This window comes from Streptomyces natalensis ATCC 27448, assembly GCF_000935125.1.
Classification (GTDB): Bacteria; Actinomycetota; Actinomycetes; order Streptomycetales; family Streptomycetaceae; genus Streptomyces; species Streptomyces natalensis.
In genome coordinates this window covers 286,177-516,862 of record NZ_JRKI01000034.1, presented here as the reverse complement: position 1 = coordinate 516,862, position 230,686 = coordinate 286,177, and the positions used below count along the sequence as shown (strand labels likewise).

At 68.5% G+C, this 230,686-nt stretch carries 197 protein-coding genes, 1 tRNA gene and 12 pseudogenes (2 of these 210 running past the window's edge); 103 read left to right on the top strand and 107 right to left on the bottom strand.

Annotation, left to right across the window (positions count from 1 at the left end):
- On the top strand, positions 1 to 1,192 hold the 3' portion of the coding sequence (locus tag SNA_RS26955) for an arylsulfotransferase family protein (RefSeq protein WP_030063051.1). It extends 26 nt beyond the left edge of the window; only the last 1,192 of its 1,218 coding nucleotides appear in the window; its start codon lies off the left edge, out of view; the stop codon is at positions 1,190 to 1,192.
- 179 nt (positions 1,193 to 1,371) lie between these two features.
- A complete protein-coding gene (locus tag SNA_RS44825) occupies positions 1,372 to 1,503 on the top strand; it encodes a hypothetical protein (RefSeq protein ID WP_275042034.1) in 132 nt (43 codons plus the stop codon).
- A 517-nt stretch (positions 1,504 to 2,020) separates the two neighbouring features.
- Here SNA_RS44825 and SNA_RS26950 read toward each other — a convergent pair.
- From SNA_RS26950 to SNA_RS26940, 3 genes and pseudogenes are all read right to left on the bottom strand, one after another.
- The gene (locus SNA_RS26950) at positions 2,021 to 3,385 is read right to left on the bottom strand and encodes an ISNCY-like element ISSna1 family transposase (protein ID WP_030063052.1); all 1,365 of its coding nucleotides are present in this window, start codon (positions 3,383 to 3,385) and stop codon (positions 2,021 to 2,023) included.
- 103 nt (positions 3,386 to 3,488) lie between these two features.
- A pseudogene (locus SNA_RS26945) lies at positions 3,489 to 3,845 on the bottom strand (aldo/keto reductase); the annotation flags it as partial.
- Positions 3,846 to 4,664: 819 nt separating this feature from the next.
- A complete protein-coding gene (locus SNA_RS26940) occupies positions 4,665 to 5,231 on the bottom strand; it encodes a hypothetical protein (RefSeq protein ID WP_030063054.1) in 567 nt (188 codons plus the stop codon).
- Positions 5,232 to 5,647: 416 nt separating this feature from the next.
- On the opposite strand from SNA_RS26940, the gene SNA_RS26935 reads away from it, so the two are divergent.
- The 4 genes from SNA_RS26935 (at position 5,648) to SNA_RS26920 (ending at position 10,215) form a co-directional block, all read left to right on the top strand.
- Positions 5,648 to 6,286, top strand: a complete 639-nt coding sequence (locus SNA_RS26935) for a hypothetical protein (protein ID WP_030063055.1) — start codon at positions 5,648 to 5,650, stop codon at positions 6,284 to 6,286.
- A gap of 474 nt (positions 6,287 to 6,760) precedes the next feature.
- Positions 6,761 to 8,851, top strand: coding sequence for a hypothetical protein (locus tag SNA_RS26930; RefSeq protein ID WP_044367083.1), 2,091 nt, complete (start codon positions 6,761 to 6,763; stop codon positions 8,849 to 8,851).
- 59 nt (positions 8,852 to 8,910) lie between these two features.
- Positions 8,911 to 9,924 carry an SMP-30/gluconolactonase/LRE family protein gene (locus SNA_RS26925; protein WP_157880114.1) on the top strand — a complete coding sequence of 338 codons (1,014 nt, stop codon included), beginning with the start codon at positions 8,911 to 8,913 and terminating at the stop codon, positions 9,922 to 9,924.
- 3 nt (positions 9,925 to 9,927) lie between these two features.
- Entirely contained in the window at positions 9,928 to 10,215 is a 288-nt protein-coding gene (locus SNA_RS26920) for a hypothetical protein (RefSeq protein ID WP_030063058.1), read from the top strand.
- A 249-nt stretch (positions 10,216 to 10,464) separates the two neighbouring features.
- On the opposite strand, the gene SNA_RS38655 is transcribed toward SNA_RS26920, so the two are convergent.
- Genes SNA_RS38655 through SNA_RS26900 form a run of 4 tightly spaced genes read right to left on the bottom strand, consistent with a single transcriptional unit; the run spans position 10,465 to position 14,713 of the window.
- Positions 10,465 to 11,250: a hypothetical protein gene (locus tag SNA_RS38655; protein ID WP_157880113.1), complete on the bottom strand. Its 786-nt coding sequence runs from the start codon at positions 11,248 to 11,250 to the stop codon at positions 10,465 to 10,467.
- A 55-nt stretch (positions 11,251 to 11,305) separates the two neighbouring features.
- On the bottom strand, positions 11,306 to 11,590 hold the full coding sequence (locus SNA_RS26910) for a hypothetical protein (protein ID WP_030063059.1): 285 nt from the start codon (positions 11,588 to 11,590) through the stop codon (positions 11,306 to 11,308).
- Positions 11,591 to 11,611: 21 nt separating this feature from the next.
- Positions 11,612 to 12,691, bottom strand: coding sequence for a hypothetical protein (locus tag SNA_RS26905; protein ID WP_157880112.1), 1,080 nt, complete (start codon positions 12,689 to 12,691; stop codon positions 11,612 to 11,614).
- 3 nt (positions 12,692 to 12,694) lie between these two features.
- Positions 12,695 to 14,713, bottom strand: a complete 2,019-nt coding sequence (locus tag SNA_RS26900) for a hypothetical protein (RefSeq protein ID WP_030063061.1) — start codon at positions 14,711 to 14,713, stop codon at positions 12,695 to 12,697.
- 511 nt (positions 14,714 to 15,224) lie between these two features.
- Between SNA_RS26900 and SNA_RS26895 the strand changes: the two genes are divergently transcribed.
- The 3 genes from SNA_RS26895 (at position 15,225) to SNA_RS26885 (ending at position 22,221) form a co-directional block, all read left to right on the top strand.
- Positions 15,225 to 16,082, top strand: a complete 858-nt coding sequence (locus SNA_RS26895; protein ID WP_030063062.1) for a carbon-nitrogen hydrolase family protein — start codon at positions 15,225 to 15,227, stop codon at positions 16,080 to 16,082.
- A 224-nt stretch (positions 16,083 to 16,306) separates the two neighbouring features.
- Entirely contained in the window at positions 16,307 to 17,443 is a 1,137-nt protein-coding gene (locus tag SNA_RS26890) for an IS630 family transposase (RefSeq protein ID WP_241779855.1), read from the top strand.
- Between the two features lie 347 nt (positions 17,444 to 17,790).
- The gene (locus SNA_RS26885) at positions 17,791 to 22,221 is read left to right on the top strand and encodes an FtsK/SpoIIIE domain-containing protein (RefSeq protein WP_030063064.1); all 4,431 of its coding nucleotides are present in this window, start codon (positions 17,791 to 17,793) and stop codon (positions 22,219 to 22,221) included.
- Positions 22,222 to 22,330: 109 nt separating this feature from the next.
- Here the strand turns inward: SNA_RS26885 and SNA_RS26880 are convergent, their stop codons facing one another.
- Positions 22,331 to 22,609 carry a WXG100 family type VII secretion target gene (locus SNA_RS26880; protein WP_030063065.1) on the bottom strand — a complete coding sequence of 93 codons (279 nt, stop codon included), beginning with the start codon at positions 22,607 to 22,609 and terminating at the stop codon, positions 22,331 to 22,333.
- 488 nt (positions 22,610 to 23,097) lie between these two features.
- Here SNA_RS26880 and SNA_RS38915 point away from each other — a divergent pair, with 488 nt between their 5' ends.
- From SNA_RS38915 to SNA_RS26860, 4 genes are read left to right on the top strand one after another with little or no spacing between them, the layout of a single operon-like run.
- The gene (locus SNA_RS38915) at positions 23,098 to 23,406 is read left to right on the top strand and encodes a hypothetical protein (protein ID WP_030063066.1); all 309 of its coding nucleotides are present in this window, start codon (positions 23,098 to 23,100) and stop codon (positions 23,404 to 23,406) included.
- Positions 23,406 to 24,602 carry a hypothetical protein gene (locus SNA_RS26870; protein ID WP_157880111.1) on the top strand — a complete coding sequence of 399 codons (1,197 nt, stop codon included), beginning with the start codon at positions 23,406 to 23,408 and terminating at the stop codon, positions 24,600 to 24,602. Before SNA_RS38915 ends, SNA_RS26870 begins: the two co-directional genes overlap by 1 nt.
- 8 nt (positions 24,603 to 24,610) lie before the next feature.
- Positions 24,611 to 25,117 carry a hypothetical protein gene (locus SNA_RS26865; protein WP_030063068.1) on the top strand — a complete coding sequence of 169 codons (507 nt, stop codon included), beginning with the start codon at positions 24,611 to 24,613 and terminating at the stop codon, positions 25,115 to 25,117.
- A 4-nt stretch (positions 25,118 to 25,121) separates the two neighbouring features.
- A complete protein-coding gene (locus SNA_RS26860) occupies positions 25,122 to 25,868 on the top strand; it encodes a hypothetical protein (RefSeq protein ID WP_157880110.1) in 747 nt (248 codons plus the stop codon).
- 196 nt (positions 25,869 to 26,064) lie between these two features.
- On the opposite strand, the gene SNA_RS42810 is transcribed toward SNA_RS26860, so the two are convergent.
- A complete protein-coding gene (locus tag SNA_RS42810; RefSeq protein WP_157880109.1) occupies positions 26,065 to 26,856 on the bottom strand; it encodes a hypothetical protein in 792 nt (263 codons plus the stop codon).
- 537 nt (positions 26,857 to 27,393) lie between these two features.
- Between SNA_RS42810 and SNA_RS45060 the strand changes: the two genes are divergently transcribed.
- A complete protein-coding gene (locus tag SNA_RS45060) occupies positions 27,394 to 27,840 on the top strand; it encodes a prepilin peptidase (RefSeq protein ID WP_338059819.1) in 447 nt (148 codons plus the stop codon).
- A 151-nt stretch (positions 27,841 to 27,991) separates the two neighbouring features.
- Here SNA_RS45060 and SNA_RS26845 read toward each other — a convergent pair whose 3' ends face one another.
- From SNA_RS26845 to SNA_RS26790, 12 genes are all read right to left on the bottom strand, one after another.
- Positions 27,992 to 30,955 carry a BTAD domain-containing putative transcriptional regulator gene (locus tag SNA_RS26845; RefSeq protein WP_030063072.1) on the bottom strand — a complete coding sequence of 988 codons (2,964 nt, stop codon included), beginning with the start codon at positions 30,953 to 30,955 and terminating at the stop codon, positions 27,992 to 27,994.
- Between the two features lie 47 nt (positions 30,956 to 31,002).
- Positions 31,003 to 31,473: a TadE/TadG family type IV pilus assembly protein gene (locus SNA_RS26840; RefSeq protein WP_030063073.1), complete on the bottom strand. Its 471-nt coding sequence runs from the start codon at positions 31,471 to 31,473 to the stop codon at positions 31,003 to 31,005.
- Positions 31,470 to 31,892, bottom strand: coding sequence for a TadE/TadG family type IV pilus assembly protein (locus tag SNA_RS26835; protein WP_044367081.1), 423 nt, complete (start codon positions 31,890 to 31,892; stop codon positions 31,470 to 31,472). Before SNA_RS26835 ends, SNA_RS26840 begins: the two co-directional genes overlap by 4 nt.
- A gap of 6 nt (positions 31,893 to 31,898) precedes the next feature.
- Positions 31,899 to 32,354, bottom strand: coding sequence for a TadE family protein (locus SNA_RS44325; RefSeq protein ID WP_044367080.1), 456 nt, complete (start codon positions 32,352 to 32,354; stop codon positions 31,899 to 31,901).
- An 11-nt stretch (positions 32,355 to 32,365) separates the two neighbouring features.
- Positions 32,366 to 32,611, bottom strand: a complete 246-nt coding sequence (locus SNA_RS44320; protein WP_030063076.1) for a hypothetical protein — start codon at positions 32,609 to 32,611, stop codon at positions 32,366 to 32,368.
- Positions 32,612 to 32,647: 36 nt separating this feature from the next.
- On the bottom strand, positions 32,648 to 33,565 hold the full coding sequence (locus SNA_RS26820; protein ID WP_030063077.1) for a type II secretion system F family protein: 918 nt from the start codon (positions 33,563 to 33,565) through the stop codon (positions 32,648 to 32,650).
- On the bottom strand, positions 33,562 to 34,551 hold the full coding sequence (locus tag SNA_RS26815; protein ID WP_030063078.1) for a type II secretion system F family protein: 990 nt from the start codon (positions 34,549 to 34,551) through the stop codon (positions 33,562 to 33,564). Before SNA_RS26815 ends, SNA_RS26820 begins: the two co-directional genes overlap by 4 nt.
- A 7-nt stretch (positions 34,552 to 34,558) precedes the next feature.
- Positions 34,559 to 35,866: a TadA family conjugal transfer-associated ATPase gene (locus SNA_RS26810; protein ID WP_030063079.1), complete on the bottom strand. Its 1,308-nt coding sequence runs from the start codon at positions 35,864 to 35,866 to the stop codon at positions 34,559 to 34,561.
- Positions 35,863 to 36,693 (bottom strand): hypothetical protein, encoded by an 831-nt coding sequence (locus tag SNA_RS26805; RefSeq protein ID WP_037788401.1) that lies wholly within the window; start codon positions 36,691 to 36,693, stop codon positions 35,863 to 35,865. The genes SNA_RS26810 and SNA_RS26805 overlap by 4 nt, the downstream gene beginning before the upstream one ends.
- Positions 36,694 to 36,707: 14 nt before the next feature.
- Entirely contained in the window at positions 36,708 to 37,454 is a 747-nt protein-coding gene (locus SNA_RS26800) for a hypothetical protein (RefSeq protein WP_030063081.1), read from the bottom strand.
- Positions 37,455 to 37,990: 536 nt separating this feature from the next.
- Entirely contained in the window at positions 37,991 to 39,058 is a 1,068-nt protein-coding gene (locus tag SNA_RS38910) for a hypothetical protein (RefSeq protein ID WP_241779854.1), read from the bottom strand.
- Positions 39,046 to 39,687 carry a hypothetical protein gene (locus tag SNA_RS26790; RefSeq protein ID WP_030063083.1) on the bottom strand — a complete coding sequence of 214 codons (642 nt, stop codon included), beginning with the start codon at positions 39,685 to 39,687 and terminating at the stop codon, positions 39,046 to 39,048. Before SNA_RS26790 ends, SNA_RS38910 begins: the two co-directional genes overlap by 13 nt.
- A 512-nt stretch (positions 39,688 to 40,199) precedes the next feature.
- On the opposite strand from SNA_RS26790, the gene SNA_RS42805 reads away from it, so the two are divergent.
- Together SNA_RS42805 and SNA_RS26785 are read left to right on the top strand one after the other, a co-directional pair.
- Complete coding sequence (locus SNA_RS42805; RefSeq protein ID WP_157880108.1) at positions 40,200 to 40,586, top strand: hypothetical protein; 387 nt, start codon at positions 40,200 to 40,202, stop codon at positions 40,584 to 40,586.
- A gap of 388 nt (positions 40,587 to 40,974) precedes the next feature.
- A complete protein-coding gene (locus SNA_RS26785) occupies positions 40,975 to 41,169 on the top strand; it encodes a hypothetical protein (RefSeq protein ID WP_030063085.1) in 195 nt (64 codons plus the stop codon).
- 132 nt (positions 41,170 to 41,301) lie between these two features.
- On the opposite strand, the gene SNA_RS26780 is transcribed toward SNA_RS26785, so the two are convergent.
- From SNA_RS26780 to SNA_RS26760, 5 genes are all read right to left on the bottom strand, one after another.
- Complete coding sequence (locus tag SNA_RS26780; RefSeq protein WP_030063086.1) at positions 41,302 to 41,625, bottom strand: hypothetical protein; 324 nt, start codon at positions 41,623 to 41,625, stop codon at positions 41,302 to 41,304.
- Between the two features lie 69 nt (positions 41,626 to 41,694).
- Complete coding sequence (locus tag SNA_RS26775) at positions 41,695 to 41,898, bottom strand: hypothetical protein (RefSeq protein WP_157880107.1); 204 nt, start codon at positions 41,896 to 41,898, stop codon at positions 41,695 to 41,697.
- An 8-nt stretch (positions 41,899 to 41,906) separates the two neighbouring features.
- On the bottom strand, positions 41,907 to 42,956 hold the full coding sequence (locus tag SNA_RS26770) for a major capsid protein (RefSeq protein WP_030063088.1): 1,050 nt from the start codon (positions 42,954 to 42,956) through the stop codon (positions 41,907 to 41,909).
- Positions 42,953 to 43,381 carry a head decoration protein gene (locus SNA_RS26765; protein ID WP_044367079.1) on the bottom strand — a complete coding sequence of 143 codons (429 nt, stop codon included), beginning with the start codon at positions 43,379 to 43,381 and terminating at the stop codon, positions 42,953 to 42,955. Before SNA_RS26765 ends, SNA_RS26770 begins: the two co-directional genes overlap by 4 nt.
- 108 nt (positions 43,382 to 43,489) lie before the next feature.
- Positions 43,490 to 44,149 (bottom strand): hypothetical protein, encoded by a 660-nt coding sequence (locus SNA_RS26760; RefSeq protein ID WP_030063090.1) that lies wholly within the window; start codon positions 44,147 to 44,149, stop codon positions 43,490 to 43,492.
- 196 nt (positions 44,150 to 44,345) lie between these two features.
- On the opposite strand from SNA_RS26760, the gene SNA_RS26755 reads away from it, so the two are divergent.
- The 3 genes from SNA_RS26755 to SNA_RS26745 all read left to right on the top strand — a co-directional run bounded on the left by SNA_RS26755 (position 44,346) and on the right by SNA_RS26745 (position 46,004).
- Positions 44,346 to 44,672 carry a hypothetical protein gene (locus SNA_RS26755; RefSeq protein ID WP_241779853.1) on the top strand — a complete coding sequence of 109 codons (327 nt, stop codon included), beginning with the start codon at positions 44,346 to 44,348 and terminating at the stop codon, positions 44,670 to 44,672.
- A 313-nt stretch (positions 44,673 to 44,985) separates the two neighbouring features.
- Positions 44,986 to 45,507: a hypothetical protein gene (locus SNA_RS26750; RefSeq protein WP_030073865.1), complete on the top strand. Its 522-nt coding sequence runs from the start codon at positions 44,986 to 44,988 to the stop codon at positions 45,505 to 45,507.
- 200 nt (positions 45,508 to 45,707) lie between these two features.
- On the top strand, positions 45,708 to 46,004 hold the full coding sequence (locus SNA_RS26745; RefSeq protein ID WP_030073866.1) for a hypothetical protein: 297 nt from the start codon (positions 45,708 to 45,710) through the stop codon (positions 46,002 to 46,004).
- Between the two features lie 105 nt (positions 46,005 to 46,109).
- Here the strand turns inward: SNA_RS26745 and SNA_RS41650 are convergent, their stop codons facing one another.
- The gene (locus tag SNA_RS41650) at positions 46,110 to 47,801 is read right to left on the bottom strand and encodes a hypothetical protein (RefSeq protein WP_157880106.1); all 1,692 of its coding nucleotides are present in this window, start codon (positions 47,799 to 47,801) and stop codon (positions 46,110 to 46,112) included.
- A 496-nt stretch (positions 47,802 to 48,297) separates the two neighbouring features.
- Between SNA_RS41650 and SNA_RS42800 the strand changes: the two genes are divergently transcribed.
- The 5 genes from SNA_RS42800 (at position 48,298) to SNA_RS26720 (ending at position 54,420) form a co-directional block, all read left to right on the top strand.
- Positions 48,298 to 48,951, top strand: coding sequence for a hypothetical protein (locus SNA_RS42800; RefSeq protein WP_078970218.1), 654 nt, complete (start codon positions 48,298 to 48,300; stop codon positions 48,949 to 48,951).
- Between the two features lie 223 nt (positions 48,952 to 49,174).
- The gene (locus SNA_RS26735; RefSeq protein WP_044367278.1) at positions 49,175 to 50,302 is read left to right on the top strand and encodes a helix-turn-helix domain-containing protein; all 1,128 of its coding nucleotides are present in this window, start codon (positions 49,175 to 49,177) and stop codon (positions 50,300 to 50,302) included.
- Positions 50,303 to 50,443: 141 nt separating this feature from the next.
- Positions 50,444 to 51,829, top strand: coding sequence for an ATP-binding protein (locus SNA_RS26730; protein ID WP_044367076.1), 1,386 nt, complete (start codon positions 50,444 to 50,446; stop codon positions 51,827 to 51,829).
- Positions 51,829 to 52,953, top strand: a complete 1,125-nt coding sequence (locus tag SNA_RS26725; RefSeq protein ID WP_044367075.1) for a tetratricopeptide repeat protein — start codon at positions 51,829 to 51,831, stop codon at positions 52,951 to 52,953. Before SNA_RS26730 ends, SNA_RS26725 begins: the two co-directional genes overlap by 1 nt.
- A gap of 225 nt (positions 52,954 to 53,178) precedes the next feature.
- A complete protein-coding gene (locus SNA_RS26720) occupies positions 53,179 to 54,420 on the top strand; it encodes a helix-turn-helix domain-containing protein (protein ID WP_044367074.1) in 1,242 nt (413 codons plus the stop codon).
- 355 nt (positions 54,421 to 54,775) lie between these two features.
- Here the strand turns inward: SNA_RS26720 and SNA_RS26715 are convergent, their stop codons facing one another.
- On the bottom strand, positions 54,776 to 55,408 hold the full coding sequence (locus SNA_RS26715) for a hypothetical protein (protein ID WP_051877347.1): 633 nt from the start codon (positions 55,406 to 55,408) through the stop codon (positions 54,776 to 54,778).
- Between the two features lie 445 nt (positions 55,409 to 55,853).
- On the opposite strand from SNA_RS26715, the gene SNA_RS26710 reads away from it, so the two are divergent.
- On the top strand, positions 55,854 to 56,720 hold the full coding sequence (locus tag SNA_RS26710) for a hypothetical protein (RefSeq protein WP_157880105.1): 867 nt from the start codon (positions 55,854 to 55,856) through the stop codon (positions 56,718 to 56,720).
- A gap of 291 nt (positions 56,721 to 57,011) precedes the next feature.
- Positions 57,012 to 57,389 (top strand): transposase, encoded by a 378-nt coding sequence (locus SNA_RS26705; protein ID WP_030066982.1) that lies wholly within the window; start codon positions 57,012 to 57,014, stop codon positions 57,387 to 57,389.
- 413 nt (positions 57,390 to 57,802) lie between these two features.
- Here the strand turns inward: SNA_RS26705 and SNA_RS26700 are convergent, their stop codons facing one another.
- Positions 57,803 to 58,774 (bottom strand): SDR family NAD(P)-dependent oxidoreductase, encoded by a 972-nt coding sequence (locus SNA_RS26700; protein ID WP_030066983.1) that lies wholly within the window; start codon positions 58,772 to 58,774, stop codon positions 57,803 to 57,805.
- A gap of 55 nt (positions 58,775 to 58,829) precedes the next feature.
- Here SNA_RS26700 and SNA_RS26695 point away from each other — a divergent pair, with 55 nt between their 5' ends.
- Complete coding sequence (locus SNA_RS26695; RefSeq protein WP_044367072.1) at positions 58,830 to 59,252, top strand: MerR family transcriptional regulator; 423 nt, start codon at positions 58,830 to 58,832, stop codon at positions 59,250 to 59,252.
- An 876-nt stretch (positions 59,253 to 60,128) separates the two neighbouring features.
- Here SNA_RS26695 and SNA_RS43415 read toward each other — a convergent pair.
- From SNA_RS43415 to SNA_RS26680, 3 genes are all read right to left on the bottom strand, one after another.
- Positions 60,129 to 60,518 (bottom strand): hypothetical protein, encoded by a 390-nt coding sequence (locus SNA_RS43415; RefSeq protein ID WP_030066985.1) that lies wholly within the window; start codon positions 60,516 to 60,518, stop codon positions 60,129 to 60,131.
- A 267-nt stretch (positions 60,519 to 60,785) separates the two neighbouring features.
- Positions 60,786 to 61,148: a hypothetical protein gene (locus SNA_RS26685; protein ID WP_030066986.1), complete on the bottom strand. Its 363-nt coding sequence runs from the start codon at positions 61,146 to 61,148 to the stop codon at positions 60,786 to 60,788.
- Positions 61,149 to 61,467: 319 nt separating this feature from the next.
- The gene (locus SNA_RS26680) at positions 61,468 to 61,851 is read right to left on the bottom strand and encodes a rodlin (RefSeq protein WP_030066987.1); all 384 of its coding nucleotides are present in this window, start codon (positions 61,849 to 61,851) and stop codon (positions 61,468 to 61,470) included.
- A 340-nt stretch (positions 61,852 to 62,191) separates the two neighbouring features.
- Between SNA_RS26680 and SNA_RS26675 the strand changes: the two genes are divergently transcribed.
- From SNA_RS26675 to SNA_RS26640, 8 genes are all read left to right on the top strand, one after another.
- Positions 62,192 to 62,617 carry an ATP-binding protein gene (locus SNA_RS26675; protein WP_030066988.1) on the top strand — a complete coding sequence of 142 codons (426 nt, stop codon included), beginning with the start codon at positions 62,192 to 62,194 and terminating at the stop codon, positions 62,615 to 62,617.
- A gap of 93 nt (positions 62,618 to 62,710) precedes the next feature.
- Positions 62,711 to 63,775 carry a hypothetical protein gene (locus SNA_RS26670; RefSeq protein ID WP_030066989.1) on the top strand — a complete coding sequence of 355 codons (1,065 nt, stop codon included), beginning with the start codon at positions 62,711 to 62,713 and terminating at the stop codon, positions 63,773 to 63,775.
- Positions 63,775 to 64,965 carry an enolase C-terminal domain-like protein gene (locus SNA_RS26665; protein WP_044367071.1) on the top strand — a complete coding sequence of 397 codons (1,191 nt, stop codon included), beginning with the start codon at positions 63,775 to 63,777 and terminating at the stop codon, positions 64,963 to 64,965. The genes SNA_RS26670 and SNA_RS26665 overlap by 1 nt, the downstream gene beginning before the upstream one ends.
- Entirely contained in the window at positions 64,962 to 65,687 is a 726-nt protein-coding gene (locus tag SNA_RS26660) for an HAD family hydrolase (protein ID WP_044367070.1), read from the top strand. The genes SNA_RS26665 and SNA_RS26660 overlap by 4 nt, the downstream gene beginning before the upstream one ends.
- Positions 65,687 to 66,841: a nucleotidyl cyclase domain-containing protein gene (locus SNA_RS26655; protein WP_030066991.1), complete on the top strand. Its 1,155-nt coding sequence runs from the start codon at positions 65,687 to 65,689 to the stop codon at positions 66,839 to 66,841. Before SNA_RS26660 ends, SNA_RS26655 begins: the two co-directional genes overlap by 1 nt.
- Positions 66,842 to 66,953: 112 nt before the next feature.
- On the top strand, positions 66,954 to 69,008 hold the full coding sequence (locus tag SNA_RS26650) for a phosphoketolase family protein (protein WP_241779852.1): 2,055 nt from the start codon (positions 66,954 to 66,956) through the stop codon (positions 69,006 to 69,008).
- Positions 69,005 to 69,859, top strand: coding sequence for a phytanoyl-CoA dioxygenase family protein (locus SNA_RS26645; protein ID WP_030066993.1), 855 nt, complete (start codon positions 69,005 to 69,007; stop codon positions 69,857 to 69,859). The genes SNA_RS26650 and SNA_RS26645 overlap by 4 nt, the downstream gene beginning before the upstream one ends.
- Positions 69,860 to 69,903: 44 nt before the next feature.
- Positions 69,904 to 70,707 (top strand): class I SAM-dependent methyltransferase, encoded by an 804-nt coding sequence (locus SNA_RS26640; RefSeq protein WP_030066994.1) that lies wholly within the window; start codon positions 69,904 to 69,906, stop codon positions 70,705 to 70,707.
- A 1,097-nt stretch (positions 70,708 to 71,804) separates the two neighbouring features.
- Here SNA_RS26640 and SNA_RS26630 read toward each other — a convergent pair.
- Both SNA_RS26630 and SNA_RS26625 read right to left on the bottom strand, forming a co-directional pair.
- The gene (locus tag SNA_RS26630) at positions 71,805 to 73,217 is read right to left on the bottom strand and encodes a phage terminase large subunit family protein (protein WP_241779851.1); all 1,413 of its coding nucleotides are present in this window, start codon (positions 73,215 to 73,217) and stop codon (positions 71,805 to 71,807) included.
- Positions 73,218 to 73,329: 112 nt separating this feature from the next.
- Positions 73,330 to 73,881, bottom strand: a complete 552-nt coding sequence (locus SNA_RS26625; protein WP_030066997.1) for a hypothetical protein — start codon at positions 73,879 to 73,881, stop codon at positions 73,330 to 73,332.
- A gap of 493 nt (positions 73,882 to 74,374) precedes the next feature.
- Here SNA_RS26625 and SNA_RS26620 point away from each other — a divergent pair, with 493 nt between their 5' ends.
- A complete protein-coding gene (locus tag SNA_RS26620) occupies positions 74,375 to 74,716 on the top strand; it encodes an LppU/SCO3897 family protein (RefSeq protein ID WP_030066998.1) in 342 nt (113 codons plus the stop codon).
- A 160-nt stretch (positions 74,717 to 74,876) separates the two neighbouring features.
- Here the strand turns inward: SNA_RS26620 and SNA_RS26615 are convergent, their stop codons facing one another.
- The 3 genes from SNA_RS26615 to SNA_RS26605 all read right to left on the bottom strand — a co-directional run bounded on the left by SNA_RS26615 (position 74,877) and on the right by SNA_RS26605 (position 76,624).
- Complete coding sequence (locus SNA_RS26615; protein WP_157880104.1) at positions 74,877 to 75,425, bottom strand: hypothetical protein; 549 nt, start codon at positions 75,423 to 75,425, stop codon at positions 74,877 to 74,879.
- A gap of 579 nt (positions 75,426 to 76,004) precedes the next feature.
- Positions 76,005 to 76,259, bottom strand: a complete 255-nt coding sequence (locus SNA_RS26610) for a hypothetical protein (RefSeq protein WP_030067000.1) — start codon at positions 76,257 to 76,259, stop codon at positions 76,005 to 76,007.
- A gap of 65 nt (positions 76,260 to 76,324) precedes the next feature.
- On the bottom strand, positions 76,325 to 76,624 hold the full coding sequence (locus tag SNA_RS26605; protein ID WP_030067001.1) for a hypothetical protein: 300 nt from the start codon (positions 76,622 to 76,624) through the stop codon (positions 76,325 to 76,327).
- 88 nt (positions 76,625 to 76,712) lie between these two features.
- On the opposite strand from SNA_RS26605, the gene SNA_RS42795 reads away from it, so the two are divergent.
- Positions 76,713 to 77,222 carry a hypothetical protein gene (locus tag SNA_RS42795; protein WP_157880103.1) on the top strand — a complete coding sequence of 170 codons (510 nt, stop codon included), beginning with the start codon at positions 76,713 to 76,715 and terminating at the stop codon, positions 77,220 to 77,222.
- Between the two features lie 315 nt (positions 77,223 to 77,537).
- Here the strand turns inward: SNA_RS42795 and SNA_RS26595 are convergent, their stop codons facing one another.
- Positions 77,538 to 78,209: a hypothetical protein gene (locus SNA_RS26595; protein WP_030067003.1), complete on the bottom strand. Its 672-nt coding sequence runs from the start codon at positions 78,207 to 78,209 to the stop codon at positions 77,538 to 77,540.
- A gap of 557 nt (positions 78,210 to 78,766) precedes the next feature.
- On the opposite strand from SNA_RS26595, the gene SNA_RS26590 reads away from it, so the two are divergent.
- Complete coding sequence (locus SNA_RS26590) at positions 78,767 to 79,357, top strand: hypothetical protein (protein WP_030067004.1); 591 nt, start codon at positions 78,767 to 78,769, stop codon at positions 79,355 to 79,357.
- Positions 79,358 to 79,665: 308 nt separating this feature from the next.
- Here the strand turns inward: SNA_RS26590 and SNA_RS44315 are convergent.
- A pseudogene (locus tag SNA_RS44315) lies at positions 79,666 to 79,797 on the bottom strand (IS3 family transposase); the annotation flags it as partial.
- Between the two features lie 3 nt (positions 79,798 to 79,800).
- Positions 79,801 to 80,448 carry a TetR/AcrR family transcriptional regulator gene (locus SNA_RS26585; RefSeq protein ID WP_044367067.1) on the bottom strand — a complete coding sequence of 216 codons (648 nt, stop codon included), beginning with the start codon at positions 80,446 to 80,448 and terminating at the stop codon, positions 79,801 to 79,803.
- Positions 80,449 to 80,527: 79 nt separating this feature from the next.
- Between SNA_RS26585 and SNA_RS26580 the strand changes: the two genes are divergently transcribed.
- Positions 80,528 to 81,184, top strand: a complete 657-nt coding sequence (locus SNA_RS26580; RefSeq protein ID WP_044367065.1) for a VC0807 family protein — start codon at positions 80,528 to 80,530, stop codon at positions 81,182 to 81,184.
- Positions 81,185 to 81,361: 177 nt separating this feature from the next.
- Here the strand turns inward: SNA_RS26580 and SNA_RS42790 are convergent, their stop codons facing one another.
- Entirely contained in the window at positions 81,362 to 81,604 is a 243-nt protein-coding gene (locus SNA_RS42790) for a hypothetical protein (protein ID WP_157880102.1), read from the bottom strand.
- A gap of 523 nt (positions 81,605 to 82,127) precedes the next feature.
- Here SNA_RS42790 and SNA_RS26570 point away from each other — a divergent pair.
- Together SNA_RS26570 and SNA_RS26565 are read left to right on the top strand one after the other, a co-directional pair.
- Positions 82,128 to 83,468 (top strand): ATP-binding protein, encoded by a 1,341-nt coding sequence (locus tag SNA_RS26570; RefSeq protein ID WP_044367062.1) that lies wholly within the window; start codon positions 82,128 to 82,130, stop codon positions 83,466 to 83,468.
- A complete protein-coding gene (locus tag SNA_RS26565; protein ID WP_044367056.1) occupies positions 83,465 to 84,589 on the top strand; it encodes a tetratricopeptide repeat protein in 1,125 nt (374 codons plus the stop codon). Before SNA_RS26570 ends, SNA_RS26565 begins: the two co-directional genes overlap by 4 nt.
- A 352-nt stretch (positions 84,590 to 84,941) precedes the next feature.
- Here the strand turns inward: SNA_RS26565 and SNA_RS26560 are convergent, their stop codons facing one another.
- From SNA_RS26560 to SNA_RS26535, 5 genes are all read right to left on the bottom strand, one after another.
- Positions 84,942 to 85,547 carry a DJ-1/PfpI family protein gene (locus tag SNA_RS26560; RefSeq protein WP_030072525.1) on the bottom strand — a complete coding sequence of 202 codons (606 nt, stop codon included), beginning with the start codon at positions 85,545 to 85,547 and terminating at the stop codon, positions 84,942 to 84,944.
- Entirely contained in the window at positions 85,544 to 86,515 is a 972-nt protein-coding gene (locus SNA_RS26555) for a GlxA family transcriptional regulator (RefSeq protein ID WP_044367055.1), read from the bottom strand. The genes SNA_RS26560 and SNA_RS26555 overlap by 4 nt, the downstream gene beginning before the upstream one ends.
- 534 nt (positions 86,516 to 87,049) lie before the next feature.
- Positions 87,050 to 87,889: an aldo/keto reductase gene (locus SNA_RS26545; RefSeq protein ID WP_030072519.1), complete on the bottom strand. Its 840-nt coding sequence runs from the start codon at positions 87,887 to 87,889 to the stop codon at positions 87,050 to 87,052.
- A 148-nt stretch (positions 87,890 to 88,037) separates the two neighbouring features.
- Positions 88,038 to 89,864, bottom strand: coding sequence for an AMP-dependent synthetase/ligase (locus SNA_RS26540; protein WP_044367054.1), 1,827 nt, complete (start codon positions 89,862 to 89,864; stop codon positions 88,038 to 88,040).
- A gap of 235 nt (positions 89,865 to 90,099) precedes the next feature.
- A complete protein-coding gene (locus SNA_RS26535) occupies positions 90,100 to 90,963 on the bottom strand; it encodes a LysR family transcriptional regulator (RefSeq protein WP_044367051.1) in 864 nt (287 codons plus the stop codon).
- Positions 90,964 to 91,173: 210 nt separating this feature from the next.
- On the opposite strand from SNA_RS26535, the gene SNA_RS26530 reads away from it, so the two are divergent.
- Positions 91,174 to 92,256: a bile acid:sodium symporter family protein gene (locus SNA_RS26530; protein ID WP_078970216.1), complete on the top strand. Its 1,083-nt coding sequence runs from the start codon at positions 91,174 to 91,176 to the stop codon at positions 92,254 to 92,256.
- 4 nt (positions 92,257 to 92,260) lie between these two features.
- On the opposite strand, the gene SNA_RS26525 is transcribed toward SNA_RS26530, so the two are convergent.
- Both SNA_RS26525 and SNA_RS26520 read right to left on the bottom strand, forming a co-directional pair.
- Positions 92,261 to 94,243 (bottom strand): exo-alpha-sialidase, encoded by a 1,983-nt coding sequence (locus tag SNA_RS26525; protein ID WP_044367050.1) that lies wholly within the window; start codon positions 94,241 to 94,243, stop codon positions 92,261 to 92,263.
- 436 nt (positions 94,244 to 94,679) lie between these two features.
- On the bottom strand, positions 94,680 to 95,621 hold the full coding sequence (locus SNA_RS26520; RefSeq protein WP_044367048.1) for a quinone oxidoreductase family protein: 942 nt from the start codon (positions 95,619 to 95,621) through the stop codon (positions 94,680 to 94,682).
- Between the two features lie 234 nt (positions 95,622 to 95,855).
- Here SNA_RS26520 and SNA_RS26515 point away from each other — a divergent pair, with 234 nt between their 5' ends.
- Positions 95,856 to 96,308, top strand: a complete 453-nt coding sequence (locus tag SNA_RS26515) for a MarR family winged helix-turn-helix transcriptional regulator (protein WP_030072509.1) — start codon at positions 95,856 to 95,858, stop codon at positions 96,306 to 96,308.
- A 16-nt stretch (positions 96,309 to 96,324) separates the two neighbouring features.
- On the opposite strand, the gene fdhD is transcribed toward SNA_RS26515, so the two are convergent.
- Positions 96,325 to 97,179 (bottom strand): formate dehydrogenase accessory sulfurtransferase FdhD, encoded by an 855-nt coding sequence (gene fdhD, locus SNA_RS26510; protein WP_044367272.1) that lies wholly within the window; start codon positions 97,177 to 97,179, stop codon positions 96,325 to 96,327.
- Between the two features lie 363 nt (positions 97,180 to 97,542).
- Between fdhD and SNA_RS26505 the strand changes: the two genes are divergently transcribed.
- The 5 genes and pseudogenes from SNA_RS26505 to SNA_RS26485 all read left to right on the top strand — a co-directional run bounded on the left by SNA_RS26505 (position 97,543) and on the right by SNA_RS26485 (position 102,375).
- Positions 97,543 to 97,929 carry a chorismate mutase gene (locus SNA_RS26505; RefSeq protein WP_030072507.1) on the top strand — a complete coding sequence of 129 codons (387 nt, stop codon included), beginning with the start codon at positions 97,543 to 97,545 and terminating at the stop codon, positions 97,927 to 97,929.
- 696 nt (positions 97,930 to 98,625) lie between these two features.
- A complete protein-coding gene (locus SNA_RS26500; protein ID WP_030062787.1) occupies positions 98,626 to 98,967 on the top strand; it encodes a DUF4333 domain-containing protein in 342 nt (113 codons plus the stop codon).
- A 380-nt stretch (positions 98,968 to 99,347) separates the two neighbouring features.
- Positions 99,348 to 99,698, top strand: a pseudogene (locus tag SNA_RS26495) (hypothetical protein).
- 442 nt (positions 99,699 to 100,140) lie between these two features.
- On the top strand, positions 100,141 to 101,718 hold the full coding sequence (locus SNA_RS26490) for an aldehyde dehydrogenase family protein (RefSeq protein ID WP_030062788.1): 1,578 nt from the start codon (positions 100,141 to 100,143) through the stop codon (positions 101,716 to 101,718).
- A 572-nt stretch (positions 101,719 to 102,290) separates the two neighbouring features.
- A tRNA-Leu gene (locus tag SNA_RS26485) sits at positions 102,291 to 102,375 on the top strand.
- Here SNA_RS26485 and SNA_RS40480 read toward each other — a convergent pair.
- Positions 102,357 to 102,782, bottom strand: a complete 426-nt coding sequence (locus tag SNA_RS40480; protein ID WP_078970215.1) for a hypothetical protein — start codon at positions 102,780 to 102,782, stop codon at positions 102,357 to 102,359. The two genes, SNA_RS26485 and SNA_RS40480, sit on opposite strands and share 19 nt — an antisense overlap.
- Before the next feature lie 306 nt (positions 102,783 to 103,088).
- Here SNA_RS40480 and SNA_RS26480 point away from each other — a divergent pair, with 306 nt between their 5' ends.
- The 4 genes and pseudogenes from SNA_RS26480 to SNA_RS26465 all read left to right on the top strand — a co-directional run bounded on the left by SNA_RS26480 (position 103,089) and on the right by SNA_RS26465 (position 108,321).
- Complete coding sequence (locus SNA_RS26480; protein WP_044367045.1) at positions 103,089 to 105,500, top strand: Orn/Lys/Arg family decarboxylase; 2,412 nt, start codon at positions 103,089 to 103,091, stop codon at positions 105,498 to 105,500.
- Positions 105,501 to 105,763: 263 nt separating this feature from the next.
- Positions 105,764 to 105,928 (top strand): annotated as a pseudogene (locus SNA_RS45055) (IS630 family transposase); the annotation flags it as partial.
- 371 nt (positions 105,929 to 106,299) lie between these two features.
- A complete protein-coding gene (locus SNA_RS26470) occupies positions 106,300 to 106,503 on the top strand; it encodes a cold-shock protein (RefSeq protein ID WP_030069301.1) in 204 nt (67 codons plus the stop codon).
- Positions 106,504 to 106,590: 87 nt separating this feature from the next.
- Positions 106,591 to 108,321, top strand: a complete 1,731-nt coding sequence (locus SNA_RS26465) for a DEAD/DEAH box helicase (protein ID WP_044367042.1) — start codon at positions 106,591 to 106,593, stop codon at positions 108,319 to 108,321.
- A 24-nt stretch (positions 108,322 to 108,345) separates the two neighbouring features.
- Here the strand turns inward: SNA_RS26465 and SNA_RS26460 are convergent.
- The 3 genes and pseudogenes from SNA_RS26460 to SNA_RS26450 form a co-directional block, all read right to left on the bottom strand.
- Positions 108,346 to 108,754, bottom strand: a pseudogene (locus tag SNA_RS26460) (transposase); the annotation flags it as partial.
- 10 nt (positions 108,755 to 108,764) lie between these two features.
- A pseudogene (locus tag SNA_RS40475) lies at positions 108,765 to 109,580 on the bottom strand (IS701 family transposase); the annotation flags it as partial.
- A 222-nt stretch (positions 109,581 to 109,802) separates the two neighbouring features.
- Positions 109,803 to 112,016, bottom strand: a complete 2,214-nt coding sequence (locus SNA_RS26450) for a PIG-L family deacetylase (RefSeq protein ID WP_030069297.1) — start codon at positions 112,014 to 112,016, stop codon at positions 109,803 to 109,805.
- Positions 112,017 to 112,816: 800 nt separating this feature from the next.
- On the opposite strand from SNA_RS26450, the gene SNA_RS26445 reads away from it, so the two are divergent.
- From SNA_RS26445 to SNA_RS26435, 3 genes and pseudogenes are all read left to right on the top strand, one after another.
- Entirely contained in the window at positions 112,817 to 114,133 is a 1,317-nt protein-coding gene (locus SNA_RS26445) for a glycosyltransferase family 4 protein (protein ID WP_044367027.1), read from the top strand.
- A 43-nt stretch (positions 114,134 to 114,176) separates the two neighbouring features.
- Positions 114,177 to 114,576, top strand: a pseudogene (locus tag SNA_RS40470) (fatty acid desaturase); the annotation flags it as partial.
- A 368-nt stretch (positions 114,577 to 114,944) separates the two neighbouring features.
- Positions 114,945 to 117,125 carry an MMPL family transporter gene (locus tag SNA_RS26435; RefSeq protein ID WP_051877454.1) on the top strand — a complete coding sequence of 727 codons (2,181 nt, stop codon included), beginning with the start codon at positions 114,945 to 114,947 and terminating at the stop codon, positions 117,123 to 117,125.
- Here the strand turns inward: SNA_RS26435 and SNA_RS26430 are convergent.
- The gene (locus tag SNA_RS26430) at positions 117,086 to 117,952 is read right to left on the bottom strand and encodes a TauD/TfdA family dioxygenase (RefSeq protein WP_078970213.1); all 867 of its coding nucleotides are present in this window, start codon (positions 117,950 to 117,952) and stop codon (positions 117,086 to 117,088) included. The genes SNA_RS26435 and SNA_RS26430 overlap by 40 nt on opposite strands.
- Positions 117,953 to 118,180: 228 nt before the next feature.
- A complete protein-coding gene (locus tag SNA_RS38640) occupies positions 118,181 to 119,209 on the bottom strand; it encodes an LPXTG cell wall anchor domain-containing protein (RefSeq protein ID WP_157880100.1) in 1,029 nt (342 codons plus the stop codon).
- Here SNA_RS38640 and SNA_RS42785 point away from each other — a divergent pair.
- Complete coding sequence (locus SNA_RS42785) at positions 119,201 to 119,512, top strand: hypothetical protein (RefSeq protein WP_157880099.1); 312 nt, start codon at positions 119,201 to 119,203, stop codon at positions 119,510 to 119,512. The two genes, SNA_RS38640 and SNA_RS42785, sit on opposite strands and share 9 nt — an antisense overlap.
- A 121-nt stretch (positions 119,513 to 119,633) precedes the next feature.
- On the opposite strand, the gene SNA_RS26420 is transcribed toward SNA_RS42785, so the two are convergent.
- On the bottom strand, positions 119,634 to 120,896 hold the full coding sequence (locus SNA_RS26420) for a pyroglutamyl-peptidase I (protein ID WP_198535137.1): 1,263 nt from the start codon (positions 120,894 to 120,896) through the stop codon (positions 119,634 to 119,636).
- Positions 120,897 to 121,153: 257 nt separating this feature from the next.
- On the opposite strand from SNA_RS26420, the gene SNA_RS26415 reads away from it, so the two are divergent.
- From SNA_RS26415 to SNA_RS26400, 4 genes are all read left to right on the top strand, one after another.
- Positions 121,154 to 121,786, top strand: a complete 633-nt coding sequence (locus SNA_RS26415) for a transposase family protein (protein ID WP_051877057.1) — start codon at positions 121,154 to 121,156, stop codon at positions 121,784 to 121,786.
- 263 nt (positions 121,787 to 122,049) lie between these two features.
- The gene (locus tag SNA_RS26410; RefSeq protein WP_030063278.1) at positions 122,050 to 122,364 is read left to right on the top strand and encodes a type VII secretion target; all 315 of its coding nucleotides are present in this window, start codon (positions 122,050 to 122,052) and stop codon (positions 122,362 to 122,364) included.
- 1 nt (position 122,365) lies between these two features.
- Positions 122,366 to 123,472, top strand: a complete 1,107-nt coding sequence (locus tag SNA_RS26405; RefSeq protein ID WP_030063277.1) for a WXG100 family type VII secretion target — start codon at positions 122,366 to 122,368, stop codon at positions 123,470 to 123,472.
- Between the two features lie 6 nt (positions 123,473 to 123,478).
- Positions 123,479 to 124,126, top strand: a complete 648-nt coding sequence (locus SNA_RS26400; protein WP_044367020.1) for a hypothetical protein — start codon at positions 123,479 to 123,481, stop codon at positions 124,124 to 124,126.
- Positions 124,127 to 124,942: 816 nt separating this feature from the next.
- Here SNA_RS26400 and SNA_RS26395 read toward each other — a convergent pair.
- The 8 genes from SNA_RS26395 to SNA_RS26360 form a co-directional block, all read right to left on the bottom strand.
- The gene (locus SNA_RS26395) at positions 124,943 to 125,830 is read right to left on the bottom strand and encodes a DUF6801 domain-containing protein (RefSeq protein ID WP_157880098.1); all 888 of its coding nucleotides are present in this window, start codon (positions 125,828 to 125,830) and stop codon (positions 124,943 to 124,945) included.
- Positions 125,831 to 125,926: 96 nt separating this feature from the next.
- Entirely contained in the window at positions 125,927 to 128,842 is a 2,916-nt protein-coding gene (locus tag SNA_RS26390; protein WP_157880097.1) for an NACHT domain-containing protein, read from the bottom strand.
- A gap of 14 nt (positions 128,843 to 128,856) precedes the next feature.
- Positions 128,857 to 129,156, bottom strand: coding sequence for a trypco2 family protein (locus tag SNA_RS26385; RefSeq protein ID WP_030063273.1), 300 nt, complete (start codon positions 129,154 to 129,156; stop codon positions 128,857 to 128,859).
- Between the two features lie 620 nt (positions 129,157 to 129,776).
- Complete coding sequence (locus SNA_RS26380) at positions 129,777 to 130,460, bottom strand: HAD family hydrolase (RefSeq protein WP_037788501.1); 684 nt, start codon at positions 130,458 to 130,460, stop codon at positions 129,777 to 129,779.
- Positions 130,461 to 130,501: 41 nt separating this feature from the next.
- Positions 130,502 to 131,614, bottom strand: a complete 1,113-nt coding sequence (locus SNA_RS26375) for an ABC transporter ATP-binding protein (protein ID WP_078970212.1) — start codon at positions 131,612 to 131,614, stop codon at positions 130,502 to 130,504.
- A gap of 8 nt (positions 131,615 to 131,622) precedes the next feature.
- Entirely contained in the window at positions 131,623 to 132,522 is a 900-nt protein-coding gene (locus SNA_RS26370; RefSeq protein ID WP_420823513.1) for an ABC transporter permease, read from the bottom strand.
- A complete protein-coding gene (locus tag SNA_RS26365; RefSeq protein ID WP_104532073.1) occupies positions 132,510 to 133,400 on the bottom strand; it encodes an ABC transporter permease in 891 nt (296 codons plus the stop codon). Before SNA_RS26365 ends, SNA_RS26370 begins: the two co-directional genes overlap by 13 nt.
- Positions 133,401 to 133,408: 8 nt before the next feature.
- Entirely contained in the window at positions 133,409 to 134,569 is a 1,161-nt protein-coding gene (locus SNA_RS26360; RefSeq protein ID WP_030063268.1) for an ABC transporter substrate-binding protein, read from the bottom strand.
- 322 nt (positions 134,570 to 134,891) lie between these two features.
- On the opposite strand from SNA_RS26360, the gene SNA_RS26355 reads away from it, so the two are divergent.
- Positions 134,892 to 135,644 (top strand): GntR family transcriptional regulator, encoded by a 753-nt coding sequence (locus SNA_RS26355; RefSeq protein ID WP_030063267.1) that lies wholly within the window; start codon positions 134,892 to 134,894, stop codon positions 135,642 to 135,644.
- Between the two features lie 147 nt (positions 135,645 to 135,791).
- On the top strand, positions 135,792 to 136,679 hold the full coding sequence (locus tag SNA_RS26350) for an alkaline phosphatase family protein (protein ID WP_037788500.1): 888 nt from the start codon (positions 135,792 to 135,794) through the stop codon (positions 136,677 to 136,679).
- A 701-nt stretch (positions 136,680 to 137,380) separates the two neighbouring features.
- On the opposite strand, the gene SNA_RS26345 is transcribed toward SNA_RS26350, so the two are convergent.
- Positions 137,381 to 138,556: a glycerophosphodiester phosphodiesterase gene (locus SNA_RS26345; RefSeq protein WP_030063265.1), complete on the bottom strand. Its 1,176-nt coding sequence runs from the start codon at positions 138,554 to 138,556 to the stop codon at positions 137,381 to 137,383.
- Positions 138,557 to 139,173: 617 nt separating this feature from the next.
- Complete coding sequence (locus tag SNA_RS26340; RefSeq protein WP_044367014.1) at positions 139,174 to 139,779, bottom strand: TetR/AcrR family transcriptional regulator; 606 nt, start codon at positions 139,777 to 139,779, stop codon at positions 139,174 to 139,176.
- Positions 139,780 to 139,898: 119 nt separating this feature from the next.
- On the opposite strand from SNA_RS26340, the gene SNA_RS26335 reads away from it, so the two are divergent.
- The 3 genes from SNA_RS26335 (at position 139,899) to SNA_RS26325 (ending at position 142,108) form a co-directional block, all read left to right on the top strand.
- Positions 139,899 to 140,744 carry an SDR family oxidoreductase gene (locus SNA_RS26335; RefSeq protein WP_030063264.1) on the top strand — a complete coding sequence of 282 codons (846 nt, stop codon included), beginning with the start codon at positions 139,899 to 139,901 and terminating at the stop codon, positions 140,742 to 140,744.
- 20 nt (positions 140,745 to 140,764) lie between these two features.
- The gene (locus SNA_RS45050) at positions 140,765 to 141,043 is read left to right on the top strand and encodes a hypothetical protein (RefSeq protein ID WP_030063263.1); all 279 of its coding nucleotides are present in this window, start codon (positions 140,765 to 140,767) and stop codon (positions 141,041 to 141,043) included.
- A gap of 108 nt (positions 141,044 to 141,151) precedes the next feature.
- Positions 141,152 to 142,108: an SDR family NAD(P)-dependent oxidoreductase gene (locus SNA_RS26325; protein WP_030063262.1), complete on the top strand. Its 957-nt coding sequence runs from the start codon at positions 141,152 to 141,154 to the stop codon at positions 142,106 to 142,108.
- A 284-nt stretch (positions 142,109 to 142,392) separates the two neighbouring features.
- Here the strand turns inward: SNA_RS26325 and SNA_RS26320 are convergent, their stop codons facing one another.
- Complete coding sequence (locus SNA_RS26320; RefSeq protein ID WP_030063261.1) at positions 142,393 to 143,565, bottom strand: epoxide hydrolase family protein; 1,173 nt, start codon at positions 143,563 to 143,565, stop codon at positions 142,393 to 142,395.
- Between the two features lie 103 nt (positions 143,566 to 143,668).
- Between SNA_RS26320 and SNA_RS40455 the strand changes: the two genes are divergently transcribed.
- Positions 143,669 to 144,244 (top strand): CGNR zinc finger domain-containing protein, encoded by a 576-nt coding sequence (locus tag SNA_RS40455; RefSeq protein ID WP_078970209.1) that lies wholly within the window; start codon positions 143,669 to 143,671, stop codon positions 144,242 to 144,244.
- Between the two features lie 295 nt (positions 144,245 to 144,539).
- Here the strand turns inward: SNA_RS40455 and SNA_RS26315 are convergent, their stop codons facing one another.
- The gene (locus SNA_RS26315; RefSeq protein ID WP_030063260.1) at positions 144,540 to 145,538 is read right to left on the bottom strand and encodes an aldo/keto reductase; all 999 of its coding nucleotides are present in this window, start codon (positions 145,536 to 145,538) and stop codon (positions 144,540 to 144,542) included.
- A 150-nt stretch (positions 145,539 to 145,688) separates the two neighbouring features.
- Here SNA_RS26315 and SNA_RS26310 point away from each other — a divergent pair, with 150 nt between their 5' ends.
- Complete coding sequence (locus SNA_RS26310; RefSeq protein WP_030063259.1) at positions 145,689 to 146,564, top strand: glycosyltransferase family 2 protein; 876 nt, start codon at positions 145,689 to 145,691, stop codon at positions 146,562 to 146,564.
- Between the two features lie 10 nt (positions 146,565 to 146,574).
- Here SNA_RS26310 and SNA_RS38635 read toward each other — a convergent pair whose 3' ends face one another.
- Positions 146,575 to 148,302 (bottom strand): NAD-dependent epimerase/dehydratase family protein, encoded by a 1,728-nt coding sequence (locus tag SNA_RS38635; RefSeq protein WP_051877054.1) that lies wholly within the window; start codon positions 148,300 to 148,302, stop codon positions 146,575 to 146,577.
- Between the two features lie 206 nt (positions 148,303 to 148,508).
- Between SNA_RS38635 and SNA_RS26300 the strand changes: the two genes are divergently transcribed.
- From SNA_RS26300 to SNA_RS26290, 3 genes are read left to right on the top strand one after another with little or no spacing between them, the layout of a single operon-like run.
- Positions 148,509 to 149,633 (top strand): NAD-dependent epimerase/dehydratase family protein, encoded by a 1,125-nt coding sequence (locus SNA_RS26300; RefSeq protein ID WP_078970208.1) that lies wholly within the window; start codon positions 148,509 to 148,511, stop codon positions 149,631 to 149,633.
- Positions 149,630 to 150,187, top strand: coding sequence for an NUDIX domain-containing protein (locus tag SNA_RS26295; RefSeq protein WP_241779849.1), 558 nt, complete (start codon positions 149,630 to 149,632; stop codon positions 150,185 to 150,187). The genes SNA_RS26300 and SNA_RS26295 overlap by 4 nt, the downstream gene beginning before the upstream one ends.
- 5 nt (positions 150,188 to 150,192) lie before the next feature.
- On the top strand, positions 150,193 to 151,206 hold the full coding sequence (locus SNA_RS26290; protein ID WP_044367262.1) for a GHMP family kinase ATP-binding protein: 1,014 nt from the start codon (positions 150,193 to 150,195) through the stop codon (positions 151,204 to 151,206).
- On the opposite strand, the gene SNA_RS26285 is transcribed toward SNA_RS26290, so the two are convergent.
- Complete coding sequence (locus SNA_RS26285) at positions 151,188 to 152,285, bottom strand: radical SAM protein (RefSeq protein ID WP_030063254.1); 1,098 nt, start codon at positions 152,283 to 152,285, stop codon at positions 151,188 to 151,190. The genes SNA_RS26290 and SNA_RS26285 overlap by 19 nt on opposite strands.
- A 382-nt stretch (positions 152,286 to 152,667) precedes the next feature.
- Positions 152,668 to 153,871, bottom strand: a pseudogene (locus SNA_RS26280) (RNA-guided endonuclease InsQ/TnpB family protein); the annotation flags it as partial.
- A 203-nt stretch (positions 153,872 to 154,074) separates the two neighbouring features.
- Here SNA_RS26280 and SNA_RS26275 point away from each other — a divergent pair.
- From SNA_RS26275 to SNA_RS26260, 4 genes are all read left to right on the top strand, one after another.
- Complete coding sequence (locus tag SNA_RS26275) at positions 154,075 to 155,241, top strand: serine/threonine protein kinase (protein ID WP_030063252.1); 1,167 nt, start codon at positions 154,075 to 154,077, stop codon at positions 155,239 to 155,241.
- 16 nt (positions 155,242 to 155,257) lie between these two features.
- Complete coding sequence (locus SNA_RS26270) at positions 155,258 to 156,004, top strand: HAD family hydrolase (protein WP_241779848.1); 747 nt, start codon at positions 155,258 to 155,260, stop codon at positions 156,002 to 156,004.
- Positions 156,005 to 156,086: 82 nt separating this feature from the next.
- On the top strand, positions 156,087 to 156,932 hold the full coding sequence (locus SNA_RS26265) for a class I SAM-dependent methyltransferase (protein WP_030063250.1): 846 nt from the start codon (positions 156,087 to 156,089) through the stop codon (positions 156,930 to 156,932).
- Between the two features lie 35 nt (positions 156,933 to 156,967).
- The gene (locus SNA_RS26260; protein WP_030063249.1) at positions 156,968 to 157,744 is read left to right on the top strand and encodes a hypothetical protein; all 777 of its coding nucleotides are present in this window, start codon (positions 156,968 to 156,970) and stop codon (positions 157,742 to 157,744) included.
- Here the strand turns inward: SNA_RS26260 and SNA_RS26255 are convergent.
- Together SNA_RS26255 and SNA_RS26250 are read right to left on the bottom strand one after the other, a co-directional pair.
- Complete coding sequence (locus SNA_RS26255; protein WP_037788494.1) at positions 157,695 to 159,176, bottom strand: N,N-dimethylformamidase beta subunit family domain-containing protein; 1,482 nt, start codon at positions 159,174 to 159,176, stop codon at positions 157,695 to 157,697. The two genes, SNA_RS26260 and SNA_RS26255, sit on opposite strands and share 50 nt — an antisense overlap.
- Positions 159,169 to 160,056: a glycosyltransferase family 2 protein gene (locus tag SNA_RS26250; RefSeq protein ID WP_198535136.1), complete on the bottom strand. Its 888-nt coding sequence runs from the start codon at positions 160,054 to 160,056 to the stop codon at positions 159,169 to 159,171. The genes SNA_RS26255 and SNA_RS26250 overlap by 8 nt, the downstream gene beginning before the upstream one ends.
- A gap of 205 nt (positions 160,057 to 160,261) precedes the next feature.
- On the opposite strand from SNA_RS26250, the gene SNA_RS44820 reads away from it, so the two are divergent.
- Together SNA_RS44820 and SNA_RS26240 are read left to right on the top strand one after the other, a co-directional pair.
- Complete coding sequence (locus tag SNA_RS44820; RefSeq protein ID WP_052808992.1) at positions 160,262 to 161,410, top strand: hypothetical protein; 1,149 nt, start codon at positions 160,262 to 160,264, stop codon at positions 161,408 to 161,410.
- A gap of 1 nt (position 161,411) precedes the next feature.
- A complete protein-coding gene (locus SNA_RS26240; RefSeq protein ID WP_044367006.1) occupies positions 161,412 to 162,362 on the top strand; it encodes a glycosyltransferase family A protein in 951 nt (316 codons plus the stop codon).
- Here SNA_RS26240 and SNA_RS26235 read toward each other — a convergent pair.
- Together SNA_RS26235 and SNA_RS26230 are read right to left on the bottom strand one after the other, a co-directional pair.
- On the bottom strand, positions 162,334 to 163,239 hold the full coding sequence (locus tag SNA_RS26235; protein ID WP_030066022.1) for a phosphotransferase family protein: 906 nt from the start codon (positions 163,237 to 163,239) through the stop codon (positions 162,334 to 162,336). The two genes, SNA_RS26240 and SNA_RS26235, sit on opposite strands and share 29 nt — an antisense overlap.
- Positions 163,240 to 163,260: 21 nt before the next feature.
- Positions 163,261 to 164,883: a carbamoyltransferase C-terminal domain-containing protein gene (locus tag SNA_RS26230; protein WP_044367004.1), complete on the bottom strand. Its 1,623-nt coding sequence runs from the start codon at positions 164,881 to 164,883 to the stop codon at positions 163,261 to 163,263.
- An 18-nt stretch (positions 164,884 to 164,901) separates the two neighbouring features.
- Between SNA_RS26230 and SNA_RS43410 the strand changes: the two genes are divergently transcribed.
- Positions 164,902 to 165,084, top strand: a complete 183-nt coding sequence (locus SNA_RS43410; RefSeq protein WP_030066024.1) for a hypothetical protein — start codon at positions 164,902 to 164,904, stop codon at positions 165,082 to 165,084.
- Between the two features lie 264 nt (positions 165,085 to 165,348).
- Here SNA_RS43410 and SNA_RS26220 read toward each other — a convergent pair whose 3' ends face one another.
- The 3 genes from SNA_RS26220 to SNA_RS26210 form a co-directional block, all read right to left on the bottom strand.
- Positions 165,349 to 166,371: a polysaccharide deacetylase family protein gene (locus SNA_RS26220; protein WP_030066025.1), complete on the bottom strand. Its 1,023-nt coding sequence runs from the start codon at positions 166,369 to 166,371 to the stop codon at positions 165,349 to 165,351.
- Positions 166,372 to 167,159: 788 nt separating this feature from the next.
- The gene (locus tag SNA_RS26215) at positions 167,160 to 168,506 is read right to left on the bottom strand and encodes an ammonium transporter (RefSeq protein WP_051877297.1); all 1,347 of its coding nucleotides are present in this window, start codon (positions 168,504 to 168,506) and stop codon (positions 167,160 to 167,162) included.
- 39 nt (positions 168,507 to 168,545) lie between these two features.
- Positions 168,546 to 169,916, bottom strand: coding sequence for an ammonium transporter (locus SNA_RS26210; RefSeq protein ID WP_030066027.1), 1,371 nt, complete (start codon positions 169,914 to 169,916; stop codon positions 168,546 to 168,548).
- Positions 169,917 to 171,048: 1,132 nt separating this feature from the next.
- Between SNA_RS26210 and SNA_RS26205 the strand changes: the two genes are divergently transcribed.
- The 3 genes and pseudogenes from SNA_RS26205 to SNA_RS26200 all read left to right on the top strand — a co-directional run bounded on the left by SNA_RS26205 (position 171,049) and on the right by SNA_RS26200 (position 172,715).
- Positions 171,049 to 171,609 carry a class I SAM-dependent methyltransferase gene (locus SNA_RS26205; RefSeq protein WP_078970205.1) on the top strand — a complete coding sequence of 187 codons (561 nt, stop codon included), beginning with the start codon at positions 171,049 to 171,051 and terminating at the stop codon, positions 171,607 to 171,609.
- A 109-nt stretch (positions 171,610 to 171,718) separates the two neighbouring features.
- Positions 171,719 to 171,997 (top strand): annotated as a pseudogene (locus SNA_RS44300) (hypothetical protein); the annotation flags it as partial.
- 61 nt (positions 171,998 to 172,058) lie between these two features.
- On the top strand, positions 172,059 to 172,715 hold the full coding sequence (locus SNA_RS26200) for a zinc-binding dehydrogenase (RefSeq protein ID WP_241779847.1): 657 nt from the start codon (positions 172,059 to 172,061) through the stop codon (positions 172,713 to 172,715).
- Positions 172,716 to 172,756: 41 nt separating this feature from the next.
- Here SNA_RS26200 and SNA_RS26195 read toward each other — a convergent pair whose 3' ends face one another.
- The 4 genes from SNA_RS26195 to SNA_RS26180 form a co-directional block, all read right to left on the bottom strand.
- Complete coding sequence (locus tag SNA_RS26195; protein ID WP_030066029.1) at positions 172,757 to 173,467, bottom strand: DUF4328 domain-containing protein; 711 nt, start codon at positions 173,465 to 173,467, stop codon at positions 172,757 to 172,759.
- Positions 173,468 to 173,554: 87 nt separating this feature from the next.
- Positions 173,555 to 175,402 carry a trypsin-like serine peptidase gene (locus tag SNA_RS38625; protein ID WP_157880096.1) on the bottom strand — a complete coding sequence of 616 codons (1,848 nt, stop codon included), beginning with the start codon at positions 175,400 to 175,402 and terminating at the stop codon, positions 173,555 to 173,557.
- Positions 175,403 to 175,593: 191 nt separating this feature from the next.
- A complete protein-coding gene (locus tag SNA_RS26185; RefSeq protein ID WP_241779846.1) occupies positions 175,594 to 177,186 on the bottom strand; it encodes a S1 family peptidase in 1,593 nt (530 codons plus the stop codon).
- A 146-nt stretch (positions 177,187 to 177,332) separates the two neighbouring features.
- Positions 177,333 to 177,866 carry a hypothetical protein gene (locus tag SNA_RS26180; protein ID WP_241779845.1) on the bottom strand — a complete coding sequence of 178 codons (534 nt, stop codon included), beginning with the start codon at positions 177,864 to 177,866 and terminating at the stop codon, positions 177,333 to 177,335.
- Between the two features lie 378 nt (positions 177,867 to 178,244).
- Between SNA_RS26180 and SNA_RS45450 the strand changes: the two are divergent.
- The 3 genes and pseudogenes from SNA_RS45450 to SNA_RS26165 all read left to right on the top strand — a co-directional run.
- A pseudogene (locus tag SNA_RS45450) lies at positions 178,245 to 178,613 on the top strand (ALF repeat-containing protein); the annotation flags it as partial.
- Between the two features lie 21 nt (positions 178,614 to 178,634).
- On the top strand, positions 178,635 to 181,670 hold the full coding sequence (locus SNA_RS26175; RefSeq protein ID WP_241779844.1) for an ALF repeat-containing protein: 3,036 nt from the start codon (positions 178,635 to 178,637) through the stop codon (positions 181,668 to 181,670).
- A gap of 684 nt (positions 181,671 to 182,354) precedes the next feature.
- Complete coding sequence (locus SNA_RS26165) at positions 182,355 to 182,624, top strand: hypothetical protein (RefSeq protein WP_030066036.1); 270 nt, start codon at positions 182,355 to 182,357, stop codon at positions 182,622 to 182,624.
- On the opposite strand, the gene SNA_RS42775 is transcribed toward SNA_RS26165, so the two are convergent.
- Positions 182,583 to 183,020 carry a hypothetical protein gene (locus tag SNA_RS42775; protein ID WP_157880095.1) on the bottom strand — a complete coding sequence of 146 codons (438 nt, stop codon included), beginning with the start codon at positions 183,018 to 183,020 and terminating at the stop codon, positions 182,583 to 182,585. The genes SNA_RS26165 and SNA_RS42775 overlap by 42 nt on opposite strands.
- 330 nt (positions 183,021 to 183,350) lie before the next feature.
- On the opposite strand from SNA_RS42775, the gene SNA_RS38620 reads away from it, so the two are divergent.
- The gene (locus SNA_RS38620) at positions 183,351 to 184,004 is read left to right on the top strand and encodes a hypothetical protein (RefSeq protein ID WP_157880094.1); all 654 of its coding nucleotides are present in this window, start codon (positions 183,351 to 183,353) and stop codon (positions 184,002 to 184,004) included.
- Positions 184,005 to 184,197: 193 nt separating this feature from the next.
- On the opposite strand, the gene SNA_RS26155 is transcribed toward SNA_RS38620, so the two are convergent.
- A complete protein-coding gene (locus tag SNA_RS26155; RefSeq protein ID WP_030066038.1) occupies positions 184,198 to 184,851 on the bottom strand; it encodes a TetR/AcrR family transcriptional regulator in 654 nt (217 codons plus the stop codon).
- Between the two features lie 165 nt (positions 184,852 to 185,016).
- Between SNA_RS26155 and SNA_RS26150 the strand changes: the two genes are divergently transcribed.
- The 3 genes from SNA_RS26150 to SNA_RS26140 all read left to right on the top strand — a co-directional run bounded on the left by SNA_RS26150 (position 185,017) and on the right by SNA_RS26140 (position 187,291).
- On the top strand, positions 185,017 to 185,979 hold the full coding sequence (locus SNA_RS26150) for an alpha/beta hydrolase (protein ID WP_044367000.1): 963 nt from the start codon (positions 185,017 to 185,019) through the stop codon (positions 185,977 to 185,979).
- 22 nt (positions 185,980 to 186,001) lie between these two features.
- Positions 186,002 to 186,238 carry a hypothetical protein gene (locus SNA_RS26145; RefSeq protein WP_030066039.1) on the top strand — a complete coding sequence of 79 codons (237 nt, stop codon included), beginning with the start codon at positions 186,002 to 186,004 and terminating at the stop codon, positions 186,236 to 186,238.
- Between the two features lie 222 nt (positions 186,239 to 186,460).
- Positions 186,461 to 187,291 (top strand): NAD(P)-binding domain-containing protein, encoded by an 831-nt coding sequence (locus SNA_RS26140; protein WP_044366997.1) that lies wholly within the window; start codon positions 186,461 to 186,463, stop codon positions 187,289 to 187,291.
- Between the two features lie 116 nt (positions 187,292 to 187,407).
- On the opposite strand, the gene SNA_RS26135 is transcribed toward SNA_RS26140, so the two are convergent.
- Both SNA_RS26135 and SNA_RS26130 read right to left on the bottom strand, forming a co-directional pair.
- Positions 187,408 to 188,889, bottom strand: coding sequence for an MDR family MFS transporter (locus tag SNA_RS26135; RefSeq protein WP_030066042.1), 1,482 nt, complete (start codon positions 188,887 to 188,889; stop codon positions 187,408 to 187,410).
- A 268-nt stretch (positions 188,890 to 189,157) separates the two neighbouring features.
- Positions 189,158 to 190,423 (bottom strand): glycosyltransferase family 4 protein, encoded by a 1,266-nt coding sequence (locus tag SNA_RS26130; RefSeq protein WP_078970203.1) that lies wholly within the window; start codon positions 190,421 to 190,423, stop codon positions 189,158 to 189,160.
- Between the two features lie 664 nt (positions 190,424 to 191,087).
- Here SNA_RS26130 and SNA_RS26125 point away from each other — a divergent pair.
- Positions 191,088 to 191,615 carry a CHAP domain-containing protein gene (locus SNA_RS26125; RefSeq protein WP_030066044.1) on the top strand — a complete coding sequence of 176 codons (528 nt, stop codon included), beginning with the start codon at positions 191,088 to 191,090 and terminating at the stop codon, positions 191,613 to 191,615.
- Between the two features lie 73 nt (positions 191,616 to 191,688).
- On the opposite strand, the gene SNA_RS26120 is transcribed toward SNA_RS26125, so the two are convergent.
- Both SNA_RS26120 and SNA_RS26115 read right to left on the bottom strand, forming a co-directional pair.
- Positions 191,689 to 192,273: a hypothetical protein gene (locus SNA_RS26120; RefSeq protein WP_241779843.1), complete on the bottom strand. Its 585-nt coding sequence runs from the start codon at positions 192,271 to 192,273 to the stop codon at positions 191,689 to 191,691.
- A gap of 92 nt (positions 192,274 to 192,365) precedes the next feature.
- Entirely contained in the window at positions 192,366 to 192,761 is a 396-nt protein-coding gene (locus tag SNA_RS26115; protein ID WP_030066046.1) for a hypothetical protein, read from the bottom strand.
- A 498-nt stretch (positions 192,762 to 193,259) separates the two neighbouring features.
- Here SNA_RS26115 and SNA_RS26110 point away from each other — a divergent pair, with 498 nt between their 5' ends.
- From SNA_RS26110 to SNA_RS26100, 3 genes are read left to right on the top strand one after another with little or no spacing between them, the layout of a single operon-like run.
- Positions 193,260 to 194,132, top strand: a complete 873-nt coding sequence (locus tag SNA_RS26110; RefSeq protein WP_044366994.1) for a protein kinase family protein — start codon at positions 193,260 to 193,262, stop codon at positions 194,130 to 194,132.
- Positions 194,133 to 194,183: 51 nt separating this feature from the next.
- Positions 194,184 to 196,364 carry a protein kinase domain-containing protein gene (locus tag SNA_RS26105; protein ID WP_052808990.1) on the top strand — a complete coding sequence of 727 codons (2,181 nt, stop codon included), beginning with the start codon at positions 194,184 to 194,186 and terminating at the stop codon, positions 196,362 to 196,364.
- A 60-nt stretch (positions 196,365 to 196,424) separates the two neighbouring features.
- Positions 196,425 to 198,515 (top strand): protein kinase domain-containing protein, encoded by a 2,091-nt coding sequence (locus SNA_RS26100; RefSeq protein ID WP_044366992.1) that lies wholly within the window; start codon positions 196,425 to 196,427, stop codon positions 198,513 to 198,515.
- 17 nt (positions 198,516 to 198,532) lie between these two features.
- Here the strand turns inward: SNA_RS26100 and SNA_RS44295 are convergent, their stop codons facing one another.
- Positions 198,533 to 199,369: a YfbM family protein gene (locus tag SNA_RS44295; RefSeq protein ID WP_241779842.1), complete on the bottom strand. Its 837-nt coding sequence runs from the start codon at positions 199,367 to 199,369 to the stop codon at positions 198,533 to 198,535.
- An 83-nt stretch (positions 199,370 to 199,452) separates the two neighbouring features.
- Between SNA_RS44295 and SNA_RS26090 the strand changes: the two genes are divergently transcribed.
- Both SNA_RS26090 and SNA_RS26085 read left to right on the top strand, forming a co-directional pair.
- On the top strand, positions 199,453 to 199,905 hold the full coding sequence (locus SNA_RS26090; protein ID WP_030066053.1) for a DUF6153 family protein: 453 nt from the start codon (positions 199,453 to 199,455) through the stop codon (positions 199,903 to 199,905).
- 90 nt (positions 199,906 to 199,995) lie between these two features.
- Positions 199,996 to 201,666, top strand: coding sequence for a multicopper oxidase family protein (locus tag SNA_RS26085; protein WP_030066054.1), 1,671 nt, complete (start codon positions 199,996 to 199,998; stop codon positions 201,664 to 201,666).
- Positions 201,667 to 201,748: 82 nt separating this feature from the next.
- On the opposite strand, the gene SNA_RS26080 is transcribed toward SNA_RS26085, so the two are convergent.
- The 7 genes from SNA_RS26080 to SNA_RS26050 form a co-directional block, all read right to left on the bottom strand.
- Positions 201,749 to 202,477: a hypothetical protein gene (locus SNA_RS26080; protein WP_157880093.1), complete on the bottom strand. Its 729-nt coding sequence runs from the start codon at positions 202,475 to 202,477 to the stop codon at positions 201,749 to 201,751.
- A 351-nt stretch (positions 202,478 to 202,828) separates the two neighbouring features.
- Positions 202,829 to 203,146, bottom strand: a complete 318-nt coding sequence (locus tag SNA_RS26075; protein WP_044366989.1) for a hypothetical protein — start codon at positions 203,144 to 203,146, stop codon at positions 202,829 to 202,831.
- On the bottom strand, positions 203,143 to 204,087 hold the full coding sequence (locus SNA_RS26070) for a LysR family transcriptional regulator (protein ID WP_030066057.1): 945 nt from the start codon (positions 204,085 to 204,087) through the stop codon (positions 203,143 to 203,145). Before SNA_RS26070 ends, SNA_RS26075 begins: the two co-directional genes overlap by 4 nt.
- A 179-nt stretch (positions 204,088 to 204,266) precedes the next feature.
- Positions 204,267 to 205,280, bottom strand: a complete 1,014-nt coding sequence (locus tag SNA_RS26065; RefSeq protein WP_030066058.1) for a methyltransferase domain-containing protein — start codon at positions 205,278 to 205,280, stop codon at positions 204,267 to 204,269.
- 77 nt (positions 205,281 to 205,357) lie between these two features.
- Complete coding sequence (locus SNA_RS26060) at positions 205,358 to 206,581, bottom strand: MFS transporter (protein WP_030066059.1); 1,224 nt, start codon at positions 206,579 to 206,581, stop codon at positions 205,358 to 205,360.
- A gap of 7 nt (positions 206,582 to 206,588) precedes the next feature.
- Positions 206,589 to 208,265, bottom strand: a complete 1,677-nt coding sequence (locus tag SNA_RS26055; protein WP_044366987.1) for a thiamine pyrophosphate-binding protein — start codon at positions 208,263 to 208,265, stop codon at positions 206,589 to 206,591.
- Between the two features lie 24 nt (positions 208,266 to 208,289).
- On the bottom strand, positions 208,290 to 209,108 hold the full coding sequence (locus tag SNA_RS26050; protein WP_030066061.1) for a phytanoyl-CoA dioxygenase family protein: 819 nt from the start codon (positions 209,106 to 209,108) through the stop codon (positions 208,290 to 208,292).
- 233 nt (positions 209,109 to 209,341) lie between these two features.
- On the opposite strand from SNA_RS26050, the pseudogene SNA_RS26045 reads away from it, so the two are divergent.
- Positions 209,342 to 209,803, top strand: a pseudogene (locus SNA_RS26045) (MFS transporter); the annotation flags it as partial.
- A 99-nt stretch (positions 209,804 to 209,902) separates the two neighbouring features.
- Positions 209,903 to 210,031: pseudogene (locus SNA_RS41610) on the top strand (imine reductase family protein); the annotation flags it as partial.
- Between the two features lie 61 nt (positions 210,032 to 210,092).
- Here SNA_RS41610 and SNA_RS26040 read toward each other — a convergent pair.
- Both SNA_RS26040 and SNA_RS26035 read right to left on the bottom strand, forming a co-directional pair.
- The gene (locus SNA_RS26040) at positions 210,093 to 210,500 is read right to left on the bottom strand and encodes a hypothetical protein (protein ID WP_030066063.1); all 408 of its coding nucleotides are present in this window, start codon (positions 210,498 to 210,500) and stop codon (positions 210,093 to 210,095) included.
- A 103-nt stretch (positions 210,501 to 210,603) separates the two neighbouring features.
- Positions 210,604 to 211,356 carry a TioE family transcriptional regulator gene (locus SNA_RS26035; protein ID WP_044366986.1) on the bottom strand — a complete coding sequence of 251 codons (753 nt, stop codon included), beginning with the start codon at positions 211,354 to 211,356 and terminating at the stop codon, positions 210,604 to 210,606.
- 58 nt (positions 211,357 to 211,414) lie between these two features.
- On the opposite strand from SNA_RS26035, the gene SNA_RS26030 reads away from it, so the two are divergent.
- Complete coding sequence (locus SNA_RS26030; protein WP_044366985.1) at positions 211,415 to 212,683, top strand: erythromycin esterase family protein; 1,269 nt, start codon at positions 211,415 to 211,417, stop codon at positions 212,681 to 212,683.
- A gap of 99 nt (positions 212,684 to 212,782) precedes the next feature.
- Here SNA_RS26030 and SNA_RS26025 read toward each other — a convergent pair whose 3' ends face one another.
- The 3 genes from SNA_RS26025 to SNA_RS26015 all read right to left on the bottom strand — a co-directional run bounded on the left by SNA_RS26025 (position 212,783) and on the right by SNA_RS26015 (position 215,441).
- Positions 212,783 to 213,559, bottom strand: coding sequence for a PE-PPE domain-containing protein (locus tag SNA_RS26025; protein ID WP_030066066.1), 777 nt, complete (start codon positions 213,557 to 213,559; stop codon positions 212,783 to 212,785).
- A 119-nt stretch (positions 213,560 to 213,678) separates the two neighbouring features.
- Positions 213,679 to 214,332: a DUF6585 family protein gene (locus SNA_RS26020; protein WP_030066067.1), complete on the bottom strand. Its 654-nt coding sequence runs from the start codon at positions 214,330 to 214,332 to the stop codon at positions 213,679 to 213,681.
- A 38-nt stretch (positions 214,333 to 214,370) separates the two neighbouring features.
- A complete protein-coding gene (locus tag SNA_RS26015; RefSeq protein ID WP_030066068.1) occupies positions 214,371 to 215,441 on the bottom strand; it encodes an AfsR/SARP family transcriptional regulator in 1,071 nt (356 codons plus the stop codon).
- Positions 215,442 to 215,604: 163 nt separating this feature from the next.
- On the opposite strand from SNA_RS26015, the gene SNA_RS26010 reads away from it, so the two are divergent.
- Complete coding sequence (locus SNA_RS26010; RefSeq protein ID WP_063894107.1) at positions 215,605 to 218,007, top strand: helix-turn-helix domain-containing protein; 2,403 nt, start codon at positions 215,605 to 215,607, stop codon at positions 218,005 to 218,007.
- Positions 218,008 to 218,038: 31 nt separating this feature from the next.
- Here the strand turns inward: SNA_RS26010 and SNA_RS26005 are convergent, their stop codons facing one another.
- Positions 218,039 to 219,469, bottom strand: coding sequence for an alkaline phosphatase family protein (locus SNA_RS26005; protein WP_030066071.1), 1,431 nt, complete (start codon positions 219,467 to 219,469; stop codon positions 218,039 to 218,041).
- Positions 219,470 to 220,017: 548 nt separating this feature from the next.
- Between SNA_RS26005 and SNA_RS26000 the strand changes: the two genes are divergently transcribed.
- On the top strand, positions 220,018 to 220,755 hold the full coding sequence (locus tag SNA_RS26000; protein WP_030066072.1) for an AfsR/SARP family transcriptional regulator: 738 nt from the start codon (positions 220,018 to 220,020) through the stop codon (positions 220,753 to 220,755).
- Between the two features lie 64 nt (positions 220,756 to 220,819).
- Here SNA_RS26000 and SNA_RS25995 read toward each other — a convergent pair whose 3' ends face one another.
- On the bottom strand, positions 220,820 to 221,563 hold the full coding sequence (locus SNA_RS25995; RefSeq protein WP_030066073.1) for a class I SAM-dependent methyltransferase: 744 nt from the start codon (positions 221,561 to 221,563) through the stop codon (positions 220,820 to 220,822).
- 199 nt (positions 221,564 to 221,762) lie between these two features.
- The gene (gene dapA / locus SNA_RS25990; protein WP_044366982.1) at positions 221,763 to 222,671 is read right to left on the bottom strand and encodes a 4-hydroxy-tetrahydrodipicolinate synthase; all 909 of its coding nucleotides are present in this window, start codon (positions 222,669 to 222,671) and stop codon (positions 221,763 to 221,765) included.
- 72 nt (positions 222,672 to 222,743) lie between these two features.
- Between dapA and SNA_RS25985 the strand changes: the two genes are divergently transcribed.
- Together SNA_RS25985 and SNA_RS25980 are read left to right on the top strand one after the other, a co-directional pair.
- Positions 222,744 to 223,673: a LysR family transcriptional regulator gene (locus tag SNA_RS25985; protein WP_030066075.1), complete on the top strand. Its 930-nt coding sequence runs from the start codon at positions 222,744 to 222,746 to the stop codon at positions 223,671 to 223,673.
- A complete protein-coding gene (locus SNA_RS25980) occupies positions 223,670 to 224,620 on the top strand; it encodes an alpha/beta hydrolase (RefSeq protein WP_030066076.1) in 951 nt (316 codons plus the stop codon). The genes SNA_RS25985 and SNA_RS25980 overlap by 4 nt, the downstream gene beginning before the upstream one ends.
- A 72-nt stretch (positions 224,621 to 224,692) precedes the next feature.
- Here the strand turns inward: SNA_RS25980 and SNA_RS25975 are convergent, their stop codons facing one another.
- Both SNA_RS25975 and SNA_RS25970 read right to left on the bottom strand, forming a co-directional pair.
- A complete protein-coding gene (locus SNA_RS25975) occupies positions 224,693 to 225,061 on the bottom strand; it encodes a TetR-like C-terminal domain-containing protein (RefSeq protein WP_241779841.1) in 369 nt (122 codons plus the stop codon).
- Positions 225,062 to 225,404: 343 nt separating this feature from the next.
- Entirely contained in the window at positions 225,405 to 226,100 is a 696-nt protein-coding gene (locus SNA_RS25970; protein WP_044366980.1) for a TetR/AcrR family transcriptional regulator, read from the bottom strand.
- 126 nt (positions 226,101 to 226,226) lie between these two features.
- Between SNA_RS25970 and SNA_RS25965 the strand changes: the two genes are divergently transcribed.
- Positions 226,227 to 227,630, top strand: a complete 1,404-nt coding sequence (locus tag SNA_RS25965) for a serine hydrolase domain-containing protein (RefSeq protein ID WP_030066079.1) — start codon at positions 226,227 to 226,229, stop codon at positions 227,628 to 227,630.
- A gap of 144 nt (positions 227,631 to 227,774) precedes the next feature.
- On the opposite strand, the gene SNA_RS25960 is transcribed toward SNA_RS25965, so the two are convergent.
- On the bottom strand, positions 227,775 to 229,079 hold the full coding sequence (locus SNA_RS25960; protein WP_078970199.1) for an MFS transporter: 1,305 nt from the start codon (positions 229,077 to 229,079) through the stop codon (positions 227,775 to 227,777).
- 100 nt (positions 229,080 to 229,179) lie between these two features.
- On the opposite strand from SNA_RS25960, the gene SNA_RS25955 reads away from it, so the two are divergent.
- Positions 229,180 to 230,115 carry a LysR family transcriptional regulator gene (locus tag SNA_RS25955; RefSeq protein WP_044366978.1) on the top strand — a complete coding sequence of 312 codons (936 nt, stop codon included), beginning with the start codon at positions 229,180 to 229,182 and terminating at the stop codon, positions 230,113 to 230,115.
- Positions 230,116 to 230,218: 103 nt separating this feature from the next.
- Positions 230,219 to 230,686: the 5' portion of a M55 family metallopeptidase gene (locus SNA_RS25950; protein ID WP_030066081.1), read on the top strand. It continues 357 nt past the right edge of the window; the window shows 468 of its 825 coding nt (coding positions 1-468); the start codon lies at positions 230,219 to 230,221; its stop codon lies beyond the right edge, outside the window.

The following is a 230,686-nucleotide window of genomic DNA, read 5'->3' as shown; positions in this document are numbered from 1 at the left end:
GATCCTGATCGCTGCGGCCACCGCTGTCGTCACGGGCCTGCTGCCCCTGGCCGGCACCGCATCCGCAACCCCGGACAGCAAGCCGCTGCCACCGGTGACTGTCCTTGCCGACAAGAGCACAGCGAGCCGCGGGGACATCTTCGTCTCGCCGAACTCCGCGAACAGCGCCTACTCCAGCGGCGTGGAGATCCTGAGCGGCGACGGCAGGCGTGTCGTGTGGTCTCACAAGACGCCGGCCGGGCAGCAGGCGGCGGACTTCCGTGCCCAGACCTACCGGGGCAGGCCGGTTCTGACCTGGTGGCAGGGCACCGGGCTCGGCTCGCTCGCGAGCGGGGTGAACTACATCTATGACAACCGGTATCAGAAGGTCTCCGAGGTCCGTGCCGGGAACGGGTACACCGCCGACGGGCACGAGTTCCTGATCACCGGTCGTGGCACGGCACTCATCCTGGCGTACAAGCAGGAGACCGCCGATCTGACGGGCGTCGGTGGCTCCGCGCACCAGGCGGTCATCGACGGCGTGGTGCAGGAGATAGACATCCGCACGGGCCGGGTCCTGTTCCAGTGGAAGGCGGCCGATCACGTGCCGTACGCGCAGAGCGAGCAGCCGCTGCCGTCGTCGCCGAACAAGCCGTGGGACTGGTTCCACATCAACGCGGTGAAACCCGACACCGATGGTGACCTGCTCATCGATGCCCGGAACACGTGGACCACGTACAAGGTCGACCGGCACAACGGCACCGTGCTGTGGCAGCTCGGCGGCAAGGCCAGTACGTTCAAGGAGCAGGCCGCGCCCGGCCAGTACCTGAACACGGCCGGGACGATCTTCTCGTGGCAGCACGATCCCGAACCGCTCGGCGGCGGCCTGTACAGCTGGTTCGACAACGAGTCCGCGGGGGCCGCGAACACCGGGTCCGGGGCGGTGGAGGAGCTTCCGTTCAGCCGTGTCGTCACCGTCCGCGTGGACGAGAAGGCGCGTACGGCGACGCTGGTGAAGTCTGTGAACCAGCCGGACTACCTCAGCGCGTCCTCACAGGGCAACGCGCAGCCGCTCCGCCGGGGAGGGTCGTTCGTCGGATGGGGGTCGCTTCCGTACGTCTCCGAGTTCAACGCCTCGGGGAAGGCCGTGTTCAAGGCTCAGTTCCCCACGGGCGTGAACAGCTATCGCGCGTACCGCTTCCCCTGGAAGTAGGCCGGTTTTGAGAGGGCGCAGCAGTCTGCTGAAGGTCGTCCGTGACCATCTGCCGTTCGCGCACGGCGGCGTGGTCGAGGTCGCCAGGCACGCCCCGACCGGTGAGGCCCGGAGATCGTCATCCCGCTGCCCCGCCCGCTCGGGCCGTACAGCCGGCCCGCGAGTCCCATCTCGTCGACATGCTCGCCCGGCAGGGCACGACGGTGAATGCCACGATGCACATCAACCAGCACTCCGCCGCATCCAACCCCAGGGCCCTCACCGACCGGTTCGCCGATGGCATCGTGCGCCGGTTGGGCACCGTGAACTGATCCGTGGGGCGTGATGGCGCCGGGCCCCGTTTCCCGATCTGACAGGGGACGGGACCCGGCGGCGAAGCCGGCCCCGGTGCGACGGCCCGTCCGGGGGAGCGGTTCGAGGTCACGGCCGAGGTGCGGGGTACTGCTGGCGTACCGGAAGAGAAATGCGTCCGGTGTAGTTCCCTCTGCAGGGAAGGGCTGAGCTGGCAGAACGCTGATCGGGGGTGTGGGCGGGTAGGCGTCCTTCTGCCGTGGCGGTAGATCGAAGCGGCGTGACGCCTCCGGCAGTCCGCAAGGCCCAGTGACGGCGTCCCAGAAGTCATCGAGCGTCCCGATCGATCGACCCCGCAGGTCAACCACCAGCTTTGATGCTGTCTTCTTGGCCATCGCTGCAGAGTAACCAGCCCGTGCCCTGCCGGGCAGCAGCCAAAGAGACAGGCTCTAGCTACTTGCCCCTGAAAAAGGGTTCAGCCTGGTGACGGGGTCGTCGTGCGGGCTGCGGTATGTCGGCTTGCCGGTGGTGCGTTCTTCACCGGCAGGTGACGGTCATCCGGTGGAGGTTGTAGGCGAAAACGCCGAGTCCGGCCCAGGTCTGGGCGCCGTTCAGGCGGCGGAGGCGGGTGCGGCGGAAACCGAAGCTGCGCTTGAGGTGGCTGATGCGGGCCTCGACGCCGACTCTCCAGTTGCGCATGCGCCGGAACGGGCGGCTGCGTTCGTACTCGCGTCGGGCTTTTCCGGGCTTCCCGGCGCGTTGAAGACCGATCCGGGCCACGCCGAGGTCGGTCAGGGCCCAGTCGTTGGCGGCAGTGCCGAAGCCGCGGTCGGCGACGACCGTGCCGGGCGGGCGGCCGGTCAGTGTGGTGGCGCGTTCCACCGACGGCACCAGCTGCGGTGCATCGGGCGGGTTCCCGCGCTGGACGCGGTGGTCGACGACGAAGCCGCGTTCGTCCTCGGCCACCAGGGCGGTGTAGCCGAACTGGGTCGGGTGCTGGGGCTTGCCCTTGCGGATCGGCCGGGCATCGGGATCGGCCAGGGAGACCAGCCGGCCGGGGATCGTGCGGTTGCCCGCCAGCCGCTGAGCGGTCTGCTCCAGCAGGCGCTGCGTGCCCGCCACCGTCTGGGCCAGCTCACCGACCAGGTGCGTCAGGCGTCCCGAGGGCCGTTTGCCCAGCGTGCGACGGGCGTTGCGCTCTACCGCGGCCACGTCCCGCAAGGTCGCCCGGGCCACGGCGGCGACCTCGCCGGTAAGCCGGTCGATCTCGCCCAGGGCCTGGCCGGTGCGCCTGCGCAGGGTGCGGGAGATGTCCTTCAAGCGGCGCCCGGCGGATCGGCTGCGGTCCCGGAAACAGGTGCGCTTGGCTGCGCCCGCGGCCTTGATCCGACGCACCAGCCGGCCCAGCTTGCGCACTCCGTGTGCCAGCAGGTCGGCGTCGGTGGGGTGGTCGATGTCGGCTTCGATGACGGTGGTGTCGATGCGCAGCTTGCGGCACCTCAGCAGCTTGTCCTCGGCCAACTTGCCCAGCAGCGCGGCGTTGAGCTGTTCCACCGCCTGGGCGCCGCTGCGGCGCATCAGTTTGATCAACGTGGTCGGGTGCGGCACTGGGGAGGTCAGTGGGATGCGACAGAACCGCCGCCAGCTGAGGGAATCCGCGACCTCACGGCACAGCGTTTCGTACCCGAGCTGGTAGCGGTGCTTGAGATACAGCATTCGCAGCAGCGTCTCGACCGGGACCGACGGTCGTCCCAGCCGCTGGGCGAATACAGCCCGCCAGGGAGCAATGAACCGCTCGTCGTCCAGGAACGCATCGATCCTGGCCAGCTCGGCGGGCAGCTGTCGTGCCTGCTCCGGCAGCACTTCCCACCACGTGTCCTGCACCCCCGCGACCCGCAACACCGCAACCACCCCCGGCCGCCGACGACCCAACTCAACTGTCGCGGCCGCCGACAACCCACACCAGCTCTCCCCAAAGGTCACCCCGGCAGTCACCCAGACTTCTTCAGGGGCAAGTAGCTAGGCGGTTGCCGGAGTCGAGACCGGCGATGGCGCCGAGATCGGCGTCATCCAGCTCGAAAACGAAGACATCGATGTTCTCCCGGATCCGGGACGGCGTCACGGACTTGGGGATGACGACATTGCCCAGCTGGAGGTGCCAGCGCAGCACCACCTGGGCGGCGGTCCTACCGTGCTTTGCGGCGATCGCGCCGAGGGCCGCGTCCTCCAGCAGGCCGCGGCCCTGGCCCAGCAGCGACCAGGCCTCGGTCACGATGCCGTGCCGCGCATGCACGGCGCGTGACTCGGCCTGCTGGAACTGCGGGTGCAGCTCGATCTGGTTGACCGCCGGGACGACGGAGGTCAGCTTGTGGTCGTCCTGGGCGAGGATCTGTCGCCGCAGGTCCGGGCCGTTAGCGTCCATCTGTCGTATGAGGGTCAGCGCCGCGACGAGCTCGATGGGGACTTCGATGTGGGTGCCCCCGTGCTGTTTGTTCCATGCGTTGGCGATGGCCTCGCCGATCTGGAAGGCGCGTTCAGAGGGGTTTTCAGGAATCCGTCCGGCTGGGGGCGCGGCTGGGACCGGACCTTTGTGGCGGGAGTGGCGGACGCCGGGGTGGGCGGGGCTTCGATCGGAGCCTCCGACTGGAGGGTGGCAAAGAGGTCGAGCTGCTGGGTCACGGGCAGTTCCTTGACGGCAGTTGACTCTCACTCCAGCGGACCCCGTAGCCCGGAGCAGCGCAAGCGTGAGGCGCTCGAACGGCTCGCGCGGGACAACGATGTATGGGGCGCCACGGCCGACGCCACCGGCGGGCCGTGCCTCGTTCCGCTGGCCTTCTGGTGGGATGGCGAGGCGGCCTGGCTGTCCACTCGCGACACCAACCCGACCGGGCGTAACCTGTATGCCTCGATCCGGGTACGGCTCAGCTTCGGCCATGGCCGGGACGTGGTCCTGGTCCACGGCACCGCGCATGCTGACCCGCGAGGAGCTTCCGGTCGAGGTGGGCGATGCCTTCGCCGCCAAGGATGGCTGGGACCCTCGCAGAGGCCGTCTTTCGTATGATGACCCCTTCCTTCATAGTTAAATTCTACTATGAGTGGGGCTGGGGTCAATCGCGCCCAAAGTGGCCAGCGGGGCCTCGATGCTTACGTGACCCCGCTGTCTCTCCAGCAGAGTTTCCAGCTATTCGGCCTTCTGCGCGGCGACGCCACGCTTCGCGATGGACGAACCGCGGCCCTCGTAACGACCCTCGCTCAGTGCCTCAACGACGGCCTCCTGGAGCCGCCACGTGCCCTTCCGGGACTTGTTCATCGTCGTCTCGGCGGCATTCAGCACTGTGTACAGGAGCCACACCTTCGACCCGGACAGCACGTAGTCCGGCTCAGGAATCATGCCGTTGCCCCGCAGCGCAGCCTGCCCGACCGCGACCTGTGTGACACCGAACAGCTCCCCGTACTCCTGCGCACCCACCAGCGCCGGCAACTCGCCCTTCTTCTTTGGGCGGACCGTCGCCTGCTGTTCCTCCACCAGCGCGGCGAGAGCTGTCTCGTCGAGCTGTCGGCCGCCGCTCCCGGGCGGCAGGGCCAGGTCGATGATGAACCCACCCGGCCAGAACGGTTTGCCCGAGACGATCGCGGCGTCCTCATAGGAGAGGATGCCGTCCGGCACCCAGCGGTCGCTGACCGCCGTCGGTGCGATGTTGTACAGCTTCGCGATCTCCTTGCGGCCCAACAGCAGCGGTTTCGCCACGGCAGCCTCCTCTCCATACGTTGACTGGGGATAGCAGAATACCGGTAAGGGAGCGCGCCGACGGTCGAGGGGCGGTCAGTGGTTTGCCTCAATGGTTCCCATTGCCGAGTGGTCGCACGGTGGGGTGCGCATCTACTGCATGCCCCAGGACGGAGTACCAGCAGGTCTCGGGATTCTCCATCGCTTCGGGGCCGACCTCGCGCAGCCGATCCACTGGCGAACGGAGAAGAGATTCATCGGCAACCATGGCCCGAGGGCTGGCTGTTGGCGTGGAACCACTCGTACAACGACCATACGACCACAAGCACGGGGAGCCCCATGGGGGAGTTCGTCAACGGTGAAACAAGGAACTGCCTCGGTACCGTCAGTACTTGGTAAGGCCCTCGGTAAATCCCTCGTCTCACCAGGAGCTCAAAGTGAATCGCCGTCCTTTGTCCATCGCAGCTGCACTCACCGGGATCGCGGCTCTGCTGCTCACCGCCTGCGGATCGGGAAGCGACGAGTCGACCCCGGACAAGATCAAGGGTGCAGGTGGGGACAGCAACAGCCCCTCGGCATCTGCATCAGTGCCGAAGAATAACGTCGACCGGCCGAAGATCACGCTGCCGAAGTCCTTCCAGGCGGACTTCGTGGGGTGGTCTAACAACGACCCGAAGTTGCAGGCAATCCTGGACGACGGCAGGGAGCGCCTGCGCGGCGACTACGCCGCGATCATCGAACGCGTTCCGCAGGCGCACTACATGGCGTTCTACAACACCGCCACTGCCCTCACCACTGGGGAGCAGTGGGTCAAGGGGTTCATCAGCAAGAACGAAACGATCACAGGCAAAGTCAGCGTGTCCAACCCGCAGGCACGCGTGAGTCCGGACGGATCCGGCACGCTCTTCTACTGCGTGGACGAGGGCAAGTCATCGACGAAAAACCTCAAGACCGCAAAGGTCATCCACACCCCTGCTGACTCGGCGCATGTGCTGTACCAGACCAAGCTGATCAAGACGAAGCAAGGGGTCTGGCAAACCAAGTCGATCACGACGACGCCTGGCGGGTGCAAGTAATGAAGACGAGACCTCGCCCCGCTTGCCCTGGTCAGTGCAGCACTGTCGGCCACCCTGCTCACGCCGACCTCGGCGTACGCCATCGGTGATGACAAAGGCACCTACCGGCAGACTGCCACGCTCTCCGGGGTTCGGAGTGTCAGTGGGCAGCTGGCGGCGCGCATACCGCGATGGTGCCCGGGAAGCTCTGGCAGTCAAACGTGTGCAGGGACCCGGTCCGAACAGGGTGATCAGCAACGAGGAACAGTCCATGCTGTTTCAGGTGATGGCCACCTCCCCGAACAGCTGCCGGCCAGTGGGCGATTGTGCACGCGGTCCTGGTCGGCGAACCTGGTCCCTGTACGCGACCGCAGCGTGGCTGCCTCCTCGTGGCACTAGCGGTTCAGGCAAATCGGCAACCGGAGCACGACGGTTGGCTGTTAGCGTGGAACGGCACGCAGAACGACCGTACGACCACCAGCACGGGGAGCGTCCATGGGGGATTTCGTCGGGGTCGATCCTGAGCGGGTTCGGAAGCTTGCCAACCGATTGAAGGATCTGGAAGCGACGCTGGCCAGGCACGGTCCGTCCATCCGGAAGAAGTTCCGTGAGTGGGACAGCAACCTCGACGTATCGCTCATCAGCAAGCAGACCCACGCCGTCGGCGACGACGCCCGCGACATGGCCAAGCGCGCCGACCTTGCGCGCAACCTGGAGGAACACAGCGGCCACATCGCGCTGTGCACCACGGACGGTAACCTCGTTAACATCCCGTGGGACATGAAGGATGTCAAAGCGCAGAGCGCCAACGAGGCCAAGCAGGAAGCCCAGACGCTCAAGACGGCGCTCGATGAACTGCCTCACATCGATGTGACGCCGCTGAACTCTGGCCTCGACGGCGACAGGGACTCTGAACTCGAACGCATCAACAAACTCGTCGACGGTAAGAAAAAGTCCCTGACGGACATCAAGGCGATTGCCCAGTCCCTCGCCGATCACAAGGATGACCCCGCCTATCTCGCAGCCTTCGCCGACGCGGGCGGCGTCCGGGAGGCCGCCCGCATCGGTCGCGTTCTTCACCAACGGGACGGCACACACGGCGGGCAGGTCTTGAGCGATGACTCCAAGAAGCTGATCGGCGAGTACGCCCATGGCATTGCCCCTATCTTCGACCTTCCGAAGACAAGCAAGAACTCGCAGAATCCCGCCGCTCTGAAGTCGCTCACCCACCCACCTGGCGGCGACATGTGGTCAGTTGGCGCGCTCTTCAAGTACGGGCCATCCGGCGACATATGGAACCCAAAGACCCTGTCTGACGTGGGCGGCGCGATGCTCGACTGGCGACGGAGGCAGAAGGTCATGCGCTATGACTACGCCAAGCCCACACCCCCTTACTCCGACGGTGGCTTCGATGGCGTAGACGGCGGCTGGTACGAATCCCTCGGCCTCGACCTAAGTGGGAGCGACGAAGACGACGCCAAGTCGGTCGAAGCCATCCGCGCCAACGACCCGGCGACCGCCGTCATTTCCCGCGTCGGGCAGAATGCTGAGGCTTCCCGAGACCTGCTCGGCAGCAACACTGCCGCCAGCAAGCGTTACGCGAGTGATCTCCTCGACTACAAGTGGCAGACCCCGGGACCGAAGACACTGGACGACTCCGACGCTCCCCGTCGTGTACTCACCCTCGCCGCTACAGACCGCAGCCCCGAGCACCGGGACCAGTCCGGCCAGGCCGCCGACAATATCTTCACCGCTGCCGTGGCCATGAAGGATAAGTTCGACCGCCGCGGTGACTTCGAGGCCGAGGAGTATGAGAGGTATCCGACGGGAACCGCCATCGCTCTGGCCACGATCACTGGCACCTATGCCCCGGATATCGGCGGTACGAGTAAATCAGCGAAGACTGGCGCACACGGCTATGCCAACCATGCCCTGGCGACAAACGAGACTGACATCACCAAGGTAATGGAGCTGTTCGCTGATAAAAACCCCAAGGCGGCCGGAGCTTTTGACGGCACCCTCCACTCACAAATTTCCCACACCATCGCCGGGAAGCACGATGTCATGACGGATGTCGGGTTTCTGGGTAACACGGCTGGGCTGTTCGCCCGGGCCAGGGCCAACGTGCGCTACTCCAGTGCGCAGCGGAAGGACGAGGAGCACACTAAGCAGCTTTTCGTTGTGAATACGGTGGCGGGCCTGGTTGGTGGTGTTCCCGGTCCGCAAGCAGAGGAAATGGAGAAGGTCGCCAGGGGCATGGTGTGGGCACAGATGATGCTGAGTGGCGGCCGGGCAGCCCTGACCGACCAATTTTCGGTCGACAATGCCGCCAAGCAGGAGAAGCGCACGCAGAACGATATGAAGGATGAGTACAGATCCTACGCGCCCTCAATCGTGGAAGGGCTGATCAATGCGGGCGACCTACCGACGCCGGAAGGCCAACCCTGGTACAACGCAGCGACTGGTCAGGTCAGCCCTGCGGCATACGACACCGACGACTTCCTCACTTGGTGGATGGAGCACGAGAAACATGGACACGGCCTCCAGGATCATTTCCAGGCCAGCTTCGACCACTCCACAAGGTGAGTTCAATGGTGAGTGACAGGCCCCGACGAGTCTTCCTGTCACGGGCAGCCGTCTGTCTCGTGGCTGCCTTCGTATCGCCGCTCACGGGATGCTCGGGCGGTACCCCCACCAAGAAGTCAGTTGGCATCCCTTCGCCGAAGCCCGACAGGGTCGCCACGTTCGACCTCTCGACGCTGAGCTCGACACACGATGTGAACGACGCCACTTCCGACTACATGCACGGCCACGTCATCTCGGACCGTTCCGGGAACGTCTACATGTTGGACGCCTCCGACACGGGCTTGGGGATCCTCAAGATGGCTCCGAGCGGCACCGTGAGCGGGTTTTCGCGCATCCGGGATGCGCGCTGGGCGACGGGAATGGCCGCCACGCCGGACGGCGGGATCCTGATTGGTGGTTCCGATGGTGACACCGATCAGCTGTACCGCGTCGATCGTGATGGCAAGGCCACCTCGGTGGACACACCGGAGTTCCATCACCCGAACCCGATCGGGGCACGACCGGACGGGTCGATGGTGGTATTGGACGGCAAGACACTGTGGTCACTCAAGGGCACCCGCAAGACACGGCTCCACACCCTTCCTCAAGAACCGCCGAATGGCTCCATCACGGTTGACGCCACTGGAACCGTCTATGCGGAGAAGGGCGCCTCGCTGAAGGACCTACTGGTCCTCGCCCCTGGGCACAGCCCGCGCACCGTGAGTCCCCGTGGAAGCATTCCCGGAACCAACAGCCCGGTCTCCTCGCTGTCGGCAATCACCATGTCCCCGGCGAGCGGCGGTGGCCTGTACGCCAAGGCGGTCAGGGACACGAACAAGGGTCCCAGCGGGCATGCCTATGTCGTCCACGTCCGCGCTTCCGGCGCCACCACTGTGCTGGCCAGGGGCACCATGAATAAGGAAAACCTCTCCTGCAAGAGTGGCCGGCAATACCCATCGCTCAACGTTCCCTGCGCCATGCCGTGGTTCGTCGTGCAGAGCGGCCAGCGAGTACTGGTCATGGGCAGTGTCACGGGCGCCGGTACCCACCACATCCCGGCATTCGCGCTCCGCACCGACACCAAGAAGGAGTAGCTCGTGGGCATAGCACCCCAGGACCGGATCGAAAGCCTATGCCGGAACGACATGGACGCTATCGAAAGGGATGTTGCAGCCATCAAGGCGGCCATGAAGAAGGTCGACGAGATGATGCCGCGAACCTGGACCGGCAAAGACGCTGATCACTGGCGCACAGCGTACGAGGCCCGCATGAAGCAGCTGAAGCACCTCTTCGAAACGTTCCCGACTGAGGAAAAGCAGCTGGTGGAGCAGGCTCGGCGGAAACAGGAAAAGCTGGATCAAAAGATGCATGGCGGGCACGTCTAACAGCGGGTGCCGCGCAAAGGTGCGGCTCGGCAGATGCCAGGGCGCGTAAATATGTCTCTTCGTTGCGGTTCAACACCGCGGCCTCAACAGCAACCTGACGCGATCAGATTCCAGTGGACTCTGTGGAGAATCGCACTGGAGCAAAGAGGCGCCCCGCAGATTCAGTAAGTGCGCCCAGGACGGCATTCGCCCGCCGCTCTGCGGCAGATACCTGCTGGACGCCGGATGTGCCGCAGCCCGTAGGACGTCTCAGCACCCGCCAGACGTGACCTTGGTCCGTATTGCATAGTCGTAAATGCCCTTGCTCGCAGGGCTGCTCGGAGGCAGCCCGTTCGGGACGGGGCGCGCCGAGGTGATGACCAGGCAGGCGCGGAACTTGGTGGGTTGCGCATCCCGCGTCCGGTCGTCGTACTGGGTGCCGGTGATGACGTAGGCGTCCACGGCACCCGGCGGAGGGGTGGCCCAGTCGTCCTTCAGCCCAAGGCCGTTGCCCTTGATGAAGCCTTCGACCTCGTTGTCCACCAAGGTCTTGAAGCCGCCTCCACCCTGTATGTCGGCGAGATCGCCGCTTGCGGGTGCGTTCCCTCCGTCCTCCATGTCAGCCGCGATCTTCTCTGTCTCCTGCGTGATCTTGTCCTGCGTCCAGTGCTTGTCACTCTCGGCGCTCCAGAGCATGCCGGCGGCGATGACGGTGAACGCGACGAACACGACGCGGGAGAGGATGACGAGGCCGAAGTTCCGCTCGGCCGCGGCTGCTTCGACGTCATGCGGCGGGCCCTGGGCCTCCGGCGGTGCCGCTTCGGCGGGGGCGGATTCGGGCGGCGCCACCTCGGCGGGTAGGGCGTCGGCTGGGACCGCGTCCACGGGTTCGGTGGAGACAGGTTCAGCTGCGACCGTCTCCGCGACGGCAGCCGTCGGGTCTTCGGGGCGCTGCTTCGGCATCTTCCGGTACACGCGGACCACGTCGAACGCGGCGGCGCTGACGGCGACGCTCACCATGAGAACGGCATACGTGTGGCCGTTCAAATTGCTCACCCCTCCCTCTCGGATTGAGATCTTCGGAACTGGGATTCTGGTCGGCCCGCCGACCTTAAAGTGCCTGCCTCTTCCTGTTCATTTCCGCCTGCTTCTTCCGCGCTTTCTCGATCAGCCGAGCTTCCTCGGGAGGAAGGGCCATCAAGAGGAGCGCAGTCAACTGTCCCATACGCCCGTTGTATTCGGTACGCCAGTTGTCGGCGTCTCTTCCGACCCACGTGTACGGCAGTGCTTTGTCGACTGCCTCCATCGCGTCCATGATTGAACTTACAGACTTATTGACGCTGGCCATGTCTTTTCGGCAAATGGCCTCGAGTTGACCCTCGGAGGGGATGGCCATGGGAGCTCCTTGACGTCTGGCTTACTTAACAGGAATCTTCAGAACGTACGACGCATCTCCGGCCAGGATGAGGCTGCCGGAGGAATAGACCAGGGCCGTCGGCATGAAGCACGGCAGGTCCAACGCATCGACGGGATTCCCCTCTTTGCACTCCTTCCCCGAACCAATTCGCTCGGGGGCCTTGGCCACGGCTTGGGCTCTGCCGGACTCAAGATGGATAACGTACGAACCGGACTTGCCGTACGCGTGGACGTAGATTCCATCGCCGCCATCACCCGTCATCCACGACACGTTCAGTGAGGCCAAGCTCTCGCCGACCTCCGCGACCCGTTTGGGTAGCGCGACCTTGCCCACCGTCCCGCCTTGGCGGACCGTCACGATGTTCCCGAGTGTCGCTTCCTTCTTTGAAGAGCGGGGTGCTACATAGACCGTTCCGGCACGGTCAACGGTGCCCGTCGTACCGACACTTGGTTCGCTGCCGCCCGCCGAGTCCGCGGTCACCTGGTAGACCCGTGTCAGACGCCCGTCCTTGAGCTGCCACACCACGTCGTTGTCCGTGATCAGGATCGATCCGTCCGGGCGCGTCCCGAAGGGCTTGGCGAGCGCCGTGCCGAAGTGAACTTCTTTTGCGGGAACGGATTTCGGGACGGCCTGCCCGCTCTTGCGAGGTGCTCCGGAAGCGCCAGCCAGGACCGTCTGAGCGCCGTCTGCTGTGATCCTCAGTATGTGCTCGCGCTTGCCGACCACGAATGCGTTCCTGGACAGCACGACGAGCCCGCCTGTTCCATGGACCTCGTCCTCCAGAATGTGCCTGGCCTTGCGGTCCTTGGTGATCTCTGCCAGGGCAGCCCCAGATCCGTACACTGCTCCGTCAGGCCCGGCGGCGAGACCGTCGGGGCTGCCTCCGAACGCCAGCCAAGCAACCCCTTTGGCCCCGGCCTCGGCCTTGAGGAGTACCGCGGCCTGCCCCTTGTCCGGCTCCTGCCATCCGCCTTCGGCGCTGCAGCCCGACGCCCCGAGCAGGACGGCCGAAGCTATCCCAGCCACGAGCCACTTTCTTTCACGTCGCATCACGGTCGAACCCATCGAATCGTTCCGCACCTGTCAGTTGTCGGCCCCGCGCTTGAAGGCGTCCCGCATGTCGTCGTCGAAGTTGTCCAGCCTTCCTTGGCAGTGCTCCTTGGCCTTGATCCACCAGGCATTGAAGTCGTTGCGGTCCTTGTCGTTGTCGATCACGATGTTCCCGTCCGCCCACTCCGGGTGGTTGTCCGGCGGCTTGATTTCCCGGGACCGGACCAAGCCCCGCATCAACGGGACCTGCATGGACGTGGAGTCGCTGAACTTGATGGCCTTGTAGTCGCTCTCGACCTGGCTCGATTCCCCCGAGGGGAACTCGGAGCCGCCGTAGGGGATGCCGGCCCAGATCGCCGCCTGGCCCCATTTGGAGCCCAGGGCGAACTTCGCAGGATTCTCGGGAAGGGGAACGGCGGCCGCGCCGCTGGTGATGATGTTGAACCACAACAGTTGCTTGGCGTGTTCGGCATCACGTAGAGCGGCCTCGTCCATGTGGGCTCCGTGCCCTGCTGCCGAGACCTCGCCGCGGAGTTCGGCCAGGTTCTTGAGGTATGTTCCCGCGCCGCCGTCGATCCCGTGCTGGGATGTGAGACCGATCTGCGCGTTGATTGCCTGGATCACATTGCCGGCCTCGTCGTGGTTCTTCATGATCTCGCTGAGGAACGCCTTGGCGGTTTCCTTGTCAACGATGACCGTTCCGTCGGCCGGCGAGGCGTGCTTCTGTGAGACACCCGTCGACGTGGCGAAGTCCGGTACGTAGGCTTGGAAGACGTTCGACAGCGCCTTCGACATCGCCATGTTGACGGGGTACTGCTCCTTCTCGTGGTCGCTCTTCGTCCCGTCCTGCGCGTACTTCGCGGCACCCGCATTGATGACGTTCGCCGCGGCCGTGGCCGACTCCGCGGCGTGGTGGATGCGGTCCCCTGTGGCCGCGCGGATCACCGCCGCCGGAAACTTCGCGTCGTCCAGTTTCGTCCCGGGAGTCGCCCAGCCGTCGTTCACCAGCTCCTTCGCGTGGTTCGCACCGCTCTTGCCGCCGAGGAGGTCACGCGCGGCGTCGGCGTTCTCACTGACGCGCTGCATCAGCGCGATCGAAGGGTCGTTGGTGTCAATGGCGTTGACGCGGCTGAGGGCGTCCTGAGAGTTCTCGTCCATATCGCTGTGGGTGAGCCCGAGCGCCCCGTACCAGGCGTCCTCCGGATCCTCATACGCTTCCGGTGAATAGCCCATGCCGACAACCCCACCCTTGGAATAACCGGGCCTCATGTCATGGGACTTGCGCCAGTCCAGCATGGCCCCGGCAACGTGCGACAATACGTGCGGCTCCCAAGCATCGCCCCTTGGGCCGTACTTGAAGAGCATCCCGACCGACCACATGTCACCGCCCGCCGGCTGCGTGAGCGCCTTCTCATAGTCCGCGTTCGGCGGGATCTTCGGGTTCTTGCCCCGCTCGTACTTGAAGATCCGGTTGATCCCGTCCGCGAACTTCCCGATGATCTCCGCCGAATCATCGCTCAGCACCACATTCTTGTGGGTGCCGTCCTGCTGGTGCAGCGCCTGACTGACCCGCGCGACATCGGCCATGCCCCCGGCGTCGGCGAAGGCTTTCAAATAGGCAGGGTCGTCCTTGTGGTCCTGCACGGACTGGCCGATCGCCTCGATGGCCTCCCGTGACCCCAGCGCCTCCGGATCGTCCAGCGCGTTCTTCAAGTCGGCTGCCTCGTCCTTGGCCTCCTGGGCACGCTGCTGATCGGTGACATCCTTCATGTTCCACGGGATGCTGACGATTTCGCCGGCGGGCGTACACAGCCCCGACCCGCCATGCGTAAGCAGGTCCCGTGCCAGATCCGCCCGCTTTGACATGTTACGTGCGTAATCGGACACGGCCCCGGTCTGCTTGGCGATCACCGACAGGTCCAGCGCGGTATCCCACTCTTGGAGTTTCTTCTTGATGTTCGGGCCATGCACGGACAGCGCGTGCTCAAGGTCCTTGAGCCGGTTGGCGAGTTTACGTACCCGGTCCGGATTGACCCCGACAAACTCACCCAAAGGTGACACCCCCCGTTAGCTGCACTCTTGCCCCCACGTACCTCGCGTGCGCCACATATGTCACGTCGAACTTCTATTCGCTCACACTGCGCGCTAGCCATGTGCCTCCGCCGTGGTGCTTTTACCTATCGTTGACCACCCCACGTGACCCCTTGCGGCGAGGTGGCGGGGACCATCTAAGCCGACTCCTTCGCATGCGCGGCAGAAGCCCAATCCTGCCTCGCCCGAAACGCCTTGGACAGGGCAGCCGGATCGTCCTTGTGATCCCTCAAGGAGTGGGCAATGGCCTCGTCGTCCTCGGGGGCCCGACCTCCTTAGTGGTCGGCTCCGGAAGTCCTTCGGGGGTTGCTCTGGGGGTGCGCGTTGTGCGTGACGTGCAGACCATCCCTGGGCACCCGTGAAGCTGTGTCCACTTGGTGATGGACCGTCCTTCGCGGGCGGGAGCGTGAGTTGGGCATGCGGATGCCCCGGACGCTCCCCTCTGCGCCTGCTCGGGGTAGTTTGGCCCACCATGGATGATCTTCATGCCCTGCCCTCTGGCCCGATCACCGTGGCGGCCGGTCAGGCGACCTGCATCGCACTGGATATCCCCGCGAACGTCGCCATCGCCGCCGACTTGGTCCGCCGCTCCGCCGACCAGGGAGTTGACCTGCTGGTCCTTCCGGAGCTCTTCCTCACCGGCTACGAGCTGCCTGGCATCACGGCCGACCCCGAGGCCTACGGCCTGAACGCCACGGACTCCCGATTGGACCCGCTGGCCGCCGTCTGCGCCGAGACCCGCACCGCTGTGGTGGCCGGAGCCCCCACCCGCGATCCCGAGTCCGGGCGGCTGCACATCTCCGCCCTGGTCTTGGGCCTCGACGGCCGATTCGCCGCCCGCTACGACAAGCAGCACACCACGCCAAGCGAGCGCGCCGCCGGCTTCAGCCCCGGCACCAGCGGGTGCACCCTCACCCTCGACGGCTGGCGTCTTGGACTCGGCATCTGCTGGGACTCCGGCTATCCCGAGCATGCCCGCGCTGCCGCGCTCGACGGCTGCCATGCGTACCTGGTTGGCGCGATGTTCGGCCGGGGCCCCGGTGCCCACCAGCGCGCCACGGTCTTCCCGGCACGGGCCCTGGACAACACCAGCTATGTCCTTCTCGCCAACCACAGCGGGTCCAGCGGCCCGTACCAGGGCTGTGGCCAAAGTGCGGTCTGGAACCCGGACGGCACCTTGCTCGTCGACGCGGGCACCGCCGACCCCGGACTGGCCACCGCCCGTCTCGATCCGCAGGTCCTGGCGAGGTGCCGGGCCGAGGAGCCGGTACTGGTCGACCCCTCACTCAGCGCCCCGGCGTACCCCCGAAGCGGCATCACCCTCGTCTGAGACGGCCGAAGCGGGAACCCTGCACGACCGCACGGTCCAGACTCCGGCCGCCACGCCAGTCCGCGTCCCCGCGTCGTTGCGCATCGCTCTGACACAACGTCCACGTCAACGTCAGCGCACCGCAAATGTGCGATCCCGACCGGTTGCTGACGGTCCGTCGCGGCCCCGTGGTCCACTCATCGAGATCGGCCGCCGCCCTGATGCCTGCGATACCCGCGTGCCCGGTGACCTTGACCGCCGCTGAGCGGCACCGGCTCAAGAAATCGGCATACGGCCACAAGACACCTCACCAGGCCAGGATCAGGGCCCAGATCGTGCTGTTCGCGGCCCGGCCGCTACCGAACGCGCGGATCGCTGAGCGGACGGGGGTGCACGTGGACACCGTGCGCACCTGGCGGGGCCGCTTCGCCGAGCTGGGTCTGCCCGGGCTGGCCGATCGCAAACGTCCGGGCCGGCCTGCCTCCTTCACCGCGTTGCAAGCCGCCCAGGTGAAGGCGCTGGCCTGCCAGCTCCCGGCCGAGACCGGGGCGCCGCTCTCGCGCTGGACCTGCCCGGAGCTGGCCCGTGAGGTGGTCGCGCGCGGCATCGTCGGCGCCATCTCGGCCTCCACCGTGCGCCGCTGGCTCGCCCGGGACGCGCTCAAGCCCTGGCAGCACCGCTCCTGGATCTTCATCACCGATCCCGACTTCCGCACCAAGGCCGAGCGCGTGCTGGACCTGTACGCCCGCACCTGGCAGGGCCGGACACTGGACGCGGGCGAGTACGTCATCAGCGCGGACGAGAAGACCTCCATTCAGGCACGCTGCCACCCCACCCTCGCACCGGGGCAGACCCGGGCGATGCGGGTGAACCACACCTACGGCCGCGGCGGCGCGCTGGCCTACCTGGCCGCCTACGACGTCCACCACGCGAAGGTGTTCGGCAGCTGCGAACCGCGCACCGGCATCGACCCGTTCATGGCTCTGGTCGCCCAGGTCATGAGTCAGGAACCGTACGCCAGCGCCAAGCGCGTGTTCTGGATCGTGGACAACGGCTCCTCCCACCGCGGCAAGAAAGCCGCTGATCGGCTGGCCGCCGCATTCCCCAACGCGGTGCTGGTCCACACGCCGGTGCACGCCTCCTGGTTGAACCAGGTGGAGATCTTCTTCTCCGTCGTCCAGCGCAAGGTCGTCTCGCCCAACGACTTCACCGACCTTGCCCAGGTCGGGGACCGGCTCCGAGCCTTCGAAGCCCGCTACAACGCCACGGCACAGCCGTTCCAGTGGAAGTTCACCACATCCGACCTGGACGATCTGCTGGCCAGGCTCGACCGGCACACCGCCGATCACCCAGAGGAATCCTCCGTCGCCCTGGCAGCTTGATCAACCCCCGAAGGACTTCCGGAGCCCACCACTTAGCGCCAACGAGCGCCTTCTTTGACGATCTTCGCCGCCTGCCGCGCTTCTTGGAGACGCTGCTGCGCGGTGATGTCCTTCAGCCCCGGGCGACGTCGACGACGTCTCCGTGTAGCCGTACAGAGGCTCATCTCGTCGTGCTCCAGGAGGTTACGGGCCAAGTCGGCCTGCGTGCACGTGTCACGGTTTGACGAACATAGCCACGGAAAGCCCGAGGAACAGCACGCCGCTCGAGAAGGCGATCATCGGGGTAGCCTCGGCGGGCACGTATGCGAGGACGGGTCCGTACGGGCCTACGGGGAGGAATGCGACCCATGCGCGTAACGGTGACCGTGATCCGGCAGGGCGGCGAGCCGCAGGACGTGGTGCTCACGGTGGACGACAAGGCGACCGCAGCCGACGTCGCCACCGCCCTGGACGACCTGTCGACTCAACCGGCCGTCCAGTCGCCCATCAAGTCGTCCGTCGTGAACCTCTTCCCGCAACAGCAAGCCGCTACAACTGCGCCTTCCCTGTGGGCCGACGGCCACCTCTGTCCGCCGGAGGAAGTGATAAGCAACCTGCTCCGCGACGGCATGAGGATATCCACCGACGACGCAATCGGCCCCTATCTCCGCGCAGTCGAACCCTCCGGCCGCTATGAACTCCAGGTCACTGGTGGCCCCGGCGCCGGCCGCGTCGCCCGTCTCACGATCGGCGCCACGTCGATCGGTTCGGCCCAGGCCAACACCATGTCGGTACCGGACCCCGATCTGCCTGCCACAGCACTCACCATCACCGTCGACATGCAGGGAAAGACGAGGCTGGTGCCACAACCCGGCGCCACCGTTCTCCTCGACAACAAGCCGGTGGACGCGGAGCAGGACTGGCCACTTGGGGCTTTGGCCAAGGCCGGTTCCTCGCTCTTCGTCCTCGACACCCCCGACGAACCGGATGCCCACCTGTCGGTCATGGGAGAGGGCGGACTCGCCTACAACCGGCCGCCCAGGCTCTCGTCCCTGCCGCCACGGCCCCGCCTCGTCGTGCCACAGCCGCCCTCGAAGGCCGAGCGCGCACGCTTCCAGCTGATCGCGTCAATCCTCCCGGCGATCTTCGGTGTGGCCATGTACTTCATGACCAAACAGGTCTACACACTCCTGTTCTGTGCGATGACGCCCATCATGATGTTCGCTGAGTGGATCAGTGAGGCTCGCCGAGGAAAGAAGAAGAACCGCACCTCGCTCAAGGAGTACAAGGCGGCGAAGGCCGAACACGAGAAAGAGCTCGGCAGGCTGAGCGCACTCGACCAACAGGCACGGCGCAGCGCGTTCCCCGACGCCGCCGAAATTCTGCTGATGGCCACGGGGCCCCGCCGTCGCCTGTGGGAACGACGCATCACGGACCCCGATGCTCTACTGCTCCGGGTTGGGGTCGCTGACGTAGCGGCGGATATCGAGCTGGTTGCCGCTGCCGGAGCACAACCCGATGCAGAGCCGCCCAAGCCTCCGATCGTGCACGACGTGCCGGTGCCTCTGCCGTTCACGTCACTCGGTGTGGTGGGGCTCGCGGGGCCACGGACCAGAACGCTCGCCACTGCCCGTTGGTTCACCACCCAGGCGGCCGTCCTCCACAGCCCGCGTGACCTCTCCGTGGTGATTCTGTCTTCGGCTCCCGACACCGACGAGGGGTGGAGGTGGGCCCACTGGCTGCCCCATGCCGTGCCGCAGCAAGGCCAGGACTGTGTTGCCCTGGTTGGCGCGGACTCCGAGACCATTGGCCGCAGGGTCAACGAGTTGCTGAACGAACTCAATCGGCGTAAGGCCACCACCTCTCAGGTGGGTGCCGCGACAGCACTGCGTCCGGACCCGTACACCCTGATCGTCCTGGACGGCGCACGCCTGCTCCGCCGCATGCCCGGCGTCCCTCAGCTTCTCCAAGAGGGACCGCTGTACGGCATGTACGCGCTGTGTCTGGACGAGGACGAACGCCTGCTTCCCGAGGAGTGCCGGGCCGTCATCTGCTGGGCCCCCGGCTCGACCAGCCGCGTCCACCTGCGCGGCGCGGGGCTCGAGAGTCTGGGCGAGATTCTCGCCGACCAGGTCTCCAACAGCTGGTGCGAGCTCGTCGCCCGGTCGCTCGCGCCTGTACGGGACGTGAGCCGCGACGACGCCGACAGCGCCCTGCCCACCTCGGCCCGGCTGCTCACCCTGCTTGGGATGCCGGACCCGACAGGGGAGTCCGTCGAGCTCGTCTGGCGTCGCGGCGGCTCCACCACGCGCGTGCCGATCGGTATCGGGGCAGACGGTCCGTTCACCCTGGACATCCGCACCGATGGACCCCACGCGCTCGTCGCCGGCACCACTGGCGCAGGTAAGTCCGAGCTGCTCCAGACCATCATCACGTCGCTCGCCGTTCACAACCGCCCCGACGCACTCAACTTCGTACTCATCGACTACAAGGGCGGCAGCGCGTTCCAGGACTGCGCCCGGCTCCCGCACACCGTCGGCATGGTGAGCGACCTGGACGCCCATCTGACGGAGCGGGCACTCGCCTCACTCGCGGCGGAGCTGCACCGGCGCGAGAGCATCCTGTTCGACGCGGCGACGAAGGACATCGAGGACTACAACGACGCCCGCCGGCTGCGGCCCGAGCTGGAGCCGATGCCGAGACTTGTACTGATCATCGATGAGTTCGCCTCACTAGTGGCCGAACTACCCGACTTCATCGCTGGTTTGGTCGACATCGCCCGACGGGGCCGCTCGCTCGGCGTGCATCTGATTCTCGCCACCCAGCGCCCCGCCGGCGTCGTCAGTGCCGACATCCGGGCCAACACGAACCTTCGCATCGCCCTCCGCGTCACCGGCGCCGATGAGTCAAGCGACATCATCGATGCACCCGATGCCGGAAGCATCGCCAAGTCCATGCCCGGACGGGCCTACGTACGATCCGGAGCCCAGGCCCTGGTCGCCGTACAGTCGGCGCGCATCGGTGGCCGTCGCCCGGGGCAGTCATCCGCGCCCCAGGTCAGTGCGCAGCCCCTGCCCTGGGGCGCGATCGGGCGGCCCCTGCCGCGCTCGGCGGAGGACGACGGAGACGCCGGCACGCTCCAGACCGACCTGGCCGTACTGGTTGACGCGATCGGCGCCGGGGCACAGCGGATGGGCTTCACTGAGCCCCGCAGCCCATGGTTGCCCCCGCTGGCCGAGCACATGACGATCTCCGATGCGCAGCAGCCCGTGGATGAAGCGCACACCGACGTGCCGCCCGCCGTGTACGGCATCACCGACGTCCCTGCTCGGCAAGCCAGAGCACCGCTGGCGCTGGACCTGGTCGACGGTGAGCATGTGCTGATCGTTGGTGGTCCGCGCTCCGGACGCTCCACAGCTCTGCGCACCATCGCCGGTTCACTGGCCAAGACCGCGTCTCCCTCCGACGTGCACCTCTACGCCGTCGACTGCGGTTCAAATGCCCTGCTTCCTCTGACCGCTCTGCCGCACTGCGGTGGAGTTGTCACCCGTGACGAGACCGATCGCCTTGTCCGGCTCCTGGGCCGTATCCAAACGGAGGTCTCACGCAGGCAGCAGCTGCTCGCCCAACAAGGGGCCTCCAGTGCCGCGGAGCAGCGAGCAGCAGCGGCCGAAGGCGAGCGACTTCCCTGGGTGGTGCTGCTCCTGGATGCGTGGGAAGGGTACGTCTCGGCGTACGAGTCGTACGACTACGGCAAGTTGGTCGACGCCATGCAGAGACTCTTCCGTGAAGGTCCGGCCGTCGGGCTGCGCGTCGTGATGACCGCGGACCGCAGTGGCTTGTCCGGAACGGTGGCTTCGGCCTTCGCCGACCGGTTGACGCTGCGACTCGCAGACCCCAACGACTACGTGTCAGCGGGGTTGGCGCCGCGGGACATTCCCAAGGAAATGCCGTCGGGAAGGGCGCTGAGGGTGACGGAGGAAGGGGTGCAGGAGAGCCAGATCGCGCTGCTCACAGCCGACCCGTCCGGCCGGGCGCAAGTCCAGGCATTGCAGCAGATCGCTCGTGAGGCGGCGGTCACGTACGTCAGGCCGCCAGAGCACCTGCGCCCCATGCGGGTCGACGCCTTGCCGATACGCATCGGGGCACGCGAAGCCCTGGCCCTGGACGATTTCACGCCCCCTTCGGACCTGTGGGCCCTCATCGGTGCCGGCGGGGACGAACTCGCCCCGCTGGGAGTGGACCTGGCAGAGGCCGGGCCAGGATTCGTCATTGCAGGACCGCCGAAGTCGGGTCGTTCCTCCACCCTCATCACGATGGCGCGCTCGCTCACGCGACGGGGCCTGCCTGTTGTGCTGGTCACGCCGAGGCGTTCACCGCTAAGGGAGTTGGAAGGCGAGAAGGGAGTCCTCGGGGTCCTGGGATCGGGGGCTTCCGAGGGGGACCTCAACGATCTCCTGGCCACCGTCGACGGCCGATATGCCGTTGTCGTGGATGATGCCGAGTTGCTCTACGACGACCCCTTGGGGACGGCGCTGGAGGAAGTCCTTCGCACCGGTGTGGACGGTGATCACGCACTCATCGCGGCTGGGGCGGCCGACACGATGTCGTCCCAGTACCGCGGCTTCCTGGTTGATGCGCGCCGTAGCCGACATGGATTGCTGCTCGCGCCGAATCCGGACGCCGGTGAGCTCTTCGGTATCCGTCTCCCTCGAGATACGGGGGCCGGCCCGACGGGCCGTGGCCTGCTCATCACCGGCGGTGCGTTCACGCCGGTTCAAGCGGCCATCGAGGCCTGAGCCGGGTTCGGCTGGGGACGGGAACCACTGGACCAACGAAGCGGCCCGGTACGCCACCGACGAGGTGGTGCACCGGGCCGCTGCACGTCAACTCAGCAACTCTGCCGGATCAGTGGCCCTGCGTGGCCTTCTGGATGTTGGCATGGTGCGTCTTCGTCGCGTTGTGGGCGTCTTCCAGCACCTGCACGATCTTGGTGAGGTGCGGCTGCAGGGCCTTCCACTCGTCGCGGAACGTGTTGGCGAGGCGACCTGTCCAGTACGCCTCGCTGCTGTTGGCCTCGTTGCTCAAGTTGGTGAACAGCGAATGCAGGTGGCCCGAGTCAGTCTTGAACTTCTGGGACAACTTGAGCAGAGCTTCGAGATCGGCACCGCTGAGGTTACCGGCCATGGATTGCCTCCCCGTGTGTAACTGGCTTACGCGGACAGCCCGTCCGCCTCAAGAACGCTAGCGTACGACTGCCCTCAAAGTGAACGCGCATCGCCCATCAGCCCACCGACGTTACGAGAGTGCCCAGTTGCAGTCCTTTAGGCCGCAACCAAGTCCGGGCTGAACGGTGTCCTTGCTGGGGTGTGCGGACCGTCAGCGTGTTGGAGCAGGAGTTGGCGAAGGAACCGGTGGCGTATGGGCGCCCGGCCAGCGGTGGAAAGGGTCAGCTGTGGAGGCCCCTGATAGCTCGGCGTTTCCACCTGAGCTGCACGATTCAAGGGGCAAGTTGCGAGGGAGCAAGGGCTGAACGTGTCAAGTGCTGGCCCATCGGCCTGTGAGGCTTGTCAATGACGGTCCGTCGGGTCGGGCGAAGGAGGCCCGGAGCTATGGACAAGTGGCCTTTGAAAAGGCCTAGTAGAACGGCCAAGGGGACAGGGGGGAGCAGACTGTTGATCAACCATGATGCGCCCGGCGAGTTGAAGAAGCGCGCAGAGACATTGCGCTCGTGCGCCCGACGTGCTCGCACCGCGGCTCGCGCTATGGGCACCTTTCTTGACCGAGAGGTGAAGCAGGCTACCGGGTATGGCGATGGACTCATCTGGAGCGGCCCCTACGCCACCAACACCATCGCCACCCTCAAACAGCGCAAGGCCGACTTGCAGCGGATGGCCGCAGACCTGACCGCCGACGCCGGACGCTGGGAGAAAGAGGCCGAGCGTTTGGAAGAACGCGCCAGGGGCAAGCGAGGAGGGCACTGATGGCATTCGTTGGGCTCGATCTGGCCAAGGTCCGTAAGCTGGCCAGGGACTTGGACTCGGCCGGCAGCGGTGCTGCCGCTCTGCACCGAGAGGTCTCCGGAATTCTCATGGAGGCCCAAGAAGCACTGGATCCGGGGCAGAAGGCCACTCACAGCCCTGACCTTGCGGTTGTACAGCAGTTTGGGCAAGGAGCCTTCCGTGGCGCCAACTCCTATGGGATGTTCGGTCCCGGTGTCCTGCTACCAGGGTCTCTGCAGAGCGAACTGCCATCAATCGCCAAGGAAATGCGGCACCGCTGCACAATGGTTGACGAGGCGGTTGAGAAGCATGGCTTCGGTCAGGGAATCACGCCGATGGATGCGTTCAACGGGATCACCCCACAGCCACCGGCCAAACCCGAGAAGAAGGGGTGGTTCCAGCAATACATAACAGACCCCATCAAAAACGGTATCGAGGACGTTGGCGACTTCATGTCCTCCGTCTTCAACTGGCGCAGCATCCTTGATGCTGGATCGATGGCGCTGGGCACTTTCCTCATGGCCGCGGGCGGAGGCATGGAGGTAGGCGGTTTCGCGCTTGACGGCACAGGTGCCGGTGCCGCGGTCGGGATTCCCGTGAACGTCGCGGGGGCCGCCGTCTTCACCAGCGGAGCCACCCTCGCGGCCGGCGGATTCGGCGACTTCATGACCCAGATGTCCGAAGGCGGCGTCGACAACGCCTGGGACAGGAGCGGCAGTCGGGGATCCTCTGGAGGCGGCCCGGAGCCGCGGCCGGTCTCCTCGGAAGAGCAGGAAGCCTTCACGAAGAACCAGGAGGAGCTGGCCAAGCTCAGCAAGAACAAGCAGATCACCGAGGTAAAAAAGGGCATCGAGAGGGACGGGAAGAAGTACAAGCCGGAGCAGGACCTGCTGTCGGGCAAGAAGCACGGGATCGACTGGACGGAGGGGCCGGCGCGTCTGGAAAAGGAAGGAAAGCCGCAAGGACAGTTCGGAAGTCCGGCCGATGTTCATTTCGCGACAGAGAAGGGTGCTGAACTCGGCCCCAGGAACCAAGGCATATTCAAACTGCCCGAGGGCAACACGTGCATCCAATATGAACTGGATGACACAGGTGCCGTTCAGATAGTCAAGCCTGATTCAATTTTCGTGAAGGTCTATCCGAACGGTAAGATCCACGCATACCCATTCAAGAGATAGGGATATTGATGAGCTTCTGGATCCAGACTGGCAAGCCGACACTCCTGGAAGTGGAAGAAATTCCTGACGATTTCGCGGAGGCAATCGGAATTATCTACCCGCCTGACACGGAGTACCTGATCCTTTCGTGGAATCGGATTCCGGTGGTTGTCAATTACAGCGAAGATCTCCGTGTCTTCATCTGGGACATCGTTGAGCTGCTGGAGGGTCTTCAGGACCCCGAATTCACCGAGTCTCATGTGACCACAGGAGCCTCCTCCTTCTTCGCCGAATGGTGGATCCGACGGGATGGCGCCCAACTCATCATCGACTCCCGCTGGTCCAGCGTCGTCGGAAGCTATGAGTTCCTTCTCAACGAACGAAGCGAACTCACCGTCGACGCCGCTGTCTTCACAGCTGAGTGGCTGAAACTGCTTCGTCGACTCGTCGACGACATGACGGAGAAGGCCGTGCGCATGGAGGACGATGACCTGTTCCTGCGCGCCAAGGCCTTGCTCGCAGCCTCCGGCGGGTGAGTTGGTGACTCAGCCCGACATTTTCGCGCCCGGTGCCGAGTGGCTCCCCGAGTTGCGGCAGCTGCTCCAGGCATACCGTTCAGTGCCGGTGCCGGCCGAGGAGTGTTTTGTCGACTCTGAGGAGGCACCGTCCCGCGGTATGCGGAGCTATTTGAGGGTGGCCGTGCACTACCCCGGACGGCCGTTCCGCGCCGCTCGGGAAATTGCCGAAGTCGTGCACCTCGGCATCAACCACTGGGATGTCAGTGCGTGCCTTGCCACGATGCCGCCTATCATCCCACCCCGTGGCAAGGTCCGGGTGGACTGTCTCCTGGCGGTGATCCCGTACCTGGCGGCGTACGAGAACGACGGCTACCGGGTCGAACCAGCGCCTCCCGACAGCCCGTGGGAGTGGCGGGAGCAGTGCCCCAACCTGTCGGTGCTGGTCACCAGACTTACCGGACGGGACGATGCCCCTACGGGCGACACAGTGGGCTTCGGGGAACACCTGGAAGCGATAGAGGACTTCCGGATCGCCGCGGCGTGGCGCGAACTCGCTGAACTGAGAGGAATTTGGCCCCCAGGAGAGGACTGGGCAACGGCGGCTGCGGGGCTCGGAGCGGTCACTGGCCCGCCCGCGGGCCTGTCCCATGCGGAATGGTTCGACGACTTGGATATGCAGATGGCGGCCCATCTGAAGTCCGTCGGATATCGGCGGCCTGCTGGGCTCAGCCCTGCCTACCCTGCCCACGACGTGCGCGCCTTGTGGTGATGATGGCGCGGCCGACGGTGCTGTAGATCGAGGGTGATTGGGCAGTGTGAGCCCAACTGCTCGACAAGGAAGGGTGGTTTGTCATGGCAACCGAAGCTGAACGGCTTCACACTCTTGCGGCGGACGCGCGGCACTTTCTCGATGCAACAGGAAGAAGAATGATAAATAGTTCTATCTAGTCGGCATGGACCTCAGCTCACCGCTTCCAGTCGGGGTTGGGCAGGCAGTCGGTCATTACCAGGATGTTGAGGATCGGCACGTCCTTGCCCGACCTGAGGGTGAAGCGTTTTGCGGCGATGCTGGCTATTCCCGCGACGCCTGTCTTGGACAGGGTGGTCGACATGTCATCAGCGGCGCACGTTTTCCGCTCAACCTTCCAGCCCTTGCTCTTGAGGTGCCCGACGGCCTGATCGACCAGCTCGCCGGGGGAGCGGTGGTCCGAAGTGTCCCCGACAACCTCGTAGTGGACCCTGGAACGGATCTTGCTTGCGTCCTTGCTGTCGATGAAGTCGGGACCACCGCAGTTGATGTCCGAGTCCCCTGCCTCGTTGACCTCGACGCCTGGCATGACAGCCTTCAGCGCGCTGAGGGTGTCAGGACGTGCTGTCGCGAGCGCCTGCGCTGGGGTCGGGCGCCTACGCCTGATGCGGCGCCGTGCAATGAGAAGCGGCCCGAACGCTGCGAGTGCCAAGGCTAAAAGGGTTCCAGCCAGGATGAACGGTGTTCGCGGCCAGGCGGGTTCCCGGTATTCCGGCTCGTGCGGCGTCGCCGCACAATCGGGTGTGATGTCACACACCAGGTAGTTACCGACGTCCAGGAGAAGTCCGTACGTCACACCCAAGGCGGCGCTCAGCAGCCCCAAGCACCACAACGCAGCCGGCACCGTATACCAGGCGGCGTGTGGTCGTATGGCGGCTGTCCGTTTCAGTTCAGGCGGCAACGGTGGACAGTCGGTGGGTGAAGGCGGGTCGAAGGGCCTGATGTTCATGGGCGACTGCTTCCTCTAGCCGGTTGATGCGTCTCTTGAGAAGACCGAGCTCCATCCTCTGTTCGCTGTCAGCAAGGCGTCTTGAGTGTTGATACTCAGTCCTGCGGTGAGGACACCGGGCGTGGGCGCCACGATCCGTGCGCGTCACTGAAGCCAAGAGAGCCTCCGTGGTGAGGCTGCGCGGCTTGCATCGGCTACCGTGCCGACGTGGAATTGGCGCTGATTGTCCTCAGTGTTGCCTTCGGCGGGGCAGCAGGATTGCTCGTACCGCGGCCGGCCTACCGACTCGCCGTCGAGGCATCACAGCGTTGGCGGAGTCATTGCCCGCGAGGTCATGCGATAACTGGCTGGGGAAATGGCTGGGTTGGGTTGGGCCGGTGCACGGCGACTGGGTCGCCGGTTGATGACGGCGGCAAGCAACCGAAGGGGAGCCCATGTCGATATGGCCGAAGGTTGGTTGTCGCACCTGCGATATCCGCGCTGGCGTGTGCTCTGCTGACTGCTGTTGTGGGTATGAGGCCGGAGTCGGTGGTCTGCATGATGGTCACACCGTTTGGCGTCCTTCTCGGGCTGATTGACGCAGCCGTACATCGCCTTCCGGACGTATTGACGTTGCCGGTCGCGGGCGGGACGGTGGCGCTCCTCGGCATCGTCGCGCTATTGCCGGGTCACCATGGGAGCTGGGCCACGGCCGCAGGAGGAAGCATCGTGCTGGCGGCCTTGTACTTCGTCATGTTTCTCATCAACCCGTCGGGCATGGGGCTCGGGGATGTCAAGCTGGCGCTCTCTGTCGGCGCTCTCTTGGGCTGGTATGGCTGGCCCACCCTGTTTCTGGGAACCCTGGTGGCGTTCTGTCTTGCTGCGCTGTACGGGGTGGGACTGATGATTCTGCGTCGTGCCACGAGGCGGTCGGCAATTGCTTTCGGCCCCTTTATGTTGCTCGGGGCCTTGGCAGGGGTGGCTTTCGGGGCTTGGACTACCTGAGCCCTGTGCAGAGAGTGCGCAGGACCCCAGCAGCAGAAAGTGGCCGGAATGGTCGGGGCAGCCACGAAAGCGGACAAACGTCAGAGAGAGTACTCGTAGTCCGCGCTGGTCCCCCGTGCCAGCGCGGACTCTTTCATATGTGCCGCCGAGGTCAGTTCGCAGTCCGTGCATTCCACGCGGGCATGAGTTCGTCGAGAAGAGCCTGCGTCTGTGGCGGGAGGCCCCGCGCGGGGTTGTGGTGGGCGAGCAGGCGCCGGGTGACGGCCTCCAGACGTGCTGTGTCGCTGGTTGCGTGTACGGCTCTGAGGAGTTCGTGCCACAGGCGTTCGTCGTTGGGGGCCGTGGCCAGGGCCGCTTCGAGGGCGGTTGATGCCGCCTGTGGGTTGTTGCTCTCTTGGTGGTGGGTGGCGAGGGCGAGAGCGGTGTCGGCGATGAGCAGGCGCAGTTGGCCGTCGACGATCTCGTTGGCGAGCCAGGCGTAGCGGCCTTCGGGCCGGTCGGCGAGGAGGGGGCCGCGGGCCAGGGCGAGGGCGTCGGTGAGGAATCGTTCGCGGACGGCAGGCACACTCGCGCCGGGGCCGGTGTTGGCCTGTTCGTGGAGGGCCTGGAGGACGTCCCAGTCGGATACGACGGAGGAGGTCAGCTTCAGTCGGCCGGTGGAGTCGGTGGTCAGGCGGATGGCACCATCGGGGTCGCTGCCCAGCCATGTGCGGAGCCGGGCGATGAATGCGTCGACCACGTCCTGGGTTACTCCGCGAGGCCACAGCGCCGAAGCCAGGACACGGGGGTGGACGCCCTCGCGGTGAAGCAGGAGGAGCGCCAGACCTTCGTGAAGGAGCGCGCTGCGTTCGGCTTGGGGCGTGTCGAGTCCGCGGATGTCGTACGGGCCGATGATGCGGGCGTAGACGGCCGGCGGGTTGGGACCGGTGATGTCGATGGCGGGGGCGGGCGCGGACGGGTCGGGGCCGTCGTCGGACGGCGTGGCCTGGGTGAAGAGCTGGACGATGGCGTCGTGCTGATCGGCGGGGAGCAGCTGCGCCTCCAGGTCAAGGCCGAGGAGCGGGGCTACGAGTCGGCCTTCGGGGGTGATCTCCAGTTGCCAGTTGGCGCCCGGTAGATCTGTCTGGGCCGTTGCGAGGAGATAGCCGATGCCGAGCCGACCGGAATCGGCGGCGAGTGTAGCGAGCTGCTGGGCTTGATCGGGGGTGGGCTCGCAGCCGAGGAGAACGAGGTGCGGCGCCGATTGCGCGTGCTGTGTGCGGCCTGTGCGTCCGATGAGCACCGTGTCGTGGCCGGCGGCTGCCAGGGCGCGGCGACGGTGTTCGGTCTCCGCGTTCATGGTTTCGACCAGAGCTTCTACGTCGGGGAGGTGGCGGAGCCGGGTGGGCGCGAGCGCGGGGAGCTTGTCACCGAAGCCGACGAGCGTGACGGTCATGCGGTCGGACCAGCCGTTGGTGGCGAGCTCTGCGGCGATGGAGGCGAGGACGGCGGTACGGGCTGTGGGGGTGCCCGTGAGCGCGACGATTCCCGGGACCGACTCGAGGTTGAGGAGCAGGCGTGCGCCGTTCAGAGTGCCGAGGCTGACCAGACCGGGGTACGGGGCTGCGGTGCCGTCCTCCTGCCGGAGCTGGGGCACGGCGGCGCGTTCCAGGCGCCAGTACATGTCGTTTTGGCCCAGTGTCCAGGGGGCCGGGGGCTGGCCCGCAGCGTGGGTGAGCTGCAGATGGAGCTCGGTGTCGGTGAGCCAGGCGGCGTAGATGGTGGGCAGCGTGCGCCCGGCCTCGGTCAGGGACATGGTCAGGCCGCGCAGGGCGAGGTCGAGATGGCGTACGGCCTCGGGGTCGGCGCCGACCAGGAGGGCGTCTTGGGCGTTGGCTGCCGGCCCGGTCGGGACCGGGATGCGGTGCCGGCCCGGGTGGACGGCACGCGCCGCCGCGTCCCACAGCGCGGTACGGCGCCGTCGGCCGAGCGCGGCCAGGAGCCCGGCGGCGAGCAGCGGTGCGGCGAGCAGCGCCTCGGGCAGTCCGATGGCCGGTGTGTCCTGGACGGTGGCGGAGGGCGCCGGGGCGGTCGGGCGGTGCGCGGGGGAGGCGTGTGACGGCGCAGGCGGAGTGACGTGCTCGGCGGGCTGCTGATTTCCCTGGTCTGCCTGTTTCCCTTGTTGTGCCTGTTGCCCACCGTGCTGATCGTTCTCGCCGTGATGAGGGGCCTTGGTAGTGCTGGTCTTCTCGTACGCGGTGATCTGCTCGCGTACCTCGGGGTCGACCTTGGGAGCCTCGTCGGGCATCTCGACGAGGTCACCGCCGTGTGCGTCGCCGGGCATCTCGACGATCCAGCCGGGGCGGATCAGGCTGGCCAGGGAGAGACGGGATCCATCCGGCTGGAGGCGGTCCTTGTTGAGCTCGTAGATCTCCTTGTAACGGCGGCCGTCGTCAAGGTGGCGCTGGGCGATTTCCCACAGGGAGTCGTGGTGGCGGCCTTCGGGGGGCTGGATCCGGTAGAACTTCGTCGACTTGGCGCCCTTGTGAGGCGTCGCAGTGCCCTTGACGCCGGAGCCCTCCGCGGTGTGCCGTCCTTCGCGGGCCGCCGTTCGGTGCGAGGCCTGCTCGCTTCGGTGCTGCTGTCCTGGCGTCTGCTGCGCCGTCGCGGTCGTCGCGTTGCGGGGCGGGGCGTCGAACCTCGGGCTCGGCCCGGAGAGGCTGGGAGCGAGACTGGCCGCGGACGCGCTGAGCAGCAGCAGAGCGGCGATGAGCTGGCGGGCCATGAGCTGGCTGGGGCCCGCGCCAGGGATCTGGGTGGGCAGCCCGACACCGGACAGCGCGGCTTTGACCTCGACGAAGACGCAGGCGGTGAACTGCGCCCAGGCGAGCCAGACGACGACGGTGAGGACGTCGATGAACGTCGTCAGGGTGATCGGCTGCTGGAGGGTGGACAGGGACGGGAGGGAATCGGGGAGCGGCCAGCCGACGAAGTAGACGAGCGCGGCGGGTACGGCGATCAGGAGAGCCAGCAGTGCAAGTGCGGCGAGTGCGGCCTTGAGGATGTCGCCGGCGGTGCGGGTGTGGCGGGGCAGCGGCCTGGGCTGTGGGGTGGTGTAGGGGGTGTGTCCGGCCATGCTTGCTGCTCCCGTGGATCGTGATCGGTGTGGACGGCGGGTGGGGCTCAGCCGGTGCGTGACTCGGCGGTGGAGGTTCCGTGCACGGTGATCGCTCCGTCGTAGAAGAGTCCCGTCAATACGGGCCGGTAGGTGAGCTGGATGTCGACCTCGACCCGTTGCGCGTTGGCGTTCAGGCAGCGGGAGGCGGCGACGTCGGGTCCGGTCAGGCCGACCTCGCGGGCGTAGGCGGCCACCCGACGACCGCAGTTCTGATAGTTGATGCGGGCTTCGCCGGTGCTGCGCAGAGCTTCCTGGTCGATGTCCTGCGCGGCGTATCGGGCAGCCTGCTCGGCGATATCGGCGGCGCGTTCGCGCTGGGAGATGGACAGCCCGCCGTCGATGACGAAGGCGGCCAGGGCCATGAACAGCACGGCGAAGATGATCGCCGCGGCGCTGCCGGAGCCGCGGTCGTCCCATGGTCGGGCACGGCCGAAGGTAAGGGCGCGCAGGACGGTGTGGCGGTTGGAGGCTCTCATCCGGCTCTCCGGAACGGATCGAGGGGCGAGCTGGAGCGGCCGGTGAGGTGGGTGGGGATGTTCAGGCCGAGCATGCCCAGCGCCCGGATCTCGCAGCTGACTTCCACCGTGAAGAGCCCGCCGGCCTTGAAGCCCGCGCTGGTCTTGCGGACGGTGACCGATCCCGAGCAGACGTCTGTCAGGTCGGCTGCGGCCGCCTTCCTCGCTTCGCTCATGGCGACCGGCGCGTCTCGCTGGATCGATCCGGCGCGTGCGGCATCGCGTGCCGCACCGTCCACGGCGCCGCGGCCGTCGACGAGCTGCCCGAAGGCGACCAGCACCAGGATGAACAGGATGATGATCGGTGCGAGGATCACCACCTCGATGGACGATATGCCCTGATCCGCGTCGGCACCGAGGCGTCGTATGTGCGTACCCACGACCGGTCAGCCCCTTTCCGGCACGAAACGCTCGACCGGCCCCTGCGACCGCGCATGGACGGTGAAATTGAGACCGGGGAAGATGTTCGGCACGCGGGCTGTGATCTCCACTCCGACCGTGTTCGCTTCCGGCCGGACCGGATTGACGTGTGGCTCGATGAGCAGCTGTGGCCCGAGCTGCTTGATGTAGCTGTTGGCCTTGGTCGTTGCCTTGCCCCGCCAGCCGCCGGGATTGTCGTCCGCCTCGGCACGGGCGTCGCGCGCTCCGGCCTGGGCTGCCGCTTGTGCCACATGATCGGCGAAGAAGTACAGGGCGAACTGCACCGTCGCGAAAATCATGAAGAAAAGGACAGGGGTCAGTACCACGAACTCGATCGCGGACATACCCGCATCGCGCTGCGTGGTGGCTGCCTGCGTTCTGCGGCGTACGAAGCGTCGAAACCCCTGCCGGAATCGGTTCATTGCGGGGTGATTCAGCAGGTCTTGCTGGCCGAGGCGCCCTTGATGCAGTTGCCGACCTTCGTCGCACCGCTCTTGAGCGCGTTGTTGATGATGAAGGCGACCACGCCGACGATCGCGACGACGACCGCAGAGATGATCACCCATTCGACAGCGGATACCCCGCGGTCCTTGTCGTCGGAGCGGGCGCGCTCCAGCCGGCCCTGCAAAAAGGTGACCAGGAAGTCGACGGCCGGATGACTGAAGCCGAGCTTGCTCATATCAGGAGTCCCCCTTGAAATTGGTGATTGCCATCGTTACATCTGGAATACGCGGATCGCCGCTGGAAAAACGAGGAAGACCAAGAACGCGGCGCAGAGGAGGAGTTGGGCCACGAGCATGGACTGCGACTTCTCGCCCGCTCCTCCCTCGATCTCCGCGAGCTCGCGCTGCCGCATGGTCTCCGCCCTCGACGCCAGAGACTCGCGGACCTTTGCCCCGTCGTCCGCCACAAGACCCAACGACGCGGCTAGGTCGCGCAGTTCCTCCACGCCGAGTTCCTCGCCGAGCTGCCCCAGTGCTTCCCACTGGCTCGTACCGGTGATCCGCGCATCGGCGAGGCAGTTGCGGACCCTTCTCAGCGCCCATCCGTCGCCCACCTCGGCCGCCGCCATCAGCGCCTCGGGCAGACCGCGCCCGCCGGCGAGGTTCATGGCCACCAGGTCGAGGTAGGCGCCGATCACACGACGCAGGTCCCGCCGCCGATCAGCCGCGTCCCGCCGGATCTCCAGATCAGGCAGTACGAAGAAGATGGCGGCGGACAGCAGGGCCAGCCAGATGGGGATGGCCGCGCTGCTGCCCATTCCTGCCGCCCACAGGGCGGCGAAGACGAGCGGTCCGAAGAACAGTCCGCACGAGGCCAGCAGCACCTTCGTGGCCAGGAACGATTCCCAGCCGCGGTCGAGAACCGCCAGGTCCGCGCGCAGCGACCGCAGCTCCCACCCCTGCTGCAAGTAGAAGGCGGCCACCCGAGCCCCCACCCGAGCACGCAGCGGTGCCAGCCGACCGGTCACCGGAGCGGACGCACGGATCGGAGCGTGCACGGCACCACGAGAGCGCAGCGCATCGACTCTGGCCACCGTCGCCACGGCTCCGCGCCGGGAGGGCAGCAGAGCACGCACGAGCAGATAGACGCCCAGCCCGAAAACCGCGCCGATCAGCACCATCAGCGTCATCGCTGAACCGCCCCCTTCCCAGGCCGAATGCTGTCCGACCGAGAGCCGTCAGGCCCGAGTGGGGCCCGCGGCGACTGCGGGCGGGTAAGGTGGGCGGGCGGCTCCTCCCGGACCAGGAAACGGTCCGGCGTCTCGACGCGCGACAGCTTTCGCAGCCACACAAAACCCAGCGCGAACAGTCCGCACACCACCGCCAGGACGAGCTGCCCGAGCGGTGTGCCGTACGGCTCGACGAAACTCCGGTTGAAGACCGACAAACCAAGAACGAACGCCACCGAGACGCCCACCACGATCTGCACACTGCGTCGTGTGCTGGCACGCTGCGCCATCACCCGTTGCCGCATGCCGACTTCCTCCCGCGCGGATTTCGCCAGCGCACCAAGGACCTGGCGCAGCCCGGGGCCCCGCAGGCGGGCATTGAGAATGAGGGCCGCGATGATGATGTCCGCGGACGCGTCATCGATCTCGTCGGCGAGCTGCTGCAACGCGGCAGGCAGCGGAGTACGGGCGCGCAGACGGTCCACCAGGGCATCCAGATGCGGGCGCAGAGCGGGGGCAGCGGCGCGCGCCGAAGCCGGAATCGCCTGCTCCAGGCCCACCGCGCCGGCAATCGTGTCCCGCATGGACTCGGTCCAGGCCGCCAGCGCCTCCACCCTCTTCATCGCAGCTCGCTCTTCGGCCGCGCCGCCGAAGAAGCGGTGCCATGCCAGGACGAGCACGCCGGCGGCGAGGGCGAGGACAATCCACCGGGTCAGCAGCAGCGTCAGCAATCCGACACCGACAGCCAGGGAACCACGGCGGCTGGCGAACCGGGCCAGGTCCTGGGCCCGCTTGCTCGCCTTGGCCCGTTCATGCGCGGCCTTGGCGGGCAACCCGCGCAAGGCGACGATAAATAGCGCCAGGCCCCCGCCGACACCAATTCCGCAAGTGAGCGCGATCAGCACCGGCAGCGAGAAGAGGCTGCCCATCGAACCGAAACCTGTCATACGTCGCTCACCCCCACGATCCACTGGAGCGGTAGCCGTAAGCGGCCAGTTCTTCGACGCACGAAAGGGGCGCGTGCGGCACGATCCGCCCATCACCGGCCTCGGCGAACACCTCGCTTGAGAGCACCCGCCCGTCCATGCCATTGACCTCACGGATGGAGGTGACCGTACGGCTGAGGCGCCCGCCGGCGGCATAGCCATTGCGCCGCTCGATGAAGACGACAAAGTTGATCGATCCGGCGATCAGCATGTGCGTGGCCTCGATCGGCAGTCGTTCCTGCGCCTGGAGCGCGTACGTCGCGATACGGCTGAAGACCTCGGCGCTGCCATTGGCATGGATCGTCGACAGGGACCCGTCATTGCCCTGCGACATGGCATTGAGCATCGTGACGATCTCATCGCCGAGTACCTCACCGACAATGACTCGGGACGGGTTCATTCGCAGCGAGCGCCGCACCAGCTCAGCCATCGTGATAGAGCCCTGGCCTTCGGAGTTGGCCAGCCGCTCCTCGAACGCCACGACATTCGGGTGAAGGTCAGGAAACTGGTCCAACCCCAGTTCCAGCGCACGCTCGACTGTGATCAGCCGCTCTGCGGGCGGGATCTCATTGGCCAACGCCCGCAGCAGCGTCGTCTTTCCCGCGTTCGTTGCCCCCGCGATCATGACGTTCTTCCGCGCCCGCACCGCAGCCGACAGGAACGAACCGACCTCCTGCGTTAGCGTCCCGTTCCCGACCAGGTCCGAGACGAACACCTTGCCCATACGGGCCCGCCGGATCGACAGCGCGGGCCGACGGGTCACGTCCATCACAGCGGACAGCCGCGAACCGTCCGGCAGCCGCAGATCAAGCTGCGGATTGGCCGTATCAAACGGTCGCGACGACAGACCCGAGTACGCACCCAACACCTGGATCAGCTCGACGAGTTCCTCGTCGGACTCGGCAACCGGATCGGCGACTACTTCACGCCCATCGGCGTACCCGACAAAGACCCGGTCACAGCCATTGATATCGATGTTCTCTACATCCGGGTCATCCAGCAGCGGCTGAAGACGCCCCACACCGAACAGCGCCGCGTGCACACCAGCCGCGTACGCCTCCTCGGTCACGGCATCCGGCGGCGTACGCCCCAGATTGATCTCGGCCCGAGCGTGCTCCTCAAGAATCTGGGCGATGACGGAGCGCGCGTACTGCCGCTCGTCCTCGCCCGTCATCGGCGCAAGCCCAGACGCCTGGTCTATTCGCCGCTGCTCGGCGATCCGGTCGCCGGCCTCCTGCCGAAACCGCTTGATCAGCTGATGGTCGATGACGGTCATCGGCCCGCCCCCGGAACCGGCCCCCGCAGCCATGCGGCGCCGTACTGCCTATACAGATCCTGAACGACCTTGCGCGCCGACCGAATCAACAGCGTCTTGTCCAACCGGCCCCCCTTACGCCCCGCCAACTGCGCAGCACCCGCCGGATCCCGGGCAATCGTGCCGACGACCTGAGCACCCACCTGCGCCTGAAACAGCATGCTGTTCACCTGACCAGCGATCCGCGCCGCCCACGACGGCTCGGCGACCAACAGCACCCCGATCAACGGCATGCCCAGATGCGCCCCGCCGTGATGCCCACCGTGCAGCTTCGCCGACAGCGCCGCCGCACGATCCCGCACCCGGGCGATCTGCTCCGGCTCCGTACTCGAGACCAACAACACCACCGAAGCGTCCGCCAGCAACTCTGGCGTGGGGGAGTCCGCGCCGATACGGCCGCAGTCGGCAATCACGTCCGCCGCGCCCCTCGGGGATTCCCCAAGGCCCGCGAATGCACGCCCCAAGGTGCCCCAGAGCCCTGACAGGCCGGCGGCTTGCTCCGACACCGCGAGGCCGACGAGCACGTCCAGCCCGCCGGACATCGGCTGGACGTGATCCCACACCTGCTCCGCCACCAGCCCACGCCGCGCCGTTGCCGCCAGCGACAACAACCCAAGATTGGGATCCAACGGACCACCATGCGCAGCAACACTTCGGTAAACCAGATCTCCACCGGCCGGATCGGCCTCCGCCAGGAGTACCCGCCGCGGCCACACCGCGGCCAAGGCGACCGCGGCGGTCGTGACCCCAGGGGACCCCTTGTCCGCCGCGAGGGCAATCAATGCCATATCTCTGGCCCCGGTCAGCTGCTGTGCGTGGGAACGAGAACCAGCGAAACGTCGCCAGCCGCGGCAGCCTGAGTCAGCTTCGGTGCGGCCGCCTGGTCGACGACCAGGGAGACCGGCAGATCGCCGCCACCGGTCGAATCACCACCTGCGCCCTTGACCGTCTGGACCTTGGCTCGCTCGACGAGCAGTGGATCGCTTCCCGTCGCGCCGCCAGTGCCCCCCGTGCCGCCGGTGCCAGCTCTGCCTGTCCCGGCAGAAGACTTCGAATCATCGGTCCCGACTTGGTACGCCGCAACCATGTCACCGGCCTTGAGCCCGGTCGGATACTGCCCGCTCTTCAGCGACAGCCCCACAACGACCTGATTGGCCTTCGGCCCCTGTTGCTCTGTCAGCATTGGCCCCACCAACACCGAGCCCTCGACAAGGTCAGTTGAAGCACGGTACTTGCTCAAAAGGCCACGCTGGGACCACTCGACGTACTGAACATCGGAATCCTTCGCCACCATGACCGAAGAGATTGCTGACTCCGGAATCTTCTCACCGGCCGAGACCCGCTGTGTCACCTTGATTGCCTCAACCCGCTCCCCAGCACGCAGTACGAGGACGGTGGAACCAAGTGCGCCGGCCAAAATCAGCAACACGGCCAGGGCAGCGAGCGCGGGCTTCCGCTCCCGTGGCGTAACTGGCAGCCGCTCACCGACGGGTGGACTGGCCGGGCTGCCGCCGCGGGCACCCGCCTGCGCATGTTGCTGACTCTTCACGAACTCCCCCCGGATGTCTCCAAGTGCCGCTGTGCATCCGATGAGGTTGGGTCTCGAGCCCACTGCGACAAACGGCTAACTGTTAAGCCCTGGCACCGTATCAGCCGCCCACTACCGCCTCAAGGGAGGTCAACTCACCCGTAAAGTTCTGCCGGAAGGCGACTTGTCATGTGTGCCCATCCCTCCCAACAGGTACATCCTGGGACACCCGCTATCGCTCCCGGGCCACAGCGAATTGCCACCTACGGCAAAACCGACCAGCTTGCCTAGTAATCCGATGTTGAAAACCGGCCATCCAGGTTCTGGCGTGGGGAGCGTCCGGGGTGGTACCCGCAGGCCAAGAATGTTCCGTCACCAGGCATGGTGGCGACACAGTGCTCCAGCTGTAGATCGTGGGGCGAAACTGAGGTCACCATCCATCCATCGACGATACTCAGAGACGCGAGGCCCGCCGGTACTGCCAACTTTGAGCCCCACGGAAGCGGCACATGTAATCGGCTGCTCACGCAGCAAACAGCCGATTACAAGTTGGCAGGTCACCGATTGATAGCCTGGACCTCTTGAACGGTTATGTCTTTGGAGGTACCGAAGGTGCCGTCGGGGAGGTCTCCGCCGGTGCCGCCTGATCCCTTCCAGGAAATCTTCCAGGTGACAGTAGCCTTGAGTTTGTACGGCGGGGCGTTGGTTGTCGCCCGGAGGTATGTGATCCCACAAGGCGGGTCCTGCTCCCCCTGGCCCTTCTTATAGGGCGTGCCGATGCTGCCGTCGTCGTTGATTGGGCAGTCACCGGAGGCAGGGTACACCTCAGCGTTTGAGGTCCCTGGATCGATGTGGAGACTCACCGGCTTCGCGGTAGTGGTCGCCGTGAGGTGAAGGCTGTCCAGCGTCGCTGTTACCGAGACGGGCTTGAATTTCGCCTTGTCTAGCCACACCCAGCTGGCAAGATTGACGGTCTGTGTGCCCTTGGGGTTCATCTCGACCTCAGCGTCGGGCACCTTGATGGCGTTATAGGCGTATTCCGCGAGGACCTTGGGGTCGACGCCCTGAGTCGTGTTTTGCTCCTTGCCTTTGTCGACCCAGAACAACCTCTTTTCGCACTGCCCGCCATCGATGTAATTGTAGTCATCATCCCTGTTGGGATTCACTATCCCTCGCCAGAACGCGCCCTTACCTTGTTTGTCGAGGTTGAAGTTCTTGTACCCTGGCGTCCCCTCGTAGGGGACATTCTCTTTGTAGCTGCGCCTAATGCGTTTCTCTCTGAGCCGCCAGGAGGGTGAAACGAGGATCGTGGATCCGTCCCTCTTCATCCTTTTATAGCCGGCCTCGAGCTGTTTGGGCGTTACTACGGGCTCGTACCAGCAGACAGGTGGTTTCCAGCTGGTGTTCACGGGCGCAAGGTTCCCGCTTCCTGAGGGCGAATCCAACTTGATCTGTGTCTCACTGGCGCCGGCAAAGAGAGAACCTCCCCTCGCTCCGCCCGATGTGCTGCCCTCACCGCCGCCAGGAGAGATTCGGGCCTCTGCCACGCCTGGCAATGCGATGACAAATGCTGTTGAACTCAGTGATATCAGAGCGAGTTTGTGGATTGACTTCACGGTCGGCACTTCCCCTCCTGAGTGACGACACCGGAGGTCTGCCAGACCCCTTGGTCGTTCCTCTCGAGCTTGGTGATGTAGCGCATGTAGCTCTCGTCCGTGACAGGCGAGGTATGTACCTTGCCGGTCTTGATGTCTTTCCATGCGCCCTTGCTCTCGTCGTCGCAGTACGTGAGCATCGCCGTCTTGTCACCTTTGAGGGAGACCTCGGGCTTGGAGTAGCGGACCGAACCTGTGGGAGCGGCGTTCTTCTTCTTGAAGCTGCCGATCCACTCCTGGCCCGTATCGCGGGCGCTGTCGATCGAGTAGAAGAGGAACGCCTGCGACTCAGGGTTGTGAGCGGCGGCTGCTTCGAGGATGGCGCGCATGCGCTCCTTGCCATCCTGCAGGACCGCGTCCTTCTTGGGATCACCTGAGGTCCAGCTCTCGAATTGCGCCTGGAGATCTTTCGGGATCGTGATTGCGGGGCGCTGAGAGGACGGCGGCGTTGCGCTTGGCTTGGACTTGGGCTTCTGACCCTGCCCGGCTCCGGCGATCTTGTCGTCATCCTGCGACTTGTCGGTGCCGCCGCAGGCGGTCAACAACAGGGCCGCGCCGGAGGCAAGTGCAGCGGCGGTGAGCAGGGGGCGACGAGCCACAGTCAACAACTCCCGGTGAAGCGTAGGTTATACAAACGGTTCAGACGCTACCGCTATGAGGGCTGGTTCCGCTGAGGCTTCTTTCGGAGGGCCGGCGGCGAACTTGGCGACACCGCACTTGAGATGGTTGCGGAGCTTCTTCTGGTTCCTTCGACGATCACGATGCAGTGCACGTCCTGCCGTGTCAGATACTCGGTGTGCTCGCGCTGGGCGTGCACGGTGTCGTGGCGATGGCCACTCGGGAGCGGTTGATCTTGCTGGTCTTCTCCCCCGACATCTATATGGGCCAGAACCAGGCTGCCGGTGTCATCGAGCGCGGCCAGCTGAGGGATCTTCCGATCGCTGACCCGCCCAGTGCTGCGCAGACTCCCTTGCCGTCCCGACCACCACCGGCCGGGCAGCCGTCCCGGCTTTGGGTTGGTCTGGGAGTGCGGACTCGGACGCGGTGGCCGTATCGACGGGTCAAGCCATAGGTTCAGCAGTCATGGGGGAATGCGAACATTCGGGGGGACATGGGCCGTAGCGACCTGCGCACCAACGGCCGCACTGCTCATGGCTGCCTGGGCAACCGTGAACGACAAGTGGCCCTGGAGTGGCGCCCTGCCGGACCGGGCGTGCTGGGGCTCCATCGACTGGTCGTTGCTGACGAGGCTGCACCGCCCGGCGACGGCTCTTGGGAAGTCACGGAGTCGAAGGACCCGTGGGGCGATCCGGAGTGCACGGTGCAGCGGGGCGACTTGCGGCTCAGCCCCACCGTGATGAAGACACCGCTCAAGGCGCATCTGTGGTGGGGGCTGGGCACGTTCTCGCTCACCCATGACCTGCCCGGGATGATCAAGGCGAACCGCGACCGCCTGGACGGCTGGCTCCATCTGCCGCAGTGCCGGCACAACTGGTGAACGTCAATGCTCCTGGCGCGGAGGCAAGCCGGCACGCTGCTGCGGACCTTGCGGCCAGGACTCTGCTGGCCGTTGGCAACTCCCAGATCGCCAAGTGCGGCGGCAAACCCTTTCCCGTGCCCAAGAGCTTCGATTGGCCGGCGCTGAAACCTGTACGCCTTCCCCAGGGAACGTCCCCCTGCGGCGTGGCCGACGCCAGGACCGTACGGAAGTGGGGCCCGTGGAGAGGTGTCCCAGCTCGGCGGCTTCAGTAACGCCCCGGTCAGCAGGTGCTCGGCTTTCGAGGACAGCGAGGACGAGCTTGACTTGGGGCTTTTTCGGCGCTCGTCCTGCGCGACATACGGACCCTGGACGCGCTCAGCCGACAGGAGTCCGGGCCTATGTACGAGTGTCGTCCAGCAGGCCCCTGAAGCCGTCGGGCGAGGACCTCCGCTACGACCGCGACGCCGTCACGGCACTGGTGTGCGCCGAAGGCCACGCCACCAGATATGTGCACGTATTCGCCTCGGGGACGGACACCCAGTACGCGGCGATTAAGCGCGCCATTCTGAACGAGATCGCGGACACCATGGGCTGTCACTGACACGGCGGAAGTCCACATGGCGCGGCGACGACCGTAACGCCACAAGCGATTGCAGCTAGGCAGTAGGATCTGTCGGCCGTGGTGGCCGTGGATTGCTGGATTGGCAGCCAGTCTTCGATGGCCTGAAGGGCGCTACCGGCGGCGACGCGCTCGCAGTTGCACCGTGGTCAGCAGGTCGTGGCTTTCTGACGGTGGGTCGTCCGGCGCTGCCGCTTCACTCCCCAGCTGGGCGATCCGACGCTCCAGGGCTGCGACGTTGGCGGAGTTGTCGATGGTGGCGACGCCGTTGACGGTCACCTTCAGCGGTTCGGCGACGAGCGCATTGACCCGCTCGTGCAGGACTTCGAGGGCGACGGCTTTCGCGGAGTGCAGACGGTCATACCGGGCAGCGAGGTCTCCGTCGTCGATGTCGGGGCCGAGCTGGGATTGAAGCCAGCGCAGTACGTCGATGTTCACGCAGTTCCTGGTGCATGAGGTGGCGGGGAGGAGCGGGGACTCGGCTCCTCCCCGCCACGCGGGTCGGCCCTAGGCGGGCTTCGCCTTCCGGGCGGACTTACTGGGGGCTGACTCCTGGGCGGGCGGCTGTCCGCCCTCCCAGCAGCGCGGGTTGGTGATCTGCTCGGCGATCGCCGGTTCCGTGACCTGCTCGCCGGCGAGCAGCACCACGGGGATGCGTTCGACCGGGTCGAGGACGTGGACGGCGGCTGCCAGGACGCCAGGGGAATTCACGGCGGAGCTCACAGGACGGTCGCGGTGATGTGGCAGTCCGGCGAGTACAGGACCGGCATCGCCATCGCGGCGCCCTTGGTCCAGATCTGCACCGGATCATCTTCGACGTCGCGGGTGATGACGATGCCGGGCGCGTCCTCCCGCTCGATCTGGGGATTCGTGCCACGCGACAGAGCCAGGGACTCGGTGGTGGTGCCGTACTGGGTCTGGCCCCACTTGGCGCGGTCCGGCGGCAGCATGATCCACCTGTCCTCCGGCAGAACCCGCTTGGACACGTCGTCCTGCCAGACCTGTGCCTTGTAGAAGGTGACCGGGGGCAGGCCGTAGTTGCCGCGTACCGAGTTGACCTGCTGCGGGTTCAGCGTCGCTGTCGGAGTCTGGCCGCCGGCGGGGGTGCCGTAGTAGGCCGCCCTGTAGGCGCTGTTGGATGCGAGGTGCGACCAGGCCCTGCGGGAGGTGAGCACCATCTCCGGGGCCGGTGCGCCGATAGAGTCGAGGTAGTCGATCCACCGCAGCTCGTCTGCGATCGGATCCGCGTCAGGATCAGACCAGGGCTTCGGCGCGGTCGGCATGTTCGCAGCCGGTACCCCGTAGTCGACCTCAACGGTCAGGCCGTTCTCCCCGGCGAGGGTGAACTTGCCGTCCAAGAGAACGTCACCTGCGGCGAGTTCGAGGCGGGAGCGGATCGCCTCGACGTGTCGCTCCACGTCGTCGTACAGCAGCTCGACCAGCCGGTCCTCGTCCGCCCCACGCGAGGCGTCCAGCAGGAGCTGCTCCATCTCTCCGACGAGCAGCTTCTGGCCGAGCGCGGGGAGCGTACCTTCGGTCTGGGTGGACTCGGCCTGCCGCTTCGCGAACGGCACGCTCGTGTCGTACGCCCGGTATGAGGCGGCGTTGATTCGGCGCTTGTTCTGCCGGATGCGCCACTTCACGTCCTGCACCCTGGTCTCGGCGAACACCGTCTTGGTGAGCAGGAAGTCATCCGGGCTCGGGACGGCTCGGGCGTAGACCGTGAGGTCGGCGACGGAGACGTTCTTCAAGAGATCGGTGACGCTCATGCGCTCACCGCCCCGAGGAAGCGGATCTGCGCCCCGGCCGGGTTCGGGGCGATCTTGGCCGGGTCAAGGCCACCGGGGATCTTCGCCGTGTTCACTGTGCCGTGCCAGAACAGGGCCGCGGGGACCTTGGTAACGCCGGGTGTGAACGGCGCCTCGGCGTACACGAGGCCGGCGAACACCTCACGGCCGTCCTTCGCCGCCGGGTCGTACGCACCATAGAGACCGGAGGCGGTGATGTGGCCGACCGGGACACCGGAGCGGACGTAGCCGTGCGGCTGGGCGGCGGTCGGTTCGACGTAGTGGGTGTTCTTGGTGAGCTTGGTCAGGTCGAGGGTGATGGTTTCCGTGGAGTCGGTGCCGTGCCGGGAGGCGAGCCAGTCCCGGTTGGCGGTCACCGTGACGGTGGTGGTGTACGGCTGGATCAACGCCGCTGCTCCTGGTGGTGCTGGTGCGGTCGCACACTCACCGGGTGGTGGCGCGGTCCACGAGAGGTCAGGGGCGTGGTCCCCGAGCGGCCCGTCACGGGCGTGGAGTTAGACCGGCGGGATCAGGCCGCGTCGGCGTGCCATCTCAATGCCCGCAGCCCCCGGCTTGCGGTCGACCGGGTTCGGACGTGGCGGTGGAACGGAAGCAGGCGCACCACCGGGAGCGGACGGGGCCTGCCGTGCTGCCCCGGTGAACAGTTCGGGGCGGCGTGACTTCAGCTCCTCTACAGCCTCGGTGAGAGCGCCGTCGTCTGCGTCATCGGGCATGCGCAACAGTGCCACCGCATCGTCGAGGTCACGGCCCGTCGCGCCAACGCCGGCCAGCAGAGCCCGCCGCGCCGCATCGCGCTCCCGGGCGAGCGCCTGAGCCTCCCGAGCAACGGCGGCCCTCTCCCGCGCGGCGAGTTCCTGCTCACGGCGCTGCGCCTCCGACAGCTGATCATCCTCGGCCTGGCGCTGCACGCCGATGTAATCCGTTAGCTCTGCGCTGCTCGTGAAGCCCAGCTTGCCGACCAGGCTCCGGACTGCGGCCCGGCCCCCTTGGTCCTTCTCCCGGGCCAGCATCGTGCTCAGCTGCTTCTGGCTGACAGTGACCATGGCTTCATCGTTCGACGGATCGTCCGCCGAGGCGCCGAGGACGGGGTAGATCGGGCGGCCGTCCTGCCGGTAGCCGAGCACAGTACGCGGAGCGGGCAGGTTGCGGGTCATCAAGCGGTGCTACTCCCACGACGGCCCCGCGCCGTGATCGAGTCTACGGAAGCCAACGCTGCGCTCGTCGCTGGCTCAAGACGCACTCGGCTGCCAACGTGGGCCAACCTACTCCAGCTGCAGATCGTGATCTTGCTGGCTGTGGCCGCGCACCCCGTCATCGCGCTCAGCCAGCCGCCCCGGCTACCCTCCGCCCATGGAGCACGACCACCCCCTCATTCGCGACGTCTTCCCAGCTCTCATCACCGAGCTGACCGCCCTCCTGGAGGATGAAGGAGAACGCGAGCTGGCTATCTGCGCGTGGGATCTGCGTCTGGTTGACGAGTGCGGCTGCGGCGATGACTTTTGCCAGAGCATCCGGACGGCAGATCATCCGCAGGGGCAGCCGTACGGCCCGGGCCATCGGTGTGTGCCTCTCTCGCCCTCGAAAGGCATGCTGATCCTGGACATCGTGGACGGCCGGATCATGTACATCGAGATACTCGACCGGCCACCCATGCACCGCCAGAGTGCACAGCCATGACGTTCGCCCGAACGGAACACGAAGGGTGGGCTCGGACTCGCCAACTCGGGTGCTCGGGCGTTCTGATGGGGCCTGGTTCGGGTACGGGTACGGCCACCGTTGATCATCGTGAGTTGTGTGGACAAACGACGAGACGGTGGCCGCAGGTCACAGGATAAATCCCGCCCGTTGGCGGGAGGCGTTTGAGGTGGCCACGGGCCGTATTGCGGGGCGGGTCGCCTGGGTCGAACCACGGCGGCGGGCTGGCCAGAACATTAGGGCATGTCCGGAGGGGTCCGCCGAGCGTGACCTGGGCGCATCTAGGCTGGCAGGCGTGCAGGAGAAGCTCACCCACGAAGGCAGTACCTTCATCAACTTTCGGCACCACAAATTCCAGGATTCGAGGTCACCCGCCTTCAGGTGGGTCGATATCAAGCGTCTGCGGCTCCCCGCGGAGTTTGTCGGCGATATGGAGCTGCTTGCCGCACTCATCGGGCATGAACAGTTCCGGGACGACTACGCCGGCGGCGGAGTACTGCCGGAGGGGCTCCGGCACGGCCCGTACTGGCTGAGGGCGGTAACCCCCGACGTGTACGAAGCCGTCGGCCGGGAGAAGAGTGACCACATCTTGTGGGAGTGGGCGAACCAGTTTGAGGACGTGCCCGCCAACCTTGCGACGGAGTTGCAGCGGGAGGTGTTCGACCGCCTGGCTTCAGCCGAGCACATCTACTACCTGAGCGAACTCGGTGATGAGGCGATCCACGACTGGGGTCGTGTGCACTGCGACTTCCACGAGTTCGTGCTCATCGACCGCTCGGCTGGGCAGATCACACTCCTCGTCGCGGCCGACGACTGAATCAACCGCCAGGGCATCTGCGGAGGATGTCGGAGAGAGCAACAACGGAGCCAAAGCCGAATCGCGGCCAGAGTGACCGTGCCATGAAAGACGTAGGCTCTCTATAGGCGAGGGCATCCGTCCTGACGCTGCCCGGCCCCTCCTGACGAAGTTGGCGGGGTGGCTGGCTGATTCGCATCCGATCCACGATCGTGTGTGGCATGAATTCCGACGAAGCCGAGATGCGTGAAGCGGTCCGCGAGCTGGCCGAGGCGTTAGAGACGATGCTCAACCTGATCAAAGCCGATGCGCTTCCTGCAACCCCCGAAGCTCACCGTCTCATGCGGAAGGCGATGGCCTTCTTCGACGGGGCTGCCGACCGGATCGCCGACCCGGACAGGCGCGGGGAGATCCTCCCCCTGGCTACCGCACTCAACAGGCTGACTATCTCGGCGCGGGAGCAGATCCTCGATGATGCCGTCACGGCCTCGCCCGTGCCCGACTACCCGAATGTGTGAACACTCCGCGCAGGTACGTGACCGAAAGGTCAGCGGAACCCGCTGCGAGATAGCTGAAGAGCGGCTGGGCCGCTGCGTGGAGACGCAGCGCGAACATTCAAACGCTCAAGAAGCCGAAGTGCTGACCACCTCCGGCTTCCGCTCCGCGGGGACTTGCTGCCGGTCGGTGATCCGGGCGACTTCCTCACGCGCGTCCTCGATCGGATATCCGGCGTCCTGAAGCATCCGGATGCCGGTCTCCAGGGACAGCACGCCCGCGCCGACACCCTTGACCACCTCGTCCAGGATCGCCGTGCGGTCGGTGGGGGTGTGCGGGCCGAACACGAGCCGGGCCGAGACGCAGGGCCCGGCCGGCCATCCTTCGGCCTGGCCTGCTTGGTGGATGCGCTGCACCATCTTCAGCAGCAGGCTGTACTTGTGCGCCCGCGCCAGGCGCATCGAGTCGATCAAGGAGTCCAGTGGCCCGAGGCTCAGCGCGAGTGCGTACCCGCTGGGCACGTCGGCGGGGTCGACGGTCCCCAGGCTCACCGCGGGCAGACGTGCATTCACAGAGGCCCGGTCCCGAATCTCCTCAACGCGGGCGCGCAGCTCAGCCAACTGGTTGCTGGTGTCCAGGACGTCCATACGTCCGCCATCGGCCAGCTGGAAGACAGTGCCCGGCTCGACCGCCAACGGCTTGGGACGGCCGGTTGTCCGGTCCACTTCGGCCCGAGCCCCCGCGAGGCCGATGATGGGGGCGCCCGTGGTGGCCGAGGCGCGCGCCGAGTCGGTATCGGTCTCGGCCAGCTCGTCCAGAGCCTGCATGACCTTGGCCAGGGATGACTGGCCGAAGTGCTCACCCTCCGCGACGGTGTTGCTGATGTGGACGAGCGGGATGAAGTCGAGGCGCAAGTCCAAGCGGTGCAACACTGTGCCGTCCCCGCGAGTACGAAAGCGTGCCTGGTCCAGCGGCAGATCATTGAGGCTGTGTTCATGCCGGAGGTCGTCAAGAGACCACTCGGCGTCCGTGAGGTAGCACGTGGTGGCCGAGGGCCAGCCCGGCGCCCACGGGTAGGCACGCTCGATGCGGCGCCGGTCGGCGCGGTAGATATCGCCGGGTTCCAGGAGCAGGCCCGCGCTGTCCTCGGCCGTAGCCGTACGATCCGACTTCGCCTTGGCTGGCGCGGTGTTACCGCTCGCAGCCTCGATCGGCCCCAGCTCGTACGTGATGCGCCGGACCCGCGCCTTCACACCGCGTCTGGTGTCCTCCGGTATTTCCCACGCCAGGTGCACCCGGCGCGGATAGTCACCAGGGTCTGCGTCGTCATCAAGCACGGGGAAATAGAAGCCCGGGTCCAGGGTCCGCAGACGGACGCGTCCCCTCGACGGATCCCACGCCAGCAGGTACACGCCATCCCCGAGCAGCACTGCCTTCCGCTCCGCGGCCTGCATCCGCAGCGGCAGCAACTCCACCTCGGCCCAGTCCCGCAGCCGCTGCTGCGCCTCGGCCGCCGCCACGGCCTCGGGCGCCGCATCCTCGTCACCAGCGTGCTCGGCACCCGGCGCGATGATCTGCTGCGACTTGCCCAGGAGATGTGCCAGCGTCGTATCGACGAAGGCCGACGGATCGCCGAACTCGCGCCGCTCGGCAGCGGCCTCGTTGCCGGTGAAAGTGGCCAGCTCACCGGCCTGGTTGCAGTCGTATGCCGAGAGGAGTTTGTAGGCGGCGAGGCGGCGTACGGAGTCATCCGGGAGCCAGGTGGCGCGTGGTTCGGGTGCGAGAGCCCGGTGCGGATTGCCATCGAGCGTGGCAGCCATTGCCGGTTTGTAGTTCAGCCACGACCAGGCATCGGTGAGGAAGGCGCGCAGGCCCACGGGGGACAGGTCCCATCGTCAGCCCCGCGCCATCTTCAGCGTAGGCCAGCCGGCGACGGGCCAAATCTCTCCATGCGCCATGGTCCCTGCGGAGTCAGGATGAATCCCGGGCCGACGCGGCGCTTCGAGAAGGGGACGTGGCAACCGCCTGGTCGCGCAGCCTTTTGTGCGACATCCCGTGAGTTCCCCTGAGCCCCACTGTGCCCTTGCCCCCGTGGAGGTCTTCGGCCTGGATGAGAAGACCGCGGTCCGCTACGCGGACTCCGCACGAGCTCTGCTGGAGCAGGCCGCCGAGGCCGGTCCAGCGACTCCACCACAAGGCTGAGGGGCCCCTGAAATCGGGGCATCTCACCTGCGGGTTCCCGTCGAATCACACATGACTGCCAAGGGCTTGAGACAATGCGCCGTAGGGGGAAGATAAGCTCCGAGAGAGGCTGATATGCCTGAGGACCCGAGCGCATCAATGCCACAGCCTGACAGCGACGCAAGGCAGGAACTGGAACCGCAGCCCGAGGAGACGGGCTCAGCGATACATCCATGGGCACCGTTACGGGACCGGACGCACTGGGCGACGCTGGTGGTTCTGCCGCTGCTAGGGGCCATTGCGTTCTGGGCAGTTCAAGGTCTGTGGGGATGGATCTGGGACAAGATCTCCGGGCCGCCCGGGCTGACAGCGTACACATCGGGCCTCACTCCCTGTGCACCAGTCACGCTTCCCCTCGTACTGCAAGCGAAGACCGACGAGGCCATCGTGGTCACCAGCGTCAAGGTCCACGTCTTGTCCGGCCACTCGAAGGCGGGGTTTGCGTACGGAAAAGATCCTTCTGTGGATAAGTGTGCAGGTACCGCACATGACCCCATGTTTGACGTAAACCTTACGCAAACGCCTGTCTCTGTTGTGCCAGCGGTCAGAAATGCCGAACCCGACCGCACAGACTTCCCCTTCACTGTTTCCTCTGACCATCCGCAACAACTGAGACTCAGGATCAATCCCGGAAAGCGCGATGTCCGATTCTCTCTAAAGGTCGAGTGGGTCGCCGACGGCGAGTACGGCAGTGCAACTCTCCCCGACGACGGCAGAACAGCGAGTTGACCGCGAACCCGCGGGTCCATCCCCCAGAACCAGGGCATCGAACCCGTGGGTTCGCGCTGAAGTACCTTCAGTTTCCGCGAACTCGCAGGGTTCCGCCGGTATGACTAATGTGTCGCGCGAAGGGCATACGCGCTCACACGGGGCTTCCCGCTGAGGGAGATGAGCGGGGCCTTGCTCTGGAACAGCACGGAGTCCGGGCGAGTGGTATGCGAGCAAGCTGATGATGGGCGAGCATGATGACGCCGAGGCCGTCGGCCCCATCGGAGCGCGTGTGGTCGCCTGGCGGCGGCGCCGAGGAATGACCAGAGACGCGCTCGCTAGCCACACCCGGCTCAGTGCTTCGGCCCTGGTGGATCTGGAGACTGGCCGGGACTGGATCGACCGCCGTGGTCGGCTGACTACGTTGGCCGCTGCGCTGCGGTTGGACACCGGCGAGCTGACCGGTCAGCCCTACCCACCGACGGGAAACGAGCATGCGGCGGTGCGCGCGGTTGCCTTCCACCTGCGGCGTCAGCTGGCCCAAACCCCCGGGAGCACGGGCACGGCCGTCTCGATCGACGACCTGGACGCCCGCACTACGGCTGCACGGGCCGCCGCAGCCTCTGGAGATGAGCATTCCCTCGCGCTCGCGCTCCCGGAATTGGTCCAGGCGGCGGACCAGGCGGTCACCACCGTACCGGCGACAGGGCAGGAGGTGGCCGTCCGGCTGCGGGTGGACGCGCACGTCCTGGCCGCCGGGTTGCTGCGGCGGACCGGCTACAAGGACCTGGCCTGGATGCTGTTGCACCGGGCCCTGCCTGGAACCAGTGAGCCGCTGCCGATCCTCGTCGAGGAGGTGCGGCTGTTGATCGACCTGGGGCTGCCGGAGTACGCGCTGGCCCGAGCGGCCCGCGCCCAGGACGCTGGAGCCCACCCGGACCTGCCGGCTCTGGCTGCTGTCGCCCACGCGATGGCCGGACGACGCCGCCAGGCTGAGGACTCGCTGGCGGCTGCCGCCCAGCAAGCCGCCGATGGGCAGGCCGAGGCGCAGTTGTCGGTGGCTCGGGCCGCTGTCGCCGTTGAAGACGGTGCTTTCGGGGAGGCAGCGGACCATGCTCGCGCTGCGGACCAGGCCGCTCTGCCGACCGCCGTCCGTGCCCGTCTGCTGACTTTCGCCGCCACGGCAGAGGCCCGCCACGGCCGCACCACCCAGGCTGTCGCCCACCTGGTTGCGGCCGAGGCGGCGGCCCCACTGCGGCTGCGGCTGGACCCTTTCGCCCGGGAGGTGATCGCCGGGCTCGCCGCCCGGACCAGCGATACCCCCCAGGCCGAGGCAATGTGGAACCTGGCTGGGCGAGTTGGGTTGCGGTGAAGGAAGCCAGGCGGAGATATCGGCGGGCGTCATTACCCTTGTCCTCGCCGAAGGCGGGCCACGTGATTTCCAGGTTGTGCGCACGGCAGTACATCGAGGGGGCTGGCAAGTCACTCGCGTCGTCTCCGTAAAGTGTGGGCCATGTCGGCAGAATCCCCCCTTATACAGAGCATGCGTACGGCCGTTGCGGCGGCGCCCGATGACGTGCCCCTACGGCTGCACCTGGCCGAGTTGCTGCTGGCTGCAGGGCATGGTGATGCCGCAGTGGGGGAGGTCTCCGTGGCGTTGCAGCACGCGCCCGGTGATGTCCACGCACGCGAGTTGATGGTCCGGGCTCTGACTGGTACTCCGGCAACCACGCCGGGCGGATCCGAGCTGCCCGCGTCACCGCGGGCTTCGGTGCCCGGGCAACCTCTCGCCTCCGCCGTGCCGCCATCGGCCGAGGTCCCGGAGCAGCCTCCGGCCTCCGTGTCCGAACCGCCGCAAGACCCCGCGGCCGGGAGCCCTCCGGCTCCGGCCCCCGCCTCGGGTTCGGGCTTCGACTGGAAGGCCGCCGAGGATGAGGTCGGCGATGTCGTGCCGCCCCGGTTCGTTGAGGCGCCGCTCGCAGTCGACGGCAGCGGCGCCCCTGGGGATGCCGCCGCCTGGGATGTGGAGCGGCCTGGGGCCGTCCGCCTCGCCGATGTGGGCGGTATGCAGGAGGTCAAGGAGCGGCTGGAGGCCGCCTTTCTGGCGCCGTTGCGCAATCCGGAACTGCGTCGCCTGTACGGCAAGAGTCTGCGCGGGGGGCTTTTGCTGTACGGGCCGCCCGGCTGCGGCAAGACCTTCATCGCGCGGGCCGTCGCCGGTGAGCTCGGGGCGAACTTCCTTTCCGTGTCGGTCAACGACGTACTCGACATGTGGATCGGCAACTCCGAGCGCAACATGCACGAGCTCTTCCAAACTGCCCGCCGCCAGGCCCCGTGCGTGATCTTCCTGGACGAGCTGGACGCGCTCGGCGGAAAGCGCAGCCGCAGCCAGAGCGCGGGTATGCGCAACACCGTCAACCAGTTGCTGACCGAGCTGGACGGCGTCGAGGCGGAGGCCAACGAGGGCGTGTTCGTGCTCGCCGCCACCAATGTGCCCTGGGACGTGGACATCGCCCTGCGACGTCCCGGTCGGCTGGACCGGACCTTGCTGGTGCTGCCGCCCGATGGGCCGGCCCGGGAGGCGATTCTGCGCTATCACCTGCGTGAGCGGCCCATCGAGAACGTGGACCTCGGCAAGCTCGTCAGGGCCACCGACGGCCTGTCCGGCGCCGATCTGGCCCATGTATGCGAGGCCGCGGCCGAGCACGCGCTGCTGGACTCGGCCCGGACGGGGACGGTACGCATGATCGGGATGAAGGACCTGCTGGCCGCGGCGAGGCAGATCGCGCCCTCGACGGAGCCGTGGTTCGCAGCCGCCCGGAATGTGGCGATGTACGCGAACGACGGCGGGATGTACGACGACCTGGTGGCGTACCTGAAGAAGAAGCGGAAGCTGTGATGGAACTGCACCCGGTCGTCGAACAGGCCCAGGCCCTCGTCGAATTCAAACGCTATGACCAGGCACGGGACCTGCTGTCGCAGCACCTGGCCGAGGACCCCGGCGACCTGCGCGCATGGGTCAAGATCGGCTATTGCCACGTGAACACGAAGCAGCGGGATCAGGCACTGGAGGCGGCCGACGAGGCGCTCACACTCGACCCTCAGGACTTCGGCGCACTCATGTTGCGTGCCCATGCGATGACCATGGATCCAGGCGGCTCATGGCTCGAGGTCGAGCCAGTACTGCGCGAAGTGATCCGTGTCGAACCCCATCACTGGTACGGCTATGCGATGCTCGCCGACGCCGTATGGCGCCGGTCGGTCCTCCGTTACGCCCAGGCAGCAGGCATCACCGACCTCCGGAAGCATGACCTCAGCCACGTCTTGCGGGAGGCGTCCGATCTGGTCAATGAGGCGCTGCGGCTGGGACCCGAGCAGGTCTACGCCCTCGAAATCGCCGTGCGTATCGCCCAAGGCTCGAACGACGCCGCGGCGTGCGACCAGCTCGACCGCGCCATCCTCCGGCTCGACCCCACCCACGCAGAGGCCCTGGAGCGGCAGACCCGCAAGGCCGCCAACGCCCCGGGCGTCAAGGCCGCCCAGGCAGCTGACCTCTACGCCACCGGGCTTGCCGCCGCACCGGACTCCACTGATCTACAGCGTGGCCTCGACCAGGCCACGTACCGCATGCTGCGCGGCGTGCGATGGCTCGCCCTGCTCTGTGTCGGCTTCGCCGGAACGGTGATTGACCTGTTCGCCGTCGAGGGCAAGGTACAGCGCGAGTTGCCGCTGCCACTCGGCCAGCGCCTGTGGTACCTCATGGTGGCGACCACCATCTGGCTCATCGGCGCCCTGCTGCGCTACCGACGACGGCGCGCCGGCGTCCGGCTCAACGTGCAGTCACTGATCCACCGCCGCCGGTGGGCCCGCATCGTACTGGGCCAGGCGGCCTGGGCCATGGTGTGCGCCGTGCTGATCGCCGAAGTTCCCTGGACCGACCGCCTATTGCCGCAGGTGCTGTTCTGGGCAGGACTCGCGCCGACGTTTGCCACGGTCTGGTTCGACCGGACGAAGACCCGGTGAAGAACGGCTCGAGCCGCAGGGCACGGGCCGCCCTGCCCCACACCCGCATAGCGGCGTGCCTCGCGAATCGCTCGATTGTGCCATTCGCACAGTCAATGGCGGAACACCCACCCCGTCCCCGAACCCAGACCCCGGAAGTGAACGAAGCCATGTGTGGCGGGGAGCTCCCTGCGGTGGCATCTCGCCCTACGCTACAGATGAAGCACGGAAGTTGAGGGTGTCGCTATGGACGAAGAGCAGGCCCGACGGATCGGGGAGCGTCTGCGCTCGGCCCGCCGTCAGCGCGGGATGAGTTTACGGAACCTTGCGGGCCTGGCTGGGGTGTCGGTCGGCTATTTGTCGATGGTGGAAAACGGGCGGCGGCTTCTGGACCGCGCCAGCCACATCAGCGCCTTCGCCGAGGCCCTGCACATCGCCCCGTCGGAGCTGACCGGCCAGCCCTTCGCTCCCGCCGACCTGCACACGAGCGCGGCCCACGAGGCGATCCCTGCACTGCGGTTGGCGCTGATGGGCCTGACCATGACCACGCCGCCGGACCGCCGTCCCCCGCAGGCTCCGCCGGTGGTTCTGGCCGAGCGGGTGGAGACGGCCAACCGGCTCTATCACGCGGCCGAATACGGCACTCTCGCCGCCGGGCTGCCCGCGCTGCTGGCCGACCTGCACGCCGCAGCAGAGGCTGCCGACGGCCCTGCCCGGCGTGAGCTGCTGAAGCTTCTGGCGGACGCCTACCACCCGGCCTGCACTCTGCTACTGAAGAACCTCGGCTACACCGACCTGGCGTTCATCGCCGTCACCCGCGCCGCGGAGGCCATCGCGGAGCTGGACGACCCGGTCTACTGGGCCCTCTCCGGCTTCTTCCACACCCACGTGCTGATGTCGGCCGGCAGCCCCACGCAGGCCCTTGCCCAGGCCACCGCCGCCGCGGACACCCTGGAAGTGAACCTGACGAGCCCGGATGCCCATGCCCTGCTCGGCGAACTCCACCTGATCTCCGCCACCTCGCTGACGCAGGACCGGGAACGGCCAGGAAACACCCGCGCCGATGAGGTCCGCGGCCACCTGGTCGAGGCCGCCAGCCTCGCCAGCCGTACGGGAGAGACCCGGGCCTGGCATCTGAACTTCGGCCCCACCAATGTCGGCATTCACCAGGTGAGTCTCAACACCGACCTCGGCCTGCACGGCGAGGCCGTCACAGCCGGGGTCGGGGTCCATCCCGAGGCCCTGGCGGAGGCCCCGGGACGGCAGGCCGCCTTCCACGCCGATCTGGGCCGCTCACTGGCCCAACTGCGAGGGCGGGAGGCCGAGGCGGTCGCCGCCCTGCTGAGCGCCGAGCAGATCGCCCCCCAGCGCATCCACGCCAACGCGCCGGTGAGGAACACGGTCGAGTTCCTCACCGACCGGCAGCTGCCGGCCCACGCTGCCCGGGACCTGCGGGGACTGGCCCATCGCATGGGCCTGCCGCTCTGAAGACCGAGCCTCCCAGCCCTGGCGGGTCGCCGCTGATGCATGAGCCGTACATGCCTGAGCACGGTGTTTCGTACACGTGCGTCGGCGGATTTCCGCGCTTTGGCCAGGCCGGTTTCGTTTGGATCACGGTCGGACCAGCGGAAAGTGCCTGTGACATGGAGTCTGGCCGGGTGGATGTGGCGGTCTTGGCGTAGCGGGTGACGGGAGCGTCGTGCGACGCGCTTGCGGCTGTGGTCTTGGTGTGAGGCAAACGAGTCGGCGTGCATCTCACCTGCGCCATCATGGCAACCGAGCCATCAGCCAACTTGTACGGGGCGTACGGCATCCAGGGCAGTCGCCGCCTGCCGCCCACGCCCTACGGCTGGCACTGAGCAGCTCCCACCTTCCCGCTGAAGCTGATCGTCTGCCACACGCCGTCCGAGTTCTTCGCCAGGCGCGCACCGTAGAGGACGTAGGCGTCCTTACCTGACGCGGTCGTAACCTTCCCGGTCTTCAGATTCGTGTCACGCACCTTGCTTTCATCCGCGCAGTAAGTGATCGACGCTGAGTTGCCGTTATCAGCAGTCTTCCAATCGAAATAGCGCACGAGCCCCTTCGCGGTATCTCCGGATTGGATGTAATCGTTAATCAAATTTGTAGCGTCGGTGAGCCCTTGCCCCTTGGCGTAGAAGGAAACTGCTTGAGAATTTTTGACGCGCCGCAGGATGGCATCCTCCCTGGCGCGAATATATTGCTCGTGGTCGGAGAGAATCGCGCGCTCGGTGGCGTTACTGGCTGAGCGGCCTTCAAAGGAAAGCTGGTCATCCGCCGGCAGCGGTGGGATCTTCGGGCGGGCGATCGTCGGGCTCGGCGAGGGCGTGGTCGCCTGCGTGCTGGCGGCCTGGTCGGAGCCCTGGGGCTTGGTGTCGTCGTGGCCACCACATCCGGCGAGAAGCAGCGCAGTGGCGGCAGTGAGGGCGGAGGCGGTGAGCAGAGTGCGGCGTGGCACGGATTGGCTCCTTGTCATGTGCGAGTCATATATCCCGTCAGACTCTACCGGTCTGGACCGGGCACCACGCCGGAGTCATAGGCTGCCCCGTAAGAACTTTCAGACCCTTGGTGTACTTCCGTATCGATGTGCCTCCCATCGTGTGCGTATAAATTGCTGGCAGGCTGTGCGGAATCGCCAACCAGCTGTGATGGCCAATTTGAACTGCCCGCAGTCTGCTTGCTGTCCCGCAGCGACAGCAGGGGCATCGGGCGGCAACGGCCGTCTGGACTCAGGTGGAGCTTGCAGGTGAACCCGCTGCGCGAGCGAACCAGGACCTCACTCCCCGCACCACCTCCGCCACCACCCGACCTATCGGACACCCCTAGCCCGGCCTAGACGTCGTCTCCCGCGTTGGTTGACATGGCAAAATCAAGCCTTTGATCCTTCGCGAGGAGATACGAGAGTGAGCTACAACCAGCCGCCGCCACCGTCCGGTTTCCCCGTCCCCGGCCCGCCAACACCCGGCGGCTCGCAGCAGCCCGGGTGGGGCGCTGCGCCGCCACCACCGCCGGGCAGCGGACCGGGCGGGCCCAACGGCTGGGGCGGTCCACCGGTCGCCGCACCCCCACAGCGGAAGAGCAAGGGCGCGCTGATAGCCGTGCTCTCCGTGGTGGCCGCGCTCGTGCTCGCGCTCGTGGTGGGTGGCGTCATGTGGTTTCAAAACCGGGACAGCGGGATGGTGCCGTACACCATCAGCCTTCCGCACAAGATCCTCGACGGCGGCTACTACAAGAAAAAGGATCTCAGCACCATCTGCTCCCACTGCCTGACGTCCGACGACGAGATCGAGAAGCTGGGCATCAAGAAAGGGTTCCCGTGGTCGGCCTACTACGTGCAGAATCCGGCGGAGTCCGCGGCCGGCGATCCCAAGAAGCGGCCGACGATCAGCGTCATCGGCATCCAGGGGAAGGTCGCCAAGCCGGTCGACTCGGTGGACGCGGTCCTGGCGCGCATGCACAAGGACGACGCGAAGAATGCGAAGGCGCTCGGGGTCAAGATCGAGGTCATCGAAGGGACCAAGGTCAAGGCGTACACCGGCGATACGTTCGACGGAACCACGATGAAGTGCGAGTCGGTCATGATGAAGCCGAAGCAAGGCCTCGACAATGACGTGACGGTATCCCGCTGCGTGTGGGGCGACACCAGCGCGGTGGGGATCGTGCAGCAGCAGGGGGTGGGTGTTGAGGCCGACGTGATGCACACGAATGATCTGACCGACGCCACCACCAAGATTCGGAACGAGGTACGGCAGCCGCATCCCAAGGCATGAAGCTCACGGATGTAAGCCCGTTGACCTGGGCTTTCCTCTCGCGCCAGGGGGTGCGCGACGACGGGCGCTATGCCGTGGAGGTGATGGTGCTCGGTCCCTTCTCGCAGAGGGCAGAGCACATGCGCGGCCTCGGCCATCTCCGGTGCCCGGGACGGGGTTTCGATCCCCCTGCCACGACGAGCGCGGGGCGCGATCGGGGAGGAAACAGCAGTGAAGGCCCGGACTCAGTTTGCACTGATTCCGGGCCTTCACGATGGGCATTCATCCAGGTCAGCGGGCAGTTTCTGGTGAGTGCCCCCGGCCTACCGGCTTGAGGGTGTCCCTGGCGCGGAGGAGGACGAATTCCGGCTGGTCACCTACCTGCTCGACCCGACGGCGTATCCGGCTGCCGAGCTGGCTGCGTTGTATCATCGGCGGTGGGAGATCGAGTCGGCGCTCGGAGAGATCAAGACCCACCAGCGCGGGGCGAAGGTGGTGTTGTCCAGCAAGACCCCGGACGGTATCCGCCAGCAGATCTGGGCACACCTGCTGGTCCACGATGCCTTGCGCGTACTGATGTGGCGGACCGCGGCCGCCCACGGGACCGCTCCCGGCCGGCTCTCGTTCACCGACACCCTGCGGGCCGCCCGCCGCAGCGTCACCGCCTCACCAGGAATCCTTTCCTCCTGAGCAGTTGGTCACCGCAGTGATCCACCTCCGCGACGACCAGCTGGCCCACCTCTTCCCACCACGCCGACTTCGCAGTCAGCCCCGCGTGGTGAAACGCAAGATGTCCAACTACCGGCTGAAGAGAGCCGAGCACCGGCACTGGCCCCAGCCGACCAGAACACCCGTCAAAGCCATCGTCGTCCACGCACCCGCCGCCCCAGATCCATAACGCAACGGCATTGGGCCTAGACGTCGTTTTCCGCCGGCCCTCGACCGTAAGAGGTGCCTTTACGGTGCGGCATACCTAGACCCCTCGCCCCCGGCGGCGGATCGCCGGGCGGGTTTGCCCGGGATAGCCGTGATGAGGCCGAGGCCAGCGCGGGCCGCGCTGTCTGCCGCAACGGCAGGCAGTGCGGCATCCGCGGAGCGCGGGTTCATCGGGTGATTGGCGTGGCGCTGGTCGCGGCAAGAGACAGGTCCCAGAGGCGGGCTGCCTCGTCGGGGTCGACGGCGTAGGCGCGGACGCCGCCGTCGTCCATGGGGGTGCCGGGGGCGGAGACGCGGGTGACGTCGCAGTCTTCCAGGTAGAGGCCGCCGCGGCCGTCGAGGAGTGGGGACGTGGCGGCCCACAGGCCGGTGGCTGCCCCCTGGGATGGGGTCTTGAAACCGTCGCCGATGACGTTGCCGTGTTCATCCACCCAGTCGCGGTCGATCTGCTCCTGGAGCGTCATCTCCCGCTGGAGCCCGGTGATGATCTTGCCGGGGTGGAGGGCGAACGCTCGTACGCCGTCGCCTTGCCCGAGGGCGTCGAGATGTACCGCGAACAGGGCGTTGGCCGTTTTGGCCTGGCCGTAGGCCAGCCACTTGTCGTAGCCGGTGTGGAAGTGCGGATCGTGCCAGCGGATGCCGTTCAGGGTGTGTCCGGCGGAGCTGTTGACGATGACGCGCGCGCCGTCTGCGGCGGCCAGGAGCGGGTAGAGCTCGCAGGCGAGGGTGAAGTGTCCGAAGTGGTTGGCGGTGAGCTGGCCTTCCCAGCCGGGCCCGACGCGCCGCTCCGGGGTGGCCATGACTCCGGCGACGGCCATCAGGAGGTCGAGCCGGTCGAGACGGTCGCTGATGTCCGTGGCGGCTGTGCGCACGCTGTGGAGGTCGGCCAGGTCCATGGGGATGACCTCACAGTTCTTCACCTCCTTGAGAGCGGCACGAGCGACGTCGGGGCGGCGGGCGGGAACGATGACCCGGGCCCCGGCGGCCGTCAGAGCCCGGGTGGTCTCCAGACCGAGCCCGGAGTAACCCCCGGTCACCACAGCGGTCATGCCGGAAAGGTCATAGCCAGCCACGGTGTCCTCGGAGGTGGTGGCAGCGGAGAAGGGAGAACCGAGCGGCTGCTGATCAGTCATGGTCATGCCGCTGACGCTACGATCTAGAGCGAGGTCTAGATCAAATCCAGGAGTGAGTGGCATGACGACCACCGAGGCTGCCGTGCCGTCGCTGAGCATCGGCGAGGTGGCCGAGCGGACCGGACTGAGCGTGCATGCCCTGCGCTTCTACGAGCGCGAGGGCCTGCTCGTCGGACCGGTCCAGCGCACGTCGGGCGGCCGACGGCGCTACACCTCCTTCGATGTCGAATGGCTGCTGATCTGCGTCAAGCTCCGCGAATCCGGCATGCCGCTCGCCGACCTCAAGCACTTCGCCGAACTGGTACGCCACGGACCGGGTAACGAGGCAGAACGCCTGCGGCTGCTCGATGCCCATCGACAGCGCGTCGACGCACAGATCCAGGCGCTGGAGGAGTGCCGGTCCGTCATCGCCTGGAAGGTCGGCGTCTACGCCGAACACCTCGCCCGCGGGGAAGCCGGCGGACTCTGGGACCCGACACCCTGAGGCAAGCGTGGACAGCTGCATCGTGTGCGCTGCGCTGGCACGGGTTGACAACCCTTCACGCCACGGCTCCAAGAGTCCGCCCTGCCGAAAGCGTCAACAACGTCCTGTCCCGCAACAGCTAGGGCGACGTGCAGCGGCTCCACCAAGGTGACTCCAACTGGCCTGGGTTCGCGATGCTTCGTGGAGATCAGGAGTCGTGAGAGTCCTCATCTCGACGGACATCAGCTGCGCGCAGGGGTCGCTAGGTGCAAGATCCGTAGGTCGTGCCTCTACCGGCCCGTTTCCAGCGTCAGTACGGCCTTGCCCCGTACCTCCCGTCGGGCCAGTGCGTCGAGCGCGTCCGGCGTCTTCTCCCAGCGAGCACGAGACCGATCCGAGGAGTCAGTGTCCTCTCACGAGTGACCTTGACCGTTCGCCAGACGAGTTTGACCGGCGAGTCCGATCTGCAGATCCGTCCCGCTAGCCTTGCGGCTTCATCTACCGTCCCCTCATGAAGTCCGCAGTCTCCGAGACCACCGCAACATGTAACTGCCACGCGAAGGAGAGCATCTGCCAGGACTGCAAGGGCGAAGGGTGGTTGACGCCATTGCCCGCAGACGGGCGCCGACGGGATGGCACCGGCAGCTGCCCGTCGTGCACTGGGCGTGGCGGTCACCACCTACCGCACGCATCGACGTGCCCCGTGAGGGAGAAGCATCCCGAGCTTCAGTACTACGCACCGCAGCTCATCAGCGATGACGGCAAGTGCACCGTCTTCAGTACCGGAGACGTTATGACTTCACCGGACAAAAGGCGACGTCTTGCTCAACTCCTCTTTGGACCACTTCCCCGCTGACCCGTAAGTGAAGACCCTTGGCAATCGGCCAAGATCACGTGTCACCGGACAGTCAGCCGCCCGTCGGCGACGAGGTCGGTGAGGATGGCGAGGTCCTCGCATTTGGTGCCCTCCGGGACAGGGCTGATGATGCCGACGACGTGGGCGTTCCAGCCCTGGGCGTAGAAGTCGGCCAGGCGCAGTTCGGCGGGCCGCCGATGTTGCCGTACCAGGTGAGGTGGCCGCCGGGCGCGATGCGGCGGACGGCCTGCGCGGTGAGGGGACCTCCGATGCCGTCCAGGATCAGCAGGCCACCCGGGCCCTATGGCCGGTCCGCTGCCGTCGGCGGCCGTCTGTACGACGAGGCCGGCTACGTCCTGTCCGGGCCGCCAGCCGTCGGGTCGGCGGGCGATGAGGTTGAGCTCGTCGTGGTTGACGGCGTACGCCCGCACCTCGACGACGGCCTCGATGGGTGCCGGGGGGGCCGCTCCGGGAGATCGTCGGCCAGCCGCAGGCCGGCCCGTCCGGCCGGGTCGGTGATGAATCCACGCATGCCGTTTCCGTATCCGTTCCTCGGGCTCAACTCGTTGTGTGAATCTAGCTAGTTGCGTCGTGTGAACCATGCCATTGCGGCTGGTTTCCTCGAAGCATCCGCGAACGGGGGCAAGTTGGAGTTTTCTCGGTGGGGCTGCTGAACACCGCCCTAGGCGCCTCGGGGCTCAACGCATCGCCGGGGAGACCCAGAAGAAGTACTCAATCGCCGTCCCGCACAGCAGGCCAGAGCAGTGCAGTGCAAAGAGCGAGTGCCGGTTCGACCGGCGAACCACCGGCGACAGCAGCATCAGGGCTGGTAGCCCCAGGCCAAGCGCCGGGCCCGAGAGCAGCAGCAACAAGGGGACCGCCATGCCCACGGATCCGCCAGAGGCGAGCCCCATGATGCCGGCCACCAAGCCACCGCCCACGATCAAGGCCAGCATCGGCATGGCGGCCAGCAGCTGTAACACCCCCAACAGGATCCACGGCCAGGTCACTTCGTTGGTCGGACGAGCCTGGTGCGGCACGCCAATGGCGGTCTTCGTCATACCGCTGGCCTCTCCTCAGATGTCTCTCGTTGCACTGGCTGTGCTTGCGGACCCATTCTCCGGAGCATGCGAGGCTGCGGCCTGAGTACCTCTACTCAAAATGACCGAATGCACTTGGCTGGCCACCACCCAGTGGCCCAGAACTATGGAAGTGCGGCGCGGCATCGCCTCCCGCTACGAGAAGACCGTGACCATCTATCTCTCCGGGCTCAATCCCTGGCATCTTTCTCTGGTCGGCTCGTTGATCCAAACGACGTTCCTTGGCTGGTGGGTGATCGACCCTTTGCATCGCCGCGGAGGGCCGATCACTTACGAAACGCTACTCGTTGGAGCGTCCGTTGGCGCTGAGGACCGGGATGTCGTCGAGGATGTGCGAGATCGGCTCGTCGCCCTTGGCCTGGGTGGAGTTGTCGGTGCACTGCTGGTTCTGTGGTGCGGACAGGATGGGGATGTCCTGGATCGCGACGATGTTGACCAGGCCGATGAGTTGCTGGATGTTCGCTTTGATGGGAATGCCAAGGCAGAGCTTGTTCAGGCTGTCCGTGACAAGGGAGCCCTGCGGGCTCATGTCGCCGTGGGGGCCAGAGTTGCCGTACGCGTCCTTCGCCGGGGGGCGGGGGGTGTCGCTGAGTGCCATTGCTGGCGTGGCGGTTACTCCGCTGACGGTGAGGATGAGTGCTGCTGTCGTGAGCCCCTGCTTGATCACTTGGTTCCTTTCGGTCAGGGGAACAGTCCGGGGCGCAGTGCCTTCAACCAGCCTGTCTCCACACGAGTGCGGCTGACGATGCAGGGGTCAGCCGCCGACGGTCCTAGGTGAGGCTCGGCAACTCGACGGCAGGGAAACCATATTTATGACGGATTCCTCCTCACGGATGAACGAAGGATGGTTTCCGCATGCGACACGCGGTGATTCGAAAGAAACGAGCTAGCCCTGAAGTGACTCGGGTGCCATGAGTTCACCGCCGTGAACACCATTGGCTTTCAAGGCGCTTACCTTCGCTATCGTCCAGGCGGCTGCCGCCCGGAGAGAGGGTGAGCTGAGCATGTCCAGCACTGCGATGCACCACAGCTTCCAGGTGATCTCCACGGCCGAACACGTACCACTGGCGCGCAGAGAGACCGCCAAAGTCCTTGCCGATTGGGGCCTGTCCGAGCAGCTCATGGACACTGCGTGCCTGATCGTCAGCGAGCTGGTGACGAATGTGGTGCGGCACGCGGCTCTGCTCTCGCCCACCGCCAGCGTCACTCTCGCCGTCGAGGAGCAGGGCACGCTCGTGCTGGCCGTCGCTGATGCTCACCCGCTCAAGCCGCGGCCCCTGCCGGCCGCCCACGCTCTCGGGGGCCGCGGCCTGTTTCTGGTCGATGCCTTGGTGGGCGAAGTCGGCGGCAGGGTCGAGGTCGTCCGGGACGCCGTCACGGGCGGCAAGCGGATCGTCATCAGTCTTCCCTCGGCCCTTGTCCCTGCCTGAGTCGCCGAACGTCACCCGTACTTCCCATGGGACCGCGGCCGAAGCGTTGCGGACGGCTCACACCTACCGCCACGAGAAAGGGCACCACTCACCATGCTCGAATCGGTCCGCCACCTTCAACAGGTGGCCCGCAAGTGGAACATCAACCCCGAGGACGTGCTGCTGATCGCGTTGAACGCGTCCGGCGCCCGTTCCCCGCTGACCAAGCCCCGCATGCGCTTCAAACTGCACCTGGACTCCCGCCCGGACGCCCCGCTGTTCCTGATCCTCTCGCTCGGCCGCCAGGACTCGCCCTTCGAGCTGGATGAGCACGAATTACGGCTGAACGGAGAGAAGGTCGGCGAGATCGACGGCATCGAGGACGACGACGCGGTGCTGGGCTACTGGCGAGGCGGCACGAGGATGCTCACCCTCAACTCCAACGCCCTTAGTCAGTGCACCGGTTGCGTGTTCTGTCCCAACACCTTGGAAGACGCCTCCGACCCGAAGATCAAGCCCCTGGACCTGTCGGGCTACCTCGGGGCGTTGGCGGCGAACTCCGGCATGGACGACCTGTCGGCGGTGGAGACGGTGACGGTCTGCACCGGCTGCTTCCTTCACGAGCACCTCGCACTGGGCCACCTCGCCGAGGTCCGCGCGGCCATGGGCGAGAACGGCTGCACTGGCACCTTGCACTTCCTGTCCTCGGTGCTGACCGGCGAGGACGGAATGGACGCCGCCACCGGACTGGGCCCGTTCCACCTGACGCTGACTGTCGAGTGCTTCACCGAACGGCGACAGATCCTCAAGGAGTCCAAGGCCAAGCTCACGCCTGGGGAGATGACCGCCGCCCTGGGACGGGCCCAGCAGCGAGGCATCACCACCGACTTCACCTACATCGTCGGCCTGGACCCGATCGAAGAGGCCGTCGAGCACCTCAAGACGTTCGTGCCCGTCACCACCACCTTTCCCCGGTTCCAGACCTACCAGGCCCACAACGCGTTCATGGACGTCTACCGCACTCCCGGGTCCGAGAGCATCGAGTGGCACCTGGCGATGTGCCGCAGCCTGGAAGAGCTCTTCGCACCTACCGGGCTGCGTCCGCAGTGGTGGCAGAACTACCGGTCGCCATGGTGCTTCACCTTCGCCGGAGAGGAACTGACGGGGGCGAAGATCTGATGCCGACCCGCACTGTTCCTGCCCCCGCTCGGACGGCTGCATCGCTCACCGTGATCCGCGGGGTCCGCGCCTGGCAACTGTCTCCGCAGCCCGCCGGGCTCCCGTACGGCCTGCCTGAGTCGCTCGCCGCCGCAGCGAGTGAGCTGCCGGCGGGCCCGGCCTGGGCCGAGCACCGCACCCGGTTCGCCATCGAGCTGGTCGGCGACGGCATCTCCGGCTGGCAGGCTCCTGTCGGCGAAACGGTCGCGCAAATCATCGTCGATGACCTGGCCGCCGGGCTGATCGGGCACGATGCCGCAGCACCGCGCCGCCTCGCCTATCGCAAGAAGACCGGCCGGCACCGCAGCGGCGCACATGCCCGGCAGGCCGCTTCCGCGGTCGAACTGGCCTGCTGGGACCTGGCCTCCCGTGCCACCAGGGTGAGCGTGACCGCTCTGCTGGGCGGCACGGTCCGACACACCGTTCCCGCCTACGCCTCCGCCCTCGGGCTCGACCCAGCCCATCCGGCGGCCCCGGAAGCCGCGGCCTGGATCACAAAGTCGGGGTTCTGGGGGCAGAAGTGGCCGCTGACGAAACAGCTGATTCACGCCGGGCCAGGGGCGGTCGCAAAGGCCCTGACCCCGATACGGCAGGCCGCGGGCGAGTGCCGGTTCATGGTGGACGGCCTGGGCCGCTGCCGCCTGGACGAGGCGATGCGGCTGCTGCCCGTTCTCGCGGATCTTCAGGTCGCCTTCGCCGAGGAACTGTTGCCGCCCGGCTCCTGGAGCTGGCATCGTCTGCGGGCCGCCGGGGCGGGGGTTCCGCTGGCGGCGGGCGAGCACGCCGTCGACGAGGCCGAGCAGGTCCGGCTGCTGGCTGGCGGGGGAGTGGACGTCTGGCAGGTCGATCCGGGCTGGTCGGGCGGGCTGGCCCGGTCGCTGCACACCACCGAGCTCGCCGCGGACCTGGGCATGGCGACCTTCCCGCACGGCGACCGGCTGCCCGCCGCTCTGGCCCTGGCTGGGGCCTGTTGCCGGGACAAGATTCCGGCCGTCGAGTGGCACCTGACCTTGGAGCCGCTGCGGCAGCAGATCTTTTCCGGCTCTGTCCGGGTTGAGGGTGGGCGGCTGGCTGTCCGATCTGTGCCGGGGCTCACCGAGGTCCCCCGGCTTCCCGAGAAGACGCCGGTGCTGGAGGTGACGGCCCCATGATCGACCAGCCCCGCCTGCGCAGCACCTTCTGGTCGCAGGTCCGTGGGATCTGCTTCGACCTGGGCGGCACCTTGGTGCGTACGGAAGCCGAGCCGACCACCGGGCAGGTGGCCCACGTGCTGGGCATCTCGCTGGAGGAGGCCCGCGCGGTGATGGAACAAGAGGCGAAGCGCCGCCGGATCACGCCTGAGGGACTTGCCGGCGACCTGGCCGCCGTCTTCGGCCGCCCCGGACTCGTCGACCCGCTAGTACGCGTGCTGGAGCACGCCAAGCAGCGTGCCGCCGATCCGCGGTTGTTCCCCGATGCAGCACCGACTCTGACCGTGTTGCGGCAGCGAGGATTCGCGCTGTTCGCCCTGACCAATAGCCTCGGTTCCTCCGTCCCGGCCGAGCCGCCGGCGGCCTTCCGGAACCTGCTGGATCGGGTGGTCTATTCGGCCGAGACCGGAGCGATCAAGCCCGAGCGCGAAGCCTTCGCCGCCGTCGAACACGTCAGCGGCCTTTCCCCGGGGCAGCTGCTGCACGTCGGGGACTCACTGCGGGCGGACGTCACCGGGGCCGCCGCGGCGGGCTGGCACACCGCCTGGCTGGACCGACGCATGGCCGGCGGCCCGCTGCTGAGCTCGGGCCGCACCGTTCGTCTCCACACGCTCACCACCCTGTCCCTGCTGCTGCCCGCCGGGCCCACACCGGCGCCGTCGATGAACTCGGAGGCCCACTGATGGACCCGACCGGCAATGACTGCCGCACGTCGCCCGCCGACGACCCGCTGGTCAGCTCGGTGCCGTTATTCGACCCGGAACAGCTGCCGTTGCGCAACTGGTGCAGTGGCAGCCGCGAGGACGCCGTCACCGGCCTGGTCGCCTTCCCCGACTTCCACAGCCACATTCCCCGCGCGCTCGCCGCTGCACTGACCGGCGGGGGACTGGTGGGGCTGGCGATCGGAGACGTCGACGGGCTCAAGGACCACGTCGAGAAGGCGAACGCGACCGAGCCGGGGTGCTACGGGCACCTGGCCGGGAACAAGGTGATGGCCCGACTCGGCGCCGTCACCCGCACCTGGTTCCACCAGCAGCCCTGGCAGGCAGGGTGCGCGGCCACCTTCGGCGGCGACGAGGTCATCATCGCGGCCGCCCTGGACGACGCATCCGCCTTCCACCGGGCCGTCGCCGAACTGCGGGACCAGCTCGCCCATGAGCTGCCGGTCCGCGTCTCTCTCGCGCTGACCTTCGCCTCCGCCGAACACCTACCCGTCGGGCGAGGGCCGGGCGGCTGGAAGCACGTCTTCACCGACCGTCTGCTGGCGGCGGTGGACCGCTGTCTGTTCACGCACAAGGCCGCCCGCCGCACGGGCCGCGGCGAAGGCGGCATCATCGCCGTCACCCAGCCCACGCCTCCTGGTCACACGGCCCCGGCCGGGGACCAACGCGTCCTGCTGCCGCTGCCAACCGGCACCGAGACGCTGCACGTTCTCGCCCGCCCGGTCGGCGCCGGGGCACGCGGCATGCTGCTGCTGCCCTGCACCGGACCGGCCGGCCTGCGCGGCAAGCGGCTGCGGGTGACCTTCCCGGACGGCACCGCCCACACCGCCGTCGTCGTCTCGCTACGCGGCCAGGCAGCCATCCCCCACGAGACCGCCGAGATCGAAGGGTCGGGCATCCCGCTCACCCTTCAACCCGTCCGCGACCGGTCCGCCCGCGGCATCCCCCACGACCTGGCCGCCGCCCTGGTACGCGCCGGATTGGACTGGACCGTACTGCCCGCCCATGAGCAGGCCCAGATGCTCCACCTAATCAGCGAATCCGCTACGGGCGACATCCGCACCGCCCGCATCACCGCCGTCGTTGACGCGGTAGCCACCCGCACCCGGAGCTGACCCAATGGCTCGCACCGTTGTTACCTCGCGCATCGACTCCCCGGCCCCGCCCGGGCCACCACCATCTGGCTTCCCCAATTGGGGACACGCGGCAGACCAGGCAGCCGAGGCAGTGCCCGACCGGGCCGTTGACGCCTGCTGGCGTGCCCTGAACCACCTGTCCGCCGCCCAGCTTTACCTGACCGACAACCCCCGTCTCGCCCGCCCACTCCGGACGACCGACGTCAAGGAGGCCCCACGCGGACACTGGGGAGTGTGCCCGCCGGTCAACTACCTGCTCGCCCACCTCGGCCCGCTGACCGCCTGGCGGCCCACCGGGTCCGAGCTGCTGGTACTGCACGGCGCCGGGCACGCGGGCCCGTCCGCCCTCGCCCACGCCTACCTCAACGGCACCCTGCACCTGACCGGACAGGCACCGGGCTGGTCGATGCCCGAACTACGGGCCCTCATCAGCGGTTTCCCCCATCCGGAGCGGTTCGGCGGGGAGATCACCCCGCTCATCCCCGGCGTACGTCACACCGGTGGACAGCTCGGCCCCGCCCTCGCCGTCGCGCAGGGCATGGTGCTGGACGCCTCGTACCGCCTGGTCGTCCCGCTGATCGGGGACGGCGAGCTGGAGACCGGGGCGACCGCGGCAGCCTGGCTCGCCCGCCGGGCGCTGGCAGGCAGCGGGGACCACGGGGCAGTCCTGCCGGTGGTGCTGGCCAACGGGCTGAAGATGGGCGGCCCCTCGCTGCTGGCCGGCATGACCGCATGCGAGGTTCGCTCCTACTTCACCGGACTCGGCTACGAGCCGCTGATGCACGACGGCGCCGACCTGCCTGGCTTCCGCCGACTGCTGTCCGACGCCTTCACCCGGCTACGCCCGCTCGGCGAGCCTGGTCGGCACCCGGTGATCGTGCTGACCATGCCCAAAGGCCACACCGGACCGAAGAAGGTGGCCGGTCGCCGGATCGCCGGAACCCCGGCCGTCCACAAGACTCCGCTGAAAGATCCCCGCCGCAACGATGCGGAGTTCGCGGCGCTGGCGGCCTGGCTCGCCTCCTACCGGCCCGCCGAGCTGTTCACCACCCAGGGGCGGCCCACCGACCTGGTCCGCCAGGCCCTCCCCGGCCCGTCCCCTCAGCCAGAGACAGCCGGGACGCCGGTACCGCCGGCCGCCCACGGCCCGCAGACCTGGCCACTGACGTCCACGGTCATCCGCGAACGCGCGGCGAACGGTGCCTTCCGCCTGTTCAGCCCGGACGAGATCGCCTCCAACCGGCTGGAGCTGTCGACGGACGGCTCGCCGCCGCCCTGGGCCGTCGAGATCCTCAACGAGGAGATCTGCCACGGCTGGCTGCAGGGCTACACCGAGACCGGCCGTGACGCGCTACTGGCCACCTACGAAGCCTTCGCCCCGGTCAACACCAGCCTGCTCGTCCAGCACCTCAAGCACCGGTCCCTGAGCTATGCATCGGGACAGGGCGGGCTGCCGTCCGTCAACTACTTGATCACCTCGCTGGGCTGGCGCAACACGTACACCCACCAGAACCCCGGCCTGGTCTCGTCGATGCTGGAGACCGAGGACGGCTTCGTGCACGTCTACACCCCGGCGGACGCGATGCGGGCCGCCGCCACCCTCGCGGCGATGCTGGCCGGACGCGACCGCGTCAACTTCCTGATCACCGACAAGCGTCCCGGTCCGTCATTCCCGCCGGACCCGTTCCGCGACGAACTCACCCACGGTGCCGCCGTCTGGCCCCACCTGGGCCACCACGGCCGCCCGGACCTCATCCTCGCCTCGGCCGGAGACGTTCCGGCTCGCGAGCTGTCAGCCGCTTGCACCCTGTTACGGAAGTCCCACCCCGAGACCAAGATCCGCTATCTGCACGTCAACGACCTCGCCGTCCTCGGTCCTCCGTCGCGCTGGCCCTACGCTCTTTCCGAGAGGGCATTCGCCCACCTCTTCCGCACCGATACCCCCGTCCTGATGGCCGTTCCCACCCACCCCGGCACCGTCCGCGCACTGCTGGCCGCCCGCGGCGAGACCGGACGGTTCCATGTCGTCGGCTACCGGGATCCCGGCCGTCCCACCACCCCAGAGAGCCTGCTGGAACGCTGCGGCCTCTCAGCCGACGTCCTCTCCGCCCAGGCCGTCCTCATGCTCAAGGAGCGCACGCGATGACCCTCGAAACGGCCTCCCCGCCCAACCGGGACGTCCTGGACGCCTTCGAGCGCGACGGCTTCGCCGTCCTCCGCGACGTGTTCGCGCCGGAGTGGCGCGAACAGGCCGCCGCCGCGGCGATGCGACTGCTGGAGAGCGACCGCACGCTCGGACGGGACCGCAGCGTCGACGGCAAGGACGGCTTCCGCGGCGTCGTCGCCATGGACGACACCTTCCTGCCGCTGGTCACCAACCCGAAGGTGCTGCCCACCCTCGTCGCTCTGCTGAGCCCGAACCTGCACCTGATGTCCAGCAACCTCATCTCCATGCCGTCCATCCCACCCGGCGGCACGCGCACCATCCGCGTTCCCGAGCGGCACGGCTGGCACCGCGACATGGGCGCCGCCGCCCGCGACCTCGGCACCGTTCCCCGCCTGGCGATCAAGGCGGCCTACTTTCTCAGCGACCCCACCCCCGACGCCGGGGTCACCATGGTCGCCCCAGGCAGCCACACCGACACCGGACCGGTCACAGTCCCGCCCGGGGCCATCGACCCGCCCGGCGCGATCACCCCCGACCTCGGACCCTGCGACGCGCTGCTCTTCGAGAACCGCACCTGGCACGCGGGCGGACTGAACACCTCCGGCCGCCTCCGGCTCGCGGTGATGATGCAATACGGCTACCGCTGGCTCGCCCCCGTCGATGACCCCGCCCCCGAAGTCCTGGCGCGCGAGGACCTGACCGACGTCGAGCGCCAGTTGCTCGGCCGGCCCGACCGCAACCCGGACGGCTCCGTCGCGCACGAAGGCGCCGGAGCCGAGCCACTGCGCACCTGGTGGCAGCACCTCACCTCAACCCCGGGTCGTTCTTGATTACGACACCACATTCGGCCAACTCCACTCGAAAGACCAAAGAGATGACCTCCTACACGCCTGACGAGCTGTTCGCCTCCACCGCCCCCTATTACGCCCGCTTCCGTCCCGGCTACGACCCGGCGTTCTACGACATGCTGGCCGCGCGCTTCGCCCTGGACGGCAGCCAGCGTGTCCTGGACCTGGGTACCGGCACCGGCGTGCTCGCCCTCCCCCTCGCCAAACTCGTCGGCCATGTCACCGCCGTCGACCCCGAGCCCGGCATGCTCGAAGAAGGCCGCAAGCTCGCCGCCGAACAGAACATCACCAACATCGACTGGCGACGCGGCGACTCCACCACCATGCCCACCATGGGCCTGAAGCCGGTGCTGCTGACGGTTATGGGCGCCGCCTTCCACTGGATGGACCGCGACCAGACCTTGCAAGACCTCGACCGACTCATCGAGCCCCACGGGGCCGTGGTCCTCGCCTCCGGCGGAGCCAAACACGAAGACCTTGCCCCCGCCCCCTGGCTCGAAGTCATCGCCGAGGTCCGAACCCACTACCTCGGACCCGAGCGGCGAGCCGGCTCGGGCACCTACTCCCACCCCAAGGAACGCCACCAGGACGTGCTGGCGCGCTCGCCGTTCTCGAACGTCGACACCACCAACTGGGATCGCACCGTAACCCGCACCCTGGACGAGGTCATCGGCCTCCAGTTCTCCTACAGCTACTCCAGCCCCACCCAACTCGGCAGCAACAAGGACGCCTTCGAACACGACCTGCTCGAGGCCCTCACCGAGTTCAACCCCGACGGCCGCTTCGACGAAGTGGTACGCACCGAAGCCATCGTCGCCACCCGGCCTTGACCGATTGGCGCTCGTGTCCGTCCTAGGCAGTGCCGATGGGCGTTGAGTCTTCGGGCAGTTGTGGACCCCAAACGGCTGCCTGCGCATCTGGCAGCCGGGTGGTACCTGACGCAACTGATTGGCGACGGGCGGGCGTGGGCGAATACTCGTCAGCCGCACTGCCAGGTGAACGTCTCGCGGTCGAAGCGGCGTTCGGTCAGGCATTCGGGACGTGAGAGCCCGTAGAGGGCACCACAGTTACCACGGTGATGCTGCACGGCTGGGAACGAGTTGGGACACCAGGTCCACGCGGCGTCTTGCGTACTACACCCCCGAGTGGAACCACTGCTAAGTCACTGTGCACTACGTGCTAACGACTTGCGTGGAATCCACAAGTACCGTTGCATCGCAACTAGTTGGTGCCTCTTCGGAGAGACAGGGGGATTGTGTTATGCGCAGACCATTCAAGCGCGCGATGCTGGCGGCCGGTGTCACTGCTGCCGCCGGTGTTCTTCCGCTGGTGACGGCCGGACCTGCGCACGCGGATCAGTTTCAGTGCATGGAGTATCTGCGGGCCCACGGGTATGTGGTCGGCCTTCACGTAGAGGACGACTGCAACGGGGCCGCGATGGCGAAGGATGCCTCGCCGGTTGCCCGATTCGCTGCCTATTCGGCCTGCCACTACCAGCTCGTCCGACTGCGCGTGAAATCTCGGGACGCTAGCAAGGCGTGCCAATTGGCCCAGGTTTAGCCCGTTGCGGACCAAGGGGTGCCCCGCATCACGGGGCACCCCGTTCCGTTTCTCGGCACCAACAGGGGACGTGTAGAGCTAGGCCGTAGGCCATGAACCACAGGGGAAAGCCGCCATCAAAGCCCACCCTGATACCAGAATCAGAGCCAAAGTCGCAGGTCAGGTTGGCTCTTGATCAATTTCTGTGGAGCCGACCCGAGCCCCGGTGTCCGAGGTCGGCGGACGCGGGGAACCGGCAGGTAAGCGGCTTGGTCGGAGGCCGGAACCAGCCCAGCCGGGACCTCTGTCCAACCAAGACCGGGAAGCGTCGCAACTGCCCCAGTTGCGTATGCACCCCGCAGTCGCCGAAACTAATCGGGCACGAGGCTCAGCGGCGCCGCGCCAGCCGGTCATCCCGGTACGTTGCTGACATAGCACCGGCCTGCTGCGGGTCTGCCAGTTGCGTCAGCGCATGCACGGCTGCGTCCATCCGGTCCGGGCTGTCCATACCTGCAACCCAGGTGACCATCTGCTGCTCCAGCGTGGGCCATTCGCCGACGTGGTGGACGCGTCCCTGTTCGTAGAGCTGCGCTATCGGCTCGGCCCGCAACCTCTTGCCGTGCTTGGCGGTTACCGGGAGAACGGCAGGCATCAGCAGGTTCTCCGTGCGCTGTTCGCGCTGGAGTTCCTGCCACTCCTGCTGGAAAATCTGGCGGCTCATGTCACCGCCGTAATTGCTCTCCACCACGATGGCGTCCGCACGCAGTTCGATCGCCAGCAGGCACGTCTCCCGCCCCCAGGCGTCGGCGCCGCGGTTGCCGGAACGGTCGTCGAGTACGTACATGTGCCCCTCGCGATCGGCGGCCGCGGCCACGATTCCGGTCTCGTCGCCGACGGCGGACTCCCCGCCGGCAGGGTCGACTGCGACGACGATGCGCGCCAGGTCGATGCCGCGGAACCGGGCTGCGTTGATGCGGTTGTTGGTGATCCATGGCCACTGCCACACGCCGCCGTCCTGCGGCCGCGGCTGCTGCATGTACAGGCTCCACCAGACCCGTTCGCCCACGGACTTGCGGATTTCGGCGAGCGCGTCGACGTCGTACCGCTCCGGCCACAGGGCAGCGCCAACCGGGCGGCTGAGGGCATCGTCCTCGGACAGCGCCAGGGCCGGGAGGTCGATGACCGTCCATCGGTCGCCCTCGTCGGCGAGGACCCGGCCGGCGAGGTCGTCCTCGTCCCAGCGGGTCTGGATCAGGATCACCGACCCGCCGGGCTCGATACGCGTCAGCAGGACGGCCTGCCACCACTCCCACAATCTCTTACGCATCGTGGGCGAGGCCGCCTCCTGCGCGTCCTTGATCGGGTCGTCCACCACCGCCAGGTGGGCGCCCTTGCCGGTGAGGCCGCCGCCGACACCGGCCATGACGGCGCCGCCCTCGGTGCCGGCCAGGTCGAAGCGGTTCGCCGCACTGGAGCCGGGGCGCAGGCTCATGCCGATCAGCGGGCCGTAGGTGACGATCGCGTCTCTGATCCATCGGCCGTGATCATCAGCGAGGTCTGAGGAGTAGGACGCGATCGTCACCCGGTGCTCGGGTCGGCGCCGCAGGTACCACAGGGGCGCCCACCGGGCCGCCCGGCGACTTTTACCGTGCCGTGGCGGCATCGTCAGCAACAGCCTCGTCGGCTGCCCGGCCGCGACCTGTTCGAAGGCTGCGTCGATCTTCGTCAAGTGCGGGGCTTGCATCTCCCGGCCGTCCGTCAGAACCGCCGCCATCGCGCCGGGCGAACGGTCCATCGCCATCTCGCGCTCAAGGCACGCGAGTTGCGCACGAAGCTGGGGCGTTGACGCTGCGGCGATCTCACGGCGGCGCTGTACGGGAAGCGACCGATAGACCTCGAGGCCCGCAGCCTCGTCAGCCCTGGGCATCCTCGCCTGCACCACCGCCGGCAAGAGTGATCAGCCGCTCCAACTCATCCAGACCCGCGGTCTCCACCTGAACGGCGGCTCCGTCGGGGCCGGACAGCTCGGTGCGCACGGGGCGATCCAGACCGTGCAGGCGACTGCTGCGCTCAATGATCCGCACCGCACGGTCGACGGCCTGGTAGTCGCCCGAGCGGATCGCTGCCCGGTAGACGGTGAAGAACAGCCGTTCCAGCCGCTCGGCCATGAGCTGGCGCAGTTGGTCGGTGTTCTCGTCGAGGACCGTGGCGCGTTCCCGCAGAGCCTTGGACACGTCCTTGCAGGCCAGTTCGATCAGTCGCTTGTCGCTGGGCGGCTCCAGTTCTTGGCGGTACTTCTCGATGCCGTAGCCCTGTGGGTAGGCGACTCCGTCACTGTTGATTGACGGATCGGCGGCAAGCTTGTGACCAATGGTCAGCCAGTCCACGCCCGCCAGACGCAGATCGATTGCATCGGCGCGGCGCTGAGTGATGGCGGCCCGCGCGGCGCGGTCGGGGCGGCCCATGAACACAACTCCCGGCCCCGCGCCTCCTAACCATGATGGCTGACCCAAGGGGCCGGGTATTGGCGACAGCGGTTGGCGAACGGGCTTGTGTGGGAATGGCTCGTCGACCGTAATGGAGATACCAGCGTTCACCCAGTACCGAAGTTCGTGCGTACCACGACAGGGCTGAGGTTTTGTGCGTTCCGCCGTCACCCTGCCCAGGGATGCAGGTTCCAGAGCCCGTACGCTGCAGTGTCGAACGTCGAACTGACGTTGTCGTACTGCATGGCTGAACCTCAGGGGGATTACTGTGTCCGCACACCCACCGCCTCACGGTGGTCCAGCCCCTTATGGCTACCCCACCTCCACGCCGTACGGTCCGCCTGTAGGGCCGACCCCGTACGGCCAACCTGGCCATGTGCCGCATGGTCAACCTGTAGGACCGGGCCCGCAAGGCCAGCAGCCGCCGTACGCCCAGCCCGTTCCGCAGCAGTGGGTATCGCCAGGCACGCCCATGTTCGTGCCGACCGGAAAGACCCGGCGTGTGTGGGTCAGACCCCTCATCGCCTTCACCGCGTTGGCCGTCTTTGGGACGGTCCTTTGGCTGTTCAGCGACGGCAAGGCCCCGCCGAGAGATGCGACTTACGCAGTCGCCGGGGAATGCGTGGAGAACGCCGGTACCTTCCATAAGCCGGTCCTCTTCATCGTCGACTGCAACGATTCCAAGGCCGATTACAAGGTCGAGTCGACGCCCGGCTACAAAGGCCAGTGTCCTCCCGATCAGGACCGTTACCAGCAAACCCGCAAAAGCGGAATCGTGGATACCACCCTCTGCTTGTCCAGGGTCAAGCACTGAGGTCTTCGGCCGCAGTGGCGTACTGCTCTGTCGGCTGGAGAGCACCGGGGGCTGCGGCTGAGATCTGGCCGGACGATGCGTCCAGACTCGCGCTGTATGGTCCCCCGGTCCCACTCGATGCCCGTTGGACCGTAGAGCTTCGAGGGGCCGACTGGACACGTCAGTGGCCCCGCGGTCTGGACACGGCATCAAGCGAACGCCAGTTGTCCGTCCTCACCAGAGTCACCGGCATCCAGGGGCGGCGTACTGGGGACATCCGGTTCATGCGGAGCCACCAGCCGAACTGCCAGTTCCGGCAAGTGCGGTGAAATCGAGATCGGCGTAACGGCGTTTCGGCCGGTATGGAGTGCTCGTCCCAGCCGAAGATGGGCCAAGTGTGAGTCAACTTCACCTTGAGGCCGGGCACCATGGCGTTTCCCTCCCAGGATTCGCCGGGCGCGTACTCGAACGCAAGATGAGCGTTCCGGTGCCACTCCCAGGGGAAAGGCAGGGCGCACAGAAACCAGGCTGCCGGCGGGTCCGTCGCGGGCAGCCGGAGCGACATGTGCTGTGTCCGCCGGTCGATGCGGGCTTTGTTGCACCTGGCGAATTTCTTGAGGAAGTGCTGCGTGAGGTCGAGCTCGCGGATGCCGGCCAACGACATGATGCGATAGCTGGATCGTGCCTCTATTTCAACGCGGACTCTTTGCGGATCCACCCCCGAATTCATTTCCTTGCGCCTTCAATTTGGAATTCCTATCCTTATTAATTCTATCAAGGTTGAGGAAATTTTCTCGTGCTTGTTGCGTCGGAAGTTGTTGGGGTAAGGCATGTTGAATTCATTCCCGAAAGCCTCCTCGTAGTCAGCCGTCCCTGGGCTTGTCGCACGCGGACCTCGCCGTCTGCGACGGCTTGCTCGGCTGCCCGCAGGTCGGCACCCACGGCGGACACCCGTCCGAGGGCCGCCGCCCCGGCCACACGCTCGGCCTGCAACTTCTCCACCTGGGTAAGGGCCTGGCGGAATCGTTCCTTGGCTTCCCGCCACACCCCGCTGTGCGGCTGCCGCCCCCATTCACGCAGCAGGTGCGCGATGCCCTGCTCGCTGTCGATCCAGGCATCCCGGTTACGTGGAGGCCGACCGTTCAGTGGGGGCGGTGCCTCTTCGTCAGTGATCTAGTATTTGCCGTGCCAGAACCGGTTGATGAACTCCGTCCGGTTCTTCTTGTTGCCCAACCGGGCCGCAACCGCGCCCCAGGCCGGAGCGCCCTTAAGGAGCCGGGTGGCTTGCTCGGCGAAGTAGTCAGCGTCGTCACACGACAGGTCGCTGAGGGGCCGCGCGAGCGGGGACCTCGGTGGAGATGTTTTCCACCGCTCCGTTGTTGGCCGAGGCGACCACCATTTCGAAACCGGTGAACTCTGGCTTCAATGCGGTGACCGTGCGCGTGTAATCACAGCTCTGCCACCGGTACGGTTCCCCGTCGGCGAACGCCATGGAGGGCATCCGCAGCTTGGCCAGGCGCCGGGCGCGCTCGACAATCACAGCGGCGAAGCAGTCGCGCAGCATCGTCGTCTTGCCAGTGCCGGGGGGCCATTCACCGCGAATAGTCCGCTGGAGTCGGCCAGTTCGGCTCAGATGGTGTTCACCGCGAACTGCTGGCTGAGCGCCAAGGGATGCTTCGGGTTCGCCGGCCAACGTCCCACCGGGGTGTGTTCGGACGCCACCGTGTCGAGGGCCACCTGCGGCTGCTCCCGCAGATCGGCCCGCCACGCGGTATTCACCTGTGCCCCGGGCGTCAGATAGGCGGCCAGCCCCGCCCCGGGCTCCCGTGTCTGCAAAGCGCGCGAGACCACGTCCAGGTCGGCGACGAAGAAGCTGTTGAGGAAGTCCTGCTGATCAGCGCCATCGGCCCACTTCTGGCGAACTGCCACACTCCGCACACGGACCTCGCCCGGCCGCAGAGCGTCCGATACGCATCGCCGAAAGCTGTGCAACGGATGCTGGATTAGGCGGGTCGTCGTGGAAGACGCCCTGCTGGAATGGCTCACAGGCGAAGCAGAAGGTATTGACGCGGACCCGACCAGCCCTCAGCGCCCCGGACATCGCAGCGGACCACGAGAAGGCTGCGCGCAAGCAAGAGCGGCTCCAAGCCGAACAGAACAGATTGTCGACGCGCTCACCCGGCTAGCCACGGACAACGCCCTCTACCCAGAGAAGTTCCCAGACGGCGTATACGAAGTTGCACGCGACAGGCTTGTGGCCAAGCAGACCGACGTCACCGTCCGCCTCGCGAAACTGCAAGAGGTTGAGCAACAGCCCATGCGAGAAGAATTCTACCCCGTCGTTGCGGGGCTCCTCGAAGAATGGGACACCCTACTCGCCACGGAGAAGAACAATCTTCTCCGCAAACTCCTACGACGAGTCGCCCTCACCGGAACGGGACGCGGCTCCGAATCCATAGACTTCCACCCCGTCTGGGAGCCCAACCCCTGGGCGACCAACCTCAAGGAAGAGGAACACCACCCTTGAGACGGCTGACCGTCCTGATGCCGCAACCTGGTCAGCAAGTCACTGCCCTCACGACAACGTTGGCAATACACGCACACTCTGGTCACGGAGACCTCCGCTGACCAGGGTGGCGTTGATTCGGGGCGGGCGGGCCGGCACCCCAGGGCCTCGGCGGCGCCGGCGGTCCGGTCATGTGCCTGCCGTGGAGTTATTCCGGAGTCCCTACTCTGAACTTCCCGGCTGGATGAGGACGAGCGCCTGCTCGCGTGAGCAGACCTGCCGTCGAAGGGACCGTGGCGCCCGACCGGCCGTGATCCGTCCGCCGGGGGGCTCGCGCTACCTGACCTTCGCGGTGACGGTCCGTACGAACTCCGGGGTCACCTTGTCGCGCCAGATGAAGGGTGCCGCGTCATACTGGCCCTCGAAGGTCGCGGTGGTGTGCCCGCCGACCGTGAACATCAACGGGCCCTTGCGGCACGTCCAACTGTCGTCAATGAGCCCGTTGATGACACAGGCATCGGCGCCGCTCTGTTTGAAGCTGTGCCCCAGCGCGACCTCCCTGTCGTAAGCGGCTATCAGCTTGGGATCGGCTACGGCATCGACACGGACCCACAAGCGGGTGGCGCGGTACGTCTCGCCCGGCAGTCGCATTTCGTAGTCGCACTGGCCGGAATCGGAGCTGTTGCTCTCCTTCCACGAGGAATCCGCGGCGAAGTCCTTGATCGAGGGCACGTAGACCCCGTTTTGCTCCTGCCGGAGGTCCTCGGCGTCCGGAAGGATCGCCTTGACGTCCTCTTCGTCCACCAGCATGCAGGCGTTCGGCCATTTGTCCGCGGCCAGGATCTTGCCGTCCTTCAGCGGGGGCAAGCCGGCGTCCCCGTTGCGGGGTGCGGCTTTGCCGATGGAGGTCTCACCGATGAAATCGACGATCAGGAGCGTGGCTTGAACGGTGGTGGCGATCAGTAGGGCAGCGGCCAGGGTGAGCCAAGCGTTACGGTTATTCTTCACAGTGGCCGATCCTGCCCAACAAGCCGGGCCCAAACTTCACTTGGGGAGATCGCGTCGACCACCTCACGGTGGTCCGGGCACCGGCCGCCCCGCTTCGGCGTCCGGTCCGGAAGCAATTGCTCGATCCGCACACACTGCGCGTCAGTCGACGGCGTACCCGAACCAGCGACAGGCTGATCCAAAAGAAACGGCGTAGTGGCTGGTATGACCGCCAGCGATCGATCCAGATAGAGCTACGGATCAGAAGCGCCTGACATCTCTCGCTGACATGAAAAGCGGTGGAAGTCGACGGTCGCAGAGAGCCGTCAATGGCGCAGGGGTTGGACCATGCGGCTGGCGCTTCGGAAGCCGGGCCGAACTCCTGAAACGGGTGTCGCAGGTTCGAGTCCTGGGGACTCAACGATGACCAACACTGACATTCGCCAACAACCCAGTGGCTGGACAGGATCGTTAGGAGTGCTTGCCAGCGGCGAGACTGGCGGAGGGATCCTCAACGCTGAAGCCGGGCATAAGCTCAGGGGCTTGAACAGTGTTGGAACGGGCCGGAGGAGGGCAGGGTGGAAGCACTCACACAGTTGGTGACGATCGCTGCCGTGCTGCTTGGAGCACTGACGACGTACGCCACGAATCAGTTGGCGGAGCGGAGCAAGCGGCGAGAGGCCCGGCGCGTTCGGTGGGACGAGAAGAAGTTCGACGCGTACGCCGATTACATCAGTAAGGTCCGTGCCACCATCAGCGCCAATGTGGTGCTCTATGAGGTCCGCGAGGGCATACGGACAATGCCTCGAAGCGAGCAGGACTTGCGGCTGGACCTCACTGAGGCGGGGCGCGTTCAAGCGATTGCCTTTGAGCGAGTGATGCTCCTGGCGGGGGATGCCGTGATCGAGGCGGCCCACACGGTACAAGAAGCGATGGCCGCGTGCGGATGGCAAGCCCAAGGAACGGTCGAGGGAACGTTGGACAAGTGGAGAGAGCTCCACAGCGCAACGTTCCGTGCGATCAATCACTTCCACGAGCAGGCGCGGGTCGACCTCGGCGTGAGCGGAAGGTTTGAGGGCGAGCAGCATTCAGCCCGCGGCTTGCTGATACCTGCGAGCCGGAACGCGGAGGCAAGCACGAGTAACCCGCAGTCCGTAGACCACGGTTAGGGCCCTTCTGATGGATCTCCGCGGCGTCGCGACGCCCGGCACGCCCTCTCGCCGCACCGCACGAAAGCCCAAGTAGCGCCGCTACGAGGACTTCCGCGCGGCACGCCGAGAGCACGCACCGGACGCCGCTCCTTCTCCCACGGAGACCCATCAGAAGGGCCCTAGCGATGTCGCTGACGGGCCGGATACGGCCAGCCCTCCTCGGCCGGGAGGTAGGTGATGTCGCCGCACCAGCGCCTGTGGACGTCAGCTGGGTCGGGCTTTCTCCGCCTCGACGAACGGGTTCACGTTCACCGGGTCTTCGTTGCGAAGAAAGCCGTCGCACGCTTGAGGATCTCCACGTCCTCCCGCAGTCTGCGGTTCTCCCGACGCAGCCGGGGAAGTTCCTCGCGCTCACTGCTGGTCAGGCCGTCCCGCTCGCCCGCGTCGACCTCGGCCCGAGATCAGTCCTCGCCTCGGCCCGGGAACCGGTGCAGGCCGTGTGCCGCCATGGTGAATGCCGCCTCGGCCGCAGCGCGTGCCTCGGGGTGCACTGCATCCGCGTTTTCGCCGTCCAGCAGTCGTCGCACGTTCTCGGCGATCAATTCCTCGCGGACGCCGACGAGCTGGGCCGCCGCGACCCGTGCCAGCACGTCGGGTTCGGTGTCGGGCCCGGCCAGTTCGGCGGCCAGTAGTTCGCGGTCGCGGGCGACGAGCCGCAGCGCGCGGTGCGCCAGGGAGGGGGTGTCGCGCAGCAGGCGGCGGACGGCCAGCACGTTGGGGGCATCCGACAGGCCGGTGGCCGCGTCCCGTTCGGCCAGGCCGGTGAGGAAGGCGCGGCGCAGCGCCTCGACCGGCGGTTGGCCGGCGGGGCGCTCGCGGACGATGCGGGCGGCGTCGCCGACGTGCGCCTCGACGGGGTGCAGCGCGAGGTCCTCTTTGGTCGGGAAGTAGTTGAAGACGGTCATCCGCGAGACGTCGACCGCCGCCGCGATCTGGGCGACCGTCACGTTCTCGAAGCCGTGCTCCAGGAAGAGGCCGATGGCCGCCGCCCAGAGTGCCTGGGCGGTCTGCTGTTTTTTGCGCTGTCGAAGGCCCGTCTGCTGCGTCATGACCACAGTGTACCAAGTCAAATTTTCATCGCAGCCAAAATATTGACTCCGTACATAATTCATGGCTACGGTCTGCACCATGACAGCGATCACCGCCCCCCAGCCCTCCGCCGGCCGCGCCCGCCTCGCCGCGCTCACCCCGCTCCTTGTCGACGCCGCGCTGCCGCTGGCCGGCTACTACCTGCTCAGCAAGGGACTTGGGGTCGGTACCGTGGCGGCGCTGGCGATCAGCTCGGTGCCGCCCGCGCTCAGCGCGGCCTGGACGGCACTGCGCCGTCACCGGGTCAACGGCCTTGCGGCGCTGACCCTGGCGACCACCGCGGCCGGCATCGCGCTGAGCGCGGTCACCGGCGACCCGCGGCTGATGCTCGCCAAGGACGGCGTGGTCAGCAGCGTCATCGGCATCGCGATCCTGCTGTCGGCCGCAGTGGGCCGACCGCTGATGTCGGCCGCCCTCAAACCGATGATCACCAAGGCGGACCCGGCCCGGATGAGCGCGTGGGACCGCCTGTCCCGGACCTCGGCCGAGTTCCGGGACGTGGAGCGCGGGGTCTCCGTGGTGTGGGGGGTAGCACTGCTGGCCGAGTGCGCGGCCCGGGTGATCGGCGCCTACGCGCTCCCGGTCGCGACGATGCTGTCCGTGCACAGCCTGTTCGTCATCGCCGGCGTGATCGCCGCGATCAAGTTCTCAAAGTCCCGCGTGGAGCGGATGTCCGCGCTGCTGCGCTCGGCGTAACACGATGACGCGGACACCACGCCCTTGCCGAGATGACCCTCGACCGGCACGAAGTCGCCCGCTGACAGACCAACTTGGCGCAGTACATCCCCGGTCGACCAGCGCGAGCATGCCGACCACAACGCACACCAGGCCCCCAACCTGCCAACTCGGGTTGCGCATAGCGGATTCAAACCCTCAAGAAGCCGAAGTGCTGACCGTCTCCGGCTTCCGTTCGGCGGGGACTTGCCGCCGGGCGGTGACCCGGGCGACCTCCTCGTGCGCGTCCTCGATCGGATATCCGGCGTCCTGAGGCATCCGGATGCCGGTCTCCAGGGACAGCACTCCTGCGCCGACACCCACCCGGTCCCGGATCTCCAGCGGAATCCTGGCCCGACGTGGGGGCTTCGTGAACGGGGCGCGGCACTCACGCCGTCGCATGACTTGGGCCGGTGTGGCCACAGCCGTTCAGCAGGTCACTGGTTGAGCAGACCCAGGCGCGGTCGGCGGTAACACGGGCCACCGTCGCCGTTGAAGGCGGTGCATTCGGGGAGGCAGCGGACCATGCCCGCGCTGCGAACCAGGCCGCGCTTCCGACGGCCGCCCGTTCCCGTCCGCTGACCTTCGCCGTCACGGCAGAGGCCCGCCAGAACCGCACCACACAGGCTGTCACCCACCTGGTCGCGGCCGAGGCGGCGGCCCCGCTGCGGCTGCGGCCGGCCCCTTTCGCCGGGAGGTGATCGCCGGGCGCGCCGCCCGGACCAGCGTCCCCCCGAGGCCGAAGCGATGCGGAACCTGGCCGAGCGAGTTGGACTGAGGCGAAGGAAGCCAGGCGGGACATGGGCGCGCGTCATTACCCCCGTCCTCGCCGCAGGCCACGTGATTTCCACCAGCAGGCTGTGCGCACAGCAGTACATCGAGGGGACCGGCAAGCCACCCGTGTCGTCTCCGTAAAGTATGGGCCATGTCAGCAGAATCCCCCCTTATACAGAGCATGCGTACGGCCGTTGCGGCGGCGCCCGATGACGTGCCCCTGCGGCTGCACCTGGCCGAGTTGCTGCTGGCTGCGGGGCACGGTGATGCCGCCGTGGGGGAGGTTTCCGTGGCGTTGCAACACGTGCCCGGTGATGTCCAGGCACGCGAGTTGATGGTCCGGGCCCTGGCAGGTCCTCCGGCAACCACGCCCGGCGAAGCCGCGCTGCCCGCGCCGCCACAGGCCCCGGTGCCGGAGCAGCCTCCGGCCTCCGTGGCCGAACCGCCGCAAGACCCCGCGGCCGGGAATCTTCCGGCTCCGGCCCCCGCCTCGGGTCCGGGCTTCGACTGGAAGGCCGCCGAGGACGAGGTCGGCGATGTCGTGCCACCCCGGTTCGTTCAGGCGCCGCTCACCGTTGACGGCAGCGGCGATCCCGGAGACACCGCGGCCTGGGACGTGGAGCGGCCCGGGGCCGTCCGCCTCGCCGATGTGGGCGGTATGCAGGAGGTCAAGGAGCGGCTGGAGGCCGCCTTTCTGGCGCCGTTGCGCAATCCGGAGCTGCGTCGCCTGTACGGCAAGAGTCTGCGCGGAGGGCTTTTGCTGTACGGGCCGCCCGGCTGCGGCAAGACCTTCATTGCGCGGGCCGTCGCCGGTGAACTCGGGGCGAACTTCCTTTCCGTGTCGGTCAACGATGTGCTCGACATGTGGATCGGCAACTCCGAGCGAAATATGCACGAGCTCTTCCAGACTGCCCGTCGCCAGGCTCCGTGCGTGGTCTTCCTGGATGAACTGGACGCGCTCGGCGGCAAGCGCAGCCGCACCCAGAGTGCGGGTCTGCGCAACACCGTCAACCAGTTGCTGACCGAGCTGGACGGCGTCGAGGCGGAGGCGAACGAGGGTGTGTTCGTGCTCGCCGCCACCAATGTGCCCTGGGACGTGGACATCGCCCTGCGACGTCCCGGCCGGCTGGACCGGACCTTGCTGGTGCTGCCGCCCGACGGACCGGCCCGGGAGGCGATTCTGCGCTACCACCTGCGTGAGCGGCCCATCGAGAACGTGGACCTCGGCAAGCTGGCCAAGGCCACCGACGGCCTGTCCGGCGCCGATCTGGCCCATGTGTGCGAGGCCGCGGCCGAGCATGCGCTGCTGGACTCGGCCCGGACCGGGACCGTACGCCTGATCGGGATGAAGGACCTGCTGACCGCGGCGAGACAGGTCACTCCCTCGACGGAGCCGTGGTTCGCAGCCGCCCGCAACGTGGCGATGTACGCGAACGACGGCGGGATGTACGACGACCTGGTGGCCTATCTGAAGAAGAAGCGAAAACTGTGACTGAACTGAACTCGGCCGTCGAACAGGCCCGGGCCCTCATCGATTTCAAACGCTATGACCAGGCCCGGGCCCTGCTGTCGCAGCGCCTTGCCGAAGACCCCGGTGACCTGCGCGCCTGGGTCGAGATCGGCTACTGCCACCTGAACACGGAGCAGCCCGAACAAGCCCTTCACGCGGCTGACGAGGCACTCAAGCTGGCTCCCGAGAACCCCGTGGTACTCACCCTGCGCGCCCAGGCGATGATCAACGGGCCCAACGGCTGGCGCGGGGTCGAGCCCGTGCTGCGCGAAGCGGTCCGCGTCGCCCCGGACTACTGGAAGGGCTATGCGATGCTCGCCGACGCCGTATGGCGCGAGGCGGTCATGCGTTACGCCCAGGCAACCGGCACGACGGATCTCCGGGGCCATGACCTCAGCGGCGTGCTGCGCGAGGCGGCCGACCTGGCCGCGGAGGCGCTGCGGCTGGGACCCGAGGAGATCTACGCCCACGAAGTCGCCAGATGGGTCGCCCAATTCTCAAATAACACCGCGGCTTGCGACCAGCTCGACCACGCCATCCTCCGGCTCGACCCCACCAACGCCGAAGCCCTGGCCCGGCAGACCCAAAAGGCCGCCGAAGCCCCGGGCGTCAAAGCGGCCCAGGCCGCCGACCTCTACGCCACCGGGCTCGCCGCCGCACCGGACTCTGCCGAGATGCAGCGTGGCCTCGACCAGGCCACGTACCGCATGCTGCGCGGTGTGCGATGGCTCGCCCTGCTCTGTGTCGGCTTCGCCGGGACAGGAATGGACCTGTTCGCCGTCGAGGGCAAGGTGCAGCGGGAGTTGCCGCTGCCACTCGGCCAGCGCCTGTGGTATCTCGTGGTGGCGACCGCCATCTGGCTCGTCGGCGCCCTGCTGCGCTACCGGCGGCGGCGCGCCGGCGTCCGGCTCAACGTGCAGTCACTGATCCACCGCCGCCAGTGGGCCCGCATCGTGCTGGGCCAGGCGGCCTGGGCCATGGTGTGCGCCGTGCTGATCGCCGAAGTTCCCTGGACGGACCGCCTGTTGCCGCAGGTGCTGTTCTGGGCAGGGCTCGCGCCGACGTTCGCCACGGTCTGGTTCGACCGGACGAAGACCCGGTGATGAGCGACCCCAGCCGCAGGGCACGGCCCGCTCCGGCCCTGCACCCCACATAGCGGCCGTGCCTCGCGGATTGCTTTTGTTTGTCGATGCTGGAGAACGGCAGGCGGCTTCTGGACCGCGCCGGCCACATCAGCGCCTTCGCCGAGGCACTGCACATCGCCCCGTCAGCTGACCGGCCAGCCCTTCGCTACCGCCGACCTGCACCCATGCCCTGCTCGGCGAACTCCACCTGATCTCCGCCACCTCGCTGACCCAGGACCGGGAACGGCCTGGTCGCGCTGCTCTGTGGCTGGTGTGCGCGCCGGGGCCGGCCTGTCCCCCGATCGGGCCGGTCCCGGCGCTGTCCTGATTCTCAGCGGGCTGTCGGCTCGTCGGTGGGGCAGGGCGGGGCGGGCTCGTACTGGATGTAACGGCGCACGGCACGGGCGTGATCGTGGCCGTGCAGCCGACCGACCAGCCAGAGTGCCATGTCGATGCCGGCGGACACGCCCTGGCTGGTGACCAGTTCGCCGTCGACCACATAGCGTGCGTCGCGGACCACGGTGATGTTCCCGCGCGCCTGAAGGGCGTCCTCGAAGGCATGGTGCGTGGCCACCCGGCGGCCACGGGCCGCGCCCGCCTCGTGCAGCAGCAGGGCCCCGGTGCAGACGCTGGTGGTCCAGGCAACCTGGGTCGAGGCTTTGCGGATCCACTCGATGAGGACGGGGTTGGTCACCTCGGTGCGGGTACCGTTCCCGCCGGGCACGAGCAGCACGTCGAGCGGCGGGTGGTCGTCGAAGGTGTGGTCGGGCAGCACCCGCATGCCCTTGTTGCAACGGACGAGGCCCCGCCGCTCGGCGATCAGCACGGTGGTGTCGCCCTGCGCCCGGATCATGGCGGAGGAGGTGAACACCTCCCAGGGACCGACGAAGTCCAGTTCCTCGGCCCCCTCGAACAACAACAGCCCATAGGCCGTCATGCGTACTCCTTGATGGACCGGAATCTGTCCCGGTACTCGGACGGCGCGATGCCGACCTGTCGGTGGAAGGCGCGCCGCAGCGTCTCCGCGGTACCGAAGCCGCACCAGTGGGCGATGGCCTCGATGGGATCGTCCCCCTCGACCAGAGCCCGGCGTGCCGTCTCCACGCGCACCCTCTCCACGTATGCCGCCGGCGGTGTGCCCAGTTCGGCGGTGAACCGGCGCTGAAGATGACGGGGGCTCAGGCCGGCTTGGGCGGCCAGATCGGCGATGCCGTGCCGGCCTCCGGGATCCGTGTGGATCGCCGACACCGCGGTCCGGATCGGGTCGCTGGACGGCTGGCGCGACCACAGCGGCACGCTGAACTGCGACTGGCCGCCGGGCCGGCGCAGGAAGAGCACCAGCTCCTGCGCGACGGCATGGGCGATCTCCCGGCCCAGGTCGTCCTCCACCAGAGCGAGTGCGAGGTCCATGCCGGCGGTCACACCGGCCGAAGTCCACACCCGCCCGTCCCTGATGAAGATCGGGTCGCAGTCCACCCGCAGATCCGGATGCTGCCCGGCGAGTTGCTCCTCACGGGACCAGTGAGTGGTGACCCGGCGGCCCTCGACGAGGCCGGCGGCTGCCAGCAGGAACACCCCGCTGCACACCGAGGTGACGCGGCGGGCGGAAGCCCCGGCCGCGGCGATCCACCCGGTCAACGCGCTGTCGTGCACCGCGTGGTCGACGCTGTTGCCGCCCACCGCCACCAGGGTGTCGATTCCGTGCGGGTCGAGATCGGCCACACCGTGTTCGGCGTGCACGGGCAGGCCACTGGTCGAGTGGACCAGGCCGGCGGTGGGCGCCAGGACCTGGCAGTCGTAACCGCCTGAGAGCGCCCCCGCGTACTGGAACACCTCGTGCGGGCCGACCAGATCCAGTGACTGGAAGCCGTCGAAGATCACGAAGACGATGCGACGTTGTTGCATGTCTTCAGCCTGCTGGCCCCCGGCTGATGGCGTCAACGACGAGTATCCCACGATTCGTGCCATCGCCCGAGGGCCTGCGATGTGGACGGCGCCCAGCTGCTTGACGACTCGGCGGGCACGTCATCGAACACCTCGGTGATGCGGTGGGGATCCCGACATGGGACGGCCCGTCCACCGGGACGGTGGACGGGCCGTGAAGTGGTTGGTCGGGAGGGGCCAGGACTTCGGTGCCGGTTCGGTGATGCGGCCTTCGACCCACCACCCCGCAGGGCAGCAGGCCACCGGTCAAACAGGCCGCGACCCATCGCAGTCACAAGGACGCACCCCCAGCGCCTCCCACAGCGAAGCCGTCACGACCTCGCTCGTGTGCTCCAGAGGGATCGTCCGAGCGGGAAACTCCTCGCTCTTGATCAACTCGTACGCCTTGTCCGCGCCGATCCGGAAAGCCCGAGCGGCGGTCCGCACACTCACCACCGGAGGCAGCGACTACAGCTCCTCCACGGTCATCAGATCACGCGGCTCAGCGACACCGGATCACATGTCGAACGTGGCCGGGTCAGGCCCCAGGCGCTTGCCCTCGTTCAGGGCGGCGATCGCGCCCATGTCCTCGTCGTCGAGCTCGAAGTCGAAGACGTCGATGTTGTCCTTGATCCGGGACGGGGTCACGGACTTGGGGATGACGATGTTGCCGAGCTGAATGTGCCAACGCAGCACGGTCTGTGCGGGGCTCTTGCCGTACTTCTCGGCGAGCTGGGCGATGGTCGCGTTCTCCAGCAGACCCTTGCCCTGGCCCAGCGGCGACCAGGCCTCGGTGGCGATGCCGTGCGAGGCGTGGTGGGCGCGGGACTCGGCCTGCTGGAGATGCGGGTGCAACTCGATCTGGTTGACGGCCGGCACGACCGAGGTCTCGCCCAGCAGTCGCTCCAGGTGCTCGGGCAGGAAGTTGGAGACACCGATGGCCTTGGCGCGGCCACTCTGCGCGATCTCCTCGAAGGCCCGCCAGATCGTGAGGTAGTCGTCCCGCATCGCGCGCGGCCAGTGAATCAGGTAAAGGTCGATGTATTCGAGCCCGAGCTTGTTCAGGGACGAGTCGAACTCGCGCAGGACGCTGTCCCGCGTCCATGTTTCGGAGGCGCTGTTCCACAGCTTTGTGGTGACGAACAGCTCGTCACGGGCGATGCCGGAGGCGGCGAGGGCCTTCCCGGTGCCCTGCTCGTTGCCGTAGACCGACGCGGTGTCGATGCTGCGGTAGCCCGCCTCCAGGGCGTGCCCCACGGTGGCGAACGCCTCGTCGTCCGGGACCTGCCAGACGCCGAAACCCAGTTGGGGCATCGCGGTGCCGTTGTTGAGCGTGATGTACGGAACCTTGCTCACGGGGGATGGGTCCTTACCTGGTGCGACTATGTGTCCGACAAGGTCAACGATCAACCACCCTCACACATTCCCGCCACCGGGAACGAAACGGGTGAATCGCCGCAACGGCCCCGCGCCGCGCCCGGCCCGATGCCCCCGAGGCCGGCCCTTACCCCCGGTAGAGCGCGTCCACCTCGGCCGAATACGCCGTCTCGATGACCTTCCGCTTCAGCTTCAGCGACGGGGTCAGCAGCCCGTCCTGCTCGCTGAACTGGTTGGCCAGTATCCGGAACGTACGGATCGACTCGGCCTGCGAGACCAGCGTGTTGGCGGCGACCACCGCACGCCGGATCTCGGTCTCCAGATCAGGGTCCCGCACCAGGTCACCGGGCGGCATCTCGGGCTTGCCGCGCATGGCCAGCCAGTGGGTGACGGCCTCGGGGTCCAGCGTCACCAGGGCGGCGATGAACGGCCGGTCGTTCCCGACGACGATGCACTGGGCGACCAGCGGATGCGCCCGGACCCGCTCCTCCAGCGGCACCGGCGAGACCGTCTTGCCGCCGGAGGTGACCAGGATTTCCTTCTTGCGGCCGGTGATCGTCAGATAGCCGTCCTCGTCCACGGCGCCCAGATCGCCGGTGGAGAACCAGCCGTCGTTGAGCACCAGATCGGTCGCCTTCGGGTCGTTGTGGTAGCCCTGGAAGACCTGGCCGCCGTACAGCCAGATCTCGCCGTCCTCCGCGATATGCACGGTGGTGCCGGGAACGGGGGTGCCGACGGTGCCGAAGCGGGTCCGCTCGGGCGGGTTGGCGGTGGCCGCGGCGGTGCTCTCCGTCAGGCCGTAGCCCTCGTAGATGATCACTCCCGCGCCGGCGAAGAACAGCCCGAGCCGGCGTTCCATGGCCGAGCCGCCCGACATCGCATGCCGCACCCGGCCGCCCATGGCGTCGCGGACCTTGCTGTAGACCAGCTTGTCGAAGATCTGGTGCTGCATCCGCAGCGAGGCGCTGGGGCCCGATCCGGTGCCGAACGCCTTGTTCTCCTGCGCCTCGGCATAGCGGACGGCGATCTCGACGGCCTTGTCGAACGGCCCGACCTTGCCGTCCGCCTCCGCCTTGCGCCGGGCCGCGGCAAAGACCTTCTCGAAGATGTACGGCACGGCGAGGATGAACGTCGGCCGGAAGGTCTGGAGATCGGGCAGCAGCGCACGGGCCGCCAGCTCGGGCTGGTGGGCCAGCTTGACCCGGCCGCGGACGGCCGCGACCTGCACCATCCGTCCGAAGACATGCGCCAGCGGCAGGAACAGCAGGGTGGCCGCTTCCTCGCGCGCCTTGGATTTGAAGACCTGCTCGTAGCGCAGCACGATGTTGTCGGATTCGGCCATGAAATTGGCATGCGTGATGACGCAGCCCTTGGGACGGCCCGTGGTGCCCGAGGTGTAGATGATCGTTGCCGTGGCGTCCGGGGTGACGGCCATCCGGTGACGGTGGACGACATCGTCCTCGATGTGCGCACCGGCCGCAGTCAGCTCGGCCACCGGGTCGGCGTCCAGCTGCCACAGCCGGCGCAGCTGCGGCAGCCTGTCGACGACCGAGCCGATGGTCATCGCATGGTCCTCGTGCTCGACCAGGCAGGCCGTGACGTCGGCGTTGTACAGCATCCAGAAGACCTGCTCGGCCGACGACGTCGGATACAGCGGTACGACCTGGGCGCCCACGGACCACAGCGCGAAGTCGAACAGGGTCCACTCATAGCGCGTACGGGACATGATGCCGACCCGGTCGCCGAACCGGACGCCCTGTGCCAGCAGGCCCTTGGCCACTGCGAGGACCTCGTCCCGGAACTGCGCCGCGGTGACGTTTTCCCACTGCCCTGCGGGGTCCTTACGGGCCAGTGCGACGCGTCCGGGGTCGCTGTCGGCGTTGTCGAAAACGGAATCCGCCAGCCCGCCGACCTGCGGTGCGGTTGCCAAAGGGGGGACGGTGAACTCGCGCAATGACCCAGCCCTTCGTGGTGCTCCTCACAGGGCCGAGACCGTACCCCACGGCGCCCGGGGTCCGGGAGGGCCGTACCACGGCGCACAGGAGCGTGTACCGGAAATGGCCAAGTGCGAATTCGGGTTACTTCGGGTAAAGCGTGGACACGATCTCGCCTCTTCGTCTCCGGACTATCACCATGCCGGGACCATTTCTGCACCAAATCTCTGCAACCGACGCCCGGGATGTGCGTGCCTACGGCATGTGCAGCCGGTCGCCACCGGCCAGGATCGCGTCGGCGAGCGCCTCGGCAGGCCCCCGGGCTGCGCGGGAGTGCCGGCCGTGCAGGAGGACGAAATCCACCCCGCCCAGTTCCGGGAGCCCGGCGCGCGACGGAATCCGCACCAGCCCTGGCGGGATCATGCCCCTGGTATGTGCCATCACGCCCAGTCCGGCCCGGGTTGCGGCGATAAGTCCGTTCAGGCTTCCGCTGGTGCAGGCGATACGCCACTCACGGCCCTGGCCCTCCAGCGCCTCCAGCGCGCGGGCGCGGGTCACGGCGGGCGGGGGATAGACGACCAGCGGAACCGGCCGCTGCGGATCGAGGCGGAGCCGCTCGGCGCCCACCCACACCAGCCGGTCGCGCCACACCAGCCGTCCGTGTGACTCCTGCGGCCCCCGCTTGGCCAGGACGAGATCGAGCCGGCCGGCCGCCAGCCGCTCGTGCAGCGTCTCCGACAGCTCGACCGTCAGCTCCAGATCCACCTCGGGATGCTCGCGCCGGAACTCCTCCAGCACCTCCGGCATCCTGGTCAGCACGAAGTCCTCCGAGGCGCCGAACCGCAGCCGCCCGCGCAACCGCGTACCTGCGAAGAAGCTCGCCGCCCGCTCGTTCGCCTCCAGAATCGTGCGCGCGAAGCCCAGCATCGCCTCGCCGTCCTCGGTCGGCTCCACGCCGTGGGTGTCCCGCACGAACAGCCGCCGCCCGGCGGCCTGCTCCAGCTTGCGGACGTGCTGGCTCACGGTCGACTGACGCAGCCCGAGGCGGTCGGCGGCCTGGGTGAAGCTCAGGGTCTGCGCCACGGTGAGGAAGGTCCGCAGCTGGGTGGGGTCGAACATGCTGGATCAGCCTCCGTCATCGCTCCCCGTCCCTCATCCCTCATCCCGCAGCCTCGCACCCTCATCATCCCCCGGCTATCGCCTTTCGTCATGACAGTCACCACGGTAAGAGGGGTTCCCGATGGCCTACGGGGACGGCACCCTGGAGATCGTTCCGCCCACGCCACCGCGCGGCCGCCGCACGCCCCGCCGTACGACCGAAGAGAGACCATGCGCCGCCCTGCGTTCGCCCTGCCCTCCTGGCTGCCCGTGGACGGATTCATCCTGGCGCTGGTGGGGACCGTCGGCCTGGCGGCGCTGCTGCCCGCACGCGGAGCGGCCGCCACCGTCGCGGACGGCGGCTCCACCGGGGCCGTCGCGCTGCTGTTCTTCCTCTACGGCGCCCGGCTCTCCACCCGCGAGGCGCTGGCCGGGCTGCGCCACTGGCGGCTCCATCTCACCGTGCTGGCCTGCACCTTCGTCGTCTTCCCGGTGCTCGGCCTGGCCGCCCGCGCCCTGGTCCCCGCCGTGCTGCCGCCCACCCTCTACACCGGGCTGGTGTTCCTGTGCCTGGTGCCGTCGACGATCCAGTCGTCCATCGCCTTCACCTCCCTCGCGCGTGGCAACGTGGCGGCGGCGATCTGTGCCGGATCGTTCTCCAGCCTCGTCGGCATCGTCGTCACCCCGCTGCTGGCCGCCCTCGTCCTGCACGGCAACGGGGGCGGCGGCTTCTCGGCCGACTCCCTCTTCTCCATCGTCTGCCGGCTGCTGCTCCCCTTCGTCGCCGGCCAGCTGCTGCGCCGCTGGATCGGGGGCTTGATCGTCCGCCACAAGAAGGTCCTTGGCCTGGTGGACCGCGGTTCGATCCTGCTCGTCGTCTACACCGCCTTCAGCGCCGGGATGGTCCAGGGCATCTGGCACCAGGTCTCGCCGCTGCGTCTGCTGTGCCTGCTGGGCGTGGAGGCCGTCCTGCTGACGCTGATGCTGACCGGGACCTCGTACGGCGCCGCCAAACTGGGCTTCCCCCGTGCGGACCGGATCGCCATCACCTTCGCCGGATCGAAGAAGAGCCTGGCGGCCGGTCTGCCGATGGCCAGCGTGCTCTTCGGCGCACAGGCCGGGCTGGCGGTGCTGCCGCTGATGCTCTTCCACCAGATGCAGCTGATGGTCTGCGCGGTCCTCGCCAAGCGCTACGCGGCGCAGGCACGGGCGCAGGCGCAGGCACCGGCCGACGCCGGGGAGCCGGTGCACCCCGGGGCGGCGCCGCTCCCCGAGGAGACCACCACCGGAGCGACGGGCGGTTCGTCCGGCTAGGGCCTCAGCCCCGCCTGCCCTGGTCCACCCGGTCCAGCGCCAGCCGCAGCACCAGCGGCCCCTTGGCGGACGCATCGAAGGTGCGCAGCCCGGACAGCTCCTGATCGCTCAGCGCCCGCCGGTAGACGCGGACCTCGTCCAGTGCACCGGTGAACTGGGCGCGGCTGTCCAGCTTTTGCCCGAGGTGGACGCCGAAGACCGATCCGCGGCTCACCGAGCCCGGCACGTCCGGGACGTCGGTGGTGTGGACGAGGTCCACGGTGAGCAGCAGCCGTCCGCCCATCCGGCGCAGCGCGAGATGGTGCCAGCGCCCGTCGTTGTAGGCGCCGTCCGAGGCGACCTGCGCGGTGGCCGCCGGCCGGGCGCCGTCGACCGCGGTCAGATGGGCGGTGATCCGGTGTCCGGCCGGGTCGGCGCTCACCGCGACCTGCGGTTGGGTGCTTCCCACACCGCCCATCCACAGCATCGGCTGTTCGCCGCCGGTGGCTTCGTAGCGGAAGAAGAAGCTGCACGTGAAGTCGTGGGTGCCCAGGGGGAGCGAGTTGCGGAAGGGGAGGCGTACGGCGTCGTCCTTGCCGTCGAAGGACAGCGCGCCGCCGAAGAGGCCGTCGGTGGGTCGCGCGCCGCCGAGGACGAGCGCCGGGCGCGCGCCGGGGGCGTCGTCGCGGGTCGTGGGGTCGGGGGCGCGGCGCGGCCCGAGCCAGTCCTCGGTGAAGCGCACGAAGCGGATCTCGTCGCGGGCGTCCACCTTGCCGCCCTCGTAGAGCAGACCGGTGACGTCGGGCGAGAGGGCGACCAGGTCGGAGTAGCCGGACCAGTCGATGGTGACCACGGCGCCCCGGTCGACACCTTCCCAGGTGCGGCCCTCGTCCCAGGAGGAGCGGATGGCCATGGTCCGGCGCCGGTCGGGGTCGGCGGGCGCGGCGAAGAGGGTACGGGTGTGCCCGGGGCGGGCGTAGCGCGAACGGGACAGGCGCAGCGCCGAGCCCTGCACCATGGGGGAGTAGAGGGCGGGCAGGGCGCGGAACGGGCCGGTGAAGCTGTCGCCGCCGTCCCGGCTGACGGCGGCGGTGCGGTGGCCCAGGTCCGTACCGTCCTGTTCGCGGCCGTTGACATAGATCGAGCCGTCGGAACGTTCCAGCAGCGTCATCTCGGACGGCTTCTGACGGAAGGTTCCATCGGCGGCGATCGGCCAGGTGTCCAGCGCGCCGACCTTCCAGGTGCGGCCGCCGTCGTCGCTGTGCACCAGGGCGGCGTGATTCTCGGTGACCCGGCCCTGGGCGTAGCTCTCGGCATTGATCCCGAAGACCAGACGGCCGGCGTGCCGGCCCCGGGTGAGCTGGATGCCGTGCACGGGCCCGGTGGCGTACCAGGAGTTCCACTGGGCCGGGCGGATGGTGGGGGTCAGGTCCCGGGGCGCTGACCAGGTGGCGCCGTCGTCGTCGCTGTACTGGAGGTGCGGGGTGCGGTCGCAGGGGGTGTCGCAGCTGAGGCCGTCGGCGCGGCCCTTGTTGTACGTCTCGGCGATGAGGATGCGCCCGGTGCGGCGGTCCACCAGGGGTGCCGGATTGCCGTGGGTGTTGCCGTCACCGTGGTTGATGATCTGTAGCGGACCCCAGGTCTGCCCGCCGTCGGTGGAGCGTTTGACCACGAGGTCGATATTTCCCGCGTCCCCGCAGTCGTGCACCCGCCCCTCGGCGAAGGCCAGCAGGGTGCCGCGGGTGGACTTGACGATCGCCGGTATACGGAAGCAGGAATAGCCCTTCTCCTGGGCGGCCTTGAACAGGACCTGCTGGGTGAAACCGTTCGCGGGGGGCGGTGCGAGGGTGCCGGCGTTCGCTTCCGGTGCCGGGTTCGGTGCGGCGTGTGCGGGCGTGGTGGGAAGGACGGCGAGGACGAGGGCGGCGAGCGCGGCGAGACCGGCCGCGGCGCGGCGCCGCCGTGGTCTGCTGCGGGGACTGGGGTGTGCGCGGAGAACTGACGTCATGGTCCGGCCTGCCCTTTCGAGGGTTCGGCGACGGGTCATCAGGACATCCAACGTCCTATGTGCATCCGCGACGGAAGCTACTGCCGCGTGCGGACCGCGACAAGGAGCCTGCGTCAGTTCGCTCCACGGGGCCTATAATTCACCCGCCCGGCCCCGCCAGGGGTGCGCCGTGTGTGCCGGGCATGGTGAATGGCCGTGCGGGGCGAGGGCCGAGCATGAGCCGACGACGCACCGTCCGCCACGCCCTCTCCACCGCCTGTCCGCGTCCTCTCCAGCGTCCCTCTTCGTTCACTCCACCGCCCCTTTTATTCCTCCCCGGCACCTCTCTCGGCCTTTCCAGCGCCCCTCTCGGTCTTGCCGCCACCATCTGTCACGTCGTCTCCGCCACCAACCGTCACGTCGTCTCCGCCACCTCTCACGTCCCCTACGCCGCCCCTCACGGCCGTAGCACCACCTTGCCGAGATTGGCCCGCGCCTCGATGATCTCGTGCGCCTTCGCGGCCTCGGCCAGCGGCAGTTCGGTGTGTACGGCGGCCCGCAACTGCCCCGATGCGGCCAGCTCCCACAGCCGCGCATGATGCCGTGCGTACCGCTCCGGGTTCACGGTGGCAAAGCGCCGCATCGTCAGCCCGGTGATGGTCTTCGAGCCGGCCAGCAGCTCGAAGGCCGGGACGGTGCCGCCACCGGAGTTGAAGAAGATCAGCCGGCCGCCCTCGGCCAGCGCCGCCACGGCCCGCGGCAGCAGCTCGCCGCCGACGCCGTCCAGCACGATGTCGACCGGTTCGCCCCAGGAGACCTGGTCGTAGGTGACCACCTCGTCGGCCCCGAGCCCGTACAGGAACTCCGCCTTGGCCGCCGAGCCGACGGCGGCCACCACCCGCGGCACCCCCTGGAGCTTGGCCAGTTGGACGGCGAGGTGCCCGGTGGCGCTGGCGGCCCCGGTGATCAGCACGGACTCCCGCCCGGCCGGCGCCGCGGTGCTCAGCGCCGCCAGCGCCACCTGCCCGCTCCGCACCAGGGCGACCGCCTCCACCGCGCTCGCCCCGTCGGGTATCGCGCTGGCCAGAGCGGCGGGGGCGAGGGCGAGTTCGGCGTACGAGCCCTTGAACGTGAGCGAGGTGACGCGGTCGCCCACCGCGAACCCGGTGACATCCGGCCCGAGCGCGACGACCTCCCCGGCGATCTCCCCACCGGGCATGGTCGGCAGCGGATCGCCGCCGCCCTTCCCGTCCCCGCGCACCCGCCGTGCGCAGGGCAGCGTGACGCCGATCGCCTCGGTACGGACCAGCAACTCGCCGGGCCCGGGCACCGGACTCTCGGCCTCCTCTACGCACAGGACCTCGGGACCGCCGTAGGCATGGAACCGGACACGACGCATGGGGTGACACCTCCAGGGAGCGGATTCGTTGGTCGCCCCAACGATAACCCAAAAACCGTGGGGGCTACCAATGAATCTGGTGGCCGGGGTTCGTGGTGGGACTCCTGGTGGGACTTCTGGTGCGACTCCTGGTGATCTTCGTCGGCGATCTCCGTTTCCCGTCCGTTGCCCGTCCGTTTTCGCCCTTCGTTCCTTCGTTGGTCGGCCCTACGGATTCCTCGCTACGGTGGTCCCATGTCCGACCTCCACGATCACCACCCCTACGCCCCCTCCCGCATCCGCGCCCTCCCCAGCTGGCTGCTTGGCCGCGCCGCCGCCCGCGGCCATCGCCTCGTCGCCGAGGCGCTCGCCGCCGAAGGGATGCGGATGATGCACCACGCCGTCCTGTCCGCGGTCGCCGAACTCGGCCCCGTATCGCAGGCCGACCTCGGCCGCACGCTGAGCATCGACCCCAAGGACATGGTCGCGATCGTCAACGACCTTCAGAGGGACGGCCTGGTCACCCGTACCCCGGACCCCAAGGACCGGCGCAAGAACGCCGTCGAGATCTCGGCCGACGGCGAGCGCCGACTGCGCCGTACCCAGAAGCTCGGCGACGAGGCCAACGCCGAGCTGACCGCGGCCCTGACCGGCGCGGAACGCGAGCAGCTGATCGACCTGCTGACCCGGATCGCGCTCCCGCAATAGCGCGACGGCCGTGCGCTCAGCCCGTGGCGGCCGCCGGACGCAGCGCGAGCCGGTGCTCGCCCGCGTACACGTTCATGGAGCTGCCCCGCAGGAATCCCACCAGCGTCAGCCCGGTCTCGGCCGCCAGATCCACGGCGAGCGACGACGGCGCGGAGACCGCGGCGAGCACCGGAATGCCCGCCATCACGGCCTTCTGTGCCAGTTCGAAGGACGCCCGCCCGGAGACCATCAGCACCGCCGACGACAGCGGCAACAGCCCCTGCTGCAACGCTCGCCCGACGATTTTGTCGACGGCGTTATGGCGTCCCACGTCTTCCCGTATGTCGAGCAGTTCCCCGTCCGCCCTGAACAGCGCGGCCGCATGCAGGCCCCCGGTCCGCTCGAAAACGCGCTGCGCGGCCCGGAGCCGGTCGGGGAGGGCGGCCAGCGTCGCCGGCTCGATCCGGAACGCGGACTCGGGTCCGGCATCCAGCGCCCAGCGCGCCTGGGTACGCACCGCGTCCAGGCTGGCCTTGCCGCACAGCCCGCACGACGACGTCGTATAGACGTTGCGCTCCAGCGTGATGTCCGGGACCGGCACCCCGTCCGCCAGCCGGACGTCGACGATGTTGTACGTGTTGCCGCCGTCGTCGGTGGCGCCCGCGCAGTAGACGATGTTCGCCAGATCCTCCGCGCTCGCCAGTACGCCCTCGCTGACGAGGAACCCCGCGGCCAGCGCGAAGTCGTCGCCGGGCGTCCGCATGGTGATCGCCAGGGGCTTGCCGCCGAGCCGGATCTCCAGCGGCTCCTCGGCGACGAGGGTGTCCGGGCGGGTGCTCACCGCACCATCGCGGATGCGGATCACGTTGCGTCGCTCCGTGACTCGTCCCATGTCCTGATCCGTCCCGGTTCTGTTGGTGGTCGGTGGTCGGTGGTCGGTGCCGGTGGCTGCGGCCGGCGTCGACGGCTGCATGTGTCCTCATTGTCCTGCACGGGAAGGGTGAGATTGCCTCCCGGGGGGTGCGGGTGATGCGGACGCACACCGAGCACACCCGCCGTACGCACCACGAGCGCGAGCGGTGCCGGGGAGGGCGGACGGACCCTGCCCAAGCGGTCCGGCGTCCGCCCGTTCCGATCCGCGAGATCACACCCGCGCCCACCGGCGTCCCCGGGTAATCTGCACACGATCACGATCACGATCACGAACACCGCACCGAATCCGTGCCACCGCACCCACACGATTGGCGAGACGTACATGAGCGAGTGGACAGCACCGTCCGCGGAGGAGGCGGCCGCGGTCGCCGACGAGGCGGCCCGGGAGCGGCTGCTCTATCTGCGCAGCAGCATCGACAACCTCGACGCCGCCCTGGTGCACCTGCTCGCCGAGCGCTTCAAGTGCACCCAGCAGGTCGGCGAACTCAAGGCCCGGCACAGCCTGCCACCCGCCGACCCGGCCCGTGAGGCCGCGCAGATCGAGCGGCTGCGAAGGCTGGCGGAGGACGCCCGGCTGGATCCTGCGTTCGCGGAGAAGTTCCTGAACTTCATCATCGATGAAGTGGTTCGCCACCATAAGGCCATCGCGCATCAAGCCACCAACAGCAACAACGAGTTGAGGGACGAGGCCCCGACGTCCGCTGAGTGATCACCTGGGAGAGATGCGGGGGCCGAGGACTGAGGACTGAGGACTGAGGTCTGGGGTCTGGGGTCTGGGGTCTGGGGTCTGAGTCTGGGATCGCTCTGCGAGAGATCCAGGGGATCACCTTCGTGACGTGCCCTCGACCAGTCCAACGCTCAGCACGCCCCCAGAGGATGCGCCGGCCCGGGATGGGCGGGCCCGGATTGCACATCGCCCGTTCGTAGGTCTCATGCAGGCCATCCGGGCGCCCCTGGCGGATCTTCGGGGCGGGGCGAGGCGGGGGGGCGGGCCGGGCGGGGGATACATCCGCCTGCCGTAGGACTTCCCATCACCCGTACCTCGCCCGCGAGACGACTGACGCCGGCAGGCCGGCACCTGGGCGAGGCCTCGTCCAGGTCCCAGGCGGTCGCGAAGTTCAGCAGGCCATTCTGGCCTGACTCAAGGGCCGAGAATGCCCTTGCCGCACCCAGGAGTTCGGCTGGCTGTCGAACCTGAGGCCGGCCCGGCCGCCCGACCTCAGCTTGACCCGCGACACTCCTGGCTGCCCCAGCGCGGAAAGCCTCGCGTTCACCTCCGGCGCGTTCCCTCTCTGTCACCCCCGCACTCATGCCCAGAGGCCCGAATCGCGCCGGGAGGAGAACGCCCGTATGCTTCCGTCGCCCCTCTCGCCATGATCACGTCAAGCTGGAGTCCGTCATGTCCATGCCCATCACTCGATTGTCCGCAGCAGCTTCGATCCTGACTGCCGGCGCGCTGCTCGTCGGCTGCTCGGCCTCGGCTCACGTGGAAAACGCCGAGCCGAAGCTGTCGGCGGACAAACTGGCCACCACGGTCGCCGAAAAACTCGCCGCCGCAACGGGTCGGCAAAAGCCCCACATCACATGCCCCGAGGACCTCGTCGGCAAGGTCGGCACCACCACCCGCTGCAAGCTCTCGGCGGACGACGGCAGCACTCTGGGCGTGTCGGTCACGGTGACCTCCGTCAACGGATCCACCATCAACTTCAACGTCAAGGCCGATGCCACGGCTTCCCCGGCGCAGTAGCGCGAACTGACTGCTGATCAGTTCAGGGGCGCTCATGGCCGATAAGACCTCTGGCGCGTACAAGCCGATCCGTGAGTGATGGGGGAGTGGCGGGGCTCGGCCCAGATGGCACGGGATCGACGAGCCCCGGACCGAATGGCGGTCCGGGGCTCATCCGAGGGAGAGGGGCGTCCGCCTGCAACCTTCACTGCCGTCACCGTCGTCACCGTCGTCGTCACCACACGGGGCGAAGCGTCACTCGACGTGGCCCAAGCCGCTGAACGTATCCAATCCAACGCCTTGGGTAACGCACTCAATTCAGCCTCCTCCGAAGGTCCAAAGCAGCGTTGCTGCCGTCGACTGGCCGGAACGGACATGACCAGCTGACCGTCATTCACAACATGCCCTCAGCTCTCGTTCTTGGATTCGACCCGCACGCAGTGCCCGGTATGGACGGGGCCGCCCTGCGCGCGGTCCTGGACGAGGAACTGGCCCGTTTCGGCGAACACGCCATCGACGCTTCCATGACGCTGATTGCACCGGACGAATCGGCCGAGTCCGCGGTGACCGCAGCGCTGTCCGCACGACACTGAGACGTCGTCGCCATAGGGGGCGGGATGCGCAAACCAGAACCACTCCTGACGTTCTTCGAGCAGGTCGTGAACCTGGTCCGGCGGCATGCACCAGAGGGCGCGATCGCGTTCAACACCAGCGGCGGCGACAGCGTCGAGGCGGCCAAGCGGTGGCTGTGAAACCGATGCGGTGGCCGTGAAACCCAGCGCTGGCCGTGAAACCGAAGCGGTGGCCGTGAAACCCAAGCGATGGCTGTGACACCAACGCCGGTGGCCATGAAACCCAAGCAAGCGCCGGCTGTGAAACCGAACCCACGCGCCGAAGAAACCGAACCTCGCGCCGAACCGCCGTCGGCGCCCCGATGGCCGGAAACATCCGCCGCCCCGGTGGTCCGACCGCCCGCCCCGAGTGACACTCGCCATACCTGCCTCCGTACCGCCCCCTCGCCCGCCCCCGCCCACTACCGTCCAGTAACGAGGTTCTTCGACACCGCTCCTCCAGCCCTCACTTCCTCGCTGGCTGGCTTGCCCTCTTCCTCACCCCGGTTCCACCGGGAGCCGGGTCCCTGACCGAGCGCCACCACCCTGCCCCTCCGGCCGTGCACCGAGAGCGGAGACACCGATGGCACCCACCCCCAAAGCCCCCGGCACCCCCACCTCGCCCCCCACCCTTACCCTCAAGCCGGGAACGTCCTGGCAGAACGCCTGGCAGCGCAGCCTGGCCGCCGCCCCCGAGGCGTTCCGCGACGACCAGGTCCGCAACCTCTGGGCCGGCGCATGGCACCCCGACGGCGACCCGCTGCCCGCCATCAGCCCGGTGGACGGCACCCCCATCGCCGGCCCGCCCCGCCTGAACGCGGAAGCCGCCCGGCACGCCGTACGCGCCTCCCTCGACCAGCACCGCGACTGGCGCCACGTACCCCTCCCGGAACGCAAGGCCCGTATCTCCGCCACCCTCGACGCCCTCACCGAGCACCGCGAACTGCTCGCCCTCCTCCTCGTCTGGGAGATCGGCAAGCCCTGGAAGCTCGCCCAGGCCGACGTCGACCGCGCTATCGACGGCGTGCGCTGGTACGTCTCCGACATCGACCGCATGCTCGTCGGCAGGTCCCCCCTCCCCGGCCCGGTCAGCAACATCGCCAGCTGGAACTACCCCATGTCCGTCCTGGTCCACGCGATGCTCGTGCAGGCACTCGCAGGCAATGCGGTGATCGCCAAGACCCCCACCGACGGCGGTCTGTCCTGCCTCACCCTCGCCTGCGCCCTGGCCGCCCGCGAGAGCATCCCGGCCACCCTCGTCAGCGGGAACGGCAGTGAACTCTCCGCCTCCCTCATCCGTTCCCCGGAGATCGGCTGCGTCTCCTTCGTCGGCGGCCGCGACACCGGCGCCCGCGTCGCCACCGCCGTCGCCGACCTCGGCAAACGCCACATCCTCGAACAGGAGGGCCTGAACACCTGGGGCATCTGGCACCACACCGACTGGGACGCCCTGACGCCTCTCCTCCGCAAAACCTTCGACTACGCCAAACAGCGCTGCACCGCCTATCCCCGCTTCGTCGTCCAGCGCGACGCCTTCGCCGACTTCCTGGCCGCCTACCTCCCGGCCGTACGCGCCATCCGTTTCGGCCACCCCCTGGCCGTCGCCACGCCCGACGATCCGCTTCCCACCCTCGACTACGGCCCCCTGATCAACGCAGCCAAGGCCAAGGAACTCGCCGACCTGACGACCGAGGCGATCTCCCGCGGCGCGGTACCGCTGCACCGGGGCGACCTGGCCGCCGGCCACTTCCTCCCCTCCCAGGACACCTCCGCCTACCTGCCGCCCACCACCCTCCTGGCCCCGCCCCCGTCCTCGCCCCTCCACCACGCCGAGCCCTTCGGCCCCGTCGACACCATCGTCCTCGTCGACACCGAGGCCGAACTCCTCGCCGCCATGAACGCCAGCAACGGCGCCCTGGTGGCCACCCTCTCCACCGACGACCCCGAGACCTATGCCCGCCTGGCCCCCCAGATCCGCGCCTTCAAGATCGGCCACGGCAAACCCCGCTCCCGCGGCGACCGCGAGGAACTCTTCGGCGGCTTCGGCAACTCCTGGCGCGGCGCCTTCGTAGGCGGCGACCTCCTGGTACGAGCCGTCACCGAGGGCCCACCCACGGAACGCCTACCGGGCAACTTCCCTGACTACCACCTCATGCCGTAGCGGGCCGCATGCCGTACGGGCCGCATGTCGTACGGGCCGCATGTCGGCCGGGCGCCTGCGGCCCTGGGGCCTGGGTCCTGGGTCCTGGCCGGTGCCTCCCGATCCCCGGCCCCTGGCTCGTGGCTCCCAGCTCCTAACCCCTAACCCCCAGCCCCCAGCCCCCAGCCCCTGGTTTCCCGGTCCCCGACCCCCGACCTCCGGTCCCCGACCCCCGGCCCCCGACCCCCGACCTCCGGTCCCCGACCCCCGGCCCCCGGGCCCCGACCCCCGGCCCCCGACCTCCGGCCCCGCCCTTGGCCCCCGCCGCCCGGCCCCCGCCCCGGCCCTGGCGTCGACTACGCCCCAGCCCCTTCCTGGCCCCTCCCCGGCATCGGCCCTGGTCACGGCCGGGAGCCACCCCACCCCTCACCCACAGACTCCCGCCGGCTCCTCCCGCCCACGATCACCCGAAATATCCCCATCACCCGTAACTGCGCGTTACGCCCCCGACGGATACGCAGGTGAAAGGCACTCCGAAACCTTGGTATTGTTGTCCACGTCGCCGCGGGGAAGCCCCGCGAAGACCACACCTAGTCCGGGTGGCGGAATGGCAGACGCGCTAGCTTGAGGTGCTAGTGCCCTTTATCGGGCGTGGGGGTTCAAGTCCCCCCTCGGACACAAACAAACCATTCACCAACATCGTGCGGGTCGGGAGTAATCCCGACCCGCACGATGCGTTGTGCGTACTGGTATTTCATACGCAGCCCGAGGGCCCGGTACAGCCGGTTCTTCTTCCCGCCGGCCGCGGTCCGGAGCACATCGGCCGTGTCGCCCGCCGCATCGACAAGCTCCGCGATCCGTGCGCGGGGGAGCACGGTGGGCTTGCGGGTGCGCATCTGGGCGGCTGCGGTGGCGCGGCGGGCTTCGGTCTCGGCGATCCACTGTCCGACGGTCTCCGAGCCGGCGGTTCCGGCGTCGACAAGGGCTCGGTAGCGGGCGAGCTTGGCCTCGCAGTCGCGCACGGTGGTGGCGGCCGCAGCCGAGTCGTCGTCTTTCTGCGAGCGTACGAGCTGGGACTGAAACATCCGCTCGATCGTGGCCGCTTTCCCGCCGGGAGCGAACTGCAGAGAGATCCACTGGTCGAGCTGGGGTACGAGGTCCCGCTCGCGAAACAGGATGTTGCGGGGGTGGGTGATCTTGTTGGCGAGTGCGTACTCGTGGGCGAAGCGGCACCGGTAGTAGGCCGTCTAGGCCCTGTTGCGAAAGTCAACGTCGGGACGGCGGTTTCCGCCATAGCGGTGGTTTGCCGTCCCGGCCGCCGTTCTGCCCGGTGCGCCGCCAGGACACTGGCCGGGGCGGCCGGGGCGCCGCCGTGGAGGGCGGGAGAGCGCATGGCCGACAGCAGGATCCTGGTCGCGGTACCGGAACACCCTCGGGGCGAGGGCGCCGGGCCCCAGCAGTTACGGAAGATCCGGGACGCGATCGAGGCGGGCGGCTTCGAAGTCCGGTGGGAGGTCACGGCGGAGGACGCGGACGCCGTACTGCGCACCGAGGCTGGTCTGGCGGCGGCGCTGGTGGCCTGGGACCTTCCCAGGGCCGCCGGTGACGGGCCCGGCGCCGCGCTCGCCGCGCCGGGAGGCACACTCGCCCGGCCGGGCAGCACCCTCGACGGGACCCCGGGTGGCGGCGCCGTGCTGCACCGGATCGGCCGCCGTTTCCGGGACCTGCCGGTCTTCTTGGTGATGACCGACGAGGGCGTACGGGACCTGCCGCTGTGGGTGTCCGAGTCGGTCGTGGGCTACGTCTGGCCGCTGGAGGACACCCCGGGCTTCATCGCGGGCCGCATCACCACCGCCGCCCGCGCCTACCGGGAATCCGTGCTGCCGCCGTTCTTCCGGGCACTGCGCCGCTTCGACGACGCCCACGAATACTCCTGGCACACCCCGGCCCACTCCGGCGGTGTCGCCTTCCTCAAGTCGCCGGCGGGACGCGCCTTCCACGACTACTTCGGGGAGCGGCTGCTGCGCAGCGACCTGTCGATCTCGGTCGAGGAACTGGGCTCGCTGTTCGAGCACACCGGCCCGATCGGCGAGGCGGAGCGCAACGCGGCCCGTGTGTTCGGCTCCGACCTCACCTACTTCGTGCTGCACGGCGACTCCACGTGCAACCGCCTGGTCGGCCATTTCAGCGTCACCCGCGACGAGATCGCGCTGGTGGACCGCAACTGCCACAAGTCCGTGCTGCACGGCCTGGTCGTCTCGGGCGCCCGGCCGGTCTACATGGTCCCCACCCGCAACGGCTACGGCCTGGCGGGACCGCTGCCCCCGGCCGAGATCGCCGCAAACGCGGTGGCGGCCCGGATCGCCGCGAACCCGCTCACCGAGGGCGCGGTGTCCCGGCACCCGCAGTACGCGGTGTTCACCAACTCAACCTACGACGGCCTCAGTTACGACGCTGTACCCACCGCTCGCGCGTTCGCCGCCAGCACGCCCCGGTTGCACTTCGACGAGGCGTGGTTCGCGTACGCCCGTTTCCACCCGCTCTACGCCGGCCGTTACGGCATGTCGGTGGACGAGGAGGCATTCCCCGGCCCGGACCGCCCGACCGTGTTCGCCACCCAGTCCACGCACAAGCTGCTGGCGGCGCTGTCGCAGAGCGCGATGGTGCACATGCGACCCGCACCGCGGGCACCGGTGGAGCACGACCGGTTCAACGAGGCGCTGATGATGCACGGCACCACCTCGCCCCTCTACCCGATGATCGCCTCGCTCGACGTGGCGACGGCGATGATGGACGGCCCGCAGGGCGAGTGGCTGATCGACGAGGCGGTGACCGAGGCGATCCGCTTCCGTCAGGAGATGGTGCGCCTGCGACGGCGGATCGAGAGCGCCGGGGACCGGCCACCGTGGTTCTTCGGGGTGTGGCAGCCGGACACGGTCACCGACCCGCCGACCGGCGAACGGCTGCCGTTCGAGGAAGCCCCGCCGGAGCTGCTGCGCACCGAGCAGTCCTGCTGGCTGCTGGAGCCCGGCGCCGACTGGCACGGTTTCCCCGGGCTGACCGAGGGCCACTGCATGTTGGACCCCGTCAAGGTCACGCTGACCTGTCCGGGGATCAGCGCCACCGGCGAGATGGCCGAGGAGGGCATCCCGGCCCGGGTGCTCACCGCCTATCTGGCCACCCGGAAGATTGTGGTGGAGAAGACCGACAGTTACACCACGCTGATCCTGTTCTCCATGGGCATCACCAAGGGCAAGTGGGGCACCCTGCTGGACGCCCTGACGGATTTCAAGGCCCTCTACGACGCCGACGCCCCACTGGAGCGCATCCTGCCGGAGGCTGTCGCCGCGCATCCCCGCCGGTACACGGGCCTGACCCTGCGCGGGCTGTGCCAGGAGATGCACGAGCAACTGCGCTCGGTGCGCCTGGTGGAGCTTCTGGATACGGCCTTCCAGCAGCTCCCGCAGCCCGTGGCGCCACCTCAGCACTGCTACCAGCGGCTGGTGCGGGGTGACACCGAGCGGGTCCGGATCTCGGAGGCGGCGGGCCGGGTGGCGGCCGCCATGGTGACGGTCACCCCGCCCGGCATCCCGGTCCTGATGCCGGGCGAGTCCATCGGCGCACCCGACGGCCCGCTGCTGCGCTATCTCACCGCCCTGGAGTCCTTCGACCGCCGCTTCCCCGGCTTCCGCAGCGAGACCCACGGCGTGACCATCGACGAGGACACGGGCGACTACCTGATCGAGTGCCTGATCCAGGGCGCGGGTCAGCGGCCGGGGCACTCGCCCGGGCGTGTCGGTTAGGGTCTGTTGGGAAAGCGCTGGTCACATCAGCTGCCGCCGAGTCCATACCGGCGGACGGTCCGGCTTGATGCCCCGCGGCAACAACGGCTCCAGCCGGGCCCACTGGCCATTCGTCAGGTCACCACGCCCCACAGGACGTGAGCATCCACGACCAAGATCCACTTTCGCAACAGACCCGAGTGCCGCATCAGGCAACGATTGCCCTCGTGTGACGAGCCGCCGGGTTGCTGCACTCGGCGGCTCCGGGCGGTCAGGATGATCACGTGGCAGAACGAGTACGCGTCCGTGAGATGGATGACGACGAGGGGCAGCGCCTGCTGTTACGGATCATCCGTAGAGGCACGGGGTCGGTGGTGACCTGGCGGCGGACCCAGATGGTGCTGCTGCTCGCGCAAGGTATGCCCGTGACGAAGATCGCCGAGGTGTCGCCTCCGAACGGGCTGTACAGGACTACGGGCTCATCCCGGGCGCCCGCATCCACCACTCCTCCTTACGTAGCTGTCAGCGGCGGAGCGATCGCCCTCGGTCGCCCGTCGGGAGTCGCCGACGTCCGGTTCGAGCTCCAGACCGTGCGCGAAGGCGGCGGCCGGACGAACGTCACGATCATCGAAAGTCTCTGAAGGACCCCGGCGCGCCCTCGTTGATCCACCACGGACCGCCGAGCTGTGCTAAGGTCTCGGCGTTGCAGTTGTGGTACCCATGAATCTATGTGCGCCTGACGGGAATGTTTCTCCTTCAGGCGCATTATTTGTTTTCCGGCATCTCCGGATGGGGCCTCTGCCTACAGAAGGAGAAGGTCATGGCACAGGGAACCGTGAAGTGGTTCAACGCCGAAAAGGGTTTCGGCTTCATCGAGCAGGACGGCGGCGGTCCCGACGTCTTCGCCCACTACTCGAACATCGCGACCCAGGGCTTCCGTGAGCTCCAGGAGGGCCAGCGGGTCTCCTTCGACGTCACGCAGGGCCAGAAGGGCCCGCAGGCGGAGAACATCGTCCCCGCCTGATAGCCGGACGCGTATCCGCTCACCGGGGTCCGCACCGTCATGGTGCGGACCCCGGTTTGTGCTGTTTCCAGGAAGGCAGACAACCGCATGTCCCGCAGGTCCCAGAAGCCGAACCGGCGCGCCTCGTCCCCGTCATCGCCCGTGTCGGCGCCGAGGGAATTCCGGCTGCCGGAAAACACGACCCCCGCACTTCCCGCCGTCGAGGACTTCGCCGGCCTGGACATGCCCGCGGGGCTGCTGAAGACCCTCACCGCGCAGGGCGTGACCACCCCTTTCCCCATCCAGGCCGCCACCCTGCCCAACTCGCTCGCCGGCCGTGACCTGCTGGGACGGGGACGCACCGGTTCCGGCAAGACCCTCGCGTTCGGGCTGGCGCTGCTGGCCCGCACGGCCGGACTGCGTGCGGAGCCCAGGGCGCCCCTCGCCCTCGTGCTGGTGCCCACCCGTGAACTCGCCCAGCAGGTGGCGGACGCACTGGCCCCCTACGCGACGGCTGTGAACCTCCGGCTGGCCACCGTGGTCGGCGGGCTGTCCATCACCAAGCAGGCCGGTACGCTCCGGCGCGGTGCCGAGGTGGTCGTGGCGACTCCCGGCAGGCTCAACGACCTCGTGGAACGCGGGGACTGCGTGCTCGGCGACGTACGCATCACGGTGCTGGACGAAGCCGACCAGATGACCGACATGGGCTTCCTGCCGCAGATCACCAAGCTGATCCAGCAGGTACGGCCCGACGGACAGCGCATGCTCTTCTCGGCCACCCTGGACCGCAACATCGACCGCCTGGTGCAGCGGTTTTTGACCGACCCCGTAGTCCATTCCGTGGACCCGTCCGCGGGAGCGGTGACCACCATGGAGCACCACGTGCTCCACGTCCAGGACGAGACCGACAAGAAGGCCGTCACCAAGCGCATCGCGGCCCGTGACGGCCAGGTCATCCTCTTCCTCGACACCAAAAGGTCCGCCGACCGGCTCGCCAAGCAGCTCCTGGCCGTCGGTGTCCGTGCGGCGGCGCTGCACGGAGGCCGCTCCCAGCCGCAGCGCAACCGCACCCTGGAGCAGTTCAAGAACGGCCAGGTCAGCGCGCTGGTGGCGACGAACGTGGCGGCCCGGGGCATACATATCGACGACCTCGACCTCGTCGTGAACGTCGATCCCCCCACCGACCACAAGGACTACCTCCACCGGGGCGGCCGCACGGCCCGTGCCGGTGGCTTCGGCAGCGTGGTCACGCTGGTCCTGCCCGCCCAGAAACGGGACGTCACCCGGCTCATGACGGACGCGGGCATCCGCCCCCGCACGGCCCGCGTCACCTCCAGCGACGCGGAACTGGCCACCATCACCGGCGCCCGCGAGCCTTCCGGCGTAGCCGTCACCATTGAGGTCCCCCAGCCGGCGACACAGACGGCGTCCCGCCCGGACCGGAAGGCCGGCGCCGAGCCCGGCAGGCGATCCGGCCGCCGACGCCGAAACGACGGCGGGGCCAAAGCGGCGACAGGTGCTGCCACCAGGACCGGGAGCCGGGGCTCCGACCGCCGGGCCGCTGCCGGGACGACAGCCTCTGGTGGCACCTCCGCAACCGGGGGGCGCGGTTCTGCCCGCCGGGCGGGATCCGGCGGGGCCACGGGCGGTGCCGCCGGAGGGGGCGACCGCAGCTCCGACCGCCGGTCCGCGGCCGGTGCGGCGACCGGCGCTGCCTCCGGCAAGGCTGCCCGCGGATCCGGCCGACGGGCGGCGGCCGGCGGAGACACGGGCGGCTCTGTCAGGACCGGCGGCCGCAGCTCCGACCGCCGAGGCGGCCGCCGCACCTCTGCCACCTAAGAGCTCGCGCGGATAGGCGTGGGATCACGGGCGTCGCCTCGGGCGGTTGTCCCAGCGGTGGGTGGTCCAGGATCGCCTGATCAGACCGCGGACGGTGATGATCGTGTCCGTGAGGTCGAAGAAGGCGTCGATCACGGCGGCGCGGCGTCCGTAGCAGTGCGAGAGGCGTCGGAAGGCGTTCTGCCAGGCGTGGGTGCGCTCGACGTGCCGGCGCCGGCTTGCCTGGATGGGGCTTTCTCGCCCTGTGCGCTATCTGGCCGTGCAGCCCGCGTTCGTCGAGCAGGGCGCGGGTCTTGTTCGAGTCGTAGCCGGCGTCCAGGTGCACCGTGATCTCCTCGGGCAGCGGCCCGAGGTCCGTGAGGCGGTCCAAGGCCGAAGCCAGCAGCGGAGAGTCGTGGCAGTTCGCCCCGGCCAGGACACGGCCGAGCGGGATCACGTCGTCCGGGTGTGGGGTGGTTTTCGTGTTCGTCGGCGCGGACGACGGCGAGAAAGGCATGGGCCAGCATGGCGAGGGTGACCCAGCGGGTCCAGGAGGGGTAGCGGCGGACTTGGTGCTCATCCAGTCCGGCCATTCCCTTCTCGCTGTGGAAGGTCTCCTCCACCCGCCATCTGGAACGGGAACCTGCGACCTTGACCAGGGTGGCCAGGGATGCCGGCGTGGCGGAGTGACAGCGGTAGTAGGCGAGTTCGCCGGTGGTGCGGTTGCGGCGGATCAGTAGTTGGTGGTGGCCCGGTGCCGCTTCGGCGAGGTCGATGACGGCCCAGTCGTAGAACCGCTGTCCCTTCGCGCAGCGTCCGGCCGAGAGCTTCTGCCAGGCTCGCTTCGGCACCTTCTTCACCAGGGCATCGGCGCGGAACGTGCCCGCGCTGGTGGGCAGTTCGGCCGAGCAGGCCACCGCGAGGACGTAGCCGATGCCGCGTTCCTCCAAGACCGCCCGCAGTTTTGGGTTGCCGCCGTAGACCTCGTCCCCCGTGACCCAGCCCACTGGGTGCCCGGCGTCCAGGAAGCGTTCGATCATCACTCGGGCCAGTTATCCCCGGTTTCGTCGAACGACCAGCACCGCGGCCTCGTCGTGGAAGTGCTCGACGACGTATTCGCGCACGTCATCACGGACAGCGTCGGCATCCCAGGCGGCCCGGCACAACAGATGCTGCATGCCGTGCGGGCTGGCCTCCCCAGCTCACTCCGCGATCGTCCAGCAGTTCTTCCTCGGCACATCCGACAGTGTCGGCTGCTCCATCATCCGGAGAAAGCGCATACGGGTGACCCATGCTCGACGCGGCGTTCGAGCCGATGGTTGAACGACAAGTTCAGAAGTTGTTTCACGCCCCAGGCACACGCCCGCGCACACCCGCACCGTGATCGCCTGCACCATCACGCGGGACGCCATCCGCGCAGGCGGTAGGAAGGACCGTCGCGCACGCGCCCGAACAGCACCGAGGGTTCGTCGGGCACGGCAACGGCCCTCTCTCAGGGTGGATCAGCGGGCGGAAGATGCTTGGGGCACTGCCGGCTGCCAGGGGGCGAGAATGGGCCCCTTCTTCGTGGTGTGCGTCCAGTACAGGCGGCCGTCGAGACCGAGTGCGGTCAGTGCGGCGTCGCCGGACGCGAGTTGGTTGCTGGAGGGGGCACCGGCGAGGAGGATGCCGGTGTGGCTCCAGCGCAGCCGGCGCTTGGGAGCAGCAGATGTGCTCCAGGCCGTTGCCAGGTCTCCGGTGGCAGACCGTGCTGCCAGCAGGAGGCCGCCGCAGCCGGTGCGGATGACGCTCACCGGACCGTAGCCCTGTGGCCCGCCCAGGTCGGTGACTTCCACCGGGGAGGATGCGTTGCTCGGCCACGGGTACGTGTGCGACCGCGCGGATACGAGGTCGGCTGCGCGAAGCTGAGCGGTCAGCACGTTCCCGGAGTGGGGTTTGCGGAAGTAGACACGGATGCCGTCGCCGTCTCGCCGGACGGTCAACGGCAAGGTGGTGGGCGGCAGCCCGGTGAGCAGCGGACCGCGGGCGGATGCGGCCGGCGGGTGGACCCAGGCCAGCACGGAGTGCGGTGTGCTGCCCAGGATGTAGGTGCGGCCCATGCTGTCCCTGGCGACGACCGGGTCGCCGTGTACCTCCTCGCCGCCCAGGTATCGCCAGGGTGTCCAGCTTCCGCCTGCGAGTCCGGTGCGGGCGGTCAGCTGATGCCTGCTGTCGCGCAGGAACACCGTCACCGTGTTGTCGGCGTTCACCGAGACCGCGGGGGCACTGATATCCGAGGTGCCGGCATGGTCGCACCGCTCCGGGGTGCCCAGCGAATGCCAGGAGCCGAATGAGGGGTCCGCGTCCCGCTGGACGGTGAAGCCCACCTCCCTGCGATAGTCGCCAGGGTGCCTGCCGATGAGAGTGCGGGTGCCGAAGACGGCGATGCGTCCGTCGGGGAGCGTGATCGGACGGACGCCCGCGTCGATGCCGGTCCCCGGGAGCAGCGTGGGCCCGAACCACTGCCCCTCACTCAACTGACCGGTGCCGCTCGCCGGGCGGTGCCAGAGTGCGATGCGGCCGCTGAGCACGGCGAAGGCCCACAGGCTGTCGTCCTTGCCGGTCTGTAGCCAGCAGGTGCCGGTGTCGCGGGCGTGGTGGATGCTGTGCGACCAGTGGCGCTTGGGGTGTGCGGCCACGTTTTTGTCGCCGCAGCCCGCCGGGTCCTGACATGACTTCCGCGGCGCGCGGCTCCAGGAATATGTCTCCACGGTGCGGGCCTTGGATTCGCCGGAGGCTGGGTCGAGAGTGCCTGGCAGACCACCGTTGAAGTAACCGAGGTAGGTCTGGACGGTGAAGTGCGGGCGCTCGCCGGCGGAGGCGTAGCGTGCGAGAGCCTGCTGGACGAACCGGGCGCCGTACAAGTGATCCTGGTGATCGGCGTACTTGTGGTTGCGGTCCAGTCGACCAGGAGTCGGATCCTGCATCCGGACATGGGTCGGCCGGAAGAGTTCCAGATAGCCGACCAGGGTCTGGATGAGCTGTGCCGCGCTGTAGGAGAAGTCGCGGATGACCAGACCGCCGTACGCAAGCTGGGAGCGGATGCTGCGGGTCCGGCCGTCCCACAGTGCGTGCAGGCTCTGCGGGCGGTCACCAGTGATGCTGCCGGCCTCATGAAGCAGCGTCCAGACCAGGTGGATGTGGGGGTACCCCTGGAGCGTGTCGAGCTCGGCGAGGCCGCCGCCCGCTGTGGCAAGGGCGGTGCGCCGCCAAGGGTGTCCTGCGTCGCCGGTCACCATCTCGGCGTAGGCCGCGCGGATGCCGTTCTGCCGCGCCTTGGCGTACTTCGCCTTGTCCGGCACGGGCCGGCACAGTCCAAAGTGCACGCTCGGGTCCGGGCCATTGACGCCGTTGGCCTCGCCGGACGTCAGATAGACCGAAGCCAGCGGACGGCCACTGCGCAGTGACTGGCCGACCTCCGGGTTGATGAAGAACAGATCGTCGTCAGGGTGGGCAACGATTTGCAGGACCGACTCCTCGGTTCTGGACGGCTCGGCGTCCGCCCGGGAACCCGAGGATGCCGCCGTGCTCAGAACCGGTGGCCAATGCTTCGGCGTGGCCCGTGAGTCCCGTCTCCCCAAGCCAGCCAGCACCCCCACGGGGACGGTGGCGCTCAGCACCACGGCGGTGAGTACATCACGGCGGGACGATGAGGCCAAGCCTCGCACCAGCGTCATGAGGCAGTCGTCTTTCTCCAGATTTCTGCAGAGCACTTGTCGTGTGCCAAGGAACATCGGTTATAGATCACATGGACAACTGAGCAGGCCGACATTTCACCTGGGCGGGTTACCGCTGCGGCTGTCGTCGCCAGGCTGGAGCACACTGACGGGGAGCACGGCGCCATGCCCTGGCAACTCCGCGCCGGCTGCCTCGGTTGTTCTGTGAGCAAGGCAGGGTGAAATTCCCGCCAGCCCCGCAGGCGGCCTGCGACGTCCTGACCTGAGCAGCCGAACAGCAGGACTCGTTGACTCCTCGCAAACTCGTCTCACCGTCCTCACCGCCACAGCCGAGGAATTCGGGCCACGGTTGTAACGGCCACCCCCAGGAGAAAGCGCCTCTTGACAAGGTTCGTCCCGAGAGGGTGGAAGGGCGCACAGCGGTTAACGATGCGGAGCACTGCGCAGCGATGTTCGCGCCCGTCAACCACCAATGGTCGCCACAGCTTCGGCTGTTCCGGCTGGCACATCTCCCGAGGAGTCCGTGACTTCTATGGCGCCCGTCGTGGTGCCGCAGCCTGCTGCCGACTCCTGACGAACGCCGTCACAAAAGGCCCTATGAGTCTTTGGCAGCGACGTTCTTGACGCGAGTCCGCCGCCCCGGGTGCACCAGCGGACCGTGCGTACTCCGCGAACGCTTCGAGAATCCCCCGGGGCCGTATGGGCGAACGGGCGTTGACGTCCGCCCCTTGAGGGGCAGGAGCCAAGCCTGAAAAGACGGAACACGCAGTCCGCAGTAGCGGTAAGAACAACAGGGACGCATGCGCATTTCATTCTTGATCCACCACGCCTACGGAATCGGCGGGACCATCCGCACCACGTTCAATCTGGCCAACGGCCTGGTCGAGCGGCACAAGGTCGAGATCGTCTCGGTGTTCCGGTACCGGACGGAACACCAACTCTTCCTCGACCCGCGAGTGCGGCTGCGATTCCTTGTGGATCTGCGGAAGAAGAGCGCGTCCTACGAGGGCAATCACCCGCTCACCAAGCGCCCCTCGAAGGTCTTCCCACGCGAGGACGGCCGTTACCCGCAGTACAGTGAACTGACAGACGAACGGCTCGGCGCCGATCTGCGGGCCTTGGACGCCGACATCGTGATCGGAACCCGACCGGGCCTGAACGTGCACATCGCCCGGCAGGCCCCACGCCGCCTGGTGCGGATCGGGCAGGAGCATCTGACGCTGAACACCCATCCCACCCGGTTGGTGCTCAGAGTGCGCCGTGTGTATCCACGGCTGGACGCGATCACGACGACCACCGAAGCCGATGCCGCCTCCTACCGCCGCAGGCTGTGGCTACCGGGTGTGCGGATCCAGGCGATGCCCAACAGTGTCCCCCCTCCGGGGATCGCGCCCAGCACACTGGACGCCAAGCATGTGGTCGCGGTCGGCCGGCTGGCTCCTGTGAAACGGTACGGGGACCTGATTCTGGCCTTCGCCAAGGTCCGAGCCGAGCGGCCGGACTGGGGCCTCCGGCTGTACGGCGGAGGACCCGAGAAGGAGAAGCTGTTACGGCTTGTCAGCCAACTGGATCTCGACGACGCGATGACGTTGATGGGCTCGGTCACGCCCGTCGAACCAGAGATGGCCAAGGGCTCCATGCTGGTCGTCTCCTCGAGCATGGAGTCCTTCGGCATGACCATCGTCGAGGCGATGAGGGTCGGTCTGCCGGTCGTGAGCACCGACTGCCCACTGGGGCCTGGAGAGATCATCGAGCACGGCGTGGACGGCCTGCTGGTCGCGCCGCGTGATCCCCATGCGTTGGCCGGCGCGATGCTGGAGTTGATCAATGACGACGAGCGCCGCAAGCGTATGGGCCGAGCAGCCTTGAAGAAGGGCTCCCGGTATGACACGGCGCGGATCGTCGCGATGTACGAGGCAGTCTTCCAGGAATTGCTGGACCGCAGGGCGGGCACAAGGGGACGATTGCGCGGACTCGGTCACCGGACGGCAGCGTACGGCGTGGGGACATGGTATAGGTCCAAGGACCTGGCCAAGGGCGTGGTCCGCAGAGCCCTTTGCCCTCGTCCGACGGAGGGCCCGGGCCGCGAGCAGAATCTGCCGGAGGCGACCGGGTGACCTGAGTCGGAAGTTCTCTGTAGTTTGCTGCGTCGAGAACAGAAACCGCGGGCTGCCCGGCTTCATCGGCCGCTACCAGGCTCCGCTGTTCTTCCCTCTGCTCACCCTGGAAGCAGCCAATCTCCATGTCTCGGGCATGCCGACGATGTCGGGCATGGAGCGCCCCGACTTCCTGCGGCGCCAGGTGCTTACCTCGCGCAACGTGCGCAGCGGCGTCGCCACGGACATGGCCCTCGGTGGCCTCAACTACCAGATCGAACACCACCTCTTCCCGAGCATGCCGACCCCGAATCTGCGCCGTGCCCAGGTGGTCGTCCGCGACTATTGCGCCGAACTCGGGATCCCGTACCACGAGGCGAGCCCGGCCACCTCGTGGGGGGGAAGTTCTGCGCCATCTGCACAAGGCCGGTGAGCCGCTGCGCGAGCGCTCCCGACGTTCTTGACCGATGCTTTGTCGCCGCCGCATGCCGGCCCCGGGGACGGCCTGGATCTCGGCTTCTTGGTCTTTGTCTTTGGCGGTATGCCTTGAGAGGTTGCCGGTCGGGTGCCTGGTGTTGAGACAGCGCAGCCGGCCAAGTCCTGATGTCCACCGCCGGACCCGGTCGCGGTGAGAGTGACACGGTCTGCCGCCGATCGTTACCTCGGCATGGGCAGCGGGATCGGTGCAGGTGGTGAAGTGCGGGGGTGCCTCAGCGCCGTCCATGGCTCGCGGCGTGGCGCCTGCGTGGTGCTGCTCCTGGTGTGTCTGCTGGGGTGCGTGGCGGCCGTGGGAGCGCGCGGGATCGGTGGCCGGCTATCGCCTGAAACCCTCATGCCTGCCTCCGCTGAGTTTCTCCGTGCCGATGCCGTGCTGGTCTCCCGCTTCGGCGTCGGCGAGCCACACCTCCTGCTGCTCGCCGAAACCTCCGGCTCTGTCGACGAAGCCGGGACCGCGAGGGCAGGCCGGGACCTGACCGACAGGCTCGCGGCCGATCCCCGCACCGCATGGGTGCGTGGCTACTGGCCGCACAGTCTCTCTGAGTTGCGCACGGCCGACCGGCACCACGCTCTGGTACTGGTCCGGTTCCGCGGGGACGAACGGGCGGTGCGTTCGGCCGGTGACGACGCCATCGCCCGGTACACCGGGAGGTCTGGCCCGCTGCGGGTCTCCGCGGCGGGTGAGACTGCCGTTCTCTCCGAGAGCGAGCGCCTCAGCGAGCGCGGCCTGCGCTTGGCCGAGATCGTGACCATGCCCCTCGTGCTGTCGGTCCTGCTGTGGACATTCGGGAGCGCGGTGGCCGCGCTGATCCCGATGGTGGTGGGCGTCCTCGCTGTCGTCACCACCACTGCGTTCCTGCGCCTGCTGACCGACGTGACCTCGGTGTCGGCATTCGCAGTCAATATCACCACGGCCCTGGGCTTCGGGCTTGCCGTGGACTACTGCCTGCTCCTGGTCAGTCGCTACCGAGAGGAGCTGGCGCAAGGAAGGGCTCCTGGCCCGGCCGTGGGGACGACGCTGCGCACGGCTGGACGCGCAGTGGCGTTCTCCGGGGCCATCGTCGCCGTGTCCCTGTGTACGCTGCTGGTCTTCCCGCTGCCGCTGATCCGTTCGATCGCCTACGGCGGCGTCGCGGTCGTCATCTTCTCCGCCACGGTGGCGCTCCTGGTGGTCCCCGCGCTGCTGGTGCTGCTCGGAAAAGAAGTGAACCGGTGGGACGTCTTCGCCCGGCTGCGACCGCGGGGGACGGTGCACGCTCATGAGGGGGCCAAGGGAGTCTGGTTCCGGCTGGCCGTATGGGTGACAAGGAGGCCGGCTGCGGTCGTGCTCGGCGCGCTCGTGCTGCTCGGTCTCCTGGCCGCGCCAGCGGCTCTGACGCGGTTCGGCCTGTACGGCGACCGACTGCTTCCGCAGTCCTCCCCGGTCGCCCAGACGTACCGGGAACTGCGCGACACCTTCACAACGACGGCATCTGGCGCGCCGTCCGTCGTTCTCCCCGGTCTGCACGCCACACATTCCGCCGAAGCCCTCGACGCGTACGCCCGCCGACTCTCCCTCGTCCCAAGTGTGCGGCGAGTGGACACAACGACCGGCTCCTACCGCCGAGGGCAGCAGTCGGCCCTGCCGCCGGCCCAGGCGACCCGGTTCACCGCGCACGCCGGGACGTGGCTGTCGGTTGATCCTTCCACGAGGGACGCCCTCACCCCTGAGGGCAGCCGACTGGCCGAGCGGCTTCGCCGCGTTCCCGCGCCGGTGCCGGCACTCGTCGGAGGGCCAGGGGCCCGGCTGGCAGACATCGAGCACGTGCTGACCGACCGACTGCCGATCGCCGTCGGCTTCGCGGCCTGTGCCACGTTCCTGCTCATTCTGATGTTCACCGGCAGTGTCCTCATTCCGGTGAAGGCACTGCTGCTGAACGCCCTGAGCCTGATGGCCACCTTCGGGATCCTGGTAGCCGTCTTTCAAGAGGGATGGCTGGCCGGTTCCTCCTTCGGACCTGCGGGTGTGGGGGTCACTGATGTGATCGCGCCTCTGATGTTCTCGGTCGCCTTCGGCCTGTCGATGGATTACGAGATGTTTCTGCTGTCACGCATCGTCGAGGAGCACCGCCGAGGAATCTCCACGCCGATGGCTGTGGCCACCGGTCTGCAGCACAGCGGAAGGCTGTTCACCTCGGCGGCGGTCGTATTCGCGACCGTCATGGCCTCGCTCGCGCTGTCGGATCTGCGTCATCTGCGCATCGTGGGCGCCGGTCTGGCCGTGGCCGTCCTGCTGGATTGCACGATCATCCGCGCGCTGCTCGTGCCAGCCGTGATGCAGCTCGCGGGCCGGGCCAACTGGTGGCTGCCGAAAACACTGAACGTAGCCACGGACACAGCCTCGGTGCGCCCGAAGCAGCACAGCCCCCTGGCAAGCTCACCACCGGTCGGCGGCCACGAAGACTTCGACACCGGGACGGCGCGCGCACCGTCAGCTCACAAATGCCGGCAAGGATTCGACGCCGTAGACGACTGAGAGCTTCCGAAAGGGAACCTCCTCCGGCTCGATCGCCGGTTGCATGGCACACACCGCAGCATGACCCGTATGAGGCAACGTCGGCGGTCGGCGTCGGCGTGGTCCTCATAGGACGTACGGCCGTGCAGGACGCGCCGGTCGTCGATGACGAGGCAGTCGCCCTCCTCCAGCGGGATCGTTACCTTCAGCTCCGGGCGGGCCAGCACCTGGCGCAGGGTTTCGACGGCCGCGCGTTGATCGGGTGGCATGGGCTCGCCGGTCAGTTCGGCGGCGGTCTCGATGCGTTTGAGGTTGCATCGGACCTGGACACGGCCGTCGGCCTGCTCGAACACCGGCGCTCGCACCACGGGACTCTCGCCCTGGGGCGTGACGTGGCGGCGGTCCACGGGGTACGGCGTGTTGAGCAGGCCCAGTGCGTGCGGATACGACTCGCGAAGAACGCGGTGCACCGCCCAGCCGTCCACCAGGACGGAAGCGCCGCCCTGCACGGCCTTCCGGTGCATGAGGAGGGCGACGCAGTCGGGTTGCTGGCCGAAGGGCTGGACTGCCCGGTCGTTGTGCAGGTGCAGGTAGCCGCGTGACTTGGAGGTGTAGGCGTCCTCGTGGAATCGGCGGTCGTCGGTGTACGCCGAGACGCCCTCATCCCGGACCAGCCATCCCAGGGCAGTGTCCGGGCCCCGGCCCTGGGGAAGCGGTTCGCCGAGGTGGCGGAGCATCGACGTGGCGAACTCCTGGGCCGCCTGGGTGCTCATGGTGCCGGCAGGCGTGCCCGTCACCACGGCGAAGCCGGGGCCGTCGAGCGCTTTGGTACGTAATCTGCCGGCCAGGTGGGCGTGGTCGGGGCTGTAGGCGCTGTGGCGGACCTCGACGAGCTCGGCAACGTCGACGTTGCCCCGTACCGCAAGCGCGGCAGCGCCGCGTGGAACGCCTCCTGACGGTGCTCTGCTGAAACATGGTCAAGGGCTCCACCCGTGTTGGGTGGAGCCCTTCGGTGTGAGGTGGTGTTGCCCGGTCAGGTTACGGATCATCCCCGCGTACGCGGGACACGGGCCTGGCTACTCCTGGGCGGTGCGGCGGCGTCGCATCCACCACACCAGGGCGCCGCCGGCTGCCGCGAGGGTGGCGGCGATTCCGGAGATCAGGCTGATGGGGGTGTCGGAGCCGGTGTGGGCGAGGTCGCCGCCGGGGCCCTTCGGGTCGTGGGTGGGGGCGGGGGTGTAGCCGGCGGAGTCGCTGACAGACGGCTCGGGGGCCGGGGCCGACGGCTTGCCGGTCGGGTCGGGCCTGCCGGTGTGGCTCGGTGTCGGCCGCGGGTTGGGGGTGTCGGTGCCGCCGTCGTTGTGGCCGTTCGAGTTGCCGCCGAGCAGCAGCGTCCCCTTGCGCTCGATGTCATCGGTGACCGCCCTGACCGAGGTGCTGGTCTGGCGCGGCAGATAGTGGTTCTGGGCGCGGAAGCGGAGGCGGGTGATGTTGCGCTTGGGAGCCTTGGAGAAGTCGACGCCGCCGACGATCATCACCTGGACGCCCTGGGCGGTGTCCACGTTGTACTTGAACTCGCCGTTGATGAAGATGTTCCGGTACTTCTGGAACAGCTTGTCCTTGTCCCAGTTCTGGTGGGGTGCGCGCAGCGGCCACCGCTTCACGTCGTTGCTGTTGATGATGTGGTGGTAGTCGCTGGTTTGAGTGGCGTCCTGGGGGCGGATGTACTCGGCTGCGACGCGGGAGGTGTAGACGCGGCGCAGGTCGGCGTACTGGCCGGCGGTGTTGATGGTCTTCTCCACCGCGGGGACGATCATCCGGTTGATGACCCGCTGGGCCTGGTCGCGCTGCGCCTTGGTGGGGTGGCAGACGCCTTCGCCGCCGCCGGGCTGCGTGGAGAAGTCCTGCTCGACGGACTTCAGGCCGAGGGGGGCATCGAGGATGTAGATGCCGCCGTCCTGCTCACGCACCTTGGCGGGCTTGGGCTCGATCCAGTTGCGGATGCCGGTGAAGCACGGACGCCCGTCGACCCGCGGGAGGGCGGCCCAGAAGCGGCGTCCGAGGTCGGTCTTGGGGTCCATCGTCTTGAAGAAGTCGTGCTTCATCTGGAGGTCGGCCTCCAGCAGCACCCGCCCTGCATCGGTGGAGGCGAACTTGGAGTCCATGACGCGGTCGGGCTGGTCCGGGTTGAGGTTCACCCAGACACCCTTCCCTGGGACCGCCGCGACGACTTCTACCGCACCGACCCCGAGCACATCGAAGACGACGCCCGCCCGATCTACTCTCCCACCGACGTTCTGTGCCGCCTGCCCAACACCCCCCAGGAGCAAGGGCTGCTGTGGCGGATCGATGAGCAGTGGGAGCCCGGCGGCTGCGACGACGAGTACTGCCGCTATCACGCCAACTGATGCGGGAAGCGGGGCCTCCTCGGCGTACAACGGGCGGCGGGTTGCGCGATCTTCCCGGCCCCACCACACCAGCGACACCTACTGACCTCGCGAGGCGACGGGAACGCGGGCGGGGACGACGTCACTTCAGCGCCGTATTCGCCGCCGTCGTCAGGATCGACCGTAGCTGCGCAATGATGGCCAGCCGGTTCCGCACGAACTGCGGATCCGTGATCTTTCCGGTCGCCGGATCGGTGTTGCCGGCGCCGAACTGGAGCACCGGTGTGTGCACGTGCCCGCCCGGCAGCGTGTCGTGCAGGCCCAGCCGGTCGCGCAGCAGGGTCGCGCGGTAGGCGATCTCATTGGAGAGGTAGTTGCCGCCGCCGCCCTCGCGGGCCGTGGAGCCCGGTGTGGGGCCGTCGGGGCGTACGACGGGTTCGGTGCTCCCTGTCGGGATCTCGGTGACCTCGGTGTGGTCGTAGGCCGGGAACCGGCCGGTGTGCGCGGTCACGATCGCCTTGTAGGGGAGGGTGGTCGTCGTCCACTGCGGTGGTGTGGCCGGGGCGGCGACCGGGATGGTCCCGGTGCTGCTGATGTTGTCGTTGTCGGGGTAGCCGCCGCGCCAGGCCCCGTTCGTCCGCTCGACGTCGAAGCGGCCCGTCCGGCCCTGGCTGACCGTCGTGTACAGGTCGACCTTCGGCAGGTACGGCGCCAGCGTCCGCTCCACCGTCCCGTTCGCGAAGTCCTGCCAGCGCACCGGGAACGTGACGGCCTCGATGCGGGCCGGTCCGGAGTCGGTCTGGATCACCTTCCCGTCGAGAGCGAGCGCGACGGCCCCGGACGGGTTGGAGATCCTGATGTCCTGGTCCAGCGTGAACGGGTCGAAGCCGGTGACGAGAATGCGCTTGATGCCCGTGGCGCGCGAAGGGTAGCGGATGTCGCTCCGGCCGCGCGAGGTCCGCTCCAACTGGTCCAGCAGGGCCGAGCGTTGCGCGTCACCGATCCCGAAGTCCGGCTCCCACGTGCGCACGTCCCGCGTCATCCCGAGCCGCGCCCAGTACAGCGGCCGGTCGTCGTCCCGGCTGAGGTCGCCGCCCGCGGGGCCCCGCCCCTGCGCCCGGTGGACGGCGTGCCGCCACAGCGCCGTACCGTCGCGTACGACGATGCCGCGGGCCTGCTCAAAGGAGTGAGTCCGGGTCAGGTCGCGGGCGAAGTCCGGGGCCACGGAGTCGAATCCGGAGCGCCGCAGTATCTCCTGCGGTGCCGCCTTGTCGAGGCGCTGCTCCTCGACGGTCGGGGTCAGGGCGCCCTGAGCGGCCCGGGCCGCCGCCGTGGTCGCGGGTGCCACCAGCCCCGCCAGCAGGGCCATACCGAGGATGCCGATCCGAACACGTAGGAAATTCAAGGGACTTGGGGTCCTTCCGCCGCTGTGGGAGCGCGTGTACTGCCGGACCGCTGCAGTATCGCGTGACGGAAGTGGTCTACGCCATGGGGTGTGGCTCAGGGGCAAGCTGCTCCGGGCACGACGGTCGCCAGTGCGCCGCCACCGCCAGAGCAACCCCGGTCAGGCCGCGCCGCCTTCTTCCGCTCGTCCACGCCTCCGTAGCCCAGGCCAGAGGCCGGCCCGGCCGGTCCGCGTCGGCGGATTTCGCGGAGGCGTCCGTGACGGCGGAGGGCTGCTGGCGGCGCGCGGATTCGCGGTCCCCGACCGCCGGGGTCCGGCCGCGCACTCTGGCCGAGGTGTTCGCCTACGCCGAGGCCGAGGGGATCCGGCGGCGGATCGACGGAGCCGAGACCCAGGTCCGCCGGCCCAAGACCAACCGGCCCGGACGGCGGGCCTTCGTCTCCGGCAAGAGGAAGCAGAACACCATCAAGACAACCATCATCAGCGACGGTCAGGGACGTCTGGTGTGGTCGGGTGCGGACCGCCCGGGCCTGATGCACGACCAGACCGCGATGCGTACCGAGGGCATCGCCGAGCAACTCCGGCTTCACTCGAAGCTGACAGCCGAGGTCGACGAGGGTTACCGAGGGCTGGCGAACGAGCTTCCCGACCAGGTCAGCGCCCCGCCGAAGAAGCCGAAGAATGACGCGCCGCTCCGCGAGCAGTACGCCTGGAGGGAGAGGCGACGGCGGCAGTCCTCGGATCGGATCTGCGTCGAGCACGCCAACGTCGAACTGCGGCAGTGGCGCCCGCTCCAGCGCTGCACCGGCCGACGCGAGGACTACGCCGAGGCCCATCGTGTGATCGCTTCATTGGTCTCGGAGGTCGTTATCCTCAGCGCCGAGCGGTAACCGAGGGGCGAAGACGAACCGGTGTCGGCCCTCCACGAGCTCAACCGCATGCGGCTGGTTCGGTGCGGAGGCGCGTGGTCGCCAGGTTTCTGGTTGCTCCCTCTGACCGAGTCGGGCTGGCTCGTCTCATGAGTTGATCTATGAGGCGTTCGGATTGCATCAAGGGGCCGTGAATCCATGGCCAATGAAGCGAACGTGCGGTTTTCCTCTGCCTACGCTCCCTGGGTGAACTGATCTCACGTGGCTTCAACATGGGGACTGCGATGGCGCACGAGCATTTTTCGATACATCCCGAGCCGGTCACGGCTCTGGCAAAGGACTTCACGTCCTCTTCCGACCATCTGGACGACCGCATCAGCGCTTTCGCCTCGCGGGCGGAGAACGTGGACGACGCCTTCGGCGTGATGTCCGAGTCCACCGAAGTCCTCTCCCAGTACGTGGAGATGACCCGTCACACGGTGATGTCCTTACGGCAGCTGAGCGCCGGGCTGAAGAACTACGCCACGGGCCTGGACCGCACGGTTGCCACCTACCACGAGTCCGATTCCGCGCAGGCGCAGCAGTTCGGGGGGAAGTGACATGACCGGTCAGCAGCAGGAACACCAGCCGCAGATCGAGAAGAGCTTCAATCTGTTCAACCCCGGCGGGGACCCGTCCGTCCTGCGGGCCTGCGCCGAGGCGTGGCGGCACATGGCCCACGACCTGAAGACCACGATCGAGACCCAGGACCATGAGGTCGCCTGGCTCGGCGACAACTGGACCGGCGCCGCCGCCGACGCCTTCCACGCGCACTGGGCGCACACCAGGGGCCAGGTGGAGAAGGCGTTGCCGCACTTTGAAACCGTGGCCCATCAGCTGGACACCACCGCCGATGCCATCCAGAAGGTCAACGAAGAAGTCCACCGTGTGGTCGAGGAGGTCCTTGCGACGGTGGCGATCGGCATCGGCCTGTCGGTGCTGACCGCGGGCTTCTCCGACGCCCTCGCGGCGGCCGGGGCGGAGGCGGAGATCGCCGAGGCGGCGGGCGAGGTCACCAAGCTCGGACAGCTCCTGATCAGGATCGCGAAGGTGCTGGAGACGGTCAAGACGGCGATGGAGGACAGCAAGCTGGTCAAGTTCGCCGTCGAGTTCGGCAAGAACCTGGATGCCAACTTCATCGGTAACGCCGGCGGACAGATGCTGACTGGACAGAAGGTCACCTGGGGCCAGGACTTCCAGGACGCAGCCGTCGCCGCAGTAGCAGGAACGGGAGTCACTGAGGCCGGGGCCAGGGTCGGGGACAAGATCGGCAGCTGGGCGGTGAGCACTGGGGATCACGCGGCCGGAAAGGCGTGGGCCCCGGGAAAGACCATCGCCGCAGCACTCAACCAGCAAAACCTGGGGGGCAGGATCGCCATGGGCGGGCTGGGCAGCGCGGGCGGGCAGGAAGCGGCCGATGGAGTGGACATCGCCCAACACAACGGCACCAAGCATGCTTCCGACCTCTTGCCCGACTTGGGGACCAGCTTGCTGACCGGGAGTGCTGCGGGTGGTGCCAACCACCTTGGCGAGAGGATTTACGAGCCCGGCACGGGCCAGCACCGTGCCGACGGCCCGGACCCGATGTTCCACCCGGGACAGCAGGTCAGCATCGACGGCATCATCTACGGCGCGGGCAACGCCATCGAGTCCGACCTGGAGAACTGACAGGCAGTGTTCGAGGTCCGTAAGAGCATCAGGCGCTACCGGGACGACCCGGCCTGGACGTACCGCAAGAAAGCCCGGGACTATCTCGCCACGTTCGATCGCGGCGGCTACCCCTTCAGCTTGGGCCCCCAAGGCAACGGGATCCGCGACCTGCTTCAGGGCAATCTTCACGGCCAAGAGGTGTGCCTGTTCCACCTCAATGCCTGGAGACGCACAGGCGGCAGCAACCGGGCAACCGTCGCGCACAAGTTCTCCGTGGCCGTACTTCCTCTGCGCCGCGTGCTGCCGGCCACCGCTTTCACCAGCAGCCGCCTGTCATGGTGTGCACAGGAATGGAATCTTCCTGCACTTCCTCGCGATGCAGGCCGATCCACGGACCTGCCCGACCTCGGCACCCATCGGGTCGACTGCTGCTCGGTGGACCCCGCCTTCGCGGCCCTCATCAACACCTACGCCATGGAACGGCTCATGCACAAAGCCTGCATGGGGTGGCGTATCGAGGAAAACCGCATGATCGGGTGGACACAGGGCCGCAAGACCTACGAGGAACTCCTCTCCCTCGCCGAGACCCTGGCGACCATCATCAGCGACTTCCCCGAACAGGCATGGCGCTGGCCGGGGACGAGAGGCACCTCACCACGAGACCGGGGCTGACAGCCCTGGAACACCGTGTTGGCCGGTACGGCCAACACGGTGGCCAATCAGCGGCGAGACTTCGGGTGCACGTCGCGAAGGACGAGTCACTGGATGACGATCTAGCCCGGGTTGCGGACGGCGTGATCGCAGGCAGGCGTCATAGCGAACTTCACTCGCTCTGGCTCAGGCCGAACTTCTCCGCATAGGTGAGACGAAGCGCATGGCATCCCCGGATTCAACCCGTCGTCGCAACACAGACGCAAGACTGCGGCAACAGGGTCTCCTCGGTGCTCGGATGGCTTCGCAACCCCGAACTACTACCGCCGTGCTGCCGCGATCACCGATCAAGAACCTCATTCGAACTGACAACCCCGTTGATCGGTAAGCGGAAGAGTTCTGAGAGAGACGGTGGGTGAACTCGTGTCGTGACGTTCCCTCCGGAGGACCATGAGCACATCCTGCGTCTGATCCGCCGGACAGAATCTCAGCAGAGTCCGGCGCCCTCGCGAGGGAGCGGGCCAGATCAGTGGTGTCAGCCGTCAAGAACCCAACTGCTGGTGCCTGTGCTGCCGGCGCATGTCGGATTTCTCTCCGGTCCAATGAGAACGGTCAGCCGAAACGATCTGCTGGCCGCCCATTCCACCAGCACCCGGTGTCCGGCACCGGCGACGGCCACGGCCACCGACGTTGCTCCTGCTGCACTCCGCGGACCGGACGCGCGACTACTGGCTCGGCGGCAGTGAAAACTTCGCTGCGGCCGAGTTTTCTTGGGCGGCCATGTGGCGTGCTCCAGCCTGGTTGGATCTGTCCGGGTCCTCGGTTGTTTCGGTCACCTCAGCTGTTGTCACTGCCACGGCGCTGGTTCTTCAGCCGTGAGCCGACGCCGAAGGCGACGACGCCCGCGACGAGAATGCCCGCGGCCGGCAGAATCAGGCCCGCGGTGTCCTGGCCAGTGTTCGCGGTGGTACCCCTCCCCGTACCGTGGGTCGCGGATCCCGTCGGCGCGGAGCTCCCTGCGGAGGGCGCACCGGGCGTCGCGCCCGGGGACGTCGTGCCCCCGGTCGTGCCCGAGGTGCCGGACGTGGTCGAGCCAGTCGTCGTTCCCGTCCCTGTGATCTCGAACGACCCCACGACCGGGTCTTGTCCGTCGTTCAGCGTGCACTGCGCGTTGGCCGTGCCCAAGACGTCGCCGTTCGCCTTCCTCCCGACGACGTGCACGCCGATGTCGCCGACGGTGATCTTTCCTCTGCCAGGCTGGCTGAACGTGAGGGCAGGCGCGGCGCCGGTCGCCGTGACGTCAAAGGAACCAGAAGCCGGGACGCGGGTCTTGTCGATGCCGAGGGGCACCTTGATCTGGCTGTCGCCCTCCGGCGCGACCACGCCGATCTTCGCGTCCACCCTGCCCTCAACGCTCCTCACACCGATCGAGTGGAGCTTTGGCGTGAGGTCCGCGTCCACCGTCGTCCCCGCATCGATGGCGAACCTCTGGCTGGACTCGCCGACCGCGACCGACGCCGGGATATCCGCGTCGATCTTCGCCGTAAAGGGCTGAGGGTCGAGGAACGGAACTTTGCATGTGTACTTCAGCGTGAGCGAAACCGGTTGGGCGGACGCGCTTCCAGCTCCGGAAATCCCCATGACTCCGACGGCGGCCCCTAATGCCGTCACCATCCCAAGGGCGAGCCTCACCCTTGGCCTTCCCATCCTGCGCTTGGCAGACATATGCCACTCACCCCCGTGAGTTGTTCCGCTGCTTTTACCCATCGGTATGCCGCTGTTGGGTGACCCGGGATATGCGGCTGTCGGGTGTCCCCGGTATCAAGACGCCCCTTTCGTCGCGGGCGGTTCCGGGTCTGGTTCCGGGTCTGGTTCCGTATCGGCCGTGCCCGGCGAATAACGTGATGGGCCAGAGTGGTGCTGTGCCTTGAAGAGGCAGGTCAGATGGTCTTCGAGCCGAGCATGACGGAATTGGTAGACCGCGCCGGCCCGGCGCAACACACCTCGCTGATGAGCGTCTTCCAGGAAAGCGATCACCGCCCAGGGCAGTCGGCCTGTGAGCGGCAACCATATACGGGCCAGTGCCACCCACTGGCCCCAAGCGGTGAAACTGAGCCCGTATCCGAGCCCGCCCCCGAACGCCGCCGTGAGCCCGAACACGAGGCCGCCCAGGAGCCCGCGGAGGGGGCCGTACCCGAGCCAGGCCGGGAGTCCGCGGACGGGCCCGTACCCGAACCCGAAGACGAGCCCGGCCGGAAGCCCGAGCACGAGCATCCACACGAGCATATGGAAGACCACATTCCTGCGGTTCGTGCTCAACAGGTCCGAGGCACTCACCTCGGATTCAGTGTCAATGGGAACTTCGAGCCAGGCCATGATGCCGAGGACGAGTCCGGCCCCGAGCCCGACCTCAAGCGGGAACAGGAGCCCTCCCACGAGCCCGCCACTGAGTCCGTCGTCGTACCCCAGCGGTGCTACCACGCACCTGTCCATGAGCTCCAGCACGAGCGCGGCCGCGCCCCCGAACCTGAGTCCCAGAGTGAATCTGGGGATGAACTTGGCACGCCTCTCCCTGCTCCTGCCGAAGACTTGTATGCGCAGGCGCGACGGCTCAACTGGCGAGCCTCTGGAGGTGAATCCGTATACGAGTCCGAAGGCCAGCCCGGCGACAAGACCGTGCAGGAGCCCGACCATGAGCCCCCGCGTGATCGCGAACCCGAGCCCGTTCGACGTCGCGACCAAGTCCACGGGCAGGTTCTGGACGGCGGTCGTCACACCGAAGGCCAGTGCCGCCAGGAACCCGACCACGAGAATGCGCGAAGAACGGCTCGCAGTGGTGCCTAGTTGCCACCAGGCGAGGTTGTGGGTGTCGAGTTCTTTGAGATGTGCGGCGAGATAGCCGAGCCAGCGCTGGGTGCGTTCGGGCGTCCAGTGACGGTGGCGGCGGTGACTGGTGCCACGGCTGGTCGGCAGGGACTTGTAGACGGCGGGGATGAAGTCTGCCAGGAGATGGGCTTCCAGGTCCTCGCGTGTCGCGAACTCCAGGAACGTTGTGGGGTCGCGCCCGGTCCCGCGACAGATGGCGCCGGCCAGGGCGACCATCAGCGGGGAGGTGAGCACCGCGGCGAGGTTCGCTGCGCCCGGGCTGCACGGTTCTTCGCGCAGCCGGTGCAGGGCCGGTTCCCAGATGGACGTGTCCTTGCCGTTCCCTCTGACCAGTGGGCTGGTGCGACGCAGGTAGTCGGCATAGTCGTCTACGGTGAGGTCCTCCAGCTCGATGACCGCGGCTCCGGTGAGCACGCGGGTTTTCACGCCCTGGCTGTACTCCTCCTTCACGGCCTGGCTGTATTCCTCGGGACGGCTGGTGAGCAGCAGCGGCCTGGTGGTGAGGTTGAGCGCTTCGAGCGCCGCGCCGTACAGGCCGCTTGCGATCTCGTCGAAGCCGTCGAGGACAGGGAGGATCCTGTCCTCGTCGAGCAGGACGTCGGCCAGTGTCCCTCCACGCCCGACTGGAGCTGCCAGGAAGGGGTGGTCGCGCACCAGTTGGCTGCACAGCCAGTCGTCCAGTGACTCGGTGGCCGGGTCCCATGACCCCAGACCGAAGATCACCGGAACCCGGTCGCCGGGAACGCGGTCGCTCAGGCAGTCGAGGACGAAGTGCCGGGTCAGGATCGTCTTGCCCGACCCGGCCCCACCCAGCACCACGAGCCGACGGGACGGAACGGACCTGTACACCCCCACGATCCCGCGGAGGTGGCCGTCAAGGGGGAGGGGCCCTGGGTCCGCCCCGAGCGGGGCCAGGCGGATGTTGGCCCAGTGATCGAACACATTCCGACGGGTACACCGGAAACGCACGTCGAGCCGCAATGGGTCGTGCACCTGCTGCTGCCGCTCCTCGTCACGCCATTGCATGTGTACCTCGCGCGCGAGTTCCTTGGCCGATTTCTGCACCTCCGGCGCACCGTGCGGCTCTGGCAGGTCCGGCGACGGCGGGTGCGGCAGGAGCGACGGGGGCGGCTGCTCCCTGAGTTCGTAGGCGGAGCGCGGCAGGCCGATCAGATCGTTGAGTTCGCTGATCTGGGCTGGAGTGAGGCGTCCGTACCAGCGTTTTACCTGGCTCGCCGCGAGCCTGCCCCACCCGTCGGCGCGATGATGCTCGCTGACCACGCCGATCACGTACCCGCCGCACCACACCGCGGCCCCCGACATCCCCTCCCAGGGGGAGCGGTCCGGCTCGGGGGCACCCGGAGGGTCTGCAGAGATCTCCAGGCTGCCCGCACGCAGGTCCGACCATGGTGTGGTTGTGGCGAGCGCGTGGTGAGAATCCCGGAACCGCCTGGGAGCTTCAGAGGCCGGTGAAGCGGTATCGGCGCGCAGTTTGAACAGGGGGAAGCCCAGTGCTTCGCAATCCACGCGCTGTGTGATGCGGGCGAACTGCACCCGGGCGACCTCGGCGGCGCATGATTCGCCGGTGCTCTCCCGGCTCGTGATCTTGAGTACCGCGATATCCACGGCAGAGTCCGCCCAGACCGGCTCGCCGGGTAACTCCGCTGTGCCGCCGTCCTCGGTGATGAAACGCACCACCACTGACATTGCGTCAGTTACCACATGAGCGGCTGTGAGCACCGCGTCCCCGCTCACCCGATAGCCCGACCCGAGTTGCACCGGGCCCGCGCGGGGCGTGGTGATGATCTGGACCGCTCGCCGTGGGTCAAGCCCGCCCAGATCGGACGCCATGTCGTCCGCAGAACTCACCGCTCGTCCGGGGCGGCGGACCCGGAGATGTACGGCGGATTGCCCGACCCGGTGAGGGTCGGCTGCAATGCAAGTGTGATGCGCTGGGCCGATGTGGAGTTCACCGTCGCGTCCCCACCGGACTCCACCACCCAGAACCGTACCTTCGCCCCCGCGTGCCCGGTTCGCTCCAGAGCGACCGATACCTCCAGTTCGATCGTCCCCAACTCGAAGCGCAGTGAAGCACCCTCCGCCGCGGCGATCGCCTGCTCCAACTCCTCCCGTAGATCCCTGATCACACTGGCTAACTCGATCACTCCACGTCCCTTCGTCGAGACCATCAGTAACCGAGGACTGTAGTCCTGTGATGCGGTGCCGGGTAGTGCGATGTGGGCTCACAGGCGGCAGATCTCCGGCTCGGCGGTACCGGCTCATGGGCACGGTGCTCGACCGCGAGATCAGCGCCTGGCTGGTGGCGGCAGGGTCTCGTGGGCCCACACGAGCCGGCGCGAACCCGTCTGATGTGCCTCCCCTGACTCATAGGCGTCGCGGACGAGGGCGAACGTGACGGGTGTCGAAGGCCGTCCCCGAAATCGCCCTACGGGAATGCTCGTCCGGCCGAAGCGTGACGCCGATGCCACGAGAGAGGCGGAAAGGAGCAGCCGCGGAACTGCGGTTCGGCCACTGCCGCATGGGGGTGCCGCCGAGGGGCGCTAGGCAAGCGGGAGTTGGACGACAGGGTCTGGCCAGGTGCCCGCGCACCTCGGTGACACGCTTACGGTTCCGCACCACGGCGGATCGCCCGTCGGCCCTTCCCCTGCCGCTTCCGCACCATGACGGGGAGCCACCGGGCAGCCAACTCGCTCCCGTACCCTCCCGACACCACGCGAACCCACCCAGCCCAACGCACTGACCTGCGTAAACTCCAAAAAGGCAGCTATTGATCCCGCCCGGACACGAGTGCCCGCAGCAGCGACGGATCCGCGTCGACGAGGCTGCTCACCACGGCCCGCCCACGCGCCGGAGGTATCGGCACGGCCGAGGGCACTGCCAGCACGCGGCAGCCGGCCGCTTCGGCGGATGCCACCCCGGTGGGAGAGTCCTCCACGGCGACGCACGCGTGGGGCTCGACGCCGATTCGCCGGGCGGCTGCGAGATACGGGTCGGGCGCGGGTTTGGTACGCGGAGTCTCGCCTGCGGTGACCGAGACGGCGAACCGGCTCGTGCCCAAGCTGTGCAGCACCTGGTCGGCCACGCTGCGCGGGGACGCGGTGACCAGGCCGACCGGCACTCCCTCGGCGGCGAGCGCGTCGAGCAGGGTGAGGGCGCCGGGCAGCGGGCGCAGATGTGCGGAGACGAGTGCGGCGAAGCCCTCCTCCAACGCCTTACCCAGTGCACCGACGGGCCGCGCGCCGCCGGTGACGCGGTACAAGTGCGCCGCGGTGTGCTCCACTGCCTGGCCGAGCACTTCGGGAACATCCGCGTCGGAGAGTTCGTAGCCGAGCTCCGCCGCCTCCTCCCGGACGGCCTGCCCCCACAGTTCCTCGGTGTCCACGAGGGTGCCGTCCATGTCGAAGAGGACGGCCTGCAAGGGGTGTTTGTGGGGGGTGTCAGCGGACACTGGGTCCTCTTTCGGTCGTAGCGGTCGTCGGGCGGGACTGGTCAGGCCGCGCGGGCGGCGACGAGGACGGGGCGGTCGGGCAGGCTGACGGTCACGGGCGAGCCGGGCGGAAGGCCGGCGGCGGACTCGGTGGGCAGGTCGGCCTTGACGGACGTACCGTCGGGCAGCGTCACGGTCACGCGGGTGACGGCGCCGAGAAAGGCGGTGGCGACGACCCGGGCCTGACCGGCCGGGTCGTTGCCGAGCCGCACCGCCTCGGGCCGTACGAGTACATCGACCTCACCTGCCGCCGCTTCGGGCGCCTCGCCGTCGAGAGGCAGCCGGCGGCCGAGCACCTCGACGGTTCCGCTGTCGACGACGCGGCCGGGGATACGGCTCATGGTGCCGACGAACTCGGCGACGAAGGCGGTGGCGGGCCGGGCGTACAGCTCGGCCGGCGTCGCGCACTGCTCCAGCCGGCCGCCCCGCATCACCGCCACGCGGTCGGCCATCGACAGGGCCTCCTCCTGGTCGTGGGTGACGAACAGCGTCGTGATGCCCAACTCCTGTTGCAGGCGCCGGATCTCCTCGCGCAGGGTGAGCCGGACCTTGGCATCCAGGGCGGACAGCGGCTCGTCCAGCAGGAGGACGCGCGGGCGCAGTGCCAGGGCCCTGGCGAGGGCGATGCGCTGCTGCTGGCCGCCGGAGAGCTGGTGCGGATAGCGGCTGCCGTGGTCGGGCAGGCCGACCAGGTCGAGCAGTTCGGCGGCGCGAGTGCGGCGCGCGGCCGTCCGCACCTTCCGCATGCGCAGCCCGAAGGCCACGTTGTCCAGGGCGTTCAGGTGCGGGAAGAGGCTGTAGGACTGGAAGACCATGCCGGTGTCGCGGCGGTGCGCCGGGATGGTGGTGACGTCCTGGCCGTCGACGAGGACCTGGCCGGAGTCAGGGCGCTCGAAACCGGCCAGCATGCGCAGCGCGGTGGTCTTGCCGCAGCCGGACGGGCCGAGGAGGGCGAGGAGTTCGCCCGGGTGCACGGTGAGATCGAGGCCGTCGAGCGCGACGGTGACACCGAAGGCGCGGCGCAGGGCACGGAATTCGACGGTGGCTCCGGCCACTTGGGGCCGGAGGCCGTCCGCGTCCGCGGTCAGGGCGGCGGTGGTGTGGGTGTCGGTCATGGGGCCGGTCACTCCTCGGTGGTACGAGCGGTACGAGCGGTACGACGGGGGTTGGCGCGGCGTGCGGCACCCCGGTGGGTTCCGCCGCTGAAGGAGACCAGGGCCAGCAGCAGCGCCCAGGTGATCAGCAGGCTGAGCACGGACACGGCGACGGACAACTGTGCTTGCGAGCCACTGACGTTGACGATCCACACGGCGAAGGGCTGGAAGCCGAGCAGCTGGGCGACGGTGAACTCGCCGAGCACCAGCGCCAAGGTGAGGAACGAGGCGTTCAGCAGCGCGCCGCGGAGGTTGGGCAGCACCGCATGCACCAGGGCGCGTGGCCAGCTCGTACCGCAGCTGCGGGCGGCCTCGGTCAAGGTGCGGACGTCCACGGCCCGCAGTCCGGCGTCCAGCGCCCGGTACACGAACGGCAGCGCCATCACGGTGTACGCCAGGACCAGTACGACGGGGAAGGACGGGTTCTGGATCGCCACCAGCGTTTGGAAGAACGGGGTCGAGGCCAGGTGCTCGGGCCCCCACTTCAGCACCGTGCCGATCCCGGCCACCAGGGCGATCGGCGGTACCACGAGCGGCAGTGAGCAGACGACCTCCACGACCGGGCGGAGCCGGGGGGCACCCAGCCGCAGGGCGACCATGGCCGGGACCATCAGCACCAGCACCACGGCGATGGTGGCGGCGGCGAGTTCCAGCGAGAGCAGCAGGCTGGAGGTGAAGCCGTCGGCGCGGAAGATCTGGGTGTAGGCGTCGAAGGTGAGCCCCTTGCCCGGTACGTCGACCGTGAAGACCACGGAGGCCGCCAGGGGCACCAGGAAGTACACAGCGGCGCACGCGAGGATCGCGCCGCGCCACAGCCGCGGGCGGCGGGCGCCCACACCGCGCAGCATCGGAGTCGTCAGTCGAGCCATCGTGCGCTCCGTCGTTGCAGTGGCAGGTATACGGCCATCACCAGGCAGGCGACCGCGACCATGTCCAGGCTCATGGCCAGCGCCACGTTCTCCTGTCCGACCAGCACGTTGCCGGAGATGGCGTCCGCGATCTGGAGGGTCACCAGCGGGACGGAACTGCCCACCATGGCCGCGGCGGTGGCGTACGCGGCGAAGGCGCTGCCGAAGAGCAGGACCAGACCGCCGAGCAGCGAGGGCGCCAGCACCGGCAGGGCGATATGCCGCCAGTACTGGGCGCCGGTCGCGCCGTTGTTCTGCGCCGCCTCGCGCCACTGGGAGCGCAGTCCGTCCAGAGCGGGGGTGACGGTGAGCACCATCAGCGGGATGAGGAAGTACAGATAGGTCACGGTCAGGCCCCAGAAGCTGTACAGGTCCCACCCGTCGCGGGCCAGGCCCAGTCGGCCGGTGAGCACACCGGAGTTGCCGAGCGTGGCCACGAACGCGAAGGCCAGCGGCACGCCGCCGAAATTGGCGAGCACTCCGGAGGCGGTGAGCACGGCTTCCCGCAGGGCCCGGAAACGGGAGGTGACCACGGCCTGGGCGAGCAGCAGGCCGAGCACGGCCGCGATACCGGCGGAGACGGCGGAGAGCTTGATGCTGCCGAGCAGAGCGGTGAGGTAGGCGCCGTGCAGGGAGGCGGTGAAGTTGGCCGTGGTGTACGAGGTGGCTCCGGTGGCCGGGTCCTTGGCCGTGAAGGCGCCGCCCAGCATGGCCAAAGCGGGGGCCCCGAAGCTCAGTGCCACGAAGGCGAGCAGCGGGGCCACCGCCAGCCACCCGGCCGGGCGGCGGCGCCGTACGGGGACGGCGGCCGCCGCAGCGGTGTCGGTGGGAGTGGTCATGGACGACGTCACCCGGAGACGGCCTTGCCCCAGCCCTGGCCCAGGACCTGCTTGCCCTTGGCCTGCTGCGCCTCGGTCGGGAACTTCGGCGCGCCGGTGACCTCCGGCAGCTTGGCCGCGGCGGCCTTGTCCAGGGTGCCGTCCTCGTCCATGGCCGCCATCAGCGCGGGACGGGCAGAGCCCTTGAGCCACAGGTTCTGGCCCTCGGCGCTGTAGAGGTACTCCTCCCACAGGCGGGCCGCGGCCGGGTGCGGGGCGTCCTTGTTGACGGCCTGCGAGTAGTACTGGGAGAACTGCCCGTCCTTGGGGACGGTGACCTTCCAGTCCACGCCCTTGCTCTTGAACTCCTCGGCGTAGCCGGCGTTGAGGTAGTCCCAGTCGATGCTGATCGGCGTCTCGCCCTTCTCGACCGTGGCCGGAGTGGACTCCACCGGGGTGTAGTTGCCGTTCTTCTTCAGCTTGGCGAAGAAGTCCAGACCGGGCTGGATGTCGTCGAACGAGCCGTGGTTGGCGAGCGCGGCCGCGTAGACGCCGCCGAAGGCCGAGCCGGACTTGGTCGGGTTGCCGTTGAGCGCGACCTGACCCTTGTACTGAGGCCCCCGCAGCTCGGCGAACGTGGTCGGGCACTTCTTGACGCGCCGGGCGTCACAGCCGATGGAGATATAGCCGCCGTAGTCGTTGTACCAGCGGGCCTGGGCGTCCTTCTGCTGCGCCGGGATCTTGTCGAAGGCGGCGACCTTGTACGGGGCGAGCAGGCCCTGCTGGGCGGCGCTCAGCGCGAAGGAGCTGCCGAGGTCGACGACGTCAGGGGCGCGGTCCTGGCCCTTGCGGGAGGTGATCGCGTTGATCTCGTCCTGGCTGCTGCCGTCCGGGTTCTCGACCTTGACCTTGATCCCGTACTTCTTCTGGAACCCGTCGATCAGGGCGCCGTAGTTGGCCCAGTCTCGGGGCAGGGCGATCGCATGAAGCTCGCCCTCCTTCTTGGCGGCGGCGACCAGGGCCTTTATACCGCCGACGTCCTTGGCTGACGTGGCGGTGCCCGCCTTCTCGGTTCCTGCGCCGCCCTGTGCGGTGGGGGCGGCGCCGCAGGCGCTGAGGGTGAGTGCGGCGACGGCGAGGCCGCCGGTGAGGACTGCTGTCCTGGGGAGGGCTGCTGTTCTGAGGGACAACGTGGTCACAACGTCTCCTGATGTGTACCAGTGGCAAGAGGGGGGGCGCCAACAACTTGTCTGAACAAGTCGGCCTCAGTAGGCACGGCCTTCCTTGCGCGAAGATGAACACCGGAACAACCCTGCGGCGCCATCCAGAGACAGGTAGCCCCCTGTGACCAGGGGCACAGCGCACCCGAAGGCGGTGGATGACCATGGACCCCCGTCGCGACGACAACCGGAAGCCTGGGTCGGCTACGCTGCCGACACTGCGCACTGTGCGCAGTTGTCCATTGACCGCGGACAGTTGACCGAGGACGGTTGACCGACGACAGGGGGCCCCGTGGCGGCACGGCACGAGCAGATAGCCGAAGAACTCCGGCAGGCCATCGACCGCGAGCAGTACACGGTCGGCGCCCGGCTCCCCTCGGAGGCAGAACTCGCCGCCCGGTACGACGTCTCCCGCGGCACCGTACGGCAGGCGGTCGCCACGCTGACGGCAGAGGGCCTGATCGGCTCGCGGCAGGGCGCCCGGCGCGTGGTCCTGGCGAGCAGACGCAATCAGAGCTTCGCCGAACTGCGCAGCTTCGCCCAGTGGGCGCAAGCGATGGGCCGCACCGCATCGGGCACCGTGTTCTCCTCCGAGCGCCGCAGGGCGACCGCGGAGGACACGGTGCGGCTGCATCTTCCTGACACGGCCGAGGTGTTGCACGTACTGCGCGTACGCGGTCTGGACGGGGAACGTGTCCTGCTGGAGCGCACGGTCTACGCGGACTGGATCGCCTCGGCCGTCGAGGACATCGAGCCGGACTGCACCTCGGTCACCCAGCGACTGTACGAGGCCACCGGGCTGGTGTTCAGCTACGGCGAGCATCTGATCGATGCCGTGGCCGCGGGCACGCGCGACGCCGAACTGCTCGGCGTCCGTCGTGGCAGCCCACTACTGCGGGTGCGCCGGGTCACCACCACGCACACCGGCCGTCCCGTCGAGTGGTCCGACGACCGCTACCGCCCGGGGTCGGTGAGCTTCTCCGTCCACAACTCGGTCGGCGCCAACCCCCTCACACGGCGACCGGCAGAGCCTGGGACCGCCTGACCCGCGGGAATCCACCTCCGCGCCCCAGTGGCACGCCTGCCGAGAAGACACCTCCCCGACACCTCGGCTTCTCTCCGATGCCCACACCTGGTACCCGCCCCCGGCATGGTGAGTCCCAGCAAGCGCCACCGAGAGGAAACGCCGACCATGCCCGACCACCTCGACGCCGCCACACCCCACGTCCTCGTCGTCGGTATCGACGGGGTCCGGTACGACCTGCTCCAGGAGCTGCCGACCCCGAACCTCGACTCCATCGCCGAAGCCGGCTTCCTGGCACCCATGGAGGTGGCCCCCGGAACTCCGACGATGTCGGGCCCCTGCTGGGCCACCATCGTCACCGGCGTCGGCCCTGCCAAGCACGGCATCTGGGGCAACAACTTCTCCGGCAACCGGCTCGACGCCTTCCCCGACTTCGCAACCCGCCTCGCCCAGGTGGACCGGCGACGGACGTTCGTCGCGGCCGGCTGGGAGCCACTGATGATCCAGCACGGCGGCGGACCCCTGTTCAAGGCCCCGAGCCGGCTGTCCTTCATCGCGCCCGCCGCCGACACCCCCGAAGCGTGGAACGACTGCGACGAGCAGGTCACGGCCGAGGCGGTCCACGTCCTGACGAACTCCGACCCCGAGGCTTCCTTCGTCTACCTCGGCGCGGTGGACGAGACCGCTCACTTCCTGGGGTGCGGACCCGAGTACCGCCAGGCGGTGCTCCGCGCCGACGAGCGTCTCGGCCGCCTGCTCGCGGCCGTCCGCAACCGCACGGCGTATGCGGGCGAAGCCTGGACCGTCATCGTCGTCACCGACCACGGCCACGTCGACGACGGCGGCCACGGCGGAGACACCGTCGAGGAGCGCACGGCCTGGGTCGCCTGCGCCGGACCACAGATCGCACCGGGACAGCCCGGCGGCTCCATCCGTCATCCGGACATCGCCGCCCAGGTCTACACCTCGCTCGGCCGCCCCATCGACCCCCACTGGACCCTGGACGGCAGCCCGTTCCCGGCCGCCCGGCCGGCCGAACTCGCCATACATCGGTGACATCACGCACCGATGCGCCCGGCGTCCAGGGCCCTCCCGGCCCGTGGCTGGACGGGGGCCGCACAGGCGGCGAGGGCGGAGACAGCCGTGCCGGTGCACACGGTGCCGAGATGGGCGGCGGCACCGGATACGGCAGGAAGCCGACGCCGACGGACAGGGCGGCGGTCGCAGCCGCCAGAGCTGCGGCGGGCGTGAAAAAGGCCGGGTCGATCAGGCGCCGGGCCAGGTTGAGGACGGTCTGGCGGGTGCGGGGCAGGGGGCGTAAAACCAAACTGCAACCAGGGAGCGGTACGTTCGGCCACCGCCCGATGCTGGGGTTGGACGGCGCTGGTCAGTCTGCCGAGCGCGTCGCAGCGATGGCAATGAATCCGGCATCGGCATACGACAGCACTGTTGCCCCTCCCGCTATGTGCAGGAGCACGTCGATCGAACCCGGCCAAGCGGTCCTTGCCTGCGATGGGGCCGGTGGTTGCGCCGCACGGAGCGGAGCGGGCTCGGGCAGCCGGCTGGTGAGCTGATGCGGCTGCCGAAGTCGAATGACGGTGCCGGCATTCGACTTCGGCAATCTCGGCCGGGTGCATTCTGCGCGGGCCTAGGGGACAAGCGGAACGGACCGGCGCCGAGCTCCCCTGCGTCATTCCCAACTCACATGAGTGCGGGGGCGGGTGGGAGTCGGGCGCCGGTCCGGGGCGCGGGGCGGGTCAGTGCCGGCGGAATTCCTCGGCGACCAGCAGTGCGGTGTCCGGGTCGTCGGAGAACAGGCCGTCGATGCCGGTCGCGAAGAGCGCCTTGAAGTAGGCGAGCGAGTTGCCGTAGTCGCCCGGGTTCTTGCCGACCTGGAAGTCCAGCGGCAGGAAGCTGTTCTCGTTCCGCACGGTGTACGGGGTGAGGAACAGTCCCGCGGCGTGCGCGTCGCGGACGAGGGTGGTGGGCTTGCCGAGCTTGCCCTTGTCGTCCTGCGCGATGATCTGCGGCAGCCAGGGGCCGATGCCCTGGGCGAAGCCGGCGATCCACTTGAGCCCCTCGGGCTTGAGGAGGTCGGCGGTGGTGCGCGGGTCGCCGGACTCGACGAAGTCCGCCGGCCTGACGGACGGCTCGTCGAGCAGGACGACCTTGGGGCACTTCACGCCCAGTGCGCTGAGCCGCTGGAGGCTGCTGGGCTCGAAGGACTGCAGGATGTTCGGAGCGTGCGCGGTGTGCCGGCCGTAGCGGCGCAGCAGCTTGGCGAGCGGTTCCTCGATGCCCAGGCCCAGCTTGCGGAAGTAGGTGGGGTGCTTGGTCTCGGGGAAGATCCATATGGGCCGGCCGCGGCGGCGTCCCTCGCGCTCGGCCCACTGGAGGACCTCTTCGAAGGTGGGCACCTCCCAGTGGCCGTCGTACATGGTGTTGTGCTGGCGGACGTCGGGGATGCGCTCCTTGGCGCGCAGGGTCTTCAGCTCGGCGAGCGTGAAGTCCTCGGTGAACCAGCCGGTGATCTTCTTGCCGTCCACGGTCTTGGTGGTCTTGCGGCCGGCGAACTCGTGGTGGTCGGCGACGTCGGTGGTGCCGGAGATGTCGGGCTCGTGCCGGCAGACCAGGTGCCCGTCCTTGGTCGGGACGAGGTCACCTGCCTCGATGACGTCCGCACCCATGTCGAGGGCGAGTTGGTAGGAGCCGAAGGTGTGCTCCGGGCGGTAGCCGCTGGCGCCGCGGTGGCCGATGACGAACGGTACGGGCAGCTTCGCGGGCCGCCCGGCGGGCGTCGGCTGGTCTGCCCGGTCCGCCGGCCTCGTTCCCGCCGCGTTCGCCTGTCCCGCTCCGGCCAGTACCGCCGCTCCGGCACCCAGTGCCGCGGCTCCCAGTACCTTCCGCCGCCCCGGCTCGTGACGCTTGTCCATGCCCGCGCTCCTTGCTCTGTGTCGGGCCCCGCGCTACCCGGTGGAGATCCGGGCATTTCAGGGTTTTCCGGTCAACATGCTCCGGGAGACCACTTCGCCCGTCTCCCGGAAGCGCCTCGATCGTAAGCACGGACGGGTGACGCAATGGAGACGCGGGGGGTACTCGCCCATTCCGTGCGGCTGCGGATGCTCACGCTCATGTGGCCCGGACCGATGTCCGCCGCCGAACTCTCCCGCGAGATGGGCATCTCGCGGGGGTGCGGGGAACGTAGTCCGCGGAGAGGGCGTAGGGCACTTCGCGGCGTACGCGCGGGTCGGGATGGCCGGTGTAGCGGAGGCCGATCGCGTCCTGGCCCGGAGGGTCCTGTCGTCCGGCTGCTCAACAGTGCGGGCGATCAGGTCATCGACGGGGGCAGGATACGGAAGGCCCACTCCAGCGAGGTCAGGATGGCGCCGTGCCCAGCCCGTACGACGAGGCCGCCGAGTGAGACCTGGTCGACCCAGTCGTATGCGCCGTCCTGAACCCGGCTCGTCGCGGCCGGACTCGGCGCGTCCGTCCTGCGCCGCAGCTCAGATGCTGCGCGACGGTGCGGGCGGTGAACGCGGCCGGAGCCGGGTCACGAGCTGGACGCCGGCCCGTCCGCGCCGTACCGGAGGCCGTCGAGGAGCAGGTCGAGGAGGCGCCCGGCCCGTTCGCGTTGGTCGGGAGCGCTGGTGATCAGTGCGACGCCGGCCAGGCTGAAGCCGACATCGAGGGGGTCGATGTCCGGGCGCAGGAGACCGGCGTCGGCGCCGGCGTGCAGCAGGGTGCCGAGCGCGGTGCCGAGCTTGTCGAGGGTCTCGGCGAAGGGGTCCGCACCGGATGCGACCGCGGCCCGCAGCGCGTCCGCCATGCCCTGCTTGGCGGCCAGGTAGTCGATGAAGTCGTCCATCCACAGGCGGATCGCCCGGTCCGGCGCATTGTCGGCGAGCAGCTTCGCGGCGCTGTCACAGACGCGGGCCAGCTCGTTGCGGTAGGCCGCCTCGACCAGCGCCTCGCGCGTGGGGAAGTGGCGGTAGAGGGTGGCCGAGCCGACGCCCGCGGCCTTGGCGATCGTGTCGATCGCGACGTCCGCGCCCTTCTCGGAAAAGGCGCGCACGGCTGCTTCGAGGATGCGTTCCCGGTTGCGGCAGGCATCGGCGCGCAACACGCTCGGCTTGGTGGTCAAGGCTGCTCCGTTCATCGGGGGACCAGTCTAGCTGGACAACCGGGGAGTTCCCCGCTTACCGTTTCGGATAACTGGGGAACTCCCCGGTTACGGGTGTCGGCCCGCGTTGTGCTCCCCAGGCAAGGAAGACCCTCATGACCTCCCCGAAGACGGTTCTGATCACCGGTACGTCCTCCGGCATCGGCCTGGCCGCCGCCATCGGCACCGCCCGGGCGGGCTGGACGACCATTGCCACCATGCGTGACACCGGCAAGGCCGAGGCCCTGCTCAGGGCCGCCGCCGAGGCGGGTGTCGCGGACCGGATCCAGGTCAAGCGCCTGGACGTGACCGACTCCGCCGGCATCACCGCCTGCCTGGACGAGGTCGTCGCCGAGCACGGCCGCCTGGACGCGCTGGTCAACAACGCCGGCGCCGCCCAGGTCGGCACCATCGAGCAGAGCAGCGTCGACGACGTCCGCGCGGCCATGGAGGTCAACTTCTTCGGGGTGGTGGCGGTGACCCGGGCCGCCCTGCCGCACCTGCGCGCGTCGAAGGGCCGGGTGATCACCGTCACCAGCGTCGGCGGCGTCGTCGGCCAGCCCTTCAACGAGGCGTACTGCGCGGCCAAGTTCGCCGTCGAGGGCTTCATGCAGTCCCTCGCGCCGGTCGCCGCCACCGTCGGGGTCGATGTCACCGTGGTCGAGCCGGGCGCGGTGGCGAGCGAGTTCGTTGCCAATCTCGGCCTGGACGTCCCGACGCTGCTCGCCGCCGCCGGGCCCTACGGCCCGGCGCTTGAGGCCTACATCACCCGCACCCGGCAGTCGTTCGGCAACGCCCAGACCCCGGCCGAGGCAGCCGCCCCGATCGTCGACGCCCTGACCGTCACCCGCCCGCCCTTCCGCGTCCAGACCTCGCAGTGGGCCCGCGACTTTGTCGCCACCACCCTCGCCGACCTCGACGGCTCCGCCGTCCAGACCCTCACCGGCACCTGGGTGCGCTGACCGCCCCGCCCCGCGACCTGGTGGGTGCACTGCCGACGCCGGGCGCGGCGGCCGCCCAGCATTCCCGCCCGTCGGCGCCACACCACCGCCGTGCCCCGCCCGACCGGCGACCGGCGCCCGGCCACACCCCGTCCGCCATCCCCGGCACCAAGCGCCGCCGCTACCTGGAGGAGAACGTCGCCGCCACCACCGTGACGATCACCGATGAGGACTTGGCCGCCATCGAAGCCGTCGCCCCACACGGCATCGTCTCCGGCGACCGCTACGCCCCCGCGCTGATGCAGAACCTCAACGGCTGACACTCAGGGCGTGCCGGGAAAGGCAGCCCCGACGACCCCCAACCGTGCGGTGTCCCAGCAGCTCGCCCCGCCGACGCCGCCGCACCGCTCCACGCGCAAGGAATGGCGATCATGACAGCACAGCAGCCCATCGGCTCCGGCTTCGGGGCGCACAGCACCGCGACCGAGGTCCTGGCCGGCCTCGACCTCACCGGAAGTCTCGCCGTCGTGACCGGCGCCGGCTCCGGACTGGGGCTGGAGACCACACGCGCCCTGCGGGGTGCCGGCGCGACTGTCGTCGTCGCCGTCCGCCGCCCGGAGGCGGCCGCGGAAGCCTTCGACGCAGCAGACCGGGTCGAGGTGCGCCGGCTGGACCTGGGCGACCAGGCCGGCGTGCACACCTTCGCGGACGAGTTCCTGGCAAGCGGCCGCGGCATCGACATCCTCATCAACAACGCCGGCGTGATGGCCCTGCCCGAGACCCGCCTCGGACCCGGCTGGGAGGCTCAGTTCGCCACCAACCACCTGGGCCACTACACGCTCACGAACCGGCTGTGGCCCGCACTCGCAGCCGACGGCGGCGCGCGCGTGGTCGCGCTCAGCTCCTCCGGACACCGCTACTCGCCGATCCACTGGGACGACGTCATGTTCGAAAACGAATACGACAAGGCCGTCGCCTACGGACAGTCCAAGACCGCGAACGCGCTGTTCGCCGTCCACCTCGACGCCCTCGGCCGCGAGCACCAGGTGCGGGCCTTCGCTGTCGCCCCCGGCGCCATCATGACCCCGCTCCAGCGGCACATGACGCCGGAGGAGATGATCGCCTTCGGCTGGATCGACGACCAGGGCAACACCGCCCCCGGCTTCAAGACCCCCGAACAGGGCGCCGCCACCCAGGTCTGGGCGGCCACCTCCCCGCAGCTGGCCCACAAGGGCGGCGTCTACCTGAACGACTGCGACATCGCCCCGCTCTCCCAGGACGACGCACCCGGAGTACGGCCCTACGCGGTCGACCCCGAACAAGCCGCACGCCTGTGGACCCTGTCGGCACAGCTGACCGGCACCAACGCGTTCGCGAGCCGGTGACACGGCGGGAAACGACACTCCGTCAAGAAACCTTCGTTGACGTATGAACGCGGGTGGTCGCCTCCGTTGAACGCGGGTGGTCGCCTCCGTGATCCTGGCCGGCTGACGAAGCTGTTGCTCTCGGGCGGGCGCCGAGGCGCCGGGTGGATACGGGCCCGCTCGACACGCCGCCCGAACCAGCGATGGCACCACAGGTGTTGCAATCGCTGGACTCGGTCTGGAAGCCGTCGGGCAACGCCTTGAGCCGGATCAGGCGGTGATCGAGTGCTGACACCCAGCCGCGTTCACCGATCAGCGGCCAGCACTGCCGCGAGACCCTCTTGCAGGTCCTTGACGAAATACTCGGGAACCTCCAGCGCCGGGAAATGTCCCCCGGTTTCGGGCTCCCTCCATCGGACGATCTGTCGGTACCGCTCCTGAGCCCAGGGGCGCGGACACTTCTCGACGTCGCGGGGATACATCGTGAGTGCTGATGGGACGTCGACCCGAAGTTCGGGATCGAGCGAGTTGTGGCTTTCGTAGTAAATGCGGGCCGCCGATGCGCCGGTCCGCGTCAGCCAATACAGGGTGACGTCGTCAAGAACGCGGTCTCTGGAAATCGTTTCGAACGGGCTGTCTTCGGTGTCCGACCACTCGGCGAACTTGTCAAGGATCCAGGCAAGAAGCCCGACCGGTGAGTCGACGAGCGAGTAGCCGATGGTCTGCGGTCGGGTCGCCTGCTGCTTCGCGTACGCCGCGCGGTGGCGCCAGAAATCGCGGGTTTCCTCGGTCCATTTGCGCTCGACCGCCGTCAGCCCGTCCGTTGTCAACCCGGGCGGTCCCTCCGCGAACGTGGTGTGGATGCCGAGAACGTGCGCCGGGAACCTGCCGCCGAGAACCGTGGTGATATTGCCTCCCCAGTCGCCGCCGTGGGCCACGAACTTGCTGTAGCCGAGCCTTCCCATCAGTTCCACCCATGCGGCCGCGATCTTTTCGGTTCCCCACCCGGTGGTGGACGGCTTGTCGCTGTAACCAAAGCCTGGCAGCGACGGGACCACGACGTGGAACGCCGGCGCATCTGCGTCTTTCGGATCTGCCAGCTCGTCCACTACATCGATGAACCGAGCAATGCTGTCCGGCCAGCCGTGCGTCAAGATCAGCGGAGTGGCATCCGCGCGTGCGGACCGGCGGTGCAGGAAGTGGATTCCCAGATCATCAATGGTCGTGCGGAACTGGCCGATCCGGTTGAGGCGCGCTTCGAACGACCGCCAGTTGTACCCGGTGCGCCAGTAGTTCACGACGTCGACGAGGTCGGCGAGAGGAACGCCCTGTTCCCATCGGCGAGGGTCGGGCGCGGCGCGATAGACCGTCTCGGCCTCCGGTAGCCGCGCCGCGGCCAGTCGCGCGCGCAGATCGTCGAGGTCAGCGTCAGTTGCGTGGACTTCACATGCTTGCACGTCGCTGGTTGGGCGGGGCATGAGACCTCCTGGCCATCGCGGAACCGGCTACGACCTGTCGCGAACCGGCTAAGACGGTTCTAGCAGGCGTCCGAGCCGCGCTGCAACCAGCTAAGGTGGTTCCATGCGTGCTGAGTTCCCTGACTTCCGCCTCGGTAACGTGCTGGCGACCAGCTTCACGGGGACGCTCTCGGAGCGTCATGGCAATGCTGTGGAGCGCATTCCCACGCCGCAGCGACTCATCGACTGGCTGGCAGTGAACGGCCTCGCCGTGGATTCCTGCACCACTGCCCAGCTCGACCTCGCTCGGGAACTGAGGGAGTCGATTCACGCCGCCGCGACAGCGGCCGCGATCCAGGACGCTCTCCCTGCATCTGCTGTCCACGTCATCAATGACCGCAGTGCTCAGGGTCGGGCCGCAGCGATCCTGACGCCCGAGGGTAAGCGGCGATGGCGGCTCAGCTCGGCTTCCTGCGTGGAAGATGCCCTCAGCGTGATCGCCGCCGACGCGATCAGCATCATCGCAGGCGAACGAGACGGAAAATTGGCCTTGTGTGCATCACCAACCTGCCAAGCCGCCTTCTTCGACACCAGCCGAAGTCGCACCCGTAAATGGTGTGACATGAACACGTGCGGGAATCGTCAGAAGAAAGCGCGCTTCCATGCCAACCAGCGCAAAAACCCCAGATCGGCGGAGTGATCTTTACCGCTTTGCCTTCGTCGGCAGGTGCTCCTGCTAGGCGTGGTTCTCCTCGGGGATCGCCTGTCGCTCGTCCAGGTCGGCGGATTGGCACTGATCGTGGCGGGCGTAGCGGCTCTGGAACTCGGGACCGTTCGGTAACACCTGCCGCACGAAGTGCAGCCACGCTGCCCGCTGCGCGCAAGCACTTCGCCGGAACGCGAAACCGAGCCGGAATGCCGGGGCGCTACCTACGGGCGACAACGGACACCCCGACCGGCCCAAGTGCGTGCCACCGGCAGTCGCCCGGCAGCCCTCACCCCAGCAGGCGGTCTATCCCGGCGAGCTCCGCCTCCTCGAGCGGCGCCACGTCGAGTACTGCGAGGTTCTGTTCGAGCTGGGCGACGCTGCTGGCGCCGATGAGGACGGAGGTGATGCGTGCGTCGCGCAGCACCCAGGCGAGCGCGAGCTGGGCGAGGGTGTTGCCGCGCTCGGCCGCGGCCTTGTCCAGCGTCCGGAGCAGGGCCAGTCGTTCCTCGGTGAGGGCGGCGGGCTTGAGGAAATGTCCGAGGGCCGCCCGGGATCCGGCGGGGATGCCGTTCAGGTAGCGGTCGGTGAGCCGGCCCTGGGCAAGCGGTGAGAAGGCGATCACGCCGGCACCTGCCTCGGCGGACGCGGCGAGCAGCCCGCTGCGCTCGATTCCGCGGTCGAGCATGCTGTAGCGGTCCTGGTTGACCAGCAGCGGCGTGCCGAGCTCGCGCAGCAGCGACGCGGCGCGCGTCATCTGATCCGGCGGATAGTTGGACAGCCCGGCGTAGAGCGCCTTGCCCTGACGCACCGCCGCGTCGAGGGCGCCGGCGGTCTCCTCCAGCGGTGTCCGCGGGTCGAAGCGGTGCGAGTAGAAGACGTCGACGTAGTCGAGACCCATACGGCCCAGCGACTGGTCGAGGCTGGCCAGCAGGTACTTGCGGGAGCCCCATTCGCCGTACGGGCCAGGCCACATGTCGTAGCCCGCCTTGGTGGCGATGAACAGCTCATCGCGCCACGGCCGGAAGTCCTGGGCGTGGATCCGGCCGAAGTTGGCTTCGGCGCTGCCGTACGGCGGCCCGTAGTTGTTGGCCAGGTCGATGTGCGTGACACCGAGGTCGAAGGCGCGGCGCAGCACGGCCCGTTGGGTGTCCAGCGGGGTCGTGTCGCCGAAGTTGTGCCACAAGCCCAGCGACACCCTGGGCAGCAGCACACCACTGCGCCCGCAGCGCTGGTACTGCATGGCGTCGTAGCGGCCTGCGGCGGCGCGGTAGGGCTCGGGCTTCATGGTGCGGCCTCCTGTCGGGGATGGGGGCGCGGGCGCGCAGGTCGGTGGCGCGCGGTGCTCTCCGCACGGGGGCGCGCGGTGCTCTCCGCACGGGACGTGCAGGAACGGCTAGCATTTCGAGTTCAGTCATAAGGATGGGAGCATTTGTCAGTGCGTCAACTACGCCTCGGGGTCGCGATCTTGACGATGGGAAATCGCCCGCGTGAACTCGGCGCCCTGCTGGAGTCGGTCGCGGCCCAGCACACTCCGGCCGCCCGGATCGTGGTCGTTGCGAACGGCGCACCGCTCCCACTCCTCCCCGACGGCGTCACGGGCGTGATGCTGGCCGAGAACGAGGGCGTCGCGGGTGGCCGGAACGCGGCGCTGGCCCGGCTCCGGGAGTTCGGCGACGTGGATGTCGTGGTCGACCTGGACGACGACGGGCTGCTGATCAGCAAGGACGACTTCTGCCGGGTGGTCGAGCTGTTCGAGCAGGACCGGCACCTGGGGATCGTGAGCTTCCGTATCGCTGACGAACGGGGCCGCACCCAGCGCCGCCATGTCCCGCGGCTGCGTGCCTCGGACCCGCTGCGCGGCGGCTACGTCACCACATTCCTCGGCGGCGGGCACGCTCTGTCCATGGCGATGCTGGACGAGACCGGCGGCTGGCCGGACGAGTTCTTCTACGCGCACGAGGAAACGGACCTGGCCTGGCGCGCCCTGGACGCGGGCTGGCATGTCCTCTACGCGCCGGAGCTGGTGCTACAGCACCCCTGGACGTCCCCGACGCGCCACGCCGTCTACCACAGGATGGTCGCACGCAACCGGGTGTGGCTGGCCAAGCGCCATTTGCCGGCGGTTCTGGTGCCGCTCTACCTGGGCGTGTGGACGGCGCTCACCGTTGCACGTACCCGGTCGCGGGCGGGGTTGCGCGCCTGGCTGGGGGGATTCGTCGAGGGGGTGCGCACGCCCTGTGGCCGGCGGAAGCCCATGCGCTGGCGCACGGTGTGGCGGATGACGCGGCTGGGCCGCCCTCCCGTCATCTGAGTGCTGCCGGTCAGTCCGCCATGAGCCGGATGCCCTCGTAGGCCAGCCACTGGGCGAAGCTGTGCAGGCCCCGGCCGAGGCCGGTCGCGGGTGACCAGCCGGGCAGGCGCGCGCCGGGCCGGAGCACCGCCCGGACGGGGGCGCCGGCCGCTGCGCCGTCCGCCTCGACGGGGACGGGCCGGACGGCACCGCACACGGCTTCCGCCAGGCCGGCAGCCGTGCAGGGCTGCGGGTCCGCCAGTGTGAGGACGCGTGCGGCAGGGGGCGTGCCCAGCACCCGTCCCAGGGCGTCGGTGAGGTCGTCCACATGGAGCGGATGAAGCGGGCGCTCCGGGGCCGTGCCCAGTACGACGGGGTGGCTGCGCAGCGCGTTCCACACCATGCGGCCGATCGGGGTGTGCCGCGAGCATCCGGGCCCGTACAGGTCGCCTGCGTGCAGCGTGTACGTGACGGGGTGCGGGAGAGGCCGTCCGTCGCCGTCCGTCCGTACGTTCACCGACAGCCGCGTCTCGCCGTCCCGTTCCTCTTGGAGGCCCCGCAGATCCGCCACGGCAGCGCAGCCGTCCTCGTCGGGGCCCCATGGACCGAGCACCGTGACGGGGTGTCCGCGGTCGGCCAGTCCCCGCACGATGTGCTCGCCCAGTGGCGTCGCCGCGCCGATCACGCCGACGCGGCGCGGCCGGGAAGGGGATGTCCGGCGGTTCCTGCGCGGACGCGCGAGGTCCTCGGCCGCCTCCCGTCCCGCCGCGAGTCCCTCCCGGGCGGTACGGGCCAGCTCTGCCCTGCGCTCCTCGATCTGTTCCTCGGTCCGCGCATGGCTGATCCCGCCGGGGCCGATGGTCGCCAGGGCTTCGGCTACCACGGCGGGGTCGGGTGAGGCGGTTGCGCCGCCGGAGGTGCCGCGGAGGCCGTCGCGCCGCTCCACCAGTCCTGTGGCGAAGGCGGTGAGCCACGTTCCCCGGTCACCGTCCCCCGCTGCCGGGGGAGCCGTGCGCAGCCGGGCGGCCGGCACTCCGGCGCCCGCCAGGTACCGCTCGCAGTCCAGGTGGAGCCAGCGCTGCGGCCCGGGCCCGGCGACGCGGACCGCACACTGCGCCACGCCCTGCTTGAAGAAGGGAACGACCGTCAGGCCGGTGAGGCGTGTGTCCTCGTGCCCGGCGGGATCCGACGGCAGGAAGGACACGGATCTGCGCGGCCCCCGGAAGGCGTTGCCCGAGATGCTGCCGCGGTCCTGGTGCTCGGCGAGGTTCGGTACCGACACATAGCGGGGGATGCACTGTTCGGTCAGGTAGCGGTACATGAGGATGTCGTCCGGCCAGCCGCCCAGCCGGCTCCGGCCGTACGCCACGAAGCCTTCGGCGACCTGCCGCGGCAGGATGATCGACACGCAGGGGAAGTACTCGTTGACGGCTCCCACCCAGCGCGCCCCTGCGAGGGCGCCGAACCGCACCGCGGCCCCGTTGCGTGAGTCCCAGAGCGCGAACAGGGCGAGTGCGGCGCCGGGCATCGCCTCGACGGCGCGCCGGGCCCGCTCGAAGAAGGAATCGGACAACACCATGTCGTCCTGGACGACCAGCTGATGGGTGGCTCCGTCCTCGATCGAGGACCAGGCGGCCAGCGCCGTGCGCAGCACCGACGGCGTCCCCGTGGGGTCGGGGTCCATGACCACCCGCAGGGCGCCCGGGGGCGCGGTCGAGGCCAGTCTCTCTGCGGCTTCACGGCGCTTCGGGTGGGTCATCACGACACCGCTCAACCGACAACGCGTCACACGCCCTCCAGCTGACTCCGTATCCCGTCGCGCCCGCGTCCGGGACCGGATCCGGACAGTACGGGCGGCACCCAGGGGCCGCAAGAGCGCCGAAAACGCGTTCTGGCCGTGGCGCACGGCCCCACGGATCCTGGCATGGCAATCCCGACTCCGCATCAGACGCCTGAGGGGGCACCATGCCCGCGTTGTCAAAGGGACCATGGACAGGCACAGGAACAGGGACAGGGACAGGGACAGGAACAGAGACCGGAACACGGGCGGGCACCGGGGAGACCGTGCTGTTGCGGCTGGGCAAGCTCCTCAACGCGCGGGTCCTGGTGACCGGCGGGGGCGGCCTGGTGGGCAGCCGGCTGGCGGCGCTGCTCCAGAGGGTGGGCGCCGCGGTCACCGTGCTCGACCGGATGGACGCCTATCCGGAACCGGCGCATGAGCTGTTCGGGGCGGCCCGGTCCGGTGCGCGGCTGGTGGTCGGTGACGTGTGCGACCGGGACACGGTGGCCGAACTGGTCCGGGGCGCCGACTTCGTGGTGCACGCCGCCGCCTACGCCGACGTGGCCGCCTGCACCCGGCGCCCCGACATCGCCTTCCGCGCGAATGTCTGCGGCACCCAAGTGCTGCTGGAGCAGATCGCCGCGCACCCGGTCCGCCGGCTGGTGCTGGTGTCGTCGGCAGCGGTGTACGGCGACGGCCTGCCCGGCGTCGAGGGGCCGCAGCGGTTCCGGGAGGACCAGTGCCTGTTCCCGCTGTCGGTGTACGCGAACTCCAAGCTGTGGGCCGAGCATCAGACCCGGCTGATGCTGGGCGCCTCGTCCCGTACGGAGTATGCGGTGGTGCGCTACTTCTCCGTCTACGGTGATCCGCAGATCCCCAAGCCGGGCAGCCACTCGTGGATGGTGCCGTGGCTCACCCTCCAGGCCCGGCTGGGCCGGCCGATGCGGTTGAACGGCGGCGGGGTCCAGGTCCGGGACCTGGTCCATGTGGACGATGTCGCCGAGGCCACGGCCCTCGCCCTGGTGGAGGAGCAGATGGCCGAGCAGACCGTCAACGTGGGGACGGGCACCCCGACATCGGTGCGCGAGGTGGCCGACCTCGTCGCGGCGCACTTCCCGGGCGCCCGCCGGGTGACCACCCCGCGGCCGGAGGGGGATCCGCTCGGGGGGTACGCCTGCGTCGAGCGCTCCTGGGAGCTGCTGCGCTGGCGGGCGCGGACCGGGGTCCGCGAGGGCATCGGCCGGTACGTGAGCTGGCTGCTCGCCACGCCGCGGGCGGTGCCGCGCTGGCTGGCCGAGGAAGACGCGTGACAGCCTCCTGTCACGGGTCCGGCGTCGTCGTCCCCGGAGCCCAGGAAGGCGGCTCGTACATGGGCTACATCGGGTCCTACATCTGGTCGTTGCGTCAGAAGGTGGGCAGCCGGCTGCTGCTCGTCCCGGGCGCGCAGGTCCTGCTGCTCGACGCGGACGGGCGGGGGCTGTTCCAGCAGCGGGCCGATTCGGGGGTGTGGGAGCTGCCCGCCGGAGCCTGCGAGGAGGGTGGCGACTTCGCCGACGCTGCCGTACGGGAGCTGGCGGAGGAGACCGGACTGCGGGTGGAGCGGGCAGACCTGGTCGCCTTCGGGTCCCTGTCCGATCCGCAGGTGCACACACTCACCTATCCGAACGGCGATATGACCCACTGCTTCGCGCTGTGCTTCGTGGCCCGGCGCTGGTCGGGCGAACTCCGCCCCGGCCCGGACGAGGTGCGCCAGGTGGAGTTCCGAGCGCTGACGGATCCTCCGTCGCCGCTGCATCCGCCCACGGCGGTGGCGCTGTCGATGTACGAGGCGTTCCGTGACGAAGGGCGGTTCCAGGCCCGGTGAACGGCATGGAGAGGGTGCGAGCGGCGGTGCCCTGCCGGGCCTGCCTTTCCGGTGAGGACCTGGACTGGCTGGGCGGCCGGTCGGTGAGCCTGGCCCTGGACCTGATGACCACGGTGGAGATCGGGCCTCCGGGGCCGCGGGCACCGGCCGCTCAGAGCCCGGGCGGCGGCTGGCGGGAGGAAGTATGGGCGTTCCTGCGCGAGCGGCTGCCCGGCCTGGCGCCGCGACCGCCGGCCGTGACCGTACGCAGTGACGCGCCCGCCGCGAGCGGCCTGTCGTCGTCCACGGCGTTCATCGTGGCGCTGTTCCGGGCGTTCGCCGACGCCTGCGCCCCCGCCGGCCAGGCGCCGGACCGCACCACCCTGGCCCAGTGGGCGTACGAGTTCGAGTTCGCGGTGTTCAACGGCGGCGGCATGGACCAGCTGGCCGTCGTCGAGGGCGGCGCGCTGCTGTTGGACGGCCGGACGCGCGGGCTTCCGGCCGTACGGGACCGGCTGGAGTTCCCCGGGGACTGGGCCGTGATCGTCGTGGACTCCGGCGTCCGCAAGGACACCGGCGGCCACATCCGCGCCGTACGGGCGCAGCTCGCGGCCCGCGATCCGGCGCTGGCCGCCTACCGGGCCCGGGTGGACGAGGCGTCGGCGGCCGTGTGGGAGGCGCTGCGCGGGCACGACCACCGGGCGCTGGGCGCGGCGATGAGCAGCGCGCACGCGGCGATGCGCGACCTCCAGCGGATGTCGGTGCCGCTGCTGGAGGAGGTGCGGGCCGTGGCGCTCCGTTCCGCCGGCCTGCCGCTGAAGCTGAGCGGGGCCGGCGGAGGCGGGGCGCTGGTCGGGGTGTGCCCGGTGGCCGAGGAGCCGGAGACGGTGGACCGGCTGCGGCGGGCGCTGCGCGGCGCGGTCCCCGGGGCCCGGGTCATCCCGGCCCGTGCGGCGCCGGGCGTCCGCCGGGAGGTCGCCACCCCCTGCGCGCCGCAGCCTCGGGACCAGCAGGTGTCTCCTCAGATGAACGGGTCGTAGTCCGCGGCGAGCGGGGGCCTGCCCTCGCCGCGGGCGATCCGGTCCAGCTCCAGATTGGAGCGGTGGCGCGCGCAGTGGAAGCGGCAGTCCCAGCTCGGGTCGATCATGCCGCGATCGGAGTCCTGCCAGATCGTGGCAAGGTCGTCGGTGACCGCGTCGCCGATCTTCGCCAGCGGATTGCCCCGGTGGTAGGCGCAGACGTAGACACCGGACGGTGTGACGAGGGTGCGCAGTTCGGCGACCTGGCAGCGGTGGTACGCCTTCGGCTGGACGGGTCCGGCATGGCCGCGCAGCGAGGTCAGCGTGGAGGAGTTGACGAGCTGGAAGGTCTCGCTCTCCAGCCGCGCCGCCTCGGCCAGCTGTCGGTCGACGGATGCGAGCACCTCCTGAGGGACCTGCACGATGTGGTGGTCGTCATCGAACATGGCTTTGGTCTCGAAGTAGTCGCAGCCGATGTCATGGGCGAGCTCGGCGGCGCGCAGCACCTCGTGGTGGTTGGTCACGGTGCGGCCGTCGGGCTCCTGACGGGACATCACCAGGAAGGAATAGCCGAGGACGCCGCGCTTGGCCTCGGCGAGCAGCCGCATGTTCTCGATGACCTTGTCGAAGACGCTGCGGCCCTTGCGGTCCGGCCGGAAGAGGCCGAAGGTCTCGCGCGTTCCGGCGTCGACGGAGACCCGTACCCAGGAGGCGTACCGAGCCAGTTCCTCCAGGTTCTGCCGGATCATGGTGCCGTTGGTGACCACGCCGACGGCGAGGCCGGCCTCGCCGAGGATGCGTAACACCCCGCGGGTGCCGCGGTGGGCCAGGGGTTCGCCGCCGCCGATGAGGACAACGGCCCGCACGGACAGGGCGATCAGTTCCTCGGCCAGCGCCGCCAGCCGTTCGGGGGTGAAGCGGCCCTGGTTGAGCAGCTTTCCGCTGATGCACTCGGGGCAGGCCAGATCGCAGAAGGTCGTGGGGTCGAGATCGACCACCAGTGGGGCCCGGGAGGGCCCGCCGGAGGCGGCCTCCAGGACCCGGGGCCAGCCCGAGGGCTGGTACAGCTTGGAAACCAGGTCCAGGCGGTCTGCGCTCACGTGCCATCTCCTCTGCTGTACGGGCGGTGTACGGCCGGCTCGTGGGAGGTGCGGCAATCACCTCTCCCTACCCCCGCATGGCCCGGGCCCTGCGCGAGGGCAGCGGGATTTCGGCCTGAAGCCACCGGTCCGTAACCCGTCCGGGCCGGATCGCCGGGACCGCTGCCAGCAGCGTTCCCCACCCGGGCACACACGGTCGGCGCTCTGACTTCCGCGAACTTTGACGTAATGGCTGCGGCGCGCGACCAAGGAACTCTTGACGGTGACGACACGCTGCCGCAGCGTGGCACCCGCGCCTCCCACGTCCCCCTATCGGAGGGTGAGTACTTGACTCCTCCCTCTCGTAAACGAGGGGGATTCCTAGCTCACGTCGCCTGCGGTCCGGCGGACCGGCAGGTCTTACACGATCAGCACCAGCCGGGTACGAGACCAGCCCGGACCAGCATCACGCGGGCGGAGTTCTTGTCTCTGGGCGAGACAGCTCCGCACGCGGTGCAGGCATACGTTCTCTCGGAAAGAGGTAGTGCGTGCTTGGTTCTCGCTCCGCACTGCGCACAGTCCATGGTGGTGTGCGCGGGGTGTACCAGGTGCACGGCACGGCCGTGCTTGCGACCCATCTCGATCAGGGCCCTCTTCGTGGCACTGATCGCCGCGTCCGCGGCCTTGCGCGCCATGTTCGACTTCGCGAGGAACTTCGGCCGGAAGTCCTCTACCGCCAGGGCGTCGTGGTCGGTCACGACTTTCTTCGCCCATTTGCGGCCCGTGTCCTGGCGCTGGCGGGCGATCTTCTTGTGCAGTTCGGCCCGCAGCTTCTTCGCCTCGCGGTAGCCCTTCGAGGCGGCCTGCCCCTTCTTCGGCTTACGTCGGGCCATCATGCGGTCGTACCGCGTCAGCTTCGCCGCAGCCTTCGTCCCGTACTCGGCGTGGGGAAGGTCGTGCTCGTCGGACGTGGTGGTCGCGGTCTCCTTGACGCCCCAGTCGATGCCGATCACGCGGCCGGTGGCCGGAAGGCTCTCGGTCTGCGCGGGGACAACAAAGCTCGCCCACCAATGCCCCACACCGTCGCGGTACACGCGCACGCTGGACGGCGGCTCGGGCAGCTCACGCGACCACACCGGGCGTACGACGATCCCGCCCGCCAGGTGCAGGCGCCCGTCCTTCAACCGGAATCCGCGCCGGGTGTAGTTCAGGGTCGGCGCCGCGTCGTGCTTCTTCTTCCACCTGGGCATCCCGGCCCGCTGCCGCATCGGCAGCCGGTCCTTGATGTCCTTGAGCGCTTTGGACCGAGACGTGCCGAAGTCGCGTATAAGCTGCTGCTGGGGAACCGAGCTTCCCTCACACAGCCACGGCGTCACCTTGCGCGCTTCGGTCAGCATCTTGTCGAGCTGAGCCGGGCCACAGGTCAACTTCTCGCCGGTCTCCTTCACGGCCTGGTGGACCTGCCTGGACTTCGCAACGCACTCATTCCACACCCAGCGGCACCGGTCCCACTCCGCTTCGAGTGCACGCCGAGCCGTCACCGACAAGCGCACACGGAACGTGTACCGGGCGTGCCCGGCGCTCTCCGTCGTCGCTTGTGTCGTCATGTACCCGAACCTACCCGGGAGGACTGACAGTTGATCCTTATTGATCTTTGCAGTGTCCCTCACCAGCGGGGATGGCGGACGCCGAATCGCCCGGCGGCGATTCGGCTTTCCCTGCCCCGCTCCGCGGGAAGCCGGATTCTCCCCCGCAAGCGGGAGGTAGCCCCACCCCAGGCTGAAGCCTGGGGCACCCTCCGGGAGGTTCGGTGACGACCAAGCAGTCAGCGACGGCCGCGGAGGAGTCCGCGCGTCCGGTACGGGTCAACTCGTGGAACGGCTGGGATCCGCTGCGGCACGTCGTCGTCGGCAGGGCCGAGGGCACCGTGGTGCAGGCGCCCGAGCCCGCGGTGAGCCGCGACTATCCCGACGACGGCTTTCCCCTGGGCACGTACGGGCCGATGCCTCCCGACATGGTGGCCGAGGCCGAGGAGCAGCTCGACAACTTCGCGGCGCTGCTGGAGCGTCGCGGCATCCGGGTGGACCGGCCGACACCGGTCGACTTCACCCAGCAGGTCGCCACGCCCGAGTGGACGCACGACTCGATGTTCGGCTGCATGCCACCCCGGGATCTGCTGCTGACGGTCGGCAACGAGGTGCTGGAAGCGACGATGTCGTACCGCAGCCGCTGGTTCGAGCACCTCTGCTACCGACCGGTGCTCCAGCGGCTCTTCGACGGCGATCCAAGCATGCGCTGGGAGGCGGCGCCCAAACCGCGGCTCACCGACGCCTCCTACAACGCCGGCTTCTGGGACGTGTTCAACAAGCTGACGACCGAGGAGCAGCTCGCGCGGGTGCGCGACTACGACCTGGTGCTCACCGAGGCAGAGCCGCTGTTCGACGCGGCCGATGTGGCGCGTTTCGGCAAGGACCTGTTCGTCCAGCTCTCGTTCGTCACCAACCGCAGCGGCTACCAGTGGCTCAGGCGTCACTTCCCCGACCACCGGGTGCACGCGGTGACCTCCACCAACACGCATCCGCTGCACATCGACTCCACCTGGGTGCCGCTGCGTCCGGGCCTGGTGCTGCACTGCGGTGAACGGCTCGCCGACGCCGAGCTGATGGAGTTCTTCAAGCTCAACGACTGGGAGATCGTCGAAGCGGTCCAGCCGGCCAGTTGGCAGCATTCGCCGAAGCTCTCCTTCTGTAGCCCGTGGCTGGCGGCGAACATGCTCAATCTCGACGAGAACACGCTGTGTGTGGAGGAGAACGAGCTGCCGCTCGCCGATCAGCTCTCCGGCTACGGATTCGAGATCGTGCCGGTTCCGTTCCGTGCGGTGGGCCCGTTCGGCGGCGGCCTGCACTGCGCAACCGTCGACATCGAACGGGAAGGCACGATGCAGGACTACTTCCCGCGCAGGTACGGCCGATTCTGAGGTGACCGGCGAGGGGGTGTCCGAGCGAGCCGGTATCCGGGGCGTGATCTTCGACTACTACGGCACGCTGGTGCGCATGATTCCGCCGTGGCCGCCCAGCCACGGCGCGATCTTCGCCCGCCGGGGGCTCGCGGAACAGGGCGCGCGGTGGGGGGACCAGTGGTCGGCCGGGCCGCGCGACGGCGAGGAGCACACCGAGCACTCCGTCAGCGAGGCCGCGTACACGGCCTGGGAACGGGGCCGACTCCGGCGCCGGGCACACGCCTGCGGCGTGCCGGAGGACCGGCTGGATGATCTGGTCGCCGAGCTGGACCAGGCGATGAAGGCCGTCCATCTGGCGCTCTTCGACGATGCGTTGGAGGTACTCGCAGCGCTGCGCGAGCGGGGGCTGCGAGTCGCCGTCTGCTCCAACTGGTTCTGGGACCTGGACCGTTCCGTGGAGCGGGTGGGCCTGGGCGGGCTGCTCGACGTGGCGGTCAGCTCCGCCCGGGCGGGGGCGCGCAAGCCGCACCCCCTGCCCTACCGGATGGTGCTGGACGGCTGCGGTCTGCGGCCGGACGAGGCCCTGTTCGTCGGTGATGTCTGGGTGCCTGACGTGGTGGGTCCGCTGGCCGCGGGGATGCGGGCCGTGCATCTGTGGCGGCCGGACCGCGCCGTCGACGGTGTTGCGCCGCCCCTTCCGCCGGGTGCTGCGCGGATCGCGGGGCTGCGGGAGCTCATGGGGCTGCTGGGGTGGCGCGCCTCGGCCGGCGCATCCTCGTGAACGAGTTTTCCTTTCCCCGGTGCCGGGGTAGTGCGGGGACCGGCAGAGAAAACCGGGCCGCCGATCGGAGAGGGTCATCCATATGGACCGTGCATACCGGGGGCGAGAGCTGGTTCTGGGAATTGAGGGCCTGGCCCTGCTGCGCCACGCCATCGACGGGGACGAGAAGTTCCTGCGGGACCGCCTGGACGACATCCGCCGACTCGCTGCCGTCGAGGAACCCGCGCGGGACAGCGGCCAGGTCGCCCGTGAGCTCGACGCCGCCCAGGGCTACGCGGCCTGGTCCGCGATCTACGACTCCCTGCCCAATGCGTTCATCGAGGTGGAGGAGCCGGTGGTCCATGCCCTCCTGGACCCCCTGCCCCCCGGCACCGCGCTGGACGCCGCCTGCGGCACCGGCCGGCAGACACGGGCACTCACCTCGCGCGGCCACCGCACGCTCGGGGTGGACCAGTCGCCGCAGATGCTCGACAAGGCCCGGGCCAACGCTCCCGGTGCCGAGTACCGCGTCGGACGGCTGGAGAGCCTCCCCCTCGAGGACGACTCGGTCGACCTCGCCGTCTGCTGCCTGGCGTTGACGCATCTCGCGGACCCGTGCACGGGCATCGCCGAACTGGCCCGTGTGGTCCGTCCGGGCGGGCGGATCATCCTCTCCGACCTGCACCCCTTCGTCATCTCCCTCCAGGGGCAGTGTCTGTTCGCCGAAGGCCCCGGCCGCCTGGCGTTCGTCCGCAACCATGTCCATCTGCCCAGCCGCTATCTGGCGGCCTTCAGGCAGGCGGGACTGAGCGTGAACGGCTGTCACGAGCCCCTCTTCAACGGGCGACTGGCACCGGGCGGTTACGAGGAGTCCGTCGCCGACGCGGCCCGCGCCGCCTGGGACGGCCTGCCGCTGGTCATCGTCTGGGACCTGACCGTCCCTGCCTGAGCCCGCCCCCCCCGCACAGAGAGGAGTCCGGCCCGATGACCCCGGTGGTGGTACGTCACTCGGAACGACCGGAACTGTGGGACCGCGTCTCCGAACAGTTCGCCGGGGTCGTGCCGGAGTACAACCTGCACGGAGACATCAACGGCGGCTACTGGACGCGCCTCTTCGAGGACTTCCCCGCATACCAGTTCCTCCTGTACGACGACGCGCACGACGAGATCCTCGGCGCGGGCCGGTCCCTGCCCCGTACCTGGGACGGCACCGCCCAGGGGCTGGGTTCCGGCCTGGACGACTCCATCGCACGTGCCTTCGCGGACCATGACGCCGACCGGTCCCCGGACGCTCTGTGCGCTCTGGGGATCGAGGTCGCGGCGGCCCATCAGGGCAAGGGGCTGTCGAAGGTGCTGCTGGACCAGATGACGGCGACCGCCCGCTCCGCCGGGCTCGGCACGGTCCTCGTACCGGTACGGCCCACCTGGAAGGAGCGCTACCCGCTCACCCCGATCGAACGCTACGCCGCCTGGAAACGCGACGACGGTTCCCCCTTCGACCCCTGGATCCGCACCCAGGTGCGGGCCGGAGGCGGCGTCGCCGCCGCCTCGGAACGGTCGTCGCGCATCACCGGCACGGTGGAGGAGTGGGAGAGCTGGACGGGCATGGCCTTCCCGGATGACGGCGAGTACGTCTTCCCGGGCGGACTGGCGCCCCTGAGCATCGACCGTACGCGCGACCTCGGCACGTACTGGGAGCCGGCCGTGTGGATCATGCACCGGGCCGACGGGTCCGCAGCCTGTCCAGAACGTTCCGGGTGATCCGGTCGACCGCGGGATCGAGGCCCAGACCCACCACCCTCGGCCAGTCGGTCGTCGCCGCCGTGAACACCGTTCCGCCCGCGGTATGGACACCCATCGTGGCGGCGCGCGGGCCGGTGATCCGTTCTTCGCGCGGTTCGTAGCCCCAGTGCCCCGACCGCAGAGCGTGGGGCTCGCGGTTCGGCGGGTGGAGGAGGGCGATGCCCAGGATGAGGAAGGAATCCGGAGTGCCGTCCATGCCGTGTGCGCGCGCGACGCCGTGCTCGTCATAGGTGAACGCGGCGCCGTCGCATTCGTACCCGATCAGCGGCACTCCGGATGCGAACACATCGGGAGTACCGCCGCTGGTGCCGTCCGCCAGCCCCGTGCCCTCGTACACCCAGTGGTCGGCGTGCTGAACGGTGAACCCCGGGCAGGGACGGTCGCCGGGCCAGTCGCCCGGCCATACGCCGCCGTTGCGGAAGCTGACCCCGGTCAGGCCGTTCTCCGGCACGCCGACGCCACCGGGCGCGGGCCGCCACCACAGGTCCGCGGCGGTCGGATCCGGAGGGGCACCATCCGTCTCGTGGTCGGTGTCCGAGACGAACGCCGTGTTGCCGTCGGTGAGATGGACCCGCCACCAGCAGGTGTTGGCACTGAGGAAGGCCACGTTGCCACCGCTTCGGACAAAGGTCTCGACGTGCGTGCGCATGGCCTGTGACCAGTACTCGTCGTGCCCCACACTGAGCAACAGGTCGTAGTCGTCGAGCAGTTCGGGATTCTCATGGAGGTCGAGATCGCCGCAGTACTCGACGTCGTACCCGTGGCGTTCCAGCCAGCCGATGAACGGTGCGTCCCAGTAGCCGAGGTCGTTGATGCCGCCGGGCCGGCGCATGCTGACCTTGTGACCCCTGGGGGTACCGGCGCCGACTCCCGGACCGGCCGCCGCGTCGACGTACACCGGATTCTCGTAGAGGTTGCACGCCCTCTCCAGTCCCGAGCGGTCCGAGCGGTTGTAGGCATGGCGGGTGAACGTCGATTTCTTGTAGAGGATGCGGGAGACGGAGCCGGCGGACGACGGCCTGACGATGAAGAACTCCCGCTCGAAACCACTGGCGTGCCGGAGGCGGCGCGGCGGATCCGACGGCCGTCCCGAAGCATCGCCCGCGACGAAGCGGGCGATGTGGATGCCCGGTCGCCCGTCGCGAGGGACGGGAAATGCGTACTCGGGCCAGTTCCAGTCGTCGGCCGGAGAAGCATGGCCGGGGTGGCCGTCGGGGTGGGGCGGAGGAGGCGTGTGCACGCCGGTACGCCAGTCCGAACTGCCCAGGAAATCCAGCTCCTTGCCCAGCCGGTAGAAGTCGACCCGGAAGAGCGGGGCGTCCGTCGACACATGCAACCGGAGTGTGCTGCCGACCTCGACGGTCTCCCGGCCGGTATAGCCCTCAATCATCCGCGCCCGCCCGATCTTGCACGATCATGGCGTCCGGCCCGGCGGCGAGCCGCTCGGTGTACAGGGCCTCGTTCGACCGCCGGTCGGGGGTGACGGTGGCCGGCACGGGATGTTCGAAGTGCAGGCACCGCCAGGAGCGGTCGGCCTGCCAGCCGCGGATCACCGAGGTGCGCGCCGCCACCTTCACCAGCAGGTCGTCGTCCTCGCTGCCCCAGCCCGCGTACCGCGGGCAGTAGCCGCCGACCTCGGTGAAGGTCCGTTGCTGGAGCAACAGACCTCCCCAGTGGTAGGGCGCCCGCCACTGGAGGCTGCGCGGGGCGTACGGATCCCGCTCGGAGGCGGGTGGCAGGACCCTGGGGGTCTCGTACCGGACGGCGCCGCGGCTGGGGCGCTTCCAGATGAGTTCCTCGCCCTCGCAGGCGTGCAGCGCACCGTCCGGCGACGCCGTGACGAAGCAGTAGAGCCCTCGTCCGGCGGTTGTGCAGTCCACGGCCCGCTCCGCGGCCGGTCCTGCCGCGCCGCTCGGTATCCGGTGCATCCACGGCTGAGCGAGCGCCCGCCCCGCAGCCAGAGTGAGAGCCCGGCCCAGATAGTCGCGGCCCAACGGGGTGACGTCCGCGTCGGTCAGGTACAGCAGCGGTGAACGGGCCTGTGCGGCGCCGGCGTTGCGGAGCAGCCCCGGCGCTCTGGCTTCGTCGGGGGCCCGCACCACGCGGACCCGGCGGTCGGCGTCCAGGTCCTCCGCCACGCTCAGCGGGATGTCACCGGCCGTCGCCACCACCACCTCGCACGGCATGTCCTGGGCCAGCCAGGCCGTTGTCACCGTCAGCAGGCTCTCCCGTGCCCGGTGTTCCCCGTACAGCGGAATGACCACACTCACGTCGGGCAATGCTCGGTCTCCGTTCCGCATTCGTCTTGCATGGTCGAGGAGACGACGCCGGAACTGTCTTTACCCTCGCGAACAACTGGTCAAAAGAAACACCCGAGTCTGGCTCGTTTTCCGCCCTTCGCCCTGTTCGATCGTGAGGGACTCTGCGAGCATCCGTGCCGTGCTTCGGCCGTGACGCGCGGAAGGATGGCGACAGATGACCGATGTCCGCATCAGCTCGGCCGTCATGACCCATCCGCGCAGACTGCCCCGTGCCCGTGAGCTGGCTGCCGAGCTGGGCCTGGACTCGGTGGTTGTCGACCCGGACCCCGACGGGCCGCCCTCGGCATTGCGCACGGCACTCGCCGCATGGGCGGCGGTGACTCCCGGAGCGACGCACCATCTGGTGCTCCAGGACGATGTGGCGGCTCCTGCCTTCCTGCGCGACCTGGTCCGGTGCTCCGTGCGGCGCCACCCGGCCGACGCCCTCGCCTTCTACGCCGCTTGGAACACCCGGAACGGAGCAGCCGTACGGCTCGCCGCCCTGGTGGGTGCCGGCTGGGTCCGCGGTGTACCCGAGGAGTTCACCCCCACCCAGGCCGTCTGCCTGCCCGTCGCCATGGCCGAGGAGTTCCGCCGGTACGCCCGCGGGAGCACGGACCGGCACGACGACGAGGTGCTGTCGGCGTATCTGCGGCACACCGGCCGGATGAGCCTGATCGCCGTGCCCCATCCCGTGGAGCACATCGACACGGACAGCATCGCCGGCTTCGAGTGGCACGGAGTGCGCCGCTCGGCATGCCCGTTACGGGAGCCGGGTATCGCGGCGGCGCTGGAGACGGGCCGGGTGCTGGAGCGGCCCGGCGGTTTGCCGTACATGCGCCGGGGAGAGGGCCACGCCCGGGTGGAGGGGCCGGACGGTGTCATCGGCACACGCGGCCACGCCCACTGGACGGTGGCCCTGCCCTACCTGGGCTGTTCCGAGGAACAGGTGCACCGGCTGGTGCGCGACGGCCGGCCCGCGGATCTCGCCGCCGCCGTGGGCCGGGACTTCGGCCACCACTTCGCCGACGAGTTGTGGATCCACTGCCTGCTGCTCGGTCTCCAGGCGGCCCGGCTGACCCGCTGCTCGCCGGAGCAGCGCCGGCACCCCGCGGCGGACCGGCTGGACCGGCGGATCCGGGCTGCCGCGGTGGCCACGCTGGGGGTCTCCAGCCTGCCGCCCGAGGCCCGGCAGTCGGTCCGCCCCGACCAGGCCGCGTTGCTCAAGACCTATGTCCGAAGCGGTCTCCGGTGCGGCCGCGGATGGCTCGACGGGGCATCACCTCTGGTGCCCAGACAGGGAGGCGAGGCGCACGATGCCTGACGTGAGCGTGATCATCCCGCTCTACGGCGATCACCACGGCCGTCGGTTCCTGCCGGTGGTCACCGCGGCCTGGCTGGCCCAGGACATGCCGTGCGAGGTGGTGGTGGCGACGGCCGGTGACATCCCGCTGAGCGTGGCGGAGGACCTGGACGCCGACCGCCGGGTCCGCGTGGTGCGGGCCCCCGACGAAGCCAGAGCGCCGGGGCTGCTCCGCAACGCCGGTGCCGCACAGGCCCGTTCACCACTGCTGTACCTCTCCGATGCCGATCTGGCGCCGCTCGGGCGCGACTATCTGACCCGGGCCGTCGGCCTCGCCCGCGGACGGGTGCTCGGGCAGCCGTGGATGCACCGTCTGCTCGGCGGGCCGCAGGCGCTGGCCGGGCAGCCGGCGGTGGACCAGCAGGTCGACCCGGCGTCGGCCCCGGTCATGACCGGGGAGAGGCCGTTCTGCTTCGTACGGTCCGGAGCGGGCAGCCGCCTGCGCCCGTACCCGGACGAGCGGCTCCACTGGCAGCCGCCCGGTGACAGCGCACTGGGGATCGTCACCCCGGTGATCTGGCCGCCCGCCGCGGCCATCGACCCGGAGCTCAGCGAGCGCCTCCAGTGGCGGACCCCGTTCCACTGGGGCAGCCTGCTGCTGGCGCGCACGCTCTTCGAGCAGGTGGGCGGCTACTGCGGCGCGTACTACGGCTGGGGTGCGGAGGACGACGACCTGCTGGTGAAGGTGTCCTCCGTCACCCCGACCGTCCGGGCCTGGCAGCTGGACCGGTCCCTGAGCTGCCTGCATTTCGAGCACCCCGCCCGGTACTTCGGTACGCCGGAGCAGTCGGCGAACCACACCCTGCACAGCGCACGGCTCGCGGCGGGACCCACCGCGATGATCGCGCAGGACCGCGCGGCCGCCGACGGCGGTCCGGGGTCCCTCAGTCCGGGTGAGCCATCATCCGCCTGACGGTCCCGGCCGCGGCGGCCAGCCGCACGGCCTCATCGGGCGGCCATGAACAGTTCAGCTGGAACAGGGCGTAGTAGGCGACCGCATGCCGCCACCAGGACCGGCCGGAGATCCGCAACGCACGCTCGGCGAGCCGGCCGACCGTATCCGGGGCGGGCAGCCACCCGCCGAGCCGACGCAGACGCTCGAAGTGGAAGGCGAGCGAGACGAGATCAACGGCGCGGTCACCGACCGTGAGCTGGTCCATGTCGACGATTCCGGTCAGCCGGTCCCCGTCCACGAGTACGTTGGGGAAGCCGAGATCGAAGTGCACCAGGTCGCGCCGGGGCTCGGGCGGTGGCACCGCCCGAGCCCACGCGCCCAGTTCGGTGCAGAGTTCGGCGATCTCCTCTCCGCTGTGCCGCGCGGCCTGCCACCAGCCCAGGCTGTCGTGGTGGACCACGCCGGTCAGCAGGGCCGCGCCGTCCGAGGCGGTGGCCGGAGCCGCCCCGGTCACGGCTCCGGCCTGGAGTTCGACGGCGGCCAGCACCTCCTCCAGCAGGGACGAGTTCAGCCCGTGCCAGGCGGGTTCCCCGGACAGCTGCTCCTGGATGACCACATACCCTCCCTCAGCCACCCCTGGGAGGTGCCCCCTCGGCACAGGGCCGTGTGCGATCGTCCGCGCGGTGGGGTAGCCCCGGCGGCGCAGCGTCTCGGCGTAGTCGAGCACATGAGGCTGCGGTCCTTCGTCCGCGCCGAACCACTTGAGCATCACCGGCTGCGCGTCCGTGGTCGTCGCGAAGAAGGTCCGGCCCCGGCCATCGGGTGTGACGGAGAAGCGCGTCAGGCGCAGGCCGAGCGCATCGCCGAGGCGCTCGGCCTGAGAGAGTGTGATCAACGGTTTCCCCTGGTCAGGCTGTCAGGACCGGCTCACCACATACGGTGGCATGACCAGCTGGTCGATGTCCTGCGACGCGGTCAGCAGCCCGACGGCCTGATCGGGATTCAGCACCATGGGCTCGCCCTTGGTGTTGAGCGAGGTGTTGATGACCGCGGGCAGCCCCGAGTCCTCGCCCACCGCGGCGAGCAGCGGACCGAAGCCGCTGTCGCCGTCCGGCACGTACTGCCCCCGGGTGGTGCGGTCGACGTGGACGCCGGCGACCGCCTGCGGAGCCTCGGCCTCGCCGACCCGGTGCATGCACAGCATGTAGTCGCTCAGGCCGCTCACCGGCGGCTCCATGCCGAGGCCGCGGAAGCCGTCCGCCGTGAGCGAGAGCGCGGCCGGGCGCCATGCCTCCCGGCCCTTGACCCTGTTCAGCCGGTCCAGCGCGGACCTCTCCCTGGGCGATGCCAGCAGGCTGCGTGCGCCCAGCGCCCGCGGCCCGAACTCGCTGCGGCCGTCGAACCAGGCCACGACCTCGCCGCGGCTCAGGGACTCCGCCGTGTGCTTGCGCAGCTGCTCAGGGTCCAGCGCGCGGGCCGTAACGCCCTGCTGGGCCAACGAATCCTCGATCATCCGGGTGGAGACCGGCGGCCCGAAGAAGATCGGCGGTGGTTCTTCGGCGGACAGCGGCCGGGGTGCCTTGCCGAGCAGTGCCTCGGCGAGCATCGCCGCGCCGAACACCGTCCCGCCGTCGTTGGGCGCGACGGTGCCGGAGACCTGGGCGTACCCGCTCTCCAGGGCGATCCGCCGGTTCATATGGGCGTTCAGCGCGACGCCACCCGAGAGCAGCAGGGTGTCCTCGCCGGAGAGCCGGCGGAGCCGCTGGGTGATCGCCAACCCCAGCTCTTCCACGGTGGCCTGCACATCGGCGGCGAACGGGGCGTAGTCGAAGGCGTTCGCCGACGACGGTGTGAAGGGGAAGACGCTGGTCTCATAGGTTTCCAACCACTGGCTGCCGAGCCGGTTCCAGTCCCGTGCGGTGGCCAGTGAGCCGCGCAGCCTCCGGTCGAGCCGGAAGGAAGCGTCCTGGGCGTCGAACGTCATGAACCGCAGGTCACTCGTCCGCCCGTACGAGCTGAGCCCCATCAGCTTGCCCGCGCCCCACCAGCCGAGCCGGGCGTAGGCCGAGGCGGCGCCGTACATCATCCCCAGCGACCAGCACTTGTCGTAACGCTCCAGCAGGCGGAACCGGCCGTTGTCGACGTGGAAGAGGGAGGTCGAGCCGTCGCCTCCCCACCCGTCGGCCACCAGGACGTCCGCCGTCGGGTACGGGTTGAGGTAGTACGCCTGCGCGGCGTGGCACAGGTGGTGGTCGAAGAAGATGATGTCCTGGGTGCCGAGCTCGTCGGCCAGGGTCGGCAGAATGGTGGCCGTTAACCGGTCGCTGACGTGTACCCCGCAGGGGATGTCGCTCTCCGGCGTCAACGCGCCGTCGGGGGCGTCCGCCCACGCGTAGCCGATGGCCTCGACCTCGGACGGGTGCACTCCGTGCGCGTCGAGCAGAGCCCGTACCGCATCCTCCGGGCCCTCGCCCGGGGCATGGCGGCGCCGGCTGATGCGTTCCTGCTCCAGCGCGCCGACCACCTTGCCGTCGATCACGAGACAGGCTGCCGCATCGTGGCACAGCGGGACGTCGGGCCGCCCTACCAGGCCGAGAACGATCATGGCACCTCCAAGAAGTCCGTGGAACTGGCGAACTGTGCGGAACGGAGCGGACAGCTGCTGTGGCCGGTCACCGTGCAGGGTGTGCAGGGGTGGATCCCCGTGGCCGGTCATCCGGCCGTGGCCGAACTCCCGTAAGACCAGGGCGAGTTCCTTGCTGCGTGCGCGGTGAAGGAGTTCGCCGTCCCGGAGTGGTCGCTGCCCGCAGTGCGTACGGCTTTCCGGACGGACGGGGTCACGCAGGCTCCTTGATCGTCGGATGGTTCCGAGCGCCTCTGCCAGTCCCTCGCCGGGCGAAGTCTTCGTATCACTGGCAGTAGTGGAGTGGTACCGATGTTGTCTCCCACCGGTGGTGCAGGGTGAAACATGGCGTTCTGGCGGCCGGTGCGGCGGCCGCGTCATTCAGTCACCAGCGAGCAATCGATCAACGGTGACGAGTTCATAGCCATCCTGGACCAGCGCTTCGATGACGCGAGGCAGCGCCGCCACGGTCTGCGAACGGTCGCCTGGTCCGTCGTGCATGAGGATCACGGAGCCGCTGGTGACTCCGGCGATTGCGTTGTCCACGATGGCCGGTATGCCAGGCGCCGCCCAGTCGCCCGAATCCCGGTCCCAGAGCACCGTGGTCATCCCTTGGTCCGCGAACCAGCCCAGGGTTTCAGGGGTTCTCGCCCCGTAGGGCGGCCGGGCACAGCGCGGAACGGCCCCGGTCACGGCCGCGATCGACCTGTTCGTCGACTCCAGTTGGAAAAGGAGTTCATCGCGTGCCAGGTCGGGCACATAGGGGTGTGACCAGGTGTGGTTGCCGACGGAGTGCCCGGCTTCCGCGATCCGCGCAACCGAGGCGGGGTCGGCATGCGCATGCAGCCCGACACAGAAGAAGGTCGCGGGCACGCCGTAGTCCCGCAAGACGTCGAGAACGCGGTCCGTGTACGGCTGGGCGGGTCCGTCGTCGAAGGTCAGAGCGACCCTGCGAGCGGCGCCGGGGCCACGTGTCACCAACAGACCTCGACCGGCAAGCGCGGCTTCGGCCGAAGAACTTGCCGCAATTACCCTGCGCAGTTCGCCTTCGCGTCCTGTGAGTGCGCCGGCGCTGTCATCGGTCTCGGTCAAGCATCCACGCGCCACCGCCCCGCAGCGTGCCAGTTCCAGGGCTGGAACGAAGCCGTCGTCCGGGCGCGGCGGAACGTTCCATGGGTCGGCCCGCAGGACACACAGGCCGGCGTTGCGCAGCGGCCCATCGAGGAGCCCGTTCGTACTGTCCACCACGACCGCGACATCGGCGCCACACGTTTCGGCAAGGTACCGAACAATTCCCTGCACGTCATTGGCCCGGAATTCCACCGGAGGCACACGGCATCCGTCGTCGTGCACGCAGGCGAGTTCGTAGCCCTCGGTATTCCAGGTGATTCCGGCAGACCACATGGCGCCCACCTCTCATGGGCCTATTTTTCCCATGTTAGAGGACGGTTCGTGAGCTGATATCTGTTTTCCGGTGAGGTCGGGCCAGGGATGCTGGTCCGTCGGGCGAGGCCGACCGGGCCGGGAGGCGGTCAGCGGGAGTAGTGCGGGTCCTCCGGGTGTGCGCAAGAGAATCGATGAGCTTGGTGAAGCCCAGGGCCCGAGGTACGGTCGTCGGCGTCGTACGTTTTCTTGGTGACGTGGTCCCAGCCGCCTGCGGTGTGGCTCATGGACCGAGTTGCTGCCAGGCGGCGCCGTACGCGCCGGGGGCGACGACACCGGGGGCGGTGCGGGCCTCGCTGAACTGGGCAGTTGCCTCCGCCGAGTTCTCCGCCTCGTCCGAGCCGTCGTCGATGCCGGTGGAGCCTCATGCGTTCTCCTCCCTACGGCGAGCACGGGGCCGACTCGGCCGTTGACGCAGATCCTGGCGTGGGCGCGTCAACGGCGGGAAGAGTGGGGAGCGTTTCGACTTCGGATTGCCACCACATGACGGGGTGACAAGTACCCTCAACGGCACGTGGGTTGGCGGCTGGCTTCGCGGTCGTGACCGGCCCGTCGGTGGCGCCGGCAGGGTTCGGCCTGGACTCAGCCGGCGTGAGATGGGCACGGCGAGCGGTGTCGCCGTCACCTCGTAGGCGAAGCGCACAGAGGGGTCGGCGTCGGTGACGCGGCAGTGGGCGGCCCACCGGCGGGGCCACCGCGAGAGCCATGGCTCAGGCGGCAGCCCACGGTGGGTTCCGGTCCTCAGGTGATCAGTCCCGCAGCTGCTCCGGGTCGGCCGCCAGGATGTGGCGGACCTGGTCGAGCAGTGCGCTCGCGTCGGGCTCGGGCGCGCCCTCGTCGACACCGCTGCCGCGGAGCGCGTCGGCGATTTCCTTGAACTGGACGTCCCAGTCGTTCTGGTAGACCTGTTCGTGTTCCTCGGCGCCGTGCGACTGGCGGAGGCCGACGGTGAGGTCGACCAGCTTGCCGATCAGCGCGGTCATGGCGAACGAGAACAGCCCGATGACCAGCACGGCTACCAGCTGCTTGCCGAGCAGGTCCCAGCCGCCGCCGTAGAACAGGCCCTTCTTGCCGGTCATCGTTCCGGTTGCCGCGAGGCCGACCATCACCATGCCGAACAGCCCGCCCCAGCCGTGGATGCCGACCACGTCCAGGGTGTCGTCGACTCCGAAGCGGTACTTCCAACTGATCGCGAAGGCGCAGGTCAGACCGGCCAGGAAACCGATCGCGACGGCCCAGAACGGGGTGACGTCGCCGGCGGCCGGAGTCATTGCGACCATGCCGGTGACGGCGCCCATGCTGATGTCCAGCAGACCGACCTGGCGGGTGCGCCAGTAGCTGGTCACCGCCCAGCCCGCCATGGCGGCACCGGCGGCGAACTGGGTGTTGACGAAGCCCATCGCCGCCGCGCCCGGCACGCCGAGGGAGGAGCCGGTGTTGAAGCCGAACCAGCCGAACCACAGCAGGGACAGGCCGATGACGACCAGCGGAAGGTTGTGCGGGCGGATCGGCTCGCGCTCGAAGTCCTCGCGCCGCCCGGCGACCGCGGCCAGTGCCAGGCCGGCCGCGCCGGAGGCGAGTTCGACCACCGTACCGCCGGAGAAGTCGACGGCGCCGAGCTGCTGGGACACCCATCCGTCCGGCGCGAAGACCCAGTGCGCCATCGGGACGTAGACGAGCAGGGTCCAGGCGCAGGCGAAGACCAGCCAGCCCTTCATCTTGGCCCGTCCCGCCACCGAGCCGCTGATCAGCGCGACCGTCACGATGGCGAAGGACATGTGGAAGACCGAGAAGGTCACGGTGGGGATGTCGCCGGTGCGGCTCTCCAGGCCCATGCCGGACATGAAGACGTGGTCGAGGCCGCCGATCAGCCCGAGCCCGCCGGCGTCCTTGCCGAAGGCAAGGGTGTAGCCGAACGCGAACCAGATGATGCTGACCAGCACCACACAGCCGAAGCACATCTTGAGCATGGCGATGACCTGGCCGGTCTTCACCATGCCGCCGTAGAAGAAGGCCAGTCCCGGGGCCATGAGCAGCACCATGGCCGCGGCCATGAGCAGCCAGGAGGAGTTGCCGGTGTCGAAGATGTGGGACATGTCAGTTCCTCGATTCGACGGACTGAGGGTGAGCAGACGTCACTTCTCCTGCTCCCGTCGCTGGAGGACCTCCCGCAGTTCGGCCAGCAGCTCGGCGTCGGCGCTGCCGGAACCGACCTCCGCGCCACCGGTGCCCACGGCGACCGGGACCCGTGCCTGCACCAGCCGCCGGCGGATCTCGGCGATGGTCTCGTCGTCGTACGCCTGCTCCTCCTCCGCACCGGGGACATGCTCGTAGACCTCGGCGGCCCGGAAGCCGACCGTCCTCTCGATGGCCTGGGCGATCAGCCAGGTCACGCCGAAGGAGAAGGCCGCGCACACCACCACGCCGACGGCCTGGCGCCACAGCAGGTCGATGCCACCGCCGTAGAACAGGCCCTTCTTGCCGCTCATCTGGAAGGTGGCGAACAGGCCGATACCCAGGACACCGACGATGCCGCCCCAGCCGTGCACGCCCACCACGTCCAGGGTGTCGTCGTAGCGCAGCTTGTACTTGAGGTTGATCGCGAAGGCGCAGACCACGCCCGCGACAAAGCCGATCACCAGGGCGCCGATCGGGGAGACCTCACCACAGGCCGGGGTGATGGCGACCATGCCCGCGACGGCCGCCGACGCCACACCGAGCATCTCGACGTGCCCGAGCCGCCACTTCTCGATCAGCGGCCAGCCGACCATCGCGCCGCACGCGGCGAGCTGGGTGTTGAGGAAGGCCATCGGTGCGCTGCCACCGGCTTGCAGCGCGGAGCCGGCGTTGAAGCCGAACCAGCCGAACCACAGCAGCGCGAGACCGACCACGACCAGGGGCAGGTTGTGCGGCCGGATGGTCTCCCGCTCGAAGTCCTTGCGCTTGCGGACCACGATCGCCACGGCGAGGCCGGCCGCACCGGAGTTGATCTCCACCGGCATACCGCCGGCGAAGTCCAGAGCGCCGAGGTGGGCGGTGACCCAGCCGCCGGGCGCGAACACCCAGTGCGCCATCGGCACATAGACGAAGAGGGTCCACGCCACGACGAACCACAGCCAGCCGCGCATCGTCGCGCGACCGGCGATGGACCCGCTGATCAGGGCCACGGTGATGATGGCGAAGGCCATCTGGAAGGCGGAGAAGATGACGGTGGGGATGGAGCCGTTCAGGCTGGTCATCCCGATGTCGTGCATCATCCAGTGGGCAGGGGAGCCGATCAGGCCCCAGCCGCCGATGTCCTTGCCGAAGGCCAGGCTGTAGCCGATGGCCAGCCACAGCAGGGTGACCAGGGCCAGGCAGACGAAGCTCATCTTGAGCATGACCAGCACGTGCTTGGTCTTGACCATGCCGCCGTAGAAGAAGGCAAGGCCGGGCGTCATCAGCAGCACCATGGCGGTACTCGCCATCAGCCATGCGGTGTTGCCCGTATCGAGAGTGGTAGGCATGCGAGTCTTTCCGGGTAGGGGCGCCGTGCTTGATCGTCGCGGCGTCGGTCGGGCAAGGGGTGGGGTGAAGGGGGCGGGGTGGGTGTGTGTCCGGACGTGTGCGTCAGGACGTGCGCATCAGGACGTGCGCATCAGGACGTGAGCGTCAGAACGTGCGCGTTAGAACGTGCGCATCACCAGGTCCGGTACGCCGATCAGGAACCGGCGTACGGCATCAGGCGCCGGGAGACGGCCGCGGTAACCGTGGGGGAGGCGGTGCCAGGACGCGGAGCCAGGCCCTGGAGACCTCGGGCAGCACGGTCTCCCCGGCCAGGGCGAAAGCGGCGGGCTCCGGAGGCCCCAGGCGGGATCCGGGAGCCGGTCTCATCTCTCAGGCGCCGATCGGGCGGGCACGGCGCCGGCGGGCGGGACCGGCGACCACGTGGACGCGGAGCCTGTTGATCTCCAGTGGAGCGAGATTCATGGAGGCGCTCCTTCTGCGGGCGCGGGGGCCGGGGCGCCCGCGCGGTGGGGCCTGTGGCACCCATGAGAATCTATTCCGTAATGCGGAAATCTAGTTCCGTTCGATCGAGATGCAACGTAAGGGTGACCGGAGGGTTCGTCAACGCATGACGGAAGGGCTTGGCTTTTCTTTGTCTGTGGCCGCGGGTGAAAGTGGGCTGATGAGCGGCCAATTATCGGAAATCAGCAGCTATCGCATGGTGTGTGGCGATTGGAGTCGGTTTGTCGTGGACCTGTGCGGACCTGCGTGACCCCGGCGGTTCACGACCGTGCAGGGCGTCGCCGACAGCTCCCACCGGGGCGACGCTCACGTCCTACCGGGCATCGGGGCTCCCGGCCGCACGGCACCGCGTGCCGGGGTGAGGAGCCCCGACACATCTCCTTCACAACATCTCACCCATCTCTTATCGGTTGTTTACCAGTTCAAGGGCACACTGCACGGCACGATGCCGCCGCGACGGGCGTCTCAGGAGGTGTCATCACTGGCACCTCGACAAGTTCGCAAGCACTAGACAATGGATGGCGCGTGGCCGAAGTAACGCTCTTCCTCCGGGAATATGCGAAGACCCGTCAGGACGTGGGCGCTATCGCCCCGAGCAGTGCCCGGCTCTGTAGAGCCCTCACCCGCTACATGATCCCGAATCCCGGCCGCAGCCGCGCGGTACTTGAAGTAGGGCCCGGCACCGGAGCGGTGACCCGCTACATCACCGACTCACTGGGCCGACTGGACACCGTGGATCTGATCGAGGCCAACCCGCGCTTCGCCGACCTGTTGCGACAGACCTACGCAGACGATCCGAGACTGCGCATCCGCACGGGCCTGATCCAGGAACAAGAACTCGGCTCCTACGACACCATCGTGTGCGGCCTGCCGTTCGCCAACTTCGACGCCCGCACGACCGAGGAGATCTTCGACCGGCTCCTCGGGTCCCTGCGGCCCGGCGGCACGATGTCCTTCTTCGGATACGTGGGCGGCGAGACCATACGCCGGGCATTCGCCGACGGAGTCGACCGCGAGCGCACCCTCGCCGGGCTCGGCGCACTGCGCCGCATCCTGCGCCGGCACACCTTCCGTACGGAGACGGTGCTGGGGAACCTGCCGCCGGCCCGGGTCCACCATCTGGCGCCGGTCAGCCCACCGGCTCATTCCGAGCCGGTGCCCACCTGCGACTGCCGCAACACGTCTCCCTGAACATTCCGCCCAGCAGCGCAACCAAAGCACGGCGACATCGCCCCACACAGCCCCGAGCACCGCGCCCTCGACGTGCCGCCGGTGCGAGGGGCATGTGTGAGAGCACCCGGTTGTGCACCGGCTCCGCCACCGTCCCGAAGTGTCGCCACAGTGGAGGTGCCGGCTGCTGCCGGCCGTCAGGACCGGCGAACAGATCTGGGGTCTGCTCGACGTCCTTCCCGACACCTTCGACAAGCTTCCGGAGACGCCGGGCTCAACGCGGCTGACCTTCAGCAGGCCCGGGGTGACTATCCGGCGCCACCAGGCTGGCCGACCGACATCCCCGGGCTGGAAATCGCCGGTGAGGTCGAGCAGGTCGGAGCGGCGTCACGGGAGTGAGCGTCGGTGACCGGGTCATGGCCCTCGTGGGTGGGGGTGGCCATGCAGAGACGATCGTGGTGCCCGCTGACGTGCTGCTTCCCATACCCGCGGGGTTGTCATGGCACGAGGCAGCAGCAGGTTTCCCGGAGGCGTTCAGCACCGCCTGGGACGCGCTGGTCGTCCAAGCGGGGGTCCGTGCAGGAGATCGGGTGCTGGTCACCGGAGCTGCCGGCGGGGTCGGTACGGCCATGGTGCAGGTGGCCGCCGCATCCGGCGCCCATGTCGTGGCAAGTGTGCGCCGGACCGAACTGCATGGTCGAGTGAAGGAACTTGCACCCGCTGGCAGCACCGTAGAGGCGGTGGTCCCTGGTCAGGAGGGCGGACGGGCGCCGTACGACGTCGTCGTCGAGCTGGTCGGCGGCGAGGAGTGCCTGCGGCGGGTTGAACTGCTGCGTGCCCGGGGGAAGATCCTCGTTGTGGGGGTCCAGGGCGGGACGATGGCTCCCTTGCGCATGTTCGACCTGATGCTTGCGCGCGCCCAGCTGATCGGCACCACCATTCGAGGCCGCACCCAGGCGGAGAAGACGCTCCTCGCGGCCACGGTGCGCACCAGCGTCGTCCCGCTGCTGGCCGAGCGCCGGCTGCGGGTACCCGTCGACTCGGCTTTCCCGCTGGACAGTTACTCCGACGCCTACGCCCGGCTGGCCGGGCCGGGGAAGTTCGGCAAGGTCGTCATGCAGTTCTGACGGCGGCCCGTTCGCCGGTGCTGTCGAACGCCGCGCTGTTGTCAGACCGTCGGCCCCCGCAGTGCCTTCTCGTGCTGCATACGCGTGAGGTGGCGTACGAAGAATATGGCCAGTACGGCGGCCGCGATGTTGAAGATATCGCTTGCCATGAGCCCGGCCAGGGCCCCCTTGATCTCTTCCGGGCTCTCGGCCTTCGCATAGCGCTGGGCGGCGAGGCGTCCGAAGCCGAGGTCCACGATCCACAGCGCCCACCACCAGTTGAGCAACGCCGTGGACCGGGAGTTCTGGTCGGCGCCGGCGGTCCAGATGTCGAGGGCGATCCGTCGCGGAAACCACAGGTTGACCACCGGCACGAACCAGCCCCAGATCGCCCAGCCGCGCTTCTTCGATTGGTGATCGGGGGCGAAGACCTCGGCGTTGACGCGGGTTCGGTGGAACCAGACGATGAAGACCACGGCGGTCGCGAGGGTAGCCGCGGCCTGGAGGATCCCAGACGTCTGGTACAGGTGGTCCGCTTCGTTGATCTCCCGCGAGGTGACGGAGCCGACGTCGTCGATGAGTCTGCCGACCAGCCGGTACGAGTGGTTCCCCTGCCACAGCGCGAACAGGTCGGTGACGATGACGAGGCGGAGCAGGATGACCACGGCCTTCGAGAGCCCGACCGGCGAGCGGAGGACGGCCTGCGGGCCGGGTGGAGCGGACCAGCTGGGCGACGGCGGCGGTGGCGGTGGGGCAACGGGCATGTGGGACATGCGGAATCTCCCAAGGGTCCTGGATCTGGCTGGTGCTGGTACTGGTGCTGGAGTTGGAGTAGCGGGTGCCTGGTCGTTTGTTCTGTTCTATGGACTGACGAGGATGCGTTCGGGGCCCATTGACGCTGTGGTGCTGTCGGGGCGCAGGGTGAGTTTGCCTCCGGTCCACAGGGTGACGATGTCGTCCTGGCGGTCGGGGCCGCCGAAGGCGCCGACGGTGGCCAGGGTGGCCTTGCGCCATGGTGAGTTGTGGGGCCGGAGGCGGTGTTCCTTTCGCCGCTTGCCGATTCCGTTGCGGGCGAGGTCCTCGTAGGCGGTGACTTCGCCGTCGACCCAGCGGACAAAGAGGTCCTGGTCGCCCGTCGTCGAACGGAAGTTGCCTGCGGCGAGGTCCCGGGCGTAGGGCCACGTGCGGTCGGGTGGTGGCATGAGCTGTCGCTCGCCGTGCATGCCCTTGGCGTCGACATTGGGGTAGAGCGTCACTTCACCGTCGGTCCAGACCACGGCGAGGTCATCGCTGCGGGTGTTGCCCCCGCCGAAACGGCCGGCGGTCATCGCGACGGCGTGGGTCCAGGTGCCGTTGGGGCCCCGCAGGTCGACTTTGTTCTTCAGCTTGTTGGTTTCGTTGACGTTCTTGTAGAGCGTCACTCGGCCGTTGGCCCAGCGGACGAGGAGGTCGTAGCTGCCGTTGCCGGTGAAGTCGCCGGCGGTGATCTGCCGTGCCTGCTTCCAGGTCTTGTCCTTGACGAGCCGGATGTCCTTGCCGAAGCCGTACCTGCCGTTGCCGGGGTAGAGGGAGACCTCGCCGTCGGACCAGCGCACGATCAGGTCGCTGGTGTGGTTGCGTACGGAGGCGGTGTGGAAGCGGCCGGTGGTCATGCCTCTGGCGTGCGACCAGGTGCCGGAGGTGCCCATGGAGGCGCCGGAGCCGGTGTCCGCGGGTGCGTCGCTGACGGCCTGGTGGTAGAGGCGGAAGACGTCGTCGTCGAACTGTGAGGTGTAGGAGGTGTGGTCGTAGGCACCGCCGGTCTTGTAGCCGCCGATGACGCCGACCAGGTTGCCGCGGGTGCCGTCGAAGTTCTCCAGGAACGGTCCGCCGCTGACGCCGGCCCGGAAGCCGTCGCACTTGATTTCCATGAACCGGCCCTGGAAGGCGGTGGTGTTGTTGGTGCACCGCAGCGGGGTCTTCTGGCCGCCGGGGTATCCGACGACGGTGATGCCCGGGCGTGCGAGGTCGGCGGAGTTCACCTTGGTGAGGGTGTTGCCGCGGCCGGTGGCGTCCTCCAGGAGTTGTCCCTGCGCGTTGGGGCCGACGCGCAGGAACGCGACGTCGACGTCATCGTCGGGCGTCGACCGCAGATAGCGGCCGTCGATCCAGATCTTGCCGGGCTTGACGGGGAAGATCCCGTACGGGGTCTCGCCCGCCTGGCCGGCCGCCGAGCCACCGGCACGGTAGCCGGGAACGAAGGCGATGTTACGACCGGAGGCCCTCTTGAGGCAGTGCGCTGCCGTGACGGCGAGACTCTTGGTCGGTGAGGCCACCGAGGCGGCGGTGCAGAACTGGTTCGGGGTCGCTTCGTCCTTGTCATTGCGGATCAGGAAGACCCCGACGGTGGCCATACCCTCGTCGACGGTGTGGCTGGGCTCCTGGAGAGAGCGCTTCTGCCTGCCGCCGGGTGGCCTGGGCGCGCTCCGTCGGCCGTCCTCCGGGCTGCGCTGGACGCTGTCCGTGCCGTCAACGGGGACTGCGGTGCGGATGCGTTCCGGGGTCCAGTAGCGCTCGGCCTCCCTGGCCTCTCGGACCTCTTCCGGTGTGGCGGCCTTCGAGGGCCTCGGTGGGCTGCCGGGAGCCGGGGCGGCCGACGCGGGGGCGGTGAAGGGGATTGCGGCGCACAGGCCCAGGGCCGCGGCGCGCACCCAAGCTATTCGTCTCATGTGTCTCGTTCGTCTCATGAAGCTCTTGTTGACGGGGACGGGTTGGCAGCAGGAAGGGGTACCTACGAGGTCGGTCGGGGCGTGGCCCCCGGTCCGGGAAAGGCCCGGCCGACCGTGCCGGTCGGCCGGACCTGACGACTCCGGACCTGACGACTCCGGACCTGACGACTCCGGACCTGACAACTGCCGCTTCAGCCGGTCAGCTTGACTTCCCCGTGCGTCCCGGCGGCGTCCACACCCGGGTAGAGACCGAGCGAGCCGTCCTTCCACCGGACCATGACGTCGTTGGGCCGTTCGTTGGCGACGAATGCCCCGGCGGTCACCACGGTGGCATTGATCCACGGCGACTTTCGCGGCCGGATCTTGATCTCACCGTGGAGTCCTGCGGCGTCGACACCCGGGTAGACGGTGGTCTCGCCATCGACCCAGCGCACCAGCAGATCCGCGGTCTTCTTCCCGGTGAACTCGCCGGCGGCGATCTGCGTGGCGTAGGGCCAGGTGGTCGTGTTCTTCTTGACCAGCGTCTTCTTCGCCTTGTCCGCCAGGCCGTTGGTGTTCAGGTCGGGGTGCAGCGTGACCCGTCCGTCGTCCCAGACGACCACGAGGTCATCGCGCTGCGCATTGGCCGTGTACCGGCCGGCGGTCATCTGCCTGGCGTGCGTCCACGGGCCCTTCTTGACCGGTGCAACGAGCTTCTTCTCGTTGTGGAAGCCCTTGGTGTCCACGTGGGTGTACTGCGTCATCTCGCTGTCGACCCAGCGCACCACCAGCCCGTCCGTACCGTCGCCGAAGCCGGCACTCGTCATCTCCTTGACGTACTGCCAGTTGGTCTTCGGGGCCTGCTTCAGCGGCTTGCCCAGTTGGTACTCGGCGACGAACGGATGGGACGGATCCTTGTCGTCCCCGCCCTGGTAGAGCGTGACCTCGGAGTCGGTCCAGCGGACGATCATGTCCATGTGCCGCGTGCCGCCGGCCGAACCGCCCGTGAAGTAACCAGAGGCGATATGGGTCGCCTTCCCCCAGGGAGCCTTGGGGAAGAGGGCACGATAACTGACCTTCTGAATCCACGTGCTGAGGTCGTCCACCCGGGTGTCCACCGCGCCCTTGCGGGTCTCCGACGGATCGGTCCCCAGACACCCGCCCTGCCAGGACGCGCTGTTGATGCCGACCAGCTCCACCCGCCCAGCGGTCTCCCGCAGTGTTGGGCCACCGGTGTCGCCCTTGCATACGGCGCCGTCCGCCGGGGTCTTGGGGCTGATGCCGATCGAGCCACTCAGCACCGAATCCACGGTGAACGCGGCGTCGGCCAGCCTGTCGGGGACCCACACCGACTTGGTACGGCCGAAGCCCGCGACCTTCAACTCCTCGCCCTGCTCGGGTGCGCCGGTCCCGATGGCCACGGGGGTGACGCCGGCGACCGGCTTGGCGAGTTTCGCCATCACCAGGTCACGGCCCTTATAGGGGACCAGTTCGGCGACGTCGGCGACCGTGCCGGCTTTCTTCGTCAGATCGGTGCTGCCGACCGTGGCGGTCGTCTTCCACTTGGGTGCACCCTCGGCTATCGCGAATCCCTTGTCGGGGTCGTCCGCGAAGCAGCTGGCGGCGGTGAGCACCCACTGCTTGTCGACCAGCGCGCCTGAGCAACTGCGTTTGCCGTCACCGATATCGAGCTTCGTGGCGAAGGTGTGGGCGCTGTTCTTGATGCCCCCGCTTTCCAGGGCCTGGGCCGGGGAGGCGGCGGTCACCGCGCCGGCCGCGACGGTAGCGGTAAGGAGGCCGGTCACCCACGCTGTGCGTGGACGTCTGTTGAACACGTTTTGTTTCCTCATACGCAGAAAAAGAGCTGGGGTTGGCGTGACCTGCATCGGCCGGTCAACCGCCGCCGGACGGTTGTGGCTCACGGGCCGAATTGCTCGGGGAGGCCGCTCGGTTACCCGTTGACGCGCAGCTCGACCAGAACCGCCGGCTTTCCGCTCGAACCCGGGCTGATGTCACCGGTTCCGACGGGCTTCGAGGCGCCCTCGTTCACGTGCACCGTCTTCTTCTTGCCCTCGGAGGTGACGGTGGCCTGGAAAGCCGGTCCCTTGGAGTCGACGGAGAATACTTCGGGAACCTCCAGGGTGAGGAAACCCTTCTTCCCGGTGGCCTTGAAGCAGTACTTGAAATTGTCGGCGCTGGTGCTCGTTGTCCGCACCAGAATGTTGGCATCGACACACTCGCTCAACACGATGTGACCATCTCCCCGAACCAGCTTGATGCCCTTCTCCTTCAGGAGCTTCGCCGCGTTCGGATAAGCGAAGTCCTCCACCGCGGACGGCGGCCTGTCACCGGCAGATGCCTGTTGAGCAGCGGCGTTCACGGGCGGTTGGGCCGCCTGGGCAGCGGCGATGGTGGCGGCTCCCGCGAGGGCCGTCGCAGTGCCTATAACGCCGACGAGCAGCGCCGTGCGTGCGCGATGTATCACCAGAGATTCCTTCCCGACGGTGTGCGGTGACAGTGGTGGCCGCGTGTATTGCCCGGATTTAGGGCGAAGGAAAACGTATCACCTGTGAACTGGTGCAAGTCCACCAATACCCGCCCTATAACGAATCGAGAACGATGCCCGATTTCTGGGCAACCATGACCTTCTGATATCCCGGAGTGGGAAGGCGTACGGCTCTCGGCATCGATCCCCTGGGGCGGCGTTGAACCTGCCAATTCCCCTGACATCACTGTCGATTGAGCCGGATACGCATGCCGCGCCATTAATGGCGGTCCACAATCAACGAGAAGGGTTTGCTTCGTGAGGCGCAGTGACCGCTCATACAGAGCGGGGAAGTCCTGGTCGCGTGGCATACGCGGCATGAGTGCGGGCGTCCTGCCGCTGGCACTCATGGCAGGAATTGTCGGGCCCAGCCCGGCAGTTGCCACGGACAAGAGCACAGAGGGCGGTGAAGGAATCGTCAGTCCGATTCCGGAGACCGACCGGGGCCGCGTCGTAGCGGCTTGGATAGATGGCGGGCCTGGCGTCAGGGCGGCGGCAGAGGCCGCGCTCATGGGAAGCGACACGGACATAGGCCGTTTCCTGGACTCCGAGAAGGGCATCGCCGAACGAGGTGACGAGCAGGTCACCGCCGTTCAGATCTCCTCCGTGGGTGGGGAGAAAGTGCGTGCCGCAGCACGGAAGGCCCTGGACGGCACCACACAGGAGCTGCGCGGCTTCCTGAAGGACGGCTGGAAGACGCCGCTGGAGATGGACCAGCGGGTCCGGGTCGCCCAGATCATGAGCATCGGCGGGCCAAAGCTCCGAGAAGCAGGGCGGGCCGCGCTGGACGGTTCCAGCCAGGACGTCCGGAAGTTCCTCACCGACGGTCAGTACACCGCCGACGAGGCCGACGACCGGGTGCGGCTCGTCCAGATCATGAGCATCGGCGGCCCGGCGACCAAGAAGGCCGCTCAGTCCGTCCTCGACGGCTCGGTCGAGGAAGTCCGGGAATTCCTGAACGTGGGCCAGTACGTGGCCCGTTCGCGCGATCAGGAACGTGCGACGGTGGCGCAGCTGGCGCGGCAGGCCAAGGAGGCCGGCGCCCAGGCCAAACGGGAGACCCAGGCCGCCAAGAACGCCTCGGCCCGTGCAGTGGAGGCTGCCAAGCTGGCCAAGGAGGCCGCGCAGAGAGCCGCCAAGGAGACCGCGGCGGCCAAGAAGGACTCCGTCCGCGCGGCGAACGCCGCCGGCCGGGCCGCCGACGCGGCACGTGGGGCCGCCCGTGCCGCCCAGCAGGCCATCAACGCTGCCCAGGCAGCCAACAGATCGGCCCGCATCGCGGCCGGTGCAGCCTCCCAGGCTGACTCCGCCGCGGCCGGCGCCGCCACGGCGGCATCGGTGGCACGCATCCACGCGGCGGACGCGGCATCGGACGCCGGCAAGGCATCGGCCGCGCGCCAGGCCGCCCAGCGGGCACGCGAGGCCGCCAAGGGCGCTCATGCAGCGGCCGACGCCGCCCAGCAGGCAGGCGAAGCCGCCGCCCAGGCCGGTGTCGCGGCCCACGCGGCAGCCACTGCCGGGGCGCACGCCAATGCGGCCGCGGATGCGGCAAGCGAGGCCAGTGGGTACACCGATCAGGCCGGCATACAGGCCCGACGGGCGAAGCAGGCTGCTGCCGCGGCCCGCCGCCAGGCCCACGAGGCGACCCGCGCCGCCAACCAGGCGGGCGGCCTGGCCGACCGGGCGTCCCGCGCGGCACATGAGGCCCGGGACGCGGCCAACAAGGCGGCCGAGCACGCCGATGCAGCGGCGGACGAGGCGGAGAAGGCGGCCAAGCACGCCGGCGAAGCCGACAAGGCCGCAGCAGAAGCCAAGCGGCACACCAAGGCGGCCAAGGAAGCCGCCGACGAGGCCACCGGCGCGGTGAAGAAGGCTCGGTCCACGTACGACCTGGCCCGCAAGGTCGAGGCCGAGGAGCTCAAGACCCGCACCGCGGCCGGTGTCGAGAAGGCCACGGAGCTCAAGGAAGCGGACGACGAGCGCAAGGATGCACAGGCTCGCGCGGCCAAGGAGGCCAAGGACCTAGACGCCGAGGCCAAGCGTCTGTCGGCCGAGGCCGCCAAGCCCGGCGCCGACGCCAAGGAGCTGGCGGTCAAGGGCCGCAAGGTCGCACTCGGTCTCATGAAGACCGGTAGCCCCTGGAACCGCACCGCTGCCGAGGTGGCACTCGCCGGTTCGGACAACGACATCCGAAAGTACCTGCAGAGCGGCCTGCACGAAGCCCAGGAGCAGGACGAACGCGCCCGCGTGGAACGCCTGGCGGAAGACCCCAAGTCGGCCGGCGTCCGCAAGGCCGCCCAAAAGGCACTGGAGGGTGACGCCCAGCAGGTGCACGCATTCCTCACCACCGGCGCGCACCAGGCCGCAGCCGCCGACTACCAAGTCCGCGTGGTGCAGATCTCCAGCATCGGTGGACCGGAGGTCAAAAAAGCCGCCCGGACCGCTCTGGACAGCGAGTCACCGGTGAAACTCGCCGAGTTCCTCACTGAAGGCCAGTACACGGCCCGCAAGGCCGACGAGCAGGTCCGCGCCGTGCAGCTGATGAGCATCGGCGGTCCCGAGCTCAAGGCCGCCGCCGAGATCGCCCAGGCCGGTCCGCCCGAGCTCATGCACGTCTTCATCCAGACCGGGCAGTATCAGGCAGCGCGTGGGGACAAGCTCACCGCGACTCATGTCGCCGATGTGCAGCACCTCATCGCCGAAGGGGCCGGCGCCGCTGCGACCGCCCAGAAGCACGCCGCGGAAGCCGCGCGCGCTGCCGCCCTTGCGGACAAGGCCACCGCGGATGCAGACAAGTACGCCAAGCAGGCCAAGTCCTCCGAAGCCGAAGCCAAGCGGTACGCCGCCCAGGCCAAGAAGTCCGCGAACGAAGCCGAAGCCTCCGCCGCCCGGGCCAGGGAGTCGGCAAAGACCGCCCGCAAGGCCCAGGCGGACGCCAACCAGGCGGCGGCCGGCGCCATCCACTCCGCCACGCGCGCGCAGAGCTCGTACGACCTGGCTCTTGGGTCCGCCGCCAACGCCTGGACCGCGGTCAAGAAGGCACGCAAGAACGCCGAACAGGCCGGCAAGGATTCCAAGGCCGCCGATAAGGCTGCCGATGAAGCCAAGAAGATTTCCCTTGACAAGCAGCGGAAGGAGGAAGCCAAGTGGCAGAAGATAAAGGAAGAGTGGCTGGAGAAGTATGACCCAGAGCAAGGGGACGACAGCTGGGTCCCCGATTGGCTGAAGAACTCCGCCGGCACAGTCTTCAACTATGGCAAGGCAATCCTGACCAACGGTGACTTTTGGGCAGGACTCATCGAAACCGGCGTGGGTGCCGGGATGATGGTCGGCGGATCAGCGGGTGATATCGGGGGTGGTGGCCTGTGCATCACTGGCGTCGGCTGCCTGGCCGGTGCTCCCGCGATCGCTGCAAGCACCTCACTGATAGTCAGCGGCGCATACACCGCGGCCGACGGCGCCGGCCGCCTCGGGGAAGGTCTCAACACAGCTCTCAACCAAGCTCGTTCAACAGGCCGCACATCGGCTGGGGGCCAGAACGAGCAGCGGGCCATGGACCTCGTGAAGGAATACCCGGAATACGGGAACAAACTTCCTCTGGAGATGAAAGACCCCAGGTGGCCGGCCAAGGATGGATGGGTGAAGATGGAGCAATTTGTGGACGATATCGAAATTCACTACGTTTACAATACGCGGACCAGAGCGGCTGAGGATTTCAAGTTCAAAGACCGAAGTGCTGGGTGAAAATGCAGAAGTTGATGAACAGTCTCCGGACGCCAGCGTCTGCATATGGCAGGATGTGCACATGATGACCGAGTCCAACCCGAACGAGCCGCATTCCGGAGACGGAACTTTCGAGCCTCCTGCCGACTCCCCGTCGAGTGACAAGTGGCCAGCAGGTTGCATGCCCCCAGGCACTCGCGTAACGGTCATCCAGGACCCCTCATGGGACGGGCCGTGGCAGGTTGAGTTCCAGGGAACGATCGATGATCTCAGTGCCCCCGAGCCCGTGCAGCATTCCCTCGCAAGGGAAGGGGAACTGGCCTACTGGGTCGTCTTCGACGAGCCGCAGCACGACAGCAGCGGGGACGGCCCTTTCCGGAAGGCTTGGATTTGGGATCGATACCTGAAGAGGATTCCTGAGGCGTAGGTCTCCTGCGGTTCCCGGATGACGACCTGGGAGAGGAGCGCTTTCCCGTTGCGTGGCAAGACTGACTTGTCCAATACCTCAGTCGGTCACCCAACGGGAACGCGCATCATCCGTCTGGAGAACGGCCGTTGATGGCGACACGACCATGTAGAGCGATCCCTGCGGGCCTCACATCGTCCTGGTTCCCGAGATCGCACGCAAGCTCGCCGTCCCGTCCGGCAAGAATTTAAGAGCTCGTTGCATTTGGTGGTGATCAATAGAATGCGGTCGAGGTGAGCATGGAGGATGACACGGAGACCATCTGCCGGATCTGCGGATACGACGACGAACTGTTCTGGGAGGGCGGTTGGCCGACGGCGTTCATATGCCCCTGCTGCGGCAATGAATCCGATGTCGGCGACGCCAGCGTCATGAGCCTGCGCAACTACCGCGGATACTGGGTGAGGCACGGCGCCCAGTGGCACGATTCGCTGGAGGAGTGCAAGCGAAAGCTCCAGGGCTGGGACCTACTGAAGCAGATGGCGAACATTCCGCCCGAGTGGCGCTGACCTGGATCGGTCGTGGGTGCTGTTATCTGCCGAGACGTCGATGACAAATGAGGTTCCGGCGATGCCGGCGGAGGCGTGAAAGAGCTCCGGCTTGCGTTCGTAGCGGCGCTGCGGGCGGCGGAAGGCGCCCATCCGGCTCGTCGGCTCTTGCCGCTGACGTTCGCCGGTTCCTGGACGGCGGCCGCCCAGCAGGAACCCATTGACTTTCGGCGCCGCCTGGCACAGGTTTGCCGGAGCATGTGCGCTTTGCTGGGTGCCCTCTTGCTGATGGCGATCACGGACCGGCCCTGTCATTCGGAAAAAAATTCCCCGATAGCAGGGAATCGCCGGTCTTGAGCGACTGGTGAAGGCACTTGAGAAGGATGCGTGAGCCATGCCGATCACGTCGCGATTCATGCGCACTGGGACGCTGGATGTGTCTGTGCCCGGAGCCGACTACCGTGACGTAGTGGGCCGGTGAGGTGAGCCCGAAGCATTTGCAAGTCAATATCCGGTCGACTGCTTGCACGGTGACCTGGAGCTCGGGCTCACCAAGAGGGGAAGGCTCTACTACATCCAGATCCCTAAGAGCCAGAGGTCATCTGGTCCCGAGTAGACCGCTCCGGCGTGGAATTCTGGCAGGACGAGAGAGACGGGTAGATGTCCATTCACCTCGCGGCGCTGGACATCTACCGACACGATCACGAGATTGCCGCCCGCTGATCTCGGATGATGGAGAACACGGAGATGACGAATAAGTTCGTGGCCGAACCGGACCCCACGCAGGAACTGGCCTGGCTGCGCGAGCGGCTGACGCCGGAAGTCGATGTGCGGCAGCATGTCGTTACCGAGATTGTTCCTGAGGGTTTCCCGGCTTACGTACGTGTCTTCCACTCTTGGTGGCTGGAGGAGGTGCCTGGGCTGCGGAGGACGTGGCGGGAGATGGCGGAGGCTTCCGGTGCCCCATTTCACGGCGAACTAAGTGGTGGGCCGTTGCGGCATGAGATGCTGAATCCGCCCGTGGGGGAACAGTGGGAGACCACTGGGGCGGAAGCCGATGCGGATACCCGACGGGGGCTTGTGGGAATTCTGTCGGATGCCACGGCATCGGGCCAAGCGGTCTTCTTCAGCTATGAGCTTGCCAAAAGTCTCTGGGATGAAGAGCCCATCGTCTGGAAGTCCTCGCTCACTGCCCTGGAGGCGGTTAGGGCCCACACAGGCGAAGAGTACGGCGGGCCGGAGCACTGGTGGCCCGCGGACCGCAGTTGGGTCGTCGCCTGCGACTGGGATCTGACCTCCACGTATGTGGCGTGTTCGGAAGAACTGGCCGAACTCCTTGTCCGCAGTGATCGCATCGAAGCACTCAGAGTCGCCCCGACCGCACGTATCGACGGTACGTGATCGACTCAGAAAGAGGGACGGTGCAGCCGACCGGGGCAGTGTCCCTTGGGGCGGCGGCCTCTCCTCCGTGGGGCTGCTTCGTCCGTCTCGTCGTCACAGGCGTCCTGGGGCTGCCCTCATGATCCCCGCCGACCCGGGCGACCACCACCGGCAAGCCCCGCCCGTGCCGTCACCAGCCCGCCGTGCGGGCACATCAGGGGATCTGGGCCTCGATGTGGGCGAGTTGGGCGGCGAGGATCTCTTCGAATGCGGCGCGGCGGTCTGCTCCGAGGGGGCGGACGTCGCGGGCGAAGTGGGCCAGGGCGGGGTAGCGCTCGGGGTCGGCGCCGAGTACCGCGACGCGGAACTGCTCCATGCCCTGTTCGTACTCCTCGGGGGTGATGGTGCTGACGCCGGCCTCGGAGGCGATCAGCGCGGCGAGGAGGATCACGATGCGGTGGTAGCGCGCAGGGATCTCCTCATCGGGCAGGCCGGACGCCCGCAGGGCCTGTAGCAGCTCCTCCATGACCAGCCGGGATCCGGTGCCGCCGGACGCATAGCGTCCCCAGATCGCGGCGAGTTGGGGTTGCTCGCCGAAAGCCGCGCGCAGGCGCAGGGCCAGGGCCGTGATGCGCTGCTTCCAGTCGCCCTCGGGGCGGTAGCCGTCCATGGCGGCCAGGAGGATCCGGTCGGCGACCGCGCGCAGCAGTTCGGTCTTGTTGCGGAAGTGCCGGTAGAGGCTGGAGGAGTCGGTCCCGAGCGCTGCGGCGAGCTTGCGCACGCTGAACGACTCGGCGTCGCCCGTGCGGAGCAGTTCCGCCGCCGTGTCCAGGATCTCCTCGGTCGACCATCGCCTTCGGCCTGTCATCTCGCCCCTTCGCCCCTCTCGTTCGCCCCTTTGCCCCTTCGCCCCTCCCGTCCGGACTCAGCCTAACCTATGCACTTGCCGTTGCACGCAGTGCGTGCATAATGAGGGCAACGTGCTGCCCGACCGTAACGACACACCGGCATCCAGCCGGGGGGAGAAGGAGACATGAGCGAGACCACCGCCGCGCAGCGGCCGCCGTTACCGGACTTCTCGGCGATCACGACCGAGGAACTGTTCGCCTACCGCGACGCGGAGAACCGCTTCCGGGCGTCCGGCGCGGCGCGGGCGATCATCGGGGAACCGGACCCCGGCGCCGCGATCGACTGGCAGGAGATCGCGCTGCCCGGCCGCGACCTCCCGGTCCGGGTGTACCGACCGGCGTCGACGGGCGAGGGCGAGGCCGCCGCGCGGACCGACCTGCCGCTCGTGGTCCATGTCCACGGCGGCGGCTTCGTGGGTACGGCGGTGCAGTGCGATTGGACCAACAGCCACCTCGCCGCCCAACTGCCCGCGCTCGTCGTCTCGGTCGAGCACCGCCTCGTCGCCCCGGACAGCCCGTTCGCGAACGCCGCCGATGACGGCTGGGACGTGCTCCGGCACGTGGTGCGGCATGCCGCACAGTGGGGCGTCGACCCGGCGCGCACGGCCGTCTTCGGCGAGAGCTGCGGCGCGCTGATCAGCGCCCTGACGGCCATCCGGGCCAGGGAGGCCGGCCTGGAGCTCACGGCGCAGGTGCTGGTCAATCCCGCAGTCGAGGTGACCGAGACGATGTTCGACTACCCCTCGATCGCCACGTACGCATACAGCCCGACCCCCGCCCTGCCGCTACTGCGGCTCGTCCAGCGGCTCGCCGTCCCGCCGGGAACCGACGCCCGCGCACTCTCGCCGCTGTACGCCGACAACCTGAACGGGCTGGCGCCGGCGCTCGTGGTGGTGCCCACCCACGATGCGGTGGCCGATCACGGCCGCCGCTACGCGGAACGCCTGCGCGCGGCCGGGACGCCGGTGCGGCTTTCCGAATACCCGGGCGCGCAGCATGCGTTCCTGGCCATGCCCGGCGTGGAGCAGCAGGCCGGGGCAGCCCGGGCGGAGATCCTCGCGTTCCTGCGCGCGGCCCTGGCGGAGTGACGGAGCGGAGTCAGGGAGTGGAGTGACACAGGAGCCATCGGACCTCACCGCGCTGGAGTCCGATGGCTCCGCGGTCTCCCGGCTCGGCTTTGGCTGCATGAGTATGACCGGCGCCTATGGTCCCGCCCATTCGCAGGCGGCTGCGGCCCCTGACCTGGCCGCCCGCACCCTGCGCCTGAGCACGACCGACCTCGGCGACCTCAGCGACGTCGACGCTGCCGTCCCCGTCACCGGCCACCGAAGACCGCGACTGACATGATGTCACCTTCGTTCGGCTTCGCATCCGAACGTGAGGAAACGGAAGGAAGCGTCCCGACGACATCGCTTTGAGGCGCACCCCGCCCCGAGATACGCGGACGGGCTGGGGGGCGCGCCTCGGGCGCTGTGGTGTCGGAGGCACGGACTCCACTGACACGGACACAACGCCGTGGACCCGGACCACACCAGGTCACGCACACCACCGACCAGAGAGGCAGACACAGTGAAGCGGATCGGCATCATCGGAGTGGGCGAGATCGGCCGAGCCATCGTGGAGGGCCTGCGTCACGGCGATGGTCACGGGGACGGTGGGTCGCCAGAGGTCTTCCTCTCCCCGCGGGGAGCCCGCACTGCCGCGGAGCTGTCCGAGCGCTACGAGGGCGTCCGGGTGTGCGCCGACAACCAGGAGGTGGTGGACCGTTCCGAGTTGGTGATCATCGCCGTGCGCCGCCAGGACCGGCACGAAGCACTCGCGGGGCTGAAGGTGGACCACGACCGGATCGTGGTCAACGTGATGGCCGGCGTCGGCAACGACGAGCTGCGCCGGATACTTGCCACTGACGCCACTGACGCCACTGACGCCACTGACGCCACTGACGCCACTGACGCCACTGACGCCCCGCTGGTCCGGGCCATCCCCCTGCCCGCTATACGCGAACGTCGCTCCGTCACGGTGACCTACCCCTCGCACCCGGAGGTGAATTCCCTCTTCGGGCAGCTGGGCGGAGCGCTCCCCGTCCCGGACGAGGACGCCTTCAACGTCCTCTCCGCGCTGACGGGAACGCTCACCGCCCACTACACCTATCTGGCCACGCTCACCTCGTGGGCCGCCGGACACGGCATCGCCCCCGACGAGGCCGACCGCTACGTTCGCGGCCTCTTCCAGGGCATCGGCCGCTCCCTGAGCGACGAGACCCGCTCCCTGCACCAATTCGCCGCCGACCACGAGACCCCGGGCGGCAACAACGAACGTATCCGCACCACCTGGTTCGATGCGGCCAACTCCGAAGCCCTCAGGATGGCCCTGGACGGACTCCTCGCCGATCTGACGTAGCCCCCCGGCTGACGTAACCCCCGGGAAAAGGCTCGCAGCCGGGTTCGCCGTGGATTCGGCTCAAGGCCGACGTTCGTGGAGCGGAGCCTTCTCTTCGGGGGCGGGGCACCCGGCCCTCATGATCCGCTGGGCTGGTCCGCGGCGCTGTCGTGGTCCTGGGTGTCGGCGGCAGCGATCCGGCGCGGCAGTTTCGCGGCGACGGCGATCGTCACCAAGGTGAGAGCGGCCGCGACGGCGAAGGCGAGCTTCATGCCGCTCAGTTGCGCGGGTACGGCGGCGATGCCGTCGGCGACCAGGTGACCGCTGCGCGCGGACATCACGGTCACCACGAGCGCGGTCCCGAACGCGGCGGCGACCTGCTGCAACGTCCCGAGCATCGAGCTGCCGTGCGAGTACAGATGCGGGGGAAGGGCGCCCATGCCAAGGGTGAAGACGGGGGTGAACGTCGCCGCCAGGCTCACCATCAACAGGGCGTGCAGTCCCAGCACCTGCCAGTACGGCATCGTCATCGAGACCTGGGTGAAACCGCCGAGCGCGAGCACCATGCCGATCGAGCCGGGCAGTACCAGCGGCCGGCTGCCGAACCGGTCGAACAGCTTTCCCACCATCGGTCCCAGCAGGCCCATGGCCAGGCCGCCCGGCATGACCAGCAGGCCGGTCTCCAGCGGGCTGAGCCTGCGCACGTTCTGGAGGTAGAGCGGCAGCAGGATCATCGCCCCGAGCATCGCCAGGAAACCGATGGATATGAGGGCCAGGGAAAGGCCGTAGGCGCGATGCTTGAGGGTGCGCAGGTCCATCAGCGGTACGCCGGTGCGTTGCAGCTTGAGCTGGCGGATCACGAAGACCGCGATGGCCGCGACCCCGGCGATGACGATGCCGATGCCGAGCCCGACCCTGCCGCCGGTGTCACCGAGGAGGCTCAGGCCGTACACCAGGCCGCCGAAGCCGAGCGCCGCCACGGAGACGCTGAGCCAGTCGATGGAACTCACCTGCGGCTCGCTGATGTTCTCCACCTTGCGCATGCCGAACAGGGTCACCAGAGCCGCGATCGGCAGGACGACCACGAACAGCATGCGCCAGGAACCGACTTGCAGGATCAGCCCGGACACGGCAGGTCCGAGCGCGGGCGCCACCGAGATCGCCAGGGTGACGTTGCCCATCACCCGGCCGCGGTCGTGCTCGGGCACCACGATCATCAACGTGGTCATCAGCAGAGGCATCATCACGGCCGTGCCTGCGGCCTGCACGATCCGACCCAGCAGCAGCACCTCAAAGGACGGTGCGGCGGCTGACAGAGCGGTACCCGCGAGGAACACGCCCATCGCGATGGCGTAAGCCTGGCGGGTGGTGACCCGTTGCAGGAACCAGCCGGTGATCGGAATCACGGCGGCCATGGTCAGCATGAACGCGGTGGATACCCACTGCGCCGACTGCTCGGTGATGCGCAACGAGTGCATCAGGCGCGGGATGGCGTTGATCAGGATCGTCTCGTTGAGGATCACCACGAACGTGGCCATCACCAACAGCCGCACCACGGTCGGTATTCGGCCCGTCTGTACGGCAGGTCGTTCTTGTTGTTCTTGTATCGCAGCTGACATGCGGCACCTCGCTGGGGTTCCTGGTCACAGTCGCCTCGCAGCCAGGGGCTGACGGCACGAACGTGGGTGATAAAGCCGGTAAAGGCCGGCACGCTTGGCAGAACACACCGGTCGGTCCGAGTCTTCCGCATTGTCGCGCCGAACTCACCAGAATTTTCGCGCCCGCTCGCGAAGGCATCCGCCGGCGACGCCGTGCCCGACGGACCCGCACCAGCACGAAGTGCGAGCTCATCGCGACCCGATGCCGGAGGGCCAGGCCAGGTCGGAGCTATGACGTTCGGCGCATTCTCCGTCGCACCCGGATGGCAACGCGGAGCGCGACGGTCAGATACGGCGCGCACCGGAACGGGACGCGGAAGGCGATGCTGCGGTGTTGCCTTTCCCGCCGCTTGGCGCGGGCCTGGGGCAGTGCGGCGAAGAGCTGCTCGTACCGGTGGGCGATGGGTGCCGGGGCGAAGCGGGCGGCGTTGTGGAGGGCGGTCGTGCCCATCCGGCGGCGGCCCGGCTCATCCTCGATGAGCTCGCACAGTGCCTGGGCGAGCGCGTTCGCGTCACCCACCGGCACCAGCAGGCCGTCGGCCTTCTCACGGATTATTTCGGCCGGGCCGAGCGGGCAGTCGGTGCTGACCACCGGCACCCCGCAGCGCATCGCCTCCACGATCGTCATGCCGAACGATTCGGCGTCGGAGGAGACCGCGACGACCGACGCCTTCGCAAACTCCGGCTCGATGGGCGAGCGCGCTCCCATCAGGTGGACGGTATCGCCCAGCCCGAGCCTGCCGATGAGGGCGGCGAGCCGCTCGTGTTCCGGCCCACCGCCGTAGATCCGCAACTGCCAGTCCGGGTGCTCGGCGGCGACCTTCGAGAAGGCGTCGATGAGCAGGTCGTAGCGCTTGCCGCGAGAGAGCCGCCCCGCCGCTGCGACGGTCTTCGCCGTGCCGTCGGACGGTGGGAGCAAGGGGTCGGGGACGCTGTTGGGGATGGCGAGGACGTGGGCGCCCGCCAGCGGCATCCTGGCGCGGTAGATGGCGGCGTCTGCCTCGGTCGTGGTGACCAGCGCGTCCAGACTCCTGTAGTGCGGGGCCAGCTCGGCGCGCAGCCATCTGCTGTGCCTGTCGTGGCTGAGGTGCTCCTGGGCGATGCGCAACGCGCGGCGCGGCCCGAAGCGCGCGAGGTAGACGTTCAGACCGGGCCTGGTGCCGATGAATACGTCGGCGTCGTGGTGGCGCAGCAACTTCTCGGCGCGGACGTCGATGAGCCTGTTGTAGTGACGATGCTGCGTTTCCGCCGCCGGGAAGGCCCGCGCGGCCCGGGAGTACAGCGGGTTGCGTGTGTCGGCGCTGTCCGGTCGGGTGTCCACCAGCGGGACCAGAGTGACCCGGGGGTCGATCGTGAGGCGTGGATTCTCGCGGTGCCGCATCATGGAGACGATCTCGACGTCGTGCCGGTCGGCCAGAGCGGCGGCGAGATTGAACGTGGTGCGTATTGTCCCGCCGATGCCGTAGGCATTGTGCAGGAGGAATGCGATCTTCATCCGCTATCTCTCCGTCGGGGCTCCGGGAGACATGCAATGGATCATATGTCGTAAAGCCTGAGGTAAGTCGACGGTAAATCGACAGTAAGCGGAATGCGAGAGGGAGATAAGAAGGTCGGGGGAAGCTCGACGGGAAGCTCGGTGCCCGTAATCCCGACAGATCGGCGCAATACGGGAGTTCTGGACCTCACCGGCATGGGCGCCCGACCCGACGGATACGTTGTAGACGCTATGCGTCCGATCGGGTGCAAGGAATTACCCAACCGTCGCCATTTCGGCGTCCGGTTCCTTGGTGAATTCACGATCGGACATGCCTTGCTCGCTGTGGCGTCGTCCTGCGGCCGGTGAGTGCTCCCGGGGGCGCAGGCGCCCCAGACATGGCCGTGGTCGGTCTCCGTCAGCGTGTACCGCGCCTGCACATGGCGATTCTCGTTTTCAGAACTGATGCTTGCCCGCGTCAGGACCCGGCAGGAGTAACGGATTCACCGTTTCACAGCGATTCCATCGGGCGTTCCTACCGTTCTACGTGACGTGTTCGAGGTGCGCGCGCAAGCGGACTCGCGATCACGTCCGCATTCGCTGGAACAGAGAGCTGAATCAGAGAGCTGAAACGGAGAGGTGAATTATGGCAACCCGGAAGGCGCGTCACGTAATTGTCAGGGGCATGGCGGCAGCGGCGCTGGTGGTACCGGCCCTCATAGTGAGCGCAGGCACGGCGTCGGCCACGACCGACGACATCGTCACGGTCGCGAACGCGAATCTCGACCATCATGCCTGTGACACGAACAGCGCGGGCGAACAGGGCTACAACTCCAGTTGCACGGGCGCAGGTGGCTCGCCGGAGAACTGGTGCGCCGACTTCGTGTCGTGGGTCTGGGCGCAGTCGGGCTACAACGTCAGCGGGTTGACCCCGGCGGCCGGCAGCTTCGGACAGTACGGTGCGGGGCTGCACCCGGATCCCCATGTCGGTGACGCCGTCGTCTTCAACTACAACGGCAACGGATACGCCGATCACGTTGCCATCGTCACGGCGGTCAATGACGACGGGACCATCGAGAGCATCGGCGGCAACGAAGTCACCAACGATCCTTCCACCTCCGCAGCCCACCACGACGGTCCCTACAGCGGTGCGGTGGGGGACAGTTCGTATTGGGGCATGACGATCAGCGGCTACGTCTCTCCGACCAACTAGCCTCATGGTCCGTGACGGTTCGCCGGGTCGTCCGGCCAACCGTCACGGCTCGTGGCGCTGTTCGCGTAGGGCGCTACCCGAGCGCCGTTTCGATGCCGGCGGCGACGTCGAGTACGAGAGGGGCGCCGAGGGACCAGGCGTGGGCGGTGGGGCGGTGCAGGGTCTGGACGAGCAGAACCGCACCGTGCGGGTGTGGATCGATCGTCAGCCGTCGTGGCACCTGCCAGGTGTGGTGCCGGTCGGGTCCGGCCGTGGCGGGTGTGAGAGTACGGGCCAGGTCGAGCAGTTGGGCATCCCGGTTCAGGCGGTCCGTGATCGTGGCATCTCCTTCCCAGGGGGAGGAGCCACGGGTCGGGCCGAGACCGAGTTCGATGCGGGAGGGAACCCGCGTCGTCAGGAGCACGGCGTAGAGAAGCGGGCCCAGCCCGAGACTTCGGCGGAATCCCGAGCGCCCGCTCATGACCGAGGCACGCAGTTCGAAGCCCCTGGGCGCGGGGGAGTCGACATGGACGAGGCAGTACGTCGGCGCGGGCATTCCGCTGAAGCGCTCGCGCGGCGGCAGCAGGCTCCCGGCCGGCACACCGGCGCTCTCGGCCGGCAAGGTTACGGCCGACGGTGGCTCCGCAAGGCCGAGTTCGTCCCTCAGCGCTGCGGCCATGTCGGCGGCAACCCTCTCCGGATATGCGTTTCGGCCGGTCCAGATGGCGGCAGGCATCGCGGTTCCCTCGCTTCCTCAGGAGAGTCCGGTCCTCAGGAGAGCCCGGCGGCTTCCTGGCGGACCTGCGCTGCCTGGTCACCTTGGCCCAGGGCAGCCAGCAGCTCGCTCAGACGTCCCAGCGCCTCCCGCCGTTCCACATGGAAGCGCCCCGGTCGTACCCGGGTGAGCTCACGCCACAGCTCGGCAGCCTCCCTGGCCTGTGCCAGGGCTTCCGTCTGCCGGCCCTGAGCGGCCAGTTCATCGCGGCTGTCGTCCAACTGCCGGGCCTGACGCAGCAGTGTCTGGCTGCGGTCTTCCACCGGAGCCGGAGCAGCGGCCTCCTCCCGGGCGACCCGCCGCCTGCGTACGGCCACGCTGAGAGCTCCCACCAGGGCAATCAGCGCACCGGTGATGACTGCCGAAACCAGCTTGTGCAACAGGTCGTCCATCGGGGTCTCCGTTCGTTCACCGACCACGTGCACGTACGGACAGGTGTCAAGGACATGGGTGCGCGACGGGTCGTTCGGTTCGTTGCCTGCCACTCTCGCGGGAGGCGCTGAAATGCCGATGAACTCCCGATCTGCGAGCGGCCGGAAGACCAGGGCTTCGCGCGACCACCTCCGTGCTCAGCCCGGACGGTGCCCGTCGCAGGAGATGTCGAGGACGACGCGGCGGCCTTTGCGCGCAGCCGTTGGGCGTGGGACTGGAGAGCCGCCGCGTGGGCGCGTAGCCGGGAGGCGGCAGTACGCCGGCCGTCGGGGGGACCGGATGGTGCGGTGGCGGTACCGGACGATGGTCCCGCCGCCGCGGCTCGACGACTCGGGCCAGAGCGTGCGCTACGGGCACCGGCCGCCCCCTGGCCCGCATGCAGGTCCCCCCTGCCCACCCCCCGCTCCCGCCGTATATAAGCTCCCGTCTGTTGACGAGCCTGACGGGGGAGAAGCCGGGTGGAGAGGCTGCGGCAGGACGATCCTGTGCGGATCGGGGACTTTGTGGTGCTGGCCCGGCTGGATGCCGACGGGAGCCGGGGTGTGCCCGAGCGTCGGTATCTGGCGCGCAGTGCTGACGGCGGGCGTACCGTGCTGGTGTGCCTGCCGCCGGCCGGTGGTGACCCGGCGCGGTGGGCGACCGAGGCGCAGCAGGCGGTTCGGCTGGTTCAGCCCGGGTTCTGGCCGGTTGCCCAGGTCGGGGGGTCGCCGGCCTTTCCCTGGTACTCGTCGCCCTATCGGCCCGTGTTGCCGTTGCCGGCTGTTCTGGCGGCGTACGGCGGGCCGCTGCCGGAGGCGTTGGTGCGCACGGTCGGCGGCACGCTGGCCGAAGCCCTGGCCTCGGCGCACGTCCTGGGCGTCGTGCACGGCGGGGTCTGCCCGGCGGGCGTGCTGCTGACCGCCTGCGGGCCGCTCCTGGGCTGCTTCGGCGCGACCCGCGCGACCGCGGTGGCAGGGGACGCGCCCGTACCGGCCACCGTGCTGGAGACCGGCTGCCTCGCTCCCGAACTGGCGGCGGGCGGACCGGCGGACCGGGCCGGTGACGTCTACGCGCTGGGTGCCGTGCTGGCGTACGCGGCGACCGGGCAGACCGTGCCCGAGCGGCAGGAGATCCCCGTCGGCCTGCGGGAGATCGTCACGGCGTGCCGTTCGCGCGACCCGGAAGGCCGGCCCGAACCGGCGAGGGTGCTGGCCGAGTTGCTGCCGGGCGCGGCGTACGGCGCGCTGACCGCCTCAGTGGAGCCGGTGTCGCTGCCCGGCCGGGTCGTCGAGGCGCTGTCCCGTCAGTCGGCCGAGGTGCTTGCCGCCGCACTCCCCTCCCCAGAGCGCTGAGCGCCATGATCTCCCCACTCCCGTACGACGACCGGCAAGAGCGCTGAGGCCATGATCTCCCCACTGCTGCATGACGACCCGCACACCGTTGGGCCGTTCCGGATCCTCGCCCGCCTCGGTGCGGGCGGTATGGGCACCGTCTACCTGGCCCATTCGGCGGGCGGCCGCACGGTCGCGGTGAAGACGCTGCACACCCGTCTCGCCGCGGACACCACGCTGCGGACCCGCTTCCGGCTGGAGGCGGACGCGGCACGCGTCATCGGCGCCCGTCACGGTGCGGTGGTCGTCGACGCCGACCCCCAGGCGCCGACCCCGTGGCTGGCCACCGAGTACGTCCTCGGCCCCCCGCTGGACGCGGCCGTCGAGGCGGGCGGCCCGCTTGCGGAGCCGGCCGTGCGCATGCTCGGCGCCTCCCTCGCCGCAGGTCTGGAGCAGCTGCACCGCTCCGAGGTGGTGCACCGCGACCTGAAGCCGTCGAACGTCCTGGTGACGGCGCAAGGCCCGCGGATCATCGACTTCGGCATCGCCCGGGCCTTCGGCGACGAGCATCTGACGAACGTCGGCAACGCCGTGGGAACGCCGGCGTTCATGTCTCCCGAGCAGGCGGCGGGCCTGGAACACGCGGCGGCGGGCGATGTGTTCGCGCTGGCCGGGGTGCTGGTCTTCGCCGCCACCGGCGTCGGCCCGTTCGGCGGCGGGGCCCCCACCGACCTGCTGTACCGCGTCCGGTACGGCGAGCCCGACCTCAGCGGGGTTCCCGAGCCGCTGCGTCCCCTGCTCGTCCGCTGTCTGGCCAAGGATCCCGCGCACCGCCCGTCCACCACCGAGCTGCGGACCGCGCTGGGCGGCGGCGAGGACGCCCCGGCCGACCGCGGCGGCTTCGCGGACCTGCTGCCCGACGCGGTGCTGAGGGAGATCGCCCGGCGCAGCGACGAGGTGTGGCGCGAGCCGCCGCACCGCTTGCCGCCGCCGGTGCCCGCCGAGGCGCCGCGGCCCGAGGCCGCACCGGCGGGCATCTCCAGGCGGCGGCTGCTGTCCGTGGCCGGGGGTGCCCTCCTGGGCGGCGGCCTGCTCGGCGGCGGGGGCTGGGCCCTGTTCGCGGGGTCCGGGGGCACCGGGGGCGGCGGCACGAAGAAGGACGCCGTCGACCGGCCGAAGCCCCCGACCCAGCTGTGGAGCAACGCCCTGTGGTGCCCGGCCTCCGGCGGCGAGGTGATGCAGGTGGGCCGGAATCTGGTCATGCGCGCGGGGATCGTGCTGTGCGGCATCAACGCCGAGTCGGGCAAGTCGACCTGGCAGGCGAGCATAGAGGAGACCTGGCGGTCGGCCACCGACGGAACACGGGTGTACGCCCTGCGGGGGTACCGGGAGAAGGCGTCGCTGGCGGTGTGCGAGGTCTCGCAGACCACCGGCTACCTGGGCAAACCGCTGGCCGAGCTCTCCGCGTTCGCTGGCAAGGAGCAGTTCAACCAACTGCTGTGCGTGGTCGACGGCATCGCCTACCTGGTGGCCCGGGCCGCCTCCGGCAAGAGCTGGTACCTGGTCGCGGCCGATCTGAAGTCGGGCAAGGAGCGCTGGCGCAGCCCGGTGGAGGGGCCGCAGGCCCAGGGTTTTCCGCCGGCGCTGTGCGGTGCGGTCATCGGGTCCCGGGTGGTGCTGTGCGGGAGCCCGTCGACGGACTCGCACTTCATCCTCCTCTCGTCGCACGACAAGAAGCACGGCCGCAAACAGTGGGAGATGTCCGAGACGTTCGCGGGCGCCACCCCGCCGTCCCGGCTGGTCGCCGACGACCACAACGTCTACCTGGGTGCCGAGAACCTCACCGCCCGCCGGCTGTCCGACGGCGGGCTGGAGTGGATGGTCGGCAACGGGCGCGACGTGGGCGACAGCGCGGGAGAGGAACGCCGCTACGGCGCGCCCCTCGTCCAGGACGGCGTCGTCTACTGCACCGAGGCCGACCGGGGGCTGATCGCCGTCGACGCCCTCTCCGGCACGCTGAACTGGCAGGAGAAGGGGCTGTCCGGCAGGAAGAACAGCCGGGACGTGACTCCGGCGGTCGGCGAGCGGTACGCCTACTGCGCCGACGACAAGGGCCTGCGCGCCGTCGACCTGCGCGCCCGTAAGGCGGTCTGGACGTACGAGGCCACGCCCCTCGTCCTGACCGCCGACCCCAAGGGCGGCCGGCTGTACGTCCGCCAGGAGAAGCGGACCCTCGCCCTGCCGCTCGCCTGACGCCCCGCCCCGTCCAGTCCCGTCCCGCACCGCCGTTCCCGATCCAGGAGACCACCGACTGTGAAACCCCTCGGCCAGGGAGATCCGCTGCGCCTGGGCCCCTACCGCCTGCACGGCGTCCTCGGAGAGGGCGGTATGGGCAAGGTGTACTTCGGAGCGGACGCCTCCGGACACCCCGCCGCGGTGAAGGTCCTGCTGCCGGAACTCGCCCACGACGGACACCTGGCCGACCGTTTCCTCCGGGAGGCGCGGACCGCGCAGGCGGTGACCAGCGAGGGCGTGGCGCGCGTACTGGCCGCCGAACTGGAGGGCGGCAGGCCCTGGATCGCCACGGAATTCCTGGCCGGCCCGACCCTGCACGACGCCGTCACGAACTTCGGGCCGCTCGATGAGGCCGCCGTGCGGGAACTGGCGCGCTCCCTGGCCCGCACACTCCAGGACGTACACGCCACGGGGCTGGTCCACCGGGATGTGAAGCCCCCCAACGTCGTCCTCACCTCGCGCGGCCCGCGCCTGATCGACTTCGGCATCGCCCGCCCCGAGCACGGCCTGACCCTGACCCGTACCGGACAGATTCCGGTCACCCCCGGCTATGGCGCGCCCGAACAGGTCCTCGGGCAGCGCGTCGGCCCGGCGGCCGACGTCTTCTCCCTCGGCGCCGTCCTCGCCTTCGCCGCGGGCGGCCGGCCGGCGTACACCGGCGCCGAGGTCACGGCCGTCCTGTACGAGGTCGTGCACGGCAGCCCCGACCTGGAGGCCGTTCCGGAGGGCCTGCGGTACCTCGTCACGCCCTGCTTCGCCAAGGACCCGGCGGCACGCCCGCTGCCGACCCAGGTCGCCGACGCCGCGGAGGCGCCGCGGCAGCCCGAACGGCTGTGGAAATCCGGGGGGTTGGGAAACGAGATCCGGCAACGGGAAGCGGCGGCACGCCGCCTGACGGCCCGTCCGGCCGGACCCTCGACCGCCCCCGAGGGCGGCGCGCCCGGCGGCACCGCCCGCCTCACCCGGCGGCGGCTGCTGACCGCGGCCGCCGGCGGCGGGGTGCTGGTGGCCGCGGCGGGCGGCGGTGCCGCCTGGTGGCTCAGCCGTGGGGACGCCCCGCCCGACCCCTTCGACATCCCGCCGGCCGCAAAGGTGCGACCCGCACCGCTCGGCTCCGTCGAGGGCTCCCCGAAACCGCTGTGGGGCCCCATCCAGGACGTGGCCGACGCCGGATCGCCGGCTCCGCTGCCGGTGCGCGATGTGGTGGTGTTCGCGGCCTCCGGGGGCGGGGTCGCGGCACGCCGGGTGACCGACGGCCGGGAGCGGTGGCGCATCGGCGACGCCAAGGCGGACGCCGGCTACCTGTCGATCGGCGACCGGCTGGTGGCCACCGCCGACGGCGACGGGACGCTGCGCACCTGGGTGGCCGCCACCGGGTCGCCCCGGTGGACGGTGGACGCGGAGGTGGGCGCCCTGCTGGCCGCGGACGCCCACGACGTCTACCTGCTGACCACCGACGGCCGGCTGCGCTGTGTGGGGACCGACGGGAAGGTGCGGTGGACCCGGCGGCCGCCACTGACACTGTCGGGCGGCCACCCGGCCGCCGCCCTCGGCGCCGGCCATCTGGTGCTCTGTTCGGAGGCGGGGGACGTGGCCGCGGTCCGTGCCGAGGACGGTTCCCGCGCATGGGTCCGCAAGGGGCAGGCCGCGGGGCCGCTGCGGCCCGCGATCGACGGCACCACCGTCTATCTCGGCGGTACCAGCCTGGCGGCGGTGGAGGCGTCCGGCGGCCGCGAGCTGTGGGCCCTCAACCCGCTGCGGCCGCCGAGCCGGGGCACCGCCGGATGGGGGCCGCCCGCTGTGGCCGGCGGCGTGGTCTACGCACTGGACTGCGATGCCCTGCGGTCGCTGCACGCCGACGGCAGCCAGGCCGCCGACCCGATGATGGTCGCCGGCGTCGCCCCGCCGTGGCGGCCACCGGTCGTCCAGGGAAACAGCGTCTGGGTGGTGGAGAGCGAGGAAACCGGGGTGACCGGCCTGCCGCGCTCCGGCCAGGACCAGCATCAGACGTACGCCCTCGCCGGCGGCGGATCCCGCTCCGTCGCCGCCGGCGGCAACCGTCTGTTCGTCCTCAACCGCGCGACGCTGCTGGCGTTGCCGGTGTACTAGGGCGGCGCGCAACCTGGCTAGAAGCTGAAGCTCATGAACGCCCCGTATCCGCGCTCGGCTGCCGCAGCGAAGAAGGTGACAATTTCGCCGTAGGCGCCCTTGAGCCACTCCAGTTCATCCTCGGGGCGGAATTGCCACGTGTTGGGGTACACGTTGCCCCGCGTCATCCGCTGCGGGGCGTAGTGGGCCGCCAACTGCTCCCACGGGGTCGCTCGCAGTCGTCGTGCCAGGGTCTCGATCTGTTCCGCGGACCACCCGAACAGGGTGCCGTCCTCCAGGATCGGGGACCCGTCCATCAGGAAGTCGAGGGGCACGTCCGTCGCGTCGAAGAGGAACTGGAGGCCGGCGAACGCCTTGTCCGGGTCTCCATAGGGACGGTCCGGCATCGGAAAGTCGTCGTTGTCGTACAGATCGTAGACGAAGGCTTCAGCCCAACTCGGTTCCTTCTCCGCCCTGTTCAGCTCCTCGGTTGTCGCGCAGATGAACCCGATGCTGACGCCCATGGAAAACCATCCCCCTTGGTGTACCGCTCGTTGTACTGCTTGCTTGACCTCTTGATCGAACAACGGCGGCGAGTGTTCCATACGGCTCTGACAATGGGCTGCGCTGGGAAGCGCGCGCTCGGCGGCCGCAAGCAATGTGGCGGCGTCCGGGCCGTCGAAGCCCGTGAAACCCGGGACCGGAATGGTCACTTGGGTGGCGTCGACGGACTGCCCAAACCGCTCGAAGGGCTCGGCACGGGGACCGGACCGCGCCACCGGAATGCCCTTACGGCCGATGTCAGCGAGGACGGCGCTGACCTGCGCAGACGGCACAGCCTGGCAGATGCCGCCAGCCCGCCCCGGCGTACCCATACCCCCTCCGGGTACGATGCGGAACAGTCCATTCGACAGCGCACGTCGGAACAGTCCATTCGGCAGCGCACGGGAGGTTGCCAGTGTCCGGGCAGCGGAGATCCACCGCCTTGTGCGGTCGGCTGCTGCTCTTCACCGCGCTGCTCTTCGGCATCGTCGCGATGCACAGCTTCGGACACCCCGCCGAACACTGCGCGTCCCGTGTGTCCGGTGATGCGGATATGTCCGGCAATACGGCTATGTCCGTCAGTGTCACCGCGACGGCCGTTCGCATGCCCATGCACCACACCGCGGAATCCGCGGCCGAGGCGCGCCGGGCCGAGCACCCGAAGCCCGTCGGAGGGATGGACCCGTCGTCCGTCTGCCTGGCCGTGCTCGGCGCCGGGGTCCTCGCGCTGCTGCTCGGCGCGGCCTTCACGCACCGGCCGACGGACGTACCGGCCGCCGTCCTCGCGCAGCTGCCGCACGCCCTACGGCCGATTCCACCGCCCCGCCGCGGAACGCTCCTCGCCCAGTTGTCGGTGCTGCGCGTATAGGAACGCCATCCGCCGCTCCCTCCGGAGCCGCGGACTGCGCCAACTCCCCTACGCCTTACGCATCAACACCGATACGAGGTGCACCCCATCATGCGCACACCCACTCGCCGCGCCGTGCTCGGCACCGGAATCGCCTTCGCCGGCGGCGGACTGCTCGCCGCCTGCTCGGGTTCCGGCACTGACCATGCGGGCCACGGTGACAAGCCGCCGGCCGGCTCCGAAGGCTACGTGTCGCCCCACGGCAAGGAGGTCGCCGCCGCGGAGACGAAGCGCGCGGCATCCGTAAGCGGCTCCGTCCGGAAGGTGAAGCTCACCGCCACCCCGGCCCGCCTCGACCTCGGCGGCCGTACAGTCAGCTCCTGGGCCTACGGCGACGACCTGCCGGGCAAGGAGGTCCGCGTCACCGCGGGCGACACCCTCGCCCTCACGCTCGCCAACCACCTGCCGCAGCCCACCTCCATCCACTGGCACGGCCTGGCCCTGCGCAACGACATGGACGGCACCCCCGGCCTGACGCAAACGCCGATCAAGGCCGGGGCCTCCTACGAGTACCGCTTCGCCGCCGCTCATCCCGGCACGTACTGGTTCCACCCGCACTCCGGCGCACAGCAGGACCGCGGGCTGTACGCCCCGCTGATCGTCGAGGACCCCAAGGAGCCGCTGACGTACGACAAGGAGTGGGTCGTCGTCCTGGACGACTGGGTCGACGGCGTGGACGGCAGCACGCCCGACGCGGTGCTCGCCGAACTCGGCAACGGCATGGGCGGCATGGACATGGGCGACTCCGGTGGTATGGACATGGACATGGGCGGACAGGGCATGTCCAACATGTCGATGACCACCAGGACGACCGCCAAGGCGGCCCCGTCCTCCAAGCCCTCCGCCAAGCCCTCCGCCAAGCCCTCCGCCAAGCCCTCCGCCAAGCCCTCCGGCCCGTCCCGGATGCTGATGGGCGCAACCAGCAGGCTGCTCGGCGGCGACGCGGGTGACGTGGCCTACCCGTACTACCTCGTCAACGGCCGCACGCCCGACGATCCGCAGGTCTTCCGCGCCCGACCCGGCGACCGTATCCGCATCCGCTTCATCAACGCCGGTGGCGACACCGCCTTCCGCGTGGCCCTCGGCGGCCACACGATGACCGTCACCCACACCGACGGCTTCCCCGTCGAGCACGCGGAGACGGACGCGCTGCTGCTGGGCATGGGCGAACGCTACGACGTCCTGGTCACCGTCAAGGACGGCGCCTTCCCGCTCACCGCGCTGGCCGAGGGCAAGAAGCGGTCGGCGATGGCGGTACTGCGCACGGGTGGCGGTGCGGCGCCCAAGCCGTCCGTACGCCCCAAGGAGCTGGACGGACGGCTGCGGCAAGCCCGGCAGCTGAAGGCCGACGGATCGGTCCGCCTGAAGTCCGGCAGGCCCGATCGCACGATCGCACTCAGGCTCACCGGTTCCATGGCCGCCTACGACTGGGCCATCAACGGCAAGAAGTACGATCCGGCGCGGCGGTATCCGGTCCGCTCGGGCGAACGCGTGCGGCTGTCCTTCGTCAACCGCACCCAGATGTGGCACCCCATGCACCTGCACGGCCACACCTTCGCGCTGCCGGACGGCGGGCCGCGCAAGGACACCGCGATCGTGCTGCCCGGCCAGACGCTCGACGTCGACTTCGACGCCGACAATCCGGGGCTGTGGATGATCCACTGCCACAACGTCTACCACGCCGAGTCCGGGATGATGACGGTCCTGGGCTACCGCAGGTAGCCACCGGTGCCGCCCCGCCGGAGACGCACCATGCGCCCACCGGCGGGGCGGCACCGTAGTACCGCCCGCGGCCGGGGCCCGGTTATTTCGCGTGAGCCACCTGTGCCGCGATCTTCCCCGTCAGACCGAGGCCGGCGGCGCCCATGTCATGGGACTGGACGTTGTAGAAGGTGGTGATCACGGTGTTCCCGACCCGCGTCGCCACCAGGGTGGTGCCACCTTCCCACTCGGGTGCGGAGAGCACGGCCTTGAGCGTCTGGTCGCCCACCTTCGGGACCTTCGTGGTCTTGATCGTCACGGACGCGGTGGTGCCGTTGGAGGTGTCCTTGAAGTGCGCGCAGTGCGTGAGCACCTTGTCCAGGCGCGTCATGACCGTCTGGGCGTCCGAGCCTCGGTAAGTGTCGATCTCCTCGTTGAACTCCTCCTGGGAGGCGTTCATGAAGTCGGCTTGGGCGAAGGAGGCGCTGGGGACCCCGCTGGTCTCGACCCAGGCACTGGCCTCCAACTTCGGACACGCGCCCGCCAGATCCACGGCCTTGCTCGACGCGGGGGGCTGGAAGGCCGTACCCGTGTTACGCGAGGTGTGGGGGTCGACGTGGTAGCCCTTGGGCAGTACCGCGGCCGGAAGAAGCAGGGCCTTCAGCCGGGTGCCGTTGAGCAGACCGGCGTTCGGGGCGCCCGCTGCGGGACTGGCTGACGGTGCGGACGCGGCCGTCGATTTCTTGCCGGTGTCACCGGAGGAACACGCGGCGAGCGCGAACGGCAGCACGGTGGTCGCGGCGACCGCCACCAAGGCACGACGAAGCTTCATGAAGCCTTCTTCTGGGTCAAAAACAACATCAGGAATTGAAGAGAGGCCGTCGCGGTATGGGGGTGCGCGGTGCGGCAGGCGCTGATCGTAAGGCTGCGCCGTCGTGGCGCCTAGAGATCTGCTGCGGGAGGCGGGAGGCGGCCGGGCAGTAGCGAGGGGGCAGATCTCGCCGAAACGGGGCAGTTGCCTCCGGTTTCGGAGATTTTTCTATGACACGTATCACGCGGGACGGGTGCGACGCCTGCCGGATGTGGTGGTCCGCAATGGGTGGATAACGTCCGGAGCGGGACGGTTGGGAGGCTCCGGGCCGGCCGAGAGCGGCGGGACGTGCTCGGCCGGCCCGGCCGGGGCTCACGGATGCGGCTGGCCCACACCCACGGTGCACGGGATCGCCGGAGGGTGAGGGGCTCGGGCGGCCGATGGGGGAGTGGCGATGGCCTCCGCGAGAGCTTCCTTGTGCTCGCGGGGGAGGATCACCTCGATCAGGTCGCTGTCGACGCGGCCGGGCATGCTGACCCTGATGTGCAGGGAGACACTGCCGTCCTGATTGCTCACCGCGCTGACGGCTCCGTCGACTACGCCCGACGCTCGCGGCAGGACCTCCGCGTCGCGGCCGTTCGGCGCGGTCGGATGATCCTCGGCCGCCAACTTGCCCACGATATCGGTCACTTGACGCCACTTCCTTGATCGTCAGTCACGCCGAACGTCGGTCGTGCAGGCTCGACGGGAAGCCTGCCGGCGGTGGGGGAGAGTTCGGCGGCGGTGGCTCGACGGCAGGCATGGACGAAGCGGGTTGCCAGGTTTTCGCACTGGTCTCTGCGGCTGATCACCCCGAGTGGGGCGTGAGCGGCGCTGGCGCGCAGGTGGAGGACCTGGGTGTCCTCGCCGTGGGTGAGCCATTCGGCGATGCCCCGGTCCATGAAGGAGATTCCGTCGCCGGCGGCCACCGCCGAGGCGATGTTGGCGTAGTCGGGTTCCTCCCGGACGACATGGCCGACGCCCTCACGGCTGATGATGCGCAGGAGGTGGTCGTAGTAGCCGGGGGCCTGGTCACGGGGCCACATGATGAGGGGAAGTTCGGCGGGCGCGGGACCCGTCGACCGGGTGAGCGGGGTGGGAGCCAGCATCACGATCTCACTGGATCCCACCATGTGGAGTTGGAGGTCGTCGGCTTCGATCGGGGGTCGGACGAAGGCGAAGTCGACCTCTCTGGCGCGTACGAGGTGGACGTTGCCCTGGGACCAGCCGGAGGCGATCGTGACGTCCACGGCCGGGTGCTCCCGGCGGAACTCGGCGACCATGGCGCGTTGCCCCAGGGCGTGGCCCGCGCGGCTGAAGGCCACCCGAACCAGACGGTGCCCGTCCGAGGAGGCGGCCTTGAGCTTCGTTCTGATCGAGTGGATGTGGCCCAGCAGGTGTGGTGCCTCGTGGCGGAGGATCTCGCCCGCGGCACTCAGGGAGATGCCTGTTTTGCTGCGTTCCAGCAGCCGTGTGTCCAGTTCCTTCTCCAGCACCTTGATCTGCTGGGAGAGGGTGGGCTGGGTGACGTGGCAACGTTCGGCGGCGCGTCCCAGGTGTAATTCTTCGGCGACGGCGAGAAAGTATTCCAAGCGCCGCAGCAGACCGGAATGAGTCAAGGTCAGCCTCTGTGTGTGTGATCGCTTGTCTGTGTGGCGGGTGCCTGAAAAGCCATCATCGCTCATCCTGGGCTGAGCGGATTTCCGCGCCCTGGTCCCCGGCTTTCGTCGGGGACCAGGGCGCGGCATGTCGTGGGACAGCTGCCTCGTGGTCAGGGTTTCCAGCCGATTCCGATGACCGCGCGTCGTGGAACGGTGCACCTCCAAAGACTGCTGTCATCGATTCGTTCGACCGTGGAAGAGGACGTCATCCCTGGCTGCTCGGGGTAGCGGAAGATCGACTTGGCCTGTTCGATCGCCCAGCGGTGTGCTTGTTGTGGGCCGAGCGACTCCACCACCTTGCGCAGGCCGTACATGTCCACCAGATATTCGCCGAGGTTCTGCTCGGCCTCGTCCGGGGTGACTCCCGTCGCGGTGTACGAGTCGTCGATCTCCATTATCTTGAAGTCGAATCCCACCTCTGCCAGGTACTGACCGATCTCGTCCTCCGAGAAGTGGGCGTAGTCGTGGCCGGTGTGGGAGTGGCGGTCGACCACCTTCGTGAACCAGGTGTCCATGGGGGATCCGGAAAGGAAGTCATGGAGCAGGAAGGCGCCGCCCGGCCGCAGGACCCGATAGGACTCCTCGGCCACCAACTGGCGTAGCGTGGGCGGGATATGGTGGGTTCCGTAGGCGAGGAGGACTCCGTCCACCGAACCGGACCGGAAGAGTTGCCGTTCGGCTCGCTGGAGCAGCGCCGGGACACCTGTCGCCCATGCGGTCTGCACCATATGGGGTGACGCGTCGCAGGTCATGATCTCGACGTCGGACAGGCCGATGCGGGAACAGACCCGCCGCACCAGTCCGTCGCCTCCGAGAAGGTCGACGATCGCCTGGGTTCCCTCGCTTCCCTGCGTCATCAGCTCAATGAGCTGGCGAATCCCCGCGGCCCGAGCGTCGACGTTCAGCTGCTGGGCGCGGACGTAGCTGGAGCCCCTGCCGCCGGCGATGTCGGAACCGAAGTCGTCACGAATGACCTCATCGGCTTCCTGCTCTTTCTTCCAGGAATGGAGGCGGGACCGGTCGATGCACTGGTGCATCTTCGGCGAGTGGACGCGCAGTTGGTCGAGTTGAGCAAGGAGGTCACTGCCGGCTACGGAAATACCTTCGATACCAATCGACACCATATCTCCTTAATCATGCACACATGAAGGACCGATGTGGGGATGGTGCGGTAAGGCTTCGCTGCGAAACCACGCCGAGGTCAGCTGGTTTGCTTCTCCGGAATGCCGACCTTTTCTCTTTCTTTCCGGTTCGCGGCCGCGGTGAGGGCGAACAGCGCGAGCAGTGCCGCGCCGAAGCCGAGGAAGACCAGGACGATGGGCGTGAAACCAGCGATGTCGACGCTGTCGAACACCACCATCAGCACACCGGTGAAGAACATCTTGATGGCTCCCTGCAACGCGCTCGCGGCGCCGCGAGCGGTCTCCACTTTGGTCATGCTGAGCGTCAGGGTCAGCGGGGCCATCACTCCGCACGTGAAGCCCAGGGCGACCGAGAAGACGCCGATCCGCAGCAGGCTGCCGTCGAGGTCGGCGAAGGCCGCGACGATGAAGACGAGCAGGTAGGCGGCCAAACCTCTGACATAGGTGTCCCGTGGACCCCAGCGGACCCAGCTGTTGAAGAACGATCCGCAGACGATGGACGCCGAATAGAGGATGTAGAAGAGGCTGTTGCCGATCGGGCTGACGTGCAGCGCGTGGAAGGCGAACGGAGCCGTCGCGTAGTAGGCGATCGTGAAGGAGAAGATCAGTGCGGAGGCGATGCTGTAGGAAGTAAAATTGATGTCCTTCAGCACGGTCGTGTACGCCAGGACCTTGCTCGTTCCGCCGTGTTCACGTTCCAACTCGGGGTGCGTCTCGGGCATCAGGAAGAAGACCACGACCAGGCCGAGGACGACCGCAACGGAGAACAGCAGGAACTGCACGCGCCAGCCGAAGTGAGCACCGATGAAACTGCCCGGCAGTGGGGCCAGCGACGGCGACAGCTGACAGGCCATCGAGAAGTAGGAGAACGCCTTGCGCAGCTTGACGGGCTCGTCGAGGGTGTCGACGATCAGCGCCCGGGAGATCACCGTGCACGACGCGGTTCCCAGCGCAGTCAGCGCACGGGAGATGTTCAACACCGTGACGCTGTGGGCGGTATAGCCCACGAACAGGCCGACGGCCGCGACGGCGAGTCCGATCAACAGGGCGACCTTACGGCCCCTGGTGTCGGACAAACTGCCGTAGAAGAACTGCGCCAGGCCGAGCACTATCATGTAGAACACGATCAGGTTCTTCATCGCGCTCTGGCTGACCGACAGATCGTCCTGGATGGCCGGCAGGGAAGGGTTGAAGAAATCCACTGCCATCAGGCCGAGGACGACGCTGAAGAAGGCGAAGAACAGAACGCGTGCCTCGCGTCGGGTAAATCGGGTGACAGACATTCCCTTGCTACCTTGCCCCGGTGTTGGACGCCTCGAAGGCTTTGAGATTGGACCGGTACGAGCCGGCCGGAGTAGGGGCGTCGCGATCGACGACGAGGTGCAGGACATGGACCCCGTCGATGTCCTTGATCTTCTGCACCACGGTGTCCAGTTCACCGATCGACGTCACCCGGAAACCGGTCGCCCCCATCGACTCGGCGAACTTCACCCAGTCGTGGTTCGGCAGGGCGCTCAACTCCGGGATGTTCTTGATGTTGTTCATATGCGTCGCGCCATAGGAAGAGTTGTCGAAGATCGCGAAGATGATGTTGCGGCGATACCGTACGGCAGTCTGGATCTCCATGCCGTGCATCAGGGTGCACCCGTCCCCGGTGATGACCAGACACGGTTCGTCGCGGGCGAAGGAGATGCCGACGGCGGCGCCGAAGGCCCATCCCATCATCCCCATGTTGGTGGTGGAGTAGAAACCGGCGTCGATGTCCGTCGTCCAGTAATGCGTGGCGAACGACCGGTGGTTGCCCGAGTCGGCGACGCAGATCCTGTCCTTGAGCCAGGAGTTCAGACATCTCACTGCCTGCGCCGGGCTCATGGCATCGCCCTCATCCGGGATGTCGTCGTGCAGACGAACCTGCTCGACGCGCTCCCGCAGGTCCGCATTTCCGGGGAAGCTCTCTTCGGTCAGCGAGGCTTCCCAGTGCTCCAGGAAGGTCAGTTCATCGCAGAGCAGGGTCCGTGAGCCGGGGGAGAAGTTCCCGATGTCCTTGACTTCGGAGGTCACCTCGATGACGTTCTCGGCACCGGATACACCGGCCCAGCCATTGGTGTTCCACTGTGAAGGGCGACATCCGATCAGGAGTGCCGTTTCGGGGCCGTTCCGCATGAAGAGGTCATGGGCACGCTGGTTACCGGAGTATCCGAAGACGCCGACGCTGTTCGGATGACTTTCGGTGAAGGCACCCTTGGCGTCCAGCGTGGAGCCGACCAGGATGTCGTGGTCCTCGGACAACCGGGTGAGCAATCTGCGTACGGCCTTCTTGTTGGCCTGCGAGCCCAACAGGACGGCGACGCTGGACGACGCGTTGACCGTGCCGATCACCCGTTGCAGATCCACCGGATCACATATCAGGTGAGACTTTGAGAGCGTGTTCGTCCGTAGCGGAGCGTCCGACGTTTCCGAGAACAGGACGTCGGCCGCGTACGACAGATAGACGGGCCGCGTCGGCTGCTCGACGAGTTTCCGCAGCGTGATGTCGAAGTATCGGATCGGATGGGCCGCGCTGCGCACCTGTAAGGACGTGCTCGTCAGGGGACGCAGCACGGAGGCGGTGTCAAGGCCGGTCGGTGTGACGTCCTGGAGTGCGTCGTGGGCGTCGAACCCGGTGGGAACGTGTCCCGACAGCAGCACGACGGGCGAACGGTCGGCGCACGCGGTGGAGATGCCGCCGACGGTGTTCGCGACGCCCGGACCGTCCAGTGCGATCACGACGCCGAACCGCTCCGAGGCCCTGGCGTACCCGTCGGCCATCATCGCGGCGCCGCCCTCGGCCGCGGATATCACCGGGGATATCCGGGGATGGCCGGCGTACTCCCCGTCGCGGTAGTTCGACATGAACGCGTTGATCTGCTTTCCCGGGACCATGAAGAAGGCTGACGCACCCTCGGCCCACAGTGAGTCCAGGATCACGCGTGACACATTCGGCATCGACTTTTATTCCTGTTCCGCAATATCGGATAACGCGCGGTATTGGAAGCGATCGGTGAAGATGTTCCGCCCGCAGGAATCCTCGATCAGCTCGCGGGTGATGTTGGGGAGGTCCGCGAAGAAGTTCTTCGCTTGATGCTTGGTGTAGTCCGAGGGGTGCAGTTTCTTCGTGAGCCGGTCGCGCTGGTATTTCAGATAGTCCTGAGTGACGTCGTCGTTGACGGAGAAGGTCCATTGCAGGGCCAGCCGGGCGACGTCGTTGGGTACCTGGGGATGCGTGCCACGGTGCACCACCCGGTAATCGAAGACCACCAGGTCACCCTCCTTGCCGAGCACGGTGTCCTCGGGGGCGTAGGCGTGCTCCTTGGCCATCTGCTGACGCTCTTCCCGGGTGTGCAGGTGGCTCGCCGGTACGATGTCGACACCGCCGCCCAGGAGCGGGTCGTTGTCCTGGAGATAGACGTTGAACATCAGGAACGACGGGAAGTGACCGGGGGCGTCGACGGGCTTCGGCAGCATATGGTCGTCGAAGTGCCACCCGACGACCAGGCCCCTGCGGACGGTGAAGTTCGGATAGAGCAGCACGCGGCCGATCCGGTCGTTGAGGTCGGCGACCGTCTCGCGCAGCTTGGCCGAGAAAAGTGCGTCACGCAGCTGCGGACTACCCAAGAACAGGCTGGGCGGCATGGTGTCGCCCACCTCCGGAACGAGGATGTCCTGCGATGCCTTCCGCAGGCTTTGCGTCGTTTCATGGTCGAGGTAGTTCTCGATTATGCAGTACCCTCGCCTGGCCAGTTCATCGAAATGCTTGACCTCGAATACCATGTGCCGTTCTCCTTGAGAGTCACGATCGAACGCATTCAAAGGACACGTAGCGCGTAGCACGAGTAGCCAGCTCTTTGTGTGGCCGGTATTTCCACACTCTCCTGGGCGTGATCATGCGAGGCCAAGACTGGCAGGGCACAGCGCACTTGATCAAATAGGCATCCTCTGGCAGAGATAGAGGATGCCTAAGTGCGCAGGTCAGCCGGCGTGGATCGGCCTCGGCTCACCCGACCGGGGCGCTGGGGCTGATCGGTGTCGCCGGCGCCCTGGCCGCGACCGTGGCGGGCCGCCTGAACGACCGCGGACTCTCCCGGCGGACGACGGGCATCGCCCTGGCCCTGCTCGCCGCCTCCTGGCTGCCCTTGGCCTTCACCCGCAGCTCGCTCTGGGCCCTGTTCGTCGGCGTGATCCTTCTCGACCTCGCCGTGCAGGCGGTCCATGTCACCAACCAGACCCTGATCCACGCGCTGCACCCGGACGCGGGGAGCCGGCTGATCGGCGGATACATGGTCTTCTACTCGATCGGCAGCGCCACCGGCGCCATCGCCGCAACCTCCCTCTACACGATGGCCGGTTGGGGCGCCGTATGCGCACTGGGTGCCGCGTTCAGCTGCCTCGGGCTCGTGCTGTGGGCGTTCATGCGGCAGAGCGCCCCGGGCGCCGCCGCCAAGACGATCTCCCGCAGGAGAACGTAGGGAAGGCCGAGCGGGACGGGCGCGCCGCAGTACCCACTTTTTTGTGGGTACTTGGCAGCGCGCGACGGCGCGGAGAAGCTCATAGAGGGCGATCGACGGACCTCCGAGGCCCATGGCATCGATGCGGGCGTGATGCGCGCGGCCGAGGGCATGGCCCGCCGCATCATCGGACTGGGCCATGGCGCGGACGGGTTCAGCCGGATCGCCGAGGTTCTCGGCCGTCGCTGAGGAGGCGTCGGTGTGGGGAGGGACTCCGCCGAAGTCCCTCCCCACACCCTGCTGGTCGACGTCAGGACTTGCAGGCCCGGCTGTCGTCGCCGTCCTTGCAGATGTGGACCCAAGGCCCGTCCCAGAACTGGTTCGGCGGGAGCGTGGCGGTCACGTCGATCGTGCCGGGGCCGCACTGCTTCTGCGGCGCCTTGTTCCAGACCTGGGGCCCCGTCGGCTTGCCTATGAAGCCTTCGCCGACCGAGATCGTGTAACAGCCCTTGGCGGCCGTGACCTTCAGCTTGCCCGTCGCCGTCACCTTGCCGCCGTCCTTGCCCCACACCGTCTTGATCGTGCCGGAGCCGCTCGCGCCGCTGACGCTCTCGCTCCAGGGCTTGGACATGGTGTCGGCGGTGGCGGTGCCCGAACCGACGGCCAGCATGAGCGCGGCGCCGGCGCTCGCGGCGCCGATGGTCATGAGCTTGCGCATGACGTTGCGTCCTTTCGTCGTGGCTGTGCTGTGACGCGTTACGGAAGGAAGCTATGAAAGACGCATATCGCACCGATATTGAGCCCGTGCCAGGACACACCTCTCATCCGCGCTTGCTGAGGTACGCCTCCAACTCCGCGGCCCCGGTCAGCATCGACCGCCCCCGGGCCGACAGCCGGCCGCGCCACTCGCACAGTGCGGCCTCCAGCGGCTCCAGGCCGCCGGCCGTCCTTACCTGGGCGATCAGCGGGGCGATCTGCTCCAGCAGGTAGCCGCCCCGCCTGAGCTGGTGGGTCAGCCGGGCGTCCCGTACGTCGGCCTCGGCGTAGACGCGGTACCCGGTCAGCGGGTCGCGGCGCGGGCGTACCAGCCCGGCGCGCTCCCATTTGCGCAGCGTCGCGGGCCGGATACCCAGCTTCCCCGCCAGCGGCCCGATGAACGTGCCGCCGGGGTCGGACGCCGCGGCCGGTTCGGACCCCACGCCGGGTTCGGACGCCGCCGGAGTGGGGTCCAGGTCGCGCAGGGCGCTCTCCACGGCCTGGAGGGTACGGCGGTCGTCGAGGAGTTGGGCGTGGCTCTCGTCGATGAGGCGGAAGGCGTCGTCGACCGCGCCCTCGTTCACGGCCCGCATGATCGACGTCGCCGTCTGGTGCCCGTGGCCGGGTACCAGGGCGAGAAACGCGCGCAGGGCCCCCGCGTGCAGCGGCGTGTAGGTGCGGTAGCCGTGGGGTGTGCGACCGGCGGGCGGGAGGATGCCGGCCTCCTCGTAGTTCCTGACCGCCTGCGTGGACAGACCGTGTCCGCGTGCCAGATCGACCGGCCTGAGCCGTTCACTGTTTTGAAGGTTTCGTCCCATGGGCCTGCCGATATCGCTGAAAAGTTTCCACCGAAGGTTCAACGATACCGTTGACGGCATGAAGATGACGTCGGGTGCTACTGGCATCAACACTGCTGACATCAAGGCTGCTGACATCAACGACACCGCCCATGCCGTCGAGGCGGCCGCCGTCATGAGGCTGCTCCCGGCCCCGCCGCGGCTGCTCGCCCTGGGTGAGCCGGAGCACGGCGAGGACACCCTGCTCGACCTGCGCAACGAACTCTTCCGGCAGCTCGTCGAGGAGGAGGGATACCGGACCATCGCCATCGAGAGCGACTGCATGAGGGGCCTGGTCGTGGACGACTACGTCACCTCGGGCACGGGCACCCTCGACGAGGTCATGGAGCGCGGATTCAGCCACGGGTGGGGCGCGTCCGCGGCCAACCGCGAGCTGGTGCGCTGGATGCGCGCCTACAACGCCCGTGCCGACAACGACGGCCGGCCCGCCTCCGAGCGGCTCCGCTTCGCCGGCTTCGACGGCCCGCTGGAGATGGCCGCCGCCGCGAGCCCCCGGCAGGCCCTCACCGCACTCCACGGCTACCTCGCGGCCCGGGTGGACGCGGACCTGCTCCCCTGCACCGGGGAAACGCTCGACCGCCTGCTCGGCACCGACGACCGGTGGACCGATCCCGCCGTGATGATGGACCCGGCCCAGTCCGTGGGGCAGTCGGCCGAAGCGGCCCAACTGCGGCTGTTCACCGATGACTTGATGGCGCTGCTCGACATGCACACACCGCACCTGCGCGCGACGACCTCGCAGGACGACTGGGACCGGGCGCGCCTGTACGGGCGCACCGCGACCGGCCTGCTGCGCTACCACCACTGGATGGCCGACACCTCACCGGCCCGCCTGACCCGGCTGTGCGCGCAGCGGGATCTGATGATGGCCCACAACCTCCTCGCCCTCGCCGACCGGTCCCCGGTACTCGTCCACGCCCACAACGCCCATCTCCAGCGGGAGAAGAGCTCGATGCGGATGGGCGGGATGCGGCTGGAGTGGTGGAGCGCCGGTGCGCTGGTGAGCGACCGGCTCGGCGAGGAGTACGCCTTCGTCGCCACGGCACTTGGCACGATCCGGCACCAGGGAGTGGACACGCCGCCGCCGGACACCCTCGAAGGACTCCTGTACGCGCTCCCGGAGGACCGATGCGTCCTCGACGCCCCGCGGCTGGCCGCCACCCTCGGCGACACGCGGCCCGCGCCCCGGGTGTCCCCCTGGTTCGGCTACGCCCCGCTCGACCCGGCCCACTTGGACGGCATCGACGGCATCGTGTTCGTCAAGGACGTCCCGGGACAGCGCGGCTAGGTCACACCCCGACCGCTCGAAGGTCGATCGCCGGCAGCGCCGCCAGATGGTCACCCACCCGCAGCAGCACCGCGGCCGCGAGCCCGCCGCGCTCGCCGGTTACGAGGTCCTGACGCGCCCGTCGGGCTCGTACCAGACGACTCCGTCACCGCCGTCGTGGCCGATGGTCTGCGTCATGACGTTGCCGTCCTGCCAGTACTTGGGGTGCTGGTTGAGGAAGCCGGGGATGGACTGGAGCGAGGTGGCGTCGCACGCCAGGTCGGTGCGGATGCAGAAGCGCTGCACCGGGACGCCGTCGAACGTCGTCCGGCCGGCGCCCGTGGACGTGAAGCCCAAGGCGCTCCAACCCTTCGGAACCCGGGACCAGATGCCGGTGTCGGGCTGCATGGGGTCGGAATACAGCATGCCGTTCACCTGCGAGCGGGGTATGTCCGTACCGCCCTCGGATATCGTCGCCAGCACCTGGTCGGCCACCTGTGCGCCCTGGGAGTAGCCGACGATCGTGAAACGGGCGCCCGGGTCGCGGTGGTAGGTGTCCTCGGCGGCGGCCAGCAGGTTGCGGTACCCCTCGCGCACGCTGGCGTCGAAGCTCGGTGCGGTGACGTCCGGGGCGTTGTGGCCGTTGAGCCAGGGGCCGGCGCTCGCCGGATAGCAGACCGGCACCGGTATGCCACCGTTGAGGTGCTTGTTGGCGAATCCGTAGGTGCCGGTGCAGTCGGGCGCGGGCGCCGCCGAGCCCGTGCCGCCGACCTCCAGGTAGTAGTGGTGTACCTGATCGGCGTGGGCAACGGCGGGCGCGGCGGTGCTCAGGGCCACCATGGCCGCCGTCGCACCGGCAGCGCCGATCGCCTTCTTCCACCTGCGGGCCTGGGTCATCGTTCGGTTTCTCCTCATGGTCGGCCGGCACACAACTGCTGTGCGGTGCTGTGACGTTAGCCGCCGCGGTTGGAATGGCGATGAAATGGCGATGGGTGCTCGGAGGATCGGCTCCTCAGTCATGCACGCATGCCGTCCGTCCGAAGGCGTTCGACGAGTGCGCGGAGGACGAAGAGATTCGGGACAGGGGACGTCGTCGACACGAGGCGGCGCCCCTTGCCGTCGGTGACGAGCCTGACGGCCCCCTCCCCGAGGTCGATCTGCCGCACCTGGGGCCACCGCACGGACACCTCCCCGACCCCGACCCGTTCCCTGGTCAGCCAGATGTCCCCGAACACCAGTCGCGCACCGTTGTCGAGTGCGGCCAGTGCCTGGGGCAGTTGGGCATGAGTGATGGCCCGCTGGATCTCGGGCCCCCATTCCTCCGCGCCGCTTTCCTCGGGCCTGCCGAGCAGCACGACCCGTTTCCCTTCGACGTCGGTGAGCGTGTAGGTGCGAGCGGTGGGACTGCTCTTCCGGAACATGGCGGTGGTGTCGTAGCGGACCACATGGATCCGTCCCTTCACGGCAACCGTCAACCCGTGCTCGTAAAGGTCCAGTCGCGCGTCCGCGCTCTTCGTCGCGGAACGCCGGCCGCACCGGACGAAGGCCGGCAGGCCCCGGATCCACCGGACGGGCGCGGGCGGTGCGTGGGGCGTCCGTGCGGCACCCGCGTAGGTGGCACATCGCCTGCCGATGCGTTCGCGGCCGGCCGCCGCGGAGATCCTCGCCAACAGCAGCTCCTCACCGCGCGAGCGCGGCGTCGGACGGGTCACCGCCGGGTACGGGCGAGGCCGAGGCCCGCGTCGTGGCCACGAAGGATCATCTGGTGCGTCTGCCGGAGCATCTGCCCCGGTGGCACCCCCAGATCGTCGGCCAGACGGCGCCGGGTGCGATCGAACACGGCCAACGCGTCGGCCTGTCGGCTGCTGTCGTACAGCGCGCGCATCAGCATCGCGGCGACGGCTTCGTTCAGGGGCTGTTCCGCGGCCAGGGCCCACAGCTCGGCCACCACCTCGGTGTGCCGGCCCAGCCGCAGCTGCCAGTCCAGCTTCCGCTGCACGAGGGCGGTCCTGCGCTCGATGAGGCGCAGCCGCTCCAGCTCGGTGAACGGCCCGGGGAGGCCGGACAGAGGTTCCCCGCGGAACAGGTCCAGCGCCTGGGAGCAGAGGCGTACCGCCTCGGCCAGTTCACCGGCCCGCTCGGCCCTCCCTGCCGCGGCGACCAGTTCCTCCATGCACGCCACGTCCACCTCGACCGCGCCGGGAGCCATCCGGTAGCCACACCGGTCACTGCGGATCACCGAGTCCGGACCGTCCTCCCTGCGCAGGATCCTGCGCAGTCGGTAGATGTACACCGGCACCACGTTCGTCATCGGCGGCTCCAGCCCCCACACTCCGTCGAGCAGCTTCTGCCGGCTGACCGTCCGGTCCGGACACAGCACCAGCGTCGCCAGGACGGCTTGCTGACGGAGGTGCCCCAGATCCACCGGCCGTCCGTCGCGCCGCGCTTGCAGCGGTCCGAGTACGGAGATGTGCCACTGCGGTTCGCGCGCCCGGCGGACTTCGGCCTGTGGTACCGGGCTCGCCGTCTGTGCGCTGGGTCCGTGGCTCGGGGCGACCAGTCCGCAGTCGAAGGCATGGACGATGGCGGCGGCCCGGTCGCGCAGCCCGAGTTTGCCGAGGACCCGCGCGAGGCGTCCGGCCACGGCATCCTCGGGCAGGGCGAGGGCGGCGGCGATCTCGGCGTCCCTCAGGCCACAGCCGACCGCGTAGAGCATCTCGCGCTCCTGGGGCGTGAGGGTGGTGACGGGCGGTTGGCCGGTGGTTGCGGTCGTCGGCATCGCGGCTCCTGGGCTCCGGAGTGGTCGGTCTGGCGGATGCCGTCGACGCTGGCCCCGACAGCGGTCGGCGGACAGGCCAGCCGACCGGCCGTATCCGGCCGGTGGCCGCGCTAGAGTCCCTCACCTGGGGAAATGACGACATGGCGGGGGAAGGTCGTGACCTGTGACCAGTGAGTTCAACGTGCTGTTGCGACAGCTGCGGCACCAGGCGCAAATGACGCAGGAAGCCCTGGCGGAGCGCGCCGGAGTGGGGGTGCGCACCATCCGCGGGTTGGAGACGGGTGAGCGCGCCGACCCCAGGGTGACCACGGTGCGGCTGCTGGCCGATGCCCTCGGGCTGAGCCCCGACGCACGCGAGGAGCTGTTGGCGGCGGCCATCCGCCGGAACGGGGAGGGACGGGCCGGGGACGGGCGGACGGGGGACGGAATCCCGCCGGACGACGCGGCCGACCGCGTCGAACCGGTACCGGGGCAGCCGGGCTCGGCGTTGGACGAAACCCTGGCCGACGTCGCCGAGCAGCTCGCACAGGCGGTGGCCGCCCGCTGGCAGCGCGAGGAGGAGCAGCGGCAGGTCCACGATCCCTATCCGCTGCCGGTGCGCTGGCGGCCGGTTCCCGAGGAACTGACCGACCACTGGGCCAACATCCGCCGTCTGCCCGCCGGGGGAACGCCCGGTCCGCTGGACCTGAGCGGGCGACTGGACGAGATCGTGGGCGTCTACCGGCGGATCCCGTCCAGGCGGCTGGCGGTGCTTGGCCGGTCCGGCTCCGGGAAGACGATCCTCGCCGTGCGGTTCGTTCTCGACCACCTGAAGTCGAGGGCCCGCACCGAAGCCGTACCGGTGATCTTCAGCGTCGGCTCATGGGATCCCACCGCCCTCACCTTCCGGGACTGGCTCGCCGCGCAACTGACGCGCGATCACCCCGGACTTGCCGCCCCGGGACCCGGCGGGTCGAGCCTGGCCGCCACGCTGGTCGAGACCGGCCGGGTGCTCCCCGTGCTGGACGGTTTCGACGAGATCGCAAGCGGTCTGCGCCGGCCCGCGCTGGAGGCGCTCAACGCCACCACCCTCTCCCTGCTGCTGACGAGCCGCCCGGCCGAGTACGCCGCGGCCGTGGCGGAGACCGACGTCCTCACCTCCGCCGCCGCCGTGGAACTGACCGACCTCACCCTGAGCGACCTGGCCGACTACCTGCCGCGCACCACGCGCAAGGCCCGCGGCGGGTCCCCCGCAGTGACCGCCTGGGACCCGGTGCTGAGCGAGCTACGCGACCGGCCGCACAGTCCGGCCGGTGCCCACCTCGCTGCGGTGCTGTCCACGCCGCTGATGGTCACACTGGCCCGCGCCGTCTACAGCGACACCCCCGACGGCGACCCGGCCGCGCTCCTGGACACCCGGCGATTCGGCAGCGCCGAGGAGCTGGAGGACCACCTCCTCGCCAACTTCACCGCCGCCGTCTACCGCCCGCGGCCCGAGCACCGCCCGGGCAACAGGCCGCGTCGCGCCTACGACCCGGAACGCGCCCAGTACTGGCTCGGCTACCTCGCCCACCACCTGACCCGGCTCGACACCCCCAACCTGGAGTGGTGGCGGCTCGGTTGCGGGCTTCGCCGCGCCACCCGCACGCTGGTGACCGCGCTGGTGACCTGTCTGGCCGTCGGGCTCGTCGACTGCGCCGTAGGCACCCTCTTCGACGCCTTCGCCTTCCAGGTCACCGACGGTCTGGTGGCAGGGCTCCTCTCGGGACTCATGTTCGGGATCGCGTACTGGTTCCTGGTCGTGGCCAGGGACGCACCCGTGCAGCCGTCCGGCGTGCGCATGCGGATATCCGGCCGGTACCTGCGCATATCCGGCAAGGGCATCCGGGCATCCGGCCAAAGAGCCCTCGCCCGACTGGGAATCGGATTGCTGTGCGGGCTCGTCTTCGGCCTCGGCTACGGCTTCGCCCGCGGAGTGCTCAACGGCCTCCTCGCCCACGTCAGCCTCCCGACCATCCTGGCCATCGGCCTCGACGACAGCATCATCTACGGCCTTGTGTTCGCGCTGGGAGCGGGCCCCGCCTTCGGCCTTCTGGCCCTCTTCGAAGCCCCTCTCGACATCCGGTCCGCCGTCAATCCGATCAGCCTGCTGCGCACGAACTGCCGCACGGTCGCCGTCCAGTTCCTCCTCTGGGCCCCCGCCTTCGGACTCCTGGTCGGCCTGGGATCCGGGGCGGTGATCCGGCCCCTGCCGGCGATCATGGGCCCACTCGTCTGGAACCTGTGGGCGGCGCTCAAACTGGGCGTCATCAGCGGGCTCGGCGGCGCCCTCGGCTACGCGCTCAGCCTGACCGCCTGGGGCCAATGGGCGGTCCTCGCCCGCCTCTGGCTGCCGCTGACCGGCCGACTGCCCTGGTCCCTCGTCACGTTCCTTGAGGACGCCTACCAGCGGGGCGTGCTCCGCCAGGCCGGCGCGGTCTACCAGTTCCGCCACGCCCGCCTCCAACACCACCTGGCCCGCTCCTACCGGCCAGCCGCCCACGTCCCGGAGCAGCCGGCCGAACCAGGGCATGGCGCACCCACGTGACGGCGGTGGACTCCGTCCCGCGGGCGCCGGGTCATTCGGTGTGGGCGCGGATGAATTCCTCGTACGCCTCCGGTGTGGCCTCGGTGGGGAGCGCCCGGTACAGGTCGCGTGTGCCCGGGACGAGCTGGCGGGCGACGAGGTCGGCGTGGATCTGCTGGAGATGGGAGATCTCACCGGCGGACGGGTTGACCGCCGCCGCAGCGGGTGCGGCCACGTTCGCGAGGACGTCGTCGGTGCGGGGCGCGGTGCGGGTGAGGACGTCCCCGAGTCCGGTGGCGGCGGCGTCCCGCTTGGTGAGCGAGGGCAGCGACCAGCGTTCTTCGAGGGTCTTGAGGACGCTGGTGTGATCCAGCGGAGTCGCGTTGGCGGGTGCGCGGAACACGACGCCCTGGTCGATCAGCGGGGAGACCAGCACGGTCGGCACCCGGACGCCGAAGCGGCCGAAGTCGAAGCCGAACTCGCCTATGGTGCCGTCCCCGGGCGGCGTGGCCGAGGCCGGGGGAGGAACATGGTCGTAACACCCGCCGTGTTCGTCGTAGGTGATGACCAACAGCGTCTTCTTCCAGGCCGGGCTGTCGTGCAGGGTGCGGTACACCTGCTGGATGAGCCGTTCGCCCTTGGCCATGTCGTCGACCGGGTGCTCGCTGCTGCCGGTGGCGCTCCAGCTGGGTTCGAGGAAGGTGAAGGCGGGCAGCGCTCCCGTCTGGGCAGCGGCCTGGAAGTCGGTGAACACGCCGAAGTGGCCGGCGGAGGCGCTGTGGATGTCGGGGAAGTTTCCTCTGGTCAGAGGATCACTGACGTTGCCGTACACCTTCCAGTCGAGACCGTTTCGGCTGAGCAGGCCGAAGATGCTCGGGCAGGTGAAGGTGTGGGTGTGGTCGTCCATGTGTCCCTGGCTGGTGGCGGCGCAGGCGAACGCGCGGTTCGGCATCGTCTCGGTCGGTGCCGCGCTGAACCAGTGGTCGCAGACGGCATAGCCGCGGGCCAGGCCGGCCAGGACGGGCAGACTTTCGGGGGTGTGACAGCGCATGATGTCGCCGTCGGAGGTGCCCGGGATGATGGTCGGCCGGTGACCGGGCGCACTGTGCTGTGCCTGCTGGGCTCGCTGGACCAATGTGTCGGCGAAGTTCGTGACGAAGCCGTTCATGGTCGCCGTCGGTGGTGACGGCGGCGTGAGCGAGCCGAAGAGCTGTGCGTTGGTCGGCTTGTAGCCCTCGCCCGGATTCGCGCCGGGGGTGAAGTAGGCGTGAGGATCCGTCGGCTGGATCCGGCTGACCTTGACGGGCTGTCCTTGCTTGTCGGGGTTGGACTCCGTGCCGGTCAGCCCTTCGTAGGGCTGCCCCGAGGGCGAGGCGTTGTTCTGGTCGGTGTAGAGAAACCCGAGCAGATGGTCGAACGAGCGATTCTCCAGCATCAGCACCACGAGGTGCTCCATGGCCGAGAGTCGGTTTCCGTGGGTCATCACGACCTCCCCCGGCCCGGCACCACCACGGCCGCGACGTCGCCGAACTTCAGGACGGTGCTCTCATCAGGCACTTGGATTCTGATACGTGACATCTCTCCTCCAACCGTGCGCAACGGCCGCAGACCTCTCCCTTCACTCTGGTCGGCGGGCGTGACGGCGGCGTGACGGCGGTGCGACGGCATATGCCACGAGCCGCAACAGCGGCTCGATCGGCGGCCCGATCCCCTGCGCCTCACGGACCACGGATCACGGACCACGGATCACGGACCATCGACCGGATCACGGACCATCGACCGGATCACGGACCATCGACCATGAATCAGCTGGTCACAGCATTGCAGCGGGGTGAGCGCCGCTGCCCAGGGCATATTTCGACAGCTCGCGCCCGGCGCCGCAAAATGAAGACATAGAGACGTGCACAGCCGAGGGGTTCGGTTGCGGCGATGGCGATACAGAACAGGGTCGGTCGCGGCGCGGCCCCGGCGGCAACGGCCGCGGGGGACGGCTGGCGTCCTGCCGTGACCTGGCCGGACGATACGTGTGGTGTGGCCGGTGCAGAGGCCGAGGCGGCGCATCTCGTCGTGCTGGGCGGCTTCGACCTGCTGGTCGACGGCCGGCCGGTGCAGCTCCCGTCCGGCTCGGAACGGCTGCTGGCTTTCGTCGCGCTGTGCTGCCGGGCAGCCGTACCCCGGGGTCTGATAGCCGGAACACTGTGGCCGGACGCTCCGGAGCACCGCGCCCACGCCAGCCTCCGGTCCGCCCTGTCCCGCCTGCACTGCGTAGGCAGGTCGGCACTCGACGTAGGCCCGGGCGAGGTCCGGCTGGCCCGCAACGTGAGCGTCGACCTCCACCAGGGCAAGCAGTTGGCCCACCGGATACTCCAGCGCCCGGGGGAGGGGACCTGGCAGGTGTCGCCCGACGCAGTCGAGGAGCTCTCGCTGGACCTGCTGCCCGGCTGGTACGACGACTGGGCCATATTGCAGGCGGAGGACTGGCGGCAACTGCGCATCCACGCCCTGGAGAGACTCGCGGAAGCCTTCACGGCGGCCGGCAGGTACGCCGATGCGGTGACCGCCGCCCACGCCGCGATCCGCGCCGACGCCCTGCGCGAAAGCAGCCAGTCCTGCCTGATCCGAGCGCACCTGGCCGAAGGCAACCCCTCAGAGGCAATGCGGGACTTCGAACGCTACGCCCACCGACTCCACGCCGAACTGGGCCTGTCCCCGACCACACAGCTGCGCAGCCTGGTACCCGGCTTGAGCGCCGTCACGGTACGCCGTTGACGGACCTCCGCAGGGCGGAACCGTATGCGCCGCTCCGGGCCCCGGGGCCCGGCCGGTCAACCGGTCAGGCACGGCAGCGCAGCATCTCCAGTGGCGGATTCGCGAGGAGGTCCGCCCAGAAGTCCTCGCCGAAGTCGCGGATGCCGGCCTCGGAGACCTCCAGCGGGACCCACTCCACCGCACCGAATCCGGCCGCCCGCAGACACTCCTCGTAGACCTCGCGGCGCGGGACCGTGCTGACGATGCTGATCGGCTGTGGGTCGAGGAGCGCCGTGACCCGCCCCAGCGGACCGGTCTCGATCTCCTCGCCGGTCGGCTCGCAGAGGAAGCCGTACTTGTGCAGGGACGGGTTGTCGAACCGGTAGTCCGGCTTCTGGGCGAATACGAAGAACTCGCCGCCCGGCACCAGGCTTTGGTGGATGTTGCGGCACATCCGCTTCATCTGTGCCATGTTTTCGGTGTAGTTGAGACACTGAACGCCCAGCGCGATGTCGAAGCGCCGGTCGAGCGGGCGCAGTTCGGCCACGTCGCCGACCTCGTAGCGCACGCCCAGCGGGTCACGCTTCTCGAACTCCTCCGCGGCGGCGATCATCTCGACGGAGATGTCGACGCCGAAGACGTCCGTGGCGCCGCGCCGCTTGAACTCCCTGCTGTAGAAACCGGTGCCGCACGCCAGGTCGAGAACCGACTTGCCGCTCACCTCCCCGACCATGCCCAGGAAGCTCGGCACCTCCCCGTAACGTATCAGCGGCAGGGCCTTGAACCCCTCGAATGCCTCGCCGATCTCGTCGTACTGCTGCACGCTCATGTGCTGCCCCCTTGTGTGCTTCGTCCGGTACGTGGCCACGCCGGCACGGCCTCCGGATTCGGAGGCTCGCCGGGTCGCGGTCGTGGCGGAAAGTCTCCTCCGCCCTGTCCGGACCGCCGTACTGGCAGATGACACAAAGAGTTGGCCGGGTGGCCCTCGTATCACCCAACACCCGCTCCGCTGCCCGGCAGAGGTTCGATCACGCAGGCGCGGCGACGGTGGCCAGCGCATCCGTCAGCCGCTGGAGGTGAGACGGCAGCGGCTCCAGGAGCGGGCGGCGCACTGTCGCATGCGGGATGATTCCGAGTTCGGCCAGCGCGGCCTTGGCCATGATGGCGCCTTGCGAGGTGCGCATGATGGCGTCCGTCAAGGGGAGCAGCGACGCCTGGATCGCCTTGGCCGAGGCGAGGTCGCCGCTGCGGACCGCCCGGATGAGCTCGGCGTTGCGGTCGGCAGCGACGTTGCCCACGACGCTGACCAGGCCGGTGGCGCCGCATGCGAGGTAGGGCAGGTTGAGTTCATCGATGCCGCAGTAGTAGGCCAGCGACGTGCGATCCATGACGGACATCGCCTCGAACAGATCGCCCTTGGCGTCCTTGACCGCCCGGATCCGGGGGTGGCCGGAGAGCTCGATCAGTGTGGCCGCTTCCATGGTGATGCCGGTGCGCGCCGGGACGTCGTAGAGCATCACGGGCAGTTCGGTGGCGTCGGCCACCGCCACGCAGTGGGCCACCACGCCGGCCTGAGTCGGTCTGGAGTAGTAGGGGCAGACGAGCAGCAGGGCATCTGCCCCGGCGGCCTCGGCCTCCCGGGCGCGCTGCACGCTTTCGGCCGTGTTGTAGGTGCCGACACCGGCGATCACCCGGGCCCGGTTCTGCGAGAGGGCCACCACGGTGCGGACGAGCCGGGCCGACTCGGCTTCGGTCAGCGTGGGCGACTCGCCGGTGGTCCCACCGACGACGAGGCCGTCGCACCCGGTGGCCAGCAAGTGGTCGACGAGGTGGACGAGCCCTGGTTCGCTGATCGTGCCGTCGGGCTGCATCGGGGTCGCCATGGCGACGAGGTTGGAGCCGAAAAGCAGGTCAGCGGGGAGCAGTTGGTCGGTCATGGTTCGATCCTGCCCCGAGCAATACCTCCGGTCTACCGATGCTTTTTTGTCTGTACTGCGTAGCCTGGCTTCATGATTGATGTCGGAGCCCTGCGGGCATTGCGGTCGGTTGCCGCTCTCGGGACGCTGGCGCGGGCGGCCGACGACCTCGGGTTCACCGCATCGGCCGTGTCACAGCAGATCAAGAGGCTGGAACGACAGGTCGGCGTGCCCCTCCTCGCACCCGCGGGACGCGGCGTCGTACTCACCCTGGCCGGGCAGGCCATCGTCGACTCGGCGCCCGATGTGTTCCAAGCGCTGGAGCGCTGCGCCGAGTCGGCCCGATCCGTCGCGGAGGGCGCGCCGCGCGGGACGCTGCGCGTGGTGTCCTTCTCGACGGGCATCCGCGGGCTGCTCGCGCCCATCATGGAGCGGGTGTCGACGCGCTGCCCGGACCTCCGTATGCACATCGCCGAACTGGAACCCGACCAGGCCCTCCACAGCGTCGACACCGGCAGCGCCGACCTCGCTCTTCTCCACGACGCCGACGGGCTGCCCGTCCACCTGCCGTCGTCGCTGACCCAGCGCCACATCCACACCGACGTCGGCGACGTCGTCATGCATAGGACACATCCCCTCGCACGGCTCGACCCGCCACTCACCAGTGACGACCTGGCCGGCCACGCATGGGCGACGAGTCCGCCCCGCACGGTGTGCCACCAGTGGTTCCGACGGCTCGTGGCAGATCTGCCCGAGGACCCCGACGTGCGCCACCTGATCGACGACTTCTCGACCCAGTTGTCGCTGGTCGCCTCCGGCGAGGTCATCGCCCTGATCCCGCGCCTCGCCCGCCCGCCCCTGAGAGACGGGCTCGTCGTCCGGCCGCTGCGACGACCACCGAAGCGCGAGGTGCACGCGGCATGGCGGCACAGCGCCCATGCCAGCCCGGCGATCCACGCCGTGCTGGCGGAGCTTCAGAGACTGGAGAGCGCCGGCGGCCCGCCTGGCATGATCGGGTCATGACCTTGGCAACCACCGGCCAGGATGTGGCCGATGAGACCGTGGCGTTCAACGAGAAGCTGGCCGAGACGCTCGCGTCGGCACCTAAGACCTATGAGGTGGATGATGCGCGAGTGTTGCGCGGCGGCCTCGGGATCTTCCCCGATCCTGTCGTGCTGGACGAGGGCGTCGACCGGACCGTCCCTGGCCGCGAGGGCGGCATAGGGGTGCGCGTCTTCACCCCGTCCGTCGTCCATGGGGCGTTCCTCCACCTTCACCCGGGCGGCCGCGTGCTCGGCTCCGCACGGCATCAGGACGTACGGCTGTGGAACCTGGCCCGCGCGGCCGGGGTTGCCGTGGTCAGCGTCGACTACCGGCTGGCTCCCGAACACCCGCATCCGGCCGCCGACGACGACTGCGAGGACGCGGCGCGCTGGCTGATCGACAGCGCCCAGGCCGAATTCGGCAGCGACCGCCTGGTGATCGGCGGTGAATCATCCGGCGCCGAACTCGCCGCCCGTACCCTGCTGCGCCTGCGCGACCGCGACGCGTCGCACCGGGCGTTCCGTGCCGCCTATCTGGCCTACGGCGTCTATGACATGTCGCTGACGCCCAGTGCACGGGCCTTCGGCGAGCGCAACCTGGTCGGCTCGACCCAGGGCGAGCGCTGGTTCCGCGAGCAGGCGTTTCCCGGGCGGACGATCGAGCAGCTTCAGGATCCTGAGATCTCACCACTCCATGCCGATCTGCGCGATCTGCCCGCCGCTCGGTTCGTCGTCGGGACACAGGACCCGCTGCTGGACGACACGTTGTTCATGGCGGCCCGCTGGCGAGCGGCCGGCAACGAGGCGGAACTCGACGTGGTCGCCGAGGCGGTGCACGGGTTCACCTCGTTCCCGCTCACCGTTGCCGAGCGCGAGCTCGCCCGACAGCACAGCTTCGTTGCCGCGGCGGTCGCCGACGCCGGGTGAACGGGCCTCTGGCAGCGCCACGTTGCACGAGTCGGGCACCCCGAGTCCGGACTGCTGCGTCGGGTGCCGCCGTCAGCGTCCCGCGAACCGGTCCACCAGGACATAGCGTCCCGCGAACCGGTCCACCAGGACTTTGCGTCCCGCGAACCGGTCCACGAGGACTTCGAGCCGTCGTGACGCTTCGATCCCGGGAAGTCGACCCGAGCGCGTGAGAGTGACCAGCCCGTGCAGGGCCGACCAGAGGGCCTCGACGAACAGGGCCGGTTCGGCGTCCTCCGCGATATCGCCGAGCGTGTCGAGCAGCATCCCGAACGCCTCGCGCAGTGGCTCCGGCGTCGCCGCGTCGGCAAAAGGCAGGCCGGTATCGAGGAGGAACATCGCGTCGTAGAGCGCGGGGTTGCGCTCGGCGAAGTCGACGTACGCCTTCGCGAGCGCGGCCACCGCTGTCCGCCCCTTCGGCCCCTTGGCCATGCGCGTCGCATCGCCGCGGTCAACTCGGCGAATCCTTCCAGGCTCCCGTTCCTCACATCTATGTTCGGCGCGCGCCTGCCCACGCCGCCCACCTCGTAACGCCGCGGCGGTCTCGCCTTGGCGCGCGCGGCCGAGCGTGCACCGAAACCGCGCTCATCATGAACCGGGACGGCCGCTTGTTGCGCTCCACGCGGGGAAAATCAGCACGTCTGACCCGGGCGCGGGCACGGCGGATGAGGCGGGACGGCGCAAAGCCGGGAAGGGGTCATGAGCTGGTCGGGCGGGTGTCGGCCGGGTGTTGTTCCGGTGTGGGTCAGCCGCTCCGGCCGCCGTGGTCGGTCGTGAGGCGGGTCTCGAAGCCGTCGAGGATGGAGTGGAGGCCGAAGGTGAAGGTGTTGTCGGGTGCCGCGGCGTACTGCGAGGCGGCGGGGGTGCCGAGGCGTGCGCGGAGTCGCGGGTAGTGCTGGGCGGTTTCGGTGGCGCGCGTCATGGCGTCGGTCATCAACTGCTCGGCATCTGCGCCGTTCTTGCTCAGTCGGCGCTTCAGTGACACCTCCGCGGCGGGACCGAGTGCGCTGCCGAGTACGAAGGTGAGCACGGTGGCGGCTGCCCGGTCCGCGTCGGCGGCGGTGAAGCCCGCCATTTCGTAGATGGCGAGGCTGAGGTCGTCGTGGCGGGCCTTGCCGGGGCCGTGCATGAGATGGCTGCCGAATGCCTGGCCGAGCCAGGGGTGCCGGGTGAGCATGGTGTGCATGCCGGTGGCCTGGAGGGTGGCGGCCGTACGCCAGTCCGTGGCGTCGAGATCGGGCTGCTCGATCTCGTACCAGATCGCATCGCCGGCGAGCCGGACCAGGTCGTCCTTGGTTTTGATGTGCCAGTAGACGGCCGTGGCGGCCGAGCCGAGCCGTTTGGCCAGGCTGCGCATGTTGAGGCCGTCCAGCCCCTCGTCGTCCAGCAGCTCGATGGCTGCCTGGACGATCCGCTCTGTGGTCAGCGTGTCTCTCGGCATGGCCACCACCTTAGTTGAACTTAGTTCATTGAGTTCATGGCGGGCCTTGCACTTTGTTCAAGTGGTCGTCTACGCTCCCTCTCGTATCCGTACTCGCACTTAGTTCAAGTCTCTGGAGGGGGAGCGATGTCGCAGGAGAAGTCGCAAGAGAAGTCGCAGGACGAGCTGTCGGGTTTCGTCGAGGCACAGGCCGAGGGGTTCGGGATTCCCGGTGTCGCCGTCGGGGTGCTGTGCGACGGCCGGGAGATCTACGCGTCGCACGGTGTGACGAGCCTCGGCAATCCGCTGCCGGTCGATGAGAAGACGCTGTTCCATCTGGCGTCGGTGTCCAAGACCTTCACGGCGACCGCGCTGATGCGCCTGGTCGCGGAGGGGAAGGTGGATCTGGACGCGCCGGTGCGGCGTTACGTTCCGGAGCTGAGGCTCGCCGACGAGCGGGCCGCGGCGCAGATCACCGTCCTGAATCTGCTCAACCACACCGCGGGTCTGGACTGGAACCTGATCGACGACGGCAAGGGCGACCGCTCCCTGGCCGGGCTCGTGGCGAAGCTGCCCGAGCTGCCGCTGATCGCCCCGCCCGGCGCCCGCGCCTCGTACAGCCAGGCCGGCTACAACCTGGCCGGCCGGATCGTCGAGACGGTCACGGGCCTGCCCTTCGAGCAGGCCATGGCGTCGCTCGTCCTGGAGCCGGTGGGTCTTTCGGACACCGTGTACGGCCTGGCCGAGGTGATGGTGCGCAAGTTCGCGGTGGGCCACAACCGCGGCGAGGACGGCGAACCGCAGGCCGCCCGGCCGTGGGGCGCATTCAAGGAGGGCGCACGCGGCGACAACCCTGGCGGCGGCCTCGCCTCCTCGGTGAGCGATCTGCTGCGCTGGGCACGGTTCCAACTCGGCGACGGCGAAGGCGTGTTGCCCGCCCCTGCGCTGCACCGCATGCGGGAGCAGACGGTCGAGCTGCGCGCCAGCTCGCTCGGGAACGGCCTGGGCATCGGCTGGTTCCTGCACGATGTGGACGGTGTCCGGGGGATCGGGCACGGCGGCTCGGGCAACGGCCAGTTCGCCGAGCTCCTCATCGTGCCGGAACGCAACTTTGCGGTGGTCTCCCTGGCCAACGCCGGGCCGGACGGCTACTCCTTCAACCAGTCCGTCGTGAAGTGGGCGCTCGGGCACTACCTCGGCGTCGTCGAGCAGGAGGCCGAGCCGGTCCCGTACGACGAGGGGCAGGCCCGGCAGGTCGTCGGCCACTATGAGATCGACGCCATGAGCCTCGACCTCGCCACCGACGGCACTCGCCTCACCCTGGCGGTCGATATCAAGCCGGAGATCCGTGAGGCGTCGGACGAGGAGATGCCCCCGGGCTACCCTGCCGCGGCCATCGGCTTCCTTCCCGGTGACAAGGACGAGTACATCATCACGGAAGGCGGCCTCAAGGGGCAGCGCGGCTACTTCTCCCGCGACGACAAGGGTGCGGTCGTGGGCGTCGATCTCGCCGGCCGGCTCTTCAACCGGGTCGTGGAAGCGGCAGTCTGATCGAGGGCGCGAGGGCGCGAGGGCGCGAGGGCGCGGCTGCCGGGGTGGCTCCGGGGTTGCCCGCCGTGGCCCGTGGCCATTCCGGGCGCGAGGTGTCTCCCGTCCGCCCGCCGTGGCCACTCCCGGGGCGCGGCGGGTTCGGGGTCAGTGCGCCCGCGCCCGACGTGTGCCCCGATAGGCGATGGCCACGAGCGTGAACACGGCCAGCACGGCGGCGCCGATGAGGACGGTGGGCGGCGAAAAGACCCCGGTGCACAGGGTGATGACGTACGGGGCGAGGAAGCCCAGGTATGCCAGCGTCCAGAAGTACGAGGTCAGCCGGGCCAGCCGGTGGCTCGGCGCGAGGGCGGCGACCTCGGTGAGGCCGTAGGCTACACAGAGGCCATAGCCCGCACCGAGCACCATCGACGCGATCAGGGCGACCACGGGCTGGGCCTGCGCCGCGGCGAACGCAGCGATCAGCAGTCCAAGGGCGACGGCGGCCAGCCCGATCGCGCCGGTGGCGAGGCGATGCCGGGCGGCGAGCGAACGTGCCAGCGGCGCCACAAGGATGCCGGCGCCGGGGGTGACCGCTGTGATCACACCGGCGTAAACGGTCTGCCAGCCCTTCAGATCGGCGTCGACCAGGCCGGGCAGCGTAGCGAAGGCCACTGTCGGGGCGATGAATACCCACGGAGCCACGGGAGCGACCAGCCGGCGGAACTCGGCCGCCGAGGCGCGCTGCTCCCGCCGTGCGACGGGCGCGGGAGCCGACGAGGCCGTGCCGGGGTGAGCCGGAGAGGATTCCGGGGCGCGGGCGGCGCAGAGTGCCGCGAGGGCGGAGAGGAACAGGTGCGGGAGGTAGGCGGTGACCATGGGGTGCGGCGCCCACTGGGCGATGAGGGAGGCGGCCAGGCCGCCGGTCGCGAAGCCGGCGGACAGGAACAGACCGGAACGGCGGGCCGCCACCCCCGGGTTGGGGGCGGTGCCGTACGGGGGCGAGGACAGCTCCTTGACCCACACGCTGCCCGCCGTCAGCAGGGCACCCGCACCGATGCCGGTCAAGAAGCGCCCGGGCCACAAGAAGGCGGAGGCGGCGGGGCCGATCATCAGCAGACAGGTGGCCAGAGCCGACGTGCCCAGTGCGAGAAAGACGACGGGGCGACGGCCCCGCCGGTCGGCGAGCGGGCCGCCCAACAGCAGACCTGGGATGAGCCCCAGCACGTAAATGCCGAACAGAGCGGTCGTACCGGCGGCGGTCAGGCCCAGCTCGCTGCGGTAGGAACCCAGCAGGGCGGAGAACTGGTTGGCGCTCCAGCCGGAGGCCGTCATCACCCAACCCGCGCTCAGCCAGTGCCGGGTTGGGAGTGTGGCTACGGGTGTGCGCGCGGGTGCCGGTGTGCCCGAGTCCGTCGGCGGGGTGGGGGCGGAAGCGGCAGATGTCGTCGTCGGGATGGCGTGCTTGCTCATGCCGACCGTTGTACGGGTCGGGCGGTGCCCGGCGCTGCCTCCGTTCAGGAATCCTGAATGCCCTCGTGACCAGCAGCAATGCGGTCGTATCGTGTCCCGTATGGATCTGCGGAAGCTGTCCTCCTTTCTGGCGGTGGTCGAGGAGGAGCACTACGGGCGGGCGGCCGCCCGGCTCTTCCTGTCGCCGGCAGCCGTCACCCTGCACGTACAACAGCTGGAGCGGGAGTTCGGCACCCGGCTACTGGACCGCGGCAACGGCCCTGTCGTGCCGACCATCGCCGGACGCAGACTGGCCTCCCATGCCCGCGCCCTGCTCGCTGCGGCGAATGCGGCCGTCGAGGACGTGACCGAGGCCGCCCTCGGTCCAACGGCGGGAGCCCGCACCTTGCGGGTGGGCATCATGGGCCACGGCTCGGCCGAGGTCACCCCGGCCGCCGTCAACGCCTTCCGCCGCGCTCGCCCTGAAGTGCCGGTGGAACTGGTCCAGTTGAACTTCACCGAACACCTCAGCGCGCTGCGCGAAGACCGCGTGGACGTGGCATTCGTCCGACCCGCCTTCGAAGCCGAGGACATCGAGGTGGACATCCTCACCGCGGAACAGCGGATCGTGGCGGTCCCAGCCCGTTCTCCCCTCGCCGACGCCGCCGGAACGGGTGTTCACGTGGGCGACGTCATCGATCTGCCCTTTCTACAGCTTCCCCGGCACACCCCTCGCGATTTCACCGACTACCTGTACTTTGAAACCGGCAAGCACCGTGCGCCCGATTACGCCCTCACCCCTCAGGACATCCTCACCAGCGTGGCGGCCGGCCGCGGCGCCGGCTCGGGTCTGAAATCCTTCGCCCGCTACTACCCGTGGCCCGGCACACGCTACGTACCGGTCCTGGACGCTCCTCGTGCGCACAGCGTCCTTGCCACCCGCGCCACCGACACCCATCCCGAAGTACGCATCTTTCGTGCCCTGACGGTGGCCTTGGCGCGCGAGATGAGCACTCTTGCGGAACGCCTCGACACCGGCACGCGCGAGCGGAAGTGATCCGACACTCGGGCCGGTTGCGGAGGGACTCGACGTCGCGGCGACGGGGAAAGGTGAACTCGTCCGCCGTGCGGCGGAGCAGCACCGCACCCCTGGAGCCGCTGTGAAGATCTTTGTCTCGTCCGACATGGAGGGCACCGCAGGCGTCGTGGACTGGTCGCAGTGCCGGCCCACGGAACCTGAGTACGCCTACTACCGGGGCCTGCTCCAGCAGGAGGTCAACGCCGCCATCGAGGGGGCGATGGAGGGCGGAGCGACCGAGTTCCTGGTCAACGACTCGCACTCGAAGATGGCGAACCTGCGCCCCGACACCCTGGCAGGCCGGGCGCGTTACCTGTCCGGCCGGCACAAACCCCTCTACATGATGCAGGGCCTGGACGCGTCGTTCGACGCCGTCTTCCTCGTCTCGTACCACGGCTCCATGGCGGGCGCGCCGGCAACCCTCTCGCACACCTACAACCCCCAGGCGATCAGCGAGGTGCGCCTCAACGGCGTCACCGCGGGCGAGAGCGGGATCAATGCGCTGGTGGCGCTGGGGCACGGAGTACCGGTGGTGCTGATCACCGGCGAC

Coding starts and splice junctions, on each gene's coding strand:
- SNA_RS44825 (WP_275042034.1), top strand. CDS start 1,372: ATGCTCGCCCGGCAGGGCACGACGGTGAATGCCACGATGCACATCAAC.
- SNA_RS26930 (WP_044367083.1), top strand. CDS start 6,761: ATGGGGGATTTCGTCGGGGTCGATCCTGAGCGGGTTCGGAAGCTTGCC.
- SNA_RS26910 (WP_030063059.1), bottom strand. CDS start 11,590: ATGGCCATCCCCTCCGAGGGTCAACTCGAGGCCATTTGCCGAAAAGAC.
- SNA_RS26895 (WP_030063062.1), top strand. CDS start 15,225: ATGGATGATCTTCATGCCCTGCCCTCTGGCCCGATCACCGTGGCGGCC.
- SNA_RS26885 (WP_030063064.1), top strand. CDS start 17,791: ATGCGCGTAACGGTGACCGTGATCCGGCAGGGCGGCGAGCCGCAGGAC.
- SNA_RS26880 (WP_030063065.1), bottom strand. CDS start 22,609: ATGGCCGGTAACCTCAGCGGTGCCGATCTCGAAGCTCTGCTCAAGTTG.
- SNA_RS26870 (WP_157880111.1), top strand. CDS start 23,406: ATGGCATTCGTTGGGCTCGATCTGGCCAAGGTCCGTAAGCTGGCCAGG.
- SNA_RS26865 (WP_030063068.1), top strand. CDS start 24,611: ATGAGCTTCTGGATCCAGACTGGCAAGCCGACACTCCTGGAAGTGGAA.
- SNA_RS42810 (WP_157880109.1), bottom strand. CDS start 26,856: ATGAACATCAGGCCCTTCGACCCGCCTTCACCCACCGACTGTCCACCG.
- SNA_RS45060 (WP_338059819.1), top strand. CDS start 27,394: ATGATGGTCACACCGTTTGGCGTCCTTCTCGGGCTGATTGACGCAGCC.
- SNA_RS26845 (WP_030063072.1), bottom strand. CDS start 30,955: ATGGCCGGACACACCCCCTACACCACCCCACAGCCCAGGCCGCTGCCC.
- SNA_RS26840 (WP_030063073.1), bottom strand. CDS start 31,473: ATGAGAGCCTCCAACCGCCACACCGTCCTGCGCGCCCTTACCTTCGGC.
- SNA_RS44325 (WP_044367080.1), bottom strand. CDS start 32,354: ATGAACCGATTCCGGCAGGGGTTTCGACGCTTCGTACGCCGCAGAACG.
- SNA_RS44320 (WP_030063076.1), bottom strand. CDS start 32,611: ATGAGCAAGCTCGGCTTCAGTCATCCGGCCGTCGACTTCCTGGTCACC.
- SNA_RS26820 (WP_030063077.1), bottom strand. CDS start 33,565: ATGACGCTGATGGTGCTGATCGGCGCGGTTTTCGGGCTGGGCGTCTAT.
- SNA_RS26815 (WP_030063078.1), bottom strand. CDS start 34,551: ATGACAGGTTTCGGTTCGATGGGCAGCCTCTTCTCGCTGCCGGTGCTG.
- SNA_RS26810 (WP_030063079.1), bottom strand. CDS start 35,866: ATGACCGTCATCGACCATCAGCTGATCAAGCGGTTTCGGCAGGAGGCC.
- SNA_RS26805 (WP_037788401.1), bottom strand. CDS start 36,693: ATGGCATTGATTGCCCTCGCGGCGGACAAGGGGTCCCCTGGGGTCACG.
- SNA_RS42805 (WP_157880108.1), top strand. CDS start 40,200: ATGGGCCGTAGCGACCTGCGCACCAACGGCCGCACTGCTCATGGCTGC.
- SNA_RS26770 (WP_030063088.1), bottom strand. CDS start 42,956: ATGAGCGTCACCGATCTCTTGAAGAACGTCTCCGTCGCCGACCTCACG.
- SNA_RS26760 (WP_030063090.1), bottom strand. CDS start 44,149: ATGACCCGCAACCTGCCCGCTCCGCGTACTGTGCTCGGCTACCGGCAG.
- SNA_RS26755 (WP_241779853.1), top strand. CDS start 44,346: ATGGAGCACGACCACCCCCTCATTCGCGACGTCTTCCCAGCTCTCATC.
- SNA_RS26745 (WP_030073866.1), top strand. CDS start 45,708: ATGAATTCCGACGAAGCCGAGATGCGTGAAGCGGTCCGCGAGCTGGCC.
- SNA_RS41650 (WP_157880106.1), bottom strand. CDS start 47,801: ATGGCTGCCACGCTCGATGGCAATCCGCACCGGGCTCTCGCACCCGAA.
- SNA_RS42800 (WP_078970218.1), top strand. CDS start 48,298: ATGCCTGAGGACCCGAGCGCATCAATGCCACAGCCTGACAGCGACGCA.
- SNA_RS26735 (WP_044367278.1), top strand. CDS start 49,175: ATGGGCGAGCATGATGACGCCGAGGCCGTCGGCCCCATCGGAGCGCGT.
- SNA_RS26730 (WP_044367076.1), top strand. CDS start 50,444: ATGTCGGCAGAATCCCCCCTTATACAGAGCATGCGTACGGCCGTTGCG.
- SNA_RS26725 (WP_044367075.1), top strand. CDS start 51,829: ATGGAACTGCACCCGGTCGTCGAACAGGCCCAGGCCCTCGTCGAATTC.
- SNA_RS26720 (WP_044367074.1), top strand. CDS start 53,179: ATGGACGAAGAGCAGGCCCGACGGATCGGGGAGCGTCTGCGCTCGGCC.
- SNA_RS26700 (WP_030066983.1), bottom strand. CDS start 58,774: ATGACCATGACTGATCAGCAGCCGCTCGGTTCTCCCTTCTCCGCTGCC.
- SNA_RS26695 (WP_044367072.1), top strand. CDS start 58,830: ATGACGACCACCGAGGCTGCCGTGCCGTCGCTGAGCATCGGCGAGGTG.
- SNA_RS26685 (WP_030066986.1), bottom strand. CDS start 61,148: ATGACGAAGACCGCCATTGGCGTGCCGCACCAGGCTCGTCCGACCAAC.
- SNA_RS26675 (WP_030066988.1), top strand. CDS start 62,192: ATGTCCAGCACTGCGATGCACCACAGCTTCCAGGTGATCTCCACGGCC.
- SNA_RS26670 (WP_030066989.1), top strand. CDS start 62,711: ATGCTCGAATCGGTCCGCCACCTTCAACAGGTGGCCCGCAAGTGGAAC.
- SNA_RS26665 (WP_044367071.1), top strand. CDS start 63,775: ATGCCGACCCGCACTGTTCCTGCCCCCGCTCGGACGGCTGCATCGCTC.
- SNA_RS26660 (WP_044367070.1), top strand. CDS start 64,962: ATGATCGACCAGCCCCGCCTGCGCAGCACCTTCTGGTCGCAGGTCCGT.
- SNA_RS26655 (WP_030066991.1), top strand. CDS start 65,687: ATGGACCCGACCGGCAATGACTGCCGCACGTCGCCCGCCGACGACCCG.
- SNA_RS26645 (WP_030066993.1), top strand. CDS start 69,005: ATGACCCTCGAAACGGCCTCCCCGCCCAACCGGGACGTCCTGGACGCC.
- SNA_RS26640 (WP_030066994.1), top strand. CDS start 69,904: ATGACCTCCTACACGCCTGACGAGCTGTTCGCCTCCACCGCCCCCTAT.
- SNA_RS26630 (WP_241779851.1), bottom strand. CDS start 73,217: ATGGCGATGGACCGTTCGCCCGGCGCGATGGCGGCGGTTCTGACGGAC.
- SNA_RS26625 (WP_030066997.1), bottom strand. CDS start 73,881: ATGGGCCGCCCCGACCGCGCCGCGCGGGCCGCCATCACTCAGCGCCGC.
- SNA_RS26620 (WP_030066998.1), top strand. CDS start 74,375: ATGTTCGTGCCGACCGGAAAGACCCGGCGTGTGTGGGTCAGACCCCTC.
- SNA_RS26615 (WP_157880104.1), bottom strand. CDS start 75,425: ATGAATTCGGGGGTGGATCCGCAAAGAGTCCGCGTTGAAATAGAGGCA.
- SNA_RS26610 (WP_030067000.1), bottom strand. CDS start 76,259: ATGCTGCGCGACTGCTTCGCCGCTGTGATTGTCGAGCGCGCCCGGCGC.
- SNA_RS26585 (WP_044367067.1), bottom strand. CDS start 80,448: ATGACGCAGCAGACGGGCCTTCGACAGCGCAAAAAACAGCAGACCGCC.
- SNA_RS26580 (WP_044367065.1), top strand. CDS start 80,528: ATGACAGCGATCACCGCCCCCCAGCCCTCCGCCGGCCGCGCCCGCCTC.
- SNA_RS42790 (WP_157880102.1), bottom strand. CDS start 81,604: ATGCGACGGCGTGAGTGCCGCGCCCCGTTCACGAAGCCCCCACGTCGG.
- SNA_RS26570 (WP_044367062.1), top strand. CDS start 82,128: ATGTCAGCAGAATCCCCCCTTATACAGAGCATGCGTACGGCCGTTGCG.
- SNA_RS26560 (WP_030072525.1), bottom strand. CDS start 85,547: ATGACGGCCTATGGGCTGTTGTTGTTCGAGGGGGCCGAGGAACTGGAC.
- SNA_RS26555 (WP_044367055.1), bottom strand. CDS start 86,515: ATGCAACAACGTCGCATCGTCTTCGTGATCTTCGACGGCTTCCAGTCA.
- SNA_RS26535 (WP_044367051.1), bottom strand. CDS start 90,963: ATGTTCGACCCCACCCAGCTGCGGACCTTCCTCACCGTGGCGCAGACC.
- SNA_RS26530 (WP_078970216.1), top strand. CDS start 91,174: ATGCGCCGCCCTGCGTTCGCCCTGCCCTCCTGGCTGCCCGTGGACGGA.
- SNA_RS26525 (WP_044367050.1), bottom strand. CDS start 94,243: ATGACGTCAGTTCTCCGCGCACACCCCAGTCCCCGCAGCAGACCACGG.
- SNA_RS26520 (WP_044367048.1), bottom strand. CDS start 95,621: ATGCGTCGTGTCCGGTTCCATGCCTACGGCGGTCCCGAGGTCCTGTGC.
- SNA_RS26515 (WP_030072509.1), top strand. CDS start 95,856: ATGTCCGACCTCCACGATCACCACCCCTACGCCCCCTCCCGCATCCGC.
- fdhD (WP_044367272.1), bottom strand. CDS start 97,179: ATGGGACGAGTCACGGAGCGACGCAACGTGATCCGCATCCGCGATGGT.
- SNA_RS26505 (WP_030072507.1), top strand. CDS start 97,543: ATGAGCGAGTGGACAGCACCGTCCGCGGAGGAGGCGGCCGCGGTCGCC.
- SNA_RS26500 (WP_030062787.1), top strand. CDS start 98,626: ATGCCCATCACTCGATTGTCCGCAGCAGCTTCGATCCTGACTGCCGGC.
- SNA_RS26490 (WP_030062788.1), top strand. CDS start 100,141: ATGGCACCCACCCCCAAAGCCCCCGGCACCCCCACCTCGCCCCCCACC.
- SNA_RS40480 (WP_078970215.1), bottom strand. CDS start 102,782: ATGTTTCAGTCCCAGCTCGTACGCTCGCAGAAAGACGACGACTCGGCT.
- SNA_RS26480 (WP_044367045.1), top strand. CDS start 103,089: ATGGCCGACAGCAGGATCCTGGTCGCGGTACCGGAACACCCTCGGGGC.
- SNA_RS26470 (WP_030069301.1), top strand. CDS start 106,300: ATGGCACAGGGAACCGTGAAGTGGTTCAACGCCGAAAAGGGTTTCGGC.
- SNA_RS26465 (WP_044367042.1), top strand. CDS start 106,591: ATGTCCCGCAGGTCCCAGAAGCCGAACCGGCGCGCCTCGTCCCCGTCA.
- SNA_RS26450 (WP_030069297.1), bottom strand. CDS start 112,016: ATGACGCTGGTGCGAGGCTTGGCCTCATCGTCCCGCCGTGATGTACTC.
- SNA_RS26445 (WP_044367027.1), top strand. CDS start 112,817: ATGCGCATTTCATTCTTGATCCACCACGCCTACGGAATCGGCGGGACC.
- SNA_RS26435 (WP_051877454.1), top strand. CDS start 114,945: ATGCCTGCCTCCGCTGAGTTTCTCCGTGCCGATGCCGTGCTGGTCTCC.
- SNA_RS38640 (WP_157880100.1), bottom strand. CDS start 119,209: ATGAAGCACGACTTCTTCAAGACGATGGACCCCAAGACCGACCTCGGA.
- SNA_RS26410 (WP_030063278.1), top strand. CDS start 122,050: ATGGCGCACGAGCATTTTTCGATACATCCCGAGCCGGTCACGGCTCTG.
- SNA_RS26405 (WP_030063277.1), top strand. CDS start 122,366: ATGACCGGTCAGCAGCAGGAACACCAGCCGCAGATCGAGAAGAGCTTC.
- SNA_RS26395 (WP_157880098.1), bottom strand. CDS start 125,830: ATGTCTGCCAAGCGCAGGATGGGAAGGCCAAGGGTGAGGCTCGCCCTT.
- SNA_RS26390 (WP_157880097.1), bottom strand. CDS start 128,842: ATGGCGTCCGATCTGGGCGGGCTTGACCCACGGCGAGCGGTCCAGATC.
- SNA_RS26375 (WP_078970212.1), bottom strand. CDS start 131,614: ATGACCGACACCCACACCACCGCCGCCCTGACCGCGGACGCGGACGGC.
- SNA_RS26370 (WP_420823513.1), bottom strand. CDS start 132,522: ATGGCTCGACTGACGACTCCGATGCTGCGCGGTGTGGGCGCCCGCCGC.
- SNA_RS26365 (WP_104532073.1), bottom strand. CDS start 133,400: ATGACCACTCCCACCGACACCGCTGCGGCGGCCGCCGTCCCCGTACGG.
- SNA_RS26350 (WP_037788500.1), top strand. CDS start 135,792: ATGCCCGACCACCTCGACGCCGCCACACCCCACGTCCTCGTCGTCGGT.
- SNA_RS26345 (WP_030063265.1), bottom strand. CDS start 138,556: ATGGACAAGCGTCACGAGCCGGGGCGGCGGAAGGTACTGGGAGCCGCG.
- SNA_RS26340 (WP_044367014.1), bottom strand. CDS start 139,779: ATGAACGGAGCAGCCTTGACCACCAAGCCGAGCGTGTTGCGCGCCGAT.
- SNA_RS26335 (WP_030063264.1), top strand. CDS start 139,899: ATGACCTCCCCGAAGACGGTTCTGATCACCGGTACGTCCTCCGGCATC.
- SNA_RS26320 (WP_030063261.1), bottom strand. CDS start 143,565: ATGCCCCGCCCAACCAGCGACGTGCAAGCATGTGAAGTCCACGCAACT.
- SNA_RS40455 (WP_078970209.1), top strand. CDS start 143,669: ATGCGTGCTGAGTTCCCTGACTTCCGCCTCGGTAACGTGCTGGCGACC.
- SNA_RS26315 (WP_030063260.1), bottom strand. CDS start 145,538: ATGAAGCCCGAGCCCTACCGCGCCGCCGCAGGCCGCTACGACGCCATG.
- SNA_RS38635 (WP_051877054.1), bottom strand. CDS start 148,302: ATGACCCACCCGAAGCGCCGTGAAGCCGCAGAGAGACTGGCCTCGACC.
- SNA_RS26300 (WP_078970208.1), top strand. CDS start 148,509: ATGCCCGCGTTGTCAAAGGGACCATGGACAGGCACAGGAACAGGGACA.
- SNA_RS26290 (WP_044367262.1), top strand. CDS start 150,193: ATGGAGAGGGTGCGAGCGGCGGTGCCCTGCCGGGCCTGCCTTTCCGGT.
- SNA_RS26265 (WP_030063250.1), top strand. CDS start 156,087: ATGGACCGTGCATACCGGGGGCGAGAGCTGGTTCTGGGAATTGAGGGC.
- SNA_RS26260 (WP_030063249.1), top strand. CDS start 156,968: ATGACCCCGGTGGTGGTACGTCACTCGGAACGACCGGAACTGTGGGAC.
- SNA_RS26255 (WP_037788494.1), bottom strand. CDS start 159,176: ATGATTGAGGGCTATACCGGCCGGGAGACCGTCGAGGTCGGCAGCACA.
- SNA_RS44820 (WP_052808992.1), top strand. CDS start 160,262: ATGACCGATGTCCGCATCAGCTCGGCCGTCATGACCCATCCGCGCAGA.
- SNA_RS26220 (WP_030066025.1), bottom strand. CDS start 166,371: ATGTGGTCTGCCGGAATCACCTGGAATACCGAGGGCTACGAACTCGCC.
- SNA_RS26215 (WP_051877297.1), bottom strand. CDS start 168,506: ATGTCCCACATCTTCGACACCGGCAACTCCTCCTGGCTGCTCATGGCC.
- SNA_RS26210 (WP_030066027.1), bottom strand. CDS start 169,916: ATGCCTACCACTCTCGATACGGGCAACACCGCATGGCTGATGGCGAGT.
- SNA_RS26205 (WP_078970205.1), top strand. CDS start 171,049: ATGATCCCGAATCCCGGCCGCAGCCGCGCGGTACTTGAAGTAGGGCCC.
- SNA_RS26195 (WP_030066029.1), bottom strand. CDS start 173,467: ATGTCCCACATGCCCGTTGCCCCACCGCCACCGCCGCCGTCGCCCAGC.
- SNA_RS38625 (WP_157880096.1), bottom strand. CDS start 175,402: ATGAGACGAATAGCTTGGGTGCGCGCCGCGGCCCTGGGCCTGTGCGCC.
- SNA_RS26175 (WP_241779844.1), top strand. CDS start 178,635: ATGGACCAGCGGGTCCGGGTCGCCCAGATCATGAGCATCGGCGGGCCA.
- SNA_RS26165 (WP_030066036.1), top strand. CDS start 182,355: ATGGAGGATGACACGGAGACCATCTGCCGGATCTGCGGATACGACGAC.
- SNA_RS42775 (WP_157880095.1), bottom strand. CDS start 183,020: ATGAATCGCGACGTGATCGGCATGGCTCACGCATCCTTCTCAAGTGCC.
- SNA_RS38620 (WP_157880094.1), top strand. CDS start 183,351: ATGACGAATAAGTTCGTGGCCGAACCGGACCCCACGCAGGAACTGGCC.
- SNA_RS26155 (WP_030066038.1), bottom strand. CDS start 184,851: ATGACAGGCCGAAGGCGATGGTCGACCGAGGAGATCCTGGACACGGCG.
- SNA_RS26150 (WP_044367000.1), top strand. CDS start 185,017: ATGAGCGAGACCACCGCCGCGCAGCGGCCGCCGTTACCGGACTTCTCG.
- SNA_RS26135 (WP_030066042.1), bottom strand. CDS start 188,889: ATGTCAGCTGCGATACAAGAACAACAAGAACGACCTGCCGTACAGACG.
- SNA_RS26130 (WP_078970203.1), bottom strand. CDS start 190,423: ATGAAGATCGCATTCCTCCTGCACAATGCCTACGGCATCGGCGGGACA.
- SNA_RS26125 (WP_030066044.1), top strand. CDS start 191,088: ATGGCGGCAGCGGCGCTGGTGGTACCGGCCCTCATAGTGAGCGCAGGC.
- SNA_RS26120 (WP_241779843.1), bottom strand. CDS start 192,273: ATGGCCGCAGCGCTGAGGGACGAACTCGGCCTTGCGGAGCCACCGTCG.
- SNA_RS26115 (WP_030066046.1), bottom strand. CDS start 192,761: ATGGACGACCTGTTGCACAAGCTGGTTTCGGCAGTCATCACCGGTGCG.
- SNA_RS26105 (WP_052808990.1), top strand. CDS start 194,184: ATGATCTCCCCACTGCTGCATGACGACCCGCACACCGTTGGGCCGTTC.
- SNA_RS44295 (WP_241779842.1), bottom strand. CDS start 199,369: ATGGGTACGCCGGGGCGGGCTGGCGGCATCTGCCAGGCTGTGCCGTCT.
- SNA_RS26085 (WP_030066054.1), top strand. CDS start 199,996: ATGCGCACACCCACTCGCCGCGCCGTGCTCGGCACCGGAATCGCCTTC.
- SNA_RS26080 (WP_157880093.1), bottom strand. CDS start 202,477: ATGAAGCTTCGTCGTGCCTTGGTGGCGGTCGCCGCGACCACCGTGCTG.
- SNA_RS26065 (WP_030066058.1), bottom strand. CDS start 205,280: ATGGTGTCGATTGGTATCGAAGGTATTTCCGTAGCCGGCAGTGACCTC.
- SNA_RS26060 (WP_030066059.1), bottom strand. CDS start 206,581: ATGTCTGTCACCCGATTTACCCGACGCGAGGCACGCGTTCTGTTCTTC.
- SNA_RS26050 (WP_030066061.1), bottom strand. CDS start 209,108: ATGGTATTCGAGGTCAAGCATTTCGATGAACTGGCCAGGCGAGGGTAC.
- SNA_RS26040 (WP_030066063.1), bottom strand. CDS start 210,500: ATGCGCAAGCTCATGACCATCGGCGCCGCGAGCGCCGGCGCCGCGCTC.
- SNA_RS26035 (WP_044366986.1), bottom strand. CDS start 211,356: ATGGGACGAAACCTTCAAAACAGTGAACGGCTCAGGCCGGTCGATCTG.
- SNA_RS26030 (WP_044366985.1), top strand. CDS start 211,415: ATGAAGATGACGTCGGGTGCTACTGGCATCAACACTGCTGACATCAAG.
- SNA_RS26025 (WP_030066066.1), bottom strand. CDS start 213,559: ATGACCCAGGCCCGCAGGTGGAAGAAGGCGATCGGCGCTGCCGGTGCG.
- SNA_RS26015 (WP_030066068.1), bottom strand. CDS start 215,441: ATGCCGACGACCGCAACCACCGGCCAACCGCCCGTCACCACCCTCACG.
- SNA_RS26005 (WP_030066071.1), bottom strand. CDS start 219,469: ATGACCCACGGAAACCGACTCTCGGCCATGGAGCACCTCGTGGTGCTG.
- SNA_RS25995 (WP_030066073.1), bottom strand. CDS start 221,563: ATGAGCGTGCAGCAGTACGACGAGATCGGCGAGGCATTCGAGGGGTTC.
- dapA (WP_044366982.1), bottom strand. CDS start 222,671: ATGACCGACCAACTGCTCCCCGCTGACCTGCTTTTCGGCTCCAACCTC.
- SNA_RS25985 (WP_030066075.1), top strand. CDS start 222,744: ATGATTGATGTCGGAGCCCTGCGGGCATTGCGGTCGGTTGCCGCTCTC.
- SNA_RS25980 (WP_030066076.1), top strand. CDS start 223,670: ATGACCTTGGCAACCACCGGCCAGGATGTGGCCGATGAGACCGTGGCG.
- SNA_RS25970 (WP_044366980.1), bottom strand. CDS start 226,100: ATGCCGAGAGACACGCTGACCACAGAGCGGATCGTCCAGGCAGCCATC.
- SNA_RS25965 (WP_030066079.1), top strand. CDS start 226,227: ATGTCGCAGGAGAAGTCGCAAGAGAAGTCGCAGGACGAGCTGTCGGGT.
- SNA_RS25960 (WP_078970199.1), bottom strand. CDS start 229,079: ATGAGCAAGCACGCCATCCCGACGACGACATCTGCCGCTTCCGCCCCC.
- SNA_RS25955 (WP_044366978.1), top strand. CDS start 229,180: ATGGATCTGCGGAAGCTGTCCTCCTTTCTGGCGGTGGTCGAGGAGGAG.